Origin of the sequence: Commensalibacter papalotli (ex Servin-Garciduenas et al. 2014) (assembly GCF_000527695.1) — a bacterium.
Classification (GTDB): Bacteria; Pseudomonadota; Alphaproteobacteria; order Acetobacterales; family Acetobacteraceae; genus Commensalibacter; species Commensalibacter papalotli.
In genome coordinates, this window is record NZ_ATSX01000001.1 from 1,153,431 (window position 1) to 1,384,116 (window position 230,686).

Here is a 230,686-nt window from a genome sequence, read left to right on the forward strand (position 1 = left end):
TTTTACCTAAAACCTTCATCATAGAAGCTGAAAAAGTAACCGCACCGCGACGGTAATCCTCAAAAGCCTCACAAGCAATCGGTACCCAAGCTTGTAGGGTTTTTAACATGGCCTCAGCATAAACTCTGATTTCATATTGAGCATGCGGGTCAATACGCAATTGCAGAAAATGAAACAAATTATGAAGATTAATCTTCCAATACCATTGACTATAACTATTTAATGTTAAATTCATCCTAGCCAATTCACGAGCCAACCCGTAACCACCTTCTTCAGCTGGATTCAACATAGTTTCATAATGATCATAACATTGTTGAGCATCTTGTTTTAATAATTGGATAACTGCGGCAGCTTGTTCGGATGATAAGACATCTCCTCTACCTTGATTATTCACTACACTTTGAGCTGCTAAGGCTTCTGGTTCAGGAATATAAAACTCACGATCCATAATGGAATATCGTGCAGAATATTCATTCACACTAGCAGTGCGATGACGTATCCATTGACGGGCAACAAAAATTGGTAGGCGTACGTGATATTTAATCTCGCACATTTCAAACGGCGTTGTGTGATGATGGCGCATTAAATAACGAATTAATCCACGATCTTCTGATACTTTCTTGGTTCCAGCACCATAAGACACTCGTGCAGCTTGAACAATAGACGAATCATCCCCCATATAATCAACAACGCGAATAAAACCATGATCTAGAACAGGTAATGCTTTGAACAGCATCGCCTCCAACCCTGGGGAAACAGGGCGTTTAGTTGGTATTTGTATATTAGATTGAGAATTAATTTCTGCTTGTTGTTCTGCTGTAAGAGGCATGTTCATCCCGCTATATTTAAAATAAAAAATGCAAAAAAGTGCTTTCTTTATAAACCACAACTATCGCCATGAATACCCACTGAAATAACTAATTTTTAGGTATCGCTGTTATCGTCATGTTATCTTGATTTATTAACTTGAAAAAGTCTAGAAAATTCATATTCAACAAAGTGTTAATACGTTCTGGAGTTTCAAACGTAATTGCTAATCGCATCATATGTCTAGGATTTAATAAAATATCTGTTAAAGCCGAATAAAGTTGACGATCAAGCTCGAAATCTTTCCCTTTGGCAAATTCCGAGAACTTAGCCAACGTTTCATCATAAATCTTTTTTTCTGTTTTACCAGAAGTTTTTGCTATAATCGAAAATAGACGTTTTTTTAAACCTGCATCATAAACTGATAACACCATTGATTTTAATAAGATGCTATTGGACCAATTGACTTTGTAAAAATCAAAAGTTTTTGGGTCGATATAAAAACGGCTTTGCAAGTAAAGCCCCAGAAAATCATAGCCAAAATAATTAAATTTATGCAAAGAAAACAATGAATCCTTGGTATAATAAGTAAAATTAGAATGAAAAGCCCCATTAATATGCTCATAACCTAATCTTTTTAAATATTCGGCAAAAAGGCTAAAAGAAGAGGTTAAATCATAATCTAATTTATCAGCTAAAATTTCACCATCCCAAGTTGTTTCTTGACGAGAAAGATGAATATTTAACTGTCCAATTGATACACGTTTTTTATGATCACGAAACCCAATCATATTATAGGCTTTAAAGAAAAAATCTGTGCTTGTTAAAAATGAAGAAAAAAATTCTTTTTCATTAAACTTGCGATCATTAGACATTTCCCAAATCAGTTGATCAAAATGAAGCGCATCCAAAGATGCCGTTTGCCCTGTTTTGATAGCCGGAGCAATATCGACATTATAAAATAAATAAGGACGTTTTTTTGCTGATCCTTGTCTCGCTATATTCCAACTCCCTAACTTGAACTTACCCCATTTTGTATAAAAATAAGCCCCTTTCATATTCCCTTGTTCAAAAGAAATATTCCAAATATCAGACCAAGATAATACCAACCCTTTATTTTCCTTAGTAAACGCAGGAATTGTGAGATTACTGAATGAAACCGAAGCAATATTTGCCGATAAGTCAGGGGATTTGACCTCAATATTATCCATATCTAGGCTACTGACACTACCAGTGTCTTTTGGAGCTGCACGGATTTTTCGAATAGTAATCATTACATCGTTAGACAGTGACAAACGAACATCTGTGATAACAACAGACTGTGTTAACCAACTGATATGAGCATTGGAATAAGAATAATGCCCATTAGAGCCTACTATTTGTTGTAATCTGGATTGCACGTGGTGCAGTGCATTTTGTGCATGAGAATGAGCAACTTGGTATCCCTTGATCCCTATCCACACAAATAGAGAGAGAATCACCAGTATCAATAAGAACTTCTTTTTCATGCTATAAATAATATTCGCAACCTGAGTATAACGAGTTAGTTTTTTAAATCTGTTATTTGTTAAGCATAGAATAAAAAAACAAAGAAACAAAATTTTATTTAATTATTACTATTCACATAAATCCCGAAAAAAGCCATGACAATAACTTCATGGCTTGATAAAAAATTATATTTACAATCTACTTTACAGGAACAGCTTGGATTTTAAGATTGAACATACCAAATAACTCTGTAGGACTTTTATCATTTATATTAGCTGCAGAAATAGGAGCTGCTGGCAATGATGAAAATTGAATCTCTGTTTTTTGTGGGTTTTGCATAAAAGATTCAAGTGTTTTTACTGTATCCTCAGCAAAAGATGCAGGAATTTCTTTTTGACCTTGCATAACTTCTTTCACAGATGAAACCATAGATTCTTTAACTTCTGCTTCTGTTTTTCCTTGTTTTTGACTACCTAACTTTAACAGTCTTTCAAATATACCTGTATTTTGTATAACCACACTAAATTCTTTAAATTTAGCATTAGGGTTCGATAAAATAGATTCTGGAGAACGATAAACAATATCTAGTGGAATATTCCCCTGTAAAGTCGCATTAATCTTTCCAATATCTTTAAATACTAAATTATTTAACGATACAGATAAGCCATTTGTATCATTTTGATATTGCACATTTACACTTCCAGAAGCAGATATTGTTTTATATCCCATCTGCCTAAAAATATCCCAGTACTCACCATAATTTGAATCTAGCACAGAAAATTCTAGATTATCAAAAGCATAAGTTTGATCTGATTTTCCTTGTTTATCCAAATTTGAATTTACTGTCAGTGTACCAAGCGAAGCAAAATCCTCACCCACAGAGAATTTAAAACCTGCAGCTTTAGTCACTCCTTGAATTCCACCCAATTTTCGAATATATTCTTGTTGTACATCTCTCATTTTTTTGCTGAGATCATTAAGATTATTCAAGTCAAAAGACTGAGATCCAAACACCTTCATTATCGTTGCCAAATCCACTCCAGAATTTTCATAAGATGCTAACGATACTGCTATTTTGTTATATATTGGAATATTTACAGAAAAATCTTTTAAAGACTGGCTGGTCTTACGTCCCACCCCGTAATCTTTCATTTGATATTGAGCAATTTTAAACGCAGAATTATAATCTTTAAATTGCAAATTATCGATGCTGAACAAATTAAACTGCACCATCGATAAAGTATGAAAGACTCTTTTGAATTCATCATTCAATGATCTGTGATTATTTTCACCTACTGAATACTCTGCTTGACTTTTTACAATATCTGCTAAATTGATTTGATTAATGTTAAAAGCCCCAAGTGAAAAATCATCTTTTCTGTCTTTAATAGACAAATCTTTTAGCAAAATATCAGTCTTTTTATCCAACCCATACTCTTTTATCTGGTATTGAGCCATTTTGAACGTCGTGTTATATGCATCTTTATATTGCAAATTTTCAACATTCAACGTACTAAACTGCATCGTGGACAACTGCTGAATTAGACCGTTAGTTACAGCATTCACTGATCTATAATTATTTTCGTCCGCAAAAAATTCTTCTTGTCTTTTGGATATTTCCGCCAAATTCACTTGATCAATGTTAAAAGACCCTATTGAAAAATCATTTCTTCCGTCCTTAGAAGTAAAGTCTTTCAGCAAAATATCTGTCTTTTGATCTAACCCATAATTCTTCATTTGATATTGAGTAATTTTAAACTCAGGACTATATTTATCTTTAAATCTAAAATTTTGAATATTTAGCAATCCAAAACTGATCTTCGATGGAACAATTTTTTTTATTTTACCATCTTCTAACACAATCCACCCAGCATCTGCTTTGGCATTGGCAATCTCAATATACCCAATGGTGAAAGGGGCTTCTGTATCTCTTTCTTTTTTTATTGCTAACTTATCTATATTTAGCTTCTTAATTTCATACTCAGAACCCAAAACTGCACTGACTTTATCTGCCGTATAAACAGTATTATCTTTATCTTTTAAAACAACTTTATCTATTGTTGTTTCCTGAGAGAAAACATTAATATGATGATCAGCATAGGTAATCGCAACCCCAGGAAAAGAACTTTTAATCAACTCAATCTTTTCTTGGAATTTTTTTTCTGCTTGCTGAGATACATAATAATATCCACCCCCTCCAACTACACCAACACCAACAACTACAACCGCACCAATAACCACAGCTTTACTCATATAAACCACCTTATTTAATCTATATATTATATTCTTTTAAAAAAAAGCTGTAGAAACACAATATGCCTCTACAGCTTTTACAATAATCAACGTTATTTTATTTCTAACAAAAAATTATTTTGTGGCCTCTGCTTTAATACTTAAATTTAATGCGTCCAATATCTCAGATTGAGATTTGCCCATCAATTCTAATGCTGTAACAGGTTGTGCTGGTTTAACTTGAATAACCAAAGACTGCTTAGGATCATTAATAAGCGCAATGAAAGCTTCATCCCCTTGTTTTTGAACAGGAATAGTTGCTGTTTGAGCATCTTGCTTGATCATTGTCACGATATTTTCCTTGGCTTGATCAGCAGTAATATTTTTTTCTTTAGCTGTTTTAGCAAAAATCTTTTCAAGCAACCCTTTGTTTTGCAACGTAACTTTTAAAGAAATTAACTTGTAACTGCTCATTACCTCTTGAGGGTCAACATTAGAAAGATCTTCTGGTGCCGTAAATTGCATATTTGCATTTAAATTACCGACGTCTTTAATAGAAATATCAAATGGTGTAAAAGACCATTCTTGTTTTGCTTTAATGTAGTTACCAGAAATATTTCCAGAAACGTCAATTTGATCATAGCCCATTTCTTTTAAAAGGAATAATCTTGCATTATGTGCAGTAGAAACTTTAAAACCAGAGAATACAGCAGAGCTTTTTAAATCACCATTCGCAGCAACAGAATTATCTGTTTCAAATTTATCAAGTGACCAATCCTGATCATCAACATGCGCTGTTAACCCTTCAAGGGTTCCTTTGCTAGGTTGTCCAGAAATTGCTCTTGGTTTTTGCCCCTGTTCGACCAGCTCTATTATACCTGCCAAATCAAGACCGTTCACTTGGACCTGATTTAATTTTAAAAATTCTTTACCGTCTGTGGTTGCTTTAACATCAACTTGTTTTAAAACTTGATCCGAATTACGTTTCAATCCATAGTTTTTTAACTCATATTGAGCAAAAGTCCCACCTGTTTTATCAGGACCAAAAGCACTTGCATTTTGAATATTTAATAAGTCAAAGCTAATTTTTGAAGGATAAATCTTTTTAATTTTTCCATCTTCAACAATGATTGCGCCAGTAGGCACATCTAGATTCTTAACATCAATATGGGCAGCATCAATCTTTCCGCCCTGCATTTCTGTATGGAATTTGTCAACTGCAATCGTATCAACCTTACCATGAGATACACCGCTTAAAGTCAATGTATCTGCTGTATATTCTTGTCCATCTTTATCTTTGATAATCAGTTTTTGCAAAGTTGCTGATTGAGAAAATGGACTGACACTGGAACTTTCATATTTGATAGAAAGCCCTGGTGCTGATTTTTCAATTAAACTAATCGTATTCTGTAGCTCTTGGTTTGCTTTGTTGGACATATAATAATATCCACCTCCACCAACGACACCAACGCCAATAATAACAACGGCACCAACAACAGCAGCTTTACTCATAAAGATCACCCTTAAAACTATTAAAATCTAAACCCAAGAACAATTATAAACGTCACCTTACTATACACAATTCTTCTCTAAAAAAAAATCATTTTAGTAGTTTATGGCTCTTAGAATAAACAAAATTATTTTTATTTTAAATTTACTCTTTTTTTCTTTGAGAATTCATCATATATTAAAAGTGTTGGTTTTACCAGCTATGGTAATAAACGGTATATGGAATAAGCGTAGTGGACCCGGGGGCAGTACCCGGCATCTCCACCATAAATATATGGGGATGAAACAGGCTCGACACGCGTAGTAAAGATATATTTTTTACTCGGCATTGTACCGCCGTTATCGGGCTTTATTTTACAAATGCCAACGATAATTTCGAGGCACACGCTGTTGCGGCCTAATAAGCCAATGTAACAAGCGCGGCTGAGGGTGCGCCGGGCAACAGAAGCCCCTCACTATTGATATATTGAAAATAATGAATTGCTTAATACTTAATAGAGACAAATTATAATATGACGAATTCAGATGGTTTTGATAGCAACCCTCCAACTATTTTACTGCCCTATCAAGAATGGATCGAAGCTGCCTATCGTCAAGTTGCTCGTAATGCTGTCAAATACGCTGCACAAAGTGGATTGCCTGGTAATCACAGTCTTTATTTAACTTTTGACACTACTTATCCTGGTGTCTCTATTCCCTCTCGTTTAAAAGCACAATATCCCAATGAAATGACTATTGTTTTACAACATCAATTTTGGGATCTTACTGTTAATGAACAAGAAAAAAAGATGTCTGTTGGATTATCTTTTGGTGGTGTTGCCTCTATTTTGGTGATTCCATTTGGTGCGTTTACTGCTTTTTCTGACCCAGAAGCTAAATTATTGTTAACGTTTACTGCGTTGCCCCCTTCTATTCTCAGCGTTGCTGACAATCTCATTGCTGAAAAAAATGAAAATGAAAACAATGAAGAAGCATCTAAAAATACAGAAGAGAAAGAAGAAGGCCAAATCATTAGTTTGGATGCATTTCGAAAAAAACACGATTAAATTTTATCTCTCATTTGGTGATATTTATTAAAAACCAATAAAGATTGAGAGCTATTGTCTTTAGTTAAATATATGCAGCAACTCTGTTTGTATATATATTGGCAATGCCCAAGTAAGACCTATACCATTTATTATATATAATTTCAGTAATTAATTCCATCTAAACCCAGCATAACCAATCATATCATCCTCAAACATTATATTCTGTTCAAATACGTAATAAGGATAATGATGAAAGATAAAGTAATTCAGTTGGTGTTATTCTGTATGAACGGTAAAAAGAGGGGTTTTTTTAATCCAACGAAACATTGAGATTAATTACTATAATAAAATACAGCATATCATCTCACACTCTCAGTTTAAAATATTTTTATAAAAGAACCCATTATCTTTTTATAATAAACAACTATGATTATGATTGCGTATAGTTAATTATATAAAAAGGAAAATATTATGTCTGCACGTATCTTAATTTTATACTATTCTTCCTATGGCCATATTGAAACAATGGCCTATGCAATTGCCAAAGGAATCGAATCATCAGGAGCCACAGCTGTGGTAAAGCGCGTTCCAGAAACGGTTCCAGAGGAAATTGCTCGTAAAAATCACTTTAAATTAGATCAAACAGCTCAAATTGCCACTCCAGGTGAGCTTGCTGATTATGATGGTATCATTCTTGGGACAGGCACACGTTTTGGACGGATTTCTTCACAAATGGCCAGTTTTTTAGACCAAACAGGTGGATTATGGGCCAAAGGTGCTTTGATTGGCAAAGTCGGCGGTGCTTTTACAAGTACAGGCACACAACATGCAGGACAAGAAATGACACTGATGTCATTAATTACTAATCTAATGCATTACGGCATGACGATTGCCAGCTTCCCATTTACCTTCGCAGGACTTAGTGAAATTAACGAAGTTACAGGCGGCACGCCATATGGAGCCTCTACTATTGCAGGTCCAGATGGGTCTCGTGCAGTATCACAAAATGAGTTAAACGGCGCAGAGTTTTTTGGAAAACATGTTGCTGAAATTACCAAGAAACTTTCAGCTTGATAAACCTTTACCAATATTTTGTTTTTATCCCCTTTAAATACAAGCACTGATTATTTTAAAGGGGATAAAAAACATAGATTTAAAATTAAATAAATATTTTTTTCATAACTTTGAAGAATAGTAACCGTAATATTCAACAAAAAACTTTCTTGATTAATTTCAATCATTCGTTATCTATAAACATATTCAACTGCCCCTAATATCATTGGATGATCTGAAATGACTGACCAAACTGCTGACTTTGATTTTGATTTACCACAATCTTGCATCGCACATCATCCAATGCGTCCCAAAGATATGGCCAAATTACTATATATTCCGACAACAGGCCTTCCAGAAGATCATATTATTCGTGATCTCCCCTCTTTTTTTCGCAAAGGCGATATTCTTGTTGCCAATGATACGAAGGTCATTCATGCAAAATTATCTGCAATGCGAGGCGCTGCACATATCGGCATTACACTTGATCGTCCTATGGGTGATGAGCGTTGGCACGTTCTTATTAAAAATAGTAAACGCTTAAAACAGGGGGATCGCTTGGATTTTCCTGATGGTAAAGTCTATGCAACTATTGATGAATTAGAAGTAGGAGGAAGTGGTTTTATTCGTTTTAGTATAGAAGGAGATGCTTTCGATGCTTGGCTAAGAGACATTGGTAAGCTGGCACTTCCTCCTTATATTGAACGGCCAGATGGCCCTACAGTAGAAGATGAAGAAGACTATCATACCATTTTTTCTCAGTTTCCAGGTGCGGTAGCCGCCCCCACCGCAGGTCTGCATTTTACCGATCAGTTATTAACTCAACTAGACGATATTGGTGTAGAGCGGTTGACGTTAACTTTGCATGTTGGTGCTGGTACTTTTTTACCTGTACGCAGCGATAATATAAGCGATCATCATATGCATGCGGAATATGGCATTATTACTCCAGCGGTAGCCACACGTTTGAACCAAGCTAAAACTGAAAAACGCCGCATAATTGCAGTGGGAACAACGTCATTACGATTACTTGAAAGTGCCGTTGATGAGAATGGGGTTATTCATCCCTTTCACAAAGAAACATCTATTTTCATTCGCCCAGGTTATAAATTTAAAGCCGTGGATATGCTGATGACAAATTTTCATTTACCAAGATCAACTTTATTCATGCTGGTTAGTGCATTTGGAGGAGCAGAGAAAATGCGACATGCTTATCAACATGCTATTCAAAATGGGTATCGTTTTTATTCCTATGGAGATGCTTGTTTGATTGAAAAGGCGTTTATGTAGAAAAGTTTTTTTATACTATTCGGATGCTTTGATATCCGTAAGTCAATATTAACTGGCGCAATATAATCTAAATTAGCATATTGGCTTGTCTGCAAACTACCAGTATATTTTTTAAAGACGTTCTTCGTAACAAAAATATACTCTGCTACGTATTATTTTATATTAGTGCTTTCACTATCTTGATCAACTTTTGCATAACATACTTCAACTATTTGAATCACTTGTTTCAAATCATTTGCACAAAGCAAGTTTTAAATCATTAGCTACGTTTTAAATGATAATATCTGAAACTTCTATTTGTGCATAAGCAACCAACGGCAAGAGAAATATGAAAATCAGAAAGCGTATGTTTCTCATAACTATAAAGTTTAAAACTATAAATCTATTACGCTTTACTTTTTGAGATAATATAAATTAGTTCACTAATTGAAAGCCTATTATTGTTAATAGAAAAGATACAATAACCAACCAATTTCCCATTCGAAAAACATCCGCTTTTATTTTACCAAAAAATATTTTATGAGTTACTTACAAGTTCTATGTCTACTCTAAAGGAGTCTTTGTATTGACGGACAATAAATTACAAAAAGGGCTAAGCAAACGCCATGTCTTTTTTATTGCGTTTGGCTCGGCTATCGGTACAGGGCTCTTTTATGGCTCGGCAGCAGCTATTAAACTTGCAGGCCCAAGTGTTCTGTTCGCTTATTGTATCGCGGGTGCTGCGGTTTTTATGGTCATGCGTGCTTTGGGTGAAATGGCTTTACATGAACCCTCCGCAGGATCTTTTGGGTATTACGCAACCAATTTTATCGGCCCCTTGGCTGGTTTCATTACAGGATGGACGTATGTTTTCGAAATGGCATTGGTTTGCCTAACGGATATTACCGCTTTTGCCACTTATATGGATTTTTGGTATCAGGGGGTCTCGCCGTGGATTTGGACTTTGGGAATTACCTTAATAATTACTGCAATTAATCTAGCTGCTGTTAAAATCTATGGCGAATTAGAATTTTGGCTGTCCGCAGTGAAAATTACAGCTATTATTGCTATGATTTTGGCAGGAATTGTCATTTTAATCTTTGGATTGAATTATTCTCATCATACCTCTGCTGGCCTTCATAATTTATGGTCGAATGGTGGATGGATGCCAAATGGTTGGTTTGGATTTATGGCCTGTTTCAGTGTTGTTGTTTTTGCTTTTGGTGGGATTGAAATTATCGGCCTTACCGCCATTGAAACAAAAGATGCTGAAAGGAATATTCCAAAATCCATTAACGCCATTCCATTACGGATTCTGCTTTTTTATATTATGACCTTAACCATGTTAATGTCAATTTATCCATGGGATAAAATTGGTCTGGAAGGCAGCCCTTTTGTCACCATTTTTAACAGTATTGGTATTAAATCAGCAGCCAATATTTTTAATATTGTCGTTATTACCGCCGCAATCTCTGCGATTAACAGTGACATGTATGGCGCAAGTCGAATGATGTATGGTTTAGCTCAAGAAGGCCAAACACTTAGAAAATTAAACTATCTTTCTAAAAATGGAACACCTGTAAGTGCTGTTTTAGTAATGTTTTTAGTTTTAGTGTTAGGGGTCGTTTTAAATTATTTTTATCATGACGGCTTATTCTTTTTTATTGCTGCCATGGCTACATTTGCAACTGTATTAGTATGGCTTATGATTTTACTTTCACAGTTTTGCATGCGTATGAAGTTACCAAAGACAGAAATAGCTTCCTTGCAATATCCAATTCCTTTTTGGCCAATAGGACCTATTTTAACCATCCTCTTTATGATTTTCACCATTGTGGTGATTGGAATAATTCCCGAAACACGCGTTGCACTTTATATAGGAATTATATGGGTTATCTTTTTAGTTGGCTGTTTTTATCTGGCAAAAAAAATTAATAAAAACAAAATGGTTAATCTTGTCTCTAAATAACGATTTTTGATCAATGTAAAAAATATCATATAGCTAAACAATACTTTATAATTGTTTAGCAATTGATTAATTTCTACCATTATAAAAACTATGGACAAGTATTAATGCCATTAAAAATAAATATGAGTTATCTAAAGATTTTTATACTTTTAGGTTTTTTTATTCCTTTGAGTAGCCATGCGTAAAGACAATCAAGAAGCTGAAATTATACAAGGTTCCTTTAAAACGGACTTGTTCTCTGATGGCGAATATGATGGAAAAGAAGTTTTTTTAAAATATAAATATCATTAATTAAATAATGAAACCTCTTTAAACTGGCCATAACAAACATATTCAATTATCTGGCCAGTAAAATCGAGTTTATAATCCTGTCATCGCCAAAACCGCATCAGGATAGCGGTTACCTTCCACCTCAAAGGTTTCAACTTTTTTTCTGATTTTATTGATTTCTTCTGGGGTTAAACTGATATTCAAAGATCCAATATTTTCTGTCAATCGATGCATTTTTGTAGTGCCTGGAATAGGAACAATCCAAGGTTTTTGAGCTAATAACCAAGCCAATGCAATTTGTGCAAGCGTTGTTTTTTTCTCTTCTGCAATTTGTTGCAAAAGCTGAATTAACCCTTGATTTTTTTCCATAGCTTTGACAGTAAAGCGAGGAAATACACTACGCAAATCTTTAGGATCAAATTGAGAATTTGCATTTAACGTGCCTGTTAAAAATCCTCTACCTAATGGGCTGAATGGAACCAAGCCAATTCCTAATTCTTCACAAGTTTGTAAAATCCCATCAGTTTCAATCTGACGTGTCCATAAAGAATACTCATTTTGTAACGCTGAAACAGGCTGTACCGCATGCGCACGTCTGAGCGTTTTAACCCCAGCTTCTGACATTCCAAAATATTTGACTTTTCCTGCTTGAATAAGTTCTTTGACCGTTCCAGCCACATCTTCAATAGGCACATTTGGATCAACGCGATGTTGATAAAGCAAATCTATATAATCTGTTTTTAAACGCTTTAACGAAGCATCAACAACTTTTCGAATATGGTCGGGCTTGCTGGTAACGCCTTTATTTTGGCCATCAATAATATTAAACCCAAATTTAGTAGCAAGTATAACCTGATTACGAATAGGACTTAACGCCTCACCTACCATTTCTTCATTTTCATATGGGCCATAAACTTCTGCAGTATCAAAAAAATTAACCCCTTGATCTACAACTTGACGGATGAAAGTAACAGCATCGGACTTAGTGCCACCACTATATCCCCATCCCATACATCCATATCCCAAAGCAGATACTTTTAACCCTTGTTTTCCAAGTGAACGATATTGCATAGTATTCCCTTTTATTTTTAATATTTTGATTAAATATAACATTCAATACAGAAAAGAATTAGATATAAAATAAACATAGTTTTATAAAATATATTCATCAATATCGTATGTGTCCTCACTTGGTTTCTTTGGTATCCTATCATTACAACAGTCATAACCTCAATTTGTCTTTAAAAATAACAGTGCGACAAATGATCATCTTAATCATAATGAGTAATTTAATAAGATAAACTTTTGATAGGAATACTATATAATGTCAGTTGTTACTGAATATTTGAACATTTTAAAAACGCACTTTACCACAGAAGATATAAAATCTTTTAATAAAGTTCACGGTGCCGCACATTATGAGATAGAAAAACTTAGAGCCAAATATCCTTTATGTCCAGATAGTCTCATTGAATTGCTAAGTATCGTAGATGGAACTTATAACCGAGATTATGGAGATGGAGAGGCTGTATTAATATATATGCTGGGCTCTGATGTATATGAATATCCTTATTATTTATTATCAACACAAGATATGTTAAACGAAGCCAAATCATCTCCAAATAGTATTTTTGAAATATATATGGATGGTGACAATACAAAAGATGATGCGTTAGAAGAATTTGTAGAAGTCGATCCTCGCATTGATATTCATTTACCTCTCAAACAACATTTATGCTTTTCTCATTGTATGAATAACGGTGGTACCTCACGACTATATATTGATTTTAATCCTGCAAAAGAAGGCAATATAGGGCAAATCATTCGATATTTACATGATCCAGATAGCTATATTGTCATTGCCGATATTTTTGATGCGTATTTACAAGATTTAATTGATAATGATTTTGAATTTTTAACTGAAGAAGATGAATAGATTATTTAATATTAACTATAACATATCTATTTCTTTTTTAGTATATAACACGAGTAATACTTATATTCCCTGCACAACATTTAGCAATTCACGTAGTTCATGATATAATAGCCAAACATGATAAGAATTTGGCCGTAATTTTCAGAGTAAATCGAATTCAACCTCTTAAATTTTAGCAAAAAAAACTAAATAAAAAGCTTATGAGCTGTATTAATTATAACTTAAGCAGCCCATAGTTTTGTTCGGTTTAATAATCACAATATGAATTCACGTTATATTCGTAAACAAAAATAATTTTTTTATAAAGCTTCTTTAATTAAAACGGAACTTTAACTGGAAAGTTACTAATTATTTTTAAATTATGATCAATCTTTTAGTAATGGAAATTGATTTAACATATTTTGTAAATGAATAGCATCCCATGGCATATGCTCGGTTATTCCCACTCCTACAACATTCGTTACCGCGGCCGTATCTTGAACCACTCTGGTTAATTGTGGCAATGTCATTTCACCATGAATAATATGATCAAAGAAACCTGCTTCTTTATTTGGATCAGCAAACAATAAAGCCCTGAATAAGCTAGCATCTAGGACATCAAGATCAATATGAATAAAGAGTTTGGTAACGTTTTCCTCTTTGATCCACTCTACAATAGAATGACTATTGTCAGCTAGTTCAAATGGCGTGGCTTGGCGTAATCCCAATCTTTGGATAACCTCTGTTTCTTGTTCTGTTGTTTTAGGTAATCCACCAAACATCACTTTTTTAGGGTTCAATTTCACAGGCACTTTGGCTGCAAAAACGGGATCTCCTTCTCCTAATAAATTTCCTAACACCATTGCATGTTCATGTTGGAATTCTTTGGGTGTGGTCACATCAGGATGCGCATCCATCCATAAAACACCTAAATTGCCATCATAACGTTGATTTAAATAACTAATTGGTGCTTGCTCAACCAAGCAATCCCCACCAAAAACAATAATTTTTTCAGGTTGATGTTGCTTAATAATATCCGTGCATTTTTGTAACTGTTCTAGCAATACACTCTGTTCAACAATACCTCTTTCCTTTTGAATAGAGGATGCATCATAAGGCTTTATCGGAACTTCAATCGTCGGACTGTTTCCCTTAGGAGCCAACCATTCAAGTAAACGCGCACCCAAAGGATAGGCTGGATTATTTCCGCCGCCTTGCCATTGAGGCATTAACAACCGTAAAGTTTTACTTTGTGACATGATTATATTCCTTGAACAATTAGGTTTAAGATGCTCCCAGAGCTCTTCGAATAAGCTTTTCAAAAATAGGAATTTGCGTATCTAAATTAATATTAGGATCATAAGCTGTTCTTGTAATCAGCCCATCAACCATCGAGTAAACCCAGATCGATACAGTTTCAAGATCCTCATGAGGATCGATCTGTCCCAACTCAATAGCTTTTTTCAATAAATCAATAAAAGCCTCCCTCATTATTTTATCACTGGCAAGAAAGGCTGAACGCACGGATGGATTACGTGTTGCTTGTGCCAGGATCTCTGTCCATAATCGATGATCAATCGGATAAGATACATCTCGTATACACTCCAATAAAGCACCCAACAATGCATCAAACGAAGGTGCTGTTACCAAAGCATTTTGTAATTTTTTTGTCGCACTCATGTGATCTTCAATAATAATATGCAAAAACAATTCTTCTTTATTCGTAAAATGCACGTAAATACTGCCTTGGCTGATTTTTGCGGCTTTTGAAATGTCTGAGATAGAACAACCCTCATATCCTTTCTTTGCAAAACATTCTGCTGCACTTACGATCAGTTTTTGTCGTGTATCTGCTTTTTTATCTTGATGCTTAACCATAAATTTAACACTTATTTATTGAATGAACGATCACTCATTAAATTATAGTTTCGAATTAAATTGCGTCAAGTTTTATTAGAGATAAATTTATTCTTTCTTTTCAACTTATAGATTTATATAAGAATACATACCTATCCACTTTATTTAATTGTTACATCATGACCCAACCTAAATTCCACTGGACTAAACAAGCTCAACATAAAAATGCCCGCGCAGGAACATTGCATACGGCACATGGAGATGTACAAACGCCAACCTTTATGCCCGTTGGCACCGTAGGCACTGTTAAAGCAATGACTATGGACGCGGTGCGCTCTACTGGTGCTGGAATTGTATTGGGAAATACTTATCATTTAATGTTACGTCCAGGAGCAGAGTTGGTACACGAACTGGGTGGATTACATCAATTTATGGATTGGCCAGGCCCTATTTTGACGGATTCAGGTGGATTTCAAGTGATGTCCTTAGGGGATTTACGTCAATTGGACGAAGACGGTGTAACATTTCGCTCTCATCTTGATGGATCAGCACACCGTTTAACGCCTGAAAGCTCTACTGATATTCAGTATTTATTAGATGCTACGATAACAATGTGCTTTGACGAGTGTCCTGCGTTACCAGCGACTTATGATACTATTGCTAAATCTATGCGTCTATCTATGCGCTGGGCAGAGCGTTCTCGTAAGCAATTTAAAAATCGCCCTGGTTATGCGCAATTTGGAATTGTTCAAGGTGGAATTGAACCTGACCTACGAGCCGAAAGTGTCGAAGCATTAACCAATATCGGCTTTGAAGGCTATGCCATCGGTGGGCTGGCCGTCGGGGAGCCTCAAGAACAAATGTTCTCTACACTTGATTTCACGACGCATTTAATGCCAACAGACAAACCTCGTTATTTAATGGGCGTTGGAACCCCTGATGATATGTTAGGCGCTATTGAACGGGGTATTGATATGTTTGATTGTGTGATGCCTACACGCGCAGGGCGCACAGGACGTGCCTATACCAGCCGTGGCACGTTAAATATGAAAAATGCGTGTCATATTCATGACCCTCGCCCCATTGATCCAGAATGTGATTGTCTAGCTTGTTCAAAACATAGCCGTGCGTATATGACCCATTTATTCCGCGCCAAAGAAATCCTTGGGGCGATGTTATTAACGTGGCATAATATTGCTTATTATCAACGTTTAATGCGGACTATTCGTCAGGCGATTATTGAGGATAATTTGACCGAAACCGCAGCCACTTTGCGAGCTAATTGGGCAAAAGGGGATTGGTCTGTGGATGAATGGAATTAATGTCCGCTTGCCTTTAAAATAGGTTGAATAATCTCCCTCTCCATCTCTTTATATACTTCGGTTTCAGGTGTGATGAGAGGGAGTATTACGTTTTTTGCAAAAGCTTCAGGCGTATTTCCACAACGAGTTAAAACGAGTAATTTTTTTAGTTCAGTAACAATTTCACCTGATGCTTTTTTTAGATCATCTTTTGGATTTCCTCGGTCAATGCTATTTTGAAGAGCTATTTGCTTGATTGCTAAGGCTTGATCCAATAACGCTTGTTTATTTTCTTGAATAACCAGTTTTTGTATTAACTCATCATCAAATAAATAGCCTTCTATATTACGACGGGAAATTACAAAAATTTCTTTTTCTTTTAGATCAATAACATCATCATCACTATGATCATCACGATCTACTAAACGAATAACTTTACTTTTTTGATCTAATACAGATGAAAGCATTTTAAATTCTTTAGTTTCTTGTACAAGATCATTACTTGATCCACCTGAAATAAAAGTAATGTTAGAATAATTCTCTTGAAAAATCTTAGTATAAATATCTGCATCAAAATTAAAGCGTTTCTTGCCCTCAAGACTCCCCTCACACAGCACAATAATCTCTGGTGCAAGTTTTTCTTCTAAACCATCCAAAGCAACTGATAAAAATTTCTGACATACGACTTGGTTTATGGGCGATGGTGTTAAGGTTACAGGCTGATCAAAGTCAACCCCATCAAAATCAAGAAAGACAACACTGCCTGGATATTTAATAGAAAGCTCTTTGGCTTTTGTCATTATCCCCAATGAATGTGTTGTAATCCATAATTGTCCCTCATCTGGAAATAAATTATATATTTCCTCTATGAGTTTTCCTTGTAATTTTGTATGAATATGCGCTTCAGGTTCATCGATAAACAATACTGTATATTTATAATCTCTTACATTAACAATAATATCTAGTAATAAATCAAATACTGCCTTTTCACCACTAGATAAATTTTTATAATGATAATGCTCTACATTTCCTTTAGCAAAATAAAAAGAATTCGCTTCAGAAAACGGTACTATACTTTTTAAAATTAACCCATCAAAAATCCTCTGCATTGACCTTTTAATTTGAAAAGTGTACTCATTCCTTAATTCTTTTATAGTTTTTAAATCATCTTTTCCCCATAAAACTTCATCTATTATTTCAACTATTAATCTTTTATAATTTATAGCAACTCTTTGATCATTATGTATTAATTTTTTATAAATTACATCCGTCAAATGATGATCCGCTTCTATTTTATCAATATTTACATCTGGATCATTACGAAAAGCACTTCTAAAACAAAGAACTGTCTCTTCTATTTCCTCTCCAAAATGACACTCACTTTTTATAGATATATTTGAAAGAGAAAGTATATCTTTATTATAATATATATAATCACTTTCTTCTTTCTCACGACCAACATTATACTGATAATTGAACGCTTCAAACACAGACGTTTTCCCACATCCATTTGGCCCAACCAAGACAACCATCTTGGCAGTTTCAGGAATTCCTTCGATGGTTAAATCCGTAAAACGTTTAAAATTTTGAATATGAATATTTTTAACTTTCATGATCGGTTCCTGAGCAAAAGTCTAAATTATTACTTTTCAGTTTAAGTCATTCCTACAGATAAACAAAATATTTCTTTGCAGAAATTAACTAACAATAAAAAAGGCTAGTCATTATTTAAAATGACTAACCCTATTATAAGCAAATCAATCAAACCCTCTTGGATTAATCAACTTTATTTATCTTAAAAACACGATCACAATTTATATCAATCGCGTTCAAATCCTATCCAGCAATTTTGGACATAAAATATCCAATCACTTGGTTATTATCGGTCAATTCTGGATGGAATGAGCATACCAAAACATTACCTTGCTCTGCCATGACGATTTTATCTTCGTAAGTTGCCAAGGTTTTTACCCCTTGTCCAACAGAGTCAATAAAAGGCGCACGGATAAAGACAGATGGAATGGCTTTGCCAACATTTTCGATATCTAAATCAACTTCAAAGCTATCCACTTGACGGCCAAAGCCATTACGGGTTACCGCAATATCAATCAAGTTTAATGGCTTTAATTTTTCTCCACCATCCGTAATCCCAGACCCACACAAGATCAACCCTGCGCACGTTCCGAATACTGGATTGGTTTTAGCGAATTCTTGAATAGGTTCATATAAATTAACCTGTTGGATCAAGCGACTAATCGCCGTTGATTCACCACCAGGAATAATTAGCCCTTGAACCTGTGCCAAATCAGCTGGAGTTTTAACGGCAATGCCTTGTCCACCCAGTTGATTGATCTGACTGATATGTTCACTGACCGCCCCTTGCAGGGCTAAAACTCCAACTTTCTTTGTCATTTTTATTGGCTTCTATCTTGCATACGGTCTGAACCGCTTAAATTCTTCATTTCAATCCCTTTCATCGGTTCACCTAAACCTTTTGAAAGTTCTACGATCATTTTATAATCTTCAAAATGGGTTGTTGCTTGTACGATTGCACGAGCGAATTTCTCTGGGCTGTTCGATTTAAAAATACCAGAACCAACAAATACACCATCCGCACCCAAAGACATCATTAATGCTGCGTCTGCTGGGGTTGCAATCCCACCTGCTGCAAAATTCACAACTGGCAATTTACCTAATTCTTTGATTTGTTTTAAGAGTTCATAAGGCGCACCCATATCTCTGGCGACAACCATTAATTCATCATCAGAGGTCGCAACAACGTCTCTGACTTGTGCTTGCACCATACGCATATGACGAACAGCTTCAACAATATTTCCTGTGCCTGGTTCCCCTTTGGTACGAAGCATAGAAGCCCCTTCCCCAATACGACGAAGTGCTTCGCCAAGGTCACGACAACCGCAAACGAAAGGAACCGTATATTGGCTTTTTAACAAGTGGAATTCATCATCTGCTGGGGTTAAGACTTCACTTTCGTCAATATAATCAACGCCCATAGCTTCTAAAATACGAGCTTCGGCAATATGCCCAATACGCGCCTTTGCCATCACAGGAATAGTCACTGCTTTCATGACTTGTTCAACAATGGTTGGATCAGCCATACGAGCCACTCCACCAGCAGCACGAATATCAGAAGGAACACGTTCCAATGCCATCACTGCAACTGCACCTGCTGCCTCAGCAATTTTTGCTTGTTCAGCATTCACAACATCCATAATCACGCCGCCTTTTTGCATTTGAGCCATGCCGCGTTTTACGGTATCAGAACCAATTTTTTTATTCATTTTTTTCTCCATATATAAATTGGGTTCATCATGGAGAGAAAAGAGAAAAATTGCAACAACCAATTGGATTGTTTTTTACCCATCCAATTACAGATATTAAAAAAAACTATCTTTCATAAATCAAAAACCAACCCACTATCTTCAATCTGATCTAATTTAAATTTTAACAACTCATTTTGAACTGTTTTGTTGCAGCATCAGACCATTGTTGAATAATAGATTTATATTTATTAATTCTTTGGTCAATAATAGCTTGATCGTGATGACACCAAAATAAAAGCAATATAATCTCTGTCATCACATGAATTAAATAACCAATATCTATAGCAATCAAATGTTGATAAAATTGGTCTAATATTAGGTCATGAAGTTCTTTTACAAAAGCCAACGGAACTTGTTTTTCGAACTCAGAAACAAGTTGTGGAAATTCAGATTTATGTCGTAACATACTTATTGAATCATTTGCTCCTTTTTTTCCTTTTAAATAAAGAGGAGAGCTCAGCGAAATGGCAGGGAAAACAGTCATCATGCGTATGAAAAACAGGAGCATAATACTCTCCAGCATAAACTGGTTGTAAATATATACCTGTTAAAAAAGGACCATTTCTTTTAATGTGCTGCAAAGTTTTATATTTTTGATAATTTTTTAGAGCATTCTGCCAATCAGATCTGATTTTTTTTCCGAAGCTGTTAATTTTTTGAAAAGTGCCATAAAATTATTCTTATTTAAAAAATGATAGTTAACCCTCTATATAACCAGAATTAATTTCTTCTTGATATTCTGTTTGCATTATTTTTATTTAATCAGGAAAATTTTGTGAAGCTCAAATATAATTATTTAATTAATTTCATTTTTCTTAATTAATTTTAGTCAGAAAATTTCCAATAAGATTCTGAAGAACGATGATACTCCTTGGCAGGCATATCAAAATATTTTTTAAATTCGCGGCTAAATTGTGATTGGCTTTCATAACCAACAGCATGAGCGGCTTGACCAACACTCATACCATCAAAAACGATCATATCTCTTGCTTTATGTAACCTTAGCTTTTTAATGAACTGTAAAGGTGATTGCCCAGTTTTATCTATAAATATACGATAAAAAGTAGATGAGCTCATATTCACACTCTTAGCCATATTTTGTATATTTATTGGTTGTGCTATATCTAAATAAATATCTTCTATTAATTTGTCTATTTTACCATTAGTATTATTTCTATCATAATAGGATCTTAATGACAAATTATTCCGATCTTGTAATGCGTAAAATAAAATTTCTTGATGTATAGATTTTCCTAAAATTTGAGAAGCTATATCATCATTTATAATTGTTAGTAATCTGTGAATAGCTATACGCATATTACTATTAACTTTAGTCGGATTGATCGTTTCAAACCGTGGTGAATGATCGTGTCTTTTTGATTTTGTTTTGTCGGTCATAGGAAACTTAGTTAAAATCTCTCTAATATCGTTTTTGCAAAATTCTATAAATAACCCACAGACAGGCTTTTCATAACTGGCATTATATGAACATAGTGACGTAACTGGTGACGTAAAAACCAAATAATAATCTTGATCATAAACAAACGTATAATTTCTGATTTGTCCTTTTTTCTCCCCTTGAAGCAAAAAGAATAGACCTGACTGATAAACGAGTGGTCGAGGTAATGATGCTTCAACTCCCCAAAATAATTTAACCCCTTTTACAGCAGTTTTCATTGTTCCATTAGGTGCCTGGGTAATACACATGGAGATAGTATCTTTGACAATTTTTTTATAATTTTTTTTATTCATTTGACATAAATAGGCAAAAATTTGAATGTTTTCAACATATTTTTTATATAAAATGAATGTTATAAGAAAAACACTAATAACACATTAAGGAAAAATAAGTGACTAAAACACAAGAATTTACAGAGCTACTATCACAAGATCATTCCAGAAATGATGAACAATTATTTAATTTTTTTGATAGTCTATTACCTCTTACTATTGATGATATGATTTCGAAATGGAAAGGTGAAGACATTAATACTGGTCATTGGGTTTCCAAGGAACTTGTTAATATGAATTGGTATGGAAAATGGTATAAAAATCAACTGGAAGCTATTCCCCTTGTTTGTTTTAATCAGCAGGGAAAATTATTTTCTGAACAAAAATTTAAGGGAGAAGCATCATTATGGATGGTAGAATATCGCGGGGTTACAACAGCAACAATGGTTTACGATGGCGTTCCCATTTTCGATCATTTTAAAAAGATTTCAGACAATCATGTTCTAGGTGTAATGAATGGGAAAAACACAAGCGGATTGCCTGAAATAATTCAAAATGGTCGATATTATTTCTTTCATATGAAACGAGTATCCAATTATCCAACTGATTTTATTTCTTGATTTAAGATACTTTAAAAACAATTAAGTAAGTAAATCCAACCAATCAAAAACTTTAATAGGGAAAGTATAAAACTTTCCTTATTAGCAAAATTCAAGTTGCTTTTTAGTTCATTTTAAATTGACCAATTAATAAATTGTTCTTTGCTCTGCTGAATTTTTTTATTTAAGTCAGAACAATTTTCTTAGTTAATTTATAAATTTAATATAATCTTATTGTTTATTAAAACAGTGATAATATGATGTTCTATACTTACTAAGCAAGTATGTTTTAAAAAGCAAAATTTGTATTTTTTAAAATTATTTGTCTACATATTCATAAGAATATATCCATACTTTTTATTTATCATTTAAATAACAACAACAATATTATGTGGCATCTACCTTTATCCTCATCTAAATCTTTATATCAACAAGTCATTGACCTGATTGAACAGTCAATCATGAATGGGCAATTATCGCCAGGAGAAAAATTGCCCTCTGAACGCAAGATGAGTGTTTTATTACAGGTTAATCGTTCAACCATTATTCATGCATTAAACGAGCTTAGCGATCGAGGCGTGATTATTCGTAAAATTGGCAGTGGTTCTTTTGTTAATCCGGATAAATGGGGGTTACAAACACATCCTTTGATGAATTGGCAGCCTTTGAAATCAGCTTATACGGCATTTCCCAAGGATGACTATGTTTTACAAGTTCAACATCTGCGCAAAGAATGCCTTGAACGCCAAAAATCACTGCAAGATATGGCGACTGGAGATCTTTCTCCAACATTATTACCTGATTTAAACTTAACGGACTTCCCTGTAAAAGAACTTTTGTCACTTGAGCAAGATAATGAAACGACACAGCTTGGCCTGTATTCTTTTCGTCATGCTGTGCAAGATCACATGCAAAAACGATTGGGATTATCTGTTGATCTATCCGAGATATTAATTACTACAGGCACACAACAGGCTTTATTTTTAATCTCTCAAACCTTGTTAAAACCAGGCGATCGTATTGGTGTAGAATCACCGTCTTCGTTTTATCGTTTACCCATATTTCAAGCTGCTGGATTGCGAATTTGCGCGCTGCCGATGGATGAACACGGCGTAACATTACAAGGGTTAAGAGAATTAATTCAAAAAAATCCAATTAAAATGGTGTTTTTAAATCCTTTGTTTCAAAATCCTACGGGATCTTGTATGGATCACAAACGTAAACAACAGATTTTAAGCTATTGCCATCAATATCAAACCCCAATCGTCGAAGATGATGCGTGCAGCATGTTATCTTTTACATCAAACATCAATATTACGCCGATCAAAGCTTATGATACGCATCAACAAGTAATTTATGTGGGTTCTTTGTCAAAATATATGGGCAAGAATATTCGTGCGGGTTGGATTATTGCACCCAAAGCCATTATTACTCAACTGGCACATATTCGTCAGCAAATTGACGGTGGTTTAAGCGTCCTGCCACAATTATTAGCAGAAAATTATTTACGATATCAATTAGACCACCATTGCAAAGAGTTAAAACAACAACTTTCCGCCAAAGCAACGCGCTTATGCCAATGGCTACAAAACGATCACGCAGATCATTTATCCTTTATCCCACCGCAAGGCGGATTGTATTGTTATGCCAAGTTTCATGAGTATAAAATTAAAGATATGCCCAGAATTTTACAAGAATGGTTAAGTCATAACATCACTATTGCCAAAGGTAAGGAATTCGGCGGCGAAACCGGTGAAATTCGGTTTAATTTTTCTCAGAGCTGCAAGTAATGACTAAGATTTAGCCAATGGCATCTCTGATTTTTTAAGAGTGGGAATTTTAATATCATTATTGGGCATGCCTTTACTTCGCATCTTATCGATCCAACATTTTTTTATACCCAATTCGGCTCTGAGATCAGCATTAGGACCCAAATAAATCTTTTCCAAATAATGACGAGACTGTTTGCCTTGTTGATATTGATCGGCAAGGTTTGTCGTATACTCGACATAAACACGATCCCCTTGCCATTGTATGACGTCATCAAGAATAGAGGTTATATATAAAATACGACATTCGGCCTCTTCTTCAAACGCTGCATGTTTAGTTAAATAAATAATCGGCAGTAAAGTCGTCGCAATTGCCTCATAAATTTTATTTTGATGAGCTGTAATTTCTTGTTCGATCAAATTTCTGATCTCATCAATATTATTTTTAATCTCTTGCATTTTTGTTTTAACATCTTTTGTGATCTGATCCATTGTAGCAATGTAAAAAGCCCATAGTTTTTCAAAAATTACCTCAATATCCTCAACTTTATTATCAAGATAAAGCGACATATTGCTGCGAAAAGAGGACTTGCTCTGATGAGCTACACTGAGATAATTTGTCATTGGATCCATGTAGATACATCGAAAAAGGGGTAAAGGATCAGATAATTTTTTAAGTTTGCTATCTATTTTACATTGATCATTTTTTTTCTCTTTATCATCAATTAAATTGGGTATGATTTGATATGTATTTTGATATAACCAGCTTGTATTAACATGAGCGATCTTTTCTGGGTTGAATTGATTATCAAAGAAAGAATTTGTAACAACCAAACTGACCCCAGAGCCTTCTTTGTTGTTTTCTTTGCCATATAAACGAAATTGGTTCAAAGAATTCTCATTAAAGGTAAAACTCGTTAAAAAAGCCAATAAATGGTCATTATAAGAAACAGGTATTTCCCACTCTGTTAATAAAATTTTTCCTTCTGTTGGATCATTCATATAATTTGAAATACCCAAGTGAAAACTGCCATTTTGAATAATTTTCTGTGCTACTTCTACTTTTGTATAATGTGCAAAAAACACTTCTAATTTTGTCAAATCAGCATGCGCTATTACGTTATCATCCAATAAATTCGAATCCATATGTAACGCCTTACAAAACAAACCCGAATTCATATGTAACGCTTTACGAATGCGATCTGCGCTATCGTTAATGTTGCCTAACAATTTGAATAACTCTATTGCTCTATCAATATCTTTATTGTTCGGTATAAAAGAATTTATTTTTTTTATTATGAAAAATAACCATTCGTTACCACACCAATTATATTTAGGCAGAACTGAAATTTCACAAAGATTTTTCCAATACTCATGTGCCTGAAGATTATCAGCTTCTCTCACAAATAAAAAAAAGAGTTTTGTTTGAACTATCGCATATGCTTCCGGATCATCTTCTCGACCAATCACTTCCCAATACTCGCGCGCCTTCGATAGATTATTTTCCTTGTTATAAGAAAGGCCTAAATTAAATCGTGCGCTTGCATATTCTTTCGGATCATCTTCTCGACTAATCACTTCCCAACACTCACGCGCCTGCGATAAATTATTTTCCTTGTTATAAGAAAGGCCTAAATTAAATCGTGCTTTTACATATTGTTGAGGATCATCTTCCCGAGTAATCACTTACCAACACTCGCGCGCCTTCGATAGATTATTTTCCTTAAAATAAGAATTGCCTAAATTAAATCGTGCGCTTGCATATGCTTTCGGATCATCTTCCCGAGTAATCACTTCCCAACACTCACGCGCCTTCGATAGATTATTTTCCTTAAAATAAGAATTGCCTAAATTAAATCGTGCGCTTGCATCTTGTTGAGGATCGTCATTACCGTTCATTTCTTAGACTCTTTGTAAAAATTATTAAGCAAACAATGAAAATATTGTTAGAAACATACAGTTATTTCGTTCTTGTAAACCTAAATACTATCTCAACAACAACGCTGTTCCATACATTCCGAGCGCAAAAAAGCTATGCGCAACAATATTTAAAATACGCACTGTCCATGCATTGGACAATTGAGAAGCCGCAACACCAATACCCAGACCTGGTTGCAATAAAAACCACCCTGCTCCTATGGTAATCATTCCCCAAACCCAAGTTGGTAAAAATGTTGGATAGGCAAACCATCCCGTGCCAACATAAAGTGCAAAAAGAACGCCATATAAAATGCCAACTATATAATGAAAAATCCAACCCAGCGCTAATTCATGTTCATAAGGTTTTGCATCATCGATATTTTGATGAAAAACGATACCTTCTTTTAAATGCCAAACCCACCGCCCTACTGGTGCCCAATTAGACTTTGACTGTCCTGGTAAAGAACCAAAAACAATATCCCAAATATCCATCATAACGGTCGCACCAACACCTATTAAAATGCCGTCTATCATCAAGCTCATCATGTTTTTTCTCGTAAACAAATTGTTTCTATTTCTATGAAACTATATAATCATCTCCTTGAAAATAGTAATTAAAAAAAACTCTTACAATATAAATACCATTATCACTTTCGCTTTATTGATATTTTATAGTCAAATATTAGAGACAACCAAAGCATTAAGAAAGCAGTATGCACAGGAAATCAATGCATTCAAATCGTTGGGGTTAATAAAATTTCTGTTCTTTAAAGGATCATATTGTTATTTTGTTTAAAAGTGTAAAATAGATTATATCTGATCCTGATACACCTAATGATCTCAACGCTCCAGATGTTGACGAATATAATGAAGGACCTTCAGTGTTTGATTTTAAAAAGAAATATGTTGGGTATGTTTAAAGATAAAATGACAAAATCCGCTCAATCGGTTCAATCGATATCACAACGCCTTAAATCCATTGACATATTACGGGGTATTGTCATTCTCATTATGATTATCGATCATATCAGGGAAACTTTTTTTCTGCATCTGCAAGTCTCTGATCCTATGAATATTTCAACAACGCCTTTGGATTTATATATCAGCCGATCCTTTGCACATATATGTGCACCTATTTTTGTATTTTTGACGGGTTTATCTGCCTATTTATATGGACAAAAACAACAACATAAAAGTGAAGTTAGTCGTTTTTTGCTCATTCGTGGGTCATTCCTTGTTATATTAGAAATCACAATTATCAATTTTGCTTGGACATTTGAATTCCCACCGCATAGGCTCTTTTTACAAGTTATTTGGGCTATAGGATTAAGCATGATTTCTCTATCCGCACTCATCTGGCTGCCCAGAAAGATGCTATTCACCTTAGCAATCATTATTATTGCTGGACATAATCTATTGGACAATATTCATTTTTCAAATGAATCAGCGTTGTATATTCCATGGGCAGTAATTCATGATCGTGTGTGGATCAGTATCAGTAATATCATACAATTTCGCACAACATATCCTGTTCTACCGTGGATCGGTGTTATTTCTGTTGGTTATTATTGTGGATCATGGTTTAACCCCTCTTTTCCACCGAAACAACGTCAAAAATATGTACAAATTACAACTTTAACTCTTTTAACTTCTTTTATCATTATCAGAATGATCAATCTTTATGGCGATCACCCTTGGTTTTATGGCGACTCACCTGTTGAAACAGTCATGAGTTTTTTTAATGTTACCAAATATCCACCCTCTTTCTTATTTCTTTTAATCACTTTAAGTATCGGTTTCTTTTTACTTTCTTTGCTTGAACGCTACCAACATTCTTTTTTATTGAATTATGCAGCGATCTTTGGCAGCGTTCCGTTATTCTTTTATATTATTCATTTATTTATTTTAAAATTATTGTATTTGGGAGCTATATATCAATTTGGAAAAAACAAAGGAGACTATTTTGGTTTTAATGAAGTCTGGCAACTATGGGCTTGTTGGTTCTTTTTAATTCTCATACTATATCCGTTCGTTTGTTTCTTTTCGAAATATAAAGCTAACCATAAACATATTACTTGGCTAAAATATTTATAGCACCGAACAGAACCTGATATGATGATAAAACATACAAAAAAAATATTAGTCCCACCCTTTCTGATTTTACATTCTTTGGGATGTAACTGTGCTTATTGTAACGAAACCAAGGCAGAAGAAAAACATGGTTTTTGGGCTGATAGCGTGACATCTATTATTAATCGCACGGTATATGATACAAGAAAATATCCAGACGTAAAAACTTCCCCCAATTATGCAACAGAATGGGGATATGGATTAATGGCAAGTTTTGAATCTGGCTTTACCCCAGGATTGATAGGATTTGGTATTGATGCCCAAAGCTATACAGGATTAAAGTTACAAGCAAAAGGACGCACAGGGCGTATTCGCTTATTACGTAAGAATGATGATGGCAGCGTACAAAATTTTTATAATCGTACAGGCGGGGCTGCTAAGATACAGCTACATTCCACCGTTGCAAAATATGGTATTATGCGTCCTAAAACACCGATATTCAGCTCATCTGACACAAGGTTACTACCAGAAACATCAACTGGACTTTTGATAACAAGTAACGAAATAAAAAAGCTTACCATACAAATAGGTCACTTTACAGCCAATGCGGATCGTAATGCGACATCAAATCACAATGATCTGATTGTAAACTATCTTAACCCTTCCTTTCGAAAAGGAAAATCTTTTGATTTTATGGGGGTAACCTTTACAGGCGTTAAGGATCTTTCTTTAACTTCTTATATTGGACGATATCATAATAGTTGGTTGACTTATTATATAAACAGCAATTATCAATATCATTTTCCTCATCAACAAAAAATCATCTTGGACTTTCAATTCTATCACAGCCAAAATATAGGCAAATCCTATGCAGGAAAAATCAATAATAATACAGGAGGTCTAGCTGCAACCTATCAAATAGGCGCACATAAATTTTCGACTGCCTATCAAAAAATTCATGGCAATACACCCTTTGATTATGTAACAAGAGGTGCCATTTGGTTACCAAATGCGACACAATTATCCGATTTTAATGGTCCACATGAGCAATCTTGGCAAGTCAGTTACGAAATTGACTTTTCCTTTTTCGGTATCAAGGGTCTGTCGTTAAGCTCTGCCTTTATCAAAGGCACGGGAATTGATGGTACAAAAATGAAACAAAGCAGCGCCTATTATTGGTTAGGATATGGAAAAAATGGTAAACATTGGGAGCATGAATTATTGGCAAAATATACTGTTCCCAAAGGCTGGGCAAAAAAATTAAATATTACCGCCCGACACAGTATTCATCAGGCTAATAGATCTCAAGCTGAACTTGATACACATCAACTGAGAGTTGCCGTTGAATATCCAATGGTATGGTAAAGAATAGTTTCTTAATTTGAAAAACTATTCTTCACCATTTAGATCATTTTCGTTGATCAGGTTGTTGAATAATGACTTGGCCAGTTGGGCTAACACCATATTTTTGACCAATTGTTTGTAAAATCAAAGAAGCATTATAAGCATTTTTTGGGGCTGTTTGCTCATTTGGGTAACATTGAATATTATAAGCGATTTCTGCTGGACCAGTGGTAACTACCTGAGGAACACCATAAAATGGATCATTCCAACCTACAGGCCCCCAAGGACCCGTTGGCCCCCAATAGCCAGGCCCGCTACCCCAATATCCACCACCAAACCCATCAGTATAGGTGACTTCTTTTTGCGGCTGTTTATGAACATTATTAACACTATTCATTACGATAAAATATTTATAACCATTTTGAATAGTTGTTTGTGCAGCTTTGATAAGTGTAATATTCTGTGCCGCAGAATAAGAGATATCATCATTAGCCGTATAAGCAATACGATAAGTTTGTTGATTTAAAGGGTAAGCACTGAAGTCGCCTAGTTGATTAAAAGATAAAGGTGTGCTTGGTGAACATCCAGCAATTAATGCTGTCATTGCTAGTGCAGGGATAAAATGAAAAGCCTTCATCCTTGTTATATTCCTTTGGTTTTGATAATAAAACATCTTGAGAAAAGAAACTATTAAATCAGTATATTATACTTAATAGTAATTAATAATATATTTGTTTTAAATGCAGTTTCAATAAAACATACTTAATCTTTTATTTTTCTTTGCGCTTAAATTCTGATAGTTTGACTTTAAATCCATAAAATTCTTTTCCTACTTAAACCTTAAAGTAAAACTATTAATTATCGTGATGTTCCCTGTATCGTTTACCAACCTTCTTCAACAGAAAGCTTTTGAACTGGGGTTTGATCAGTTTGGTATTTGCAAAGCACAACTCCCGCAAGAAAAAGCACAACAGCTTCGCGAATTTATTGACAAAGAACGTCATGGCGATATGGGATGGTTAAAAGATCGTGCGTATCAACGCTCTAGTCCTGATCATTTATGGCCAGAAGTTAAATCAGCTATTGCTTTAGGGGTAAATTATGGTCCTGATATTGATCCCTTATTGAATCTTCAGAGTCCAAATATAGCCAATATCTCGGTTTATGCGAGGCACAGAGACTATCATGATATGATCAAAGGATGGTTAAAACATCTGGCACAATACATTATTAAAGAAGCTAAACCCTTATTAACCCCAACGGATCAAATCAAAGTCTTTGTTGATACAGCCCCCATCATGGAAAAACCTCTTGCACAACAAGCAGGTTTAGGTTGGCAAGGGAAACATACTAACTTGGTTTCACGGCAGTTTGGCAGCTGGCTTTTCTTAGGTGAAATATTAACCACTTTACAGCTCCCTGAAACTGTAACCTCTAAAAATCATTGCGGCAGTTGTAGCCAGTGTTTGCAAGCCTGTCCTACTGATGCCTTTCCAGCCCCTTTTCAACTTGACGCAACGCGCTGTATTTCTTATCTGACTATTGAATATAGTGGCAGTATTCCCCTAGAATACAGAAAAGCGATTGGTAATCGTATTTATGGGTGTGATGATTGCTTGGCTGTATGCCCTTGGAATCATTTTGCAAAGAATAGTCGGCATATTAAATTAAAAGCTCGCCAAGAGCTTAATCACCCTTTATTACAAGATTTCGCACTTTTTACAGAAGAAGAATTTCGACAGTTTTTTGCAGGATCTCCTGTAAAACGTATCGGACATTTACGCTTTATCCGTAATATCTTAATTGCTATTGGTAATTCAAGGCAGAGATCTTTATTAGATTCAGCCCAGCTATGGGAACATCATGATAATCCCGTTATCCAAGAAACAGCCAATTGGGCCATTGAACAGTTTAAAACATGACCAATCCTTATTTACAAAAACGTAGTTTACGCTTATCAGGACATCAAACCAGCGTTGCTCTTGAACAAGAATTCTGGAAAATTCTAGAGCAAATTGCTTTGCAAAAACAGCAATCTCTTACCTCATTCATAACGCATGTTGATACTCACAGACCTCCTGACCGTCCACTTTCTTCTGCATTACGGTTAGAAGCATTAAAATCGACCTCAATACTGACTAAATGATAAATCAATTGCCTTTTGCCTTAAAAATAGTAGAATTACATATCAGCTTATAATTTTTATCGATGGAAATATGGCCTTTTTTGGAAAAATTTTTGGTACAGTCGCAGGTTTTGCTACAGGTGGACCAATGGGTGCCTTGCTGGGTGCAGCATTAGGGCATGCCGCAGATAAAAAAACGCTGTTAAACCCTCCTCCTGGGGGATGGGCAGAGCAATGGAAGCGTAAAGTGTCTCCTGATTTTATGGGCGCTGCCAGTTATATTGCTGTTAAGATGGCTGTTAATACTGGGAAAAAAGATCAGGCCTTAGCACTATGTATGATTATTCTATCTGCTAAAATTGCAAGATGTGACGGCCCTGTTAATCGTAAAGAAATTGATGCTTTTAAACGTTTTTTCATAGTTCCTCCTCAACAACAAGAAGCTGTTGGAAAATTATTTGATCAAGCTCGTGTGCGCACTGATGACTATTACAAATTTGCTGAAGAGCTGGCTATCGCTTTTAAAGATGAGAAAAACAAACTTGAAAATCTGTTAATTTTGCTTTTTACAATTGCCCGTGCTGATCAAGAGCCCTCAACTGCTTTGCATACCCAAGAAGAAAAAATCTTACGCCATATTCATAAAATTTTTGAATTGCCTCCTTCCGCATGGGAATATGCATTTAATGGAGGAAATCCACGCAGTGTTACTAATGAACCTAACCCATATGAAGCTTTGGGAATCCACAGCGATGCCACTGACGAGGAAATTCGCAATCAATGGCGCAAGCTAGTCAGAGAACACCACCCAGATGTGATGGCAGCCAAGGGTGCTTCAAAAAAACAAATGGCAGACTCTGCTATTCAAATTGTGAAAATTAATGCTGCTTGGGATTATATTAAACGCAATCGTGGTTTATAATTCCACGAAAAATACCCTCTATTTGCCTTTTTAAACTTACCATAGTTTGCCCGTATTTGACCCGAAATATTGTGATTTTATTACAACATTCTATAAAGATACGGTGATTTTTTATTCTGTTAATAACCTTTTCTCTGTTGTTTAGAAATGAATCTGCTATGGTCAAAACGCATTCTGTGCGATGACTAAATATCAATATATTTTAAATAATATTTGAGATATTTCCTCATCTATTTTATAAAACAGTGGAATTAATTTTAAGTCACTTGAGGGGCAAAATGAATTTGAATCACGACAACACTTCTTATTCTTTGAAACCTCAAACAAAGAAAAATCAAAAAATGCGTCGTCTCTCATATCTCACATTAACTGTTGGTCTCAGTATTTTTGCTACGGCTTGCACTGCACCTGTCCCCAAGGATCCAGAGGCACTAGCTGAGTATAAACGTAATAACGATAAATACGAACCCCTTAATCGTCCAATGTACGATTTCACCGTTAAAGTAGATAAATATACAATGCGCCCTGTTTCCAAAGCGTATGTATGGGCAGTCCCCAAAGTGGTTCGTAAATCATTAAGCAATATGATTACAACAATGAATGAACCTGTTGTGTTCTTCTCTGATGTCGGTGCAGGCAAACCAAGACGCGCTGGTGATACTTTTGCCAGATGGTGCATTAACATGGTTGCTGGCGTAGGTGGATTTATTGATGTCGCTTCAATGGTAGGATACGAACATCACGACACAACACCTGGGATGACATTAGCTTCTTGGGGGATTAAATCTGGTCCATACTTATTCGTGCCGTTTATGGGGCCATCCAATTTCCGTGACGCTGCTGGCAAGGTAATTGCCGTTGGTTTACAGCCATTTAACTATGTACCAAGAGGTTATGGCTTGATTACTTTTAACTGGGCGTATAATATACTAGGTGTGATAAGCTCTAGAGCTGACTATCTTGATGCAATGGATCAGTTACAAAGAGATTCTTTGGATCCTTATGCAACGATTCGTAGTGCGTATCAACAACAACAAAGTGCTGAAATCAAAGAGCTGATTAATGATCATAGAGCAACAACTCCAGCATGGTATATTAAATAAGTTAGGGATTGTATTAATGAAGACTACCTCTTGTCGTTTTCTTTTTTCTGCAGTTGCAGTTACTGGCATGCTGTTATCAGGCAATATCGTTGCTGGTTCTCACTTTGGTATTTCCACTGCCCAAGCACAAACAACCTATACAAGTGCTCAGCTAAGCAAATGGCTTAAAAATACTGGGGATACAATGGTTGGCGTTGTTAATAGCGACATGTCAGCAAAAGAGAAAAAAGATAAATTTTTAACCCTTCTTAATCAAGACGTTGATGTAGATATTATTGCTAAATTTTGCCTAGGCCGTTTTTGGCGTACAGCAACACCAGCACAGCAAAAAGAATATGTTGAACTTTTTCATCAAGTTTTGATTAACTCTATCACAGATCGTTTAGGTGAATATAAAGGTGTTTCTTTTAATATAGGTAAAGTTTCAAAAACTGAAGGCAACAAGTTTTCTATTGAAACCATTCTTCACCGTCCTAAGCAACCTGATGTATCAATACAATGGATTATTAGTATAGAAAGTGGCACACCAAAAGTCGTTGATATAATCGGTGAAAACGCTTCTTTATCTGTAACACAAAGAGGTGATTATACCTCTTTCATTGCCAGACACGGTAATAGTGTATCTGCATTAATTGATGCCCTAAAGCGTCAAATTGCAAAACACCCATAAAAGATTACTTAATAAATGTCATTATAGTCAAAAGCCAGGAAACTAGTTTTCCTGGCTTTTTTTTAAATATTGAAAGAGAGATCAAATGTCCCCTCCTCAATTTTCCGAAGATTTTATTCAAAAGTTAAACAAGCTATTTTCCTGGCGCAGAGACGTAAGACATTTTCAAACTACGCCTGTAGAAGATACATTATTAGATCAACTCCTCTCTATTGCATGTATGGCTCCATCTGTGGGGCTCAGCGAACCATGGCATTATATAAAGGTTGAAACACAAAAACTGCGTCAAGAAATTTATACACTCTTTAAAACATGCAACGAACAAGCTGCACAACAATATGCTTCTGAACAACAACAACTTTATTCAAACTTAAAATTATCGGGTTTAAATGAGGCTCCTCACCATATAGCCGTCTTTTCAGAAGAAAATCCAGCTCAAGGAAAAGGCTTGGGCAGACATACAATGCCTGAAACCACAGCATATTCAACTGTGATGTCAATTTTTAGCTTTTGGTTGGCCGCAAGAGCTCATAATATTGGTGTAGGATGGGTTTCCATCCTACCTCCTCAAAAAGTAAAAACTATTTTAAGCGTCCCTGATCATTGGACGTTCATTGCCTATTTATGCGTTGGTTATCCCCAATTCCAATATGAAACCCCAGAATTAGAGCAAAGAGGCTGGGAAAAACGAAATCCCGATCGCAAGCAATGGATCATAAGATAAGATTAATCGCATTCCCTTCACAAAAAAAACATCATTGAATTATATAAAACACTTTTTATTTTTGTGCTTTTATGCTCTCCTATAGTTATATTTTATTTTGCTGAACATAACTTTAAATATATTCAGCAAATTTCACTATCCGATTTTATTAGAATATAAAAATAGGACTATTATGAGCAACCCTTCACAAATGACCTCTAATCAAACAGAGGCGCAGAAAAATTCATTTACCTATTACCCCATCGCACTCAGTGTCATGACGACTGTTTTTTTTATGTGGGGCTTTTTAACCTGCTTAAATGATATTTTAATTCCGCATTTAAAAACTGTATTTGAACTAAACTATGCACAAGCAATGTTAATTCAGTTTACCTTCTTTGGAGCGTATTTTTTAATGTCTATCCCCGGAGGGAAAATTGTTTCCTCACTGGGATATAAAAAAGGAATAGTTACAGGCCTAATCATTGCTGCCATTGGTGCTTTTGGATTTTGGCCTGCTGCTATTTCCTCCAATTACTATATTTTCTTATTGGCTCTTTTTATTCTTGCAACTGGGATTACCATTTTACAAGTCGCAGCCAACCCTTATGTAACCTTACTAGGCCCTCAAAAAACAAGTTCCAGTCGACTGAACTTGGCTCAAGCATTAAACTCTTTAGGAACGACAGTTGCTCCTTATATTGGTGGTATTTTAATTCTTGTTGGTGCCTCTTATACCTTACCCAAAGACGTTGCAACAGCCCCTGAAACTGTTCAATTAATATCCACTCTTGAAAATAAACCTATTACAGAAATCCAATCTGCATTAGCACAGGCAAAACCTGAAAATATTGCTTATGCATTAAAAAATATTCCACCTTTTATCTTTAATAAACTTCCTAATGAGCTTTTATTAGAACAAGCAAAGCGCCTCCCCCCTGAAATCTTAGGAACAGTTTTAAGTGATACACCAGCAGATCAAAAACTCTTTATCCTTAGTAACATCTCACCTGAACAGTTAGATCAATTACCAGCAGATGTACTTGTTCAATCTATGGATAATCTAGTGACTACTGCATTAAGCAGTGAAAAAACTGTGATGCTTCAAAAGCTAAAATTGGAGCTGAGTCCTGAAGTTAAACAAAAAATGCAAGCCTATCGGGATGATCAAGCAAAATCAGTACAAAAACCTTATGCGATTTTAGGGATTATTCTATTATTACTCGCGGGTTTTGTCGCTATTTTTAAACTTCCTGAAAACCGTGAACAAAAACAAACCAATAAAGATAATCCCCACTCTCTTAAAGATGTTTTCCAATATTCGCACGCTGTCCTTGGGGCTGTTGGTATCTTCTTTTATGTAGGTGCTGAAGTATCCGTTGGCAGTTTTATGATAAACTATCTGACATTGCCAGATATTGGTCGCATGACAGAACAAGTTGCCGCTCAATATGTAGCATTCTTTTGGGGTGGTGCCATGATTGGCCGCCTAGTTGGTTCTGCATTAATGGTTAAGTTATCTCCTCGTAAATTGCTTTCAATTTGTGCCATTGTTAACCTAGGTTTGTTAATAACAACAATGACATCTTCCGGAGATATAGCTGTATACTCTATCATCTCTATTGGTTTATTTAACTCTATTATGTTCCCAACAATTTTCTCTTTGGCCCTTACAGGAATGGGATCGTTGACCGAACAAGCATCCAGTCTGATTGTTATGGCCATAGTCGGTGGTGCTGTTATTCCATTTGCTCAAGGATTTATCGCTGATAGCATTGGGTTACACCATGCGTTCTTATTACCTCTTCTCTGTTATATATATATTTTATACTATGGTATCAGCGGAGCAAAACCCCGTAGAACTTTAGAATCTTAAATAGATCTTTTCAAAATGATTTGATTAAAATAACTGGGCAGTAATTTACAATATAAATACTAATTATTGTCCAGCGTAATAAAACGTAAATATTGAAGGCGACAAAAGAGTAAAATCTTTATGCCTTATAATTATACAACTAAATAATATTTATTAAATAGAGCAAAATTGCTATTTTTTAATCGTTTTTAAAAGCTTTTCACCTTGTTTTAAAGGAAATAAAGTTTTTAGAAATGGAATTTTTTTCCCCAAAATTTTATAAATTTCAGATGCTTTTATAGGTTTAGCGATTTTTTTAAAATCATTTAAATATTGATAACAACTTGCATCTTGCTTTGGATCATCGTAACGGTAACCATTTTTGACAATACCAGTTGCTTTGCCATACGCGATGATCCCTTCACCATTAGCATACATAAAAACAATATCATCTTTTTTTATTTTTTTTATTTCATCTTTCCAAGGAGAACAAAATGCTTCTATACGTTCTTCATCAATCATACGAACGTGATCAGCAATATTATTACCTTTGTTCGTATTCAATAAAAAATAACGTGTTCCATCTGTATCTATTTCCAAAGGATCGCTATCCATATCATCAATATATTGATATGCCTGCTCTAACCCTGTTTTTAATAAGTTAACCATAACCTCGTTTTTAGAAGTCTCTAAATAATCTACTAACCCTTCAATTTGGGAAGCAACTTCTTCTGTCATTCGAATAGTTGTCGCAACGGTCTCTTTTTTATTTTTCTCATTATTTTCTATCATTGAGATAATACCAGACATAACGAATTCCTGTCATCATTTATGAATATTTATTGATTATCTTATTTAACCATTATTGATGTCAATAAATTATTTATACCTGTTATAAAAACCATAATACTACGAGAAGAAAACACTTTATTCGTGTTATTTTTATTCCGATTTCAAGTCTTTATCACATCAAATAATAAACTATATCGTAATTTTTTTTTGATATGTAACCAGTAATAAAATAAAAAAAATAACAAATAATAAGGAATTAATCTTTTTTGTTAAAAATATATCATCAGCAAATTTATATAGTTTTCATAGATTTATTTTTGAATTAATTTTGAATTAAAAATAAACAAATAACAATAATTAATTACAAATATATTACATTATCAAATTATATATTCAAAAGATTTAAATCGAGATTTTAAGATGAGCATGTATATATTAAATCTATTTTTTTCTTTTAGAATCTTTTTTAAATCAAAATACAATTAAAATTATATTTTTTTTAAATTTGTTTTGACTCTTCTATTATTTCGTTTATATTATGAAATTGTTAAGTTTTAATTTTGGAAAGTAAATACAAGTATTGTATAAGTAATATATAAATAATAAATAATGATTATATAAATAATGAATAGAATTAATTAAAAACCAATTCAAAAATAAAAATTAACCACAATAAATAATATTATTCATATATAAATTACTTAAAGGTAACGATAATGGCTGATTGGATTTGGTGGCAAAATAGATATATACAAGGGGGAGTTGTAGCTAGAGGACGCACTCTCTACAATCAAAATGTAAAAACTGGTTATGGCGTAACCATTAATGGCGTTGCAAATAACATAGGCACAAACTATAGCGCATTCCTGATAATCAATAATGGTGGAATATCTTATAATGCCAGAATTAATGGTGGTGTGTTATACGTTGCAGCTGGGGGAACAACCTCTAATACTGTTGTAAATGCCCCCCCAGATAGACTGGGCCACACCGTTATAGAATATGTCAATGGCGCAAAAACGTATAATACAACAATTTTGCAAGGGGGACAATTTATTGATGGAGGTGGCACCACTTACAATACACTTGTCACTGGAAACGGCTTACAAACACTTTCTGGTGGTGGTGCCGCTTATAACACAACAGTCAATGGTGTTAACGCTGTACAAGATATTAAAAATAATACCTATGCCTATAACACAATAATTAACAATGGTACACAATATTTGTCTGGTGGCGTTGCTAATAATACCTCAATATTTGCTGGAGGAACACAGTTAGTTAATGGTTATGCTCATGCTGCAATTACAATCGTTAACGGTGGTAGAGTGGTTGTAAATGGTAATAATGCATCTACAGACAGAACATACGTTGCAAATAATGGTAGCTTAACATTATCTGGTGGCTATGCCATCAATACAACTCTTGACAAATCTGGCTTTGAATTTATTTCTGCTGGTAGTGTGGATAATAATGCTACCCTTACTGGTGGATATCAAAGTGTCTCTGCTGGTGGGACTGCCAACTACACCACTGTTTCTACTGGCGTGCAATATGTTAGTGCTAGTGGGGTTGCGAATAACACTAATGTTCTTTGGGGCTGGGGACAACAAATCCAAAATGGCGGTCTTGCAAATAACGCAACAATTGCTGCTGCGGGTGGTCAACGGGTATTCACTGGTGGTATTGCTCGGAATACCAATGTAACTGGTCTCCAAGATATTTCTGGAGGTACTGCCATTGTTACGACAGTTCAAAATGGTGGTAAACAACGCATTTACACTGGAGGAACAGGTTCAAATGCCACTATGAATGCAGGTGGGACCCAAGAAGTTTATAATGGAGGGATAGCAAACGCAGCCACTGTAAACAATGCTGGTTTCCAACGTGTTTACACTGGAGGAAAAGCTTTAAATGCCACCGTTAATACAGGTGGTATTCAAGAAGTCTCTGCTGGTGGCGCCTCATTCATTACTGTTGTTAATAATGGTGGGTTCCAACGTGTATTTTCTGGGGGCGCAGCTTCAAATATAACTGTTAATACAGGTGGTACCCAAGATACTTCTATGGGCGGGGTAACCTACGCAGCAACAGTTAATAATGGAGCTTGGCAACATGTTTATGACACTGGTATTGCTTATAATACTGTTGTCAATAATGGTGGATTTTTATATAATCATAATGGCGGCACAACAAGTTATGCTACTCTTAATGGTGGAACTCAAGCTGTTTCATCAGCTGGTGTTGCAAATAATACCACCATTAATCAAAACGGCGTAATGAACATTTCTGGTGGTGGTATCGCAAACTCCACACGAGTCAATAGTGGTGGCTTACAAGCCATTGCTGGAACACCTAACATTTTTGCATCTGCTGCAGGAACTCAAGTTTTCACTGGTGGTCAACTAACAGTTTATGATTGGGGAAGAACAGGCCCTGTTACGCTATCTGGCGGGACTTTGAATGTCAGTGCTGGTGGTGGTATTAATGGAGACGTTACTTTCATCCCTGGTGCAACGTTAAATGTTTACTCTGGTGCGGCTGTTTCTACAACTGTTACCAATGGCGGCAGAGAATTTATCTATAATGGTGCATCAGCTGTTAATACCGTTGTTAACGGTGGTTATCAATACTTAATGAACGGTGGAAAAATTAATAACGCCTCCGTTGTTAGCCAAGGCTCTATTTATATCAGTGGCGGAACAGCAAGTGGCATCTCCGTAGCTAATGGTGGGAACCTTAGTATATTCACTGGCGGCATTGTCAACAGCACAACAATTAACGCACAAGGTATCGTCATTGTTAATGGTGGAAGCATTTCTAATAATACCATTACAAATGGTGGTATTCTAAACATCAATAGCGGAAGTATAGGTGCAACTACCATAAGCTCTGGTGGTGCCCTTTTACTAGCAACAGATGCTACCACTATTATAGGTTTAATAAACCTAAAAACAGGCGGCTTCCTTAACGGCAGAGAAGCTCTTCAAGATATTGTTATTAATGTTTCTGCAAGAGACAACATTCTAACTTTACTCAACGATCCTAAACTATTTGCATCTACGGATTCTGCTCCAACAATAACACCAGATAAAAACCAATCTGCTCCAACAATAAATACGGAACAAGATAAATCGCATTCAACAAGCACTACTACTGATACAAATAATTCCGGCAATTATAATATAAATGATTTGAATTCTTTATTAAATGATCCAAATTATTTTGCTCCTGCCAGTGCTACTCCACAAGCATCTTTGTTGAAAACAAAAAGTTTTATTGCTCCTATAACGTTCTCATCTGAAATAAGCACTTATGGTGCTCAACCCACAGCAAATACAGATTCAGATGGGAACGCGATTACTTGGGAGAGCGAGCAATATACCGATGGTTATTACGTAGACTCACTAAATGTATGGTCTTATACAGTAACTACTACTGACAGTCAGTATTATGCTTTTGTACCACTAGGCGGAACTGAAGCTGATCGTATATATAAGATAGGATTAGTTGGTCACGTTGCAAGTTTTGGAGCTGGTTATCTTCCATCTGGGGCAGGTTATTATGGTGCTAATCTGATATTCCCTGATACTGCAGCATCTCCTGGGATTCTAACAACTGGCCCTGGTCGTATCACCTATGCTGATAATTATATTACTGGAGGTGTCACTTTAAAAGTAGCAGATAGTGGTTCAATTACGGGTAATACTTATCTTATTGATAATAGTATTTTAAACGTATCGAATGGAGTGGTTGCTAATGTCTCTGTTGATTCTACTTCTACTGCAACGTTTATGAATTCTAACAATTTAACTGGAACATTAACATTAGAACCTGGTGGCAAGGCTAATATTACGACTGAGACAGGTGGTATTATTTCTTTGACTGGAACAGAGAATAAAGGACTGGTTATTTCAGGAAAAGCAGCTCAAGGAGGAACCACGGTCACTTCCACGATTAATGATTTTGATGGTAATGACAGCATTACTCTTAAAGATATTCAACGCAGCGAAGTTGCCAGTGTAAAATTTAATGATAATGATCATATAATCATTACCCTCAAAGACGGCTCATCAATTACTCTAAATATTCCTGATGTTAAAACAACAGGTTATGCACTTGGTGAAAACTCTGATGGCAACGTAATCTTGGAGACCTGTTTCTTGGCAGGCACTGCTATTGCAAGCCCGAATGGTTTAATAGCTGTCGAAACCATTAAAGCAGGTGAAATCGTTGAAACATTCGATTGGAAAACAAATCAAACAATTAGCTCTGCAGTAATATGGGTTGGACATAAGCACATGAGTGTTAAAAAACACTTGTCAGATGATCTTGCAGGCTATCCTGTACGAGTTTTGAAAAATGCAATCTCAAAAAATGTTCCTAATAAAGATTTACTCATTACCCCAGAACATTGTTTATTCTTTGATGGTAATTTTATTCCCGCTCGTATGCTCGTTAATGGTCGTTCGATTTATTATGATCGTTCTATCACGTCTTATGATTACTATCATATTGAAACAGAACAGCATTCTGTCATTAGGGCAAATGGAATGTTAACCGAAAGCTATTTAGATACAGGAAACAGAAATATTTTCTCTGGTGGCCAAAAAGTAGTTTCTTTATTTAATGAGGTAAAGAACTGGAATAAAGACGCAGCGGCTCCATTAACCGTACATCGTGAAGTTGTTGAACCAATTTACAACCAAATCAACGAACGTGCTTTGAAAATGAATACTTCATTACAATCAGAACCTCTTGCTCTTACAACTGATCCAAACCTATATTTGACAACGGAACTAGGAACAATTATTCAACCACATTCATGCAGTAATGGAAAATATGTATTTAACATCCCAGAAGGTGTGAATGCTGTTAACCTTATTTCAAACACTCATCGTCCTTGTGAAACTGTTGGTTCATTTATTGATGACCGTCGTGAACTTGGTGTATTGATTGGAGGCGTCTTTATCATTAACAAAAATGGTATTTATGAAGTTAATGATCACTTATCTAATTCTGAACTAGCAGGATGGGATGTGATTGAACAATCCCCTTGTCGTTGGACAAAAGGTGAAGCTACCTTGAACATCCATACTAGCTATTCAGAAAATAGAATATTACTAATTAATATATTGGCTGGCGGGCCTTATATCAAAGATACTTTCAGCAAAGAATTAAAAAAAATAGCTTCTTAATTCATCTGTAAATCGTTAATCATATATAATTACCCGATCCTGTAATTCAATAGGATCGGGCTTTTTTATTTTGTATTATGTTAAAATTTAAATAATTTCTTTATCTATCAACTATTTATCAAGTTATGATAACCAATGGATTTATGATAATAAACAACTTAATAATTTTAAATACAACCCTATCAATCTAGTCATCTTATGATTTCAGTTATATTATTTCACATCTATGTAATAGGCGCAGGAACATGTAATTCTGGATAAACAAATGATAAATGTTCGATAAGAGTAGTTGCCATCATTATAGTACAAACAACATACAAATAATGTCCATTTTATTAATCTTTTTAAATAAATTTTACATTAAAAACTAATCACCATTACTTTAACACATGCTAATAAAAAAGCGGCTTAACTACTCTTTCAAAAGTAACAAAGCCGCTTTCATTATTGCTGGTATATATCTGATTAGAAAGAAATCATCTTACCAGGGGTAATCATACCTTGTAATCCCAACAAAGATTTAGCCAATGGAATTGCAACTGGAGAAAGCTGTCTTCCTAATAAAATAGAACGATGTTCAATAGCTGTTAACATTGCAAAATCATCATTATTTTTTAAAATATCATCTCGAATAGATTTGCCGATACGGACGGTCTGTGCAACACCATGGCCGCTCCATCCATTTACAGCATAAATTGGTACTTGCTTTTCGATTTTACGACAATCAGTTGCACCATTTAAGGTCAGATCTGTTGTGCCGCTCCAAGCAAATTCAAATTTTAAATCTTTTCTTTCTGGAAATACAGTTTCCAAACGAGACGTTAAATAAGCAATGGTCTTTTCTTCATTCCAACGGGTTCCTGTCCCTTGTCCACCAAATAAAATTCTTTGTTTTTTAACTGGACGATAATAATCAATTTGGAACTGTGTGTCATATACAGCCATATCTGTTGGCAATAATGTTTCTGTGCCACCAGCAACAGGATTGGTAACAGCTACATAAGTATAAAATGGAATGGTTGCATCTGATTCTGAAAGAAGTTTAAAAGTAGAATCATGTACCGCAAGCACAATACCTTTTTTGGCTAATACACTTCCTGACTCAGTTCTTACTCTGGTTCCTTCTGGGGTTTCTTCGATTTCTAGGACTTCACTATCTTCATATACTTGTCCCCCATTTTTAACAAAACCATAGATCATCCCTCTTACCAAAGCCAAAGAATGGATTTGACCACCCATGCTGTCCAAGGCACCACCATGATAAATCTCGGAATTGATATGTTCCTTGATTTCATATTCACCAAGCATGGTCACAGAATCATCACCAAGGTGTCGACGTGCATCCGCACCTTTAACCAATGCACCAATATGACCGGGATGAATTGCCGCTGTCAAATGGCCTTTTCGCATATCAACAGATAAATCATATTTACTTACAATTTCTCTGATTAAGTCAAAACATTCAATTGATGTAAAACGCCATAAACGGCAAGCTTCATCATAATCAAAATTTTCGATCATGGTTTCTGCTTCCCAACGTGCCAAACCTGGGGTTAATTGTCCCCCATTACGACCAGATGCCGCAGAGCCAATACGATTTTTTTCCAACAAAATTGTGTCAACACCAGATTCTGAAAGATGTAATGCAGTTGATGAACCAAGCAACCCCCCACCAATCACAACAATGTCACAGGTTGTTTCTTCTTCTAACTTAGGCAAACCAGCCCAAGTGGATAAAGTAGCTTCGTAGTAATTAGCTGGGTGTTCAGGTTTTTGATCGCCATCAACCCAGTTCCAATCTTCTTGTTTATCAGTGTTACTCGTTGGAACAATCAAGGCATCATCTATTAATATTGGTTTTTCAATTTTTTGTTTTGAAGACATTTAATATAACTCGTTTCTTATTTTGATTAAAGGGTAAGGGCATCTTCTTCTTTTTGTTAAAAAGATTGTTGTTCTTTAACAAAAAGTGCTTTTTGATATTTTTTTAAATAAAGAAGATAAAGTAATCCCAAAAATGTCCATGATAGACCAAATATAAAGGAATCCATCTGTAAGTTCAACCACATATAGGCAACTGTCGTTAATCCAAGCACAGGTAAGATAATATTCAAAGTAAACCCTTTGACCGTTTTGAATTGTTTTTTGTAATAGGCAAACATGACCAAAATACATATATTAACTGCACTAAAAGCAATCATGGCACCAAAATTAACAAATGAAACCGCAGTATCCAAAGTACAAAAGATGGCGGCTAAAGACAAAAAACCCACTAATAATACACAAAAATATGGAGAGTGGTATTTGGGATGAACATATCTAAATATCTGACCAGGAATAAACCGAGCAATCCCCATAATATGTAGCAATCTTGCTGCACTTGCATGAGAAGCTAATGCAGATGCAAAGGTATTAACCAACATTGCAATCATAAAGAATTTTTGAAAAAGTGCGCCACCAACATAAAAAGCAATTTCAGGCGAAGATGAATCTTTATAATTTTTTAATAATTCATTGGTTGGATAGTATAATTGAATAAACCAAGCACTGATAAAGAAAATAATACCACCGGCTAAAACGGTTATCATAATAGCTCTTGGGATCGTTGTTTTTGAGTCTTTTGTTTCACTTGCAAGGGTTGAAACTGCATCAAACCCAAGAAAAGAGAAACATAATACAGCGGCACCACCAACCAATGGTCCTATACTATTATCTCCATTAAATAATGGTTTTGCAGTCAGCACAGCCTCCCAACCAGCACCCAGCTTAATATGAATAACTAGATAAATAAAATAAATAGTTAAGATCAAAGGAACCCCGACAAATATAAAATTCATATTCGCCAGCAGGCTAACATTACGAGAATTAATAAAGGTAACAATAGCTACATAAACAGTAATTAATATCCATGTTGGAATATCTGGAAATAATGCGCTAAGATAAGCCCCAGATAACAAAGCATTAATCATGGGTAACAACATATAATCCTGTAATGTCGCCCACCCAACAATAAAGCCACTCTCTTTACCACATATTTTACCGGTATATGTAAATGCAGAACCAGATTCTGGAAAGGTCGCTGCCAAGCGACTGTAACTCATTGCTGTTAATAAAATGGCTACTAGCGTAAATAGATATGCTAGTGGAACGCGACCATTTGTGCGTTCAGAAACAATACCAAAAGTATCGAACACAGTCATTGGCGTTAAATACGCAACCCCGATGATTACAACCTGCCATAAAGATAATAGCTTTGCACTTTTTTTTAACTGATCCATCAATTACATCTTTATCTTCTTTAAATTGTTAATATAAATTTAAATGAATAATATATTTAGTTTATCAATTTTAAAGCAACTAAAGAAAAGTTTACTAGAATAAAACGAAATATAATAACATCTTTATATCTAGCATAATATGAAATTAAAGATATAATAAACTTTTATTGAACAGGCTTATGATTGACTTTTATTAAATATAAATGTCAATTAATTTGTGACTATAATGTTATTTGTGTACTAACATACATTATCATTTTATTCTCATGACGAAAAAAAACGTTCTCAACAACCATTCCTATCCCGCCTAATACTCTACGTGATGGAATATTATCTTCTTTGGCAACCGCAACAATACGATCATGACCGCGTGCATGAGCCTCGGTTAAAACAGCATAAGCAGCTTCACGAGCATATCCCCTGCCTTGAGCCCATGGCCATAACGAAAACCTAAGCGCATAACCTCTTCCATCAGGTCTATTATGTATTCCTGTTATTCCCAAAAAACGAGAATGGCCAAATTTAATATTTTCTCTTACAACATACATTCCAATTCGGTGACATCCCCAATAAACGGTGTCCTCACCCATTTCGATTGCGACCTTTAACGAGGTACGAACCCCTCCCAACATATGGCCAAAAGCTTGACTATCTGTTTTTAAGGCCGTCACATCTTCAATATCCGCCCATCCTATGGGCGAGAGAATTAATCTAGGTGTATATATTAAAGAAGAAATCATGAAACTTATCTATTCACGCTTACCAATAAAAAACACCCATCTCATTAAATGATGAAATGGGTGCATCTATTTCACAATATTAAGTAAAAAACTATCGTGAAATAGGTTTATATTTAATACGACTAGGTTCAGTTGCATCAGGGCCTAAACGACGACGTTTATCTGCTTCATACGCTTCGAAATTCCCTTGGAACCATTCAACGTGGCTATCGCCTTCAAAAGCCAGAATGTGCGTTGCTAAACGATCAAGGAACCATCTATCATGGCTGATCACCACTGCACAACCTGCAAATTCTTCTAGGGCTTCTTCTAATACGCGCAATGTATCCAAATCTAAATCGTTGGTCGGTTCATCAAGCAATAGAACATTGCTTTCTTTTTTCAACATTTTTGCCAAATGCACACGGTTACGCTCACCACCAGAAAGGATACCAACTTTCTTTTGTTGATCAGACCCTTTAAAGTTAAACGCACCAACATAAGCACGCGATGCAATAGAACGTTTACCAAAGTAAAGCACATCCGTACCGCCAGAGATTTCTTCCCATACTGTTTTATTGGGGTCTAAATCATCACGAGACTGATCTACATATCCCAATTTAACTGTATCACCAACACGGATCTCACCTTGATCAGGTGTTTCATTACCTATAATCATTTTAAACAAAGTTGATTTACCTGCACCGTTCGGTCCAATAACCCCAACGATCCCTCCAGGTGGCAACTTAAAGTTTAAGCCTTCTATCAATAAACGATCATTAAACCCTTTACCAAGGTTTTCAGCTTCAATAACCACACTTCCCAAACGAGGGCCTGGTGCGATATTAATTTCAGCTGTACCACCAGATTTTTCTTGGCTTTGTGCCAGCATTTCTTCGTATTTCGCAATACGAGCTTGGCTTTTAGCTTGTCTGGCTTTGGGTGAAGCACTGATCCATTGTTGTTCAGCCGCCAATGCGCGTTGGCGAGCACTTTCTTCTTTTTCTTCCTGAGCCAAGCGTTTACGTTTTTGATCCAACCATGAAGAATAATTTCCTTCAAAAGGATACCCACGTCCGCGTTCAAGCTCTAAAATCCAGTTTGTCACATTATCCAAGAAATAACGATCATGGGTAATTAGGATCACTGTGCCTGTATATTCACGTAAGGTTTGTTCAAGCCAAGCAACACTTTCTGCATCCAAATGGTTGGTTGGTTCATCAAGTAATAAAATATCTGGCTTTTCAAGCAACAAACGACATAAAGCAACGCGGCGACGCTCACCCCCAGAAAGTTTCTCAACATTCATATCAGCAGGTGGGCAACGCAGTGCATCCAACGCAATTTCAATTTGACGGTCTAAATCCCAACCATTCCCTGCATCAATGATTTCTTGTAATTCTGCTTGTTCCGCAAGGAGTGTTGTCATCTCATCATCATCCATGGGCTCTGCGAACTTCATAGAGATTTCATTAAAACGATCGACGGCCTTTTTCAGAGGACCAAAACCTTCAGCAACATTTTCACCAACATTTTTGGTGTTATCAAGTTGAGGTTCTTGTTCAAGATACCCCACCTTGATTCCATCGGCAGCCCAAGCTTCCCCACCGAACTCTTTATCTTTGCCTGCAATGATTTTTAAAAGGGTTGATTTACCCGCACCATTTACCCCAAGAACACCAATTTTCACCCCAGGTAAAAAGGATAAGGTAATCCCTTTAAAGACTTCACGCCCACCAGGAAAAGCCTTGGTCAAATCTTTCATTACATAAACATACTGAGGCCCAGCCATCGTCGAGAAGCTCCTTCAAAAATCCATCAAACATATAATATAGGGGGAAATTGCCCGCCTAATTTTTTGCTTCAGGCGAAATAATACATATAAAAAGCGTCTGCGCCCGGCAGGACTTGAACCTGCAACCAGACCGTTATGAGCGGCCGGCTCTAACCAGTTGAGCTACAGGCGCACAAACGCTTTCTCTATTTGCCGTAAAATGAACTTTTTTGCAAGTTTTTTTTTGGGGGAAATAAAAAAATTTCAAACTAAATAGTTATTTTATTAACTTCGCTAAATTCAATATCAACTAAGACTTGTTCATTTTTAACAGCACAAGTGTTATTTAAATTTAATCGCTCAAATAGCGGATCAAAATCAGTATTATTTGGTAAAAAGAAAAAGGGGAAATCTATATCACATCCATTTAATTTTTGATCATAATCAACAGCAGTGAGCGGTAATTGAAAAATATCATTACCATACGACAATATAAAGACAGCATAAGGCACGTGATTTATAATCTTTTTACGGCGTAAAACTGTTAAAAAAATAAAATCATTTGGATAAACCCCTGGCCTAAAAGTATGATTTATACTGATAGTAAAATCGATAGTTTCATCTCCTTTTATCCACTTTATAAGGGGTTCAAAAGGAGTTAACTCATTATCTGGAATTAAAGATACTCCCATTTTGACAAATGTTTTTAAAACGTCTCTTGGTATATATGTATCTCTCTTTAAATGATAAGTTATCTTTTTTTGCGTTTCATCAAATGTATGAACTAGATCGTCTTCACTATTCGTCGAAATCAATTTTTCTTCTTTATATTCTATTCTGCCACTGTTACTCTTTGAATTATTCTTAAAAGTAGGAACGCCTTTTTTACCTTTTAAACGATATAAGGTTCGCATCGGTTTGGACCAGTTACCAAATTGGTTTTCAATACCATCACCAAATTCTGCATTACATAAATCACATTCGTAATTCATAAATAACTTTTTATTTCCTAAAGCTTCGGGAATAACATGTGAGTTTTTTTTAAAAGTTACTTTTTGCTTTCTATTTTCATCATATTCTGCATTTTCTTTATTACAAAAACGACATTTTTTTACTGGTAACTCACTCCCTAATATTACAGCTTGCATATTAGAGGTAAGAAACTGCTCATAAATTATATCATAGTTTTGATAGTAAAAATAATTTTGATTATAAAACTTCATAACACTTACAGGTATATAAGTATTTGAATACAAATATGTATTATACAAAAGCTTTTTCTTAAACATAAATCTAATTTTACTAACTATAAATACCTCAACTTTTACTAACCTTAATCAGCCCCGTGAACCCACCGTTTTCTGATGTAAATATTACCTTTTTCTCTTTTGTTTGCAGGTCGGCTTGATACACATGTCCCATCTTATCAGCAACAAAAGCCAGTTGATTATCTGCATCAACCGTAAAACCTATCGTTTCATCAAATCCCCGAATAACAACTTCTTTTTTGCTCAAGGTTGATAGTTGCAATCTATTTAGAGAATTTCCTTCAGGTTCTGCGCCTCTATCTGACCAATAAAGACAATCATTTTTATAATCTATTTCTAAATCAATCGGTTCTGGTAGATGGTCATAAACGACATTAATCTGAGATGGGTCAATAACAGCCTGCTTATCTTTAAAATCAAAAGGCGCGCAAAGTAAACGACCTGTTCCGCCCTTGGATGGGCCTTTCATTGTCCAAAAGATGCGGTTATTTTGAATATCTAATGCTATCCCAACGCAATGTCTGTTTTTCTTATCTTCGTCCAAATACATCTCGTGCGTATCTAGCAAAAATTCGACTTTACCCGTTTCAATGTGACAGCGTTCAATTTTCATACCCTCACGATCGCACCAATATAAATAGTTTGTTCGATGATCTAATTGGATTTGTTTAGGAGTATGGGTTTCTCCCATTTTAACCGTGATACCTCTATCTTTGCCATTCAAAGTGCAATGTTGAATATAGCCATCCCAAGCATCATAATCTGCCCCCATATTCGTCCAATAGAGTAACTGGTCATTCGGATTAAATACAAGACCATCTGGAGTTCCTGATTGATCTTCAATAAGTATTCTTGTTGAATAATCATTGGGATTAATGACAATAATCTGTCTTTTGATGGCTTCTAATACGATTAGTTGATAGGAAAGTTTTTGAGTATTCATACGATAATATTCCTTATATTTACTAATGAGGATTAGTATTAATAAGTTACAGTATATCCGATTTTACGCATCACAATAGTCACTAGATTGAGATCACTACGAGAAACAATATTATTTCGTCTTTTAATAGTTTTTGGTTTTATAGATCCGTATCATCAGACAAATCTACTTTTTTAATAATACTTATATATAAACGGCTTCTCAAAGTAATTAAGCTATTGCTCCCCAAAGTATAACCAAAATTTCTCTTTTTAGGTTGACTATTCTTTTTTGAAAAATAATTAAGCCAAGGATAAACTGATTTATCCAACACTTCTATACTATAAATATAATCACCAAATTCAAATGTAAGTGTATGAGGGGGAATAAGAGTAAATTTGTCTAGATATCCGCAATATTCAGCTTCATATTCATATTGAGCCATATAATCTGCAGCATATCCCATTGGATCCTCCTTTGCTACAGCACATATACTTCTGTCTTCTAAAATTCTGCCCGACTGATTAATTAAATAAATAGAACAACCACTTACCCAGTCATCTTCATTGTATTTAATAGAAACAAAAAGCAAATAATAAGACTTAATTTGAATGACTTTTTCCAACGCTCTTCCATCAACTTTATACCAAGTACGACGTCCATTAATGCAAATATGCCCCTTGTAAAATGTAAATCGAACAGGTTGCAGGGTGATTGAATCATCTTCAAGTATTTTCATTTTATTGTTCTATATTTAGACCTATCATTAATAAATATTAATAATTACACTAATACCATAAAATATCTAAAAGGGAAAAATAGCCTTCAATGTTGAAAGAATCAAAATAAATCGCTATGATTCCGCATCTTAATAAGAATTGGAATAAAATTATGGATTTATCTAAAATTGCTGCTGGCAAAGATGTGCCAAATGATATTAATGTTGTTATTGAGATCCCCAAAGGATCAAAAGTAAAATACGAAGTAGACAAAGATAGTGGTGCTGTTTTCGTTGATCGCGTTGTATTTACCCCAATGGCATATCCTGCTGCTTATGGATTTGTTCCAAATACCTTGGCTGCTGATGGTGATCCAATTGATATGTTGGTTTTATGCCCAGAACCCATCATCCCAGGATGCGTTATTCGTGCACGCCCGATTGGTGTATTGAAAATGGAAGATGAATCAGGCATGGATGAAAAAGTCATCTGTGTTCCTCATGATAAAATCCACCCTCTTTATACCAATATTAAAGAAGTTTCAGAGCTTCCAGAAATCACTCGCCAAGAAATCGAACATTTCTTTACCCATTACAAAGACCTTGAAAAAGGCAAGTGGGTTAAAATCCAAGGTTGGGATAACAAAGCCAAAGCTTGTGAATTAATTGAAACTTCAATTAAAAATTACAAATAATAAAATAGTTCTTTATGCAAAGACTGTTTACTAAAATAGTCTTTGCATATCTGATATTGATTAACCAGCCCTCTAATTTGATATAATTTTTAGTTTATCATTGAACTACTTTAAGTTACGCTTTAGGTGAAAGACCTATTCTTAAAGGAAATTACAATGAATATTGTTGAAATATCTCAAAGACGTTATACAACAAAAAGATACGATAAAAACAAATCAGTTTCTAACCAAGATCTTGATCAACTCCTTACCGTTCTAAGAAACAGCCCTTCCTCAGTAAATTCTCAGCCTTGGCATTTCTTTGTTGTTAATAATAAAACATCACAAGATAAAATCCTTCCTGCCATTGCAGAGTTCAATCATGCTCGAATTACTGATTCATCTTACACTATTATCTTTTGTATCAAATCTTCAATAGAGGATAGCTATCTTAAACATCTTTTAGATACCGAGATTAAAGATGGTCGATTTACTGATCCTAAGATTGCACAAAGTATGGATCGTGATCGCCGTTTTTTTATCGATCTTAATAATAAAACACAAACTGATTTACATCGTTGGGAAAGCTGTCAATTATATCTAGCTTTGGGACAATTTATGTTTGCCGCCGCATCTATTGGCATTGATTCAACCCCAATCGAAGGATTTGATCCCGTAAAAATGGATAAGCTGTTGGGATTAAAAGAAAAAGGCCTACAAAGCGTTGTGGTTGCCAGTATTGGTTATAGAGCAGATAATGACAGCAATGCGACAAGACCAAAATCACGATTACCTAAAGAGGAAATATACACATTTGTATAAACGTGAAATATTAACATATTGCTTAAATCTTATTGACTATTTTTTCAATTAACTTTCGAATAAGTATTCTTTTAAGAACTAGTTATTATATATGAAGTTATATCATTATAGCTTCATATATAATTATATAAAAAAGATAGCTATTACCCGAAAATATAAATCAAATGATATCACATAAAGAAAACAAAGAATTATAGAAATTACAATAGTTATAACCATTTGTATATTATCACTAAATCTATAAAAGGCTTTTTTAATCACTTCAAATTCAAAAAAACTCTTAATTAAATTAACGTATCGTATTGATAACCATAACAATACAACAAGACTGGAAATTGAAATTATGACTAATTTGAATGGTATATTTTCATGGTGAGCAATAGCAAATGTTTGAATACTAGCTATACAAGTAAGGCAATAAAAATATTTTTTAAGTATATTATTTCCGCAAATTGTAATATTTTCTAAATCTTTTAAATCTGTTTTTAATAAGTGTTTATTTTTTGAAGAAAATTTAAAATTTTCCTTCATATCAACTAATTTTTTTTTCATGAAAAATACATTTAAAAATCCTTCATAAAATTAAAACAACAATTTTAGCTACTCTTTCACTCTACCAATCAGACTTATGCCCTAATAATTCAAAAATCTCTCGGCGGATTTTTAAAAGCTCCTCAGAATCTCTATGTCTTGGGTACGCCATATCCAATTTAAACTCACCAATAATATGCGCAGGACGTTGCTTCATCACGATAATACGGGTTGCCAATAATAATGCTTCCTCTATATCATGCGTGACCATTAGGCCAGTGAATTGTTTGTTTTTCCATAGATTAACCAACTCTTTTTGCATCGTAATACGGGTTAAACTATCCAACTTTCCTAAAGGTTCATCTAAAATCAGAACACTAGGATCATTCACCAACGCCCGTGCCAATGCCACACGTTGCGCCATCCCACCGGAAAGCTGTGATGGATACGCATTGTCAAACCCTGCAAGTCCAATCATGTCCAACATATCCGTAATGGCTTTATCATCCTTTTTCTTTTGGATTTTAAAGCCCAGTTCAACATTCTGTCGAACCGTTAACCACGGAAACAACGTCGGATCTTGAAACACCACAATACGTGATGGATCAGCTGACAGTATTTCTTCACCATTCGCTGTAATAGAGCCTTCTTCTGGACGTTCCAACCCTGCTACCATACGCAGCAAGGTCGATTTACCGCAACCAGAAGGCCCCAAAATCACTACAAACTCATTCGGTTCAATGGTTAAATCAATTTTTTCCAAAACAGGCAAATCGTGATCGTCAAGACTATAGCTATGACTGACATTCGTAATGTCAATTTTTTGTTGTTTATTCACAGCTTCTACCATTTAATGCTTTCCTTTTGCCAACGCAATAAACGATTACGTACTTTGAATAATAACGTCATAAACGAAGTACACATCACTGCCATAATAAATAATGCTGCGTACATATTGGGGTAAGCTGCCCATCCTTGCGCCCATTGCATATAGAACCCAAGACCTGCTTTTACCCCAAGCATTTCGGCAACAACCAACATGTAAAAACAAGAACCAAGTGCCATAAACATCCCTACAAACACAAAAGGTAATGCCGCAGGAATTGCAACATGGCGAATAAGAAACAAAGGTTTTGCACCCATTGTTTTAGCAACATCGTAATAACTGGGATTAACGCCAGCAATCCCTGACCATGTCAAAACCGCCACAGGAAAAGAAGCAGCAAATGCCATTAATAACTCACCAGCCACAAAGCTGGATGGAATAACCGCAAAAAGCAGAGGCAAAAAAGCGACTGGGGGCAAAGGACCTAAAAACCTTAATACAGGATGCGCCCAATAACCAAATAATTTGGACCATCCCATTCCAACCCCAATAACAAAACCAATAATACACCCAAGGATATAACCACCAACCAATAACATCATTGAATGTGCTAGTGAGTTCAACAATTTATACCAATCGGTAATAAACACATCCAATAACTCTTGAGGAGCACCAAAAAATGGTCTGGGTAATAATAATAACTTTGCTTGAATAACTTCCCAAATACCAATAAAAAACGCTAGGGCCAAAATCCAAGCCCCGTAATAACGTACTTTATTTAAAGGTAAAGAGATGGCGCTTAACACAGCAATCCCCAAACACACCAAAGCAAATGTTATTGTTCTGGGAAATTCATCTGCATTTGGAATCAAATAAGTCAACCCTGCTGTGAATAACCATGCAGCAGAACCAACAACTTGAGGCCAATAGGCATTTTTTACAACCTGTTTCATCCAGCGAAAAGATCCTGTGTTACTTTATTTGCATAAGTTTCAGAATTTAAACTTTGTGGGAAAACACCAATTTTCTTTAGCTCATCCGCATAAAACGTAACGTCTTTATTAAGTTGTTTTCCAACAGACTGCTCATGCGTCCCTTCTGTTTCCAAAATCGCAGCAAGTATTTGTGCGGATACTTTGGGAGCATAAGGTTCAAACATTTTGGCAGCTTCCATCTTATTATGATGTACCCACTGCCCCGCTTCTAAAATAGCTTGTGTAATTGCTTTGGCTACCATCGGTTCTTTGCGGATCAAAGAACCACGTAATCCAACCACACAACAAGCAACATGCTGCCACTTACCCTCCATATTTGAATCAACGGTAATCAACTGATTTTTTGTTTGAAATAAATATGCCAAAGGATCATCTAAACCTGCGGCTTGAATCGCTCCGCGTTTTAATGCAAGGGGTAGCATATCCTCTGGGAATTGACGCCAATTGACATCTTTTTCAGGATCAATTCCAATCTCTTTAAATCTTATACTAAAGAAATTCTTTGCAGGACCGCCAATATCGCCAACCCCAATCGTTTTACCTTTTAAATCAGCAAGTGTTTTAATTGTACCATTTTGTGGTGCTAATAAATGTAAACAACCTGAGTGTAACCCAGCAACCAATTTTACATCGAAACCTTGTTGTAATGGTTTTAACCACCTTAACGCCATTCCTGAAGCACCATCTGCTTTACCTGTTGACATAGTTTCAAGCATTTGATCAACAGAACCCGCAAAATCAATAAAATTAACATCAAGATTATATTTTTTAAAAAAACCTTTTTGCTGAGCTACGGGAAAAGCCGCCGTACAAATCGAGTCTGCACTCCAAGCTAACGTAATTTTTCTTGGTGGACCTTCTAGTTTTACTGTATCGCCAATACTCGGAAATGCAGTATTCCCCTCTGCAGCCATTGCCTTATATAAAGAATTTACAAATAACGCTGCCCCAGAAGCAGCTAATAAAGAACGTGAAAACTGTCTACGATTAATAAAATGATGCCCCATGATTTTTTCCAAAACCTAATTTTAAAATAATAACATTGTTATATTTATTATTTAGAGGTTTTCCAAGAAAATACAATCGTAATTTTAAGTATAAAATTATAATAAACTATATTTATACGTATATTAATATCAAAAAAATAACTTTATCCCTACGAAATAAAGCTATTTTCTCTATTTTTAATCTTGAGCTTGTGTTGCTCTTTCAGCAGGGGAATTCCCTAAATTCAAAGAAGGTGTTCTGCGATGAATTAAATCATCAATCAGATTTTCATAATTACTTATATACTCATCCATTGATAAACTTCGTTCAGCTTCAGCTCTGGCAGCTTTACGAATAGATAAAGCAAGTTTTTTATCCTCAAGAACCTCTAATATACGATCTGTTAATGCATCATGATCCAAAAACGGCGTTAAAATCCCTGTAACACGATCTGCAATAAATTCTTGAACAGGCTCTGTATCACTAGCGATAATCGCACAACCAGTCGCCATAGCTTCTCTTAAAGACCAAGATAAAACAAAAGGATAAGTCAAATAAATATGTGCATCAGAACGTTTCAATACCTTACTGAAAACATTATAGGGCACGTTACCAGCGAAATGTACTCTAGACATATCAAGTTTATCATGAACTTCACGTAACATGTAATCACGCCAAGTCATTCCTCCGTCTAAAACTGCGCCATAGCTGACCTGATCTCGACCAATTAATACAACTTTAACATCAGAACGCTCTTTGAGTAACTTAGGCAATGAACGCATAAAAATATGAAAACCACGATATGGCTCAAGACCCCTAGCAACATATGTTACCAAAATATCCTTTGGTTTAACTACAAAATTGTCTAGTTTAAGGTCTTTTTTATAAATAGATGGTTCAGGAGCACATTTCTTTAAATCAACCCCTTCTCTCAAGATTGTAATCTTTTTTTGAGCCCAATCTGGATATGTTGAATGCTGGAATAAAGTTGGCGTCTGCCCCCAACCAGGATTCGTTGCAGAAACAAGATTAATAGTATTTTTAATCCGAACTCGTGCAGGCAACAACTCATCCGCAGGAAATTCAGGGTCAAAATCAACATCTAATCCTGAAGAGTGATAGTAAAATTCAGTATAATTTAAAACTGGAACATCTGGGTAAACGTCTTGAAAATTTAACATTTCCCCCCAACCTTGATGTCCAATAACAACATCAGGCTCAAATCCCAAAGCTTTTAATGTCTTAGCTGTCTTATAAACCTCATCCCCTCTTTTTATTGCCGTATCAAGCTCCCCTAATGGTGCTTGCAATCCCGGAGCTGGTTCAACTTGTTTATAAAAAACAGATCTAACACCTTCTATTCTTGCATCTGTAGGTTGACTAATAAAAACAATTTCATTCCCACCTTGTTTAGCAAGATGACGAACAATATGCAAATACTGTCCTGGAAAATTTTGATGAATAAATAAATATTTCACAGCAAAACCAATTCATATTAACAAAGCCCTGTTGCCGATAAGTAAAAACAAAACAGGACTATATATATTCAAACAAAAGTCTACATTTTTTTATGTAGACTTTTAAAACAACATATTATTTACTTTTTTTGTTGTTGCTTTTTTGCTCTGCAACCTTCGCTGCAGCAGCTTTAGCCGCTGTGGTTTTTAATTTTACATTACTTCTGGCTGATTTTGCAGGCACTATTTTTCTAATTACTTTCTTAGGTGGTGTTGTTTCAGAATCATTACCAATTATACTTTGCCCACCACGACTAACAACTTTACCATCTGCAAGAGAAATCAACTCAAAACAGATAGCCTCTAAAGGTGCCACTGATTCAGCTGATAAAATACTATCATCTTCAATTGGTCCAACCTTTGTACCATCAACAAATGTTGCACTTAAACGAATATGGTATTTTTTCGCAGCTTCTTCACTTAATTTTACACGCAAACCACACAACGGCAAGGCCATTCCTCGGCTACCACAGAATTGATCCCCTTTATACCAAGGAGACATCCATCCTTTACCTAACACGGCTTGATATTCAATATCATCTGGCTGGATATATTTTTTAATATTTAATCCAAATCCCTCTATCCAGGTTTTGCTGTCTGGATTACCAACCCACTCACCAGATTGAACAACAACGTCGCCCATTCCTTGCACATGAGCAAACACAGTAATATCATTTTGAGATTTTGCGACCGTTTGTTTTGCAGAAGTTTGCTGTTGGGTAGTTGGCTGCTGCATCCCAACTGCTGGAACTTGTTGATTATCTATTGAAATAAGTTCTGGTGCATCATTTAAACGCACGACTTGCAATTTTGGTGCTGGTTGCTGACTAGATGGATTTTGATATACAGTCACAAGTATTAATCCAGAGCCACCTGAAATACGTATAAGTGCAGCACTTTTTTCTGCACCTAACCATCCATCATTTTCAAAGGTCTCAATAGTTACTTGTGCGGATTGTTTAAATGGTGGCAAAGAAATACGTAAACCTGGAAAACCAAAATTATCTGCTGGGCTTTGTCCTGGTGCATGATAAATACAATATAACCCTTCACCAAGGCTCATCAAATGTCCATTAACATTTAGATCAATAACCCTTTGTTGATTTGGATTTTGTTGAGACGTTTCTTTGCCATCTGACATTTTTTATTCTTCCCTGCTTTTAACAATACTTTATATTTTATTCTTAATTATCATAATATAAAAACGATAACAATTTATCATTGTTTATCGATTATCCTTTTTGTATCTTACTTTCTTACATAAATTTAATAGCATATCATTTTGCTCAGGAATAGCCATTAAAGATGATAAAATCCATCCTCTTTGTGTATTTTTAATACGCTGTGCAATTGCACCAAAGTCAAATGCAACCGTTTCCAAACCAGAACGCCATGCAAGACTAAGCGCGTAACACCAAGTTTCTGGCCAGATTGCAGGGAAAAAAGCGATATCTGCATTCTGTTGCTTAACTAAAGAAATAGCCTCTTCCTCTTGATAAGTTCCAGTAATAAAAAGACGATCTGTTTTCTCAAACAATCGATCATCAACCGTACGCCCTACCAATGAAAATTCTAACGGTAAATCTCTTTGATCTGCGTCTTTGACCAACTGGTGGACAATATTAAACCCTTTTTCTATACCAATAGCACCTATAAAACACACCTTAAACCGCTTTGAGGAAGTAGTAAGTTGACTATTTTGGTTTTGATTACAAATTTGTGAAAAATATGATAACTGTTCTACAGATAAATCCGGACGATCATCTTCTAAATTTTGTATTTGTATCTCTTTGATACTAGAAAAATGACGATATATACGATTGGCTGTATCCTGTGAAGGTGCAATAATTAATTTAGCATCTCGTAGTTCTTTTTCAGAACGATCTATCCATTTTTGCATATGAATAGGTTCACTCTCATCAAAAAGTTCTTTACCAATACATATTTGACATTTAGTTAAATCATTAGGCTCACCACAATATACTTCTTGTTTATTGATTAAGGAAATTCTAGGGCAAAAAGACATGTAATCATGCACATACATTTCATATTCAATTTTCAAATCTTGCAGTAAATTACGTATCATCACATGATGTCCTGCAAAATGATGCACTTGCATATAAAGAACAGATCTATTTTTTAAAAACTCTAATAAATCATCATATTCAGACGGTAGATTAAATTTAAAATTAGGATATAATTCTTCGATATCTACATTTTGAAAAGAAGGAGATTTTAGTTGAATTTCGAGTTGACAGGCGTCTCCTAACAATGTTGGGCGTATAAATATAGGTGTCACTCCTTTTAAACGCAACTCATTAGCACGCTCTTGTACTGCCCTTTCTACTCCTCCTCCATAGGTATGGGTAATAAATAATGCATATTGTATTGGTTTAGACAGTTTTACTTGTTTTTTTTCTAAATCCTGCAAACGATATAGATCCACTTTACGACGCACAGAACGTAAAAAATCTTTATCAATATAGTCCATAACCATTTCATCATAATCTGGATAGAGTTTATTTAAAATACCCAGATTACGCTTTAATAAAGCTTGCTTGCTATTTTGGAAAGAAACGCCACCTTTATGTCCAACAAAACAACCTGCTGCTAATACATGCCGCCACCCTAAATGTTGAGCGCGCATACAAAAATCATTTTCTTCACCATAGCCTTGGGCAAACAAATTTTCTCTGAATAAACCTGTTTGAGATAAACAATCATGGCGTATGAACATACAAAACCCATGTGCAGTTGGCACATTAATTACCATATCTTGGTGTGTTTTTTGCATATACCTCATTAAATTTTGCACTGATTTCAAAGACGGAATAGGATTTACTTTGTCATGATAAGGATAGGAAAAAATACTAGCATCATTTGAAAATGGAGTAACCGTGCCGATATTCTCTTCACTATAAGCTGCTTTATGCAAACAATCAGCCCAACCTTTGGCAACCAAAGTATCACTATTTAATAAAATAACATCATATCCAGGCCAAGCCTGTATTCCTGTATTCACTGCGCCAGGAAAACCCAAATTTTCCAAATGATGAATTAAAAAAATACTCTCATGATTTACCTTAAGTTCTAACCACTCAATAAGCTCTATATCAGGTGAACAATCATTCACTAATTGAATAACAAATCCTTTTGGTAAAGTTTTTAATACACTTTCAACGCACGCAATTGTTTCGTCAAAGCCTTTATAAACAGGAATTACAACGACAACCCTTGCACCTTGATCATCAGCTATTTCGGGATGACTCCCTTTATAGTATGCGGAAACTGGAATATAGTTTTGATGTTTTTTCTTAATATCCCTTAAACGAGATGATTTGTTTCGTAAAACCAAAGGATTAATTGGACTACCAATCAAATTCTGACCATAATCATCTTGAAACCTATATAGTCCAAACAAAAATTCATCGATCGGAATAAAAAATTGTTTGGCTCTAAAAAGAGGAAATTCTAATGTGGCGACATCAAATTCCTTAATCGCTTGCAATTCTTTATAAAATTTTCCATATTCATCAGTAACATAAATAGTTGGAATACGATCAGGCTCTGCTGGATACCATAACCATCCTTTGACAAATTTATCATCATTCTCTACAAAACCTTCCGTACGAAGAATGGCTTGTATATCGATAGGACTACCAACTAATGGAGTATCCTCAATTTCGACATGTAGATAAGAATACCCTTCCCAACCTGGTGGTAAAGAAAAGAATGGATCTAGTGTTTCAAATATACATTCATTGTCCAAAAATACTGAGACATGCTTACGATGCCTATTATCTACCCACACTTGACCCACAGAACCAATTAACCCACAACAGCCCTCTTTACCTGCACTTCTTATAATTTCTCTAATCATTCCCCAAGTTTTATTAGTTGGGCAATAGCGAGATAAAGCATAGTGTAATTGTTCTATAGATTGAGATAATTCTTTTTTATGAGCCAACAATATTGCTAAAACCAACCATCCTTCGTAGAAATCAAATTTCTTCATCAAAGGAACTAGTAAACTATAAGCATCGTCATATTGTCTCAGTTTGAGCTTTAACATCACCAAATCAAATGTAATATTCGGATTATATTCAGCTAATCGATGTGCTCTATCCATCCAACGAGCTGCCTCTTGGATATTACCTCTCGTCTTTTCATCCTGCGCTCGTACAAAAGCACTTTGAGCACTTTGACGAATGCGCTCTAATCCTTCTGCTTTTTTCTTAGTATATTCTTTTAATCTTATTTTTGGCTTTTGAGACACTGAAAGCTTTTATTAGGATCATCTTAACAATAACGATCCTAATATATTCCTATTTCTTCTTTACAAAAAATAATCCAGGAGCGACCTCTACCTTACCTGGGTTCTTTTCAGCCTCTTTTTTTGTATCCATAGATTGATTTTCAGCTGTTCCTGATTTTGTTTCAAAGTCAGTATTTTTAATTTCTGAAATTTTATCTCTTAAACTAGGATCATCTATTTGTTTAAGATCAATTTCAGCATCGACTTCACCAGACTTCAGAGCCAACTCCAACCAATATCGTGCCTGATCAAGATCTTTCGTTCCAGCTAGCCCCCTCGCTAAATAACGTCCTAACATCATCTGGGCTTTAGGGTGACCTTTTTCCGCAGCCTTCCTAAACCACTCTTGAGCTTTTTCACGATCAGGTTCTAGATGATTACCGCCACCATAAACCGCACCTAAAGAGAACATTGCAGGGACACTGCCTTGATCAGCAGCCATTTTATAAAATTTTACAGCTTCCTCTGCTAATGCTGAACCATCATTAGAGTTACCTTCAAGTAAAATATTTGCCCACAACATTTGTGCGTCAATAATACCCTCATGGGCAGCAGAAGAAATCCAAGCGTAACCTTTATCAGTATCTTGTTCCCCACCAGTCCCTTGCAATAACATTCTTCCATACCAATAGCGTGCTGGTATTACCTCTTTACAGCATTTTTTTAACCACTCTCTGGCTTGTTTTTCTTTTTCAAAATCTGGATTAAGCGAATTACTATGTAATAATGCAACTGCCAGATTAAACATAATAACAGCAAACCCTTGCTCTGCACCCGGGGTCAAGTATTCTTCAATAACATTATCAATTTGTAAGTTACTTTCGGGCAATTGAATTGCAATCTCTCCCATACTTACAATAGCAACAACATCACCTTTTTTAGCAGCAAAACCTAATAATTCAACTGCTCTTTCCAATGATTTTGGTACACCCATCCCCCTAAGATATAATACTCCCAAAGCACGGGTAGCAGCTATATGTCCTTTTTCTGCTGCAACAACATACCATCGTGCTGCCTCAGTAAAATTAGGAGGAATGTCATCATTTCCATGACCGTTCATGTCTGCCAACACAACAGCAGCTTCGATATCTCCTGCTAAGGCAGCTTTTCTTAACCAAGTTTCAGCTTGGATAAAATTTTGTTCTACCCCTTGGCCTTTTTTTAATGCTACACCATATAAAGCTTGGGCATCTCTGATCCCAAGTTCTGCTGCTTCTTTGTATAACTCTGCCGCACGTTTATAATTAGTAGGAACACCTCTACCTGTTTCATACATCACACCTAATTTATGCAATGCAGATCCCATTTTTCGTTCAGCTGCTACTTCTAAAAATTTGGCTGCTTCTGCATAATCAGCTTCACTTTCGCCTAAACGCAATAACAGTAACCCCTTCCCCATATATCCTTGTGAAGAATCATGAGAAATTGATTTATCGTACCATTCTAATGCCTGTGTGATAATTTCTGGATCTTTGGTTTCATGAGAGATCAAATAAGCATATAAAGCTTGTGCCTCAGCCAAATCTTGCTCTGCAGCATATTTTGCCCAATGACGAGACTTATCCCAATCTGGTTTTAAATTATCATAATCCACATCAGGTTTATCAAAAATATTTTGTCCAGAAACCTTTTTGACCTCAGGTATACCTCTCATATAAAGCAAAGCTAACATGTAAGCAGAGTCAACCCACCCAGCCTCGGCTGCTGCTTCATGCCATAAAGCAGCATCATTCAAATTTAGAATAACTCCATAACCATTCAGATAGCACATTCCAAGCCAATATTGAGCTTCAGGTGATTGCATAGAAGCTGCCTGTGAAAATAGATTGAAAGCAACTTCATAATCTTTATCATCATAAGCCGCTTTTGCTTTATTTAATATTCTATCAATCTTTTTATTCTTAGAACCAAATAAACGTCTCATGCTATCCTCCTAAAACTAACCATAAGAAATACTCAATTTACTGAGGATCTCGCATCCCATTTGTTAACTGTGGAACAACACCATTCATTAAATATTGAGCAACAGTTCTTTTACCCACATGAATATCGGCAGAAACTGTTAATCCAGGTGTGGGATGGAAAAAGTTAGGAACACCATGAAGTGTATATTTCTCAATTTTCAAGCGAGCTCTAAAGAAAGGCTTCTCTCTAAATGTTATTGGTGCTGCACCCAGACGGTTTGTTTCTTGCGTCATATCACCAGGTTGGAACACATCAGCACTAATATTCGTTAAAATTGCTTCAGCACCACCATATTGAGTATAAGGGAACGTACTAAATTTAATATTTGCCTTATCTCCTAATTTTAAGTATCCAACCTCATCACCAGCAACAACAGCCTCAACCTCTAACCCTGTTCCAACTGGAATCAGTGTCATAAAAGGAACGCCTGCATTCAAAACAGAACCAACAGATCCTTTGGAAATTGAAAATACAATTGCATCTTGCTCTGCTCTCAAAACTATTTTTTTACTACGTAAACGTGCTTTTTTATATTCACTGTCCTCACGTGCCAATTGCTTTAGTGAAGCGTTAAGCTCTTTGTAAACCGATCCTTTCCAGTTTTCAATATATGCAGTACGATCTGACAATAATGATTCAATTCTTTTACTTGTTCCATTCGCAGATTGCTGAGCTGTAATTAATCTACTTTCAACATCCATCAAAGTATCTTGTGAACCTAAAGTAGATAATTTACTGCCTACTTCTTCTTGCTGTAACTTTTGACGCATTTGATGCACATCTGAAGCTACTTTCACTCGCCCACGTAGAACAGCAATACTTGCTAGATAATTTTTTAACTGAGCTTGCTGTTCAGCAATTTTTTGATCAAAACTGTCAACCTTAGCATCATATTCTAATTTACGCTTTAAAAACAGATTTCCTTGCTCTACGGATGCAGAATTAGATGGATCTACTGTGTATGTTTTACCATCTGCCTCAGCACGCAAACGTTCATATTCAGCCTTATCTGTATCAACTTGTACTCTTAAATTTTCAATATCAGCATCAGATAAAGTAGGATCTAGGTGGGCAACAATTTGTCCTTTAGTAACAAAATCCCCTTCTTTCACGTCTATTGATTTAATAATACTTTGTTCTAAAGGCTGTATCAACAAAGGAGTAGTCGTTGAAATTAAACGCCCATCAGCAGATACAACTTTGTCTAACGGAAAAAAACACATTCCTAAAATCGAAAAAACAGCCAAAGCACCAATCAACCAAGTTAAATATTGAGCAGAAGCCGTCGGCGGCATATTAATTGCAGCAGAAGTGGGGGAATGAAATTCCAACAATGCTTGGGGCATATCAGCACCAAAACTATCATCTGAATCAGCATCAGGCAAATAATATCCATCAGGAACAGTCTCATCCTTTTCCCCGTCAACAACCTCGGATGTTTTAGAAACATTTTCAATTGATTGACTTTGTTTTTCAGAACGAGTCAAAGTGTTTATATCATCACTTCCATTAGGTTGAGTGCCTTCTGGTAATTGATCTTGTTTATTATCATCTACCATAATTAAACTCCTTCAGGCACCAAGCCATCGCCACTTTGATTGTCTTTATTGGTTTTACCACCACCTTGAGTATGTCTATTTTGTTGCAGCCATAAAGTGCGATAAATTTCACAGGTTTCCAACAACTCTTCATGAGTACCAATATCCTGCATAACCCCCTGATCTAAAACCATAATTTTATCACAGTTCACCAAAGAAGACAGTCTATGCGATACAATCACCATTGTTCTTCCTTTGGCAATACGCTCTAAGTTAGCATTTACCAAAGCTTCACTTTCTGGATCTAAAGCAGAAGTTGCTTCATCTAAGATCATGAATTTAGGATCCAAAATAACAGAACGTGCAATCGCCAACCTCTGACGCTGCCCACCTGAAATATTAGTCGATCCCTCCTCAATAAAAGTATCATAACCAGCAGGCATACGCTCAATGAATTCTTCAGCTCCAGCCAAACGCGAAGCTCTAATAACATCATCCATTGTTAAACCCGGACGACCTGCAGTAATATTTTCTTTAATCGTTCCACGAAATAAGAAGTTGTCCTGTAATACAACACCGAATGAGCGTCTTAAATGTGTTAAATTAATTTCGCGCAAATCAACACCATCAAGACGTAAAAAACCTGTATAATCTCGGCTAACACCTTGCAACAAACGTGTAACTGTAGACTTCCCAGAACCACTTCGTCCAACCAGCCCCAACATAGTCCCAGCTGGAATTGAGAATGTTAAATCTTTTAACGCACGACTACTACCACCAGGATACGTAAAATTAACGTTTTCAAAAGCCAATGCCCCCACAATTTTAGGACGCAATCCTGTCGTTAACGCTTTGGTTTCTGTTGGATTATTTAAAATTTCACCAGCCTGACCTAATGAAGTTTTGACTTCAGTCATCACTGACGTTAATTTTGCAATCCCTACTAATGGCGAAGCAACACGGCCACCCAACATCATAAAAGCAACAACTGAACCAGCATCAATTCCAGAGGTTGGGCTCGTGATTGCAAGATAGGCACCAATCAAAATAATACCACGATTAATAAAGAAATCTATTGGCATTACCAAAGTCTCTGGCCAGTTTTGAATTCGAGACGTCGCTAAACGCCACTTCGAAACATCAGCAATAACTTCATCCCATTCACGCCGACGCGCGGGCTCCAAAGCTAAAGTTTTAACCGTTCGAATACCTGCAACAGTTTCATACATCATGGATGCACGCCCCATCTCAGCTTCGATACGGTTTTTAAAGCGAATTGTAATGGCTGGAAAAAACAATACGACAATCAACCCAATCCCACCAGCACCAGCAACAGTAAGCCATGCTAAGGTTGGACTGATATAAAACAAGAATGGCAGAATAACCACTAAGGTAAACAAATCAAGAAACGTTGTTAGCAACCTTCCCGTAATAAAGTCACGAACAGAGTATATCTGAGAAACTTTACCAACAATACGACCTGCTTGTTGACGCTCAAAAAACTCTAAAGGCAAGGATAATAAACGGTTATAAGTATGGATAGAAATACGAGAATCCAACCTATTACCCAACACTGCCGTCAATTCACGACGAGCATACGAAATGAGAACCTCATAAAAACTCAAAATGATAAGCAAGCCAGTAATAGACACTAATGTTGCTGTTGAATGGAACGCTATCACTCGGTTAACAACCTGCATCACAATAAATGCAGGAAAAATTTGCAAGATACTGATAATCATGGAGGCAAAGCTAATATCACGCAACGACACACGTTCACGCAATACCATCTTTGTAAGCCATGTAAAATTAATTTTTGCTTCAGCTTCAGATAGATTACGATTTGCCTTTACTAAAAGAACATCACCCGTCCATGCTTGACGTAAACGCAATTCATCAACAGCAATCGGAGTATCGGTCTCTTTGCCCAAAGGATCTCGTAAAAAAACAATACGCTTCTTAGGATTAACGCCAACCATCAAGCCCGCAGAGCCATCTTTGAACATTAACACTACAGGAGGAGAGTTATATAAGCGAATTAAATATCGCCACTTTAAACGCATGCCTTTTGCAACCAATCCTTGACCGTTTAACCAACGTGAAAGGGTTGCTGGAGAGGGAGAATCTTCACCAGGTTGCTTGGCCAAATCACGGATATCTAAATCCACTCCGTGAAATTTAGCAGCAGCCATTGCGGCACGAATACGGATCATCATCGGGGAAAGACGTTCAGTTTTTTGACTTGCACCGTCTTTATTTTGCCCCGATCCTGACTGAGGGGGAATGTTTAATGGTTGATCCACGGATCATCCTCTATCAATAATCTTAACAAAATTAACTTAATGATTCCCCAAGACATAGCTTTAAATATACCAAAAAAAACACTGCAATTAACAATTTTTAATGCAGTACAGTAATATTTTGAAGTTACGATCCTAAAGAAGCACAACGGAACATATCAATTATTTGCAAATAATTCAAACCATTTCATGTCTTTTAAATAAATTAGTTTCAAGATCGCAAAAAAATAAATTTTTATTATCTTTTCTATTTTAATATATTCCATAAGAATACATTTTCAACCGCAGTAAACATTTTACATTATAACGTTTTTACACTGAACATTATATTACAACTATCGTAATCATCCATACGATCAAATAGATTTTTAATTGAAAAAAATATAGCATATACTCTATAAGACTAAAAAACTATTATTTAAAATCCTTTTTAACTATTGAGGACATGATTTCATGCCTAGGCAAAGTAAACTTCTTAATAAATTGCAAAACCATATTCTTCTTTGCGATGGTGGTATGGGATCTGTTGTCCAAATGCTTGATTTGGATACTAAGAAAGACTTTTGGGACAAAGAAAATTGTACAGAAGTCTTAAATTTATCCAGACCAGACTTGGTTCGTGATATTCACAGACAGTATTTCGAAGCTGGCGCTGATATGGTAGAAACCAATTCCTTTGGTGGCTCCACGATTACCCTCAGCGAGTTTGATCTTCAAGATCAAACCAGAGAAATTAATAAACGTGCAGCTGAAATTGCAAATGAAGCCGCTGAATTGTTTAAAGATGGTAAAGAACGTTTTGTGGTTGGATCCATTGGTCCGGGCACACGCCTCCCCTCCCTTGGGAATATTGCTTATGATCCTTTGGAAGCTGCCATTGCAGAACAATGTCGAGGGTTAATTGATGGTGGTGTGAATGGATTCTTGATTGAAACTTGTCAAGATCCTTTACAAATCAAAGCTGCCGTTAATGCCGCAAAGATCGCTCAAAGAGAAGCCAATATTTTTCTGCCCATTTTTGTTCAGGTTACCATTGAAACCACTGGAACTCTGTTAGTTGGAAGTGACATAGCGGCCGCTGCAACGATTATTGATGCGCTTGACGTGGATATGATGGGTATGAATTGTGGAACTGGCCCTCGGGAAATGGCTGAAGCGATTAAATGGTTATCTCAATATTGGCCACGCCTGATTTCTATGCAACCGAATGCTGGCTTGCCAGAACTCTTAGACGGTAAAACACATTATCCTTTATCTCCAGAAGAAATGGGACACTGGATGGCGCGTTACATAGAGGAACAAAAGATAAACATGTTGGGTGGTTGTTGTGGAACCAACCCAAATCATATCGCTGCTATGGACAAAGTGTTACGTGATAGAGCACAAAAAGAAGGTTCTGCTGATCGTCCTAAAACCATTCCACGCACGCATGTTGCAGTGCCTTCTGTTGCAAGCCTTTTCTCTTCTGTGCCTTTGCGCCAAGAAAACAGTCTTTTTTCCATCGGAGAGCGTTGTAATGCCAATGGTTCTAAAAAATGGCGTGATTTGCAAGCAGAACAAGATTGGGATGGTTGTGTTACCGTTGGACGTGAGCAGTTAAAAGAAGGCTCAAACGCTCTTGACGTTTGTATGGCGTTCGTAGGACGCGATGAAATGGCCGAAATGGGAGAGATCATTCCACGCTTTACTTCATCTATCAATGCACCTCTCGTCATAGATTCAACTGGCACAGATGTTATTGAAGCTTGTTTAAAACTTCACGGTGGTAAACCCATCATTAACTCCATCAACTTCGAAGATGGTGAAGAAATTGCAGCTGAACGGATGATACTCGCCAAAAAATTCGGTGCTGCAGTCGTTGCTTTGACCATTGACGAGGTCGGTATGGCCAAAACGCCAGAAGATAAACTACGCATCGCCACACGTTTGGTTGAATTCGCATGTGATCGTTATGGGTTACCTCAATCAGATTTGATGATTGACCCCCTCACCTTTACCATTGCAACAGGGGTTGAAGATGATCGTAAATTAGGATTGTGGACTTTGGAAGGTATTAAGGCAATCCATGACAAATTCCCAGACATTCAAATTGTATTGGGTCTATCCAATATTTCTTTTGGTTTAAATCCTGCTGCCCGTGCTGTATTAAACTCGGTTTTCTTATATCATGCGCAACAAGCAGGCATGACTTCTGCGATTATTCATGTTTCTAAAATCCGCCCGATGCATTTAATTGACAAAGAGGAAGTCAAAGTCATCGAAGATTTGATTTTTGATCGCAGAACCGCTGATTATGATCCTCTGAAGAAAGTTTTAGAAATTTTTGCAGATCGTAAAGCCTCTCAAGCTGCAGCACGCCCTGTTGCAACAACAATTGAGGAACAACTTCATGATCGTATTGTGGACGGTAATCGCAAAGGATTAGAAGAAGATTTGAAAAAGGCTATGGAAAAATACGAGCCTTTGGAAATTATTAATACCTTGTTACTGAGTGGGATGAAAACAGTTGGTGAGCTGTTTGGCTCTGGAAAAATGCAATTACCTTTTGTGTTACAATCTGCTGAAACAATGAAAGCCGCCGTATCCTTCCTTGAACCTTTTATGGAAAAAACCAGTGACGATACCAAAGGTACCATGGTTTTGGCGACTGTTAAGGGTGATGTGCATGATATTGGTAAAAACCTAGTTGATATTATTCTCAGCAATAACGGCTTTAATGTTGTTAATTTAGGCATTAAAGTGCCTGTTGCGGATATGATTACTGCCGCCAAAGAACACAAGGCTGATGCCATTGGCATGTCTGGTCTTTTGGTAAAATCCACCGTGATTATGCGAGAAAATTTAGAAGAAATGGCTGAACAAGGATTAGATATCCCTGTTTTATTAGGGGGGGCAGCTTTAACTCGTGCTTATGTTGAAGAGGATTGTTCCCAAGCGTATAGCAAGAATAATGGCCTTGTTGCCTATGCGCGTGATGCCTTTGATGGGTTGACTTTGATGGAAAAAATTTCTCAAGGTAATTTAGAAGGATATATCGCAGCACAAAAAGTGCAAAATAAGCGTCCTAAACGTGTCGCTAAAAAAGAAAAAATAGAAACTCCACCGTTAACTCTGGCAGAATCAACCAAACGCCGTCAGGAAATAGCACCTAATGAAGATGTGCCTACACCACCTTTTTGGGGTGTAAAAAAATTAGAAGCCAAGATGAAAGCAATCTTGCCCTTCTTAAACGAGCGTTCTTTGTATCAATTGCAGTGGGGTATGAAAAAACAAGGAAAAACTTTGGAAGAATTCCTTGAAAATGCTAAAACTGAGCTACGACCTATTTTGCATAAACTCATCAACCAATGTGAGAAAGAAAATATCCTACAACCACAAGCTTTATACGGTTATTGGAAGGCTGCTGCTTGTGGAGAAGATTTGATCCTTTTTGATGAAGATGGTCAAACAGAGTTATGTCGTTTTTCTTTACCCAGACAATCTGGGGCTAATCGGTTTTGTATTACTGATTTTATCCGTGATATTGATGATCCAGTGCGTGACGTCGTCGGTTTGCAAGTCGTGACCGTTGGACAACAAGCATCTGATACAACCCGAGTATGGTTTGAGGATAATCGTTATCAAGATTATTTATACTTACACGGCCTATCCGTTGAAATGACTGAAGCAATGGCAGAGTATACTCATCAACGCATGCGTTCAGAGTTGGGATATATGAGTGAAGATGATCCTGATATGAACCAACTTTTAATGCAAGGGTATCGTGGATCACGTTATTCTTTTGGGTATCCAGCTTGTCCAAATATTGAAGATCAAAAACATATTCTGAAACTCTTGAAAGCAGAGCAATTAGGCATTACTTTATCAGAGGAATGGCAGTTACATCCAGAGCAATCCACATCTGCACTGGTTATTTTTCATCCAAAGGCAAAATATTTTATTGTATAAAAAAACTAGTCTTTTTTAATTTATAATATAATGAATGTCTCAAAAGATGAAACCATTTTAAGCTTTTATTAATATAATTGATCAATATTGAAAAATTAATATCGGTCAATTATACTACCAAAAATTTTTTAAAAATTACTATTAAATACCAAGGGACATAGTATGATCATTTTTGAAGGGGAGGAACTATATCTACACCATCACGAGGGTAACTCAGATTATATTATAATTACATTTTTAGGGGGATATGAAAATCATCTTGCAAAAGAAACATATTATCTTCTTCCTATTGTAGAAAAATATAATATATCCTGTTTAGGTATTACACCCAAAATTGATAATCATTATCTGCACTCAGATATGAATCATATTATTCCATTATGTAATGAAATTACCAAAAAATATAAAAAGATAATTGTTCTTGGCCCTTCTATGGGGGGCTATGGGGCATTAAAATATTCTAAACATTTGAATGCTGATATCGTGCTAACCCTAGCACCTAGAGCTACTATTAATCAAGATTTATGCCCTATAACAACTAATGCAGCACAAACACTAGAAAGGTTGACCAAGGAAGAAATAGAACAATCCACGATTGATCAAAATGATCTAAAAGGAAATATATATATTCTTTATGATCCTTTAAGTGATCCTTCTTGGCTAGATAAACATCATGTTGGATATTTACTTCAAGAAATCTTCCATGCAAACTTTATCCCTACATATTACACTGGGCATCTAATTACTTTACACTTGAAAGGATCAGCGTATTTAAAATCTATTATTGATGCTTTAGTGCAAGGCGACAATCAAAATATTATAAAGACAATTACTTATATCAGACGACATCATATTGCTAATGTATTGGCCAAAGCGCAACGTTTTTTGAAAAGTCATACATTTCTTACTTATAAAATGCTTACAAGCGCTGCTTTTAAAAAAGTTAAGGATAATCATATTATACAAGAAGATTATTGTTTTCGTTTGAAATTATGCTATTGGCTGAATGTAAAAGGATACCAGTATGAAAGCTCGGAGTACTTAAAATCTATCTTTTTCTATCATACACAAAAGATATCGTACGAAGACATTAAGCTGCCCATATCCCTTAATCCATACCCTTATCTTATAAACTATAATGGTTACTATTTAGGTTATAACTTTGTTACAAAAAAACTAATAGCTATGTTAAATCTAGGGGACGCAGCTTATTGTATACCTCTGCAAATATTTAAACAAAATGGTAAAATCAAATTAATTTGTTTTCATAACAATATTATATTTGAGTTGAAATATAGTGAAGATCAAGAGTCGTTTCAAATAGCTTTATTATCAGATGATTATACTGCGGATCATGTAAAATTGAGCTTTTCAGCCTATAACATTTTTGTTCACACAAAAGATAAAAAACATTATATAGGCATTAATGAAATTACTTCGTATATATCTCATTCTGCATTTATACCCAAGGAATGGGAATCTTTTACGCCAATCTCAATGGTATCTCCTATGGAAACAATAATTTAAGAGTTATTAGCTACTTGCTTGACCATTAACCATAATATTTTTTTACTTAATAAATCAAACCTGTTTCGGTTATTTTAGGTTATACAATGACACTTAACCGTTATTATCAGCATGATGAGATGGATGGATATTGCGCATTAAAATACTCCAAACAATTAAATGCTGATACCGTATTAGCTATACCCTCTAGGCAGATTTTGGATTCAGATACTGGTCCTTTACCCAAATCTGCAACTGCCATAAGAACTCTGCTGCTAGAAGAAATTAAACACTCGACAATACACGACCAACCTTCATTATACTTCTAATTCTATTAAAGAATGGAAAGACTTACACCAATATCAATAAGAATATTCCTATCGGGTAAACGCATGGCTTGATCTAAACTCTATCCCACCATTTTGATAAAAAAATTTTGTAATCTTGTAAAAACAGAAAATAATATACATTATATACATTGTATCTTACAAAATAACAAAATCACTTAGGTAAACAATGTCAATAAAACACTTTTTTATTACCAAAAAAAATGAAAATTCTATTTTGAAAGAAGTAGATAATCAGCTTGTAATGATTAAAAAATCTAACACACCAAGCAAGATTTTTTTATCAACTTTAAATATGAAAACAGCTATCATTCATAACAAAAAACGTATCTTTGATTGTGTTGATTTGAATGAATTTGGAAAAGATACTTATAGCCTTAAAAGTAGAGAAAATAGCAAATATTACTCTTCAAATCCTTTAAAAACATCAAACTCGCCATCTTCATTTGTTGCAAATAGAAGTAATCAGCAAGAATGGGAACATTTTAACTTAGATAAAACAAAAAATATAATGTTGCATAATGAAGTATTAAGCACTTTAAATAAAATCTCTGAATAAATTAACAACATATAATTTAGTAAATTTTCAAATTTACTAAATTATATTATATTTAAAATCACATATCATTTTATCAAATCAATAATTAACTAAAACTATCTCCTTATTGCTTATTAACATATTACTATGATATGTTTGTTGGCATTAATATTTTAAAAATTACTTATTTCCTTACATATTTGATTGAATTGGCTATAGACCCATATAGTCCCATAAAAATTTCTTTATTTAAAATGAGGTTTATCGTTGGATTTTGTTAGTGTCATAGATCTTGCCGGCAGTGTTGCCCTTTTATTATGGGGCGTGCATATGGTACAAACAGGGGTACAACGTGCTTTTGGAGCAAGGCTGAATCACGTTTTATCCAAAACCTTACGCAATAGAATACAAGCATTTTTCGCAGGTCTTGGCATCACAGCGGTTCTTCAATCATCGACTGCAACTGGGTTAATGATTACCAGCTTTACCGCTAATGGGGTTATTGGATTACCTTCGGCCTTGGCAGTAATGCTGGGCGCCAATGTTGGAACGACTTTAATCGTTCAACTTTTGTCCTTTGATGTCTCTCGGATTGCCCCTCTTTTTGTATTAATTGGGGTTATCATGTTCAGGCGTGCAATGAATACGGTTCGTGATTTGGGCAGATCTTTTATTGGTTTGGGATTAATTTTAATTTCGTTGCATCAATTCCTGGTCATTTTGCAACCCTATACAAACCAACCATCTTTACGAATGATGTTAGGCAGTATCGCTGACATGCCATTAATCGCTGTATTAATTGCATTGGTTTTAACATGGATTATGCATTCCTCTGTGGCCGTAGTTTTATTAATTGCGTCTTTTGCATCTCATAACGTAATTTCACCAGATACTGCCTTTGCTATGGTCATTGGGTCTAATATTGGCACAGCGTTAAATCCTGTTCTAGAAGGTTCTGGCAAAGATATTGTTTCAAAACGGTTACCCATTGGAAATTTATTTAATCGTCTTATCGGCGCTGCGATATGTCTGATTTTCCTTTCTCAACTCTCCAGTTGGTTTGTTTATTATTATCCTGATATAAATAGATCAGTCGCAAATTTTCATACCTTATTTAATATTATTACTGCGATTGTATTTTTACCTTTTTTGACCCCTTATGCAGAATTCTTAAAACGAGTAATGCCTCGGCCAAAAGAGGAAAAAATCGAAGATCCATCAAAACCTATTTACTTAGACAAATCAGCCATTCAACAATCACCTATGCTGGCGATCAGTAATGCTATTCGAGAATGCTTACGCTTGTGTGACGCTTTGGAAAAAATGATAAATGGCGTAGATAATACTTTAAAAAGTAAAACACCTCAAATCGCCATTGAAGCGCGCAGAGTTGATAGTATCTTAGACAAATTAACAAATTCTATTCAAAGTTACGTCACAGCACTTGATCCTGAATCTTTAAATCGGCATGAGCTAACACAAACAGAGCGAATACTGACTTTTTGTACTCAAATTGCCAATGCTGGTGACGTGTTGGATCGTAATGTTTTACCTACCGTCCAGAAAATGGCAAAACAACGTATTGTCTTACCTGATGATATGATGGATCCCTTAAAAGATATGTTGAAACGCATGCACAAAAACCTTCGTATGGCAGCAACTTTACTTATGAATGAGGATGAAGATCTGGCGATGAATTTAGCCGAAGAAAAAGATGTTTTTAGAGAAATCGAAAATAAAGCAAATTCTATTTATTATAATGGCTTACGTGATGAAACTGAAAACAAAAAATTACAAATACAGCTAGGATCTTTTATGTTAGAATTGGCCAGAGATCTAAAACGTACCAATACCCATATTGTTGCTTCTGCTGCTTATCCTGTCTTAGATCAATCTGGATTGTTATTACCGAGTAGATTACAAAATAAAGAAGATGTTGACTCACTCTCAGAGGATGAAACTTCTTCCAATAAAAATGATATAGATTAATTTACTTTAAAATTATTATGCGCCCAATGTTTTGCTTCTCTTTTATAAAGATTACGCTAGGTTTAATTATTTTATCTATTGGGGCTGTGCTCAGTATTGTTTTATCTGGCTCATCGGATAAATTATTACAAACTGACCTTATTGTCGTCTTGGGTGGTCAGGTATCTCGTGGTGGAACGCTTAGTAAAGTATTACATAGATCGTTTGGATAAAGCTATTGAAGTCTATCAATCTGGTTATGCCCCTTTAATCTTAGTCAGTGACGGTGTTGGCCAAGAAGGTGTGGATGAATCTATTAGTATGGCAAATTATCTAACACAACATGATATTCCTCTATCTCGAATTATTAAAGATGGACAAGGGAATAATACCCGAGCAACAGCAAGAAATACATTTCGATATTTGCAAGAAAATCATTTAAACTCCGTTATTCTTGTATCGCAATATTATTATATTCAACGTTCTAAACTGGCATTTAAACAAGCTGGTATTAGAATAATTAGTCCAGCCGCAGCCACCCATATGAATAGTAATGACTTACACTCTATCATGAGAGAAATGATAGGATATCCATCCTATCATTTGAGGTTCAAATAAACATTTTTGCTTAAAATGTAACTATTTTTCAGATATATCTTAATATAACCCAATATTTAAAAAGAAATTAACAAATGAAATATTACCCAATGCCCACTTCACAAAGCACAGCACAAGCGGTAATTTTAGCAAATGGTGATTTCCCCAGTCATCCTATCCCAAAAGCAATTTTACATCATAATCAAAAGAAATTGGTATGTTGTGATGGTGCAGCCAATCATTTATTAGATCAAATGCTTATCCCTCAAATTATTATTGGGGATTGTGATTCTCTATCTTTAGAAAATCAAATTAAGTACGAAAAAATTATCATAAAAATCCCAGAGCAAAATACCAATGACTTAACAAAAGCTGTCAATTATTGCAAAAATAATGCCGTTTCTTCTCTGATTATTCTGGGTGCAACAGGAAAAAGAGAGGATCATACAATTGCTAATATTTCTTTACTTGCCAAGTATATTTCTATAATTGAAATTATTACAATGATTACTGATCATGGTTTTTTTCATGTTATTCAACACCCTTCTCAGTTTCAAAGTATAATTGGACAACAGGTCTCTTTATTCAGTGTACAGCCAACCGCAATATCAACAACCAATTTAAAATATCCTTTGGATCAACAAAATCTTCTTTACTGGTGGCAGGGCACTTTAAACGAATCTTTATCAGACCATTTCGATATTCAAGTCAATAGTCCTCTTATTGTCTATCAAGCTTTTGTAAATCCTCTTTAAATTTATATAAATATCTTATATTACGATTGCACATTCTCATTGATACTCTTTTAAAAATCCAAGAAAAAGCTGTTCGAACAAAATAATTTATAACTATCTATTGATATAAACGAATTGTTTAACTATGAATATATTTTGAACACTTCATTAAAAAGGGATACCTTAATCAAGTGCTAGAGAGTTTAAACTGGATAGATTTGATTTGTCTTGGAGTTGTTGCTCTTGGGGCATTATCAGGGTTAACCAGAGGCTTTACCCGAGAATTTATTGGTTTATTCGGCTGGGTTATTGCTGCAAGCCTTGCTAATCGTTGGTATCCTGATCTCACCCCTAAAATTACCCCTTACATTACCAATCTAACATTAGCTGATGTAATTTCCTTTGTTGCGATCTTTTTAATATGCAGCATCGTCATTAATGCCTTTGCTAATATAATTGTTGGTCAAAACTCAACCCGTTTTTCTTTATTAGGAAAGTTGGATAGAATTCTTGGAGCAGCATGCGGAGCCCTTAAAAGCTATGCTGGGCTAGCGATTGTTTATATTCTTGGTGGCATTATTTTTCCAAGTGCCCAATGGCCAGATTCCTTGCAAGAAAGCCAAGCTGTACCATATGTTTATCAGGGTGCTGTTTATGTAAATGAATTACTACCCAGTTCGATGCAAAGAGAGATTGTCGTCCCACAAACCAAAGCCCCCAGAGCAACATATCCAACCAATAAAGATGTAAATACTGATCCAAACGAACCTCTGCCCACTACTGAACCTAGCCATACGGATACAGAGGTTGCCCCTGATTAACCAATTTATACTACTCGCTTAGATACAATTTTGCCTTTCCCTTAACCACCATGGATTTATCATGACCGTTTCCCCCTTTTCTTCTCATGATCTTGATTTCACCGATGATGACGCCTTCCACGAAGAATGTGGCGTTGTTGGTATATGGACCACTCAAGATGCCGCCTCTTTAACCACACTTGGATTACATGCGCTTCAACATCGTGGTCAAGAAGCAAGTGGTATCGTCACCTATGACGGTAATCATTTCCATACCCATCGTGGGCTAGGCTTGGTTGGAGAAGTGTTCGCTGATCCAAGGGTTATTGCCTCTTTACCTGGAGGTATTGGTATTGGACATAATCGCTATGCAACCACAGGGGAAACACAACTACGTAACGTACAACCCTTATATGCTGACTTTGAGTTTGGGGGGCTTGCCGTTGCTCATAATGGTAATTTAACCAATGCACAACTTTTAAAACAATCGTTGGTACGTCGTGGCTGCTTATTCCAATCCAGCACAGATAGTGAAGTTTTTATCCATCTCATTGCAATTTCTCTTTATACAAATGTCATAGACCGCTTTATTGATGCGATAAAACAGGTTCAAGGTGCTTACTCTTTAGTTGCATTATCCAAAGATATGCTTATTGCTGCCAGAGATCCCTTAGGGGTAAGACCTCTTATCCTTGGGAAATTACCCAATAGTCAGGATGATAATTCATGGGTTGTTGCCAGTGAAAGCTGTGCTTTATCAAGTATGGGTGCTGATTTTGTAAGAGATATTGAACCTGGTGAAGTCATTATTATTGATAACCAAGGTGTTCGCTCTATAAATCCTTTTGCGGATCATGCATCCAGTCGTTTCTGTATTTTTGAGTATGTTTATTTTGCAAGACCCGATACGGTTATTGACAATAAATCTGTCTATATCACCCGTCAAAAAATTGGTGCAGAGCTTGCCAAAGAATGTCATGTAGACGCCGACGTTGTTGTTCCCGTACCTGACTCTGGCGTTCCTGCTGCTATTGGATATGCGGCTGCCAGCAAGATACCTTTTGAGTTAGGAATCATTCGTAGCCACTATATTGGACGGACTTTTATCGAACCGACCGATCAAATCCGCAATTTAGGGGTAAAATTAAAACACTCTACAAATCGTGCTGTCATTGAGGGAAAACGGGTTATTCTTATTGATGATTCAATTGTCCGTGGTACCACCTCCAAGAAAATCGTTGAAATGGTCAGAGCAGCAGGAGCAACAGAAGTACATTTGCGCATTGCATCCCCGCCAACACGTCATTCTTGTTTTTATGGTATTGATACCCCTGCAGAAGAAAAATTACTGGCACACACACATAATATAGAGCAGATGTGCAAGTTAATTGGTGCAGACTCATTAGGGTTTGTTTCAAATGATGGTTTATATCGTGCCCTAGAAGAAGAAAAAAGAAATAACGAAAAACCACAATATTGTGATGCTTGTTTTACTGGGGATTATCCGATCTCATTAACAGATCATGATATGCACCTTGTAAAATCAAAGTAGAAATGCCCCTCCCCCTTAAAGGCAAAGTTGCTTTTATTACAGGTGCCAGCCGCGGAATCGGTCAAGCTTGTGCCATCGCTTTGGCACAAGCAGGGGTTCATTGTATTCTTAGTGCCCGAACTCAAGGGGGGCTGATGCAAACAGACGATGTAATTCAGTCTTATGGTGGGAACGCTACGTTGTTACCTTTGGATTTAAGTAGTTACAATCCATCACAACAAATTGATCTCATTGGCCCTTCTATTGCGTCTGAATTTAATCGTTTGGATATTTTTATTCATGCTGCATTTCAATATGTCCCTCTAACACCCGTTACTCATATTACAGATAGCACTTGGGATAAAAATATACAGGCCAACTTATCAAGTAGCTGGCGGTTTATTAGGACTTTGTCCCCTCTATTATATGCTACTGTAAATGCTAATGCTGTATTTTTTCAACCTATGGCATCTATCCAACCTTTTTGGTCCCCTGTAACTTCAATACAATCAGCTCTGGGAGCTATGTTACAATCTTGGCAACAAGAAATTATGCAGCTTTACTCTTTACAAATACATTATCTTTCTTTGCCACCAACGAACACCTTGTTAAGGCAATCTTTTTTTCCTGCAGAAAACAAGCATAAACTTAATACTCCTGAACAAACAGCCAAAGAGATTCTTGCAAAAATTTTTCCATAAAATCCAAAATATCTATAATTTATTTAATATATCTTATTGTTTTTAAGATATTTTATTGACTTCATTATCTTATATGATATGATTATAAATCTGGTGTAATAATTTACGGCAAAATCCATATATGAAATAAATCGCTACTGAGATATAGAAAGGAGAGAGAAACATGAATTCACTCAATCGTTTCCTCTACGGAACAATAGTTAGTTCCCTAATCGTTTGGACTATTTATCTGTTAACCATAGATTTTTATTCAATCGCATTCGTCCCTTATCAATATAAACATTTAACACATATTCCTTTTCCAGGAAGTTGGTTGAATTTATATTTTCTGGCAATTGTTAATCTAGCTACTATACTAGTTATATTTTGTTCAGCTTTTATCACCCAATTTAAAAATTTCAAGGTTGTTTCGACACCTATCTGTAATATTGAAAGTTCTGAAGAAAAAATTCAGGCTTGATGCTCATTATAAAACGTTGCGTTTTGTAATATTATTTCATTAAATACTCTAATTTTATAAAACGCAACGAATTCAAAATATTCAAAAATAATATTTTAATTCTAAATTATTCCTTATTCATATTGTATATATTTTTCTAATGCTTATATAAATAGCAGAAAATTTATACATAAAAATAATGGGTTAAATTGAATGAATTATTTTGTTATTTACTCAGATCAATCTTCACAAGAACTGATCAGTTTTAAAAAAAATAACCAACATCTTACTGTTGAAATCTCTCCCATTAAGGCTAATAGCTCTAATTTAGAGTTACGTGAAGAACTATTAAAAGATCATCTCATTACACAAAATAATAAATATGATATGGCAAATCTTGCTTTAACCAAAGCTCATATTTCACTGTGGAAACAAGCAGTTCAAAACCAATCCTCGATTACTGTTTTTGAATCGAATATCATCACGCACAAAAACTTTTTAAATTACCAAGAAATATCTTTATCTGCTCAACAAGATTATGATCTGATGATTTGGGGATATAATTTAAACTGGAACCCATGTATTGAATTAATGCCTTGTTTACCCAAAGCTATTTATACTTTTCCTGGTTATAATAAGGACGAATTTAAAAAAGAAAATAATGACTTAATCGATATTCCAACTTATCAAAATAGTGATTTAAAAACAATTCAAACACTAAAAATATTCTCTTTTGCTGGTTTAGGTTGTTATACAATTTCAGCCAAAGGTGCAGAAGCTTTATTACAAAAAGTAACCCCAATTGGCAATGAACCCGCGCCTTCTTATCAAAACGATCCTCATGGATCCAATTTTTATGTTTTCAAGCCTATTCCAAACAGAGAAAATATATCACTAGATATTGAAGTTAATCGCTATTTAAAAAAATTGAATACATATATGACAATTCCAATGCTCGCTGTAATATCTACCAATACCAATTAATAATTTTAGTTTTGGAACTCTACTTCAAATATATTACTTTACAACCCATATCATTTCTTATTTAATCACTGCAATTGTTATAATATATAAAATTACTTTTTTTTAGAGGGAAATATGGATTTAAAACAAATCATTCATCAACGTTACGCAACAAAAAAATATAATCCAAATAAAAAAATACCAGAAGAGCAAATTGAGCTACTTATTGAACTGTTACAATATTCGCCCACTTCTATAAATTCTCAACCTTATCATTTTATCTTAACAGGGACACCAACAGGTAAAAAACGCATTGCTTCATCAATGAGTTCAGGAAATTTCATCTTTAACTATGACAAAGTTATTAATGCTTCTCATAGTGTGGTGATTTGTTCTAAAACCAGTATAGATCGTAATTATTTAACTAAAACAATTAAAAAAGCTCATTTAGATGGACGCGTTGAATCTCTTGAAAAAGTAGAACAAATGGTTAACCAATATATGGGTTTTATTGAATTGCATAATAGTGTTGAACAAAATGCGCAAAACTGGATGGCAAAACAATGTTACATTGCATTAGGTAATCTACTATTGGGTGCTGCTGCATTAGGAATTGATGCTACTCCAATCGAAGGGTTTGATAGTAAGGCTTTGGATATAGAATTTAATCTTGCGGAGCAAGGATATATGAGCCTAGTTGTTATAACTTTGGGATATCGCGCAGATGATGACATTTACGCTAAATTACCAAAATCCCGTTTATCTAAAGAAGATCTTTTTACTTTTTACTAATTAATCTAAAGGGCCTTTGCCCTTTTTTACATATATTAATATGGTTTTAACCTTCTCTACCTCACCACCACAATAAAGGGATTTAGCTTTCCCCTTACCTATTTTATATCTTTGTAATTATGGTAATTCCTTAAATATAAAACAACTTTGTAATATAAATTTTGGTTAATGGTTTGTCGTTTAATTATTTGATATATTACCAATTAATTTAAAGCTCATTTACCTATATTATCCAGGTTTCACACACGAGTTAATATATTAAATCCAATATAAAATTTATGATTAGAACATATAGTAGAAAAGACTAAGTAGAGTGACCTGATCTCTCTTCTATGAAGATATTTCAAAATATCGCAGCTAACGTGGATATTCAATATAATGTTTTTATAATGAATATTTATATCATTTTAAGTGAGAAAAGCAGCCCTAAAGACTGCAATATAAATTCTCAGCTAAAATAGATTTTATCCGCTGTAACGCAATCTTACAAAATTATGAAAAACTTATAAAAAACATTTTTGAGAATACAACATTTTATTTTTAAATTTTCGAAGGTGAAAGTAACATACAAGATGATAATTTTTGACATGCATTTTGTGCTGCATCTTTACTTAAACCGGTAACCCTTGCACGATAAAGTTTATTCTTCCCAACTGTAACAGCTTGCACTTGTTGAGAACCCACATGCAAAGATGCTTTATTTTTCGCTTGCCCTGCAGCACTTTGAGCTTGAGACGAAGACGCAAAAGCACCAACTTGAATACCCCATCCACCAGCAGCAGAAACATTGCTTATTTTTACTGCTTTCTTAGTATTCGAAGGAACACGATAGGATACGGGTTGATAGTAACGACTGCTATTTCCAATAGGTGCAGACGCAACTTGAACTGGTTGTTGAGCTGAGGCTATAATAATTGGCGCTTCGTTAGCAACAGGCGCAGGAGAAGCCTTATATCCTCTAGAAGCCCAAGCAGATTTTATATCTTGACGTGTTTCAGTTTGTGCGACAGTTGTATTACTAGGCTGACGATCGAAACTTTTCCACTGAGTTGGATACCCAGTTGTCGCTTTACGCCGTTTTTGCTGAGCATAAGCCGTATTTACATTGCGCCCAGCACTCCCTAAACTTTGACCGTTTAAACTTTCAGTAGTTGCAGTATCGACTCGATTTAAACTGGCTACATTTAAATTATCAGCGGCAGATTGGCCACCCCCCCCCATACGACCAGCCCATGCTTGTTGTACAGAACTCGCCTGAGGAGATAATGCCCTATTGCGATGTGAAGAGGGTTGGACTGCTGATGCGTATAAATTAGGATCAATGCCAGCACCGGAACCGTGATTTTCAACTAATAAATCAGCTTGAGAGCGACGGTTGGGATTAAATCCTTGAATTCTTGGTCCAATAGAGGCTACGTAACGACGTGTCTCTAGAGGCAGCGTTCTATTTCTCGTTAAGAAATCATCAAGACGCCCTGGCCCACCATTATATGCAGCTAAGAACCCTGGGGATCCATAAATATCATACATCTGGCGAATATAAGCTGCACCTGCTGCAATATTATCATGAGGATCATAAGCATCATCCCCAAGATTATAGGCAACTTTTAACTCATCATAAGTCGGCGGCATTAATTGCATCAACCCCATAGCCCCAGGACCAGAAGTAGCAAATGAATTTCCTCCCGATTCTTGTTTCATAACCGCACGTATCCAAGCTTCAGGAACATCAAATCGCGTGGAAGCTTCTTTGATGTACGGCCCCCAAGGATCACTTGCTGGACCAGGAGGCGCATAATAAGAACGGGCGCGCGCTTTATAATTAGCAACTTCTTGTGCAATTGGAACTTGTTGTGGGCGTGGTGTAGAGGAGCATGCAGCAACCAAAGCAGCCAAGCTGCTAACACTTCCTAGACGAAGGATTAAAGCAGTAGATGACTTTGTAAATAATTTGCTGATCATATTATGTTGACACCAAACAAATGAAGAATTTAACAATTTGCTTTTAAACTGCGCCATAATGCCTCTACCTTAAAAATATTTATTTTATTATCAAGTTGTTATTCTTAATATAAAATAAATTTGTGCGCCTATCGTTTTTGTATATATTTCTAAATTTTATTTATTCCTTTTTAAAAAAGAATCATAATAAGTCTTTTGAAATATTATTTAATATCTACAAGGTATTGACATTTTTTGCAAGTACTTGCCCTCTAAATAAATGCAGATAAAATAAGCCCGTAACTAAGCGTAACAAAAAATTGAAATTTTAAATTATATGGTTTAAAAGCTTTTATATATCGATTGTTTATTAACCAAGGATCTATTATAGTTAGCTTACTTATTTTAAGATCTTTAACTCTTAAACTTCTTTCCTTTTTATTGAATTGCCATTTAACCCTCAATGACATTACTTACAAAAATAAATAATAGTACCATGAACTCACGATACTATCAGGCTCTTATTGATGTTATAGAGGGCTTTAAATTATGGAGATTAGCGTTCTCTCTCGGATGGTTTGATATTAAATTAAGGTATAAGGGATCTGCTTTAGGGCCTTTATGGATTACATCCACCTCAGCCGCAATGATCGCAACAATGGGAATTATCTATAGTTCATTATTTAAAATGGATTTACATGAGTATTTGCCTTTTATTGCCTTATCTACCGTTCTTTGGCAACACGGAATTTCAACAACGCTATCAGATGGATGTCAATGTTTTTTACAAGCCAATGATACAATCCACTCTATAAAACTACCATTTTTTCTACAGGCCCTTCGCACTATTACCCGAAATGCAATCATTCTAAGTTTTAATTTGGTTATTCCAGCCATAGTATTTTATGTATTTAATATCCATCCTGGATGGAACGCTTTATTAAGTATTCCTGGTTTCGCACTGTGGCTTGTTGATGGATTAGCAATATGTTTATTGCTGGGTTGTATTTGTGCTCGTTATCGTGATATTCCACAAATTATTAATAGTTTTATTCAAGTTATTTTCTATGTAACCCCTATTATTTGGTTACCTTCGCAACTTAAACATCATATTACGTACCTTGTCTATAATCCTTTATATCCTATTATAGATGTTGTTAGAGCCCCCTTGTTAGGCCAAACATTAGATTTGAGAGTATGGGCTTATGCGATTGGATATAGTATTATTATATGGATTGCTGCTGGATATGTTTTTATAAGGGCTAGAGGTCGCTTAGCTTTTTGGATATAATCAACAAATTAGGATACTCAACTATATAGACATTTTTTGTTTCTGTAATTATTGTTTGAATAAAAAATTAAGGTGTTAATAATATGAAAATCAAAGGCCAATACTCAACATTCTCTTTTCGCCCACCTGGTGTCTTAAAAAGCTCTGTTTCTACCTCTCCTCGACCACGCCTTAAACCTGTTGAAACAATGCCTAATCAGCAAATGACAAGACTGGCTCAAGGAATTGATCCTAAGAGTGAAAAACCACTGGATTCTTTGAATGAAATTCCAGCAGGAATGTTGTTTTTCTGTAATTTAGAAAATGTTTATTTTATCGTTCAAGATAAAACTGATGGTATTATTGTTACTGATGATTTTCATGTCATTACAGAAAGCATGTATTATTGCCAAGATCCTCAATTTTTATCCAAAGAACTGCCAGATTTACAAGATGTTGAGTTGTTGGACGAAGTCTTTCTTGCATTTGACGCTCAATGGATGCGATACAATCATTGGATGGGATATTGCTTATCCAAAGCATATTTAGCCAATCAATATACACCTAAACACATGAAAATAGTTATTCCTGAATATCGTGAAAATACTTCAATACCTAATCCTATCTCTAAAGAAGTATATGATAAATCTTTGATCGAAACAGGATTAGAACAACGTGTAACAAAATTAAAAAATGGTATTTATAAAGCAAAAAAACTCTCATATTTTTGGCCTAACAACTATTTACCACATTCTTACTTTAATTTTAACGATGCTAAAGCATCCTTTTCTCATTTAAATAAAAATATCAAATATAATAAAGACTTGCCTGCACGCTTCTTTATCAATCAAGATCAAAATATGATGCCAATCTTAGAAGATAAAGATACAGCTTTGATTCAACAGGCATTGAAAGATCTAGATATTCCATCTGTTGATCTGAGCACAATGGATTGGGATAGTCAAATCTCTCTTTTCTCACAAGCAGAATTAATCATTTCTCCGCATAGGCCAGAACTAATCAACCTTCTATTCTGTCAAAATGACACAGAGATTATTGAATTTACACGTTCTTTAAACAGAACGAACTATTTGCCAGCTTGGCCATATTTAATCGCATCTTCTAATCGACTTCAATATAGTTTTTTTGATCTTGATTGGGTTACATTAAATGTCGATATGATTAAAAATGCAGTTTCAAAGCTTGATTCAATTTAGGGTTTTACCAAGTTTACATAATGAATGAATTTAACCCAGCCAGTTTTATAAAGTTAGAGCATCTTTCTATTGATTTTCCTTTATTTCAATTAGAAAGTCGCTCTCTTAAAAAAGCCTTATTCTCTAAAGCAGGCAAAATAATATCTGGACAACAAAAACAACACCAACGCACAGGTGCTGAAATTGCAACTACTGGTAATAATGATATCGTTATTCAGGCATTACGCGATATTAATCTCTCTATTCAATCAGGAGAAAGAGTTGGATTAATTGGGCATAATGGTGCAGGGAAATCAACATTATTACGTGCAATCACAGGAATTTATGAACCTAATTCTGGTCACATTTCCAGCCGTGGTTCAATAGAAGCCTTACTCAGCACCAATGCTGGGATGAACCCATTACTTTCAGGTAGAGAGAATATTTACCTTAGAGGTAAAAGAATGGGGTTATCCAATAAACAAATTCAAACACTTGAAAAAGATGTTGAAGAATTTGCTGAACTTAACGAGTTTATGGAGCTCCCTATCAAGATTTACTCTTCAGGTATGACCATGCGCCTTGGCTTTGGTCTTTCTACCTCTGTCATTCCAAATATTTTGTTAATGGATGAATGGTTTATGGCAGGGGACAGTAACTTTCAAGAAAAAGCAAAAAAAAGATTAGTTAGTATAGTAAATAAAGCTGAGATTGTTGTTTTAACTACCCATTCTTTGCCTATTTTGAAGGAATGGTGCAATCGAATTATCTGGTTAAAAGCTGGTCAAATTATTGCTGATGGACCAACAGAAGAAATCTTAAATGAATACAAACATACAATGGAAACAGACTCTTTATCTTGATCACTATTATTCCCCTATTGTATTATCTTTATAATCACTGCATGATAGAACAAAACAACTTATTTATTCATAATTATTTTTAAAAAATTGAATTGCAAATGCTTCCCATAATGTCCACTCCAACTGAACCAACGCAACAAGAAAGATTTTTTTCTTTAATCCAGAATGTAGTCATTGCTGCGGTTGCGATTCTTGCTATTTGGCTAATTGGTGATTTATTAATGATTGTCTTTGCGGCGACATTGATGGCAATCATCTTAAAAGGTTTGGCAACTATTTTACGTAAATATACACGAATACCATATTGGGTTGCTTTAACTATTGTTATTATTGCAATCATTAGTGCTTTTGTGGCGTTAATGTTAACAAGTGGCCCTCAAATCAGCGAACAAATTATTAAATTAAGACATGCTATTACGACACAAGTTGGCAGTTTACGCGATCAATTACATACAAGTCCACTTGGTAATATGATTATGGATTACTTACCAAACTCTGTTGGTGGACATCGTTCGTCTGGTGCTTCGCTGAGTTCAAGAATAGCAGGATCAATGACTGGTTTTATAACCTCTGTCTTTGGGGTAATAGGAACTGTCTTTGTTATCTTTATTGCTGGGCTATATTTTGCAGCCTCTCCTACGTTATATGGAAACGGGTTGCTACGCCTTTTTCCCAGCCAACAACGCCCTAAAATGCGTAAATTATTATTAATTGGCGGGCATACATTATGGTCATGGACGGCAGGACAATCTATTGTTATGTTGGTTGTTGGTACATGTTCTTTTATAGGTCTTAGTATTATTGGTGTACCTTTGGCTTTGGCATTAGGGGTTGTTGCAGGGCTTGCTAATTTTATCCCTTATATTGGAGCAATCATCGGAGCTGTTCCAGCTGTATTAATTGGATTATCCCAAGGAAGACAAGAAGCTGTTCTTGTGTTAATTCTTTATTGTGTTATTCAGTTTTTAGAAGGAAATTTTATCTCTCCTTTAGTGCAGAATCACGCTGTGCGTATGCCTCCAGGAATTACTATTCTTTCTCAAACAGTCTTTGGCACCATTCTTGGTATGCCAGGATTAATTTTAGCCTCTCCATTAACAGCTGCTATCTTAGCAATTATGGATGCCAGCACCCCTAAGTTAAAAGATGAAGAAAAGCTTCCTCCTTTAGATTAGCAATGACTCGTTGCATAAATAATACTCAACTGAATAAAACACTTTCTTTATACAAATAAATGCTTTCACTTTTTTTTTTTTGATTAGTATAGAAACAAGGCTTTAATACAAAGCCTCTATAATTTTATCATTATAAAGGAAGTGTCATGACTACAAAATCATCTGTTGAACAACTTCCAGACGGTTATTTAAACAAAACTCCAATTTTTCAATTTATTTTGCTTTCTTGTTTATTTGCCTTATGGGGCGTTCCAGTTAGTCTAAATGATATTCTGATTACACAATTTAAAACCATTTTTAATTTAAGCGACTTTGCGAGTGCTTTGGTTCAAAGTGCATTTTATGGTGGCTATTTTTTAATTGCTATTCCTGCATCGTTAATTATTAAAAAAACCAATTACAAAGCTGGTATTATTATTGGACTAGCCGTTTATGTTATTGGTTGTTCTTTATTTTTTCCTGCCTCAACTATGGCAACCTATACGATGTTTCTAGCCGCTATTTTAGCGATGGCTTTTGGTCTTAGTTTCCTTGAAACGGCTTCAAATACATATAGTTCAATGTTAGGCCCAAAAAAATATGCAACGTTAAGATTAAATATCAGCCAAAATTTCCAACCTTTTGGTGCAATTACCGGTGTCTTAATGGGAAAATATCTTATTTTCCAAGAAGGCGCCAGCCTACACTCGCAAGCTAGCAAACTTTCAGGTGATCAACTCAGAGCTTTTCAATTAGAACATTTACAATATACTCTGCTTCCTTATAAATATATTATTATCGTTCTAGCTATTGTCTTAGTATTGTTTATTCTTACCCCTTATCCCAGATGTAAACCAGTTAGTACTGAGAATAACACGGTTGAAAAAGTTTCTTTCGGTGAAACACTCTCTTATTTAATTAGAAATAAAAGCTTTAGAAACGGTATTATTGCTCAATTTGTCTATGTAGGAATGCAAACTGCTGTTTGGTCTTTTACCATTCGTCTAGCTCTGGTATTAGGAGCAGAAAACGAAAGGGCTGCAACCAACTTTATGCTTTATAGTTTTGCTTGTTTCTTTATTGGTAAATTCGTCGCAAACATCTTTATGACGAAATTTAATCCAAAAATAGTCTTATTTATTTATTCTATTATTGGTACGATTTTGCTAGTCTATGTCTCATTCTCAACCAATTTTTCTGCGGTTTATGCAGCCATCATAACCAGTGCATTAATGGGACCTTGTTGGCCTACTATTTTTGCTAACAACCTAGAAGTTGTTGATAAAAAATACATCGAGATCGCTGGTGCTATTACGGTAATGTCAATTGTTGGTGGTGCTGTTGTCCCTGCTATTCAAGGATTTGTTTCTGACCATTTACATTCCATGCAACATGCCTTTATGGTTTCTGCTATTTGTTTTGCAATTGTCGGCTTGCATTTTTTAAGAGAATATTTAAAAAAAGATAATACTACTCAATTAAACTAATAATCACTTAAAATAATAATCACTTATGATCCTTATGAAAATAATTCTATTAAGGATCATAATATTTTTAAGCTATCCCAAATATTTTACAAATTTGGTAAAATGAATACCGAAGGTCAATGGGGGCAATATCTGTGGTCTTATATTTATCGCCAGAAATGTGCTTTCTAATTGCTTTCGTAAGTTGCTTTATTGTTACCTTTTCTATTACCAAATCAATAGGTAATAATATATTTGCATACATATCATTTCTTGCTCTTTTTCAACTTTGTAATAGCAGAATTATTCAAATAACCTGTAACATCATCAGTTGATTTATTAGTATCTATACCAACAATTTTATCTCATATAAATGAGACTATAAACCGTTCTTCTTATTGTCCATATTCATTTACTAATATCTCCTCCCTTAATTTTTACAATTTGATGGGGTTGCGCTTAATATGGGTTATCGTTAACATATTCATGTTAAGTATTGCGATAATAACCTTTTTGAAAAAATTTAAAATTTTAGATCTAAAAATAATTTTCTTATAATGTTTAAATATAATCATAATATTATTATGTACTTAAATAATAATGCTTGGTATACGGATTGGAAATTATAACAAGCTAATAGTTATATTCTTATTTCAAGGAGATACTATGTCTAAAAATTCAAAAGATACTCTTAAAATTTCAGGGATTGATACATCTGTATTACGTATTGCTTTAGGAACGTGGGCAATCGGTGGGTGGCAATGGGGTGGCCCAGATGATGGAAATGCTATTAAAACCATACATAAAGCAATTGATAACGGTATTAATTTAATTGATACAGCCCCTATTTATGGTTTTGGTCATTCTGAAGAAATCGTGGGCCAGGCTTTAAAAGGAAAACGAGAAAAAATCGTCATTGCCACAAAAGCTGCTTTGAATTGGACTGACGATAAAGAAAAAATTTTTCGTGATGCAAGGCCAGAGCGAATTCGTAAAGAGATTGAAGATTCCCTCCGCCGTTTAAAAACAGATTATATTGACCTTTATCAAATCCATTGGCCTGATGATAAAACATCAATTGAAGAGACCGCCATGGAACTTGAAAAACTTCGTCAAGAAGGTAAAATCAAAGCGGTGGGTGTTAGTAATTTTTCTGTAGAACAAATGAAATCTATTCAACATTTTACCCAACTATCTGCTATTCAACCTCCCTATAATCTTTTTGAAAGAGAAATTGAAAATGATGTGTTGCCCTATGCCAAAGAGCATTCTTTAGCTGTGCTATGTTACGGCCCTCTTTGTCGAGGTCTCTTAAGTGGTAAAATGATCAAAGATCGCGTCTTTCAAGGAGATGATTTGCGCAAAACTGATCCAAAATTTTCTACTTCTGTTTTTGACAATTATTTAGCAGCGACAGAAGAATTAACTCAATTTGCAAAAGATACGCATAATAAAACATTATTAGCTTTGGCGGTACGCTGGGTATTAGATCAATATCAAGGTAATATACCTTTATGGGGTGCTAGAAAACCAGAACAAATTGAAGGTATACGCGATGCATTAGGATGGTCTTTATCTGCTAATGATTTAAAAACAATTGATGAAATATTGGCTAAACATATCAAAAACCCTATTTCCCCTGAATTTATGGCACCTCCTAATCGTTAATATTTTTATCCCCTCTTTTACAAGAGGGGTATATTATCAACTGTGTCCTGCACTTCCTATATTAACGATAACCACGCCAACAACAATTAATGCAATACCAACTATTGAAATTAAAGATAAATTTTGCTTGAATATAAGCCATGCTAATAAACAAATACCAACAGTTCCTATCCCCGACCATACAGCATAAGCAATCCCCACAGGTATTTCACGCAGAGCCATTGACAAACAATAGAAAGAAACACCATATCCTATCAAAGAAATAGTTGTATAAAGCCAATTGGTAAAACCATCAGAAGCTTTTAAACTGCTCGTAGCACCTATCTCAATAATGATGGCAATTATTAAATATATATAAGACATTCACAAAACTACTATTTCTGAGTATAATAAGAGAAAATCGAAAAGGAAAAATAAATCATGGGTATTTTTGGATCAATGATTATACTGACAATTTGTTCATATTTTTTTTTATTTTTATTAATGAAAATTATAGGATCAACACAAAAAGAAACCAATAAAATGAACGATGCTATTCAAAGAGACACGGATGAGTTTAATGGACTCTAACCTTATTTTTCATTCATTGGCAGTTCATGGATTTCAAATTGAATATTACGAGAGTTTATCGAAGTTTTCTCTAAAACAGGTGTAATTGTGACTCTGATATTTTTTTCTTTGTAAAGTTGTGCAATCTTAACCATTGAATCCATAATCACATATTGATTGGCAATATCATTTTTCTTTAATGGAATTGCTTTTTGTAATATTTGAGATAAAATAATCGTATTTCCTGAAAAACTAATTTGATCAATTTTAGGAAGAGAAATAGCACCATCCTGAGTATCAGAAGAAGGATTATTATTTGTATCTAATGCCGTGTTAGAAGTAGTAGTAGATGCTTTTGGTTTAGCTTTTGCACAAACAGGCACTGAAAGTGTGCTAAATAATAATATAGTTAATAGATAATATTTTTTATTCACAATCATTCTCATTTTTTAACATTTCAACTTAAATAAAATAATTATAGGATTTATAAACTTTTTCTATAATTTTTATTAAATCCAACCTTGTATTTCTTGGTTAATTATTTTTTTTAATAACTCTAAAGCCAAAGGATGATCATTAAGACAAGGAATATAAGTAAATCCCTCTCCTCCTTCCCCGAGGAAAGTTTCACGGTATTCATGATCAATCTCTTCTTTTGTTTCAAGGCAATCGGCCATAAACCCGGGTGCGATCACCGCTATATTACGAATATTTTGTTTGGGATACTCTTTAATAACATCGGCAATATTCGGCCCTAACCATTTATCTGGCCCAAAACGCGATTGATATACCAAAGGCATATATTCTTTGCTTTTGCCCATCTTTTTTCGCAATGCAACTGCTGTTTTCTGGCATTCTTGTTCATAGGGATCACCAGCGTTGACGTAACGAATTGGCAATCCGTGAAAAGATAAAAGAATACGATCTGGTGGTGTTGATAATTTATCTAAATGGGTTTGAATCGTTTGGTGTAAGGCATGGATATAATCAGGATGATCTGCAAAGGAATATAAAGTTCGTAATGCAGGCTGAATACGCTTTTTCATCAATACCCGAAAAGCCTCATCATTAACCGTAGCCGTTGTTGTGGCACTATATTGAGGATATAGAGGCATTAACAGAATACGATCACAGCCCTGTTGTTGTAAAAATTCTATTTTTTGTTCAATAGAAGGCTTACCATAGCGCATTGCCCATTCGATGCATATATTTTGCTTGTTCAAATCAATCTGCAAAGCTTCTGCTTGGCTTTGGGTAATTACCGCTAGTGGGCTTTTATTATATTTTTTATCCCAAATACGGCTATAAGAACGTCCCAAACGTCGAGGGCGAAAAGTTAAAACAAACCCTTGCAAAATAGGCTGCCATAAAAAAGAGGACAACTCTATGACGCGTTTATCCGATAAAAACTGAGATAAATATCGACGAATAGACCAATAGTCTGTGCCTTCTGGTGTTCCCAAATTAACCAACAGCACACCTATTTTAGAAGAATTACACTCAACATTATTCATGATTTTTTCCTGCTTGCTCATCGGATTAGGTTTTAACGCTATAGGCAATCATTTTTCTCATTAAAGTAGAACAAGGATAATGATGCAACTCTTTTAAATCAAGCCATATATTTTTTTGATCTTGCGTTATAAAATCAGGATGGCCAACAAGAGCATATAGTCGGATTTTTAAAGTAAAATGCGTAAAGACATGTTTAATATCCCCAAGCTTTTTATATTCTCCTTTACAATCCGTCTCAATGATCGCTTGTTCCAAAGAAGGAAATTGCTCTGACCATATCGTACTTGGCAGCTCCATTGTCCCTGCCAAAACTCCTTTTTCTGGGCGTTTGCGAAATAATAACTGTCCTTGACTATTTTGAATAAATAAAGAAACTCCAAACTTTGTTGGTTTTTCTGCTTTTTTTTGTTTTTTTGGCAAAAGATCTGCTATTTTTTCCTGATGAGCTTTACATACATCAGACAAAGGACAAATTAAACATAAGGGATTTTTAGGTTTACAGATAGTTGCTCCGATATCAAATAATCCTTGGGCAAAATCACCTGGCCTGACCAAGGCCTCTTCATGATTATTCAATGTTTTCGCTAACATTGCCAAAGCTGGTTTTGATGAAGGTAAGGGCTCTTGAACAGCAAATAATCTTGCTGTAATACGCTCTACATTCCCATCTATCGGAACATAAGGTTGATTATAACCAATCGATAAAATCGCAGCAGAGGTATATTCTCCAATACCAGGTAAAGCCTTGAGTGCTTCTTGTGTCTTAGGAACCGCACCGCCTTGTTTTACGATTTCTTGCACGCAACGATGCAAGTTTCTTGCTCGACTATAATACCCTAGCCCTGTCCACATGGCCATAATTTTATCTAGTGGGGCGTGTGCCATATCATTAAGCGTTGGAAAATTTTTGATAAAGTTGTTAAAGTAAGGAATAACGGTTGCAACCTGAGTTTGTTGCAACATAATTTCGCTAAGCAATACGTGATAAGGATTTGGTATTGTTCCAGTTTTTGCTCGCCATGGCAAAATGCGTTGATGTTGGTCATACCAATGTAAAATCAAAGTGGCATATGAGTTTTGAGTCGACATATAAGGAAATGGTGCCTTTAACCATGAATGAAGAACAGAGTAGCCAGGATGAATATTATAGTACAGATTATCCTGTAAATAAATCAGCAAAACGAAGTTATGATATGCATCAAATAGCTGGCACCATTCAACGGGTAACTCGCCCTATTTTTAAACAAAAAATAATTTCTAATACTCAATTAATGACCGATTGGAGTGATATTATCGGTCACCATTATGGAAAATTAAGTTTTCCATATCGACTTGCCAATGGGACCTTAACTATTGCTTGTACCAGCACCACTGCCGCAGAAATGCAATATATCACCATTAACCTTATCCAAAAAATTAATATATATTGTGGCCGTACCATAGTTAAAAATATTAAATTTTTGTCTAATCGAAATGCCTTGGCATCTCTACCCAAAAAACCCAGTTTACCTACTCGCCCCCTTGTCCCTGTTCAAATAGACAATTTTCCCAAAGGCCCTTTGCAAGAAGCTTTGGCAAAACTTGGTGGGCAATTACAACATCAAAAAAAAGGAAAATAATCATTATGTTTGCACATCATGAAAGACTTATTAAAAAAGCTCAAGAAAAAGAAGCTCCGAAATGTGCGGTTTGTTATCCTTGTGAAATTACAGCGATTGAGTCTGGAATACAGGCTCATAAGCTGGGGTTATTAAACCCTATTTTTGTTGGACCAAGCGATGAAATCAAAGCCATTGCAGCTCAACATAATGTTTCTTTGGATGATTATGAAATTGTTGATGCGAGAAGTGAAACTCAAGCTGCTTTTACAAGTGTGCAGTTAATTCGTGAAGGTAAAGCGCAATTATTAATGAAAGGCAGCTTGCATACAGATGTGATGTTAAAAGCTGTCGTCAATAAAGAAAATGGGTTAAGAACTGGAAAACGCATTACTCATGCATTTTTAATGGATGGCCAAGATTGGGAAACACCATATATTATCTCTGATGCTGCGATAAATATCTTCCCTGACCTTGTTACCAAAATGCATATTGTGCAAAATGCTATTGATTTGCATCATGCATTAGGTTATGGCGTGCCACGCGTTGCCCTTTTATCTGCTGTGGAAATGGTTAACCCTGACATTCCATCAACATTGGAGGCTGCTGCCCTTTGCAAAATGGCAGACCGTGGACAAATTACAAACGGGATCTTAGATGGTCCCTTGGCTTTGGATAATGCGGTCAGTCTCAAAGCTGCCGAGATGAAAAAGCTGGATACGCCAGTAACTGGTAAAGCCCAAATCCTTATTCCGCCCAATCTTGAAGCTGGTAACATTTTATTTAAAGCGCTTTGCTTTATTGGTGATAAGCCTGCTCATGCTGACAGTGCTGGGATTGTCCTTGGTGCCAAAGCGCCAATTATTTTAACCAGCCGTGCCAGTGGTCTTGATAGCCGTCTGGTTTCTTGCGCAATGGCGAAATTGACTTACTATCATAGCGTTTAATAATATGAAAAGAGTGTCTATAACAGGCACTCTTTTTTCTGTTTTATCTAAAATTCACCAGGCATTATCTTCTTGAACACAGACATACAATATGGATCTGCCCCGCTACAACTTTGCATTGATGCTGTTTTTAACTTCATACAAGCTAGTTGGTCTTTAAAACATACTTTATTATAATATTTCATATAATTATCAGTATCTTTATCATTAAGAAAAATAATAGCTAATCTATTTGCAGCATTTATATATCCATTATCAGCAGCCTGTTCATATAACTTTATCGCTTGCTGTTTATCTTTGGTAGCACCAAGTCCATTCTCATAACAATTTGCTAAATAGAATAAACCCTCATTATTTCCTTTATCAGCCAGTTTTTGAAGTATTGCTTTTGCTTTATTATAATTTTTATCAACTCCATTAACACCTCTTAAATACCATTGACCAAGCTTACTCATTGCTTCATCTAAACCTTGATCAGCTGCTTTTACCATCCATGGGCCTGCTTTTTCACTTATTTTATCATCATCAGAATTTGAGGCATAATACATAGCCAACTCATATTGTATCTTAGTATCACCTTTATTCACTAGACTCAACAGTAGATTTTCTAGTTTTTTCTTCGTTTCAGATACTATTTTTCTTGCATTTTCACTATAATTATAATCATTACTTGATATTATTTTTTTATAATATGCTATAAGTTCTTGCTGCGCATTAACATTACCTTGATGAGCTGCTTTTCCAAACCATTCTTGTAATTTAAGCTCTGAATAACTGTCTGATGTGTACGAATATGGATCAGCTTTACCTTTATAAAACATTCCCAAATCATATTGAGCCTGTGCATCGCCAGCATTTGCTTTTTTACTTAGATCTTGAAATTTATCCAACTCTTTCTGAGCTTCTGTATTTCCAATTGATGCCTCTTTCTTTAGCCCAGCAACATATTCATCTGTTGTTTCTGCATACACAGAACTGATTGGCAACAACAAAGCCGTAGCCATTAATAACAATTTTAATTTCACCAATATTCTCCTTAATTAATTCTTTATTAATTAATACATAACACTAATAAAAATATCATATCATACCCTTAATGACATAAAATATTAATAGTTTGATCTTCATCCATTCTCTATGATATTAATCTTATTCTTATTCTTATTCTTATTCTTATTCTTATTCTTATTCTTATTCTGATCATAAGTTCATCTCATGCCTCGAAATAATCAATTCTTGGGCATTATTGCCGTTATTATTGCAGCTGTTTTATGGGGAACCACAGGGGTCAGTGCGTCTTTTGCACCAGAGGTCAGTCCGATTGCTATTGGCTCTATGGCTATGGGTGTTGGCGGGTTATTACAAACAGTTATTGCGATAAAATCTATTCATATATATCGCTTTAATTTATATAAAAATTGGCAATATGTGCTGTGTGGCGGCCTATCTGTTGCTATTTATCCTTTGGCTTTTTATGCATCTATGCGTATGGCTGGGGTGACTATTGGCACAGTGATTTCTATTGGATCTGCCCCTTTATTATCCGCAATTATCGAAGCAATTATGGAAAAGGCAAGATTTTCAATTAAATGGATCATAGGAGCCAGTTTAGGAATTTTAGGTATTGCTTTATTATCCTTTGCTGGGCAAGGACATCACACAGTTAACACAGAACATACTAATATAACCATAGGAATAGGTCTTGCCCTTCTTGCGGGATTAACTTATGCACTTTACTCTTGGATTGCTCGGTACCTAATGATGCAGCACATTCAGTCCAAGGCCGCTATGGGGTCTATTTTTGGACTTGGAGGACTATTATTAATGCCTGTTTTATTTTTAACAGGCTCTGCATTTCTTAACTCGTGGAATAATGCCGCTGTAGGAGTTTATATGGCTTTAATCCCTATGTTTTTAGGCTATATTTGCTTTGGCTTCGGACTAGCCAGGATTGCCACTAGCACAGCTATTATTATTACTTTGTTTGAGCCAATTGTCGCTGCTCTATTAGCGGTTACAATTATTAATGAAAATTTATCAGGACTTGGATGGTTAGGTGTTATTCTGATCTTTTTATGTTTAGTCTGTGTCATTACGCCTACCCGAAAAAAAACTTAGTATAATTAAAATAATCTCATTTTCTAAAAGAGTCATATATCCGCTTGAAAATCATATGATAGAGTATTTTACCTGAACTTTATTCAAATAGGATAAATTATGTCTTTTAAACTCTCTTCTTATCTCCTTTGTGGTATGTTTCTTTGTTCAATAATATCCTTATCAGCACATTCGAAAGATATTTAATCTATCGAAAAATTGGCTAATCAAGGAGATGCCAAAGCTCAGTATGAATGGGGGATTCTTCTTGTAGATGGTAACAAAGTAAAACAAGATACCATTACAGGCAGAAAATGGATCGAAAAAGCCGCCAAACAAGGGTATACAGATGCTCAAACAAATATAGGCAGTATGTATTATTTTGGGGTGAAGCCTATGACACAGGATTATAACCAAGCAAAAACATGGTTTGAAAAGGCTGCTGCTCAAGAAAATATGACTGCAAAAAATTATCTTGCAGATATTTCTTGCTTTGGTCAAGGCGTCCCTATGGATACCAATAAAGCTAAATCATTATATAAAACGCTTTGTGACGAAGGCCAAGAAACAGCTTGCAATACCTATAAAGACATTGAACAAAATAGGAAATAATTTCCCTAACCATGAGATATCAAACACACTATAAATACCTCATGTTTTTATTTTGAAAGCCTGACTGATGCTCCAAATTATTCTCATTATTGTTGGTGTCTTAATTATAATAGCCAGTTTTATATTTTATAGTTTTCTTGTAGAATTTGCCCACGGAATGGCGAGTACAGGCTGTGGGCAATATTGTTCTATTCGATGGAGTGATTTTGATTTCACCAACAGTGATGCACTAATCTTTTATATTCCTGCTGCCTTTGGGTTAATATTAATGATACTGGGTATCTATATATATTACCGTCGGAAAAATAAGCATCATTAAACGAAGACTGCTGATTTCAATCCTAGTAAAAAAAGGATTGATAGTGTCTATATTGTGAAAAGAGATGTAAAAAATACATTGAATTTTGCACCGATGAAACGAAAAAATAGTAGTATTTCATCTACGCAATATAATCTTGGATTAAAGTATAAAATAGGCGACGGCATTAAGAAAGATTACTTTGAAGCCGTCAAATGCTCTACAAAAGCTGCAAATCAATGCTATACAGTGGGTAATTATAATATTGGTGTTATTTACACAAACATCAAATATCTTGTGAAGCTTATGTTAAATTAAACAAGAAATAACATTTGTTAAGTATATTTTATTTATAACAATATTTATCTACCCGTCTGCACTGCATAGTCTGATATAGGATATTCATGATGCATGACATTTTTACTTACCATAAAATTAATAAATTTCTGAGTTTTAGGTTGGTCTATCTTTCCTGGCTCTTTACTGTTCAAAGGTAAAGTTGCTTGCCATGCTGCTTTGTTTAATGATGTATTGAGTTCAGGATGATCCTTGATTGCTTTGTTTAATATTTCATCAGGATGAACCTGTAAATACTCGTTTCCTTCTTTCAAAGCCTGCATAAATCTGCCAATTTTAGGTTCTTTGGTTTTATCTGGACGAGCTACAAAAATAAGCTCATCATATGTCGGCACACCGTAATCTTCAGGATAAAAATACGAAACAGGCACGTTTCGCTGTTGTAAATCAAACAATTCATAGTTCCGTCCTGCTCCGATCACAGCATCCACAGCCCCTGTCATCAAAGCCTGTTCTAATTGAAAATTAACAGTAACCAGCTGTACATCCGACAAAGATAATCCTGCACTGGTCAGCATCGTTCCTAATACAACTTGTTGATCTCCTGCAATAGCAACGCCTATTTTTTTCCCTTTAAGCTCTTTAATAGACTTAATATCACCTTTGGTAATCAACACATCCAAAGGTTGATTTAACAATGATCCTACTTGCACCAAAGGGATGTGTTTATCCACCATCATTCCCAACTGAATAGGATAAGAAATCGCCAAATCCGCCTGACCTGCTGCAACCAACCGAGGAGGTGTTCCAGGATCAGCGGGTGCAATTAACTCCACATCCAACCCATGCCTTGCAAACGCCCCACTATATTGTGCAGCCAAAAGCGATTGATGCCCCGCATTTAAAAACCAATCCAAAATCACAGTCACTTTGTCATTAGCATTGGCAAAGCTACCAAACACACACCCAAAACATACTATAAAAGTAATTAAGAAACATTGTATTTTATTCATCTTTTCTCGTATTTTATTTATTTTTATTGATAATTATAAAACTAGAAATTTAGTTATTTATCACCTCTAACATTACTTTGCTGAGGTATATATTGTCCCAAGAGGTATGCCACCATAATAACAATACCAACATACAATAAGCTTAAATCCCGCACCTCACCAGCATAACAAAACAAAAAATATAAAGGGATATTAATAATCAAAGCCAAACGAATATGATTTTTTATAAAATTAGGAATTGTCTGCCACGTACTTATAAAAAGCATTACAAAGAATATCATAGATAAAACAAGTTCAGAACCACGGGACAAGTTTGGGATACCATAAGTCAAATCATGCTGACGATATATTGTAAAATGCGTTAACAAATCCCAATTATCATATAGATGAAATTCAAAAACACCACCGGGACTTGATAAATACATATATTTTAAAATAACATTAAAAATTCCAGATAAGATAACCAAACCTGAAATTCCAAACAATGCCTTTTTCATCGTAAGCTTATGTTTCATTATTGGAAATAAAACTATAATAAAAAAGAAATACGTCTCTTTATTTAAAGTTGCTAATATTGTGATAACAACTAATAAACTATATTTTTCTTTAATTGTGCATAAAAAAGCTGCTGCCATAAATAGAATTTCTGGATAATCATAATAATGCCCGCCGTTAGTTTGAAAATAAGGGAAAAATAATGCCATGATAGTCGGAGCAAAAATAGCAATAATATTATTACATCCCAAATTTATCAAAGTTAATCTTAGAATATACAAACTGAAGAAAATACAAAAGAAACTAACAATATACATCAACAAATATGCAAATTTATGCAGTGTTTGATTCATCTTTTGCGATGCAACATAATAATCAGCAGGATTAAATCTCTTTAAAATAACTTGTTGCAATGTTGCAGGTATAACATTTTCAATGTGTACAGCAATTTGAGGGACTAACTGTCTATAAATAAACGGTTTATGTGCTGTATTATTAAAAATTGCATCTGGAGTAAATCTGTCATCATTCTCTCCCAAACCCCATTTAGAAATAGATCCTGAAAAGCTTGCAGATGCAATTACCCAAAAAATAATAAACAAATATATTATATTTGAAATTGATTTAAATTTAGTATTCATACAATTCACAAACCCATTAAAATAAAAAGACTATATAAAACTCATCTTAAATCAAATTTCTTTTAAAAAGCTGTTGTCATCGTCAACATCGTTGCGAACCCACCACCGATATTATAATAAGGCGAAGAGCCAGGAATGGATGTTCCGTATTTCCCTGTGGTTGTATGGGCATTCCCCGTTGGGCTTGAAACCCCAGATAAATATTTTTGATCAGTAATATTAATAAAATTCATTCTAATTTGGGGATGCTGCATAAAGCCATAACTATCAAATCGATATCCAAATGCTAAATTTCCTGTAGCGAAAGATCCCATAGATTCATCATTCATAAAGGTAGCATATTGCTTGCCTACCATTTTAACATCCCCATTTGCAAAGAAATGACCATTATCATAAGTCAACCCAACCGCAAATTGCCAAGGAGGACTACGCACAGCCTGCTTTCCTTTAGTAGGTAATAAATCTCCATAAGAACGCAAATCATTATCCATTCTGGTATATAAATATTCACCAGAAACATAAGGGCTGAAATGATGCCATGGTTTTAACCCAATTTCCGCATCCACTCCACGGGATGTTTGCCCACCAGCATTAATACTGGAACCAATCCATGCTCCATTTTGACGTAAAATTGTTGAAATTATACGATTTGTATAATTATAATTAAAAAACGTAATACTGCCTAAGAACCGAGGTCCATTATATCGATATCCTAACTCTTCTTCGATAGAATATTCCGTTTTTAATTTATTCGTACCCGATTGAGCAAGATCCCCTGAGTTCGGATCATAAGTATCAAATAATTTTGATTTATGAGGCACTGCAAAATTCGTATTTACACTGGCAAAAATTTGATGCTCTTTGGTAAATTGATACCGCATTCCAATTCTGGGCAAAGGTTTGGAAACATTCTGTCCTGTACGATATTGTGGGCCTGGTAATTGATTCCAACCCGTGCGGTTTAATAAAACCTGCTTAAACCCAGCATCAATAAACAATTTATTATCCATAAAATTCATATGATCACCCAAGAAAATTGCATTGGTTTGCGTAATCGTATGATCATTTTCGGCCGCTAATTGTTGACCGTCTGGTAAATGAATATTATTTTTAGAGCCACTCCATAAATCCCAAGGCCTCCCATTCGAAGAAACTGCAGTAAAAGGTTGTGTTACGACATCATCAACATAATCGTACCAATATCCTAATAAGAGTTGATGATGCTTTAAAGTATAAGTAAGTGTCGGTGTAAATCCCGAACGATACGTACGTTGAAACCACCCCCCCATTGCCAATGCAGAGCCATCGACTGCCCCAGGAATAGTCACCTTGCCATCGACAGGTTGATTTCCTTGCCATAATCCATTTTCATTTAAGATGGAGCCATAAGGCGAATTGCCATATCCATATTGAAAATAAGGGGTTACTTTGAATTGTAATTTATCCATCAATGTAAATTGAGATGGTGCTGCAACATAAACCTGTTGAAAAGTTTGCTGATATAATTTCCAATAATTTGTATTCTCAAGGCGATCTTTATACCATGTTCCTGAATAATTATTGCCATTCCCTGCCCCTTCTGTAATCCATTCAGATTTGGTTGGCGTGTAATAACTGCTCGTCAGAGCATGATTCCAGTCTCCAAGCAACGAAATATGATTATCATTCCCCCACTCTTTAATAAACTTGAAATCAATATGGTTTCTGTGGTCATATCCAGGTCCACGCCAATTGCTCGCACCTGTATAAGAATAAGAAATAAATCCCTTAATCCCTGTTTTTCCGATTTCCCCTGTATCAATACGCATAAAGGCACGCTTTGTATTATGTGACCCATATGATAGTTCCGTCATCCCGCCAAATTTATCCGCAGGGTCTCGTAATTTTAAATTAACAACACCACCGGCCGCATTATAAACTGGGCTATCCAAATCAGGAGAACCTTGAGCCAAAGAAATATTTTGTAAATTCTCACTATCTACAAATTGATTTAAATATCCAAATCCATCGGATGCGTCATTGAGCGGCATCCCTTCCATCACATACCCAATTGAATTTCCCGTCATCCCACGCACAGTAATATCATTTTGTGAAGATATTCCATAAGGGTCAGAATTAGAAACATTTGCCCCAGGCAACATGCTTAAAAGGTTAAAAACATTGGATGTTGGAGCCTGCATTTGAATAAAATTTTGGGAAATATTACTAACCGCTTTATTTGCAGTTTCAGGTTTCATCAACCCACCCCCAGCTTGATCCCCAGCAAAGCCATAAGCCGTATGATACCTTGGGATTTTCCCTGTAACTGTAATATGCTCACCATCATTTTCTGTTTGCTCTACAGAGGTTGACTCGATGGACAATCCTTTATCTATCAGGGAACAAAAAATAGTGATAGTAAACGATACACGTAATAATAAAGAGACTTTAAACGTCATTTTTTCCTCTCCCTTCGCTGGCATGATCCAGATCAGGTTCTACGGGTGTATTCTCAGCCCCCATAAAAGAGGACACCCCGGTTAAATAAATTATATAATTTTCATATACTGAATTTTAATAAATTTAAACTGAATTTTAATAAATTTAAATATTTTTTTAATCCCATTTTTCATTCAATAAAAAATAATGGTTAACATCAAGAAATGATGCATTTTTTTCGAGTGAATCCGCAATTATTGTTAAGCACGAAATTGCTGCAATCATTTCCATTCTAACTGCTAAATTTTTCTCGGTCTTTTCTCTTTTACGTAAACGCCGAATAACATTGTGCGCCATAACAACCGTGCGCCCATAAGAACCATGCATATTAAATCTTGTAATACGTCTTAATACAATTTTCAAAAGTATTTTAATATCATCTGTGACAATATCCTGTGCTATCATGGATCTTAAACGTAATATATTTAATCCAATCATCATCACGGCCAGCGCACCAAAATGATAAGCCTGCACAACTTTTGTATTTTGAGTTGTATTGAGTTGTCGCATCATAGTTACTAACAGCTCGGTTGTTTGAAACAACCAAATACGTGGATTACGTTTTAATGCCGTCGGTAGCGAGCGCAATCGTTTTAATAAAGTTTGGCGCATATGTAATCTTGTTTTCAAAGGACTATAAGGATAAAAAATTTTAAAAGAAACTATAGAAAAAATAATTCCCATAAATAAGGATAGGGAGTTATTAAAGAATGAAATTTCATCCAACCGCACACCATTGTCCAATCCTATCATATAAGGCAAATAAGATGCATAAGAGGCTGATACGCCCAAAGTTTTAGGATAAGCAATACCCAAACCCCCAATCATTGTTGGAATAAATAATACTGCGCAAAGCATTTCAATACTCGTAACTGATGGAATAAAATAAAATGTTAAAGTCCATCCAACAAATAATGCCCATAATGATCCCTTAAGCCATCCCCATGTTACCGCAGAAGGGTTTTCGAATAAACAAAAGCGCGCGCACCCCATTCCTACCAAAGCAACAGTCGTACCACCCTTATCCCATCCAGTAATATACCACATAATACAGGCTGCCAGCATAGCCATCAGCGTACGAATCCCGTTTTTCCAAGCCAAGTCATAATTCAAGGGTGGATTTACATGAAATTTAAAGTGATCATTTGATATTGGATGTGTACTTTTGTAATATTCATCCAAAGTAACTTGAAGCTCTCCTAAGAGCTCGCTAAGAGTTCGAAATAAAATACGATCATTAAAAATCGCTTCTTTATATTTTTCATAATCCTCTATAGATCCCGAATATTTCTTTTCATAAAAACTATCAGTAATATATTGTCTGCACTCCCAACGTAATTTATTAAGCCGCCTTTGCTCATGCTTAAAATCTTGTTCTTGTTCAATACGATTAATTAATTTATCTAGTCGATCTTGAACAAAAGGAATAAATTTTTCAAAATCATGTGTAAGGTTTTTAAAATGAGACATTTGCGTTGCAAGCCCCATTCCTCTGGACAGCACGGCTGTGACAGAAAATAAAGCCGCATGAGCGTGATCCCCTGTATGGTCATGCCCATTCATTTCAATTTGTCTGAATTCGATCAAGTTGTTAAAATTAACAATAGAAGTAAATAGCTCTTGAGAAGAAACAATGGCTTTTTCATCCCCTGAAATCATTTTTGAAATAGAATGAAGCGTTCCTTTGATAGCAAAGAGCAAATTATCATTAAGCTCTTTCCTGGCATTACTATCAAGATTAAAATCAAAGATACGCCCTACAAAACTATCTGCAAATACCCCCAATAAAATATAAGTCCCTCTGGACATAGCCAGCATAAATATACCATCTGGATTATTCACAGAACCAAAGGCAATAATAGCACATGTATAGCCTGCCAATACCATGGCATAAGCCTTAAAACTTTGCATACAAGTGCCAAACCATACACAAATTGCAACAAACAAAGAAACAGTTAAATCAAATAACCATGCTTGTTGAGGAAAAACTGCTACAAAAAAAATCGCAGCTATCACACCAAAAACCGTTCCAACCGCTCGCCAATAAGCTTTAGAAATCGTTTCACCACGCGAGGTATTGCGCGCACAAACCCAAACCGTCATTGGTGCCCATTTAGGGCTGTCCATTTGCAACCACAATGCTATCGCCAAAGCTAAAAAAGAAGCTATGGTCGTCCGAAGTGCAAAGAGAAAAGCAGAACTTGAAGGTGCATAAATCCACTCAAAAGATTTAATAAAATCTTTACGTAAAAGAAGATGCTTTTCCATCCAAGACGTGACAGGTTGAAAACTGGCCACAAGAAACCTTATGAAATTAAAAAAAGGAATTTTTTAAAAATAATTATAATAAAACGGCGTTAATTTATTCCTTTTTTTTGCAATCTTCAAACATTAAATCAGTTTATTTTAATAAAATAACATATTATGAGATTTCACCCTTAAAAATGGAGCATTTTTATCCAGAGCATAAGTCATTAATATTAAGGCAGAAATTGCAACACTAATTTCCATACGCACAGCAAGGTTTTTTTCTGTGGTTTCTCTTTGCCTAAACCTTGCAATAGCACGATGTGCAATCATAACTGTGCGCGCATGCTGTCCGTATTTAGCTTTTTGACCTTGAAATTTAGCAACCCTTCTTAATACTACTCGTAAAATATTACGAATATCCTCGGTAATAATATCATGCTCAATCATTGCACGCAGACGAATAATATTAATCCCAATTAACATCACCGCCATACTACCATGACGATAATTACTGGCCATCCCACTATTTTTACTGATTCCCAATTGATTCATTAAAATTGAAAACGTTCCAGAAACAAAATTAATCCATTCTCTGGGCAATGGAGATTTCCGAGTATTTGCAAGATTATGCAATCCATGTAAAAGCTTTTGGCGCATCTGACGTTTTAACTTACGCTGATGATAAGGAAATACAATTTGATAAGCAATTAACGCAACAAGACCACTAAGGAATAACGCCAATGAATCATTAAAAAATGAAATCTCATCAACCCTGCCACTATTTGAAAATCCTAGTAAATAGCAAAAAAAGAACATATATCCCCCAGCAATCGGTGCATATTTAGGTGTACACATTGCCAATGCACCAATTCCCAAAGGAACTATTAAAACCATACAAAGCACTTCATAAACTGTAATCCAGGGCATAATGATCATATTAAAGAAAAAAGCTGACAGAATAGCAATACAAATCCCTTTAAACCAACCTATGCAAGCAACACTGATATTATCAAAAACACAAAAACGCGAACAACCCATACATAAAAAAGCAAGAAACACGCTCGCATTATGCCATCCTGTTATTTCCCAAAGAAGGCAACCTACTGTAATGGTTACAAAAGCCCTAATAGCATTTCGAGCAGCACGTTTATAATCGGGGGGAAATTTTACTGCGAATTTGAAATTATCTTGTTTTTTTATATCCTGACTTTTGCTTAATTCCAGCAAAGTCGTTTCAAGCTCTGCCAAAATCTCTCGCAGACTTTGATATAAAATCCGATCATTTAACGCTCTTTGCGTATATTGATTATCAATAACTTTAATATTCCCTGCACACTTATAAAAACTGTCAGAAACTTTTTGCCGACACTCCCACCGCAAAGCATTGATAGAAAGCAGTAAATCTTTGGGGTTATTTCCCTCTTTCAAGCCCATCAAAACACTAGATATAAGACTTTTTGTATGTGGTAAAATTTGATAAAATTGTAATGTTTTCCCTTTCATTTCCCTTAAATGAATTGAAAAACCCATAGCCTTGACTAATAACGCAGAAATCGAAGAAAGCGTTGCACGAGCATGATCACCTGTATGCCCAGTCCCTTTTAACTCTATTTCTCTGAATTCCACATTATGGTTTAAAGCAATAATAGAGGTTAAAATTTGATCAGACTGTGCTACTTCCCAATTTTTTCCTTCTATAATATGGATAATAGATGCCAATGCACCTTCCACGGCGGTTCTTAGATCCTTGTTAAGTTTTTGGTGAGCATAATGATGTAAATTAACCTCGAATAAACGGGCGATAAGATTTTCAACAAATATCCCTAAAATAAAATAAGAGCCTCTGGACATTGCCATCATAAAAGTTGTGTTTGGATCATTAACAGAGGCAAATAAAACAATAGCACAACTGAAACCCGCCATCGACCAACCAAAAGACAAAAAATGTCTAGTGCAACTGGCAAACCAACAACACAGTGCAACCCATAAAGCAACGATAACTTCAAACAGTAAAGATTGTTGAGGAAAACTGGCCATAATCGCAAACACAGCTATGATACCGACAATATTGCCTAAAATAACCCAATAGGCTTTGGATAAAATTTCTCCACGAGAAGAATTCTGCGCGACAACCCATACAGACATAATTGCCCATCTGGGACTATCCATTTCCATCCATAAAGCAATTGCCAGCGCGATATAAGAAGCCAGGATTGTTCGAAAAGCAAAAATTAGTGCGGTTTTAGAGGGGCAAAATAACCAGCGCCAATTTTCAAAAGAAAAATAGCTTAAAGAAAGAGTTTTGCCAGATTTCACCCCAAAAAACACCTTATCGATTATCGGCCAGAAAAACGTATATTACGAATGCAACGAAATAAATCAATTTTTTTCTATAATAAAAAATTCTCATAAGAGAAAAATATGAATGAACGCTACCTGGTTAAATCAGGGATTATTCCTCTTTTTTTTGAAAAGATTAACGTTCATTCGATAATTTTTTATACATATCACAACCATCTTGTGATTGATTTAAACAAGCTCGTTTAAAATATTTTTATACTTTAATTTAGTCTTGAATCATACCTACACAGTGATAATAAACACCTCCAAAACTATACTGGCGTCAGCATTTTCTTGACTATTGTTCTTACCTGACAAGATATTTCGTCGTTACAAAGATTTTTTGGAATAACTAGGATACATCCCTTCTATTAATCTCAGCAAAATGAACATAATAATATTCAAAATCTTCACTTTAGAGTCATTTTATAAAACGGCTTAACCATTTTTTTATTTTTTTACTCTTAAAAAAGAAGCATTTTTATCTAAAGCATAAGAGATCAGTATCAACGATGAAATCGCCGCACTCACTTCAATCCTTACAGCCAAATTTTTTTCTGAGAATTCACGTTGCCTAAAACGTGCAATCGCACGATGAGCAACCATCACTGTTCTAGCGTGAGGTGCATACCCCGCTTTACGCCCATCAAACATCGAAATACGCCTTAAAACTACCCTAAGGATATCTTTAATATCTTCGGTCATAATATCATGGTCAACCATATGACGAAGACGAATAATATTAATCCCAATCAACATCACAGCCATATTTCCATGACGATAACTTTTAACCAAACTTGTGTTACGATCCTCGTTTAATTGGCGCATTAACACAACAAATGCCTCTGAAACAAAGCCCACCCATTCTCTGGCCAAAGGCAAAGATGAGGACGAAGACTGTGCCAAATGATGCAGACCTTGTAATAATTTCATCCTCATTTGTCGCCTTAATCGTCGAGAACGATAAGGAAAAAATAGTCGATAAGAGGCCAATGCAAAAACACCACTCATAAATACAGCCAAGGCATTATTTAAAAATGATATTTCATCAACACGTCCCTCATTGGCAAAACCCAACATATAACAAAAGAAAAAAGCATATGTCGAAGCAATAGAAGCAAGCCTGGGCACACACATCGCCAAAGCTCCTATGCCCAAAGGAACAATCATTAATATAAACAACAAATTAAGATTACTGACGGCGGGCATAATAAGGAAGTTATAAAAACCTCCAACGATAATTGCGATACATGCGCCTTTAAACCACCCCCAACAAGCCAAAGTCGCATTTTCAAATAAACAAAAACGCGCACATCCCATACATAAAAAAGCTAAGAATAACGGTCCACGATCCCATCCCGTAATTTCCCATGCCAGACACCCTAAAGTAATGGCAAAAAAGGCACGAATTGCATTTCTCCACGCTCTTCTGAAATCAAAACTGGGTTTAATATCAAACTTAAATTTATCATATAAATTAAAGTCTCGACTTTTACTTAATTCACGCAAAGTAACGTCTAACTCAGCTAATATCTCTCGTAAGCTTTGATATAAGATACGATCATTCAAACTTTTTCGAGTATAATCCTCATTCGTTGCTTGGGGGCTGCCTAAATTTTTATAAAAACTATCCGCAATTCTTTGACGACATTCCCAACGTAACGCATTCAAAGCTATCAATGTTTCGGATAAAGGAGACCCCTTATTCAGTTGATCTAATAATTGTAATAAGTAACTTTTGGTTAGTGGCACAATATAGTGAAAATTAAGCACGTCTTTTTGAATTTGCTTGAGATGAATGGAAAAACCTGTGGCCTTTACCAATAATCCAGAAACTGAGGCCAACACAGCACGGGCATGAGCCCCTGTATGCCCAGTGCCTTTCATTTCTCGTTCTCTAAATTCAATATTATTATTTAATCCTATAATCGAAGATAACAATTGATCTGACTGCGCCACAGCCCAATCGTCCCCATCAAGCATCTTAGAAACAGATTTAATGCCCTCTTCAACCGCTTTTTGCAAATCATCATTGAGTTTTTTATGAGCTTGGTGGTGCAAGTTAAGGTCGAATAAGCGGGCTGTAAAATTTTCTGCTAGAACCCCCAGCATAAAATAACTGCCTCGTGACATTGCCATCATAAAAGTTTCATTAGGATTTCCAACAGAAGAGAACAAAACAATAGCACAACTATAGCCCGCCATAACCATACCCAAAGCACGAAAGTTACGCGTACAACTGCTCACCCAGCAACATAACGCAACCCACAAAGCAACCGTAACTTCGAATAATATAGGCTGTTGAGGAAAGCTTGCCATAATCCATAATGAAACGATAATACCTGTAATATTACCAACAATAATCCAGTATGCTTTGGATAATACTTCACCACGAGAAGAATTCTGTGCCACAATCCACACAGCCATAATCGCCCAACGTGGGCTGTCCATCTCCATCCACAGTGCTATAACAAGAACAACATAAGAGGCGATTAGCGTACGAAAAGCAAAAATAATTGCTGTTTTTTGTGGTGCATATAACCACTGAAACGATTTTAACGTAGTTTGACCAAAGGCCATGTGTTTTGCCCACATTTATTACGATAAAGATACTTATCTAGTAATTATTGCTATAAATATCTCAAGCATTTTATTCATTAAAATAATCATTTAAACAAAAAAATATTTATTAATCTAATTTATATAAACGATAAGAAGGATTTAAAAAAGACGCATTTTTTTCTAAGGCGTAATAAATTAATATTAAACAAGCAATTGCCGCACTTATCTCCAAACGCACTGCAATATTTTGCTCTTTCTTTTCACGCGCACGCAGCCTTCTAATTGCACTTTTTGCAATCAATACCGTTCGTCCATACCGCCCCCCTTTAAAATGAGAAATACGACGCATCACTACACGCAGCTGATTTTTAATATCTTCAGGTAAAATATCATGATCAATCATCGCGCGTATTTCGATAATATTTATTCCAATACACATAACAGCCAAAGCACCATGATTATACTTTTTAATTAATGCTGTTTCTGTTGCAGAATCGAATTGACGCATTAATGAAATAAACCAATCCATTGTCGAGGTCAACCATCTGCGTGGACGTGGTATCGGCGTTACTAGGGGTAAAGTTTGAACATTACGTAGCATACGTTTGCGAATTTCTTTTCTAACCTTTTGAGGAGAATAAGGCGCAATAAACCGAAACGCAAAAGCTGCTAATCCAACACCAAAAAAAACAGCCAAAGCGCTATTGAGGAAAAACATCTCATCCATACGTTGTTGATTACCGAGAATAATCATAAAAGGGAAAAAGACAGTAAAACTCATTCCTATTCCTCGCGTTGGCAAATTATAAATTGCTAAACCACCACAAAATAAAGGAATAAAAGTCGCTAAATAAACCATCTCTATGGAATTCGCCAAAGGCATTATAGTTACATTCAAAATAGCTGTAACAGTAACTGTTATAAGGGTTCCTATGAAAAAACCTTGGCACATTTTATAACCATTTTCAAACAAGCATAAACGACCACAAGCAACAGCTAACAACCCAATTGCCGCTGGAAATTCATTCCATGCAGTAATTTCCCATAAAAAACATGCACCTAATATTGAAATAACTGCACGAAAAGCATTTCCCCAAGCCAATTTGAAATTATAAATAGGAGGTAAATTAAATCTGAAATTATCTTTCTTTTTTGGAGTTTTAACATGATGATATTCAGTTAAAATGACTTCAATTTCTCCTAGAAGCTCGCTTAAAGAACGATATAAAATTCTTTGGTCTAGTAAGGTTTGATCTTCAAAACCCAACGTGTTCTTTGCTGTATTCGTATCCTTATAAATACATTCTACAATAATTTGACGACATTCCCAACGAAGTTTACTCAACGCATCTAAATGTTTATTAAAGTCAATATTCTTTTCCAAAGCATGTATAAGATTCTCTAAATAAACATGAATCTTAACGCAGATATCACGAAATGTTTCCTCCTTTTGAAAATGACGCATATACACTGCTAAGTTAATTAAACGTGTTAAAACAACGCTGATGGAAAAGAGTGTCGCATGTACGTGATCAGTTGTATGATCATCGTTTAGCATCTCAATTTTTCTGAATTCAATAGAATTTTGAAATGCTGAAATAGCTGCAAATACATTTTGAACCTCAAATGCCGCTTGATAGTCCCCTTTAATAACGTTTCTAATGACTGTTAATGATCCAGTAATCGCTTTTAATAAGTTATTATGCAATGATATACGGGCATTATGATTCATATTGAACGCAAATAAACGCTCAACAAATGTCTGACATAATACACCCAAGATAATATAACTACCCCTGGCCATCGCCATCATAAACACTTCATTAGGGTTTGTAGAAGAAGACAAGGCAATTAAAGCACACGTATATCCCGCTAAAACGAAACTATATGCACTGGAACCTCGAATTAAGCTTCCCCAAAAACAACATCCCCCAACCCATAAGGCAATGCATATATCAAAAATTAAAGGTTGTTGAGGAAAGGCCGCAACGATTGCCACAGCAACCACCACACCGACCAGTGTACCCATCACACGCCATTTAGATTTTGAAATTGTCTCTCCAGGAGAGGTCTGGGCAACAACCCATACCGTCATCATTGCCCATTTTGGGCTATCAAGCTGCATCCATAAAGCAATAGCCAATGCCAAATAAGACGCAAACATAGTCCGAAGTGCAAAATAGATAGCTTCTTTTCGAGGGGCATATAACCATTGATAGGATTGAATTTTACCAAACGGAAAAAAACTAATGTTTCTTAACCAACTTAAATTCACAAAATTTCAACCCATATATACATTATCACTCTCTTAACCACAGATACTTTATCTGCTTTACAGGTTATCCTTTTTATTTCTTTGACCTATACAAAATACGATACCAAATAGAATACTGATCAAAGACATGAACAAAGGAATCCAACGACCCCCATAGGAAAATACAGTCCAAGGTAAAGAGCCTGACAAAGCAGCAACTTTGGCAGCTCTTATATCCCAACCTATACGTGATAATTCACGACCATAAGGATCAAAAACTGCCGAGATCCCAGTATTTGCTACACGAACGATAGGCAGCCCCTCTTCAACAGCGCGCAACCTAACCGCAGCCAAATGCTGCCGAGGGCCAGCTGAATTGCCATACCACGCATCATTTGTTAAATTCAATAACCATTTGGGTTTATTCTTAGAATCAACGACCTGACCTGAAAAAATTACTTCATAACAAATTAAGGGGCCAAAGCTACTCACCCCTGATAATTGAATAGTTTCCACCCCTTTACCTGGTGTTAATGGAGATCCTGGAACAATGTGAAAAGGAATATACCACGGTTGAGACTCACCAAAAGGAACTAATTTGGCCTTGTCATATTCACTAATAATAGCGCCATCTTCAGGATTTAAAACAACTAAACTATTGTGAATTTGTCCCTGATCATTACGTGTAATCGCTCCCAATATACCTGCTGCTGCACCTTTGGCATTTTGCATCAAAATAGATCTGGCCATTACATCAAAAGCTATATCCCCTGGAAAAGAGCTTTCTGGCCAGGCAAATATAATGGGACGATTTGGAATTTTTTGTTGCTTTTGTAACTTAAGCGCTTCTTGCATCCCCTGTGCAGTCAGGAATAAATAATTTTGAAAAATACGACGCGGATCGGTATTATTAATTTTGTCGTCTTCTTCGATATTACCTTGAATCAAAGCAACAATAGGCGTGTCTTGTTGTGCCGCGGGTGCTGGGGAAAGTCTAAAGCTCCCAAAACCAAACCAACAAACCAAACCACCTACCAGAGCAAACCAACCCTTACGCCCATAAATGGGCATTAAAACTAGGATAATGGTTAAAAAGGTCAACCCATCTACACCAACCCACGCTGCAGGTTGAATTAATATATTTCCAACTTTACCAGGGATTTCCCATGCACTGCCCAACGGATTCCACGGGAAACCTGTTAATATCGGATTCCACCATGTTGGTGGCAATAAAATAGATCTGGACATATCGCATAATGTCCATAATCCAGCAAATAAAGGAATTCTTATCCATCCTCTGGGGCGTAACCAATAATAAATTGCCCCGACCGTACCAGTCCAAAAAGCTAATAAAATTGCACATAATGGGGAAACAATAGGAACCAGCCACCAAAAATCTTGAGCCCTGATTAAAATCGCATTAATTAACCAGGACAGACCGATTGTATGTAATCCAAAACCAAACCAATAGCCTTGAGCAAAAGCACTCTTCCAGCTTTTAGCTTGTTCTATTCTTAACAAGAGTAACGGAAAGGTAAATAATAATAAAACAAGACAGTAAGTCGGCGGGAAAGCCAATGAAGACAATCCCCCTATAGCAATCAAAAGCAAAAAAGCTTTAAATCCAGTGATATGAACTAGTTTGTCAAAAAAATTACGTGCATTCATCATTAAAAACTTTATTAATCACAGCATGCACTGTTCTAGGCTATTCCAACGCATCAAGCAAGCGTCGTTCATAATGACGATAATATTTATCTGCTAATAATTCAGTTTTAACAATAATCGCAACATCGGTTGTATTAAATTGCTCATCCACAACAGCACCATCGCCAACATAACCGCCAAGACGTAAATAACCTTTGATTAATGGCGGTAATTTGACTAGCACACTACGGTGATTTAATTTGTGAGGATCACTATGCAGCATTTCAACACGTCTTTCTGGCACAGCAGTTACTCTTAACGCCGGTGGGGCCAAATGTGTGTGGTATAAATAGGTCAAACTTTCTTTATGGTCATCTAGAGAGGTTCCAGGTAAGCTGGCACAGCCAAATAAAATATCAATACGATGAATAAAGATATAAAGCGCAATCCCTTCCCATAAAAGCTGCATTGCTGCGCGCCCACGATATCTGGCATCAATACAAGAACGTCCTACTTCCAATAAACGCCCAGGATACTCCTTTAACGCAGAAAGATCATATTCACCTGCACTGTAAAATGTTCCTGCTAAATCCGCTTTTTCTTGAGGGAGCAAACGATAAGTGCCAACAACTTTATCCATCACAGATTTTTGATCATGATCGATTACTAATAAATAATCAGCAATCTCATCAAAATCGTCATAATCACGTCGTGTGAGAACGGCCTGCTCGCTGGGTTTTGCACCCATCTCTTCATAAAAAACTCGGTATCTTAAGGCTCTGGCAGCATCGCGTTCAGCATCACTTTTGGCCAAACGAACACCCAAATTACCTGAACGAAGCTCAACATACTCATCTCGTCTCAAGTCAAGTGACAATAAAGTATTCGTGGACTTTTCTGTTACCACAACCAATTTTCCTCTTCTCTTACTTTATTTCTCTTGAATCCGACGGGCAAATAGTTCCAAGCGATGCTGTAACAAATTAAATCCTAATTTTTTTGCCATAATCTCAACAAGCTTTACATGCTCTGGATCTTCGAACTCTATCACTTTTCCTGTATCTACATCAATCAGATGATAATGAGTTCCCTGTTCTGTGACTTCATACCTTGCTCTGCCACCGCCAAAATCGTGCTTTTCCAGGATACCTTTTTCCTCAAGCAAACGCACAGTTCTATATACGGTTGCCACTGAGATATTATCATCTAGCTTGGAAGCCCTGCGATAGAGTTCTTCTACATCTGGATGGTCATGAGATTGAGATAAAACGCGTGCAATGACACGACGTTGTCCTGTCATCTTCAACCCTTTTTCAATACATAAGCGCTCTATATGAGATAAAGTATCTTTTTTTTCACGTAACATAGAAACCATTTTTAAATGAGGTAAAAACTTTTTTAAATTTGCTTATAAAATACTCATAATGCAAATTTTATTTTATAGTTTTTATCTTAAAGTGACAAAATAAACAAAAAAAACATTAAAACAACAAATAGTTTATCAATAACCTTATCAGCTTTATAAAGTTTTAGCCATTAACAAAGCATCAATATTATGATCATAATATTTTAAACGCCTTCCATTAAAAAAAAAACCATATCGCTTGTATAATTTTATCGCGGATAAATTATCCTCAGCCACTTCTAAAAAAACAGTTTTAATATGCTTTGTTTGCATTTCTTCTAAAAAAGCAGCCATAATACCTTTACCCACACCTTTATGTTGCTCAGTTGGGTTCACACAAAAAGTAAGAATCTCTGCTTCATCTACTATAACAGAATATATCAAAAACCCTCTTATCTTATTTTCAATATTATAATCAATTAAAATATGATGAAAAGATATTTCTAATAACCCTTGAAAATCCTTTATTTTCCATCCCTGCCCCTCTGGAAAAGCCGCCATATGAAGTAAAGATAGTTCTTTTTCTATTCCGTGTATATGATTAAAGCATTGTAATGACATTCCTAAATAGGTGCCTTTCTTAACCCTTTTTGAGGTAATTTTGCTTCAGGTGGATCCACATACAAAGGATAAAGAGTATTTGTAGACTTATTCTCCCTATCATATTGATCCGCAAGCTTGGCCATCATAATTGAATCAGCTTCATGGTATTGATAACAGATTTCAGCATGTTGGGGGAACTGAGACGCTATCCTTACAGCGCCCTCTCCCATAACTACAAACGCTTTATCAGGAAATGCTATTTCCCCTTCATTATAGGCAATCACTTGTGAAGATTGATTCGTTTCAACAAACACGCGCCCTCTTCGAGCTTGAGTTACATGCCAAATTAATTGTGTCGACTTTAATGACAGAAAAGGAAATAATACTTCCCCTCTACGTAATCCAATTACAGGGCAATTTAACCCTACCTGCATACCCAAAGCAAATGCAATCGAAGCTCTCAGTCCTGTAAAAGATCCTGGCCCCACCATCACAGCAATTAAATCAATTTGATCCGCTGCAATCATGCCATTCTGAATAAAAGATTGAAAATAAATAGGAAAACGTTCTGGGCCACCCTTTAAAGTTGTTTTTTCTTCTGCCAACAGAAGGTATTGGTCGCCTTGTTTTTCCACAAGCGCTATATAATTAGGCGCAAGCTCTGAAGAGGATGCTCCATTCATAACCAATATTATTTTACGCTCATTCATTATTTTACAACATCAAGCAAGCATCTTCGAATTCAAGCCGAGGCAAGCGTTCATCTTGCTGATCTTGTTTAGCATAACCCAAACACAACAAAAGATTAGAATGCCATCCTTGTTCTTCAAAGAATAAACTATCCACCATAGAATTATCAAACCCTGACATTGGCCAGACATCTAATCCCAAGGCTCTGGCTGCCATAATAAAATATCCACCTTGTAATGTCGAATTACGAGATGCGGTTTCTTCCGCAAAAGGAATATCTTCAGCATACCAAGAGCGCAGCTCTGCTTCTGGGTAAAGCCTTGGCAATTCTTCATAAAATAATGGATCTTGAGCAATAATCGCAATAACAGGGGCGCTAAGTGCGTTATCTACATTGCCAGTAGATAACGCAGAACGCAGTTTTTCTTTGCTGACTACGTGGGTTAAAAATGCAAAACGGCCTGGCTGACAATTACCAGAAGTCGGTGCTAATTTGACAAGATTATAAAGCTGCACCAATAAAGCAGGTTCTACTTCTTTATTCTGCCAAGCCTTTGGTGTTCTGGCATGCTCAAATAATTGTTGTATCGCTGATTCTGGCAAAGGGTTCATTACATTTCCCCTTTTCTAAAAATCAACTTTTTCTACAGAAACCAAATCAGGTAAATGACGGCGTAAAATTGTTTCTACACCATGTTTCAATGTCAATGAGGAAGATGGGCATCCTTGACATGCACCTTGCATTTTCAAGTAAACACACCCTTCTTTATAACCATGAAAAATAATATCCCCACCATCACGTGCCACTGCGGGTCTTATTTCATCATCTAAAATATCTTTAATTTTATCAACAATTTCTTGATCTTCCGCAGATATTTCCATTGCGTTCATATCCGAAGCACCAATATCCATTTTGATCATAGTTTTTCTTGTTAATAAAAATTCCATCATTATGGAGATAACAACACCTTTTAAAGATTTCCAATCTTCAGAAATATCTTTGGTGACTACTATAAAGTCAGTACCGAAATAAATTCTCTGAATACCTTCAATGTCAAACAAAGCCTGAGCCAAAGGAGAACATGCTGCATCTTCTCTATTAGAGAATTCTATCGCTTGATGATCTTGTAAAATTGTACGACCCAAAATAAACTTCAATGCATTTACATTAGGTGTTTCTTCAGTGTGGATCATCATTACTCCAGAGTCCTATTATCAGCAATTATAGATTATAAAATTGTTATTTCTTTTATGCTGTTCTGCATAAATAAGCAAATATTTACTAAAAGATAATGGTAAACTTGTTAATATATATAACATAATTAACATTTCATTATCCAAATTACTTAGCTTGTAACTTCATTAACCACAAACTAGCAAGCTCGGCAGGAACATTTTTCCCGGTTATTGTTTTTAAAATTGTAACCGCTTTATTTTTTTGCCCAAAACTTTGCTCTGTTACCGCATATTGTAATAAAGCAAGATTCCGATCTGTTAATGGTTTTGTTAATGCAGCCTGCATCATCTTTGGCCCTTCGGTAACTTGACCATTCCAAAATTGATCATATCCTAGTGCAAATAAAGCATTACCAGAACTATCCTTTTCTGCTTGTGCCAATTTAACAGGATAATCTGCTTTTTCTTTATCAATGATTTTTCCAAGATATTCTTCAAAACGTAATATGCGTTTTTGATCACTTTTTTCAAATAAGTTTTTACTGTGGATCTTAGCCATAGCTTGCATTGCCATATAAGGGTACCCTGATTGGATCGCAAGCTCTGCCATAGTCATATATTCATCTGCTGTGGTTAACTGACCTGTTTTTTCTCTAAAATTCCAAACTTCTAATTCAACTTGAGGGGGCATGCCCTTAGTCGCAATCAAAGAGCTTATCACATGAGACCAATATTCGGGTTTGGGGTAATGCAGCGCAAGTTGCATATAGCTGTGTCGTAGCCCCTCTTTATCGCCTAATTTCATTTGGCAATTCACCATAAATTGCCACTGTGTTTCTGCTGGGATAGACCCTTTTTTGAGCTCTGCATCAATTTGCTTTTGTTGTTCAGTCAAAGCAGATTTATAATCATTATTCAAAAAATAAGATTGAATTAACAAAGTCTGCATATGAGGATTATTTCCACCCGCTTTGAAATATTGTTCAATATATTGGGTGGCTTGAGCGTATTTTTTAGCACGATATGCCATCGTGGCTTGTGCTAAAATTGTTTGGCTACGTTGTTCTTTGGTCAGTCTGCTTGAAGATAGTAAATGACTATATCCAGCCAAAGCCTCGTCCACTTTGTTTTGCTTTACCGCAGAAGCAATTTGCAGTTGCGTGATAATGTCACGTTCATAAGGAGTCGCATTACTGATAGATTGAGCCTCTTTAATTGCAGCATCAGCCTGAGCATACGCCCCTTGCTTCATCAACTGTTCCGCCTTCTTCAACGGCACAGCCATCTTGTTACTGACAACATCTTTGGCATGGACTGTATTCATACCAATGCTTATGCCAGAGGTTAAAAAGGTTGCTACGAGCAAACTGCGTATCCAAACTGATTTTTCCATTATTTTATACTCAATCCCTACCTATTATTGCGCCATAATCCCGATTTTTTTTATCCCTAATCGCTGAGCATCAGCCAGAATAATCGCAACAGTTTTATAACTAGCCAACCTATTAGGTTTGATAAACAGAGTTGGCTGATCAGCAAGAGCCGCAACCTCTTTGAATTTTTGTTGCAACGCATCCTCACCGGCAACTGTCTGACTGTCAATAGAAATCGTATTATCGAAATCAATCCCAATCGTTAAGCTAGGGGGTGGTTCAGCAGTTACGGGCTCACCTCTACCCAAAGCCAACTGTACAGATTGAGTTTGTAATGGAATCGTAATGATCAACATTACTAATAAAACCAGCATCACGTCAATCAAAGGGGTCGTATTAATATTAACGATGACCTCTTCTTCCTCTGTGCTTTTTTGCATAGTTAGGCGGCGCATTTGTCGGGTTCTTAATGTATTATTATTCATAATTAATAATCCTTATCCCCTAGCCTGGCTTTGGAGGTTGCGTAATAAAGTCAACGCGAGTAATACCTGCTTGTTGACAAGCTTCAACAACTTTCCCCACAAATTCATATCGGGCATTAATATCACCACGAATTTGAATCTGAGGTTGAGGTTTTAACGCGGCAATTTCAGCCAGTTTGGTGCTTAATACGCTGACATCTGCAAGCGGTTGCTCATTCCAATAAATTTGTCCTTCTGCATTAACAGCAAGAACAATATTTCCTTGCTTTACCATCGTAAGATGACTCATGCGCTCAGGCAAATTAACTTGAACCGAATGTGTTGCCACAGGAATAGTGATCAAGAAAATAATCAATAAAACTAACATAATATCAACCAGAGGGGTTGTATTAATTTCAGAAACGATTTCGTTTTCCGCGCCTTCCATTCCCCCATAATCCCCACCACCACGGGGGCCACCTAGGTGAATGCTCATGAAGCGTCACTTTCCTTATTTAATGTATTTTTTTGTTGAGGATTTCCCCCAATTAATACACATTGAACATCAGCTGTAAAATTACGTGCTTGATCCATAACAACTTTGTTGCGACGGACTAAAAAGTTATATCCTAGAACTGCTGGAACCGCTGTTGCCAAACCAATTGCTGTCATAATCAATGCTTCACCCACTGGACCTGCCACTTTATCCAAAGTTGCCTGGCCGGCAATACTGATTGCAGAAAGCGCATGATGAATACCCCAAACCGTTCCAAACAATCCAACAAAAGGTGCCGTTGAACCAACTGTTCCAAGAAAAGCCAATCCACTTTGTAAACGCCCTTGAATTTGATCCAATGCACGATGCAAGCTCATTGAAACCCAGCTATATAAATCAATCGAATCTTGCAAAGCACCTTTGTGATGTTGTACTGCCTCAATTCCATTTTCTGTAATATAACGATATGGAGATTGTGCACCAAGCACTTCAGCACTTTGTTGTAAATTTTTTTGTTGCCAGAATTTTTTACGATTCACTTCTTTGAAAGCACCAGACACACGATTTTGTGCAATGACTTTGACGACAATCATATACCAAGAACCAATAGACATAATCGCCATAATTAATAAGGTAATCCGAGAAACAATATCGCCACTAGACCATAATGCTTTTAATCCATAAGGATTTTCCGCAGGTTGGGATATAACCGCTGGGGTTGCAGAAGCTCCTTGTTGCTCTGGTCCTGAGGCTATCGCTGATTGAGGTGCGGCAGGGGCAGGTGCCGTTGAAGGAGACGCCTGAGCAGCAGCAGGTTGTGCTGGGGCAGCATCTTTATTGGGTTGCTGTGCCATAGTTGTTTGATTAGCTGCCACAGCCATTGCCAACACAAAGGCAATAGGGGCAATACGATGAACAAAATGATAACGCTTACTCATAATTCAAAAATATTCCTCAACAAAACAAAAGCAAATGATTCAAAGATAATTTAATCTTAATATTAATTTAGCATACACAAAATGATTAATAGATTTCTAACAATATCAACCAACTCAACCTTATAACTTGAAGTTAATCGTATAACGGTGCCCTATCTCTTTAATCGGGGAGCCATTCTTAGTCGCTGGTCGATAACGTGCACTATTCACATATTTCAGAGCGGCTTGGACAAAAGATTGCCCCCCAGAAGAGCTGATTACATGGCAATTACTGGTAGAACCCGTCACCTCAACATCACAAGATACAATCACACGCCCCTCTTTTTGCGCTGCTTCCATATCAGGTGGATATTCAATCTGAGCTCCATTCAAAGGACGACTGCCAGCACTTCGATCTGGTTTGCCAACATTAGGATTCCCTGATTGTCCCTGTCCCTCTGTTCCAGTTGGTGCACTCGGAGCGGGAGCAACGGTAGTTTTAGGAGGCGCCTTCTTAGTCGGTTTTTTCATCACAGGTGGCGGTTTTGGCTGAGGAGGCGCTTCTGTATTAATCGGCGGTGGCTCTATTTCAGGTGGAGGCGGCACAATCATCTCGGGTGCTGGCGGTTGTGCCGCAGCAGCTGCGGATTCAGAAGACGCAACGTCAACGATTTGAACCTGAACAGGTAGAGTATCAGGTTGTTGTTTTTTAGGAGCTGATAAAAATACCACCAAAAGCCAGATTACCAGAATGTGAAATAAAACAACCCCAATAAATCCAACAATATGTTCAACTGGATGGCGTTCATTCAAAGTGACCATCAATCAATGCTTCCTATTCATTTGTATAAACATAACCATCCACCCTTATATAGTATAACCTTACCTATGATGCCTGAGCACTCGCCTCTGAACGTGTTGCCCCAACGCGTAATGCCAAAGCCGCTGCCATAAACTCATCAAGTTCACCATCCAAGACAGCTTGAGGATTAGTTTTCTCAACTTCTGTACGCAAATCTTTAACCAATTGATAAGGTGCCAATACATATGATCGTATTTGATGTCCCCACCCAATATCTGTTTTACCTGCTTCAGTCTCAGCCGCCGCCTCTTCTCTTTTTTTCAATTCAGCCTCGTACAATCGTGCCTTTAACATTTCCATTGCTGTGGCACGATTACGATGTTGCGAACGATCTGTTTGACAGGCAACTACAATCCCTGTTGGCATATGTGTAATTCGAATGGCAGATTCTGTTTTATTAATATGCTGTCCGCCCGCACCAGAGGCTCTATACGTATCTACCTTTAAATCAGATTCATTAATATCAATTTGAATCGAATCATCAATTACAGGATAAACCCACACCGAAGCAAACGATGTATGACGACGTTTTGCTGAATCAAAAGGAGAGATACGTACCAACCGATGCACCCCGGCCTCTGACTTTAGCCAGCCATACGCATTCATACCACTTATTTGCAAAGTCGCTGATTTAATTCCTGCCGTTTCACCTTGCGTACTTTCCATAAATGTTACTTTATATCCACGCTGTTCAGCCCAACGCGTATACATGCGCAGCAACATTTCCGCCCAATCCTGTGCTTCTGTACCACCTGCGCCAGAATTGACCTCTAAATAACAATCATTACGATCAGCTTCACCAGATAATAGGCTTTCAATCTCTAAACGCTTAACTTCTTTTTCTATCGCTTTTAGATTTTTCAAAGCATCATCAACAATACCCTGATCCCCCTCAATCTCAGCCAATTCAATCATCTCAAGATTATCTTTGCAATCTTGTTCTAGCTTACAAACCAACGCGACTTGATTGGCAAGAAACGTTCTCTCTTGCATCATTTTTTGCGCTTTATCAGCGTCATCCCATAAATTAGGATCTTCAATCTGATGATTTAACTCAGCAAGCCTATCTTGTGCGACATCCCAGTCAAAGATGCCTCCTCAGCAGCTCTAATGACTGCTCTATCACTTGATAAATGGCTTCGCTTTCTGTGGACATAACCCCTCTACTTCCAATTGCAAATAATTCTTAATGTTAATAACAATAATTTTTAATTAATACAAGCCCAATTAATACAAACCACCCATACCAATATTTTCACCAGGGGCAGACGCTGGAGAGGCAGTTTTTGGTTTAATTGTGCCACCTTCATTAACATAATCCCCAGAATATCCACCTCCCATACTCTCTTCTGAATCTGGAACATTTTCAGCACCTGTATCTGCAGCGCTTAACGCACCTGTTGCTATACCTGGGCTTAGGTTAATACTGCCACCTGGGGTTTGACCATCTTTAAATGCATCAGTAACCATACCCTTGCTGGTGCTATAACTGGCCATAAAAACACCAGCAGGTTTGATAAATTCTCTTTTTGGATAGGTTGGTAGTACTTCTTTCATATAAGCATTCCAAACAGGGCCTGCAATCACACCCCCAGCCATACCTTTACCCAATGTCTTTGGAGAATCAAACCCAAACCATACAATCGTTACAACATCAGGTGAAAACCCTGCAAACCAAGCATCATTGAAATTCTGCGAAGTTCCCGTTTTCCCTGCAATCGGGGTATCAATACCTTTGCTCGCAGAAAAACCAGTTCCTCGGCGCATCACATCTTCCATCATTGTGATAATTTGATAAGCGCTTTGTTCAGATACTGCACGCTTTCTATTATCTGTAAAAGTTGGTAATTGATTAGGATCGGTTACATTATTCGCTTGAAACGCATCAGAACGCCAAATCACTTTTCCATTTCGATCTTGGATATAATCCACCGTAGTAGGTTTCACAATTGCCCCACCCGAAGCGATGCTGGCATAAGCCCCTGCATGCCGCAAAACTGTTGTTTCAACAGCACCTAGCACAGCAGGCAGGACTTTCGGCATAGAATCTACTTCACCCAAAGCAACTGATAAATTAGCGATCGCATCCATCCCAATTTGAGCGGCTAGACGAATAGTAATAATATTTCGAGAATAACGCAGGCCATTATGCAGCGCAGTTGGACCCCAAAAACTGTGTTCATAGTTATTAGGATGCCAATCCCCTACAGAAAACGGGGCATCCATAAAAATCTGTGATGGTAAAATCCCTTTTTCCATCGCAGCTAGATAAGCGATTGGCTTAAACGAAGAACCTGGCTGACGCAAAGCTTGGGTAGCACGATTAAATTGAGACTCTGCAAAAGACCAACCACCAAACATAGCCAAAACACGCCCTGTTCGAACGTCCAAAGAAACCAAAGCACCTTCAACTTGAGGAATTTGGCATAACTCAACCTGATTTCCTTCTGATTGAGGCTCAATCATAACGATATCACCGTCTTTTAACGGACGACGTTTTGACCAACTCAAACTTTTTGATAAAATTGTTCCTTGATGAGTTGTCGCATTTTTTCCGCCATCAACCCAGCCAACAGAACCCGTTTTGGCATTTAAAACAATTGCCAAACGCCAATTAGGTAACATCCCAGTAGGCAATTTCTGTTTTTTTAGATTTTCAACCCATTGTGATATAGCATCGTCACCAAGATGAGCCACAGCCCCACGCCAACCATGATTACGATCATATTTAATTAAAGCCTGACGCATTAATTTAGTAGCTAGGGCTTGGTTTTTTAGGTCCAAACTTGTATGAACTTCTAGACCACCTTGCATTGTCTTTTCAAGACCATAACGATCAATCAAATCACGACGAACAGCCTCGCCAAACCATTCTGTACCTGCAGTTGGCCCACGTCTGCCACTAACATTTTTAGAAGATAAAGGTTCATTTTGTGCTGCAACCTTTTCTTGTTGAGTAATCGCCCCTGTTTCAGCCATACGGCTTAATACAAAATCACGTCGTTGTTTGGCAGCATCTGGCTTACGAAATAAATCATAATTATAAGGAGATTTCGGTAAGCCGCCTAAATAAGCAGCCTCCGCAGTAGTCAGTTGGTCTAAATTTTTATGAAAATAAATTTGCGCTGCAGCTGCAACCCCATAAGCCCCTGCCCCAAGATAAATTTCATTAAGATAAATCTCAAGAATCTGATCTTTGCTAAGGGATTGCTCTATACGCATTGCCAAAATGGCTTCTTTGATTTTGCGTTCCAGCTTTCGATCGTTATTTAACAACATATTACGAGCGACTTGCTGAGTAATTGTTGATGCGCCAACTAAACGCTTACCATGCACACGAAACACATCTTGAATAAGCGCCCTGGCAATTGCCATAGGATCTACACCACCATGAGTATAGAAATTTTTATCTTCTGTTGCAATGAACGCATCCCTGACTTTTTGAGGAATAGCACCAATAGGAACAAACAACCGACGTTCGGCAGCAAGTTCTGCAACCACGTGATCATCATTAGCGTATATTCTGCTCATCACTGGAGGAGAATAATTGCGAAGCCCCTCAATCGTAGGCAACCCCTTAACCGCACTTGAATATTTTATCCATACAGCCAGCCCGCCTCCAACAAGAACAAAGAGAAATAGCCCCGTAATACTGCCAATCAACAAGCGCCAAAACCGATAACGAGGGCGAGGCTGTATTGAAACGGGACGTTTACGTTTAGAGTTGGGTGGTATATCAGGGGTTTCAGGAGACATATGAATTAGGCTCTATTCTCAAAATAACGATTAAAATAATCCAGCTAATTGTCTTATATACAGATTTTCTTAAAAAATGAAAATAAGTCAAATAAAATGATCAGTGAAAAATTACTCATCCTTCAAATATAATTTGACCGAATTTTTCCTTTTCCCCCATATTTCTGCCCCTTCTTGGCTTAAATACTTATACTCCGCATCAGATAAACCAATATTGGCTGCTGCAACATTTTCCTCTAAATGCATAACCTTTCCGGTTCCCGGGATAGGAATCATAAAATCTCCACGCTTTAATAACCATGCTAATGCAACTTGACGTGCTGTTGCGTGCTTGGACTTCATAATTTCTTTTAACACATCGCCTTGTGTGAACTCCCCTTGATCCAAGGGCGCATACGGAATAAATGCAATATTATTATCTTGGCAATATTGCACAACAGCCTCTGATTCTCTGTTAATCAGATTATATTTATTTTGTACAGATACAACTTTAAAGAATTGTTGTGCTTTTTCAATCTGTTTAATTCCCACCGCAGATAACCCAACATGACAAATTAAACCTTCTTGCTGCATTTTAGCAATCGCTTCAAATTGCACTTCAGCTGGCGTATCTTCTGCCACACGGTGTAACTGCCAAAACCGAATTTCATTCAATTTTAATCGACGCATGCTCATTAAAACACACTGACGCAAATAATCAGGGCTGCCAATAGGACGCCAAATATCAGGGCCATGACGCGTATGACCACCTTTAGTGCCAATTAATAAAGAAGAAGGATAAGGATATAAAGCTTCACAAATTAAATCTTCACTGATAAAGGGGCCATAACTATCGGCTGTATCAATAAAATTTACACCTAACTCCACCGCACGTTTGAGCGTAGCAATAGCCTCATTACGATCTTCGGGTTCGCCCCAAACACCTTTACCAACAATACGCATGGCACCAAAACCCATACGATTAATTTCTATTTCGCCACCAATTTTATACGTGCCTGCTTTTGATATATCAATCGTTTGAAGCATTTCATTTTCCTCTTTTACAATATCTTGATCATCATTAATGCGTTAAGAGTAGTATGTTACTACTCATTTTCGTTCGATGCTTGTATTTTCGTAATGCGAACTAATTCAATACGATAATCCTTCATTTCTATAACTTCAAATCGTAACCCTTGAAATTCTATGATTTCACCGATGGTCAGAATTCTTTTATACTGTGCAAAAAGAAAACCTGCCAAAGAAACGTACTCTTCGTCATGATCAAAAAAAGCATCACAATTCAAAGTCATCATCACTGAATGAATATCCGTAGAACCTTTAACTAGCCAACTATCCCCATCTTTGATAATTTTCGACGTTTCATCTTCATCCAAAAACTCTCCAGCAATGGCTTCTAATACATCAACAGGGGTTGCAATTCCTTGAACCGTATCGAATTCATTAGTAATAACAACTAAACGTCCTTTGGCTTTTTTCAAAATTGGCAATAAATTAATAACGTCGATCATATCGGGAACGATAATCGGAGGATGCTGTGCTGCAAATTCTACTACGTCCTCTTTATTATTTACAACCATTAATAAATCTTTGGCTCTGACTACACCGATAATATTATCCAAATCCCCTCGGCAAACTGGGAAAATATTATGGGGTGTCTCTAGAATTTGTTTTTTTATTTCCTCTGGTGAATCTTCACAATCAATCCAAGAAACTTCAATTCTAGGGGTCATAATACTGCGTAAAGAACGAGACGCTAAGGTTAAGACCCCATTAATCATGTAACGCTCTTCTTCTGCAAAAACTTCTTGAGATGCTTTATCAGAGTTCCCTTCTTGTTGCTCTGAACGATTTGATCCAATTAAACGCAGAATTGTTTCAGCTGTACGATCACGAAATGGCCGCTTTGATTGGTTTTTAATAAAATTACGTCGTGCAATTTGGTTAAAGAATTCAATAAGCAAAGAAAAGCTAATCGCAGCATAAATATACCCTTTGGGAATATGAAACCCAAGCCCATCTGCAACCAACGTCACGCCAATCATCATCAAAAAACTAAGGCAAAGCACAACAATCGTCGGATGTGCAATGACAAAGCGCGTCAAAGACTTTGATGCATAAATCATCACCATCATAGAAACGATAACTGCTGCAAACATAATTGGCAGCTCGTCTACCATACCGACGGCAGTAATCACTGAATCCAACGAGAATACAGCATCCAAAATAATAATTTGAGTAATCACTACCCAAAATTTAGCATTGCCTTTACCTTGATTATCTTGATGCTCATGCCCCTCAAGGCGTTCATGTAGCTCTGTTGTAGCTTTAAATAGCAGAAAAATACCACCAATAATCAAAATTAAATCTCGAACTGAAAGCGTAAAGCCTCCATATTCAACTAGTGGCTTGGTCAGTGTTACTATCCATGAAATAATAGAAAGCAACCCTAGCCGTGTAATCATTGCTAAAACCAAACCTAATATTCTGGCTTTGTCTCGTTGATTAGCAGGTAGTTTATCAGCAATAATTGCGACAAAGACAAGATTATCGATCCCTAGGACAATTTCTAAAACAATCAGCGTTATTAACCCAGCCCAGGCCGAAGGATCAAGTAAGAGTTCCATATATCTTTCTCATAATAGTAAAAAGGCAATTTCATTATTATTAACATAATAATACAAAAAAATATTTATATCTCTCTATAGACCATGCCAGTATGTTAAAAATAATCAAGTTGATTTTATTTATAGAATAAAGAAGAAATTTTTATGACCAATTATCGTAAAATAGAGCATGGTTCAAAACTGGTAGTTGCCACCCACAACGCAGGAAAAGCACAAGAAATCAGAAGCCTATTGGCCCCTTTTGAAATTCAAACCTATTCGGCTGGGGATTTAAACTTGCCAGAACCTGAGGAAACAGGATCAAGTTTTTATGAAAATGCAAAAATCAAAGCTTTGGCTGCTACGCAAAAATCAGGATTACCCAGCTTGGCTGATGATTCTGGCTTTTGCATTAATGCACTTAATGGAGATCCTGGAATTTATTCCGCGCGTTGGGCAGGCCCAAACAAGGACTATTCAATGGCAATGCGCACCATGTATGAAAAACTAGGAAAAAGCAAAGATCGCTCTTGTTATTTTATTTCTGTACTATGCTTGGCTTTTCATGATGGTGTTACTTTTGAATTCGAAGGAAAGATTGACGGAAAATTCATTTGGCCAGCAAGAGGGCAAAATGGCCATGGTTATGATCCTATTTTTCAACCCAAAGGATATTCTGTCACTTTTGCAGAAATGACAGAAAAAGAAAAGAACACAATCAGCCACCGTGGGTTGGCTTTTCAACAATTTATTAAAAACTGTTTCTAAGCCATTAATGTTCCTGCCCTTTATTTCTCGTCAATATCACGTTTCGGTAATAACGCGGGAACTAACCCCAATGTCACAGCTAACGTACATCCTAACGAAATCAACAATAGAACTCCCATACTGGCTGTTCCAGGGTGTGCAGAAGCTGCCAGTGCACCAAAAGCTGTTCCAGTTGTCAAAGCAGAAAATAAAACAGCTCTGGCAGTAGGGGACGCCAATGGCTCTTTTAATTGTTCACGCCAATTCATTACAAAATAAATATTGAAAGATACACCAACACCTAAAAATAACGGTAAAGTAATAATATTGGCAAAATTCAAAGGTTGACCAATCACAACAATCACAATGATCGCCATTAACCCTGATAAAATCAAAGGAACCAATACTAAAATCATATCTAACACACGACGTAATGCAATAAATAAAATAATTGCCAACGCAATAATAGCCATAATTGCCGCGATGATAAAAGAATGAACAACCGTTTGCGCACTTTCGACGATATCAACAACGGTGCCTGCTGCTTTTGGGGCTACAGTGCGAACTTGCTTAACAAAAGCAATAATTTGATCGGTTGTTAGATCAATACCTTTAGGATAAACTTCTACTCTTAATCTTCCATCTTTTGTTTTATATTGATCGGCAAGCTCAGCTGGAATATCTTTAGAAGTTGTCAATGTTGGTGTTAAAATCATTTGCAGTCGTTGCAATTGATAAGGCAAAAATTTTACCAAATTATCATTCATAGCAATTAATTGATCATCTGGCATTGTTTCAATTTTTTTCAAGGCAACTTGCATCCGAAGTAAAGGACTATCTTTAGGTAGATCGTTTTGAATTGAATCCAACTCTTGAACCATCTTTACAACAGATTGACGCAACTCTTGTGCTGTAGGTTTAGCCTTAGAGCTTTGTATAGACAATGTAGGTAGTAAAATAGAAGCAGCATCTTGTAGCATCAACATTTTTTGTTGTTGCTTCTCAGGAATAAACGAATCTAGCCAAACAACACTTTTAACTGTAGGAAGTTTTTTAAGCTTTTCAGCCATTTCTTTGGCTTCCTCAGGGGTATTGACAATAATATCTGCGGTATAAGGCGATGTATTAGGATCACCCATCATCTTTTTCAAAGCCATCATTCCTTCGGAACGAGGATCTTTGGTATGAAAAGGATCTGCATCAAAAACAACTTTTTGATCAACTAATAAGAAAATACCAATTGCTCCCAAAATGGCATATACGGTAATAATTCCAAAACGATATTGACGTATTTTTTTATCTAGAGGCTTCAACCATGGGAAACCAGCATCTTTTTGTACAACACTCGGACGTAACACTGAGAGTAACGCAGGTAAGAAAGTAACCGTGCAAACAAACGCAATGAACATCCCAATACCAGCAATCAAGCCTAGCTGCTTCACACCAATAAAGTTCGTTGGCGTAAATGCTAGGAAACCTGCCGCTGCTGCAACCGCTGCGGTAAAAATTTGATGTCCAGCCTCGTATCCTGTATGTGACAAAGCGTGGGTTAAACCATCTTTTTCATTCTTACTAATACGATCCTGCCCCCTAAAACGAACGCAAAATTGTATTCCAAAGTCAACAGCAATACTTACAAATAAGATAGCAAATGAAATTGAAATAAGATTTAACGTTCCCACCGCTATAGAGGCAAACCCCGTTGTCAGATCAAGACCAATAAACAATAACAGCAAAATTGGAATAATTAATCGCCAAGTGCGAACAGCCATAAACAGCCATCCTGCAACCAAAACAAAAGATACAAATAATCCAATAATCATCCCATGTAAAACGGTCGAGAACTCTTCATCATTAATCTGAGCATCTCCAGTCATGTAGACTTTGACAGCACCACTTTTAACATAAGGTAAATTATTCATTGCATTGCGCAAGATTTCAGAAGAAACCCCTGAAGGCCTAATTGAATTTAAATCCAATTTAGGTTTCGCAACAACCAATTGATATTTACCACCCAACTCTGACAATTTTCCTGAAAGACTTCTTTCCCAAGAAAACGGCTGGATACGGCCTGAGGCGTTTTCTGTTATAACATCTGCAAATCCATTTAACGCATCATTATATTGCGCCAGATCTATTTGTTTTTCTTTTACCCCTATGGTTACCATTCCCAGAGTATCAAATAATCCACGAGCAGACGGATCTGCGGAAAGGCTGCTTAAAAATGGTTGTGCTTGAATAATATTATTCAAAGTTGTTTCAAGCAATTTAGGAGGTAAAAATAACAGCCCATTTCGAACTAAAAACGGATCATTTTGTAAAGACTCTACGAAATCAAAATGTTTTTTATCATCTTTTAATTGTTTGACCAGCGCTTGTGCGCTTAACTCACCCTCTTCTGGTATTTTAGATTCAATTAATGCCACCAATAAATTTTCTCGTTGGGGAAAATCTTTACTCATCTGATCAGAACGTTTTTTCCAATCCATACTGGCAGAAAACATCTTGGTTGTATCGGTAGTAATCTCTAGGTTTTTATATGCTACCAAGGCAGAGGTTATTGCAATTACAATATAAAACAAGATAACAAACCAAGCATGGCGAGAACAAAAAGCCACCACACGCCCAATAAATGTGGACATCATTGGCAAAAAACCCCTTTAACCTCAATATCGATATAAAATTAATAAGCAGAAATAACCGCACAAGTTAGATATATAAAAAAACAAAAATATCCTTGTCTTATTAAATAGAAATAAAAAGAAAATAAAACAACCTTTATATCTACTCAAACACAAAAAGAACCCATTTAAAATAGAATACATAATTGATAATGATATTATTTCATAAAAATATTGAATTTGCTTTGGCTAATCAATCTCTAATATCTTTATTATACTACCCCAATTATTCCTTTAACTGTAAAGAACAATTATGCAAACGTATTTTAAAAATAAAGTTGCCTTAATCACAGGTGGGGCTCAAGGAATAGGGTTTGATACCGCCAAAGCTTTTGCAGATCAAGGTGCAAATGTCATTATTGCGGATTATAATGAAAAACAAGCCCAGATAGCTGCCCAAGAAATTAATAAACAGGGTAACACAGCTATTGCGATCACTTGTGACGTAAGTAAAGAAGATCATGTCAAAGCAACTATCACACAAATTATTGATCAATTTGGACAATTAGACATAGCCTTTAACAATGCTGGAGTTCAAAGCCCTGTAACAAATATTGCCGATTTAACTTCGGAAGAATATGACCGCACCCTTAATATCAACCTGAAAGGTGTCTGGTTATGTATGAAATATGAACTCTTACAGATGCGAAAACAAGGTAGTGGTGTGATTGTAAATTGCTCTTCTTTGGGAGGACTAGTTGGGGGTGTTGGACGCGCCGCCTATCATGCAACAAAACATGGGGTGCTGGGCCTAACCAAAAGTGCTGCGCTGGAATATGCCATCCAAAACATTCGTATTAATGCCATTTGCCCTGGTACTATTGATACCCCTATGGTTGAAAAAATGTTCGAAACTGGAGATTTATCCCGTGAAGATCTAGCACGCGTACAACCCATCGGGCGATTAGGCAAAGGATCAGAAATTGCAGATGCTGTTTTATGGCTATGTAGTCCTGCATCCAGCTTTGTTATTGGTCAATCCATCTCTGTTGATGGTGGTTATATTATTCAGTAATGATGAAATTATTTATTTTTATAGTCAAATTATATAAGGAGAACCCATGACATATCTCAACACTAAACAACAAGCCATGATACCTATTGCTGCTTTTACAGCGAATGGTAAACTTGACCATCTTTCTTTAGCAATTATTAATGGTTTAGAAAATGGGCTGAGCATCAATGAAATTAAAGAAATTCAAATACAACTTTACACTTATGTTGGCTTTCCCCGCGCCATTAATGGTATTTCTACATTAATGGCTGTTGTTAACGAGCGTAAGTCTAGCAATATTCATGATGAAGTCGGTAAAGAAGCCACTCCGATTGCAGAAAATATCGATATCCTTGCTATAGGAACTGAAGTTCAGACACAACTGGCTGGGAAAGTAGTCGAAGGGCCCTTATTTGACTTTGCTCCAACGTTAAATCAATTTTTACGTGCCCATTTATTTGGTGATATTTTTATACGCGATGTTCTTAACCATCAAGACAGAGAAATTGCTACGATTGCAGCCTTGGCAACCATACAAGGTGCCGACGCACAGTTAAAAGCGCATTATGGAATTGCATTGAATACAGGATTAACACAAATACAATTACAAGAAATCACTCAAATTATAACTTCTAAAGTCAATGAAGATACAGGCAACTATGCTAAAAGGATTCTAAAACAGTAAAATTTTTACCATAAACAAAAAAAACGGCCAAGCTCATTAAAGGCCTGACCGTTTTTAAATAGACTGTTATATTTTAGATTTTTTGAAGTAATACCAAGCTTTCAACACAAGCGGCAACGGCTTCACGACCTTTGTTTTCTTCATTGTCTTCAGAACGATCTTGCGCCTGTTCTGAAGTATAAGTTGTCAAAATACCAAAGGTTATCGGTGTTTCAGTCGCTAGGGATGCTTGCATAATACCAATCGTTGCGCCAAGACTGATAAACTCGAAATGAGCCGTATCCCCTTTAATCACACAACCTAAACAAACAACACCATCATACTTCCCACTTTTCGCCAATTTTTGTGCAATTAATGGTAACTCAAAAGCACCAGGTGCATAAAATAGATCTTCTTCTGCGTTAAAAGGGATTTGATGTTCTGCTAACCATTCCTGAGAACCTTTAGCAAGACCACCCGTAACTCTTTTATTAAAACGACTGACCACAATAGCAATACGTGGCATTGTTTTAAATTCAAAATTCGTCAAAGACTGTGGTGCTTGTTTAATCATTTCAAAAGACTTTCGATATAATAAGAATTATTGATCAATTTTTTTAGAGGTCAAAGCATGTCCCATACGATCTCTTTTGGTTTTTAAATAAGATACATTATGAGGATTAGCTTCAATTTCAATCGCAACACGATTTCTTACAGAAAAACCTTGCTTCTCAAGCATTTCGACTTTGTCCATATTATTCGTAAGCAAATCAAGCCCTTTAATGCCTAACTTCTCTAAGATCGCTCCAGCAACTTTCCAATCACGCATATCCGCGGCAAATCCCAAGCGATGATTAGCTTCTACTGTATCTAGACCTTGGTCTTGCAAAGCATAAGCTGAAATCTTATTAAATAAGCCAATCCCACGCCCTTCATGTCCACGTAAATATATTACAACACCTTTGTCAGACTCACCAATCATCTTCATAGCCTTGTGCAACTGAGGACCACAATCACAACGCAAAGAACCTAATACATCCCCAGTCAAACATTCTGAATGCAACCGAACCAAGGGTATTTTAGCATCATCAGAGGAAAAATCCCCTTTCATAATGGCCAAATGTTCATTCCCTTTCAAGTCAACGAAAGACTGAACCGTAAAATCTTCCCCACCGTAATAATTCGGTAAATTAGCAACCTCTCCTGCCCTTACAAGTGCAATTAAAGGATCAACGGGTACCGCATCATATTGTTTACGCCATTCAATAATAGCAGATACGCTCACCAAAGGAATTTGGTGCAGTTCAGCAAATTCCTTTAAATCTGCCATTCTAGCCATTGTGCCGTCTTCATTTAACACTTCACAAATAGCAGCAACAGGTTTTAACCCTGCCATTTTAATTAAATCAATTGAGCCTTCTGTATGACCATCTCTCGCTAAAACCCCATTTGGATCAGCAACCAAAGGAAACATATGACCTGGACGAACAATATCGTTGGCTGTGACATCATCCTTCATCACGACTTCAAAAGTTTTCGCGCGATCATCAGCAGAAACACCTGTGGTAATTCCCTCTTTAGCTTCAATAGAAATCGTAAAAGCTGTTTCATGAGGTGACGTATTATGCTGTGCCATTTGATATAAATTAAGCTGTTGAGCTTTTTCAGCCAACATCGGCATGCACAAAATCCCTCGAGCGTGGGTAATCATGAAATTAATGATTTCAGGGGTTACAAACTCACCCGCAGCAACCAAATCACCTTCATTTTCACGACCTTCATCATCAACCATCAATACCATTTTACCTGCACGTAAGGTATCAACAGCAATTTTAAGCTCAGGACTTAACGTCTTGATCATTTCTGGACTAAACATAAATTCTCCACATACTTTGCAATAATATCTACTTCCACATTCACCATATCGCTAGGGAATAAATGCCCCAACGTCGTATGTTCCCAAGTATGGGGAATAATCATGATATGAATAATAAACTCATCTGAACCAGCTCTATCTGCACCAATTTCACCAACACCATTTAGGGTCAAGCTAGTACCATCAATCGCAATGGAGCCTTTTTCCACAACATATTTTCTTAAGGATGCAGGAAATGCAAAGAATACTTTATATGCATCCCCACTTTGTTCTGCTTTGATGAATCTAGCAGTCGCATCTACATGCCCTTGGACAATATGACCCGATAAACGCGTTGAAGGAGTTACCGCACGTTCTAGGTTAACACGCTTACTTTTTTGTAACTTTTTCAAATTGGTTCGGTTTAACGTTTCAGAGCTAATAAAAAATGTCGCACGCCCTTTATCATCATATTTAATAACCGTCAAACAAACACCATTCACAGCAACGCTTTCACCCATGGAAAGATCTGTAATACCCGTATCAACCTCAACGACTATAGCCTCAGGTTCATGCGTTACACTGTGAATCGTTCCCAATGATTCTATGATACCAGAGAACATAACTCTTCCTTTTCAAAATGAAACTGAACATCGGATAAAAGCTGACGTGTTGGGAAAGCCGTATGCTTGGAAATAATATTCACATCATCTTCACCTTGTGTTTGCTGGCGAATAGTCAACCATTCATCCCATAATTGCCGTTGACGAAATTCTTGTAATAATAAGGGGCCAGCCTCTACCATTGCCCACATGACTTTATGTGCATATAGAAGCTCTGGCAATCTTTCCAAATCATTACAAAGCAGCAAAGAAAAACCATTTGCTTTGGCTTGCTCTATATATTGTTCAGACAAAGCATCTTCTAATTTTTCTTTGGCTTGGCTGCAAATTACCAATAAACGGGTTTTTTCTGGATGGTCAGGCACATGGCGAACGGTAAAAGATGGAATATCCATTTTAATCGTATTCACCCCTGTAATAATTGCTTCTGTCCCTCGACGCAGTTGATGTGCCAAAGTTAAAGATCTAGAAGAAGTAAAGGTTTTTTGACCTTTGGGTGGCACCATAGAGCCTGAAACGTTCAAAGCTTGTTTAACAGTAATCCAAGCTTTGTGTTCAAGCATAAATTTAGTAAATGGTGCCAACAAATCTACACATTGTTGATGCCAATATTGCGCCATTATTGAAAGGATATCTTCAAGTAAAAAGACCTCTTTACCTCCTTCTTGTAACCTTACGTGACCTGCTCCACAAACATATGGGTTAGGATCTTTTACCCCAATCCATATTCTTTTAGCAGGGCTTTGCAATAATGCTTCAGAACAAGGAGGTGTTCGCCCAGTATGGTTACATGGCTCCAAAGTTACAATAACATCAGAAATCCTATCCCACACTCCAAGATCTTTACATTGCTGCAAGGCCAAAGCCTCTGCATGGAGTGTGCCTGCTTGATGATGAGCTGCAACCGTTAAGAGATTCCCTTGTTCATCCAAAATAGCACAGCCTACGGGGGGATTGGGCGCAGTACGCCCTACATATTGCAAGGCTTCATTAATTGCACATTGAAACCCATTTACAATTTTTTCAGAAAATTCAACTTTATTGAATAAAGTTGAATGAATGCGTGCTTGCATTTTAAAATCAGTCCTTTGCTCTGGACGCACGCGGGCACATATGCCAAAACTTGTCGCATATTTTACTATGAACAGCCTCAGCATCGTTCTTTCTCATCCGGACTATGACCGTCGGCTTCGGAATTACACCGAAATCTGCTTGACCTTATGTTATTTCTAACATAAGCGCTCACGGGCTTAGAAATATTGCTATTTCATCACCGCCGGTGAGGAGTTTCACCTCGCCCCAAGAACGTCGTATTAATTTATATAATTAAGAGTCGTCATGACTCTTAATTATTAATCTAGGTTTATTTAGCCAAATGATCAATACTTATAGCTATAATTTGATTAAAAACGATCAAAAAAAATCGCTTCCCTCTCAATTTTACACTAAACTATAAAAAAAATTACTTTTTTATCATTTTTTACTTGTGTTCGAACATAAAATATTGCATAGAACAATCCAACAAGCGTTATAACGCTGAAATGCCGGATTAGCACAGTGGTAGTGCAGCGGTTTTGTAAACCGAAGGTCGGGAGTTCAAATCTCTCATCCGGCACCATATATCCTTCCCACAACCTATATGATTATAATATCTTCAGGCTGAAGCAAATAATATACTTTAATTCTGCATAAAAAAAATATCCGAAAAAGAGTGACTTTTAAAACTATTATTAAGCTTAAGTTGAAATCAATAATCAATCTGGAATATAAGTAAAATTTCTTTGGCTCTCAACATTCGCATATGTTCCCGGTGAAGTCTCAGGAAATCCTACAGGAAGTATTGCTTGAACAATACAATCTCCATCCTCGACATGAATAGGTAAATTTTTATTTCCAGAAGCACTACCAACAACACTATTACGACCACTCCCAACAAGGGTAAAGTCAGAAATAATCGTAGATGCTGGCCATAACACTGGTGATGGATTAGGTGCAGCGCCTAATCCAGCAGGACCTTGAGTTTGGAATTTTTGATCTGTTCTCTGTCCGACAGTATCTTTTTTGAAACCAGCGTAACAACTGTTATGTTTTAAAACAGCTGTTACATACCTTACAGACCATCTTTCTTTAGAAGTAAGGGCACCAACTGATACGGAAGCATTCCCACCAACGGCGGTAATTATTCCTGGTCTAACCACTCCATTACCTCGTCCTGGGCCGCTAACAACAGGATAAACAACGTTTGCATTATATCTTGTTTTTGTATAAGTATCAAGATCAATAGTAAATTCACCATCCAGTGCAGGACGAATTGGCAGAAGTGAATATTGAAGTTGTAAGTCTGCTTTCATAGTATAGGGTTTATTTTGAAAGTCAGTACCATCAAAATTAACCGTAACATATCCGCCTCTTTCAGTATCCAGCACAGTGTCATACTGGTTAGTGTAATCAAAATTATATACTTGTTTACCTGCTTCAGTTTGTTTAACAATACCACTAGCAAGTCCAAAATGATTACCACTGCCATATGCACTATCTAAACTATAAATTATACCCCCGTCAGAAGGGCATTTTCCTTGGTTGGGGCATTTACTTATATCCTTAATAAAATCTACACCAAACAAAGTTTCTGAATATGTGATCTCTTTACCATCAGCATTGAGATTTGCTTGTGTCTCTGTTGAAAATTGCCCTTTAACACCCTTTAATACTGGAGTTCCAGGCAAATCGTCAGGAAACTTAAAAAGATAAACATTTTTAGCTGTAAAATCTTTTGTTGATTTCGTTAGTGCTGCCTTGATGTCTAATGTGCGATAATGATCTGGAAAATCAATCGCCTTTGAAGCTTTAGAGCCTAAAAAAATAGAAAAAGCGCATAGTGCGCTTGTATATAGTAATTTATTCATAATTTTATCCTTAAAAAAATAGCGTTTAATAACGCATTATAAAAAAAAACCACCCCGAATGGAGTGGCTTAAAAAAAGTAGTAATTACAATTTATTTAGTCTGGAACAGTCCTTATATAAACCTGACTTTCCATATTCATGTTACTTCCTGATCCTGTTGTTCGATCTCCATAAGGAAGCGCTGCTTGCACAACACAATCCCCATTTTCAACATGAATAGGTAACTTTTGATTTCCATTGGCTTGTGCCATTATACTATCTCTATCTTTACCTGCCGAAGTAAAGTCTGAAATAATGGTTACATCAGGCCAAAATACAGAGGATGGATTAGGATCATTACCTGTCCCTGTTTTATCATTCCAAAAAAACTTTGTAGGGCCATGTTTCTTAAATGCAATTTGACAGCTATTTTTTTTATAAACTGCAGTTATATAGCGGACAAACCAATTCCCTTTATTGTGAATAGAAACAGCAGAAGTCGCAACATTTCCATTTACAGCATAAATAGTTCCTGGTCGTAACACACCATAACCTTTACCTGAGCCACTCTTTACAGGTAAAACGATATATGCATTTAAAGCAGGATTTTTTAGATTATAAGCACCAATAATAAACTCTCCGTCTAGGCCGTTTGTTATTGGTTCAAATGTATATTTAAGTTGTAAATCCACTTTCATCGTATACGGATAACCTGTGAAATCCGTACCGTCAAAAACAACTATTCCACAACCTTTATCTCCAGTATTAATATGAATACCTATATCCTTAGGCAGCATATAATCTACATCAGATAGTTGTGTGCTATTTCCTTTTGTCTGTTTAATAATATTTTGCACTAAAGAATATCGGGTATATTTATTAGCTAAATCTTGATAACTTGATACTGCCTCTCCAACTTTGGGACAGTTATTTGAAGAATAATCAACAGCGAACAGTGTTTCTGAAGAAGTTATATCTTTACCATCCTTATCAAACTTAGCCTGAGTGGTTGTCGAAAACTGACCCTTGACCCCCTTAAAAACAGGCTCTCCTGGCAAATCATTAGGGAAATTAAAAGGGAAAAGATGCTTGACTTGAAAGCTTTTCGTCTGTTTTGTTAACTCAGCCTTTACATGCAACGTTCTATAATGTTCTTTAGGATTTTCTGCATTAACAGATGTTATCGAAAACAACATTCCAAAAAAAAGACTATATATATATAACGATTTTACCATAACGTCCTATTTCCCTTAATATTATAAGATAAATATCATGGACGAAAATTTAAAAATTAAAAAGAAATTCTTTATTTAACTAGACATCAATTGCTTGCTGAAAGCGATCGACATTATCCTGCCAAACGGCTTTCCCTAGTGCTGTATTATAATATTTTTTATGATATTGCGCCATTGCAATGGCATCATTCCCAAAAGGTAATGCTGTTGGAACCCTAAGATAAAAAACTCTACACATAGCAGCTGCAAAAAAAATGTTACCTGTCATTGTGGTTGGTTTAGGAATACCGTTTGCGTCCGTATTCCATTCACCCGCGATATTTTTGAGTAATGCTGCAAGATGGCTACGTTTAGGGCCAGCCAAAAAATTCTTCCAAATATCATTATAGGTTGCAGGTTCCATTTGCATCGCACCCACCGCAGGTCCTTTGCCAAGCTGTTTTAAATAAGTTGATCCACCAGCATATCCTTCTGCAAGGAATGTACCTGTAACTTGGTTAATCGCTCTGACGCCACCCAAACCTAAATAATCCAAGGCTGGTTGAATAATTTCATTTTTTAAATGAGGAATATAAATCCCTCCTGTGACTTTTGCCATTGTATGTAATCCTTTTGATTTTAATAAAAAAAACCACCTGTTTATTAGGTGGCTTTTGAAAGTTAGTATGACTAGTAATTTACGATGTCGAATTTAATACCTTGTAATTATATACAGGCTCTAAAATAATAAATAAAAGTTCTTAATCCACTATATCAACATCCATCACAACCTCTTTTGCACTTGCTGCACAAACACCAAGTTCTGGATGATATTCAAAATATGCATTAACCGAATATGCATCATCCACTTGATCTTCTGAGTTAATAATTTGACCTGCAGAGTTTACGTCATCACTATACAATGGAAAAAGAATATCGCTATATTGTTCAAACTGTTCGCTTGCCCAAGCATCATTAAAACGCATATCAAAAGCATGCGCCATTTCCAAGGCGGGGATTTTATCTGTACCCACAAATAAGATATGAACCGAAACCTGGGATCTGCACCATATGATTTTATATTTATCTGTATAACGTGTTTCACTGGAAGATAAGCGTTTTTTATCAGTAATTTTCAAAACTATGTAAGGGAATTTAGGCGTTGATGTGCGGTTTTGGGAGTCATTAATAATTGATAGTTTTGCCCCTTTGACAGGAATAGCTTTGCGCATAAACTTGGCAATTAAATTATATATCTCTTGGTGACTTAGAATTTTTAATTTTGGAAAACCTTTATCCTTAGGAGCTTTCGCTGTGACTTGACTTGACTTTTTTTACCATTTTAATACTCGCTTTGATGTTAATGGGTAAATTTATCCCTTAAACGCAATTAGGGCGTTATATTCACAAAATGATTTTCTTTTAAAGGGGATATTGGGAAGTTACCCAAAATATTTAAAAATTTTAGGTAAAATAACGAAATGTTAATATAAAAATATTAACTTACTGTTAATTATCTTAGCTTTTATGAATAATTATCAATATATTTTTTATAAAAACAATAATTTAGATAAAAAAAATACAACGAACATTATTTTTCTTTAAATAGAAATATAGACTGTAACTACTTTTCCTCTAGCTCTTTTTGCCTTTCTCTTGCTCGCAAATAAGGAGCATTTTTACGTACATATTCCTTCCATTCTTGTTGTTCTTTTTTACTATTAAACATCCCTATACCTATATTCGTAGCACAATCAGGATAATCTGCTGTTATACCCATAACAAAAATCCCCCGTCCATTTGTAGTATGAAGTGCAATCGGCGCATTAGCAACAGGATGAAAAGACAGCAACTCAGGAATTATAAAACCAAATTCCTTTTTTAATAATTTAGTATTAACACATTGTTTTTGATCTAAATCAAAACCAAAACCTACAACTTTCCAGCCAGCCTTTAATCTTATTTTAACCCCTACATCTTTTACGATTACACCATCTAATGTTCTATATGATCCTAATATATAAGATACAGAATTTTCACTTTGTTCCACAATACGCAATTGATTATTGAATATTTTTTGAATATTTTTTAATTTTACAGGTAAAAGTTTAGGTGTTACTCTGAGTAAATCAATAAAATTATAAGGTAAAATAGGATATTGTTTTAAAAATTTTTCTGACAAAGCGTTTTTAAACAAAGGTATTACTTTAGTATCTACTCTGGCATAAGAAGGCAAAGAAAGTGCCAAACTCAATACATAGAAAAAACAAATATTTCTATATTTTCCGGAATGCTTCAATAGCATCTCTACAACTATTCCCATAATAATCCTTATATTTTTGTGGTGGATTGGTGTTGCTGGTATATTTTTCTGAATATAAATCAGCAATTTTTCTTTTTGCTGTTTTCATATCATTTGTTCTTAATCCATCACGATAATATTGAATCATATCTATTCTTAGCGAATCAGGCTCTCTTGCTTCCGCAAAAATATCAATACAAGCTGTCTGTAAAATCTCTGCCCTAACAATAATCTGATTAACAATTGCATCAGCCTCTCCACCTTTACCTATCATATAGTTATCTATACAATTTTCAACAGAAGAAAAATTATATCCCTTAAAAAAAAGAGCATGCCCCACTTCATGAGCAACAGACGACGTTGCCTGGGCGATAGTTGTAGCTTTATCTGATCTAAATTCAGAAGCTATGATAATTTTAGCCTCTAATCTCTGATCTTTATTCGGGCGTTGCGTTGTTGTACCTTTACCTGCTGCCCCCCATACAAATTGCCAATTATCATGTTTTAATTGTGTTACTTGCCTTATTAATGTTGGTGATTGTGAAACATAACGGTCAACATCACTTCCTAATCCTGTTGTAACGATAATTTTCAACTCACTTCTTCGGCGCGCCATTTCTTGAATGGCATCGTCTGAATCAGGATTGAACAATGGAGCATGACATTTTTTAGACATGTTTGGGCTGATCAAAATATCAATCTCCTCTATTAAATATATTTACTAAAATAATTATTTCCCTTTCCAAATTTTTATCACCGCACAAATTGCACGAATAACAAAAGACAAAGGAATACTTATAGCAACAACAGGAATAACCCAGGGATCGTGAATTTTAATCCACTCAGCATTATTTTCCCACCACCAGCGCAGGACCTCAAAGAGATTCATAGTTTTTCTCTAGCCCCCGCAAAATTCTGGAAAGCGCATAGAGATTTATTGCCGAGAATACACCCCATGCAAGCAAGCTAAAGTGCCATTGCCCATAAACTGCAATATTTAATGTTCCCCAAATTAAGAAAGAAGAAGCAAAAAATGCAGCCAAACCTCTGCCGAGTAAACTTTCACAATTCAATGCACAACATTGAAATAACCCAACGATAATAAAAAGGGATTCCCACAAATAAATTGGTATAACTTTGACAAATCCGTCAATAAAGGATTGTTGAATTACAAAATGATCTGGTGAACAAAACCCGTAAATTCCGACAGAAATTAACAGCATTGAACTCCACCATTCAGCAAACCAATGATCTCTTTTACGCAATCGTTTAACTAGACTTCCCCCCACTACCTTTCTCCTTCACTTCATCTGGCTTTTTAAAAGAGGCCAATACATGAAGAAACTGCCATAATTTATGACTTTTGCGATCCTGTTCTGGCTCTTTCCAAAACCTCATAATCAATGTACAAACTGTTACTATTACAGTCACCGCAGACACAATATTTCCTGTAATATCTCCAGGAATTATCCCCATAACATATTGAAACAGTTGCATTAATAAATCTGTATTTTCCATGTTTTTTTCCCATAAAAAAGGCATAAAAAAAGACGCTGTTGCGCCCCACTTTATGCCTATATTATATTATTTAACCTAACTTCTCGTTAAACCCTGTTAAATGTAAATTGTAAAGTAAATGCAATTGTTGTGTCTGTTAAAAAATTAACCCTTTTTCCATTCGTTGTATCAACAATTTGAACAATCACATTTCCTTTTATTTGATCTTGCTGCCCACAGATGACCCTATATTTGAAATATTCATCTGGAGCTGTATTCGGGATAATTAAATCAATATTATAAATCAATCCATTATAATCGTTTGCTTTATTAGTAAATAATGGAGAAGAGAGGATGACTGAATTTGTACCGTAAGAAATAGTAACATTTCCATAGCTAGGATAATTATCATTAAATCTTGGGATACTAGGTAACGTTCCAGCCACTGAAGCATTAATACCTATAACACCTGTAGCCACGATTCTACACAATGGGTTCCATACTTTGTTTGTATCATCATATACTCTTAAACCACCTTTATCATCCTTAGCAATAGCACCATCTTGTAAAATACAATCGTTAGTTAAAGCACTAACTTTACCTGGATTTAAAGACCCTGTCGTAATAATCGAACCATCATAATAAAAATTATTTAAATTTACATAATTATTTCTATTATAGAATTGAATCACATTATAACCAGTATATAAACCTACACTTTTTGAATCTGTGTAAGTTTTATTAGCTATTTTTTCTAATTCTGCTGCTTTCTTGGTTGCATCAGTAATTTCATTCGCTATTTCAGTTTCAATCGCTTTACGTTCATCTGCAGTTCTTGTTTTTTCAAAATATTTAATCGTAATACCATTGTTTTTTGTTCTACCACCATATTGAGCACCCCACATATTAGGAATACCAATGCTACAATTCCAACTATCAATAAATTGAAAATTATATGCTTTTAACCAAAAAGCTACAACTTGCTCTCCTCTTTGACCATCAAAAAGAGGTTTATCCCAACTTTTTCCATTCCACCAAACAGGTTTTTTATCTGTTTGGTTATAAGACTGAGTGCCAATCACAATATTGGATGTATCAGGCAAAGTATCTTTTTTATCAGCAGGAATATAAGGAACACCTAATGTCCTTGCCTGCGCTGTATCATCTGTATTTGTATCCCAAATAACAGGAGTAACAAAACCATCTTGTTTTGTATCATCATCAGATCTAGTAAAATAGTTTGTTGATAACCCAATCGTTCCAGATAAATAACTGTTAGTTATACCTGAAACACCTAAATTTCTATTTAATTTAATATCAGACAGTTTATTTGGATTAATTCTTAAAGTTCTTGAGCCATAGTACCAAGGTCTTTCTGGGTTTATTGAAGGCGCTCCTTGATAATTAACCGTATCATGCCCTAACAAACCTTCAGTACCAATAATACCCAAACGCTTGTTTACAGGAGAATTGTGCGTCACTAACTCCGTTTCTGGATCATATTCTTTAGATAGATAAGCTTCAAAAAGTAAGTTTAAACTATTATTATTATTTAATTCAGGTATACTCTCACTTCTTAAAAATATTTCATATTCTAGATCTAACTCTGGGTTTTGATAGAATATTCTATTATCGAGTATTTTCCATCCATACATAGAAACATAAGGTAGTTGCTTATAAAAAATCTCACCTACTTTATAATCTGTAGTATTTGTATATACACCGCCATTTTCTGATTTAAAATGCTTTGCCTGTAAATGTCCGTCACCATCTGACTTAATTTTATCACCATCTGATGATACTGATCCAGTTATTTTTAGATCATTAGACATGTTTACTGTAGATGCAATTATATTTAACATACCAGAACCAGCACTAGTTTCAGATGTTCTATCTTGTACCAAAAACCGCACATCGTAATCTAAAATATTTTTTGCATTTTGAGAATGAAAATTCATATAAGCAGATTGTTGACCATTACCTACATTATAATATTCAGCAAAAACATTATTAGCTGTTATACTTTTATTTACAGTAAGATTACCAACACCATCTGTTTTAACTAGACTTCCATCACTAGTAATAGTCTTTACGTTTAAATCAACAGTACCATCATTATCAAAACTTGATCCTCTGGGTATCCCAACATCAATAGTTACAATATCATCAACTGTATTCGTAATAAACGTCGCATCTTGTCCAACATCTAACGTTTTTACTTTTCCTGTTTTAATAGTAGGTGTAAGGCCATCTTTACCTGGATTACCCTGAGGTCCTTGAGAACCCTGAACGCCCTGATTACCTTTTAAAAATCCAGAATTTTGCCAATCAGAACCATTAAAAACAAATAGCTCTTGTGTTGTCGTATTGACATAACAATCATGACCTTTAAAACAAGTAGATGTTATTGGATCTTGTTCTCCAAAAAACCATAAAGAGCCTCGCTCTCCTTGTTTTCCTTGTAAATTTGATATTTTGATCCATTGATTTTGACTGAAAGTATATAAATCGTTTTCTTCTGTATTAAAATATAAATCGCCAGTTTTATATTGATCATTATCAACAGGGTATACTTGACCACTATAAATAAAACTTCCTGCTTGGCCTTTTATTCCTTGTAACCCTTGATTCCCTTGAAGACCCTTATCGCCTTTATCACCTTTATCACCTTTATCACCTCGAGGGCCTTGTACACCTTGTGCTCCTTGTTCACCTTTGGCCCCTTTATCACCTTGTTGCCCTTTTACGCCTTGATCACCTTTATCACCTTGTTGCCCTTTTACGCCTTGATCACCTTTATCACCTTTAATACCTGCCTCACCTTTTAAAGAAATCGACTGTTGCCAACCGCTACCATTAAAAACAAATAGCTCTTGAGTTGTCGTATTTACATAACAATCACGACATTTGTAACATTTAGACGCTATTGGATCTCCTTGACCATAAAACCATAAAGAGCCTCTTTCTCCTTGTTTTCCATGTAAATTCGATATTTTTACCCATTGGTTTTGACTAAAGGTAAACAAGTCATTACTGGATGTATTAAAATATAAATCACCATCTTTATAACTATTATTTACTACAGGATAAACTGCACCATGATAAATAAAACTCCCTGCTTTCCCTTTTAAATTACCTAATTTGTTCCAGTATAATGTATTATTTTTATTCATTACCGTTTCATATAAATTACCAGTAATATTATTTAACCAAATGACATTTTCCTTCACATCGTTTAAATCTGGATCTCGATTAAAAACTAAAATTTGAGTTCCATTTTCCCCTGCCTTACCCCTCTCTCCTTCAATACCTTGAATGCCTTGAGAACCAACAGGACCTGTATTACCAATTATATAATCACCAACCTCACCACTTTCTAAAATACCGGCGGGTGCTATTGGTAATGTTGCATCAAACTCTTGAATTGTATCAATATTTGTCGTGACTAAAAAACGAATACCAACTTTGGTATTCATTGGACCACCACTAACCCTTATTTTAAAAGTTTGTTTAGAATATGAAATTTGATCAATAACAACCTTGGGATCAACATCAGCTGGTTGTGCAGATACTTTGGTAATAACTTCACCACTATCTAAACGATTAACCATAGAAAATTGATAATACAATACCTCGGCGGGGGATTTACTTTGCAAGTTGATTTCTTGATCACTCAACGAACCTGATGGAACAATAATGATTTGATCTCCTGAATTACTTGTCATTTTTTTGATATCCTCTTTAAATACAAAAAACCGCCCAATATTTAGGACGGTTATAAAATATAGTTTATGTATTAAAATAATAATTTATATCTTAACTTAATTATCAGATATCGTAATTTATTTTAAAATACATTAATAAATAACTCAATTTATACATCTGATTTAGTAATATTTTTTTTCAGATATAATTAATTTTTTTAATATTATACACCTGAGCCTTGCATTAGTACTCCGCCATTTAACCATGGACTACCATCACCAGGATCACATGTTGGCAAATATTTAAACACCTCTTTTAAAGATTTTTGCAAAGCACTAGGTGCCATTGTTCCCAATAATTCTGGATCTCCAGAAGCTACACGAATAAATCCTTCATCCAACCATAGGCTTTTACCATCTGCTGGATCTGTACGGCTCATCACTTGAATTGCTTTTTCCATTATGGATAATGCAATATCAGGATCTAAATCATTAAAACTAGCTTTATAAATCTCTTGTCCGTTATTATTTACATTACGCAAAACTAAAATTTGATCTGTTGATAAAATTGTATTTGTCTTTTGCACGACTTGCGTTGCATTAGAGGATTCTGTATCACATGAATTTTGCTCACAGAATTCAAGATTACAAACGCCACTGCAATCTTCTTTAGATTTTGTAGTTAACATTGATTATACCATAATATATGAATTTTTATTATAAATTAAATAACGACCATCAATAGCCAAAGCATTTAAAGGTGGCCTAGGATGTGGATTATTACTTTCTTTATCTAACGCAATAAATTGAAAATTTTGCTGAGATATATTATCAATGAAACAACCATATGTTGGTAAAATAATTTCTTGGAAAAACTCATTACCTTGATTTGTTTTGATAATAAAAGTTAAATAAAATGAACGATTTTCTTTTCCATCCGAAAGGAATACTGTTAACGAGTGCTCTTTAAAAAAAGAGGAATTAATTTGTATTCCACTATGATTACATAGAGTTTTTCCCTGTATAATAATTTCACCATCATTCATTTGGTTAGAAAAATCAACAGAGTAATCAAGATAAGAAGCAATATGTTTTGAAGGAAAAGTTGCAATCCCTTTTTTATTTTTAATACGCTTTGGAACCGTATAGATACGCAATGGATTTAAATTAAAACTTGATATAATTTCCATGATAATTTGCTATGCCTTTACTTAAATATGAGCTTGGACATAACAAGAAACCAACCCGACCTCTTCTGTTATTTTATTTTCTTTAGCTCGGCCAATAATAACATCATTTTTATCTTTACTGACAATTCCATACCCATCTTGACCAACAGTAATTTTATCACCGCATGTAACAACACCTTTGACCTTGACAGGAACTTTACCGTTTAATGCGATTAATACAGCATTTGGATCTTTTTCGGCCTTTCCATTCATTATATAAGCAGGGCAAGTTGAAATTACACCAAAAAAATTATCTAATTGATCAGAGTTTTTACACAATGTAACTTCACTATTTACCCCATGACACATTAACGTTCCTGGCTCATAATCTTGACGGTCTGACTGGTAATACTCGGCCAAATCACCTTTTTCAACATTAAGAAATGATCCCCTAATAGCCTTAATATCACCATTTTCAGAAGATATCTCAAAAACTTCAAAAGAAGGAGAATCTTCAATATAACCTTGATTGAAAAAAGACATAATCAGATTTTTTGATGATTTATCTACTACTGTTGACCATGCAATCTTCTGATCTTTGGTTCTAAACATAAAAGGAACACCATCTACACTTGATGGAATATCCGTACTGAACCAACCTCCACTTGCAGTAATTGAAGATGCATTAAATTGACAAAAACTTTTATATAGTGGGTTATCATTTTCATCAAATCCCCAACCACCCAAGATAGATATAACAGGGTTTAAAGGGTTATCTTTCAGATTAAAATTCATTCGATTATCACAAAAAAAATCTATGGATTTTTCTTTTTGTGTGATGTATCCATCTCCTTCATCTGGTGAATTACAAAAACGATACTCTCCTGCTTTCATCGTTTTTGCATGGAAAGGAGTATCACAACTCCCTTCTTTAGCTGCTTTTGTACCAAGCTTATAATAAACATCACCAAAGGTTTTAATATTCTTTTCATCATTATATTCATCACTATTAATCATAACGATATGATTTTCGGCAGCTTTCAATCTTTTCTCTAAATCTGCAAAATCAAGTTTGACCCATCCATTATCTGGGCTGGTTGTTGTATTGGGATCATTCAAATTCGAATTAATTGTAGAGAACCATAATAAAGGCACCTCTATAGTTTCATTTTTATCATTTTTCTCTATCTTTTTCCCCTGAAGCATCGCTCCTTTTGGGTACCCTTTTATTTTATCGCATAATGCTTTATTAAAAAATGCGCAACCACCAGCCTGCATCCATTGTATAGCATCAGTAATTTTACTAAGAATTTTATTATGATCTTGACCCCAAGGTGGAACACCACCTCTCATTGCTGATTTCATCGTAACTTCAGGAAAACCTTCTTCCATTGTAGCTCTCGCAGGATGGAATGGTTTGCCATTTTCATCTTTTGTTGTTTCTTTATCCTTTGCCAACTCTGGGATAAACTCAAATTTTTGCCCGTTTTCTGCCCATATTGTTATAAATGGAGTTGGTCCATTATCTGATGTTGTCATTATAGCCTCTTTTAACTTTCTTTAACTTGAATATCGATTTCATACATTTCAACGCCCGCAGGCCTGGACAACAATCCAGTATTATAAATGAGGGCTACTTCCCTTTTAGTTGGAGGCCAATTTAACTTTACGGTAAGGCTCATATTCAAATTATCTTGAATATAAATCGAGCGTTTCGTCTTACATTCTTTGCAACATGTTTCACAACTATTTACACAACAACAGCTCTCACCCAATAATGTCATCAGTAAATAATTAATCTTAGAAATGCTAAAGTCACTAATATTAGCGTATGCTTTGGCCAGAATTAATTTCCGGAAATCATCATCATCAAATGTATGTTCCTGCATTAAGTCTTTACCATCACCTTCCGTTATATCTCCATCTTTGCCTTGAAGATCTCGAAACATACCCACAGCACCATAATATTCCTCGGGCTGTTGATTGTTTGGCAGGTTAGAATCATATAAAGAAGAATTATACCCCTCTATATCGTAATACGGTCTGGCAAGTAATAAGCTTTCTTCATAAAATCCCCAGTAAAACCCCATAAACGTACGTGCGGTACGGTTAACCCCAACAATAACTCCCCAAATATCTAGACCAAACCCTTGGGCAGTATTGACATTCCAAATGTTGCGATAAAAATTATCAAAAAAACCACAAACTTTAATCCTGTGATCAATACTATCCAGTAAAGCAAGCATTCTAGGAGAGTTAGAGTATTGAGCAATAACCGTTTTTTTATAGTCTAAACATGCTGGACCTTGTATTTTATCATCCACATCAGTGGTTTTACCGGTATTACCTTTGCAACAGTGACAACTTTTTTCTTGCTCAACTTCTTCATCACTCATTAAAAACATCCTTTTTCTCTTCTTCAAATGTCACATTAATATGCCTTGGGTCCAGAGTTGGTATTTGATTAATCGCAACTCGAATAACATCCTCTGTTGGATGTATTAACCCTGTTGAAGAACTTGGATCTGCTTGAAACTCTTTTTGATCACTTAAAAAGCCTACTTTGATACTAAGAATACCGATCCATTCACCTAAAGATTGTACTGGACAATAAAATTGAGATGCTAAAATTTGACTGCCAATCCGTGGTTTCCGAGCCCCATCTTTACCCATAAAAACACTATAAATTTTATTTTGAACAAGCGTTACAGGATCACCTGTTATAGGTTTTAATTTTGCAATATTAACTTCGATACAAATTGGTTTAGGCTCTGCAACATCAAAGTTAATGACATACTCAGGAGCAGTATCAGGACAATATAACAAATTACCATTTATATCTTTGGTATCATCCTTAATAACAACTGTTTCGTTCCCATTTAAAGCACAACCAGGTGGCTTTTTGCTCCATATTGATCTTGCAATTTGATACTTAATACTTTCCACTGAGCTGCTATTTTTGTTTGTGCTTTGAGTACGAAGAGAAACACAAACATAAACACTGTGTGGTTTTAACGTAATTGGAAGTTGAAATTTATTTTCTTTATCTTTTTCTAAAGCCTTGTCTATATAATTCTCGATAACATAAGCATCATCTACCACGTCTAAGTTAATTAATGCCGCCATAATACTATCAACACTATTTAAAGAATTATGGGCTACGGATTGGCGACGTCGTTGTTCAAATTGTGCTTGACTTTCATCTTCTATTCCGACAATTCCATCTTGTAAATTAGTAATAGATTCCCATCCTTGAATGACCTGATATCGTTCTGTTAGGGTCTTTATTGGACAGGTAATTGCCCCTTTTTTAAGACATTCAAAAACAATATCAACATAAGCATTTGATTGTTCATCTAGGTCTTTAATAGTGGCATCTGCTAAAGACTTATAAACATTTCCTTGCTGGTCTTTGACCATTGTTCCTTCTAGAATTTTAGTGTTAATTTTCCCATAACAACGGCCAACCACAGTTGTATTTGTAGCTCTTTTACGTTCAATAAAATAAATACGACCTATCCCATCTTGCATACGACCAACAGCATAATTAGGATCTATTTGATTCACATAATGGGCCAATAAACGGTTTCGATCAGAAATAATTGCGGCAATAGAAGTTACCAGTTGCCCTTGAGGTGTCGACAGTAAAAATTCACCATTTTCTTTTTTAAATTGCAGTTTGGAATCAAATGCATTTTGAAAATCTTGAATAATAGCATCCAGAATCTCACTTTCTTCAGGAAGCGTAATACCACTAGTGGTAAATTGTAGCTCTGCAAGGTTTGTTTTAAATGTATCATTTTGATTAGTAGACGACATTGATGGTTTCTCCACTGTTACTGGTTATAAAAATATTTCCATGCAACACGCGTGAACTGTCGATATACATATCTATATCGCTACGCATTACATTATCGACCCCATTTACTCGGGCTAATAAAATATTACGGATTAATCCTAAATTACTATTGATACCCAATATTTGCGCAAAATGAGGGGTTCCTTGAGAACGGTCATACCATCCTTCGCCTTCAAATAATTTAATTTCATTCGCAGCTTGTTGTGCAATGGAATAAGGTGCTTCACAAATAGCGATATTACCATTCACATCTACTTTTAAATCCCACAATTTTACATTCGGATCTACTTGTAAATCCTCATCCGTAGTTAATAATAAATCCATCACTTTACCCAATAAAAAAGCCACCCAATTTAGGTGGCTTGTTATTCTTATGTTCTCAATAAACTTATTGATACTTTCTTAATTTTTGATCCGTTCGCCAATTACTTAACGTATAAACAGCCCAAATTGCTGCTGGGATCCAACCGATTAACGTAATTTGTAATAATAAACAAAAGAACCCTTGAAAAGGCTTTCCTATTGTGAAAAACACCGTAAATGGCAATAAAAGAGCCAGTAATAATCGCATTATATTTCCCTTTAATAATAATATCGTTTAATTATAAGAATTAATTTAATTATAAGAATTAATTATTTTAAAAATCAAGTTTCTTTTTTCTGTGGCGATTTTTCAGAGGCTATAGGTCCTTTTGTCGGTAGACCCTCTTCAATGACTTTATGCACATGTGTTGAAAAGGCAATTGTACCAATTGTCGCGTCACCGCTTATTGTTGCATCTTTACCAATCGTTGTATTTCCTGTGATTTCTACATCACCTTTAAGAGTAATTTTTGTAGACTCTATTGTTAAATTATTATTTTTAATAGTAATATTGCTTGATTTTCCACCGCTACCAACAGCAACATAAACACTATTTTTTGTTACTTTGATACTTGTGGCATCTTTGCCTGCATCAACATTTCCATCATTCCCTATTGTCGGGACATTGATTGATACAGCATCTTTTGTTATTTCCATGTATGTCTTTGGCTCTTCATATAACAAAGACGCAATATACATACCATCAGACATAGAATGTTTTCTTAAACTTGCAGGTTTTGCTTTTCCTTTACTTTGCACGACATCAGAAATGTCGCGGGATGCAAAAACAACCAACCCTTTATCACCGACTTTTGGCTTAATAATTAACCCATACTCCCCCCCTTGCAAACGCGCATAGGGAATACCACTAATAGGAGCGTGCTCTACTGCATTTCCTTCGTTATCCAGCATATCAATCATTGGTGCGACATCAACGGTATGATTATCATAAACTTGAATAACAGTAACTGGCATCGCAGTCGAAACACTGCTTAACGCATTATCAATAATACCAACCAAAGTATTTAGGCTGCTATTCCCTTTATTTGGATTCATCATTGCTTTTTACTCAACTTTGCTTTTTCTTCTTCAGATATTTTAGATAACCCTATTGTTGTTGTCCAAGCACCATTGGGCGTAAAACAAGAAAGTTCATGTCGCATAGAGATCATATATTTCCATAAACCACACGCAGGTTCATAAACTGACTTAACCTCAATCTCTTCACCATATAAAAGATCGCCAGAAAATATAGAGCGTACAGTGATACCATCATTAGCATAAGCAGGATAACCAACCATTCCCGTCGCATTTGAAAATAATCGTGTTTTCATTTGCTTTATTTGTGTTTTGTTACCTGAACCTGATTGCGCCAATGCTGCATTCAAAGACATATGCATTGGCCAGATATATACTGTTCCGTTTTGTACACTAAATCTTATATGTGCATCATTCGTACATTGACGAATTTGTTCAATCACATCTCCATGATAATTCGAATTATTTAGGGTCGCAGTAACCCCACAATCTTTTAATATTAAATATAATGGACTTTCAGGAGTTAACGATAATTTACTATGATAATTATCAATAATAGATTGAATGATCCCTGCTACAGAGCCTTTACCTCTAAAAGAAAGAGATTTAGCTGGATGTAAATTTAACCCTGCCAAAGCCATTGCTCTTACATGAAAAACCACATCAGGCGCAGAACCATAATCTGTATATGCAACACTGATCCCTCCTTGAAATACTTTGGTAAAAACAGGGTTATCAGGATTTCCTGAATCATTACTGGCATAAACAATTAATTGATTGCCATATCCTTTTTCATTTTTTTGATATTGTCCTAGTGTCGTTAACTGGTTTGCTAGCGTTTCATCCATGTTATAAATCGTACAGTCACACTCTGGTAAACTGGTACCACCATTATAACTGATTGAAACAGTAGCTTGCAAACGTTCAATAGTGGCGATTGTTGACCCTTTTTTTAAACCTGTTTGTTTATCTATTTCTGATTTTTTTTTTGAAAAATAAATTTGTTTACCGTTTTGATCTACACCACCAACAAACTCGAATTTAAGATAACGTTTTACAAATGAATGATGATGTATATTAGGTTTTGCAACAAAGTAATTTAAATCTGTACCATTAACCATTACATTCCTGCTCCATCATCATCTCCTTCTGCTAAATAATATAATAAATACCGAGAACCAAAACCTGTATAAACAGGATGCGTAAAGCCTTCTTGATCGACAAACATTAAATCTCCGGGAAAATTTAAATATGCAGAACGCACCAAACGCACCCGATCCAGACATAATATCCCTGTTAATACGGGATCAACCCCATCATAAATATCTAAAAAAACACCTGCTTCACCTTTATCAAGCAAACGAAAATTATAAGCAATCCCACCTAAATTAGATGAGAATTCTTGAGCATCAATAGAGTTAAGAGATATGATTTTCATGATGATTATTCTTCTTTTATTGTTTTTTTTTGGCGGCCTGAATTTGACTGCCACTAGGTGTATTTATTTCCAGCTGCCCTTGAGCTTTAGAGTTATTATAAGTATCAGTAGCGCCACTTAACTCCACTGTATTGAGCACAACCAATATTTCTTGGAATGTAATTTGATATTGCACCATTTGAGTACCTTGGCTAGGACTGCGATTAACAGAATATCCCGTAATCTTGATATTTTTCATAGTGCGCTCTGCAGTATGCAGCTCATATAAAGTCGTTGTACTTTGAGCTGTTTCCAAAGCTGTTTCAAAAAATTTACGTTGTTTTTCAGTCCCTGTAGAAACATAAGTAATTTGACCTTGTCGAGGTTGTTCAACAAGGTTGTAAGCCATCGTTCTACCGCCCTTTATTTGACCATCTGCGCTTTTACTGCTTTCAACAGGGGCTGTCGTAACATTATAATTTTTACTATAATTTAATGCAGTCACTCCACTTTCAGTTGAAGTATCTACACTTAACACCTTGAAATATTTTGCTAACCCTTGTAATTCGTCCGCACTTAATCCCTTTTCGTAAAACGCATTCCCTCTAGCATCAAAAATACCAAAACGGGAATTCGCATTAATCAGTTGATTCAGTGCTTTCCACCCAGCACTTTGTGCGTAGGAACTCAACACATTCCCTACCCCTATTTTTGCCATCTGGCCCTCCATAAAAAAAGCACCGTAAAAGTGCCTATTTAATTTATTCATTACCCACTAAAATTAATTAAAATACTACTTAACTGTTGCCCTTTGCTCATATTTTCTATCTCCCATTCCACTCCCACATGTATGACGTTTTAATTGTTCACAAACTTGTTGTGCAATTTTTATTGGGTCTCCACTGGGTGGATTAACTGTAATTTTTACATCATATTTATAAGTATTACTCAAATTTTCTATATGAGAGCAGTCTTTACCCATTTTTACATCAGCTGCTGTAGGATTTTTACCGATATGTTGTTTTCTTTTTGCATCTAACTGATGGGGCTGTTTATCACCTGTTATACTTACTTCATTTACTTGCTGATAGGATTTGCTTACCTGCGCCGCTGGACTATTTAAATTAGTCTTGGGCATCCCTCGTTGTGCTTCAGCTGGAGCAGGGATTACACTTTTATTTTTCCCCTCTGATACTGTCTGATTTTTACTGATCTGTCGTTTTCTTTTTGTATTTAGCTGATTGGGCTGTTTACCAACTGTTATACTTACTCCATTTACTTGCTGAGACGGTTTGCTTATTTGGATCGCTGGGCCATTCAAATTAGTCCTTGTCATCCCCTGTTGTGCTTCAGATGAAAAAGAAATAATGGTTTTATTTTTTCCTTCTGATACTATCGAATTTTCATTGATATATTGTTTTCTTTTTGCATCTAACTGATGGGGCTGTTTACCACCCGTTATACTTACTTCATTTACTTGCTGAGACGGTTTACTTACTTGGGTTGCTGAACTATTTAAATTAGTCTTTGGCATCCCCTGTTGTAATTGAGATGAAGAAGAAATAACGCTTTTATTTTTCCCCTCTGATACTTTCCGCTGATCGTTATTTATGTTCTTTTTGAAATTATAAACTTCACTCGATAAATCCTGCTCATTTTGCTTTCTTTTTGGTCCCCAATAATCCTCTTGCCATTGTGATTTTACAGCATTATCTACACCCCATTGAATATCATCAAAAGAGCCTTTTAATTTTTTGCCAATATCTGCAACCATCTTTCCTTGAGCAGTAAACAACCCAATCTCTAATGTTTTCGGATCCACATCAACCTTATATCCTGACCAAGCCTCTAACTGTTTAATTTTTTCCTGATTACCAGGGGCTCTTAATTCATTCACACGCTTCGTAAGATCCTCTAACCTTTCCCCTGAATTTCCAACGACTTTTCCTTGCTTATCACGAATATCAAATCGAAACATTTCATTATTATAATCGACATTCCAACCTTTTTTTTCTTTTAAGTAATCTAAGGTAACCTGATTTTCTTTTTTCTCTTTTTCACTATTGGCAAGCAATAACTTTTCTTTTTGCTCTTGAAGAGTATATTCTGGTGGTCTTTCACCATAAGGTTTCATTGCATAATTCAGAGCATTAGCCTCTGTAACCATTAATAACCCCGTAGCTTTGAGCCCTTCAACTGTTAAGCTCAAATTTTTTGCAAAATCCGACATCCCCTCACTGGCTTTTCCAGCACTTCCACCTAACCCTTCAAACATAGGGGAAATACCCCCCAGTGATTGATTCATAAAAGCTAGAGTTTTATTGAAATCATCAACCCCACCATAAATTGCGGCTGCTTCATCAGGGTTTCTGAACATCTTCTCTGATGCTTCTCTCAGTGCATATTCTTGAACACCAGAAGATCTTGTTACACCACCTTGTTCAGTAATGGTTACATTGTTTTTATAATCACTTTGTGCATCAACAAAATTCAGATTTGAAGGTAAATTTCTGTTTGATTCCTGTGCATGTTGCTCTGCCATCCAAACAGGATCATGCTCTCTTTGATACCGAAAACTTTCACTGGTGAAATCACTTCTTCTTTGACCTTCCAATACTTTAACTAAAGAACTGGTCATATAGGCAAAAATATTGGCATCTTTACCAAAATAATCTTGTCCAGCAGCCACAGCCTCTTTGTTTCCTGCCGAATTTGCTTTGGACATTGCCTCAATTAAAATAGGAATTAATGCTTTGGTATCTTGTGCCCCTGAAATCTGTTTTAAAATACCATGATCTTGTTGATATAATGCATTGATCATTGGAATTTTTAATAAAGCATTCTGATCATTTTTAACATCAAGAATTGCCTTACTTTTTTCCTGAAAATTATCTGCATGTTCAGCATCCACACCAAACTTACTTGACATATACCGGTTAAACATTAATTCTTCATAACTCACCCGCATCGCAGTAGCCGTATTATTATCTGCCTGCATTGTTTGTGAAACCGTCATCGGCGTTAGTTTAGAAACAATTTGTTTAAGCGAAATATTGAACTCTAAAAATGCAGCATTTTGATCTGCCAGTAATTGAATATAATTCTTTTGTAAATTAATTTGCTGTTGAGAATCTGCAACCCCTTTGTTTTCTGCTTTTTGAGAAAAATCGTCATTTACCAGACGTTTTACAATCTCATCAATATTTTGTTCATAAAGGGCAAATAATTTATTGATATGGTTATATGCATTCGTTACGGTTTGATCTAATTTTGCAATAGAGGCAGCTAACTGTTTTCCATATTCCAAAGTATCAGAGTTAATTTCTTGATGTGTTGGAATTACTCTGGGAACAGATGTGTTAGAAGATATATCGGCCATAATCCTATCCTGTTTTTAATAAATAAATGCATCATTGCGATAGCTTGTCAAAAATAATAAAGTGAAATAAAGTGAAAACAATTTGTTAATGTAATAAGGCTTCGTAAAGTGAAAAAAATCATCTTTCTTCTACCCCTCCTAACTTTTCCCTTCTCCGCAATGGCTCAATCAAAACCAGAGAGAGCACCCGATGCCTATATTGAAGCAACGGAACAACGTTTTTTTCCCATTTTATGCAAAGAGGGATTAAAGGGGTTAATGAATGAAGTTTATGATTGTTACCAACATACCAAAGATAATGATCCAAAATATCTACAATGTATGATCGCCGATGCTTTTGTATTTAGCATAACTTCTAAAGTAAATAAAAAAGCTGAAGATCTTGGGCAGCCTATACCTTTTGATGCGCCATTCTTTACACAAGAAAAATGGACTAATCGCATAAGAAAACTTTTAACTTTACCACAACTAAGTGGTTATCCAAGTAATGAGCGTACCCCATATCTCGTTAAATCAACAAATGAATTTATACATGCCTCAGATGCAATGAACGCCGATCCCAAGAACAGCTGTATAACTAAAACTAAACCTGTTCAATAAAGCTATATAAAATGAAAAAAATCCTTTTTCTTCTATCTCTCCTAACTCTTCCCTTCTCCGCTATGGCTCAATCAAAACCAGAAAGAGCACCCGATGCCTATATTAAAAAAACTGCAGAACGCTTTTTTCCCAATTTATGTAAAGACAGCTTAGAAGGATTAATGAACGATGTTTATGATTGTTACCAACATACCAAAAATAATGATCCACAATATCTGCAATGTATGATCGGAGATACTTATGTATTTGCTGCTGTTTTCAAAGCAAACCAAAAAGCTGCAGCTCTTGGACGTCCGATACCTTTTAATGTACCATTCTTTTCGCAAGAAAAATGGGCTGAACGCACAGGAGATCTAATCAGAATACCGCAATTAAGTGGCTATATATTGGGAGAGCGCACCCCTTATCTCGAAAAATCAACAAAACAATTTATTGATGATATTAACATAATGTATGCAGATAAAAACAATGTCTGTAAATAAAGCTATATAAAATGAAAAAAATCCTCTTTCTTCTACCCCTCCTAACCCTTCCCTTCTCGGCAATGGCTCAATCAAAACCAGAGAGAGCACCCGATACCTATATTAAAGAAACTGCAGAACGCTTTTTTCCCAATTTATGTAAAGACAGCTTAGAAGGATTAATGAACGATGTTTACGATTGTTACCAACATACTAAAGATACCGATCCAAAATATCTGCAATGTATGATCGGAGATGCTTATGTCGTTAATGCTGTTTCTAAAGCTAACAAAAAAGCTGCAGCTCTGGGACGACCTCTCCCTTTTAATGTACCTTTCTTTTCACAAGAAAAATGGGCTGGTCGTTCAGGAGACCTAGTCACTATACCTCAATTAAGTGGCTATATATTGGGAGAACGCACTCCATATCTTGTCAAATCAACAAATAAATTTATTGATGATATTAACATAATGTATGCAGATAAAAACAATGTCTGTAAATAAAGCTATATAAAATGAAAAAAATCCTCTTTCTTCTACCTCTCCTAACCCTTCCCTTCTCGGCAATGGCTCAGGATAAAACAATCCTTTTGCTATATTAAACTTTTCATACATTATTAAGCCCATGAACATCGCTAATCTCGCTGGGCATTAATTTTCGCCTGTTCCATAAGAACCAGTTCATTGTAATTATTAACCATAATGATTTCCAAGAAATCATATAAGTCTTGTATTCCATAAATAGTTTTTAGCTCGTTTAATGTAGCAAAGCAAGAACTCACCACTTGCCCTATAGCTTGGGGGATGTTGGGGGTGTATCGGATAACTGATCGGTCTGAGAGTCCATTTGATTGATAAATTTGCTCAAGTGACGCTTGGCGCCGCTGGTAAAAAAATCAGTATGAAGTTTAAATGCCTCCCGTTTTAATCCAAAAATAGTACTTGCTTCTTCAATATATTGGGTTGGATTATTTAACACTGGTTCAGTCATCTGAGTTTGCCCTGGATTTAAATAAATCGAGCAACATTGTAGCAAAGGATCACTGACCACACGTAACTCATCGTAAGGCAGTTGAAAAAACATAGATGCAAAGTAAATTGCAAGACTTTCTGTTGCTTGATTGATCGCAGCTTTACCTTCTTCACGTTCTTCAACCACTTCCTCAAGAGATTTATCTTCATTCACTTGTTGAACATAGGAATAAACCAATGGTAATAATACTGACAAATCTTGGGAGGTTGCATTACGTAAAATCGCATTAATCGCGCGTTCTGCCCAGCTTTCAGTATCAAAAGCGGACATTTCTGTGATTTTAAAAAGTTTACCTTGGTCTCTGCCTTTTTCTTCAATTTTAATGTCAATTGAACGACGTGCCATCTATCTTTCTCCAATAAAAAAGGCACCTGTTACAGTGCCTTTCAATGTTATGTTATAGTTTTACAATTAATAGCCTAAAGACTATTAATTAAACTTCCAAAACTGAATCCACTGATTCAAAACGAAATTTACATGCAATCGGTTGTAAGATTTTTGCGTGAGTAGGTATTGATTGCCATTCTATCCAGTAACCATTATTCAAGCTGAACGTTTTTCCTTGTGAAGGAACAATCATAGTACCGTTAAACTTCATGGCTTCACGTTGAACCTGCATAACTTTTGCCAATGCCTGCAACGTTGCCAATGAATCAGATGCTGCAATAAAAGTAATGGTTAATTCGACAGTATTTGCAGTAGCTAAATATCCACCGTATAAATTACCTTCCATTGATGTTGCTGTTTCAACCATCGTTTGATGAGAGAAACTGAAGGGATTATCAGAGGTCATTCCCTCTAAACTCAAAGGAACCCCTACCAATGGAGATACAAACCCTGTTGCTGTTGATCCCAGACCCACAGCATCTGCTGCTGTATTATTCATCCAAGGATTAGACGCAATTAATGTTAATTTTGTATTAATTGCCGTAATTGTTCTATTTGCTGCCATGTTACTGAATCTCTATGCTATTCATGTTAATTTGTTGAACGGATTGTCCATCGGTATACCAAAAATTAATCGGTGGAGAATTACGTTTTACTCGAGTTTGCGGAGAAACACGTTCCATATCCACTTTGAGGTAATAACCTACCGTTGTAATACTGTTGATTTGCGACTGATTTAATCCTGCTTGTTTAAGCTGTTGAATTTGTTCATCAGCCAAAGCAACACCTGGGCGAACAGCACCAAAATTCATATATTGATCAATAGCAGGTTTAATCGCTGTCGTTAAAATTCCTTTACCATCTGTATTATAAGGAATTTGCCCTCGAGATAGCAAAGTCATAACAAAATAATATTGGAATTGTCGGCGTATCCAAACTTGGCAGAACCAACTATCTAACCAAATATATTGTCCTGAAATACGGCCTTCATACATAAAGGTAAAGTTACTCGTTGAAGATGCCCACACACCATAAAAATTATAACCTTTATCTTTTAATGTTAATGCTTCTTGCTCGTCAAAAACATTAGCAGTTAATAACGAACTACGTCTAAATGCAGCCGTAAAACGTCCATCTGTTTTGGTTAAATCCCACGCTGCAGGATAACCTGCAATAAATGCGCATAAATTAGGATTGTTATATACACAAACAACACCTTCATAATTACCGTTTTTAACTATGTCAGAAAGTATTAACTTCTTATCTTTATCGTATGTATCATTTAAAATAACACAGACATCATCTTTGGTAGAATTAGCCCACTGTGCAAGTTCTAATTTTTCAGCTTCACTGCCCTCCCATGTTAAAAAAACAGAACAGAAAGATAAGTTTTTTTGTCGTAACTCATCTAATAAACTAGAAAGATTTGGTGCATTACTTCCTGCACATAACAAACCATTTGTAAGCTTTAATTGATCAGCCAAAGTTCCTGATACACTAATATGATCTCCTGTAGTTTTACTATTAATAATCATAGATTGCGTAGCTTCAGAATAAGTTACAGATCCCTCAGGGTCTGATCTAGTATTTGTATTTGTATTTGTATTTGTATCTGTATCTGTATCTGTATCTGTATTAATTATAGATACTGGAGGATTTTGATCACCAAATATTGCTGAACTTAAAATACTAGCTGCATGGCTAAAACTGGTTGCGCCACTTAAATCAATTTTTTTTACATTTGATAGTTGTTCATAATTAAAGCTAACATGAATATCATTTGAAAAGTTACGCAACTGTTCCAATGTAACTTTTTGTAAAGATCCACCAATTAAGCTTGAAGGTGTAGTTTCTTTAAAATATGGAGCAATATATAATTGTTCAGCAACACGATCTGAGTTTGTAAAACCAGAAAAATAAACACTAGCCAGTTTATATTCTTCAGACTTCATACCAAAAATTATACCAACTTGATTTGCACTGGTAAAAGCTGTTGTTTGCCCTGCTGGGACACCAACATTTTGGGTTAACATTAACCCAAACAGGTTGTTTCCATTATTCCCGACGTCTAATACGCCAGGATTAATCTTTACAATATTATTTAAAGGTATAGACATAAATTTCATAATCCTTATTTTATTTTTGGATTGTTATTTAAATAAAAGGGCATATTCATATGCCCCTAGTTTCTTGACGGGCTTTATTTTTCCCGTAATTTTTGATGATTATTCCAATAAAAAAGACATCTAAAAAGATGCCTGACCTAATTATGAATAATATTTATAAATGGTTAAAAATCAGATAATGCTACGCGTTTCCATTTATTAGCCGCTACACAAACATAATGGTAATTTGTATCATCTTTAAACTCACCCGCATTACAAGAAACGGTCGATGATGAAGGAGTAGAAAGCTGCCCTTGAAAACTCTTCCCTATAAATTTTGAGGCTGAAATTTGATTACTGACACCAACATTACCTATAAATTTATAATTATTTCCATAATGGTTATTTGTGAAGTAAACAGTATTCGCATCTAGTTGATTTTTCCATGAATCGATTTTTGCATCGCGGTTATAAAAAAAATTAATATCTAAATTATTAGTATCAGTACTATTGGTTAAAAAACGAATGGAACCTGTATTGGATAACAATATAAATGGTGAGTATACTTGTTTACTATTAATATTAGCAGTTACCTCTTTATTTTCATTTAACCCAGCAACACCATTAGCAATATCAATATTGGATTTAGGTATAGCTTTTTCTACTTTATCAATAGCATCATTCACAGATTTACCATTAACACTCAACTTGTTAATTATATTTACGTTATTATCTTTATCAACGATTAACCCAAGTTTAGTATTTTCCCCTTGACCAGAACCAAGTGCAATACCACCTTTATAATTTAACGGATCAAAAATCACTTGCCCCAATACAGAGCAAAGAGTTTTATCTTTTATATTTTTATCATTACATGTTGGAGAATGATTATAGGCCAACGAATTATATGCTGGTGATTTTGTTGCTCCAAAATGTAACGAATAATTTGCTGCAGCTTTACCCATTGCAGTTTTTGGATTATCATTAGACATATATGAAAACAGCTGATATGTATCCCCTCCTGGAATCATAGCAGAACCCAAAGCACTTATAACTTGCTCTTCATTGTTATTTCTTAATGAATCCTTAGTCTGACCCCAGCTAAAAACAGAAAAACCAGCATCTGTATCAACAACTTTTCCTCCACCTTTAAAAACACCATCAACTTTTAAACCAATTGGCATATTATTAAACCCAGCCAAACGCAACATGTAACTACCTGTTGCGAAAAGTTTCGATCCACTGTGACCCCAGGTCATAGTTAAACCTCGTGTAACAACTTCACCATTATGATCATTAGGAATCCAAAAATCCCACTCATTATCATAATCTCTTGTAATAGAATCAGGTGCTTTCGTATAAGATTGTAAAGAGAAAGAATTGAAATTTTTCTTTGTTAAACCAAGGAATAATGTTGGTTTACTGTATCGATGATAGTTAGTGTTATAACGATCCGTATCAGTACCAGGATACTTATAACGTAACTGATAGTCATATTGGTCATTTGTATGAATTGCATCCTTTATATTCCCTGGCGTGCCAGCGGTTCCAGTCTTAGAAGCATCATTTAATGTTTTCCAACCTCCTGACTGCCCTGTTCCTGGATAATAATAAGTTTCTATGTTTATAACTGAATAATCAGCAGTTTCAGATCCACCAGCTTCATATCCATAATAATAATTTGGCATATCAACATTTGCAGCATCTTCATTATTACCACCTTCAGTACTATGCATACCATTAGCAATATTGGTCCACAAAGCCATCCGTGAGTGAATAAGAGCAGCCTCTTTAGCGCTTAGTTTAGGATAAATTTTTACATTTGAATTTCCATATTCTATAGCATAAGCAGTACCATCAGAAGAATAAAATTTAATATTTACGTTATCTGTAGTTGTCAAAGAATTTGCTAACTTGTAGTTAATCGGCAATTCAACAATAGTAATATCTTTACTTGCGTCATATACCCCTGGTGTTACTTTGACAGGTATTATTTTCCCCTGTTCATCAACCAAAGCTTTCCCTTCTGCATTTAATACATTAACACCATCCATTTCACAACGAGCTTGTCCACTATCATAACCAATACCACATCCAAATGTTCCTTTAACCTGAAAAGTATTAGCACCAGAAGCCTGTGCTACAGCTATTTGATAATCATTTCCTGTAACAACATAAGATCCATCAGAATTTTTAACCAGTGTATTTCCACCAATGACATCTAATGGTGAATTATCAGTTGTACGAACATCCATATTAATAGCCTCTGTTTCTCCTGCACCACCACGATGTGACGATTGAATACCAGCCATATTCGTAAATTGATAACAACTTCCACCCAAGTCTCCTCCACCTGTTGTTTGACAAGTAGCTTTAATACCAACATATCCGTTTCTGGTTCTTCCACCCATTTGCAATGTATTTCGCCGAATATATTGGTCATCGGGAATAAAAATTAAGGGTAACTCAGTTTTATCATTATACGATGAAATATTCTCATATTTACCTGCTATTGCAAGATTTGCCTTATTAATAGCAGAAAATACACTTTGATTTTTTAAGATTATATCGCCTGTAGTAGCAACACTGCCATTAAACTTATACTTATTACCATACTTGTTATTGGTAAAGTAAAATGTATTTGCATCTAATTCATTACTCAGATTATCCTTATTACCAGCATCACGGTTAAAGAACATATCTATTTCATTGTTATTGCTATCAAGACTATTTGTAACAAACCGTAATCGATCATTTTTCTTGTTTAACTGAACACCATCTGTTAAAATTTTGCTATTGTTAACATCTGCTGTTATTTGCTTACTGGCATTTAATCCTGCCACACCATTAGCCGCATTAACTTGAGATTTTGCCACGTAATCTTCTGCTTGCGCAAAAGAAGACATAAGGCCAGCACAAACCACCATAAGGCTTGTACTAAGTCCTAATATTCCTCTTAAATTCATTCTGAAATTCCTAAAAAATTATAGTTATTATAAAGTGTTAAAAACATGTATTTTAACCATAAAAAAACGCAATATATTTACTATATATTGCGCAGCATAAATTTGATTAAATTGTCTATATTGATATGAGATATCTTATAGTTTTTCTTGGTCTTTTCCCTGTATTGTTTTTTGGGCATCACAATAATAAAAAAGAGCCCCCATAATAATTGCAACTGAAGGTGCTAAAGAAAATAAACAAGCATACATTGTAAATTTATCTAGGGCGGATGGAGTAGATATTTCTGTTACTGAAGAAAAATACCAATATGCTATCCCTAATTCTATTAGAAATACAATTAAAAAAACTATAAAAGAGGGTAGTTTACGAGCCTGGGCAGAAGCTTCTTGTAAGGATTTTGAAACTGAGATCAATAATGTCATAACGACACCAATTGCAATAACAAAGCCAAAACTGCCCACTATTCCTGCTTTTAAAACAATTACTAAATCCATAAACAACCTACTGATTTTAAATAAAAATTATTAAAAAGTCGCAATATAATTAATCAAGTATCATTTAAATATATATTTACCTTTAATTAATTAAACTATATTTTTTTTAAATTAGTTTAAATTTCTTAAAAATATCTTAATCACTTGCCTACAATATCAAATCTAAATCAATTCTGGTTATAACGAATTAATAAACTACTTTAAACCATGAAGACTCTATATTTTGGAAAGCATAACGTAATTTTTGCCGATATCGATAATCACCTTTAGCATTATATTTCCTTGCAACACTAGAAAACGTCATTGGCACCCAACCTTTAATAGTTTTTTTTACAGTTGCTGTTTTATATCTAAGTTTTACACCCATATGTAAATTACACTTATTGATTCCTGGATTTAATTGCTTAATAATTCCAACTGTTGTTTGATGTGTCACCGCAATTTTATTTAAACTATCATCTACTTTGATAGTTACAATATGTTCCTTGGCATCATTATCTACGACGGTTTTATAACCAATTTTCGCATGTCGCATTAACAGATAAGCTACACCTGCTTGAATATTTAACTGTGGATTATAACGTATTTTTTCTTTATTTTTAATGGTTAAGTTAGATACATATTCAGGAGGAATAACTAACTCTGCACCTTCACTTTGAATACGAAAATTACCATTCTTTAGGCGTATTTTTTTAAGATGTAACAATGCTATTAATCCAGCATCTCCATGATTACCAATTTGCATAGGACGATATCGCCACGCAGAATGTTTATGCCCGCTTTCGATCCATATCATTGCCTTGACCAAACGCCAGTCTAAATCATGATAATTTGACTTTGGATATTTATTTCCAAGATAGCGATTAAACACCTCTACGATTTGACGAATATCAGCATCATATTGGTTACGCATATCCGTTGTTTGATAAAAACTATCTGGCCAATGAATATACTGTGTTGCGGGCATGTCATAAGAAGACATGTCCAACCCTTTATTATAAAATTAAATTTTTTTTTATAAATTAAACAATAAAAAAGGCTTTTACTCGTTTGTAACAAACAAATTAAAAGCCTGCGTTCAAAATATATAATTTTGTAAGTCAAATACAATTATCTATTATGTGATTAATATAGCATCTTTCATCAAAAGAGACAATCTATAATTTGACAATTTTATTACTTTCACCGTTTTTTACAAAGGAATTTAATCTACGTAATCTTCAAGCACAGCATCATCATCTTCTGGTTTATCAAGCTGCGCAACAACAGCAACTTTGCACCAATCAGAGTTTTCCCATGCCTCAAGACGCTGTACCACTAACCAACGCCTCCCATAAAACTCTAATAAATCACCCCCTGCGCCACGCACACGATCAATGCCAAAAGCTTGCCCGTTGACATACACAACTTTGCGCTCACCTTGTTGGTTTAAAAAATGAGAATGGCTCAGTTTATCTCCTGGAACAGATTGGATTTGCAGCTCAACTTGAATAGGGTCTTCGTAAATCGGCTTTTGTTGAGTTCCATCTAACTCATACCCTTTTGACCGATACAAAGACCCTATAATATTGGGGTTAACCACCCCAATCATTCCTCTGACTAAATCATGAAGCTTCATGATGGTGTCTTCCCTTTTTTCTTGATTCATCCTATTTTAAAAATAATGCAGAATTTTTAAAATAAGATGAATAATTATAAATAAATACATATTTACAATTATTCATCATTAATAAATGACTAAAATTAATATATTAAAAATACTGATAAAATATTCGATTTGAAATCTATTATTTTCTATTCATCACAAAAACAGACCCATTTAATAAAGGTGGCCAATTTTTATGTGTTTTTAAAAAACTGTTCCATACAGGTCTAGCAATCTTAGTAAAACCAACATTTTTGTCTTGCTTTGCCTTATCTTGATCTGACATATCATTGATACCGCGCAATAATATTTTATTATTGCCAATATTCACAACAACCCCATTGGGAAAACGACAACCAATTACGATATAATCTTGATTATCTTCTTCAATTATGGATACGGTTTTATGAATATCTGAAATTTTATTATGAACTTCAGATGTCATTAATTTATCAATAGGTTGAAAATTATCTATATCAACGTTATTTTCAGAAGTTTCTTCTTGCTCAAAGCAAGCATTTTTCAAACTTAAAGATGTACGTAATAAACATTCTGTTTCAAGTTGGTCAGTATCGTCCTCTTCATCAATCAAATCCCCATCAACCGCAGCAGAGGTTTTGTCTGATGCTTTAAGTTTTTTAACTTTGACCGTTTTTTTAACTGAAGCAGCTTTTTTTCTTGTAGGTTTTACCTTAATATCAGTCATCAACTGTTCCTTATGGAAAAATTCTTAATCTTGGATCGGGAATAGGTCGAATATAAAATGTGCTGCGATATCTTTTGCTAAGCGCCCAAAATTCTTGACCATATCGGGTCTGGGACAGCCAAGGATCAATTTTTCCAATGCTGCCTTTGGTATCGACAGACATAGAAACGCTGCCCTCTGAAACAGAAGAAACAGGCCCCATCAATTGGTCACCATCTGCGGTTTTCTTTTGTAATAAAACCAAATGGGAAACCAATAAATTTAATAAAATACGACGCTCTTTTGGACAGCAGACAACCCCTTTACTGCTGGGGTTGAAATAAATTGCAGCACGCTCTGCAATTTTTTGCACATTATTAGGTCGAAAATAACTTTCCAATTCTGGAAAACTTGCTGCCCATTCCGACCACTCAAAAACGACTTCCCGATCCGTTACTTCGGATCGTTCACTCATTCCACTTGTCCTGCTTTGACTTGCTCTAAAGAGTTGGGTAATTTAGAAGGATTAATCCGTTCTAAACCGCTTTTAAACTCTGATTTTTCATCGGCTTCATCTAACAAACGTTTCTTTTTATCAGATGCAAAAATCAGACCCTTTTTAATAGGCTCGAATTCCTGATGATCCTTGATCCATGCTTCCCAAAAATCACGAGGAACTTTGGTTAATCCGACAGACTTTGCAGGGGCCGTAAAAAAAGGCGCTTCAAGGCGCCCACTTTGCATTACTCCATTTAATTTTACACGCTGTTTACCAACATCTAAATAGATCCCGTGCGGTAACTTGCACGCAACCAATACATCATCACTCATTCTTTATACCCCAATCATTTGTGCGACTAATACAGGACGAGTTAAAATTGTTCCCCAAGACCCTTGTGTCAATTTTTCTTTCATCGAAGAGCTTTCACGAACAATACCGTGACTTCGCAATTTTTCAGAGAATGCACAAGTAAACGTATCAATTCCTTGATAGTTCTCTACAAATAATTGTACTAATTCAATTTTAGAATTATTATCATCAGCTCCTTTAGCATCCAAAGAAAGCTGAGGTGCACTCATTTGTGTTAAATTAGGAAAATTCTTTTTCAGCAAATCAAGAACAGAAATACCATATTCATTTGTTTTTAATAAATATGCTTGCACATTATTCGAGATTACTAATTTTAATGGACTATCCATATCCACCGCACTATCTAAGTTGACAACACCTTGTGTTTGGGATTGTAACTGACGATATAAAGCTTGGATATCTTCATAGATCTCCAAGGCGGTTGCTTTTTCCCAAACTGGACTGTTGCTAGCCTTGGCCTGTGGAGCAATTGGCGTTAAAAGATTAGGATCATTTAACGCACCATAATTTTGAAGATTAGCTACCCCAAAGAAATAACTTTGGTTTTGCCAGTGATTAAGCAACAAAGCTGCTGCTAAACGCTTACGAGAAGGCAAATCAATATTGGCAAGGCCTGCACGACCTACTTCACGATCTCCCCATTCAGCAAAAGCTTGTACCAAGAATTGTTGACGTTGAGGGAAATTAGTATTCATACGACTGTAACCAGCTTGATGAAAATCACCGTATGCAGCCACATCACCAGCAGGTTCAACAACCGTAAACATCATTGTGTCATGTAACCAATCACCTTTTTTTGCTTCTCCGTAGATCTGAGCAGCTTTTAAAGGGGCGGTTAAAACATCAATAATTTGAGGATCAATATAAGTCGTAAATTGTGATGGAATGGCGTTATTGGCAGCTGACACAGGTGTAAATGCACTATCTCCCACTCTGGCATTCGTGCTATATTCCATGACATTCGGCAAATGAATACCAAATTCACTTGCTAAAAGTGCTCTGTCACGAGCCCATGATTTTGTTTGAATTGTCATTGATATATTCCTTAAATCCATGCCGAAATGGCAACCAAATCGCCACCTTTGGCGCTCGCCACATATTTATATTTTGTCTCTGTACCACTACCCACGCTTACGTTTCCTGTTGTTACATCGACATTCACAACTTCACCGCGTTGAACCGCAGATGATTCTTTTGGCAAAGCCACTAAAAATTCCCCTTTGTCGTAAACGGTTACCATAAAACCAGCAGGAATGTTCATAGATGCTTGTTCTAAATATTGTGCTGGAACACCTGTTAATTCACGCCCAACAAAACCCGCAGGACTACCCTCACCTTTATTGACAATAGTATGTGTTTCTTCATCTACCCAAACAAAAGACCCCGCTTTGACACCATCGGTACCCGCTTGATAATATGCACCTTTTTGCATAAAATATGCAGGAAGATCACCATTCATAACTAATACTTCTTCTGCTTGAGGATCACCCAGAAATGAAACTCTGACATTGCTAGATGCAAAATCCCCGTGCCAGCCTTTAGCTAGACCTAAATTAACTTTTTGTTGAAAAGACATTATTAAATACTCCGTAACCGTGTTGCGCCAAAACGTTGCAAATCACCTTTTTGCATTCTTTTACTATCGTTTGCTCTACCTTGAGACTTATGAGATAAAATCAAATCAACCGCGTATTTTAATCCGTTATATCCCATAGATGCTGGTGGGGCTTCACCTGTGATTTCTACAAGCACACTGCGCAGAATTTCCTCACCCTCATCTTCGGTGATTGCCCATTCACCAACCAGTGGTTTAACAAGTTGACGAGCTTCTTGAGCTTGTTTGGATTTGGCTTTCAGTTTCTTTTCAATCGAGCGTTCCAAAGAAGCTGCATCAAATGCTTGAAAACGTTTTTTTAGAATTTTTTTACCTAAATGATCACAATCAGATACATCTAAATCAGATAAATCTTGATCTTCTGTAAAAACAGTATCTACAGGCTCTTCATCACCGATATAATCTTCACCCTCATCCATCACACGATCTACAGCAGCATCAATTTGATCGTCTTTTACACAATCACAGTCTGCTGCAGTCATATTATTGGATAAAATAGCTTGTAAAATTTTACCGAGATTTTTACGACGTGTACCACTTGCTATTGTTACTGCGTCCTCGACATCACTGCGATTAAGCCCTGTTTTTCCTAGTAAATTTGCCAGAGCTGTTGTTAATTGCAGCCCTGTGTCATTAAGTTTTGGCATTGTGTTATTTAACCTTTCATCTGAAACCCTAACATCTGGACCTGCCCGTCCTTCTGCCACTAATGCGACGTGATCGACATAAATTTCTGTCATAATTCCGTCATATGCTTCCCCATCGAATTCACCCTTATCCATAACTGGTGTAAACGCATAAGAGGCCGATAATTCAGCTTGTGTATTATTTTTAATTGCCTCGATATAATCTCCATCCCAAATCGTGATAGAAGATTGAATATAAGGATAAGAAAAAGCAGGGTCAGAACCCGTTGTTCCAATAACTTTAGAGTTATCCAAACGATCAGCATCTGCTGCTTTATGAACATAAAGAATAGGTCGCTCTTTAAAAGAACCTACCGCTTTTTCCAAAGCGTCAGGTGAACGTAAAAAACGATATTTTTTATTAGGATCTAACCCGTATTGTTTATGGCTGTTAATTTCTGCGCCATAATATTCACAGACATTTGCTTTGGTTAAATTCGTATTATGTACGCGCAAATGCCCGTTCCAGTCTTCGAAACGCATAGACTGCGCATCAAAAACCAAAGTTCTGTTTTTTAATGTCATTGAATTTGTTTATTTTTTATTAATGGCTTTTACTATAAATAATTATGATGTTAAGAATCTATGAAATAAACACCTATTGTTGGGCTGCGGTACTCAACTCTTACAACAGGAAGATAAATACCTGTTTTATAATAATAACTATCTCTCATATTAAATGCTTCTGCCCCCCCTTTCTGCATATTTTCTGTTAAATAGAAAAATGCTTGAATTGGCATTGATTTAGCATCTGTTAAAGGTTTAACAATAATTTCATTATAACCAGAACCAATATTTGGATACATCTGAATTGCTCTTAAATTCTGATTAAATAAATCTGCTGTATTGGCTGGTTGTGCATATAAATCTAATGAACCTATACTCATATCAAATGCGCATTGATATTGTTGTTTATGATTTTCATCACCACCTAAAGAAATATAATTTTGATACCATAACTCTGCTGTTGTAACAGGATTAAAACCAGCAAAAACATTTTGACATCGTCTATTTGAATCTGGGCGACCACAAGAATCCCCTCTGCCATCTGTCCAAGCATCTGTTGGAAAAGCACAGGTTATTTCAGGTTTAACTTTATCTAATGGTGCTAACATGTTGGGATAATAAATAACCCCAGATAGTTTTCCACCGAAACCCAAACGTGCAGGAATATCTTTACGTATATATGTAAATGAAACACCTTGCCTTTTGATAGAAGCTGGACTTGGATCCCATGCGTTATAATCATTACTATACCCTGTAAAACGAATCATAACTCCTGAACATAAAAAAGCTGGTCTTTTTGAAGAGCCGCAATTATTAACAATTTTGCTATAATTTGCATTTAAATCATCAGCTGTACTTGCACGTGCTTGATAATTTCCACTTACGCTCAATATTGCAACAAATAAAGTTGCAATTGGCGTTATTTTAAACAATTTCATTTTTGTCTCTTTTTATATAAAATGTAAAAATTGAACAAAAAGGCATAAAAAAAACCCCCATAAGGGAGCTTTCAAAACCGTCTTTTATTCATTGTAAATTTTAGAGATTTTTGTGACTAATTATCTCTTTAATCTGCTTGGTATCAATTGCACCGACACCCAGATAATCTGATAAAATTTTTGCTGTATTTACATCAACTTGTGATTGTTGGACTTCATCTAATTGCCATAATGAGTTGAATTCAAATGTAATATTTTTATCAATCAACCCAAATAAATGTAATTGTACAATTTTTAATATAATATCAATTGGTCCACGCAATACTGATTGCTGTAAAGCAGAAATTTTGTCATAAAAACAGCGTATTTCTCCATCAGAGGAAGCATTTAATCCAGAAGGAGTAATCCCTAATAATTTCACCAGTGGGATACCAGAAATAGAGGCTAAATGTTCTTGAGATTGTGCTTGTAATTTATCTAAACCCGATAAAGGAGTAGAAATATTAGCTAGATCTTCACTATCTTTATCAACAATTTGTAAGCCACGATTATCTCGATAAGCAGCCATTAACTCTGCTCTTTTACTGAGTTCTTCACATCCAGGGCTTAATAATTGTGATAGATCCGTTTTTAACACCATGGTTGAAAAGGATTTAATTAAATCTGCTACTGACTGGCGTGTGCATAACCAATTATCGACATAAGGTTTACACATAAATGCCAATGGCACACCACCGAAATTATAAGCAGGTTTCAAAATATCAGGCACGGGCTGAGAGATCATTGAAATCAGACGAGAGGCATGAATTTGTTGTCCCAAAACCCACCATACAGAAGGTTTGTAAAAATCTTCACTAAAAGGATCAATAGCATCATAATTCACAGGGGTTACCCAAGTAGGGTCAAGTAATTTAATCGATTTCAGCTCACCTTTTTTAATTTTCTTGGAGGTTAAAAAAAGTGGACTCAATTTTTCTTCATGATCATGCTGTGCTGTTTGCAAATCAATATATAAAAAAGATTGTCCAAAATAGCCTTCTGTGCAAAGCGCCCTACGCATTAATCCTTGAATATCCAAACGTTTAAACTCATTATTAATTTGGTCTATTTTATCGGAATAATTAATTGACTTGTTTAAACTTTTAAAAGTAATCCACTGTCTTGTTGCTTCTTCTGCTCTTGTTTCCACAACCATACGATATTCTCCTCGCAAAGAAAGTTGAGCAAGATAAGGGTATCCAGGAAATCCAATCCCCTCCTCAAACAATGTTGTTATTGGATCATTGGTAACATTGAAATTACGAAATTGATCAATAAAGACACTGTCACTCACGATCTCATGATGAGAATCATCTTCCTCACCAACAATTCCATCTGGAACTTCATAAGGTGCAAACATATCTTGTTTATTTATAAGATCATTTTTCTTCATTCCAGAGATATGAATTTCTCTAAATCTATTTTTTTTTACCATTATTTATTTTCTCAACTATTTTTGAATTGCCAAAAGCAAATGCTGGTCATTAAATCAGCTTTGTTGTTTTTTAATTGCTAATAATTTTGCAAAAGAAGGCATTTTGGGTAAGTTTTTCTTGATCGCAATAAAAGAAAAAGCTCCAGCTGCAGCATCAACCTGATCATCATGAGCTCCCTTTGGAAATATGCCAAGCTCTTCTAAAAACGATCTATTCCATGGTGCCCTTACTAACGCCACATTCCCCATATTTACCTGAGCTGCAAAAGGATCTGCCCTAGTTGCCTTGTCCCCAGTTTCCCTAACTGATTGAATTTTATAACCAGCAAGTAATTTTGTATAATATTGAACCTGTGCAACACCTGCTTGCCCTGGATCTTGTGGTAATATAATACGCACATCTATTCCATCCTGACTGGCTACACTCATGACCGTTTGTGAAACCTCATCGGGACAACCCCGAAAACGCACCACATCAAGAATAGTATAACCGCCATCCTCATTACGCTGCATCTTGACCCCAACCGTCCAATCAGGATCATATCCTCTTGACGCTTGGCTAGCTGCAAAATCCCAACGTCTGACAGTCTGAACAGATTTAGGAGGAGCATCAATCACAGGAACTTTGAGTGTTTTAAAAAATGATCCTGTCACCAAAGTTGGAATACCCTGATATAAAGATAACCAGTCGCGCTCCCCTACTGCTTTTTCAATTTGCAATAATTCCTGTTCGCCAAAAACATCAGCCCACAACGGTGCATTTAAAGGACGATTTAACGGATCATCTTCCATTGCTCTTGCAGGTAAATGTAAAATATCCCAAACTTCACCCGTGCCATTTTCCATTTCATTCATTAAGCGCCCTGCTAAATCATCAACATGCCAACGAGTAAGAGCCAAAATAATTGCTCCACCTGGCATTATTCTGGTACGTAATACTGATTTATACCAATCCCAGATATTGTCGCGTATGTTCAAACTTTCTGCATCCTGACGATCTTTTACAGGATCATCAATAATCGCCAAATCACCGCCATAACCAGTAATAGACCCACCAACACCAGAAGATAAAAAGACACCTCCTTGATTTGTTTCCCATAAATCCTTTGCTTTGCTATCGGAAGATAAAGAAACTGCGGGAAAGATATTTTTAAATAAACGAGACCCAACGATATTACGAACATCCTTACCAAAACTATCCGAAAGTTTTGCTGAGTAACTGGCTACTATTAATTGTTTAGTAGGATTTCTTCCCAAAAACCAAGCAGGAAAACGTTTGGAAGTAAGCTCACTTTTACCATGCCTAGGAGGCATAAAAACCATAAGTCTTTTTATTCTTCCTTGTTCTACAGCTTCGAGTTTTTCACACAATAAACGATGATGAAGTCCTGTAAAATAATCTTGCTTTGTATAAACTGTAAAATCAATTAAATGCTCTCTGGCTGATCGACGCTTTTTTAATTCACGAAGGGCTATAATCCTTGCTTGCGCCGATAAAGATTTGCAGCTCTTCATCACTCATTTCCTCTGGCTGCTTTATATTCGTTACTTCTAATTTTGACTCTGTTAATTTAGCATGAAGATATGGTGCAACCTTGTATGCAACATTTAATGCTAAATCATAATTTTCTTCTTCAAGACTTTTATTCATAATAAAAATCATGACTTCTAGAGGCGTTTTTTGTATTTGATCGACTGTTTTACTATTTTTTTTTATAATTCTCTTTACAGTTTTTTTAGGTATAATACTTTTCTCAATATCAACTTTTACCACCTTATTAGCCTTTTAAATTCCACCACTGTAATTTTCACATTTATCTCAGCTTTAATTTTATTCCATATGGCAACGAAGTTAAATACATCAATAAAAATTACTCTATAGTCATAAAAACAATACGAATTCATAATATTATCCATTTTAACAATTAAAAAAGCGAATGTAATTCACTGTACATTCGCCAACAGCTCATCAATAAATTTAAATTATCTGAACTAGTTTTTATCTATTTTTATCAAATAATAGTAAAAATCTGACGATAAATATTTGGTTTTATACCAACGATTTTAGTAAATACTTTAGAAAAAGCACTTTCATTACAATATCCAACATTAAAAGCAATCTGCTTAATCGATAACTCAGTAAATTCTAAAAATATTTGTGATTGATGGACACGATAACGTTGTAAATACTCTGTAATATTTAGTCCTGTCGCTTTTACGAAGCGCCTTTGTAACGTACGCATCTTTAATTTAGCAATCTGGGCAAGTTTTTTTAAAGATATTGTTTTTTTAATATTTGCATTTTTAATCCAATTCTGGACTCTTAAAATATCAATGTCCCCATGATATAAACAAGGATCGAATATACAAAAATGACGTTGTTCTCTTCGGGAAGATTGTAATAGGCACATTTTAGCAGTTTCAACCATTACAACTGGCCCTAATAAGCGTTTAATCAAACACAGCCCCAAATCTCCCCAGCACACTCCACCACTCGACGTTACAATATCGACATCATCAATCAACAGCTGATCTAATTGTAATATAATATTTGGAAATAGATGCTTAAAAATATTTCCGTATTTCCAATGTGTCGTCACCACCCTATTTTCTAATAATCCTGTTTGTGCTAATAAAAAAGCCCCTGTGCCAACAGAGGCCAAAATAGTTCCTTTTTGATGATGAAATTGCAAAAATTTTATATATAAATTATCTTCAGAAATAGAAGGAATACCCTTCAAATCTGGGGGAATAATAATTACAGTAAATTCTTTATCTGGATGATACGTTTTTAAAAAAGCAATATCTGCATAATCAATTTTATCCTCCAAATCAATTATACTAACCGTTAAATCTGGAAAAGATTGCTCTGTTATTTTCCGCGCTAATTGGTTGGCTACCATAAATATATCTCTTAAACCCAAAATGGTTACCTCTTGGGCATCAGAATAGCGTAGAATACCAATATGTATTGATTGAAAATTTGTCATTTTTGCCATCAGTATTATTTAAGTTAGAGTGATTACTAAAAAGAAATAAAGGACTTAAAAAATCTCTTTATCTGATTATATTAATATTAAGAAAATGTGATATAAGTTGAAAAATCACTTTTCTTCAAAGATAGGATAAGCAATAAAGCATATTAAATTCAATGAGTTACAATATAATTTGTTTTTAACACTTATCATTTATATTTCGTTTTTTTAGTTGAAAAACAGAATATAATTGCACAAAATATTTTCAAAGTAATTACAAAATCTCATAAGTTCTAAATTAGTTGAACTTTTTAAACTTACAAAATTTTGTTCAATATCAGATACATATGCATTTGATGAATAAAACTCATTAAATATACAAAATAAATATGTTATATAAAACAAGTAGCTATTAATTGTGTTACATGAGCAATATATATAAAAATAGCCTCATTATATTAATAAAAATAATGAGGCTACATAAATAAAATTTAAAGAATATAAACTCTTAATAATATAAACATGGTTTTCTGGAAATAAATATAATATTAATCTTAAATAAAGACGCAATTAATATATTATATAAACAATTTAACATAACTTTGACAAGAATACAAGTTATATTTACAAAATTATGATCTTATTTATTGATACAAAGCACGACAAAATATTAATGAGAACAGTTTTTTTTAATATTTGAATACATTTCTTAAAGGTTTAGATAAATACATTTCAATTTTATTTTTGAACCATAGTTTGTAGAGTAATTTATAATTATGAAGAATATTTATTTTCTCTTCATAAAACATATAAAATTAGTCTCTCAACAGCTACTTTTCACCTTTGGCATCACGATTAGGCAAATAATATCATCATGCGAAAAGCAAGAACAACCCTTAATGGTTTTGCTCTTGCTTTCATATATATATGTGTTCTGCAAATATAAATCATGAAAAAGTATAATTACTATTTAATAATTATATAAAGCAATTTATGTATTATTTTATTAAAATTTTATCATCATTTTAGATATTCATTTTCAATTGCTTCTTCAAGTAAAATAAAAGTAGAAAGCACTTGTCCCATTGTGTAATGTAAATTTAATTTCATTGTTTGAGAAATTTCTTTTGTACTCATATTTCCTAACACAATCATATTTAAAATACTTCTATGATAACGTCCTATTTCATTCCAAATTTTAAACAACTTTTCATAAGCTTCATGTTGAGCAGCTGACGGTTCCCAATGACCACTATTACCTTCTCTTAATAAATTGATTCTAGCATATAGATCACCTGTTTTACCTAAAGCTTTTTCGCATAAGATAGCATATTTTTCTGCACTATCTCTCTGTTCTTGTGTAATAGAGCCCCGATTTAACATTTCATCATAAATGGATTTCCTACGTAATCGTGTAACCCTTACTTTCGAATTTTGGGGATCCTCACCTTTTTCAAATTGATATTCACCCCGCAAATAAGGTAAAATCATCCCTTGCTTTTTAGCAATTTTGGGAAAGCTCACTTTTGTTTTTTTCTTTATATATCCTGTCATTTTATATTACCTCTCAATCAAAATGAATTCATGTATTGTAAACTGTAATTTTCTAAATAATCTCTGTAACAATTCTATATTTCTTTGAACGTTTTTCGTTTATATTCACATTATTTTTCAACTTCATATTCCGATGAATAAAATAATGGTTTACTTTCTATAAATGTTTTTATAAAAAACGAACTAAAGGCAACTCATTAAAATACGGTAGAAATTTTAATTTTAAAATTAAAAATAGATTTAATAACCTGGTGAATAATCATTAAAGTTGCTTTGAGAACGACTACAAAAAATTATAAAATTACCCTAGTTTGGTTTGTCTTAACCGCGTATGTATTTGACGATGATCAATAAAAGAAAGCGCATTATTAGAATTTTATATAAACTTCCCTCTTGCATCAGTATATGCAAGAACAGTTTTGTTAGTTTAATAAAAAAATTTTATGAAACTTATCTCTAAAATTTGTGCTCTTAAATGCATATCCATACTCTCATATATTGACTAACCGGTTTTATTGCTCTGCAGCTAAATAAGTTTGGATTTAAATAGTTTTTTTAATGATAGCTTGTGTTTTTTGATTGACTAGCTGCCTACACCAACGGCGCCAAGCTGCTTCCCAATCCATTTTATTCGCTTCTTTACCTGTCTTTGCATGCCAGTAATCGCAAAAATCTTCTGCAATTTTATCAGGACAAAGATAAAGACGAATAGCATATTGCCGACAATTTTCATCAGGGAGCCATTTCTGTGGTAATCGATAACCAACAAAATTGTAATTTTTTTCTATTATACCCTTGATATTATCGTCTCCTCTCCCCATATAAGTGGGGATGTGTATATCTTGTATTCCAACTTGTATTTTCTTATATAAAGAAGAATCTTTTATAACATCTTGTTCTCCTTGACTTTTTAGGCGATAATCTGATAGTAATTTGTTTTTTTTATAAAGATTATCGCCCTTTTTTAATCCTCCTAATAAATGACTATTTTTTGATCTCCGCTTTTCTTCACGTACAATACGACGACAATATAAGATCCCCTCTTCTGTTACCGAACATACATCATTATCTATTAATTTTTTTAATAGACGTTCAGCTCTGTCTTTGCGAATACCCACACGTTTGGCAATATCAAATACAGTCATTGGGCGGCTATTAATAACTAAATAGCCAATTTGATCGCTTTTATGCATCATTGCAATCAAATTGATCCATAATCCTTGCACCGCTAAATCACAACTTTGTAAATTAATATCATTCAACCAAGCATCCCAATAAAATTTTCCCCAATTATATTTAAAATCTACATTTTCCATAGTGTTTACCTCTAAACACAACATTATATAATTTATCTCGTTATTATAATGTTCTAATATATCACCCAATTCATAAATTTACCTATATAGGTTATTTAATATCATATTATTTAAGCATAATATTTATCCTTTCGTTTTTAAATAAAGATATATCAAAAATATTCTTAATACTTATGCATCAAGTATAAAGTAAGCATACAATTTTTTTTTATAAATTTTTTATCCACTTCTTATCGTTTCATTTCAAAAAAAGAATAAATTTAGTTGCTTGACTTTATGATATAGATGTCTCTATACAATTAATTATTTTGTAAAAGCTCTTGAATATTTGTAGATGAACAATAAATTCCAAATAATAAAACTTCACTTTATTTGAAATATATTCACTTATAAGCATGAAACACCTTACGAAACAAAAAAAACACCTCAACATCAGATATCAATAAAACCTTTGATATAAAAAGAAAAAATTGTAACATAGAATATAAATAAGGTTATTATACCTTAATGTCAATATAAAAATAAGGCGTTAATTCCTGATAATTTTTTGAACTTTTAACACTTGTAACGAAAATGAAAAATCAAACCTTACTTGATCAAATTGAAAAAATCCTTAAAGAAAAAGGACTAAGCGCCAGAAAAGCTTCTATCAAAGCTGGTATAGGAGAAGATTTTATCCGAAATCTGCGACGATACAACAATATTCCAAAAATGGACAAATTGCTCAAGCTTGCCAATGCCTTAGATGTTGATTTAAACTATTTTCTTATTTCGGCAAAAAATAATAAAGAGCCCGTTAAAAATAAGGTTAATTCACCGATACCAATAACAACCATCTATATACGTGGAGAAGTGCAAGCTGGACAATGGAATACTGCCGTAGAATGGCCTAAAAGTGATTGGATTCCCTTAACAGTTCCCTCTGATCGCCGTTATAAGCATTTCACAACATTTGCTCTAACAGTTAAGGGAGACTCTATGAACTTATTATATCCTGAAGGTACCATCGTTATAGCTGTTAACTTCACAGATATCGGTCGCAATCCAGAAGATGGAGACTGTGTCATTACAATTAGGCGAGATACTTTGACAGATTGCTATGAAGCAACCCTTAAAATTATTCAAATCAAAGAAGATGGTAGCGTCTTGTTATGGCCCAAAAGTGACAATCCTAATTTTGTTAAACCAATTATTCTTCCCAAACTCACCACCGAGTATCAAGGAAATGGTATGGACGGAGATAATGCTTCCACTCCTGATATTACAATACAAAGTCTCGTAATTGGGAGTTACAATATTGTTGGCAAAATGAATATTAAATAAACAAACAATAGTGATTTTATTATTTTCAACACTTATAATTTAATTAATTTACATAATTTTAATAATAGAACAACAAAGTAAATAAGCTATATTTATAATGGTATCGCATAGACAAAATCGCTATTATTGCTTTTTATAAATAGATATGATAACAATACAAATGCCTTTCACTTTGCTTAATTATAAGGCAGTATTTAATTAATTTAAATTATTTGGAGAATATAAAATGCGTGAAATTTCAACTGTAGAAATTCAAAGTGTTGCTGGTGGTTTTAACTGGGGTAGCCTTCTTCCAAAACCATCACTTTCTGGATCAGCAATTGGTACAGCAGCTGGTACAGCAATTGGGTCAGTTGTTGACGGTGCTTACAATGCATTAACAGGTTCAAACTCAACATCACAAACTTCTGCTGGCGCATTATTAGGTGCTGGTATTGGTTCAATTGTTGATGCAGCACACTCTACATCTTCAACATCAATCACTTCTAATGTTGTTAATGCCATTACAGGCATTGGTTTTGGCACAATTGGTATCTTAAGCGGTATTAAATCAGCTTTTGGAAAACGTGCTTAATCTTTATCTACCCTAAAATGCTGGTTTAATATTTAAGAAATAAATCAGCATTTTATATATATTTTTCTAAAACTATTAAGAGTAATCAATTTGCTTTAGACTAAATTAAATATAATTTAACTTATTTATTCATATATAACCATATTACATACAGCAAATTAATGAGCTCACTTTTTAGACCTGAAGTTTTAGAAGCAAAAAGAGATACTTGGCTTGGCAAAGTTCAAGATATTCAGCCTATCCCAATAAAAATCATATCTGTTATTTCTTTAGTTTTTACGATATTAGTAATTTTGTATATTTATTACGGCGGGTATACACGTAGAACACACGCTATCGGCAGTATGATGCCTGTTTCAGGACTAATTACAGTAGGCTCAAGAGCTAACGGTGTAATTATTGAAAAAAATATTAAAGAAGGACAGTTTGTTCAAAAAGGACAAAAGCTTTTCGCCATAAGTTTGGAAAATAATAATATTAATGGTCCTGCACAAGAACAAATCAATAAAGTTCTTAAAAAACAAAAACAGATATTAATAGACCAATACAATTTACGCAAAAATAATGCGCCTATTGAAAAAGAGAATATAACCAGCACTCTAGCTAACTTATATCGACAACACCAAAAAGTTACGAACCAAATAAACCAAGATAATATTATTATTCCTAAGATTCAATCTTCTTTAACGATGATTGAGAAAGCTAAAAAGTTAGCTTTAGCAACGAATATAGAATATCAAAACCAACTCTATACATACGCTCAAATCCTTAGTACTCATTCTCAATTTTTACAAAATCAAACTTCGATAGAAGGACAGATTTTAGATAATATAGCTAAACTTCGTCTGTTTGACAGCACGTTAAAACATGATCTTTATGATATTCAACAAAAAATAGCTCAAACCGAAGAAAAAATTATCCAAGGCGAAAAAGATCAAACAATTATCGTAACAGCACCCACAAGCGGCAATATAACCGCATTACGCGGTTATATTGGACAACAAGTCACCCCAACCTCCGCCTTACTAAGTATCGTTCCTGAAGGACAACAATTAGAAGCAGAACTCTACGTTCCAAGCTCTGCGGTGGGATTATTAAAAAAGAACGATACTGTTGTCCTAAGTTATTCTGCTTTTCCTTATCAAAAGTTTGGCTTGTATAAAGGCATTGTCTCTGAAATTACCTATACCCCAATTACCTCTGAAACAATGGGGAAAGAAGATAGCGAACGCCTTAAAAATGAATTCGCAAATCAAAATGCAGAAGGTGACCATAATTTATACCGCGTAAGGGTAAAACCTAATGAACAATATATTATGGGCTATCATGATCAAAAACTTTATCTAAAACCAGGCATGCGCGTTGAAGCCGATATCGCCATTGATTATCGTCGCTTATATCAATGGATGTTAAATCCATTCATCAAAGTCAAAGACACTGTAAAAACAAGATTAGTTAAGCCAACACCATGATAGATGCTCTTAAAAAACTTGAGTTTAATTTTCGCCATAAAACACCTGTCATTTTACAGGTAGAAGCTGCTGAGTGTGGTTTAGCTTGTCTTGCTATGATTATGGGACATTATAAGAACTATATTGACTTAACTACCTTTCGTCGTCGAGAATCCATTTCTATTAAAGGCATTACCTTACAGAACATTATTGATGTTGCACATCGTAATAATTTGACTACTCGGCCTTTGCGCCTAGAAATGGAGGAACTAAACAAGTTAAAACTACCTTGTATTTTACATTGGAGCCTTAACCATTTTGTTGTTCTGATTGCTGTTAAAAGCTATGGGATTATCATTAATGATCCCGCTCATGGCCAAAGAAAAATCCTATGGGAAGAGGTTAGTAAAGAATTTACTGGCGTAGCCCTAGAGGTTTCCCCTAATGAAAAATTTGAACGTAAAGATGAACGGAATAACCTTAAATTAAGAGATTTGTTCAGAAAAACGGATGGTTTAAAAACAACTTTAACCTATTTGTTTTTTGCTTCATTAGGTCTAGAACTTATTGCAATAATTATGCCTATGGCATCCCAGGTTATTATTGATGAAGTCATTGTGACCTTGGATAAAAACTTATTAACCACGATTGCGGTCGGGGTTGGGTTACTGATTTTATTACAAATGATTATCGCCACCGCACGAACTTGGATGGTAATGTTATTTAGTACACGTCTGAATGTACAATGGAATGCTGGACTTTTTGATCATTTAACACGCTTACCATTAGATTATTTCCTTAAACGTCACGTTGGTGATGTTTTATCCCGTTTTGGATCATTGGGAATTATCCAAACAACCATTACGACTGACATGGTTCAAGCGGTTATGGACGGTTTGATGGCCGTGGGTATGCTCATCATGCTTTTTATCTATGGAAAATGGTTGGCAGTAGTAACCATTATTGCTGTAACGCTTGATGCCATTGTGCGTTTTATTGCTTATCGTCCCTACAAACAAGCTTCTGAAGAAGGTATTGTTTATAGTGCAAAAAAAGATTCTCACTTTATTGAGACTTTACGTGGTATGGCCAGCATTAAGTTACTTGGACTGCGTGAACGTCGTCGCGCACGTTGGTTAAATCTATTGGTAGACAGTATTAACGTTGGTTTAAAAACACAGCGTTACGACTTGATTTTTGGAAGAATTAATGACGCAATTTTTGCCTCTGACCGTTTAATTATGATGGTTGTTGGGGCTTACTTTGTTATGGACAACAAAATGTCTGTAGGAATGTTAGTAGCGTTCTTGTCTTATAAAGACCAATTTACCGGCAGAATAGGCAGCTTAATTGGTGCTATTTTTAAACTTCGTATGTTATCTATTCAAAGTGATCGTATTTCTGATATTGCCCTCACCCCTACAGAAAAAGATACCGCTGATTATTCTCTTACTCATGATATAACAGCTTTGCTAGACAAAAAAGATTATGAGCAATTAGAGTGCCGTGATCTTGGGTTCAGATATTCTCCTGCGGAACCTTGGGTATTTCAAAAGTTAAATATTCAAATTCCTCAAGGAAAAAGTGTGGCTATTATAGGTCCATCTGGTTGTGGAAAATCTACATTGTTAAAAGCCATGATGGGATTAACTTTTCCAGAAGAAGGCGAAATACTTTATAAAGGGAAAAATATAACCAAACAATCTTTGGATATTTATCGCCAGAACATTGCAGGTGTTTTACAAGATGATGGTCTGTTTTCGGGATCTATAGCAGATAATATTTGTGCTTTTGATGATAACCCCGACCATGAGCGTATTGTGGATTGTGCTAAAAAAGCAGCTATTTATGCTGATATAATGACGATGCCTATGCAATTTGAAACTTTTGTTGGGGATATGGGCAGCTCTTTATCTGGCGGGCAAAAACAAAGAGTTATCATTGCACGCGCTTTATACCGTCAACCTGACATTCTATTTTTAGATGAAGCCACCAGCCATCTTGATGAACTGACAGAGTCTCATATTGCTGATACTTTGAAAACGATGCATGTTACCCGTGTTATTGTTGCACATCGCCCAGCAACAGTTGCGTTATGCGATCTTATTATCATCATGGACCCTCAAACCATTCAAAAGGGTGAAGTCCAAATCGTAAATAGAACAGATTTATATCCAGATGAATAATATAAAAAAAGACCTAGTTTTTATAAAAATTAGATCTTTTTAATCTTATACTTCGAAGGTATTATTTAGCAGAAGTTTTCAAATGTTTATTACATTCACTGTAATATCCACCACCTTTTTGAATCCATTTTAAACCACCGTTTTTATTAGAAACTTTGTTGGCTTTATATTGCTCTTGGCAAGTCATCATACGTGCTTTACCTTCTTTTTCATTCGCAAACTTAGGATCAACTTTTTCTGGAAAAACAACATCCCCTGTAACTACTGGTGCTTTTTCTACAGCTGTTTTTTTAGCTGGCTCTTTAGGAGATTCTGAAGCTGATTTAGCCTCTTTTACAGCTGCGTTTTCTGTAGGTTTTGCTTGCTTTGCATCACAGTTGGCTGCTTTATATTCTTTGAAATTCTTTTCTTTTAAAGTTCCAGCCTTTTTAGCTTCACTAAATTGTTCATAACATGCTTTTCCATCTGCTGCACGTGCATTATGAGTAAAGCTGATCATACTGCCTGTAACTAAAGCTGTTACGGCAACATATGATCCTAATAGTGGAATTTGTGTAAATATCTTCATTAGTACATCCTTAAAGTTAATTGATTTATAGTATACTCATAAAATAATAATATAAATCTTATGAGTTAATCTGTTCATTATGTAAAGCCATATCTAAGCCCTCGCGTTCAGCGTCTTGATCAACACGTAACCCAATAAATTTATCAATTAATATCAATAAAATCCAGGAAATAGATCCACTCCAGATAATGGTAACAACAACAGCTTCAATTTGGGCAATAACTAACCCAACAGAAGCAGAAATTCCAGCAGGATCAGACTCTGTTGCTGATAAAGGACCAAATGCAAATACACCTGTCAAAACAGCACCAATAATCCCCCCTATTCCATGCACACCAAAAGCATCCAAAGAATCATCATATCCTAGTTTATGCTTTAAATAAGAACAACTCCAAAAACACGATACCCCACCAATAAAACCCATTAACAATGCAGGACCTGGTAAAACAAAACCTGCGGCTGGTGTAATAACAACCAAACCTGCAACCGCTCCAGAAACAATTCCTAATACAGTTGGTTTTTTTCGTTTAATCCACTCAATACACATCCAGCCAATCCCACCAGAAGCAGCAGCAATTTGTGTCACCAACATCGCCATACCAGCACGCCCATTAGCCCCCAAGGCAGAACCTGCATTAAATCCAAACCATCCAACCCAAAGCAATGAGGCTCCAATAACAGCATATCCAACGTTATGAGGGGACAAATCACGTTTTCCAAATCCGATCCTTTTTCCCAACATCAGCGCACATACCAGACCTGCTACCCCAGCGTTAATATGCACTACGGTACCACCTGCAAAGTCAATCGCCCCAAGTGCTGCTAACCATCCTGTTGATGTCCAAACCCAATGAGCAATCGGAACATAAGAAAGCAAACCCCACAACACACAAAAGATACATAAAGCACTAAATTTGATACGCTCTGCGGCAGAGCCAACTAAAATAGCCACAGAAATAATAATAAACGTCATTTGAAAAACGACATAAACACTTTGCGGGATTGTCATCATTATGGGGGCTGCAGTATCTGCACCTAATACAAACCCTTTATCAATCCCAAAATGATAATGATCTAAAATACCATTCAGCATAAATTGTGAGGCATTTCCAATCACCGGAGAGCCTGTGGTAAATACCAGACTATAGCCAATAACTACCCATAAAATACTGATAATACAGCAAATTGAAAAAGACTGCATCATCGTGGCCAGAACGTTTTTCTTTCTGACCATACCAGCATAAAACAAAGCTAGCCCTGGAATCGTCATCATTAGTACCAAAGCTGCACTTACGAGCATCCAAGCAGTATCCCCAGTATCCAACGCAGGAGAAACAACAGAAGCACCGTAAGCACGCATTGGTATCAAAAATAACAACCCAACTAAGAAATAACTCCTTAACCACGTAAGTTTTGGAATTCTGCCCTTCATAGAAATGCTCCCCTTATTAAATACATCAAGTAAGAATATAAAATCTTTAAATGACCAAAAATGATAATTATACTTCAACAAGCACTCTATTTTTGACATATAATTCTTATACTAAACACGAAAGTGTGATTGGCAATAATAAATTTATACAAATCGTTATAAAATTGAATCATGTTGTAAAAAATTGCTTCTTGCGAATATAAAAGATAAAGTGAAACTCCTATTCACAAGCTTTTTAATTTTTATAAAACCAATTGGTCGAGGTCTTTATGAGTGATTCTTTGTCGCGTTACCCTAACCCTATTATCCCAGAAAATAACGCTATGAATAACCCACGAAACACACTTGCCAGTGGCCCAGATAGCCATGAGATTAATTTAGATGCTTTATGGATGAAAATTATGGATGAAAGCCGTGCTTGCTGTGATCCTTTACTCGGCAGCTTTTTTAATGCATGCGTTCACCGTCATCCTAATTTTTCTGCAGCATTGGCGGATAATATCGGACGTAAACTTGGTGATACCTCAATCTCCCCTTCAGCTTTAACTCATTTAATTCAAGAAACTTACAAACACACTCCCTCATTAGTCTCTATTGCAGCGGCCGATTTGATTGCCGTTATGATGCGCGATGCAGCCTGTTCCAACTTGGTAACACCTTTTTTATTCTTTAAAGGGTTTCACTCTATTCAAGCACATCGTATTGCGCATTGGTTGTGGAAACAAGATAGACCGTTTTTAGCCTTGCATATGCAAAGCCGTATTTCAGAAATATTTGCGGTAGATATTCATCCTGCAGCAAAATTGGGACAACGTGTCATGATTGATCATGGAACTGGCGTGGTTATTGGTGAAACCGCTGTCATTGAAGATGATGTTTCTATTTTACAAGCTGTAACTTTGGGCGGAACAGGAAAAGTAGAAAAAGATCGCCACCCAAAAGTACGTAGAGGTGTTCTAATTGGAGCAGGAGCCAAAGTTTTGGGCAATGTTGAAATTGGCGTAGGAGCTAAGATTGGCGCAGGTTCTATTGTACTGGAAAATGTGTTACCTTATACCACCGTGGTTGGCAACCCTGCCCGCCCCGTTGGTGTCAAACATAAAGACATGCCTGGTATTTCAATGGATTTATCACTGCCCCCTATTGACTACGTGATTTAAGTAAAACCTAAAAATAATAAAGTAGAATTTACTTTTTGACAAAAAAATGTTAATATTTACTATAATATAATTTTTATACTATTAATTCATTTCGAAACCGTTCATTTTATTTGAGCGGTTTTTTTTATTTTATTAAATCAAAAAAGGTAATTTAACATGACAAATTCGTCTTCAAACATCACCATTCCTGATACATACAAACAAGCTACTATTACTAATACTACTACTATTGATTTTGATACACCTCAAGGAAACACAAACACTAAACAATTCCTCAAAGGTAAAAAAGTATCTATTATTGGTGATAGTATCTCAACATTTAAAAACTATATACCTAATGACAACAGACCTTACTCCTATCCATCAAGTGACGTTACTGATGTCAATCAAACATGGTGGATGGATGTTATAAATCAATCTGGTGCGACTTTAGGAACAAATGACTCATGGAGTGGACGCTCTGTTGCTGGCAATCCTGAAAAAAATACAAGTTGTTTATTAGCAAATCTTAATACTATCGATAAAGACACTGATTTATGTCTGATATTACTTGGCGTCAATGATTTTAGATCTGGATCCACATTAAATGCTTTTGATCCCACCAAAAAAAATCCAAATCCACAAACTGATTATTCAGATGCGTTATGTGTTGCTATGGAAACTTTAGCCAAAAATTATCCTAACACACGTTTTGCATGGATTTCACCAATAGGTGACTTTACATGGCCTGCTGGTTTTCCTGCTTTGGTTCCAAACAGATATGCTTTAACTATTTGGAAATATGATGATGTATTAAAAGAAGCATGTAAATTTTATGGAAATCATTTTATCGATATGAGATATACTTTTTCTTATTTACAAGCATCTGAACTAATGGATGGATTACACCCAAAAGCAGCGGGAATGCGCAGGCTATCTAGGACTATCATTCATTCTATAACAAATATTCTTTAGTATTTGGTATATTTAGGCATAAATCACGGCGCATTTAGCGTCTTTTTTTATGCCTTTTTTAAAGAACAGACCCTAGTTTATAATAATACGTAATTCTATTTTACCTTATTAATCGACAGGAATTTAAACATGGGTGCTTCTTTAAAAGATGCGGTGGCATTGCCAGAGTAAATATGGGTTTGATCTTTTCCAAGATCTAATTTTTTAACTTTGCCTGTTTTTTCAGAAAAATCAATTTGATTTAAATCAACCCAAAAAATATTTGGGGTTAATGCGGACTCAAAGAAATATCGTTTATTTTTTTGATCTGCAAGCGTTCGCCAACGGGTAGAGGATATATTAGGCTCATTCTCTGTATTAATACCAAATGGAACAGACGCATTCCGAATAACACTGAACACGCTTGCCACCGCGATCCGATCATCAAGTTTTTTAGGAATAGCATTGATGTAAAAGGAAGCTCTTGCAAAACGATCGGCTGCACGATTGGTTCCAGGCAGCATCACTGTTCCCCCAATCGATTTCCAATAGGCATCCAGTGCCAATTGTTGGTCAAATGCAGGAGAATTGGTTAGAACTTGATATTTGCGATTATGATGAATGATTTGTTTGCCATCAATATATTCGATAATTGCACTGTCCCCTGTAGGATCAGAAATGGACATGTGCAAACTTGCCATTCTTTTCTCACCTGGGACGTTATCCGTTATCACGGTAAACGGTTCTTTTTCCAATGCTGTGACGGCTTCCTCAACGGTAGCAAAATTATCCAATACATATTGCCCCCATACAGAAATCGATAAAGTTGACTTATCTTTGTCAGGTGTGGGATAGACAGACTCTACCAACCACAACATATTCACATCCAGACCTTTTTCATTCATTCCGTCTGTGGTCGCAATATCGTAACCCGTGGCAATCACGCTGCCATATTTGGACTTCCAATGGATAGTTTTGTCGCCTGTGGCACCATCACGCTGCATTCCTTGAGGTAAGATCCATAAATTCGTTCCTACATCGCGTTTCCAATCCATAGACCGTGCAGTGATGATTTGATTATTTTCGCCTAAATAGACAGCTCTGGTACATGCAAGACTGGTAGAAGAAAATAAACATACCCCTGCAATAAAAGCACTTAAAATTGTACGCATATTAACCCTTATATTTTTTCTTAAAAAGGCTTGATTTGAAACAGAGTTTATCTGGTAAAGATTAAACTGCCTAATCATTATTTTATAAATTGTTCTAACTCATCCAAACGTTTAATAACGAATGGGATATCCAATTCATTCACCCATGCGCTTAAATGATCTGGGCGATTATGATCTACACCCGTATCAAATTTATCCGCCCAATAACGCAACTTTCCTTGCAAAGACATCACTAAAAAACATTGATTATCATGATGGCTTGGAATGAGTTCATAAATAATCGTTCCTGGTTTACAAAATCCAATATTGGCAAGCCCCGCACCTAATAATGCCACAACCATTTTTGCATTTTGAAAGATAATAATTTGCTCATCAATAGAATAAAGTTCAGGGTCTAAAATAAAATATCCTTTTTGCTTTAAACTCTCAATTAATTCTGCTTCGTTACTAAGATTACGATGTTCTTTATTAGCTCGGCTGATATAAATCTTATCATGGCATAATTCTTGTTTAATTGAAACTTTAACGTTACTGATCATCTGTTGATAAGCTTGAACCGATAAATTGGAAACTGCGAAATCAGCCTCTCCTGTACCTAGTTCATAATAATCTACACAAGACAAAGCATATTGTTTATATTTATTAATAGGACAGCAACGTTCTAAATCTATCCCTAATAACTCTAGCGTTCTCTGTTGCCAAGGTAATAATGGTGATGGAACTAAGAATTTTCCTTGGATACCAGACTGCAATGCCGCATAAAAAGCTGGTATAGCATGTGCCATCCAATGAAAATAATTATTTTCCCAGTGATCGGAACAGCTAAATACCAGCCCTTGATCTTCATATGAAATCACTTCGTTCGGCCTAACTTTTAAAGAGTTTAAAAGCTCACCGGTAATATAGTGATTACAATTGGGAATAATGCCTCCGTTTTTAAAAAAAACCATGTAATAGGCATCTAACACAACATTTTCCAAGCGATAACGGTAAATAGCTTTGGCTGGCCTTTTCCAATCGGAAAAAGGATATCTTTCTGTATCCGTTAAACGATTAACATCAAACCAAGTTACTTGACCATCACAAGCACCACATTGCTCAAGTTTAACCTTTTGCACAGCGACACGGTTAAGGCGAAAAATAAAATGATAATAAACTCTGATTACCCGTCTGACAGCTAAACGAAGAAATTGAGGAACTTTCATTTTACTCATAACCCTTTTAACCTAGAAGAAACTACGTGTGATCTCATATAAAGCAATTGCCCCTGCAACAGAAACATTTAAACTGTCGATATCCCCAGTCATACGTAGGCTAGCAATTTCATCACAATTTTTCTTGGTAAGCTGTCTGATTCCTGCACCCTCAGCACCTAGTACTAATATTACACGGCGTTGAGCATAATCGGCACCATTTAATAAATTTCCATGCGCATCCAATCCAACTGCCCACAACCCTGCTTCTTTGAATTTAGTCAATTCACGAGACAAATTAACCGCACGCATAATGGGGATAGTATCCAACCCACCAGATGCTGCCTTGGCCATAGCCCCACTTTCATCTGGTGAATGACGATCTTGTAAAATCACTCCAGCTGCGCCAAAAGCCACCGCAGAACGTAAAATAGCCCCAATATTACGTGGGTCAGTTACCTGATCCAGCATTAAAATAGGACCAGAACGCTCTAACATATCTTCGGCACTGGCACTGCCCAAAGGCATTACATGCAAAGCTATACCTTGATGAACTGCTTCTTTGCCACAGATAGTATCCAAAGTTGATCGATCAATCGTTTCATGGACAATTTTTAAAGGGGCATCCAATTTTGCTGATACCGTAGCATAAGCATCTGCCGTAGCTAACAAGCGCAATTTTTGTCGCTTACGGTTTTGCAATGCAGCTTGGACTGCATGTTGGCCATATAACCAATAACCGCCTTTTATATTATAATTCGCATTTATATTAGGTTGAGGGCGTCTGCTCATGAAATATCAATCTTTAAATTATTAAAAAATAGGACTTTATAAAAAAATAACAAATTTCTCCAGAGAAATCTATTTCTCTTATTGACAATTGATAAATAAACCTGTTATTAACCTCGTATCTTATACGGAGGGGTGCCCGAGTGGCTAAAGGGGGCGGACTGTAAATCCGCTGACGTACGTCTACGTTGGTTCGAATCCAACCCCCTCCACCATACTGATTTTTATCAGTTGATTCTATTATATATTTTCCTAAATTAACAAATTATAATGCTGTAATTAAAACCCACTCTACTTCTTTAATAAAAATTCTTTAAATTTATTAACTTGAATTTGTTTACTTTCTAAATAATAAAAATAATTTTCCATCAAAGAACCTATATTTTCAGGTTTCTTTGCTTTGTGCAACCGCTCAACACAATAGCTTGCTAACTCGTTATCTTTGGCATCTGCTAGTAAAATAAAGTAAAATATTGGATCACCAATGGAGACATTAAAATCCTTACTATGATCATCCCAACCATTTGCTATATCTTTAATAAACTTACCAATAGAAACTTCAAACTCATCAATTTTTATTTTTTTCTCAAGCATCGCATTTAAAATATCAGATGGTCTTACGCCATTTTCTTGTCCTGCTTCAAAATCTTCATAAGAAATATCTTCATATTTCTTATCTTTAATAAATTTTTTAACTGTTACTGGGGAAACTGGTATCGTGCTTAAACATTCTTCCCAATCCTCACACCAAAAATCAGTCTTCAAATCAATATCTATCATTCTAGCTGTTAGTCTATATAAAACAAACCATAAATTCTTATTATCATCTTGCAATGTAAAAAAAGCTGGGTAAGGCCATACTAATATAGGGCTATAAGATAGTTTACCATGTGCGATAACATTTCTTACACTTAATATTTCACCAATAAAATATTTTACTTTATCATCTAACAAACCCTGCTGATGTAACATAAAAAATATCTTAGATTTAATACTATAATCTGCCGAAAAAGTATCTTTTAAGATTTTTGTTTTCTCTTTGATTTTATCTTGTAATTCTTGAGAATCATATAATATATTTTTATATAATTTTTCTAGAAATAACTTTATTTGCTCTTGACCTTTTTCTTTTTGCTCGTCCTCATGCCTTGTCACAAGCAACTCTAAAACATGATAAAAAGAAAGCAAAGCCTCATCAACACCTCTTACCGGATCCAAATCTAATGGACTATCACTACTATCCTGTAATAAAAAATATTGTGCTTTTCTCCATCGATCCAACAAGAAATTGAATAACTGTTTATCTTTATCAGAAAAGCTATTTAATTGTTTTAATAACTTTGTTAATTGCTCAGTAAGATCAACACCGTCTTTCTGATAAACAATAATTTTATCATCAAATTTTTTCTGTTCATTAATGGAAGCAGTGCCGCATTCTACAACATGCCCAACATCGTAATATTGCTTAGTAATAAAACTTAATATTCCTAAAATCATAAATAAATCAGCACGTATAAAACTCTCTGCATCACTATGACTAGAAAAATGATACACTTTTGCAATTAAATCTATTTTAATTTTATTATCTGCTATTTTTTTAACTTTCATATTGTTAAAAACAAACAATAATTTATCAAAATTAAGATCAGTTTCTAAAGTCTTTGTAACTAATACATATTTTTTATTAATGTCACTCATAATTTTGCTTCTTTCAAACATGATTAGTAATGATAAATTTAATTTTTCTTATTCTTTCAATTTAATCATAATCATTCTATTTATCCAAAAATGTATTCAGACCACATTAATTATATCTTTTTTCTGAATTCTAGACTCTGTACAAAAGACTAAATCTCTACAACACCTTGTTTTCCTCATTTTTATCTACGATTTTCGCACGATTTCTAGCTGTTTTATGAATGATAATCGCTCTATTTTATATTAACTATTAAATTATACATGAGTTATCAACAAAGTTATACAGGTACCAAGTATTTAACATGCTTCTTTCTTAAACATTTATAATTTTCGTACAGTATATTTTAAAATCTATTTTATAATAATAGCTTCATTTTACAAAATAACACTCCTACACATGATATTTGCGAACAATTGAAATATTGAGGTGAAAATGCAGGAAATTAAATTATATGCGATGACTTGTGGATGGATCACCATGCCCGCAGGGTTCTTTCTTGCGGGTCAGACTGGAAATTTAGCAGTTCCTGTTCCTTGTTATTTTATTGAGCACCCCAAAGGCACTATTTTATTTGATACAGGTCTAGAGACAGCCTTACAATCAGATAATGCTGATATAGTTAAAGAGGCTTTGGGTATTTTTGCCAAGATTACTACTGTGCAATATCAACCAGGAGAAGATATAACCTCAAGATTAGAAAAATTTGGTATTGATCCTAAAAAAATTAATTTTATCATTAATTCTCATCTACATTTCGATCATTGCGGTGGGAATGTTGCAGCCCCTAATGCACGATGGATTATCCAAAAAAGAGAATGGCAAGCCGCACAAAAAGATGAAAATATAGAAAAACAAATCTATTCTCCTCATCATTATGATCTTGGTCATGACCGCATTGAAGTTGATGGTGAGTATGATGTTTTTCAAGATGGCACCATCATTTTAATTCCAACTTATGGTCACACAGACGGGCATCAATCTTTAAAAGTAAAACTAGGTGATCAAACCATAATATTAACAGCAGATGCGTGTTATTTAAAACATTCTTTGGAGAATATGACACTGCCCGATGCCATGGTCGTCAATGATCCAGAAAGCATGATTAATAATTTTAAACTCTTTAAAAAACTACAAGATAAAGGAGCAAAAATCGTTTTTGGTCATGATCCAAAACAAGCATCAACCTTAACTGACGGTGAAATCAAAAGAATTTATGCAAACGATTTATAAAATAAAAAGCGTATTTTAACAAATAATATCAAAATACGCCTTTATCATTCATTAAAAAATAATCAGTTGGCGAATTCCTTCACCATTAGCCAACCGCTCAAAACCTTCATTAATATCTTCAAGTTTTATACGATGTGTAATTAACTTTTCAACAGGAAGCTGTTTTTTAACCATCATACTCGCAAACCGCGGAATATCACGTAAAGGCACACAAGACCCAACATAAGATCCTTTTAACGTTTTTTCTTCTGCTGCCAAACTGACCGCAGGAAAACTGATCTCTGCTTTTGGATGAGGCAATCCCCCTGTAACGGCCTGTCCACCACGCTTAATAATATCATAAGCAAATTTTAATGCTGGAACCGCACCTGCCAGCTCAACAGCAAGGTCAACGCCTCCTGGTACTAGCCTGCGCACTTGTTCTATTGCATCAGGTGCACTTGGATCAATAGCATAATCAGCACCTAGCTCCAAAGCAAACTGACGTTTCTCTTCACTAATATCGACGGCAATAACCGTCTGTGCCCCTGCAGCCAATGCACCCAATAAAGCTGCCAGTCCAACACCACCAAGACCGATAATAGCACAAGTTTGCCCTGCTTGTAGCTGACCAGAATTAAGCACCGCACCAACCCCAGTTAACACAGCACATCCAAGGACAGCAGCTGTTTCCAAAGGAACAGATTTATCAATCTTTACACAAGATTCTTGAGCTACTATCGCATGCGTGGAAAAAGCAGAAACCCCAAGATGATGATTAACCTCTTCACATTTATACTGAATATGTTTGGTACCCCCCAAGAGCTCACCTTTACCCGATGCCGCAGCACCTGGCTCACAAAGAGCTGGCCGGCCTTCTGCGCAAGGAATACAATGCCCACAGGAAGGAATAAAAACCATCACCACATGATCGCCAGGTTGAAAGCGAGTAACATTAGGACCAACAGCCTCAACAATCCCTGAGGCCTCATGTCCCAACGCCATCGGCATCACCCGCGGGCGATTGGCATTAATTACTGATAAATCTGAATGACAAAGTCCTGCCGCAACCAGTTTTACCAGAAGCTCTCCATTTGCAGGAGGACTAAGCTCTGCTTCGACAATTTCAATTGGTTTTGAATCTGTATAAGGTCTGGGAAGACCCATTTCACGTAATAAAGCAATTTTCGTTTTCAACAAAAGAACTCCTTTATCTTTTCAACTGCTTTATTACTATACTTTATTTATAATATTTTAATATAAAATTATAAATAAAATTAACTTCTTTTTAATAGTTAGTATCTACTTCAATATTAAGAACCTTCTACAATACCCGCGCACACATAAGAAATCTGAATGTTATTGCCAAACCAGATTTTTAAACTATCACCTCCTACACTAAAAAAACGTAGCATACGATCTTTTTCCTTTTTTAAAGTCAAAGGGGTATTAAAGGTAATTGCACGACCATCATCTTCATTGAACAATATTCTGTCGTTGGGAATAGCAATATACCCTCCTTCTTGAGGATATATCCAATTATGAGTAATATTTAATGTTGCTTCATTAGCATTCCATTTAATGACAATATTATTATAGAGTTTTACCTGAAAATCAAATGCAGTTCCATACCATTCAGTCAGAGGAAAAGCTTGTAGAACATGTGCATTAGATAAATTTTTGTTATTTAGACACTCTTGATTAGTAGACATAATTTTCGTCCTTTTATATAATTAAAACAAAAAAACCGTCCAAATACATTGAACGGCTTTGAAAAAATTAGAATAAAGATAGATTAACCCATCTTATTAAAATAATAAGATTATTTGATCAAACAATCAAATAACTTTAACTGAGTATGACTTCACAAACCATTCATCAGCTTACATAAAAACTAAATCGTCCTTCAGAAATTTGTATTCTTTGCGACCAGTCTGAAGATGTAAAAAGTTGCTTAGGAAACCATGCTATCTTAATTTGCAATTGATCACCAGCTTTAACAGGGTATGAAAGTGATCCATTTAAAATATCACTTGGTTTATATACTGTTTTATTATCGGATTTTAAAATACTATATGGTTTTAAACTATGTTTCACTAAACTAGACGGCAACCAAATAGCAGGGTTAGTTTTCTTACATACACATACCCATAATTCATCATGCTCTTGGAAAATTGTTCCATCAACCCCCGTCCCCGAATTATCATTAAATGAAATATTATAATCTAAATGCAAAACACCATCCGTTGGAGATACCCATAAAGACTCTGAGTTATTCCAAAATTGATACCCTTCACCCATAGAGGTTTTAGGGGGCAAAGCCCCTTCATTGACAGCAACCCAAGCTGGTTGAACATATGAATTTCCACGACTAAGCAATAAAAAACCAGACCCTATATAAGTAAACGTATTAGACGATTTTGATGATGAAATAGTGCCATTCCAATGATCACCATCCCACCAACAAGGCATGTTCTGTGCTTCATTCCAAGCTTGCATACGTGGTTTTAAATCAGTTGTACTTATATCAGTTGTTAAAGGGAGTTGAGAAATAATTGTTTTTACTTTTAACTCCATATGACCATCTTGCAAATCATCAATTTTTAGACCTAGAGTACTTACACCAATCACATCCCAATCAGTTAACACCGCGGGGTAGTCTTTATTTGCACGAACAAAAAGTATATCTTGAGAAACTTTTCCATTAACCATTAAATTTTTACAGGCAACAACATATCCCGTTGTAACAGTATTAGGTAATCCATTATCCAAACCGATAGCTACAGAAGCATCGTAAATAACAGGGCATAATCGAGTATATGTATTATCATTATATGTTGATATTGAACGATTAGCCTTTATCTTATTACATGCTATCATAGCCCCAGTGCCATCTGTGCTGTCAATACTTACGATATTATCAGTTGGTGTACCTGTATATCTCAACCTCGCAGATTTAATGGACCCATCAGAAGTATAGTTACTTAATGTTAAAGGCAAACCTTCTTGAACGTTAATTCCATCATTATAACTCATGTAAATTTTAGTTTTTTTATTGGTTTGATCATAAAACGACATTTTACCTTTTCCATCAGTAAAAATCGTATTGTTATCAAATTGTGAATAACCTTGAGCTTGAAATAGACCTCCAACTGTCAATTGGTTTTTTATCGACAATGAATCTCCAATATTAAGTGATTTTGTGGCTGTAATATCACCTATAACTCTTAACCTACCCATTCCAGGAGAAGTTAATCCTGATGTATTGTCTACAATAACTCTAACATCATAATCATTTGCTTTGCCGTCGGCATTTAAGTAAGTTGTATGAAAATCAATATAACCAGCCTCCATACCATTACCACCAAGCTCTATACATCTTGCATTTAAACTACCGTTTCCCGCAATTTTACAATACCCACTAGCAGCGCTGATGCTACCTGAAATACTTATATTTCCTTTTCCATCGGTTTGAATTTTATCATTATCTAGGCTCGCTGTACCTACTGCAATCAAATTTTTGCCAACAGTTAAATTTGATGAAGCTCTTACTAATTCAGCAATTATAGATAAATTACCCTTGCCATTTAAACCTGATATATTATCTACTGAAACTCTGGCATCATAATCGTTTGCCTTACCATCTTCATTAAGATAAGTCGTATGAAAATCAATATATCCAGCCCCAGTAGAATTATTACCAAGCTCAATACAAGAAAGCTCTGCAGCACCATTATTTTTTATTTTTGAACCACTTACTCCGAACGACAAAAGACCAACAATATTGACCTCTTTAGATGATAATCGTATAGTACCACTATCAAACTTGTCTTTTTCACCACTCCCATCTAGAACTGAAATTGAAGCATCTGATTGATTAGTTGTTTTTCCATCTCTTAAACTTATAGATCCAGATTTTCCAGAATTATTTACTTGCCCAACTTCTAAAGCTTGTAGTTTTAGGGTTCCCTCTCCTCCAGAAATTATATTACCATTATCAACAAATATTCCTCCCTTTGAATAAATATTACCCTCACAATCTATTGTAAATTTTTCATCTACTATTGAGAGTATTGAATAGAGATTATTATCATCAATAACATTCCCTTTTGGAGTAATTTTAAAAGCTGTTACTAATGAGACTTCTCCTGTTGAATTGGTTTGATTCTTATAGAATGTAAGATTACCATTACCATCTGATTGAATTAACCCATCATCAGAAACAATAGATTTAACTTTTGCATCAACAGTTCCATCATTAATAAAACTGACCCCTTGTTTTCCTTGTGGAATAGAGAAATCAAAAGTCGTAGTAGTTTGATTTGTAGTGGCAGTTACAGCAGCTAGTTGATCATCTGATATTGTACTGACTGTTCCCACTTGAATGGTAGGTGTTATTCCTTGTTTACCTTTGACCAGCCCAAGATTTAGGATATTGTTGTTATTATCATCTGTAATTATTTCTGCAGTTGCCTCTAAATCAGAATTAAGTGTTTCAATCTTACCAATAACAATAGTAGGTGTAAGTCCATCTTTTCCAGGAGCACCTTGAGGGCCAGCAACTGTTGCCAAAGGGCCCTCCCATTTATTATCATTGGTAAAAATATAAGTACTCGCATTATGCCCATCATTATCGAGTAACAAATACATATCTCCTGGACGAGGCATACCACGTTTATCTTCAAGACCGACGGTTTCATCTGGTGCTTTTATTCCAGAATACCACCAAGACCCAGCATCCCCTTTAAAGCCTTGAGGTAACGCAAAGTTAAACTGAGTTGTAGTGCCAGAAGTAACCGCAGTTACCTTGGCATCTTGTCCAGCAGATAAGGTTGTCGTTATCCCTGCTATAATTGTTGGGGTAACACCTTCCTCTCCATGAGGAATATCAATATTCAAAATAGCAGCACTTGGAATACCAACATTTGTAACAACTGCTGGTTGATCAGGGGAAACTGTCGACACTTTACCAATCGTAATCGTACCCGCAGGACCAGTATCTCCCAAAACAATTTTATCTTCTTGTTCTTGCGATATAATCCCTTCAGACATGACTGTCAAAGTGCATACAAATTCTATAACTTCGTTTTCTTTAGTCATAATAAGAAAACGAATACCCGTTTTTGTATTCAGACTTCCCCCACCAATACGACATCTAAATGTTTTCCCAGTAAAGGTGATTTCATCAATAGTCATTTTTTGATCAGAAGGCTGTCCAACAATATTAATAATACTATCTGTTGCCTTCATCCGATTAACAACAGAAAAATTATAGAAAATCTCTTCTATTGGTGATTTACAAGGCAATTCTATAACCTTATTCCCTAAACACCCACTGGGTAATATAACAATCACTGGCCTTAAATTACAAGACATGCCGTGTCATTCCTTTTAATATACTAGAAATAAAAAAAGCCGCCTCAATAATTTGAGCGGCTTTTAAAATAAAAAAGGTGCTTAATGCACCTATATAATTAACTTATAAATATTTTATACTAGTAATAATATACTCTATTTTGATCAAAAAATCTATATATATATTAAATATCGATATTATTAATTTATATATTATAATAAAAAATAGTATAATAAATCGAATATTCTCAAATGTATTACCCTGTTGTGTAGATTTAATGTCTTTTCTTTGCTTCTTGGTAAGTCCAGGGTCGATATTATTTACCAGCCTCACGCTTAGCATCATCTCGTACCTGTCTAGCTTCAGCTAAATATACAAGAGGATAAGCTCCAAAAGACAAAACTTTTCGTTTACCATTAAAGCGATATGCCATTTGCCAAAGTTTGGACCCGTTTTTCTTAACCTGAAAATACAGTCCTTGGGCATCAGTTTTCTTTTTATCAGTAGCTTCTGGTTTAAAGGCTTTTATTTGTTTATCTGTCAACATAATAGGATAATACCAACAAAATTAATCCCATACCAACAATAATACCAACTAATTCTTTGCTTTAAAATGCTTAACTTTGTACGAGTTTGCTCAGTAAAAAAGCAAAAAACAGCTGTTGTTGTAGAGTTTATGATGTTTTGTAGGAAAATGTATAGATATATGGCGGAGGGGATGGGATTCGAACCCACGGTACGACTTACATCGTACAACGGTTTAGCAAACCGCCGCCTTCAGCCTCTCGGCCACCCCTCCGCAAGAAGAGTTGCTTAGTAACACGGCGTTTGCTCTGATATGGTTCTAATCGTTTATTAAGAAGCTGTCAATTTACTTTTTTACTTTTTTTAAGATAATTGTTTTTTCAAAAGATCATTCACAATGGCAGGGTTGGCTTTGCCTTGCATCACCTTCATGACTTGTCCAACAAAAAAACCAAATAATTTATCTTTACCTGATTTATACTGTTCAACTTTATCAGGATTAGCAGCTAAAATCTCTGTAATAACCTTTTCAATCGCACCCGTATCAGTAACTTGCTTTAAGCCTTTGCGCTCAACGATATCGCCAGGCATATCCCCTGTTTCAACCATATCTTCAAATACTTCTTTGGCAATTTTACCATTAATGGTGTTGTCAGCAATCAAATCCAACAACGCACCTAGCGCATCTGCACTGATAGGGCTTTCATGAATTGTTAAACCTTGCTTATTTAAAACAGCAAATAACTCACCTGTAACCCAATTGGATGCCATACGACCATCACGACCCTTTGCAACTTTTTCAAAGAAGTTCGCAATATCTTGCTCAGCAACCAAAACATTAGCATCATAGCGAGGCAATCCATAATCAGACTGGAAACGATTACGTTTATCATCAGGCAATTCAGCCAAAGTTGATTTTAAATGATCCACATGAGATTGTTCAACAATCAAAGGCAATAAATCTGGATCTGGGAAATAACGATAATCATGCGCATTTTCTTTGCTACGCATCGTACGAGTTTCTCCGCGAGCCACATCAAAAAGACGAGTTTCTTGATCGACTTCACCACCATTTTCATAAATTTCAATATGGCGTTTTGCTTCGATCTCAATCGCTTGCATCACATAACGAATGGAGTTGATATTTTTTAATTCACAACGCGTGCGATAGTCTTCGCCTGGTTTGCGTACAGACACGTTCACGTCTGCACGCATAGAGCCTTCTTCCATATTTCCATCACACGTGCCAAGATAACGCACAATCGCACGGATTTTACGAAGATAAGCCCCAGCTTCTTCAGGTGAGCGCATATCAGGTTCACTGACGATTTCCATCAATGCCACGCCTGAACGGTTTAAATCAACAACGGTTTCTTTGGGGGTTAAATCATGAATGGATTTCCCCGCATCTTGCTCTAAATGCAAACGGGTAATGCCGATATTCTTAACGGAACCATCATCCAATTCAATTTCAATCGTGCCTTCACCTACAATCGGAAACTCGAATTGAGAAATCTGATAGCCTTGAGGCAAATCGGCATAGAAATAATTTTTACGGTCAAAACGGCTCATTAAGTTAACTTTGGCATTTAACCCAAGACCTGTGCGAATGGCTTGATCCACACATTCACGGTTTAATACAGGCAACATTCCTGGAAATGCAGCATCAACCAAGCTAACATGAGTATTTGGATCCGCACCAAAATGTGCTGATGCACCAGAGAATAATTTGGCTTTACTGATGACTTGGGCGTGAACTTCCAGCCCAATGACCACTTCCCAAGCACCCGTTGAACCTTCAATCATATAACTCATAGGGAACCTCCAGCACAAAGAGTGGGTTTATGGGTAAAGTTAGCTGCTTTTTCCATTGCAGAGCCAACCGCAAACAATGTTTCCTCACCAAAAGGACGGCCTAATAACTGTAATCCCAAAGGCAATCCTTGGCTGCTTAATCCAGCAGGAATGGCAAGGCCAGGCACACCAGCCATGCTGGCGGGAACCGTAAAGATATCGTTCAGATACATTTGCACAGGATCGTCTAGATTTTCACCTTTGGCAAAGGCTGCGGTTGGTGCGGTTGGGGTTAATAACACATCCACTTTATCAAACACATTCATGAAATCTTGATAAATCAATTTACGCACTTTTTGCGCACGCAAATAATACGCATCATAATATCCCGCAGAAAGCACATAAGTTCCCATCAAGATACGACGTTTAACTTCATCACCAAAACCAGCACCACGCGTATTGGCATAAAGCTCATCAAGGCTTGCACCATCTACACGACGACCATAACGAACGCCATCATATCGAGCAAGGTTAGAAGAAGCCTCAGCAGGGGCAATAATATAATAAGTTGCTAACCCATATTTTGTATGAGGCAAAGACACATCAACAATTTCACAGCCTGCTTCTTTAAGCCAGTTAATCCCTTGCTGCCAAACAGCTTCAATTTCTGGGGATAAACCAGGTGCGCGATACTCCATCGGAATACCAACCTTCATCCCCTTTAAGGAACGATTGCACGCTGCACGATAATCAGGAACTTCTTTATCTACAGAAGTGCTGTCTTTTGGATCAAATCCAGCCATAGATTGTAACATAATCGCGCAATCTTCAACAGATTTCCCCATTGGGCCGGCTTGATCCAAAGAACTTGCATAAGCAATAATGCCCCAACGGCTGCAACGACCATAGGTTGGTTTAATCCCCGTAATCCCACAATAAGCCGCAGGCTGACGAATAGAGCCACCCGTATCCGTTCCAGTCGCACCCATTGCCATTTGTGCAGCCACCGCAGCAGCAGAACCACCAGAAGACCCACCAGGGACAAGGAAGGTATCCTCACCTTGACGTTTCCATGGATTTTCCACGGCACCAAAGGCAGAATTTAAATTGCCAGAACCCATCGCAAATTCATCAAGATTCACTTTACCCAAAAATACCGCACCATCACGTAATAAATTAGCGGTTACTGTGCTTTCATAAGGAGGCACAAAATTTTCCAATATACGGCTGGCAGCGGTGGTTTTAACACCTTTGGTACAAAATAAATCTTTAATCGCCAAAGGAATACCCGTTAATGCAGGCGCATCCCCAGCTGCCAATTTTTGATCTGCTGCTTTGGCTTGTTCAATCGCAGCGTCCGCAGTCACCGTAATATAGGCATTAATACGGTCATTCAGGGTATTAATTGCATTCACATGTGCTTTGGTTAATTCTTCGGCACTGAATTTCTTTTGACGCAATCCATCGACTGCCTCGGTAATTTTTATTCCCGTTAACATTATTCAACCACCTTTGGCACAGCATAAAAATCGGCAATCCGTTCAGGAGCATTGGAAAGAACATCTTCTTTACAATCCCCATCCGTCACCACATCTTCGCGCAAGCGTAATTGCGCAATTTCCGTGCCAACCATTGGCTGAACATTGCTTACGTCAACTTCGTTTAATTGTTCCATCCAATTGATAATTCCACCTAAATCCGTGGCATATATTGTCAATTCTTCTTCTTTGACTGCCAAAGAAGAAAGTTTGGCAACACGTTGGACAATTTTCTTATCCAATATTTTATCCGTCAATTCAGCCCCCATCGTTTCAATAGTGCTTTTGTTATAAGATCAAGAAATTAGTTTTATTCTATACCATATTATAAGATCAAAGAAATACAGGGTTATTTATTTTATTTATATTTTATGAAATAATAATTTCATTCTACGAACAAATCTCTGTCAGTTTTTTAATAACAGTAATTAATCGTTGTTGATATTCGAACAATACGGCTAATAGACTAAATTTATAAAAGAGCTAACCATAAATTCTTTAATTGTGGTAACTAAGAATACAAATTATTAAGACGTATCTTACACAGCTTAATTATTTTGTATTAAGAAATTATATTCTCTACACCCATCTTGACTTTTTAAATCGCAAGCTTGTTTAAAATATAATTTTGCCTTTTCTTTATCTGCAGAAACTCCAACACCCTCTTCATACATAAATCCCGAGTTATATGCAGCATCCACATGGTTTTTCTTTGCCGCTTTTTTAAATAAATTTAACGCTTCACGATAATCTACAGGCATTCCCTGACCTTTATAATTCATCAATGCCAAATTATATTGTGCCTCAGGAAGACCTTGTTCTGCAGCTCTTTTATACCATAATGCCGCCCTTTGATCATTTTGCGGGACCCCTAAACCACGATCATACATCCGTGCAAGATTAAAATCAGCTTGGGGCATATATTGATAAGCTGCCATTTGAAAATATTGAATCGCCTTGGCATAGTCTTTGGAAACACCTTTGCCGTCAACATACATTAATCCTAAATTATATTGAGCTTGAGCATCCCCTTGTTGAGCAGCTCTTTGAAAATATTCAACTGCTTTTTTGTCATCTTTTGGAACTTGTTTGCCTTCAAGATACAATACGCCAAGATTAAATTGATCTTTTATACTTCCTTGTTCTGCTTCTTTATGCATCTTTATCAAATCGGTATTAAGCTTATTTGGAAAAACAATAATATCAGTGTCAGCCATCACTGTACTAGCAAAAGAACATCCAGCTATAACAAAAAATAAACCTAAAGAGCGTTGCATACTTTATAAATCCTAACTCACCCACATCAAAAATATTCCAGGTTAAATGTTAACGCAAGTATATTTAATATCTATTTGTTTTAAACTTTTCACATCAAAGAAACAAGATTTTACAGACTTTATTATCTTTATACAAAATGTTATAAACGATGACCATAGAACAACTTTAATTTATTTTACGAAACAATTAAGATGAATATTTTTCCTGCTACTGATCATGATCTCAATGCTATCTTAGCTATCCAAGATTTATGCTATCATGAAATAGAACCAGAATCCGCGGAATCAATGATATCTAAAATACATATTAGTCCTGAAACTTGTTTTGTTGCCAAAGATAGTCAAGACGACATTAAAGGCTATTTATTGTCCATTCCTGCGACATTAGGAAACCCTCCACAACTACACAGTGAGACACAAGTCATAGATCAGCATGCTGATTGTTTATATTTACATGATTTGGCCATTCATCCCAAAGCCAGAGGAATGGGTGTTGGTAAATTATTATTCCAACATTTCGCCAAAATAGCTTATCAAAAACAATTTCAACATGCTTCTTTAATTTCAATTCAAAATTCAGTATCTTTTTGGAAACAATATGGGTTTTCCCCTATTATTCCAGATAAAGTTTTACAAGAAAAATTGAAAACCTATGGTGATAATGCAACCTATATGGAGTGCTATTTACCTGATTTTTATTCTCATTAATTGATTACTAAATAATGTCTTTTGTATTTTATATCTTAGCCGCTTTTGCAGAAATTGCAGGATGCTTTTCATTTTGGGCTTGGGTCAAATTAGAAAAGTCCCCTTTGTGGTTATTCCCAGGGGCAATATCTCTTCTTTTCTTTGCTTGGATATTAACCAAAGTTGATATCGATATGGCAGGGAGAGCCTATGCTGTTTATGGCGGAATTTATATAATTTGCTCCCTTATCTGGTTATGGGTCATAGAGGATACTCGCCCTGATAAATGGGATATTATTGGTGCCATTATTTGCCTTATCGGTGCTAGTATTATTTTATTTACACCTAGAACATAGTTAAACATAAAGAAAAGCCTTACTTTAGAGTAAGGCTTTTCTAATTAAGCTATCAATTGATTAAGCAAATTGTTTTTGATCTTCGTCTTTACGATTTTCTAAGATATATGGACCACCATTTACAATCTTCATAGATAAATAAATAGGTGTATCAAAATCACCTAATTGATCCAAAGGTAGCAAAGCATCATTTTTGGTCCAAGGATATACCTTTAACCGTTCCCATAGAGCCAATTAAGTTTACAATTCCAGCATTAAATTTTTTAAATCTCCATTTTTCTCTACTAAGATCACACTACTCAACTTAATTATATCTTCATCAGATCTTTCGCTACAACTTCAGCCATTTTAATTCCGTCAATAGCCGCTGACATAATCCCCCCCGCATAACCTGCACCTTCACCAGCAGGATAAAGACCTCGAGTATTAATACTATTTCCATCTTCTCCCCTTGGGATACGAATAGGAGAAGAAGTTCTCGTTTCAACACCTGTCATCACTGCGTCTGCAAAGCTGAACCCGGATAATTTACGGTTAAACGCTGGTAACGCCTCCTTAATCGCATCTACAACAAAATTAGGTAAAATTTCAATGAGGTTACTTGGAGTAACACCAGGTTTATAAGAGGGGATTACATCACCCAAGGTTTTACTGGCACGTCCTGCCAAAAAATCTTCTACTCTTTGCACGGGTGCTTTGTAATCAGACCCACCCAGCACAAAAGCCTTTCGTTCAAGCTTTCTTTGAAAATCTATCCCAGCCAATGGATCATCTGGATAGTCTTTTTGCGGGTCAACACTCACAACCAAAGCCGCATTAGCATTTCTTTCAGCACGAGAATATTGGCTCATCCCGTTTGTAACCACACCACCTTGCTCTGAAGCAGCAGCAACCACAGTTCCCCCTGGACACATACAGAAAGAATAAACTCCACGATCATTACCTGCGTGATGAACTAGTTTATAATCCGCAGCCCCTAGTTTCTTGTGCCCTGCTTGCGGTCCAAAACGAACTTGGTCAATCATAGACTGAGGATGCTCTATTCGCACACCGACAGAAAATGGCTTGGCTTGAACAGACACACCATCATTATACAAAGAAACCATCATATCTCTGGCGCTATGCCCTGTAGCCAAAATCACATGACGCGTTGCAATCTCTTCACCAGTCTTTAAACGCACCCCAACGACTTGGCGATCTTTATCCATTAAAATAGAGGTAACTTGGGTATTAAAACGATAGCTCCCACCACAGGATTCAATTTCAGAGCGGATATGTTCAACCATACTGACCAAACGAAACGTGCCAATATGTGGTTTGGAAACAAAAAGGATTTCCTCTGGTGCGCCTGCTTTCACAAATTCTATTAGAACTTTATGCCCATAATGATGAGGATCACTAATCTGCGTATAAAGCTTGCCATCTGAAAACGTTCCAGCGCCACCCTCTCCGTATTGAACATTACTTTCTGGATTAAATTCTGATTTGCGCCAAAATGCAAAAGTATCCGCCGTACGTTCACGAACCTCTTTACCACGCTCTAAAATTAGAGGACGCAGTCCCATTTGGGCTAATAAAAGCCCCGCCATAAAACCACAAGGACCTGAACCAATAATCACAGGACGTTGGTAACTTGACTGACCAGCTAGTTTTTCACCTGTTATACGATCTACAACAAACTGGTACTTCACTTGTGGTGCTTTATGTAAATGCTTATCTTGAGCATGTAAATTTAAACAAACATCATCATCTTCAATTTCACAATCAATTGTATAGACTAGTAAAATATGCCCACGTTTACGTGCATCATATCCTCGCCTTACAATGTGGTATTGTTTAATATCCGTTAAAAGACGTTGTTTTAAAGCTTCTTTTAGCTCTTCATCGCTATGATTAAGGGGTAGTTTCAGTTCAGTGATTCGTATCATCGTTTTATATAACTATTAACATATTAAGAGGAAAAATAAGTCTATGATATGCATAGCACATACCTTATTAAAACTATAGAAAACTATATATATTTATAACAAGAATCAGTATACAGTAAACACAAAGCGCATAAATGCGCATTTATCATTATAATTCAATATATACATAACTTAACATGATTGCCAAAGGATTGCCTGACCATGTCCGATCACTCTGCTCATCATCACGAACATGATCACAATCATGATGATCATCACCACGAACAAGAGTGCGGTGGGCACTCTCACAGTCATGGACATCACCATGTTCCGAAATCTTTTGGAAAGGCGTTTGCAATTGGCATCAGCCTTAATCTAATTTATGTTATTGCCGAAGCTGCTTGGGGGTTTTGGGGGAATTCACTGGCACTACTTGCAGATGCTGGTCATAATCTTTCAGATATCTTAGCACTGGCTTGCGCTTGGATCGCTGCAATTTTAAGCAAAAAAAGACCCACAGATAATTTTACCTATGGCTATCGCAGAACTTCTATTCTAGCTTCGTTAACCAATGCTGTTATTTTACTGATAGTAACAGGTGGTATTATATGGGAAGCCATTGAGCGCCTTTTTCATCCAGCACCTGTTGCCGGATGGACGGTTATCATTGTTGCTGCGATTGGCGTTATTATAAATGGTTTAACCGCCATGATGTTTGTCTCTGGTCATAAAGAGGATCTTAACATCAAAGGGGCTTTTTTACATATGGCATATGATGCCTTATTATCCTTGGCGGTCGTTATTACTGGTATTATTATCCTATTTACAGGGTTTAATATCCTAGACCCAATTATAAGTTTGGTTGTATCCATTATTATCATTATGGGAACATGGTCCTTATTAAAAGATTCAGTGGCCTTAGCTGTCGATGGCGTGCCAACCAATATTAATCGTAAAGAAGTCGAAAGTTACTTACGTGCTTTACCTAGTATTTTAGATCTGCACGATCTACATATATGGGCAATGAGTACAACTGAGACTGCATTAACCGTGCATTTAGTCAGTAATGTTGATCACCGTTTAGATGATTTTCTGTCGGTAACAGCTCAACAACTGCAAGATAAATTCAAAATTGGACATACAACAATCCAAATTGAATTACAAAACGAAGCTAAATCTTGCGTTTTAGCAAATGCAGAAGCAGTTTGATCTCTTTTTATCAAGACTGATCTTTTAATAATAGAAATTTATATTTATGATTCTTAGAGTTATTCAGGACAAAAAGATATTGTTCAGTATTGGCAGTATCTTTGTCAGTATTCTTGTTTTATATTTAAAATATTTTGCTTGGTACACCACTAACAGTATTGCCTTTTATTCTGATATGCTGGAAACACTCATAAATGTTGCAGCTGCAATCTTAGGATGTATTGCGTTAATTTTTGCTGCTCATCCTGCTGACAGACAACACCCTTATGGTCATCAAAAAGCCGAGTATATTTCGGCGGCTATTGAAGGGCTATTGGTTGTAACCACAGCTGGGTTAATCTTTTATGAATCTTTCTTAGCTTGGCAACATCCCAAACTCCCCACTGCTCCTTTTATTGGAATATTATTTAACGGCTCTGCGGGGATCGTTAATCTTATTTGGTGTATTGTTCTAATAAAAGTAGGAAAAAAATATTGCTCTCCTGCCCTTATCGCTGGAGGGCAACATATATTATCTGATGTTTGGAGCACTGTTGGGCTGATTTGTGGGTTTATTTTAATCCCTTTCATCCAATGGGCTCTTCTTGATGCAATATTAGGATTTTGTATTGCCCTGAATGTTTTACGTATGGGATTTCAAGTTATAACAGAATCCTTTAACGGATTGATGGATCAGGCTCCACCTAAACAAGTCACAGAGCATATCTACGAGCTTATTAAAAAGAATGCTCCCGAAGCCCTTGATTTTCATATGGTCAGGTTTCGTCAAGTCGGTGCAATAACTTTTATTGATTTTCACTTGGTCGTTCCTGGCACAATGAATGTATATACAGCTCATAAAATCTGTGATCGCATTGAGCTTTCTATAAAAAATGCAATTGGATCTGTTTCAATCAATATTCATGTAGAACCAGAAGATGAATTAAAAAAAGATAATCTTATATGGTAAAAAAGATATAACTAATTTTTTTAAAAAAAATGTTACCAACTCAAATTAAAAGGTGTTTTTTTTAATATAATTCGCATATTATATGCACAATATTGAATAACATGGTTAATAAAATGCAAATTCCTTCTCGTTGTGCTATTCTTCTTGATGCTGGATATATTGAATATATTACACGGCAAGAATTTCCAAATATACAAATTAACTATGAAAAACTAGTTAAAGAAATTACTGGTGAATATCGTTTATTTAGAACTTTTTACTATAATTGCCTACCTCATCTAGATTTTTCAACTTCAGAAGATGATAAAAATCTTTATGAAGGAAAAATGAATTTTTTTGAGGCTCTTAAATTTTTACCCCGCTTTGAAGTTCGCCTTGGTGCTTTATCACGCTATGAAGATCAAGATAGCAACGCACTTAGCTTTCATCAAAAACGTGTTGATATCCTTATGGTTGTTGACATGATGCAATTATCTATAACTAAACAAATCGATCATCTCATTATCGCCACGGGCGATGGTGATTTAATCCCCGCTGTTCAAGCAGTGAAACAAGCAGGGATTTTAGTTTCTCTGTGGCATGGATCTTTACGTGGGAAATCTGCGCCAAATAGAGAGCTTTTTCAACTTTGTGATGAGCGTCATGAACTTGGGCGCATTATTCATAAAATCCAAAAACAAGGTAGATAATTAATCATTACAGCATCAAAAATTATTCATTTGATGCTGATAAATCAACCAACCCTATGACACCTTTTTCTGTACCGAAAAATAATAAGCTTCCTGCCATATCGAAATTTAAAGCAGTAATTGATCCAAAATCTTTATCCTGCCCTAACGTAATGGGTAAAACCTTTTCACCATCAGGGCTAATCAGTAAAATACTGCCATCAATAAAACCTGCGGCTAATAAGTCTCCATAAACAGGATGAAATTTAACAATGGTGCAATACCCTCCTGGAATACCAGGTAACTCTGTAGGGGGTTTTCCCATTGGGCCACCATCAAAAAATGGCCACATCACCACAGATTCTGCACCACTTGTTGCAAGCCATTTCCCATCATTAGAAAAATTTAAAGATTGCACTTTTACAGGATACCCACTCATACGCATATTATGGGCGTCAGAAATACGCCACCCATGTAAATCATGATCTTGCATCGAAGTGACAATAGCTTCTTCTTTGGGGTGCAACGCAATAACAAGATGGCTGCCTTTCCATACAAAATCTTTAATTTTATCGGCTTTTTGATCTTTTATAGCCCATAATGTGGCGCCATTATAATAAGAAGTTGCCAAATTTTGACCATCTTTACTAAACGTTAAATCACTAACCGTAGAATCATGTTCCAAAACACAAAGTGGTTTATTAAAATGATCTTGATAAATATGAACTTGCTTTCCTTCTACGAAAGCAACCTTAGAAGATGAACCTTCTTTATCAAACCAAGTAACCATATGCTCTACCCAGCGCTTCGTTTTGACTAATAACTCTGGCTCTTTCCCTGGGATTATTTGCACAATCTGATTATCATCCCCTGCTGTAATAAAACCAGATGGGGTTATATCTTGTGAAAGACATAAAATGCCCCCTTCATGGGGTTGAATTTTCTGCCATAATTCAGCTTGTTGGATGTTTTTGCGCTCAACAAGCCACAAATCTCCATCAGCTGTAGCAAAAGCAACATAGTGACCATTTTGTGAAACCACGGAACTAATAATATTCCCATCAGTTTGCTTGTATTTGCCTCGACTATCGATTAATTGTATTGGCGCTTGCATTTTTTTTCCTATATTAGCTTAGCGTGCGACACAATTTTTAAATCCATCGCGCAATTTTTTTTCATCTAAATGGCGACCAATAAAAACCAACCGAGAAGAACGTTTTTCTTGTGGTTTCCAAGAGCGAATAAAATCACCATCTGCCATCATATGAACAGCTTGAAAAGCATAACACTCATCAGAATTTGAAAAATTCAGTATTCCCTTGGTGCGCAATAATTCTGTACCAAATTGCTGTAAAACGGATCCAATCCAAAAATCAAATTTCTTAGCATCCAAAGGTTTATCCTCTAGCAAAGAAATACTTGTCACCCCATCCCCATGATGATGATGAACCGCATGACTATGATGATCGTGATCGTGATCGTGATCGTGATCGTGATCGTGATCGTGATCGTGATTATCCTCAAGAAAATCAGGAGACAAAGTCAATGCTTTTTTAAGATCAAATCCACCTCGATCCAATATTTTATCCAAAGCAACCTGCCCTTTTTGTGTGTGATACAAAGCAACATAAGGGTTAATTGCTTTCAGTCGTTGCTCAACTTTTTTTAAAGCCTCTCTATCAACAAGATCAATTTTATTTAGTAAAATAACATCTGCAAAAGCAATTTGATTTACCGCTTCTTTACTCTCATCCAAAGTTTGCATCACATGCTGTGCATCCACCACAGCAATTACCGCATCCAACCTTGTTTTTTGTTTAACATCTTCATCAACAAAGAAAGTCTGAGCCACAGGTGCAGGGTCAGCAAGCCCCGTTGTTTCAACAATAATTCCATCAAATTTGGTGCGGCGTTTCATTAAGGTGCCTAAAATACGCACAAGGTCTCCACGAATGGTGCAACACACACATCCATTATTCATTTCAAAGATTTCTTCATCAGCATCAACAACTAAATCATTATCAATACCCAACTCTCCATATTCATTCACAATCACTGCATATTTTTTTCCATGCTGTTGCGTTAAAATATGATTGAGTAACGTTGTTTTTCCTGCGCCTAAATATCCCGTTAAAACGGTAACCGGAACTGTTTCTTTAATATCTGACATACTGATCTTCTCTTTCTTTTAATTTTATTTGATAATCCCAACTATAAGCTAAACCCATCCCCAGCAATAGGAAAAACCATCCTCCTAATGGCATGTTTACAAAATTACTGGTTGATGCAAAAGGCCATTCATGGATAAAAACTGCCGCAAACAATCCAACACACCAAGCTTTACGTATTGCTTCTGCTTTTGTTGTGACTGTAATATTCAACCCTTTACACAATTCAACAAGCGCACTGATAATTGTTAAGATAAATAAAATTAATCCAAGAATACCCGCATCAATAAACGCTTGTAAATAATGATTATGTGGATGAGTTAAACAAATAATTCCCCCACCTCCATTTCCCGAGTTTATATCCCAAAAAGGCCACCCATGAAAATATATTGCATTACCACATGCATGTTTAAATGCATCGTACCCTAGGCCAGCCCAAGGATTCATTGCCCCCATCACCACAGCTCTGGTATAAACCAACCCATAAGGGCTAGAAGAAAAATGAGACATTTGGTCGATAAAATGGGTAACTAAGTGATTGAAACTTTCAGGCGATATAAATGCTGTGATCAAAATAATAATTGGAACAATCCCAACCGTTACCAAAGCCAAAATACGCAATGGTTTTAACCAAATAACAGCTATTCCTAATCCCATAATAAATAAACCAAAAGGCATTCTTTGGCCCGCCATAACCATCATAGCTACAGCAAACAACAAAGTGAATAACGCATATAGCTGCCCTTTATATCCTTTATACTGCCATATTAAATATGCGCAAGCCGCCAGCATCACTGGCAATAACATTCTAGATAACGGCGCCGCTGCTCTGGGGTGCTCGTAAGGTCCCGTCAAGGTTCCATCAAAATAACGCGGCATTCCTAAAATATTATAACCAATTATAAGTTGTGCCAACATATTCAAAAGAATGTATAGAGTACAAAATGCAATTACATAGGCTAACCACCTACGATACTTATTTTCTTTTAAAACCCACTGTTGTAAAGCAATAACGAAAATAGGAAATCTGATGACACCCATTGCTTGCAACAAATTCCCATTCGAGGTTTCTCCAAAAAAAGATCCAAAAGGAATCGTACAAATTACTAACCATCCCCACCAGACCAAAGCAAACATTACCCAAAGTTGTTTACTCCACTCCCACTCTTTTTCAAGGAAACAGTGAAATAAGAAACAAATAGCAACATAGCTGATCAATCCATCTGCTATGCCTCGAAAGTGAGTTAAAAAAATAGGTAAAACCAAGACAGCGCTCAGGGTAGTATAGTGCAGAAATCGACGAATAAAATTCATAAAATTTTCTTACCGTTTTTTATAAATTACCCTGCAATTGAGGACAAATTTGTTTTCTAAAAGAGTTTAACGCTTGTAAAGCCTGCTCTGCATTATAGTGATATGCTTGTTCTTTTGCGTAGAGAGAAAGTTGCTCTCGTAAATCTTGATTCTTCACCAACCGTATTAGCTGTTGAAAAGCCTGCTCAATATTGGTTGGGTCCATTAACAAAGCACCATTTCCAACCACTTTCGGCAATGCACCAACCGCAGATACTAATAAAGGTGTTCCACAAGCCATTGCTTCCAAAGCTGTCATTCCAAACGGCTCAGGCCAACGACTAGGCATAATAATAATTGATGCCTCTGAGATTTTTTGTAATACCTGATCATAAGGTAAATAACCGACCATTTTAATCTGTGTCTGTCGCAATTGATGACGTAACTTTTGAATAAAGGGCGTTTCTGGACTATTGGAATTAAAACGATCCGCACCAATAATTTCAATATTCCATGAGGGATCAACCTGTAGCAGCTTACAACAAAGTGCCACAAAGATATCTGCCCCTTTATCTGCGACAACTCGACCAACAAATAAAATATTTTTTTTTCGTTCGGAAATAGGGATATATTGAGGAAGCTTTTCAAAGTCAATGTAATTAGGCAATATCGTAACGCCTCCTTTGACCTGTCCTGATAAAAAGCGATCTTTTACCCACTCTGAGACTGCAACCACATGTAATTTTTCGATGATCTTCTGACGATCTATATCTTTTTTTAATCCCCTCATCGACAAAGGATCATTATGTAATGTCAGACTTACAGGAATATATGGATACTTTTGAGCAATGTATAATGCAATTTCTGGGCGATTATGAATTTCTACTAAACGAGGTTGATATTTTTGAACTAGACGAGAAACACCATAACGATATGCATTGCTTTGAATAAAAAGAGAATGCCAACTTTTTGAAATTTCTAAATAATGCAAACCAACAAAAGGCAAACAATCTAGAGCTTTACCAACAATCAAATCTTGAGGTTGAGCCAAACATTGAACTAATAATCCAATTGCACCCACGCATCCAGGTGAAAACCCTTCTTTAGGCGGAAGAACCGTCATTATTCTTGATGTTTTACCCATCATGAGGGAACAGCTCCTCCGTTAATAACTATATAATATAATTATTTAATTTTGGCATCATTAATGAAGCTTGGATAAATATAAATTAAATAATCAGATAACACATTATTCATAACATTTAAACCACGTAAAAACAGTCCAATTTGATTTAAGTATCCAGGTAAATGACGTGTAAAAATAAGAGATTGCTCTCTTTGTCCAAAATATTCTTTACCCTTTAATAAAGTCAGCGTGTCTTCTGGTGAAAGTTTTAATAATTGTGCAACACTAATAATATCTTGAGATTTAACTGTTAATTTATCTTTGTTTTGATTGTATTCTTTAACCATTTTTAATGTAGCCTCTACAAAAGGCTGTAACCAATAAGGTTTCAACACAATCTCATTATCCATTACTACCCAAAAAGTATAAGTAGGACTTCCCCAATCTGCTACTTGTTGAGAAGTAACTAAAACATGACCATCTTTTTGGAAATGCAATAATGATATCCCATCCGCATAAACCCCATCAATTTCATGCTTTTTCCATGCATCCTCAATTTTATTGGCAGGCATATTTATTATCTGGACTTGATGAAAGTCTATTTTCCAATGCTCTAATGCTTTTAATAAACTATAATGAGCAGACGTTAAGAAAGGAACAGCAATTTTTTTACCAATCAGAGCCTCTGGCTTATCAATACCAGATTTGTTTTGTACAACTAATCCACTACTGTTTCCATATTGAAAGCTAATCGCAATAATACGCACCTGAACTCCTGCAGTAACGGCAGAAGTCAAAGGGATTAACCCTACAGGGGCAATATCTAAAGTCTCAACAGCTAAATCATGAATCATTTTAAATTCATCATCATATTGTTGCCAATCAACACGCTCTCCCAGTGCTTTACGATATGTCCCATTAACTTGAGCAAGTTTAGCCAAGTCTACTTGATCAGTCCAACCAATCCGCACAGCAGCATTAGCATATTGAAAGCTAATACATCCAAAAAGTAACGTTAATAAAATTACAATATAAAAAAACTGTAATTTTATTTGTGTTAATGATGATTTCAAAAACAATTGCGTCATCCAAATCTATAAAATTTAATTACTTACAACTAGAAAGCTTTTCTAATGTATTTTCTGTAATACAACAGCACCATATAGAAGAAAAGAAAAATTATTACTTTAAAGATTTTAAGCCAAAGTAATAAATCCACCACCAAGCACTCTTGTGCCTTGATAGAACACACAAGCTTGACCTGGTGCTGGATTTGCCGTTTCATCTAGCTCTACTTGGACACGTTGATCTGACAATATTCTGACCGTTGCAGAGCGCTCTTGTTCACGCGCACGAATTTGCACATTGCAACGCATTTCATACTCTGGAATAGGCATCAACCAATTTAAATCACGAAGGAAAAAAACTTTACGCCCAGCATCTTGTTTAGCACCAATAATAATCCGTCTTGTTTGCGGATCAATCCGCAACACCATTTGTTTATCCCCTTGGCGCATCGCCAGATTTCCTAAACGTTTGGATTGACCAACTGTATAATGCGCAATGCCTTCATGCTGTCCTAAAACAGCACCTGTTTCATCAACGATTTCACCTTTTTCAAGACCTTCAGGGGATAATTTTTCCACAATCTGAATATAAGATTTATCAGTTACGAAACAAATATCTTGGCTATCGGATTTTTGTGCAACCGTTAAACCAAATCGCTCTGCTTCTTGGCGAACAACATCTTTATTCGCCATATCACCCAATGGAAAGCGCAAAAAATCCAATTGATCCGAGGTTGTTGCAAATAAAAACCAAGACTGATCACGGCTCATATCAACGGGACGATGCAACTCTGCACCATTTATTCCATCAACCCTACGCACATAATGACCTGTTGCCATCGCATCTGCACCAAGTTCTCTGGCCATATTTAAAAGGTCTGTAAATTTAACCCCTTGATTACACTCAATGCATGGAACGGGCGTTTCCCCACGCGTGTATGATTGCGCAAAACGATCAATCACCGTTTGGTGGAAACGATCTTCAGCATCAATCACATAATGTGGGATTCCCAGTTGATCAGAAACACGGCGAGCATCACGAATATCTTGCCCTGCACAACAAGACCCTTTTTTAACCACACCACGCGCATCATAAAGTTGTAATGTAGCACCAAAGACATCATGTCCTTGTTCTTTTAAAAGGGCAGCTGTTACAGAACTGTCAACGCCACCAGACATGGCAACCATAATACGCATTGATTTATGACATTCTCGGCAAACGTACAACAAGACCGTCTAATTCTTCGGTCATAATAATTTGGCATCCAAGGCGAGAAGTTTTTTCCAATCCAAATGCCATATCCAACATATCTTCTTCTTCTTCAGCTGCGGTTTTTAATTTATCCCACCATACTTCATCGACAATAACATGACACGTCGCACAAGCCAAAGAGCCCTCACATGCACCTTCTAGATCTATGTCATTTTTATGTGCAATTTCTAAAACAGATAGTCCAACAGGCGCATCAACTTCGTGTGCTGTGCCATCACGTTCAATAAAAGTCATACGAGGCATTTTAATATTTCCTTAAACAAAAATGATTATCTTCCTGCCATAAGTTCACCATAAGCACAAGTCAAAGCATCAATAACTTGCTTTACTTGTGTATTTTTGGTCATACGTCCAAATGACAAACGAAAACTTTGCACAGCTTGTTCTGCCGAAATTCCCATTGCCGTTAAAACATAAGATGGCACCAAAGAAGATATCGTGCAAGCAGATCCTGTTGATAAATAAAGATGTGGAATCCTTTTGAAAAGATCAAGGGCTCTGATCCCAGGAAAATATAAATTTATACTACCTGGCAACGAATTTTCAATGGAACCATTCACTTGTATCCTTGGAAACTCAGACTGTAACGCTTGAAGCAATTGATTCTTATAATGCTGTAACCTTAATGCTTCTTGAGGTCCTTCCCTTTTTACAATTTCACACGCCTTGCCCAAACCAACAATCAAAGGCACGGGCAAAGTCCCTGAACGTAACCCTCTTTCTTGATACCCTCCATAAAATAAAGGAGACACCCTCACCCTTGGTTTTCTGCGGACATATAATGTACCAATCCCTTTGGGACCATAAAACTTGTGCCCTGATATAGAAGCAAGATCGATATATTCCATAGAAAACCGATCAACCGTTTTTCCGATGATCTGTGCCATGTCACAATGAAACAAAGCTCTATATTCATGCGCTAGTTGCGCTAGTCGTGTAATAGGCTGGAGCACACTGGTCTCATTATTCGCTGCCATAACACTGACCAATAATGTAGGGATTTCCAGAGATTTTCTAAGGTTTTCTTGGTCAACTATACCCTCTCGATTAACAGGCAAGGTGACAATTTCAATACCCAATTCAGCAAGGCTATTTACGACTTCCAAAACAGATTTATGCTCTGAAACAATAGTAATGACACGCCTTGCCGTTGCTCCTTGTTTTAGTAAATATCTAACTGTGCCTTGAATAGCAATATTATTCGCTTCTGTTGCACCCGAGGTAAAAACAATCTCTGATGGAGTAACTCCTAACAAATCAGCAACTTGCTGACGTGCATTTTCAACCCCTATACTCGCTTGTTGTCCCAAAGCATGCTCAGAATGTGCATTCCCAAAAAGGTTAGAAAAATATGGAAGCATTTCCTCTACGACTCGTGGGTCACAAGGCGTCGTCGCTTGATAATCAAGATATATCGCGTGATCCAACAAGTTAATCCTTTGTCGCACTAGGCTACAATCATACGACAATACGCATCAATAAATTGTTCTGCGTCAGCTTCAGTAATATTCCAAGGCAATGATATACGAATACTATACCCTGCCAAATGCTCCAACCCCATCGCTGTTAAAACAGGTGATTTCCCTACTTTACCTGATGAACATGCAGAGCCTGTTGAAACACAAAAACCAGCCATATCCAACGCCATTAACTGGCGCTGTGCCACTATGCCTTCAAAAGCCAAGCAAGACGTATTATCTAATCGTGGCGCACCTTCACCACAAACCACCGCTCCTTTTTGCTTTGCTGCTGTCTCAATTAAATGACGCAGTTCCCCAATGATACGACGATCTTGTATGTAAGAGGATCTGACCGCCTCTGCCATCCCTGTTATCATTGGCAAAGCTTGAGTTCCTCCTCTACGACCTTGCTCTTGACCACCACCAATAAACAAAGGTTCCAGATATTTTGCGCCTCGGATATTTCCTGCTGCCAATAACAAAGCACCAACACCTTTAGGGCCACCCATTTTATGAGCAGAAATCGCCAAACTATCCGCCCCTATTGTTGATAAATCGATCTTCATGCGTCCTGCTGCCTGCACAGCATCTATATGAAGCAAAGCCCCATATTCATGACATAGTTGCGCTGCTTGCTCTATAGGGTGGATAACCCCAGTTTCGCTATTGGCTAACATTAAACATACTAACGGTGGCGTTTCAGCTTGTTGTAAAAGCTGCTCTAAAAAGACCAGATCTATAACGCCCTCTTTGGTCACTGGCAAAATCGTTTTAGGCAAATCAACTTGGCTGATTGCGGGATGTTCGGTCGCACCAATCCACAAAGGTCGTTTTTGTATCTGTCCATATATCGCTAAAATATCTGCCTCTGTTCCCCCTGAGGTAAAAATACAATTTTGCACATCTCCCCCAAAATGGTCTGCAACGACTTCTCTTGCATCTTCAATCATATGATAACAACGCCGACCCATCGCATGCACTGAGGAGGGATTGCCTGTTATTTGCAACGCTTTAACCATTTCAGATAACACAGAATCCCTGACAGGTTCACTGGCATTGGCGTCTAGATAAACAGGTTGTTTCATTTTAAATCTTTATCATTTCAATTTATTTGTAAAATCCCCTCGGATTTTAACAAAATATAAAGAATTAAAAAAAGATATTTTTATAATATGTTTTAAAATTCTATAATAATTCAATTATTGTGTATTTTTATCATACAGAGAGTATTAAATTCTAGAAAAATGCTTTTCCTTTATATAAAATGGTTTTATAGAGGTAAGTCTCTGTGATTATTTTTGAATACCCTAGATTAATCATTTTTCGTCAAACTAACGGATAACCATATGCCAGAGGTAATGTTTGCAGGTCCTGCAGGTCGTCTTGAAGGGCGGTATCATCATTCTCATGAACCCAATGCCCCTCTTGCGCTAATTCTTCACCCCCATCCTTTACAAGGGGGGACTATGAATAATCGTATTACCTATACGATGTATCAAACTTTTCAAAATTTGGGTTTTTCCGTATTACGTTATAATTCCCGGGGCGTTGGACGTTCTCAGGGAGAGTATGACGGTGGTATTGGCGAAATCTCTGATGCTGCTGCTGCACTGGATTGGTTGCAAATGGCTAATACAAACTCCAGAGAATTATGGATCAGTGGATATTCATTTGGAGCCTTTGTTGGAATGCAGCTTTTGATGCGTCGCCCTGAAATCCAGGGTTGGGTCAGCGTTGCTCCACTAGCTAATCATTATGACTTTAACTTTTTAGCACCCTGCCCTTGTGGTGGATTAATGATTGCTGGTGAGGCTGATACTGTGGTTCCTGTTGGGGAAATTGATAAACTCGTGGAAAAACTAAATGCGCAAAAAGGCATTTCTGTTGATTATCGCGTATTACCCAAAGCCAATCATATCTTTGCCAACGAAGCCGATAAAATTGGCCAAGCTATTGAAGAGCATGTCAAAGAAATCATCGAACGTCGAAAAGAAGCACCTTTAGATTAAGATTATTGAAGAATTTTCAATATCTTCTTTGATTTTATCCTTTTAATATTCTGCAAACCAACTATCAAAAGATAGTTGGTTTCTTTGCTGATTCGATCATTAAGTATGTCTCTTTTTTCAAAACGCAAATCTCTTGAACAAATTACCCAAGAAGCCAATTCACATGGTTTAAAACGTTGCCTGGGTCCTTGGCAATTAACGACTATTGGGGTAGGTGCTACAATTGGGGCTGGGATTTTCGTTATGACGGGAACTGCTGCTGCTAATTATGCAGGGCCTGCGGTTGTTTTATCATTTATTGTTGCGGCCATTGCTTGCCTTTTTACCGCTTTTTCCTATGGCGAGCTTTCTTCCACTATTCCTGTAGCAGGTTCTGCCTACAGTTATGCTTATACATCTTTGGGGGAAAAATTCGCATGGGCTGTTGGGTGGTTACTTTTACTGGAATATGGAGTAACTGCAATTTCTGTTGCCTCTGGTTTTTCCAGTTATAGTGCATCTTTACTTCAAAATTTTCACATTGAAATCCCTTCTTTTTTATACCACCCCATGTTTCAACCCTCACCAGAGGGATATAGCAAAGGGATTATCATCACAAAATCAATTGATCTTATAGGTGCTATTTCTGTTTTAATTGGCTCTGTTGCTTTACTCTTTGGGGTTTCTGAATCTACAACAATCAATGCAATTATTATTACGTTAAAAGTCAGTATTCTAATTCTCTTTATCGTAATTGGCTTTTTTTATATAAACCCAGCCAACTTAACCCCTTTCATCCCTGAATCCACTGGAACGATGAATTTTGGTGTTACGGGCATTTTTCGAGCGGCATCAACGATTTTCTTTGCTTATATTGGTTTTGAAGCCGTCTCTACAGCTGCATCAGAGGCCAAAAATCCCCAAAAAGATATTCCTTTTGGTATTATTGCATCTCTTGTTATTTCGACTTTGATTTATATCGGCGTGGCTTTGGTCTTAGTGGGGGTCGTTCCTTATAAACAACTGAATGTTTCTGATCCTTTAGCTGTGGCAACTAATTTTATCAATATTCCGTTTTTAACATGGACCTTAAAAATAAGCGCTGTTATTGGTTTATGTTCTGTCATGTTGGTTTTGTTATATGGACAAACCCGTATTTTTTTTATTATGGCCAAAGATGGATTATTACCCCCCGCTTTTTGTAATTTACATCCTCGTTATAAAACACCTTGGCTTGGCACGTTAATTTTGGGAATATCCGTTTCCATTGCTACTGCCATTTTACCCATAGATATTGTCAGTGATTTGGTAAGTCTTGGAACGTCTACAGCCTTTGGCATTGTCTGTTTTACCGTTATTTGGCAGCGTAATGCGCATCCTGATTTACCCCGCCCATTCAAGGTACCCTTTGGTGGATTTAAAATCAAAGGGGTATGGATTGGGTATATTCCATTACTTGGAATTATTTGTTGCATGGCAATGATTGTTCCATTACTTTTTGATATGGTTGCCTCTATTTTTTACCATAACCCTATTCCAATCATTTTATTAATTATTTATGCACTTGTTGGTTTTTTTGGTTATTATTGCTATGGTCGCAAGCACTCTCTTTTAAATCAAACATCAGAAAAATCTGAATAACTCATCAAGAGAACAGCCAAAAGGAATATCTTTACTATGAAAAAAATAATCCCAGCAATAATTGGTATTCTTTTTCCTTTGGCTGCCCAAGCCGTTCCTGCACCTGTTGCGATGTTGCCTTTGACAATAAATACCGCGATTAAGCAATTCTCTCCTCCTTTTTGTCAAAAAGGACTACAGGGATTAGCTAGCGCTGTTGAAAAATGTTATGAAAATACCAAAGATACAAGTGTCACAATGGATATGTGTATTTTGGGTGATATTACGATTGCCAAAATTTTAATCCAAGAAAAAAAGGCTGATCTTTCTATTCTAGATAGAAAACCCTCCGAAATTATAATAGATAAATCTATTCCTGTTAGTGGCTTGGATTCTTACTTAAATTTTGCCTCTATTATCAAGCGCTTGCAAATGCTGGGGGATATGCCACGCTTTTATGTTTATAATGGCCCTCAAATCCTTGCTTATCTTCAACAAGGTGCTGATCCTGTTTATAAAGGCATTACAGAGAGTTGTAAGCAATAAAAATCATTCATTATGACTTTACCAAAGCCTGAATTTATTCTGAACCGTTTAAACCATTCCTCTTTTCGCTCTCGTTTTACTTTGAAAGAGAAAGAGCTTTCTTATTTTCAACAACAAGGTATGGAAAAAATTATCTCTCATGGCAAGGATTTTATCGCCCAACGCCTTGCCCCAGCAGAGCCTAAGAATGATGGTAAACAAACCCCATGGAAAGGCCATCCTATCTTTATCGCTCAGCACGCAACAGCAACTTGTTGTAGAGGATGTTTAGAAAAATGGTATAAAATACCTAAAAAACAACCTTTAACTCAAGAGGAACAAACTTATATCTTATCTGTTATTCAAGCTTGGCTGACACAAGATTTACAAAAACATCAATGATATTATTTATAATTTGAGAGTAATGCTTTTACCGCTTTGCCCAGCTGTTCTTGTTCAGTGAAATAATTTAATCCACGCTCACGACCTGCTTTTCCCATTACTTGACGCTCTTTAGGATTGTTAATCATCCAAAGCATAGCTTTTGCAAGCTCTTTTACAGAGCCCGCTGGCACTAACAAACCCGTTTTTTGATGATCTACCTGCTCTCTTGGACCACGAATATTCGTACTAATAACAGGTAATCCTGATAACATAGCCTCGGCAATTGACATGGGGAGCCCTTCAAAATGGCTGGGCAATACAAACACATCTGCAGCTTTCATCAGCTGATCAATATCCTCTCTATATCCCAAAAACCGTATTTGTTGACCAAGCTTCTCTTTGGCAACATCAAAAGCACGATCTAACGCATGCCCATGATCAGAAGGTAACCTTTCCCCGACAATCCATAATTCTATATTTTTATTACGAGCAGCAATCGCTATAAAAGCCGCTAAAAGCTCTGGATACCCCTTGTGACGTACTAAACGAGATACAATCAAAAAAACAGTCTTTCCTTGATTAATCTGCATAATATTACGCATTGTGGTTCGAATTTCATCATCAGGTGAAAATTTCAAATCATCCCTACCATTACCAATATAAACTGGAAAAGAATGAATTTTTAATCTCTTAGCATCTTTGGCTTCTTCCAAAGATACGGTCATATAAATATCAGTAACCTTACCTGCCGACCATTCCAAAGCAAAAGATAAAGCTCGCCTAACCCAAGATTTAAACCCTTGCCCTGATTGATTAAATAAATATCCATGACATGTATAAGCAATAATCGGAGTTTTGCATAAAAAAGCAGCAATACGCGTTAAAAACCCACTGATTGGCATATGGGCATGCACAATATCAGGCTTTTCCTGTTTGATAATTTTATAAATTGCAAATAAAGCACGTAACTGCCCCACTGGCGCATAAGAGCGCACAAAAGGCACTGTTCTTATTTGAAAACCCTCAGCTCTGACTTTTTGTAATAAGTCACCTTCCGCACAAACACCAATAACCTCGTGCTTTTCTGCCCTTAAGGCACGCATTAACGGTAATAAAAACTGGTATAACGAAAAATCAACATTGGTGACTTCAAGGATTTTCATTGATCAAACTTATAATTTACGGTGTAAAGCCCATCGAATGACTTGAGATTGATTTTCTTGTTGCACAAGATCCTCTTTTGGCTCAATTATATTTTCTTGCTCTTGGGCTTGCTTTACGTCGACTATTTGCGTGTCTTGTTGCACAATTGCTTGAGGCACAGTTTCAGAATATATAGCGCTATCGCTTTCTTCCCCAGATCCTTGACGATTGTCTTTACTATGAAAAATAGCCACATAATCAGAGCTCTCCTGTACTTGTTCACTTAATAATATGGTATCATCAGCCTTATTAGACTGTAACACATCCTCCTCTTTGGTTAGAGGTATTTCTTTTTTTACTTCTGGCAAAGACACATACAAAACTATTTGCTTGCTGACAACTCGACTGCCACGACCAAAATAAACACTTTCTTCTATTTTTGCCTGTGCTCCTGAAAAACGAAACCACCAAATTTGCCGCCCTTCATGGGGATTATTAGCCATCAAGGCATATATTTTCTCAGGCTTACCTTTTGTAAATTCTATAAATTCTTCCTCAACACTAATAGAAGGATGCAAATGAAATCTTACTTTAAATGGAAACTGTTGAGGGCCATCAATACGCTCTTCACCTTTTAGATTCTGACCATTAGCAGATAAATACAAAGTGCGTTGATAAATAACACCAAATCGTTTTAACCAACCATTATGACCCATTTCCAGTAAATGAGCCCCTTCCTCACTGTGGCGTCGTGCAACAGCTTCAAAATCAGAACTCACTTTACCCTTAACGAACTCTACAGAGTCCGTGCCGTTTAAATCAAGCACAGAATGTGCTGCTGTACATCCCAAAATAGACTGCCAAGCCTTTGTTTCACCCGCTCCACAATTTACAAAAAGACGCTGTTTTCCAACAGAAAATTCCAAAGATAGGCACCCTGCATGTTTACTTCTGCGCCCAATATCAGCTGGGGTTCCACTATCGACTAGCAACGTCGCTCTGTTTGCGTAACAACGAACATATCCCCCTTTGGTCATATTTGTCATAGCAACCCGTTTTTGTGTTGCATGAAACAAAATACGATCAATCAACTCTGGATCAGATTCATTAGAACCATTAAACAGCGCAAGCCCCCCATCACCATGACGCAAAGCACGCAAAGCACGGCTGATATTATCCAATGCATTAACAAGATCATGAGGTGGACGACGATGTATCAATTGATACATTAATTTTATTTCCACCAAATCTTGTAATACCATCAGTTGGATTTCAGCATTACGTTCGATGTGGACACCGTCATCTAGGATCTGATTGGTCAATTCATCTTTTAAAAAACGTGTTACCTTTAACACTGAATCAAATTGTTCTGGCATGCACAATGAAACGGCCATCACACCTTTAAGCATTGCAAAAGCATAATAAATTTGTGGTTCAGGGGGCAACATCGCGACGATATACCGTCCCTCTAACATTACACGATGCATAAATTGACGTTTAAATGCCTCATCGGCAGATGCGGCAAAAAAATCATAATGCCCCAACCAGTTTGCCAGCCTGCGACCCAAAACATCTCCTCGATAAGCAACTTTATGTTGTGCTTCGGGTGGGCGGCTAATCCAATCTACCATTAATGCACGAGCCGCTAATCTTGCATTATCTGTGCCCAGCTCTCGCATGTCACGA

At 35.7% G+C, this 230,686-nt stretch carries 203 protein-coding genes, 4 tRNA genes, 1 other RNA gene and 2 riboswitches (2 of these 210 only partly in view); of the genes, 69 read left to right on the top strand and 139 right to left on the bottom strand.

Going from position 1 to position 230,686, the window contains the following annotated elements; translation table 11 throughout:
- From thyX to COMX_RS05245, 4 genes are all read right to left on the bottom strand, one after another.
- Positions 1–829 carry the 5' portion of an FAD-dependent thymidylate synthase gene (gene thyX, locus COMX_RS05230; protein WP_034337777.1) on the bottom strand. 98 nt of this gene lie to the left of the window's left edge, so the window shows 829 of its 927 coding nt (coding positions 1–829); it begins with the start codon at positions 827–829; the stop codon falls past the left edge of the window.
- Positions 830–917: 88 nt separating this feature from the next.
- A complete protein-coding gene (locus COMX_RS05235) occupies positions 918–2,297 on the bottom strand; it encodes a hypothetical protein (protein WP_152534160.1) in 1,380 nt (459 codons plus the stop codon).
- 196 nt (positions 2,298–2,493) lie between these two features.
- Positions 2,494–4,548 carry a hypothetical protein gene (locus tag COMX_RS05240; RefSeq protein ID WP_034337793.1) on the bottom strand — a complete coding sequence of 685 codons (2,055 nt, stop codon included), beginning with the start codon at positions 4,546–4,548 and terminating at the stop codon, positions 2,494–2,496.
- Between the two features lie 114 nt (positions 4,549–4,662).
- The gene (locus tag COMX_RS05245) at positions 4,663–6,039 is read right to left on the bottom strand and encodes a hypothetical protein (RefSeq protein ID WP_034337795.1); all 1,377 of its coding nucleotides are present in this window, start codon (positions 6,037–6,039) and stop codon (positions 4,663–4,665) included.
- A 144-nt stretch (positions 6,040–6,183) separates the two neighbouring features.
- On the opposite strand from COMX_RS05245, the gene ssrA reads away from it, so the two are divergent.
- From ssrA to COMX_RS05265, 5 genes are all read left to right on the top strand, one after another.
- Positions 6,184–6,493, top strand: a transfer-messenger RNA (tmRNA) gene (gene ssrA, locus COMX_RS10880).
- A gap of 55 nt (positions 6,494–6,548) precedes the next feature.
- Complete coding sequence (locus tag COMX_RS05250) at positions 6,549–7,082, top strand: SspB family protein (protein WP_034337799.1); 534 nt, start codon at positions 6,549–6,551, stop codon at positions 7,080–7,082.
- 453 nt (positions 7,083–7,535) lie between these two features.
- Complete coding sequence (wrbA, locus tag COMX_RS05255) at positions 7,536–8,138, top strand: NAD(P)H:quinone oxidoreductase (protein WP_034337801.1); 603 nt, start codon at positions 7,536–7,538, stop codon at positions 8,136–8,138.
- Positions 8,139–8,357: 219 nt separating this feature from the next.
- A complete protein-coding gene (gene queA / locus COMX_RS05260; protein ID WP_034337803.1) occupies positions 8,358–9,407 on the top strand; it encodes a tRNA preQ1(34) S-adenosylmethionine ribosyltransferase-isomerase QueA in 1,050 nt (349 codons plus the stop codon).
- 565 nt (positions 9,408–9,972) lie between these two features.
- The gene (locus COMX_RS05265) at positions 9,973–11,355 is read left to right on the top strand and encodes an amino acid permease (protein ID WP_034337806.1); all 1,383 of its coding nucleotides are present in this window, start codon (positions 9,973–9,975) and stop codon (positions 11,353–11,355) included.
- Between the two features lie 360 nt (positions 11,356–11,715).
- On the opposite strand, the gene COMX_RS05270 is transcribed toward COMX_RS05265, so the two are convergent.
- Complete coding sequence (locus COMX_RS05270; RefSeq protein ID WP_034337809.1) at positions 11,716–12,696, bottom strand: aldo/keto reductase; 981 nt, start codon at positions 12,694–12,696, stop codon at positions 11,716–11,718.
- 253 nt (positions 12,697–12,949) lie between these two features.
- Between COMX_RS05270 and COMX_RS05275 the strand changes: the two genes are divergently transcribed.
- Positions 12,950–13,561: an SMI1/KNR4 family protein gene (locus COMX_RS05275; protein ID WP_034337812.1), complete on the top strand. Its 612-nt coding sequence runs from the start codon at positions 12,950–12,952 to the stop codon at positions 13,559–13,561.
- Positions 13,562–13,926: 365 nt separating this feature from the next.
- Here the strand turns inward: COMX_RS05275 and COMX_RS05280 are convergent, their stop codons facing one another.
- A complete protein-coding gene (locus COMX_RS05280) occupies positions 13,927–14,799 on the bottom strand; it encodes an arginase family protein (RefSeq protein WP_034337815.1) in 873 nt (290 codons plus the stop codon).
- Positions 14,800–14,824: 25 nt separating this feature from the next.
- On the bottom strand, positions 14,825–15,418 hold the full coding sequence (locus tag COMX_RS05285) for a TetR/AcrR family transcriptional regulator (RefSeq protein WP_034337818.1): 594 nt from the start codon (positions 15,416–15,418) through the stop codon (positions 14,825–14,827).
- 158 nt (positions 15,419–15,576) lie between these two features.
- On the opposite strand from COMX_RS05285, the gene tgt reads away from it, so the two are divergent.
- Entirely contained in the window at positions 15,577–16,719 is a 1,143-nt protein-coding gene (gene tgt / locus COMX_RS05290) for a tRNA guanosine(34) transglycosylase Tgt (protein WP_034337820.1), read from the top strand.
- Here tgt and COMX_RS05295 read toward each other — a convergent pair.
- The 5 genes from COMX_RS05295 to COMX_RS05315 form a co-directional block, all read right to left on the bottom strand.
- Positions 16,716–18,311 (bottom strand): AAA family ATPase, encoded by a 1,596-nt coding sequence (locus tag COMX_RS05295; protein WP_034337823.1) that lies wholly within the window; start codon positions 18,309–18,311, stop codon positions 16,716–16,718. The genes tgt and COMX_RS05295 overlap by 4 nt on opposite strands.
- A gap of 223 nt (positions 18,312–18,534) precedes the next feature.
- Positions 18,535–19,110: a pyridoxal 5'-phosphate synthase glutaminase subunit PdxT gene (gene pdxT / locus COMX_RS05300; RefSeq protein WP_034337826.1), complete on the bottom strand. Its 576-nt coding sequence runs from the start codon at positions 19,108–19,110 to the stop codon at positions 18,535–18,537.
- Between the two features lie 2 nt (positions 19,111–19,112).
- Complete coding sequence (pdxS, locus tag COMX_RS05305; protein WP_034337829.1) at positions 19,113–20,000, bottom strand: pyridoxal 5'-phosphate synthase lyase subunit PdxS; 888 nt, start codon at positions 19,998–20,000, stop codon at positions 19,113–19,115.
- 163 nt (positions 20,001–20,163) lie between these two features.
- A complete protein-coding gene (locus COMX_RS05310; RefSeq protein WP_152534161.1) occupies positions 20,164–20,550 on the bottom strand; it encodes a hypothetical protein in 387 nt (128 codons plus the stop codon).
- A gap of 317 nt (positions 20,551–20,867) precedes the next feature.
- A complete protein-coding gene (locus COMX_RS05315; RefSeq protein WP_084051515.1) occupies positions 20,868–21,794 on the bottom strand; it encodes an AraC family transcriptional regulator in 927 nt (308 codons plus the stop codon).
- A gap of 98 nt (positions 21,795–21,892) precedes the next feature.
- Between COMX_RS05315 and COMX_RS05320 the strand changes: the two genes are divergently transcribed.
- Both COMX_RS05320 and COMX_RS05325 read left to right on the top strand, forming a co-directional pair.
- On the top strand, positions 21,893–22,393 hold the full coding sequence (locus COMX_RS05320; RefSeq protein WP_034337838.1) for a DUF4334 domain-containing protein: 501 nt from the start codon (positions 21,893–21,895) through the stop codon (positions 22,391–22,393).
- A 368-nt stretch (positions 22,394–22,761) separates the two neighbouring features.
- Positions 22,762–24,162 (top strand): aminotransferase-like domain-containing protein, encoded by a 1,401-nt coding sequence (locus COMX_RS05325; RefSeq protein WP_034337841.1) that lies wholly within the window; start codon positions 22,762–22,764, stop codon positions 24,160–24,162.
- Positions 24,163–24,165: 3 nt separating this feature from the next.
- Here the strand turns inward: COMX_RS05325 and COMX_RS05330 are convergent, their stop codons facing one another.
- The 3 genes from COMX_RS05330 to COMX_RS05340 all read right to left on the bottom strand — a co-directional run bounded on the left by COMX_RS05330 (position 24,166) and on the right by COMX_RS05340 (position 26,607).
- Complete coding sequence (locus COMX_RS05330) at positions 24,166–25,827, bottom strand: tetratricopeptide repeat protein (protein ID WP_034337844.1); 1,662 nt, start codon at positions 25,825–25,827, stop codon at positions 24,166–24,168.
- On the bottom strand, positions 25,828–26,040 hold the full coding sequence (locus tag COMX_RS05335; RefSeq protein WP_034337847.1) for a tetratricopeptide repeat protein: 213 nt from the start codon (positions 26,038–26,040) through the stop codon (positions 25,828–25,830).
- Between the two features lie 87 nt (positions 26,041–26,127).
- A complete protein-coding gene (locus COMX_RS05340) occupies positions 26,128–26,607 on the bottom strand; it encodes a DUF2938 domain-containing protein (RefSeq protein WP_034337849.1) in 480 nt (159 codons plus the stop codon).
- 381 nt (positions 26,608–26,988) lie between these two features.
- On the opposite strand from COMX_RS05340, the gene COMX_RS05345 reads away from it, so the two are divergent.
- Both COMX_RS05345 and COMX_RS05350 read left to right on the top strand, forming a co-directional pair.
- Positions 26,989–28,155: a DUF1624 domain-containing protein gene (locus COMX_RS05345; protein WP_034339040.1), complete on the top strand. Its 1,167-nt coding sequence runs from the start codon at positions 26,989–26,991 to the stop codon at positions 28,153–28,155.
- An 18-nt stretch (positions 28,156–28,173) separates the two neighbouring features.
- The gene (locus COMX_RS05350; protein WP_051461892.1) at positions 28,174–29,496 is read left to right on the top strand and encodes an OprD family outer membrane porin; all 1,323 of its coding nucleotides are present in this window, start codon (positions 28,174–28,176) and stop codon (positions 29,494–29,496) included.
- 43 nt (positions 29,497–29,539) lie between these two features.
- Here the strand turns inward: COMX_RS05350 and COMX_RS05355 are convergent, their stop codons facing one another.
- Positions 29,540–30,112 (bottom strand): CC0125/CC1285 family lipoprotein, encoded by a 573-nt coding sequence (locus COMX_RS05355; protein WP_034337851.1) that lies wholly within the window; start codon positions 30,110–30,112, stop codon positions 29,540–29,542.
- Positions 30,113–30,341: 229 nt separating this feature from the next.
- On the opposite strand from COMX_RS05355, the gene queG reads away from it, so the two are divergent.
- The 7 genes from queG to gluP all read left to right on the top strand — a co-directional run bounded on the left by queG (position 30,342) and on the right by gluP (position 36,874).
- Positions 30,342–31,397, top strand: a complete 1,056-nt coding sequence (gene queG, locus COMX_RS05360; protein ID WP_034337853.1) for a tRNA epoxyqueuosine(34) reductase QueG — start codon at positions 30,342–30,344, stop codon at positions 31,395–31,397.
- On the top strand, positions 31,394–31,621 hold the full coding sequence (locus COMX_RS05365) for a ribbon-helix-helix domain-containing protein (RefSeq protein ID WP_034337856.1): 228 nt from the start codon (positions 31,394–31,396) through the stop codon (positions 31,619–31,621). Before queG ends, COMX_RS05365 begins: the two co-directional genes overlap by 4 nt.
- Before the next feature lie 70 nt (positions 31,622–31,691).
- Positions 31,692–32,522 (top strand): TerB family tellurite resistance protein, encoded by an 831-nt coding sequence (locus COMX_RS05370; protein ID WP_034337857.1) that lies wholly within the window; start codon positions 31,692–31,694, stop codon positions 32,520–32,522.
- A 278-nt stretch (positions 32,523–32,800) separates the two neighbouring features.
- On the top strand, positions 32,801–33,625 hold the full coding sequence (locus COMX_RS05375) for an MlaA family lipoprotein (protein ID WP_084051516.1): 825 nt from the start codon (positions 32,801–32,803) through the stop codon (positions 33,623–33,625).
- A 16-nt stretch (positions 33,626–33,641) separates the two neighbouring features.
- The gene (locus COMX_RS05380; protein WP_051461986.1) at positions 33,642–34,295 is read left to right on the top strand and encodes an MlaC/ttg2D family ABC transporter substrate-binding protein; all 654 of its coding nucleotides are present in this window, start codon (positions 33,642–33,644) and stop codon (positions 34,293–34,295) included.
- Positions 34,296–34,380: 85 nt separating this feature from the next.
- Positions 34,381–35,019 carry a 5,6-dimethylbenzimidazole synthase gene (gene bluB, locus COMX_RS05385; protein ID WP_034337859.1) on the top strand — a complete coding sequence of 213 codons (639 nt, stop codon included), beginning with the start codon at positions 34,381–34,383 and terminating at the stop codon, positions 35,017–35,019.
- A gap of 172 nt (positions 35,020–35,191) precedes the next feature.
- Entirely contained in the window at positions 35,192–36,874 is a 1,683-nt protein-coding gene (gene gluP / locus COMX_RS05390; RefSeq protein WP_235176767.1) for a glucose/galactose MFS transporter, read from the top strand.
- Positions 36,875–37,045: 171 nt separating this feature from the next.
- Here gluP and COMX_RS05395 read toward each other — a convergent pair whose 3' ends face one another.
- On the bottom strand, positions 37,046–37,663 hold the full coding sequence (locus tag COMX_RS05395) for a hypothetical protein (protein ID WP_034337861.1): 618 nt from the start codon (positions 37,661–37,663) through the stop codon (positions 37,046–37,048).
- Positions 37,664–38,361: 698 nt separating this feature from the next.
- On the opposite strand from COMX_RS05395, the gene COMX_RS05400 reads away from it, so the two are divergent.
- On the top strand, positions 38,362–42,843 hold the full coding sequence (locus COMX_RS05400) for a Hint domain-containing protein (protein ID WP_034337864.1): 4,482 nt from the start codon (positions 38,362–38,364) through the stop codon (positions 42,841–42,843).
- Positions 42,844–43,308: 465 nt separating this feature from the next.
- Here the strand turns inward: COMX_RS05400 and COMX_RS05405 are convergent, their stop codons facing one another.
- From COMX_RS05405 to COMX_RS05440, 8 genes are all read right to left on the bottom strand, one after another.
- On the bottom strand, positions 43,309–44,727 hold the full coding sequence (locus tag COMX_RS05405; protein WP_034337866.1) for an NAD(P)/FAD-dependent oxidoreductase: 1,419 nt from the start codon (positions 44,725–44,727) through the stop codon (positions 43,309–43,311).
- 56 nt (positions 44,728–44,783) lie between these two features.
- Positions 44,784–46,121: an APC family permease gene (locus COMX_RS05410; protein WP_034337869.1), complete on the bottom strand. Its 1,338-nt coding sequence runs from the start codon at positions 46,119–46,121 to the stop codon at positions 44,784–44,786.
- 221 nt (positions 46,122–46,342) lie between these two features.
- Positions 46,343–46,861 (bottom strand): GNAT family N-acetyltransferase, encoded by a 519-nt coding sequence (locus COMX_RS05415; RefSeq protein WP_034337873.1) that lies wholly within the window; start codon positions 46,859–46,861, stop codon positions 46,343–46,345.
- Positions 46,862–46,952: 91 nt separating this feature from the next.
- Positions 46,953–48,632, bottom strand: coding sequence for an energy-dependent translational throttle protein EttA (ettA, locus tag COMX_RS05420; protein WP_034337876.1), 1,680 nt, complete (start codon positions 48,630–48,632; stop codon positions 46,953–46,955).
- A 101-nt stretch (positions 48,633–48,733) separates the two neighbouring features.
- Positions 48,734–48,807 (bottom strand) — tRNA-Ile (locus COMX_RS05425).
- 76 nt (positions 48,808–48,883) lie between these two features.
- Positions 48,884–49,837 carry an HNH endonuclease gene (locus tag COMX_RS05430; RefSeq protein WP_051461893.1) on the bottom strand — a complete coding sequence of 318 codons (954 nt, stop codon included), beginning with the start codon at positions 49,835–49,837 and terminating at the stop codon, positions 48,884–48,886.
- Between the two features lie 94 nt (positions 49,838–49,931).
- A complete protein-coding gene (locus COMX_RS05435) occupies positions 49,932–50,825 on the bottom strand; it encodes a hypothetical protein (protein WP_034337879.1) in 894 nt (297 codons plus the stop codon).
- Between the two features lie 139 nt (positions 50,826–50,964).
- Positions 50,965–51,543: a hypothetical protein gene (locus tag COMX_RS05440; protein ID WP_034337882.1), complete on the bottom strand. Its 579-nt coding sequence runs from the start codon at positions 51,541–51,543 to the stop codon at positions 50,965–50,967.
- Between the two features lie 152 nt (positions 51,544–51,695).
- Between COMX_RS05440 and ppa the strand changes: the two genes are divergently transcribed.
- Complete coding sequence (ppa, locus tag COMX_RS05445) at positions 51,696–52,217, top strand: inorganic diphosphatase (RefSeq protein WP_034337885.1); 522 nt, start codon at positions 51,696–51,698, stop codon at positions 52,215–52,217.
- Positions 52,218–52,373: 156 nt separating this feature from the next.
- Complete coding sequence (gene nfsB / locus COMX_RS05450; protein WP_034337888.1) at positions 52,374–53,018, top strand: oxygen-insensitive NAD(P)H nitroreductase; 645 nt, start codon at positions 52,374–52,376, stop codon at positions 53,016–53,018.
- A gap of 123 nt (positions 53,019–53,141) precedes the next feature.
- Here nfsB (COMX_RS05450) and COMX_RS05455 read toward each other — a convergent pair whose 3' ends face one another.
- The 10 genes from COMX_RS05455 to COMX_RS05500 all read right to left on the bottom strand — a co-directional run bounded on the left by COMX_RS05455 (position 53,142) and on the right by COMX_RS05500 (position 67,995).
- Positions 53,142–53,570, bottom strand: coding sequence for a hypothetical protein (locus tag COMX_RS05455; RefSeq protein ID WP_034337891.1), 429 nt, complete (start codon positions 53,568–53,570; stop codon positions 53,142–53,144).
- Positions 53,571–53,631: 61 nt separating this feature from the next.
- The gene (locus COMX_RS05460; RefSeq protein WP_034337893.1) at positions 53,632–54,399 is read right to left on the bottom strand and encodes an ABC transporter ATP-binding protein; all 768 of its coding nucleotides are present in this window, start codon (positions 54,397–54,399) and stop codon (positions 53,632–53,634) included.
- Positions 54,393–55,328 carry an ABC transporter permease gene (locus tag COMX_RS05465; RefSeq protein WP_034337896.1) on the bottom strand — a complete coding sequence of 312 codons (936 nt, stop codon included), beginning with the start codon at positions 55,326–55,328 and terminating at the stop codon, positions 54,393–54,395. The genes COMX_RS05460 and COMX_RS05465 overlap by 7 nt, the downstream gene beginning before the upstream one ends.
- Entirely contained in the window at positions 55,325–56,377 is a 1,053-nt protein-coding gene (locus COMX_RS05470; protein WP_034337899.1) for an ABC transporter substrate-binding protein, read from the bottom strand. Before COMX_RS05470 ends, COMX_RS05465 begins: the two co-directional genes overlap by 4 nt.
- A 177-nt stretch (positions 56,378–56,554) precedes the next feature.
- A complete protein-coding gene (locus COMX_RS05475) occupies positions 56,555–57,835 on the bottom strand; it encodes a glycosyltransferase family 4 protein (RefSeq protein ID WP_034337902.1) in 1,281 nt (426 codons plus the stop codon).
- 115 nt (positions 57,836–57,950) lie between these two features.
- On the bottom strand, positions 57,951–59,015 hold the full coding sequence (locus COMX_RS05480) for a hypothetical protein (protein WP_051461894.1): 1,065 nt from the start codon (positions 59,013–59,015) through the stop codon (positions 57,951–57,953).
- Positions 59,016–59,099: 84 nt separating this feature from the next.
- A complete protein-coding gene (locus tag COMX_RS05485; protein WP_034337905.1) occupies positions 59,100–62,150 on the bottom strand; it encodes a glycosyltransferase in 3,051 nt (1,016 codons plus the stop codon).
- A gap of 49 nt (positions 62,151–62,199) precedes the next feature.
- Positions 62,200–64,113 (bottom strand): SEL1-like repeat protein, encoded by a 1,914-nt coding sequence (locus COMX_RS05490; protein WP_051461895.1) that lies wholly within the window; start codon positions 64,111–64,113, stop codon positions 62,200–62,202.
- A 37-nt stretch (positions 64,114–64,150) separates the two neighbouring features.
- Positions 64,151–65,713 (bottom strand): HlyD family type I secretion periplasmic adaptor subunit, encoded by a 1,563-nt coding sequence (locus COMX_RS05495; RefSeq protein ID WP_034337908.1) that lies wholly within the window; start codon positions 65,711–65,713, stop codon positions 64,151–64,153.
- Between the two features lie 2 nt (positions 65,714–65,715).
- A complete protein-coding gene (locus COMX_RS05500; RefSeq protein ID WP_084051518.1) occupies positions 65,716–67,995 on the bottom strand; it encodes a peptidase domain-containing ABC transporter in 2,280 nt (759 codons plus the stop codon).
- Positions 67,996–68,445: 450 nt separating this feature from the next.
- On the opposite strand from COMX_RS05500, the gene metH reads away from it, so the two are divergent.
- The 13 genes from metH (at position 68,446) to nfsB (COMX_RS05565) (ending at position 82,856) form a co-directional block, all read left to right on the top strand.
- Positions 68,446–71,940, top strand: a complete 3,495-nt coding sequence (gene metH / locus COMX_RS05505) for a methionine synthase (RefSeq protein ID WP_034337912.1) — start codon at positions 68,446–68,448, stop codon at positions 71,938–71,940.
- A 162-nt stretch (positions 71,941–72,102) separates the two neighbouring features.
- Positions 72,103–73,467: a hypothetical protein gene (locus COMX_RS05510; protein ID WP_034337916.1), complete on the top strand. Its 1,365-nt coding sequence runs from the start codon at positions 72,103–72,105 to the stop codon at positions 73,465–73,467.
- 86 nt (positions 73,468–73,553) lie between these two features.
- A complete protein-coding gene (locus tag COMX_RS05515) occupies positions 73,554–73,775 on the top strand; it encodes a hypothetical protein (protein WP_034337918.1) in 222 nt (73 codons plus the stop codon).
- 187 nt (positions 73,776–73,962) lie between these two features.
- A complete protein-coding gene (locus COMX_RS05520) occupies positions 73,963–74,352 on the top strand; it encodes a hypothetical protein (RefSeq protein WP_034337922.1) in 390 nt (129 codons plus the stop codon).
- Between the two features lie 246 nt (positions 74,353–74,598).
- On the top strand, positions 74,599–76,320 hold the full coding sequence (locus COMX_RS05525; protein WP_034337925.1) for a Na/Pi cotransporter family protein: 1,722 nt from the start codon (positions 74,599–74,601) through the stop codon (positions 76,318–76,320).
- Positions 76,321–76,346: 26 nt separating this feature from the next.
- On the top strand, positions 76,347–76,532 hold the full coding sequence (locus tag COMX_RS11085; RefSeq protein ID WP_161631849.1) for a hypothetical protein: 186 nt from the start codon (positions 76,347–76,349) through the stop codon (positions 76,530–76,532).
- The gene (locus tag COMX_RS05530; protein WP_161631850.1) at positions 76,492–76,917 is read left to right on the top strand and encodes a YdcF family protein; all 426 of its coding nucleotides are present in this window, start codon (positions 76,492–76,494) and stop codon (positions 76,915–76,917) included. The genes COMX_RS11085 and COMX_RS05530 overlap by 41 nt, the downstream gene beginning before the upstream one ends.
- Before the next feature lie 74 nt (positions 76,918–76,991).
- Positions 76,992–77,651 (top strand): thiamine diphosphokinase, encoded by a 660-nt coding sequence (locus tag COMX_RS05535; RefSeq protein WP_034337928.1) that lies wholly within the window; start codon positions 76,992–76,994, stop codon positions 77,649–77,651.
- Positions 77,652–77,821: 170 nt separating this feature from the next.
- Entirely contained in the window at positions 77,822–78,451 is a 630-nt protein-coding gene (locus tag COMX_RS05540; protein WP_034337930.1) for a CvpA family protein, read from the top strand.
- Between the two features lie 61 nt (positions 78,452–78,512).
- Entirely contained in the window at positions 78,513–79,982 is a 1,470-nt protein-coding gene (gene purF, locus COMX_RS05545; RefSeq protein WP_034337933.1) for an amidophosphoribosyltransferase, read from the top strand.
- A 2-nt stretch (positions 79,983–79,984) separates the two neighbouring features.
- Entirely contained in the window at positions 79,985–80,662 is a 678-nt protein-coding gene (locus COMX_RS05550) for an SDR family NAD(P)-dependent oxidoreductase (RefSeq protein ID WP_051461898.1), read from the top strand.
- A gap of 652 nt (positions 80,663–81,314) precedes the next feature.
- On the top strand, positions 81,315–82,085 hold the full coding sequence (locus tag COMX_RS05560; protein WP_034337939.1) for a glycosyltransferase family 25 protein: 771 nt from the start codon (positions 81,315–81,317) through the stop codon (positions 82,083–82,085).
- 114 nt (positions 82,086–82,199) lie between these two features.
- Positions 82,200–82,856: an oxygen-insensitive NAD(P)H nitroreductase gene (gene nfsB, locus COMX_RS05565; protein WP_034337941.1), complete on the top strand. Its 657-nt coding sequence runs from the start codon at positions 82,200–82,202 to the stop codon at positions 82,854–82,856.
- A gap of 540 nt (positions 82,857–83,396) precedes the next feature.
- Here the strand turns inward: nfsB (COMX_RS05565) and COMX_RS05570 are convergent.
- Positions 83,397–84,818: a lytic transglycosylase domain-containing protein gene (locus tag COMX_RS05570; protein WP_034339068.1), complete on the bottom strand. Its 1,422-nt coding sequence runs from the start codon at positions 84,816–84,818 to the stop codon at positions 83,397–83,399.
- Between the two features lie 475 nt (positions 84,819–85,293).
- On the opposite strand from COMX_RS05570, the gene COMX_RS05580 reads away from it, so the two are divergent.
- From COMX_RS05580 to COMX_RS05605, 6 genes are all read left to right on the top strand, one after another.
- Complete coding sequence (locus COMX_RS05580) at positions 85,294–86,088, top strand: ABC transporter permease (RefSeq protein WP_235176769.1); 795 nt, start codon at positions 85,294–85,296, stop codon at positions 86,086–86,088.
- A gap of 83 nt (positions 86,089–86,171) precedes the next feature.
- Entirely contained in the window at positions 86,172–87,284 is a 1,113-nt protein-coding gene (locus COMX_RS05585; protein ID WP_034337948.1) for a glycosyltransferase 61 family protein, read from the top strand.
- Between the two features lie 20 nt (positions 87,285–87,304).
- Complete coding sequence (locus COMX_RS05590; RefSeq protein ID WP_034337951.1) at positions 87,305–88,126, top strand: ABC transporter ATP-binding protein; 822 nt, start codon at positions 87,305–87,307, stop codon at positions 88,124–88,126.
- Positions 88,127–88,236: 110 nt separating this feature from the next.
- Complete coding sequence (locus tag COMX_RS05595) at positions 88,237–89,301, top strand: AI-2E family transporter (RefSeq protein ID WP_235176771.1); 1,065 nt, start codon at positions 88,237–88,239, stop codon at positions 89,299–89,301.
- Positions 89,302–89,447: 146 nt separating this feature from the next.
- Complete coding sequence (fucP, locus tag COMX_RS05600) at positions 89,448–90,767, top strand: L-fucose:H+ symporter permease (RefSeq protein WP_034337957.1); 1,320 nt, start codon at positions 89,448–89,450, stop codon at positions 90,765–90,767.
- Between the two features lie 645 nt (positions 90,768–91,412).
- Positions 91,413–92,414, top strand: coding sequence for an aldo/keto reductase (locus COMX_RS05605; RefSeq protein WP_034337959.1), 1,002 nt, complete (start codon positions 91,413–91,415; stop codon positions 92,412–92,414).
- Between the two features lie 36 nt (positions 92,415–92,450).
- On the opposite strand, the gene COMX_RS05610 is transcribed toward COMX_RS05605, so the two are convergent.
- The 4 genes from COMX_RS05610 to mutY form a co-directional block, all read right to left on the bottom strand.
- Positions 92,451–92,777 (bottom strand): DMT family transporter, encoded by a 327-nt coding sequence (locus tag COMX_RS05610; RefSeq protein WP_034337962.1) that lies wholly within the window; start codon positions 92,775–92,777, stop codon positions 92,451–92,453.
- A gap of 209 nt (positions 92,778–92,986) precedes the next feature.
- Positions 92,987–93,397, bottom strand: coding sequence for a POTRA domain-containing protein (locus COMX_RS05615; protein ID WP_034337965.1), 411 nt, complete (start codon positions 93,395–93,397; stop codon positions 92,987–92,989).
- A 75-nt stretch (positions 93,398–93,472) separates the two neighbouring features.
- Complete coding sequence (gene hemH, locus COMX_RS05620) at positions 93,473–94,477, bottom strand: ferrochelatase (RefSeq protein ID WP_034337968.1); 1,005 nt, start codon at positions 94,475–94,477, stop codon at positions 93,473–93,475.
- Between the two features lie 25 nt (positions 94,478–94,502).
- Positions 94,503–95,567, bottom strand: a complete 1,065-nt coding sequence (mutY, locus tag COMX_RS05625; protein WP_034337971.1) for an A/G-specific adenine glycosylase — start codon at positions 95,565–95,567, stop codon at positions 94,503–94,505.
- 23 nt (positions 95,568–95,590) lie between these two features.
- Here mutY and COMX_RS05630 point away from each other — a divergent pair, with 23 nt between their 5' ends.
- Both COMX_RS05630 and COMX_RS05635 read left to right on the top strand, forming a co-directional pair.
- Positions 95,591–96,097 carry a DUF721 domain-containing protein gene (locus COMX_RS05630; protein ID WP_161631851.1) on the top strand — a complete coding sequence of 169 codons (507 nt, stop codon included), beginning with the start codon at positions 95,591–95,593 and terminating at the stop codon, positions 96,095–96,097.
- 5 nt (positions 96,098–96,102) lie between these two features.
- The gene (locus COMX_RS05635) at positions 96,103–97,023 is read left to right on the top strand and encodes a bifunctional enoyl-CoA hydratase/phosphate acetyltransferase (RefSeq protein ID WP_034337973.1); all 921 of its coding nucleotides are present in this window, start codon (positions 96,103–96,105) and stop codon (positions 97,021–97,023) included.
- 47 nt (positions 97,024–97,070) lie between these two features.
- On the opposite strand, the gene COMX_RS05640 is transcribed toward COMX_RS05635, so the two are convergent.
- The gene (locus tag COMX_RS05640) at positions 97,071–98,048 is read right to left on the bottom strand and encodes a tetratricopeptide repeat protein (protein WP_034337976.1); all 978 of its coding nucleotides are present in this window, start codon (positions 98,046–98,048) and stop codon (positions 97,071–97,073) included.
- A gap of 190 nt (positions 98,049–98,238) precedes the next feature.
- Between COMX_RS05640 and COMX_RS05645 the strand changes: the two genes are divergently transcribed.
- The 3 genes from COMX_RS05645 to COMX_RS05655 all read left to right on the top strand — a co-directional run bounded on the left by COMX_RS05645 (position 98,239) and on the right by COMX_RS05655 (position 100,051).
- Positions 98,239–99,141, top strand: coding sequence for a DMT family transporter (locus COMX_RS05645; RefSeq protein WP_034337979.1), 903 nt, complete (start codon positions 98,239–98,241; stop codon positions 99,139–99,141).
- A gap of 198 nt (positions 99,142–99,339) precedes the next feature.
- Complete coding sequence (locus tag COMX_RS05650; RefSeq protein ID WP_051461901.1) at positions 99,340–99,732, top strand: tetratricopeptide repeat protein; 393 nt, start codon at positions 99,340–99,342, stop codon at positions 99,730–99,732.
- A gap of 67 nt (positions 99,733–99,799) precedes the next feature.
- Entirely contained in the window at positions 99,800–100,051 is a 252-nt protein-coding gene (locus tag COMX_RS05655) for an LPXTG cell wall anchor domain-containing protein (protein ID WP_034337982.1), read from the top strand.
- 341 nt (positions 100,052–100,392) lie between these two features.
- On the opposite strand, the gene COMX_RS05665 is transcribed toward COMX_RS05655, so the two are convergent.
- The 23 genes from COMX_RS05665 to COMX_RS05775 form a co-directional block, all read right to left on the bottom strand.
- On the bottom strand, positions 100,393–101,340 hold the full coding sequence (locus COMX_RS05665; RefSeq protein ID WP_051461902.1) for an ABC transporter substrate-binding protein: 948 nt from the start codon (positions 101,338–101,340) through the stop codon (positions 100,393–100,395).
- A gap of 53 nt (positions 101,341–101,393) precedes the next feature.
- The gene (locus COMX_RS05670; RefSeq protein ID WP_034337989.1) at positions 101,394–102,476 is read right to left on the bottom strand and encodes a hypothetical protein; all 1,083 of its coding nucleotides are present in this window, start codon (positions 102,474–102,476) and stop codon (positions 101,394–101,396) included.
- Between the two features lie 62 nt (positions 102,477–102,538).
- Complete coding sequence (locus COMX_RS05675) at positions 102,539–104,914, bottom strand: TonB-dependent receptor (RefSeq protein ID WP_051461903.1); 2,376 nt, start codon at positions 104,912–104,914, stop codon at positions 102,539–102,541.
- Positions 104,907–105,004, bottom strand: a riboswitch (TPP riboswitch). It overlaps the preceding gene by 8 nt.
- Positions 105,005–105,071: 67 nt before the next feature.
- On the bottom strand, positions 105,072–107,252 hold the full coding sequence (locus COMX_RS05680) for an FUSC family protein (RefSeq protein ID WP_034337991.1): 2,181 nt from the start codon (positions 107,250–107,252) through the stop codon (positions 105,072–105,074).
- A gap of 108 nt (positions 107,253–107,360) precedes the next feature.
- Entirely contained in the window at positions 107,361–109,520 is a 2,160-nt protein-coding gene (locus tag COMX_RS05685) for an FUSC family protein (protein ID WP_034337993.1), read from the bottom strand.
- Positions 109,521–109,994: 474 nt separating this feature from the next.
- On the bottom strand, positions 109,995–112,124 hold the full coding sequence (locus COMX_RS05690) for an FUSC family protein (protein ID WP_034337996.1): 2,130 nt from the start codon (positions 112,122–112,124) through the stop codon (positions 109,995–109,997).
- Between the two features lie 109 nt (positions 112,125–112,233).
- Positions 112,234–114,381, bottom strand: a complete 2,148-nt coding sequence (locus COMX_RS05695) for an FUSC family protein (protein ID WP_034337998.1) — start codon at positions 114,379–114,381, stop codon at positions 112,234–112,236.
- 57 nt (positions 114,382–114,438) lie between these two features.
- Positions 114,439–116,028 (bottom strand): apolipoprotein N-acyltransferase, encoded by a 1,590-nt coding sequence (lnt, locus tag COMX_RS05700; protein WP_235176774.1) that lies wholly within the window; start codon positions 116,026–116,028, stop codon positions 114,439–114,441.
- Between the two features lie 40 nt (positions 116,029–116,068).
- The gene (locus tag COMX_RS05705; RefSeq protein WP_034338004.1) at positions 116,069–116,914 is read right to left on the bottom strand and encodes a GNAT family N-acetyltransferase; all 846 of its coding nucleotides are present in this window, start codon (positions 116,912–116,914) and stop codon (positions 116,069–116,071) included.
- 24 nt (positions 116,915–116,938) lie between these two features.
- Entirely contained in the window at positions 116,939–117,373 is a 435-nt protein-coding gene (locus COMX_RS05710) for a Fur family transcriptional regulator (RefSeq protein WP_051461989.1), read from the bottom strand.
- 153 nt (positions 117,374–117,526) lie between these two features.
- On the bottom strand, positions 117,527–117,973 hold the full coding sequence (gene rimI, locus COMX_RS05715) for a ribosomal protein S18-alanine N-acetyltransferase (protein ID WP_034338007.1): 447 nt from the start codon (positions 117,971–117,973) through the stop codon (positions 117,527–117,529).
- Positions 117,974–117,975: 2 nt separating this feature from the next.
- A complete protein-coding gene (gene tsaB / locus COMX_RS05720; protein WP_034338009.1) occupies positions 117,976–118,665 on the bottom strand; it encodes a tRNA (adenosine(37)-N6)-threonylcarbamoyltransferase complex dimerization subunit type 1 TsaB in 690 nt (229 codons plus the stop codon).
- 4 nt (positions 118,666–118,669) lie between these two features.
- Positions 118,670–119,257: a malonic semialdehyde reductase gene (locus COMX_RS05725; RefSeq protein ID WP_034338011.1), complete on the bottom strand. Its 588-nt coding sequence runs from the start codon at positions 119,255–119,257 to the stop codon at positions 118,670–118,672.
- Between the two features lie 15 nt (positions 119,258–119,272).
- Positions 119,273–119,842: a NifU family protein gene (locus COMX_RS05730; protein WP_034338014.1), complete on the bottom strand. Its 570-nt coding sequence runs from the start codon at positions 119,840–119,842 to the stop codon at positions 119,273–119,275.
- Positions 119,843–119,987: 145 nt separating this feature from the next.
- Entirely contained in the window at positions 119,988–121,214 is a 1,227-nt protein-coding gene (locus tag COMX_RS05735) for a tetratricopeptide repeat protein (RefSeq protein WP_034338017.1), read from the bottom strand.
- 24 nt (positions 121,215–121,238) lie between these two features.
- Positions 121,239–121,679 (bottom strand): ExbD/TolR family protein, encoded by a 441-nt coding sequence (locus COMX_RS05740; RefSeq protein WP_235176776.1) that lies wholly within the window; start codon positions 121,677–121,679, stop codon positions 121,239–121,241.
- A 19-nt stretch (positions 121,680–121,698) separates the two neighbouring features.
- The gene (locus COMX_RS05745) at positions 121,699–122,154 is read right to left on the bottom strand and encodes an ExbD/TolR family protein (protein WP_051461904.1); all 456 of its coding nucleotides are present in this window, start codon (positions 122,152–122,154) and stop codon (positions 121,699–121,701) included.
- On the bottom strand, positions 122,151–123,092 hold the full coding sequence (locus COMX_RS05750; protein WP_034338019.1) for a MotA/TolQ/ExbB proton channel family protein: 942 nt from the start codon (positions 123,090–123,092) through the stop codon (positions 122,151–122,153). Before COMX_RS05750 ends, COMX_RS05745 begins: the two co-directional genes overlap by 4 nt.
- A 120-nt stretch (positions 123,093–123,212) precedes the next feature.
- Positions 123,213–123,893, bottom strand: coding sequence for an energy transducer TonB (locus COMX_RS05755; RefSeq protein ID WP_034338022.1), 681 nt, complete (start codon positions 123,891–123,893; stop codon positions 123,213–123,215).
- 64 nt (positions 123,894–123,957) lie between these two features.
- Positions 123,958–125,089 (bottom strand): peptide chain release factor 2 gene (gene prfB / locus COMX_RS05760; protein WP_152534162.1). Its coding sequence is split into 2 segments (ribosomal slippage): positions 123,958–125,019 and positions 125,021–125,089, totalling 1,131 coding nucleotides; the frame shifts between segments, so codons are not numbered across the junction.
- A gap of 71 nt (positions 125,090–125,160) precedes the next feature.
- On the bottom strand, positions 125,161–127,689 hold the full coding sequence (locus tag COMX_RS05765; protein WP_034338023.1) for a penicillin-binding protein 1A: 2,529 nt from the start codon (positions 127,687–127,689) through the stop codon (positions 125,161–125,163).
- 111 nt (positions 127,690–127,800) lie between these two features.
- Positions 127,801–128,715: an aldo/keto reductase gene (locus COMX_RS05770; RefSeq protein ID WP_034338026.1), complete on the bottom strand. Its 915-nt coding sequence runs from the start codon at positions 128,713–128,715 to the stop codon at positions 127,801–127,803.
- Positions 128,716–128,774: 59 nt separating this feature from the next.
- Positions 128,775–130,316 carry a TerC family protein gene (locus COMX_RS05775; RefSeq protein ID WP_034338029.1) on the bottom strand — a complete coding sequence of 514 codons (1,542 nt, stop codon included), beginning with the start codon at positions 130,314–130,316 and terminating at the stop codon, positions 128,775–128,777.
- 144 nt (positions 130,317–130,460) lie between these two features.
- Here COMX_RS05775 and rdgB point away from each other — a divergent pair, with 144 nt between their 5' ends.
- Positions 130,461–131,063: an RdgB/HAM1 family non-canonical purine NTP pyrophosphatase gene (gene rdgB / locus COMX_RS05780; RefSeq protein ID WP_034338031.1), complete on the top strand. Its 603-nt coding sequence runs from the start codon at positions 130,461–130,463 to the stop codon at positions 131,061–131,063.
- 20 nt (positions 131,064–131,083) lie between these two features.
- On the opposite strand, the gene COMX_RS05785 is transcribed toward rdgB, so the two are convergent.
- Entirely contained in the window at positions 131,084–133,687 is a 2,604-nt protein-coding gene (locus COMX_RS05785) for an MMPL family transporter (RefSeq protein ID WP_034338033.1), read from the bottom strand.
- A gap of 289 nt (positions 133,688–133,976) precedes the next feature.
- Between COMX_RS05785 and COMX_RS05790 the strand changes: the two genes are divergently transcribed.
- Both COMX_RS05790 and COMX_RS05795 read left to right on the top strand, forming a co-directional pair.
- Positions 133,977–134,738, top strand: a complete 762-nt coding sequence (locus COMX_RS05790; protein ID WP_034338036.1) for an SDR family NAD(P)-dependent oxidoreductase — start codon at positions 133,977–133,979, stop codon at positions 134,736–134,738.
- A 46-nt stretch (positions 134,739–134,784) separates the two neighbouring features.
- Positions 134,785–135,402 (top strand): carboxymuconolactone decarboxylase family protein, encoded by a 618-nt coding sequence (locus COMX_RS05795; protein ID WP_034338039.1) that lies wholly within the window; start codon positions 134,785–134,787, stop codon positions 135,400–135,402.
- A gap of 73 nt (positions 135,403–135,475) precedes the next feature.
- On the opposite strand, the gene ribH is transcribed toward COMX_RS05795, so the two are convergent.
- The 4 genes from ribH to ribD form a co-directional block, all read right to left on the bottom strand.
- Positions 135,476–135,955: a 6,7-dimethyl-8-ribityllumazine synthase gene (ribH, locus tag COMX_RS05800; protein ID WP_034338042.1), complete on the bottom strand. Its 480-nt coding sequence runs from the start codon at positions 135,953–135,955 to the stop codon at positions 135,476–135,478.
- Positions 135,956–135,982: 27 nt separating this feature from the next.
- Entirely contained in the window at positions 135,983–137,257 is a 1,275-nt protein-coding gene (ribA, locus tag COMX_RS05805) for a GTP cyclohydrolase II (RefSeq protein ID WP_152534163.1), read from the bottom strand.
- The gene (locus COMX_RS05810) at positions 137,239–137,859 is read right to left on the bottom strand and encodes a riboflavin synthase (RefSeq protein ID WP_034338044.1); all 621 of its coding nucleotides are present in this window, start codon (positions 137,857–137,859) and stop codon (positions 137,239–137,241) included. Before COMX_RS05810 ends, ribA begins: the two co-directional genes overlap by 19 nt.
- Positions 137,841–139,016: a bifunctional diaminohydroxyphosphoribosylaminopyrimidine deaminase/5-amino-6-(5-phosphoribosylamino)uracil reductase RibD gene (gene ribD, locus COMX_RS05815; protein ID WP_235176778.1), complete on the bottom strand. Its 1,176-nt coding sequence runs from the start codon at positions 139,014–139,016 to the stop codon at positions 137,841–137,843. The genes COMX_RS05810 and ribD overlap by 19 nt, the downstream gene beginning before the upstream one ends.
- Positions 139,014–139,170, bottom strand: a riboswitch (FMN riboswitch). It overlaps the preceding gene by 3 nt.
- Positions 139,171–139,402: 232 nt before the next feature.
- Here ribD and COMX_RS05820 point away from each other — a divergent pair.
- Positions 139,403–139,477 (top strand) — tRNA-Thr (locus COMX_RS05820).
- 136 nt (positions 139,478–139,613) lie between these two features.
- Here COMX_RS05820 and COMX_RS05825 read toward each other — a convergent pair.
- The 22 genes from COMX_RS05825 to COMX_RS05925 all read right to left on the bottom strand — a co-directional run bounded on the left by COMX_RS05825 (position 139,614) and on the right by COMX_RS05925 (position 160,686).
- Positions 139,614–140,765 (bottom strand): hypothetical protein, encoded by a 1,152-nt coding sequence (locus COMX_RS05825; protein WP_034338050.1) that lies wholly within the window; start codon positions 140,763–140,765, stop codon positions 139,614–139,616.
- A 95-nt stretch (positions 140,766–140,860) separates the two neighbouring features.
- Complete coding sequence (locus tag COMX_RS05830) at positions 140,861–141,979, bottom strand: hypothetical protein (RefSeq protein ID WP_034338053.1); 1,119 nt, start codon at positions 141,977–141,979, stop codon at positions 140,861–140,863.
- 79 nt (positions 141,980–142,058) lie between these two features.
- A complete protein-coding gene (locus COMX_RS05835) occupies positions 142,059–142,577 on the bottom strand; it encodes a hypothetical protein (RefSeq protein WP_034338056.1) in 519 nt (172 codons plus the stop codon).
- 142 nt (positions 142,578–142,719) lie between these two features.
- Positions 142,720–143,232: a phage neck terminator protein gene (locus COMX_RS05840; RefSeq protein ID WP_394295725.1), complete on the bottom strand. Its 513-nt coding sequence runs from the start codon at positions 143,230–143,232 to the stop codon at positions 142,720–142,722.
- A 350-nt stretch (positions 143,233–143,582) separates the two neighbouring features.
- Positions 143,583–144,281, bottom strand: a complete 699-nt coding sequence (locus tag COMX_RS05845) for a hypothetical protein (protein ID WP_235176780.1) — start codon at positions 144,279–144,281, stop codon at positions 143,583–143,585.
- The gene (locus tag COMX_RS05850) at positions 144,235–144,951 is read right to left on the bottom strand and encodes a hypothetical protein (protein ID WP_152534164.1); all 717 of its coding nucleotides are present in this window, start codon (positions 144,949–144,951) and stop codon (positions 144,235–144,237) included. The genes COMX_RS05845 and COMX_RS05850 overlap by 47 nt, the downstream gene beginning before the upstream one ends.
- A 39-nt stretch (positions 144,952–144,990) precedes the next feature.
- Positions 144,991–145,149, bottom strand: a complete 159-nt coding sequence (locus COMX_RS11210) for a hypothetical protein (protein WP_200867606.1) — start codon at positions 145,147–145,149, stop codon at positions 144,991–144,993.
- Positions 145,136–145,549 carry a hypothetical protein gene (locus COMX_RS05855; RefSeq protein WP_034338067.1) on the bottom strand — a complete coding sequence of 138 codons (414 nt, stop codon included), beginning with the start codon at positions 145,547–145,549 and terminating at the stop codon, positions 145,136–145,138. The genes COMX_RS11210 and COMX_RS05855 overlap by 14 nt, the downstream gene beginning before the upstream one ends.
- Positions 145,530–145,778, bottom strand: coding sequence for a hypothetical protein (locus COMX_RS05860; RefSeq protein ID WP_084051551.1), 249 nt, complete (start codon positions 145,776–145,778; stop codon positions 145,530–145,532). The genes COMX_RS05855 and COMX_RS05860 overlap by 20 nt, the downstream gene beginning before the upstream one ends.
- Positions 145,779–145,864: 86 nt before the next feature.
- Entirely contained in the window at positions 145,865–149,482 is a 3,618-nt protein-coding gene (locus COMX_RS10660; protein ID WP_051461905.1) for a phage fiber-tail adaptor protein, read from the bottom strand.
- Positions 149,483–149,685: 203 nt separating this feature from the next.
- Positions 149,686–150,150 (bottom strand): hypothetical protein, encoded by a 465-nt coding sequence (locus COMX_RS05870; protein WP_034338073.1) that lies wholly within the window; start codon positions 150,148–150,150, stop codon positions 149,686–149,688.
- Positions 150,151–150,153: 3 nt separating this feature from the next.
- Positions 150,154–150,651, bottom strand: a complete 498-nt coding sequence (locus tag COMX_RS05875) for a phage fiber-tail adaptor protein (protein ID WP_034338076.1) — start codon at positions 150,649–150,651, stop codon at positions 150,154–150,156.
- Between the two features lie 21 nt (positions 150,652–150,672).
- Complete coding sequence (locus tag COMX_RS05880) at positions 150,673–152,169, bottom strand: hypothetical protein (protein WP_034338078.1); 1,497 nt, start codon at positions 152,167–152,169, stop codon at positions 150,673–150,675.
- Positions 152,170–152,180: 11 nt separating this feature from the next.
- A complete protein-coding gene (locus COMX_RS05885) occupies positions 152,181–153,026 on the bottom strand; it encodes a DUF2612 domain-containing protein (RefSeq protein WP_034338081.1) in 846 nt (281 codons plus the stop codon).
- On the bottom strand, positions 153,019–154,449 hold the full coding sequence (locus COMX_RS05890) for a baseplate J/gp47 family protein (protein WP_034338083.1): 1,431 nt from the start codon (positions 154,447–154,449) through the stop codon (positions 153,019–153,021). The genes COMX_RS05885 and COMX_RS05890 overlap by 8 nt, the downstream gene beginning before the upstream one ends.
- On the bottom strand, positions 154,436–154,837 hold the full coding sequence (locus tag COMX_RS10665; protein WP_051461906.1) for a hypothetical protein: 402 nt from the start codon (positions 154,835–154,837) through the stop codon (positions 154,436–154,438). The genes COMX_RS05890 and COMX_RS10665 overlap by 14 nt, the downstream gene beginning before the upstream one ends.
- A 40-nt stretch (positions 154,838–154,877) precedes the next feature.
- On the bottom strand, positions 154,878–155,060 hold the full coding sequence (locus COMX_RS05900; protein ID WP_034338086.1) for a YqaE/Pmp3 family membrane protein: 183 nt from the start codon (positions 155,058–155,060) through the stop codon (positions 154,878–154,880).
- Between the two features lie 74 nt (positions 155,061–155,134).
- Positions 155,135–155,911 (bottom strand): Gp138 family membrane-puncturing spike protein, encoded by a 777-nt coding sequence (locus COMX_RS10670; protein WP_051461907.1) that lies wholly within the window; start codon positions 155,909–155,911, stop codon positions 155,135–155,137.
- Entirely contained in the window at positions 155,908–157,011 is a 1,104-nt protein-coding gene (locus tag COMX_RS05910; RefSeq protein ID WP_034338089.1) for a hypothetical protein, read from the bottom strand. Before COMX_RS05910 ends, COMX_RS10670 begins: the two co-directional genes overlap by 4 nt.
- On the bottom strand, positions 157,011–157,328 hold the full coding sequence (locus COMX_RS05915) for a phage baseplate plug family protein (protein WP_034338091.1): 318 nt from the start codon (positions 157,326–157,328) through the stop codon (positions 157,011–157,013). Before COMX_RS05915 ends, COMX_RS05910 begins: the two co-directional genes overlap by 1 nt.
- A 16-nt stretch (positions 157,329–157,344) precedes the next feature.
- The gene (locus tag COMX_RS05920; RefSeq protein ID WP_152534165.1) at positions 157,345–158,037 is read right to left on the bottom strand and encodes a phage baseplate protein; all 693 of its coding nucleotides are present in this window, start codon (positions 158,035–158,037) and stop codon (positions 157,345–157,347) included.
- Between the two features lie 63 nt (positions 158,038–158,100).
- Positions 158,101–160,686 carry a hypothetical protein gene (locus COMX_RS05925; protein ID WP_034338097.1) on the bottom strand — a complete coding sequence of 862 codons (2,586 nt, stop codon included), beginning with the start codon at positions 160,684–160,686 and terminating at the stop codon, positions 158,101–158,103.
- Between the two features lie 108 nt (positions 160,687–160,794).
- On the opposite strand from COMX_RS05925, the gene COMX_RS05930 reads away from it, so the two are divergent.
- From COMX_RS05930 to COMX_RS05940, 3 genes are read left to right on the top strand one after another with little or no spacing between them, the layout of a single operon-like run.
- A complete protein-coding gene (locus COMX_RS05930; protein ID WP_034338100.1) occupies positions 160,795–161,286 on the top strand; it encodes a hypothetical protein in 492 nt (163 codons plus the stop codon).
- A gap of 11 nt (positions 161,287–161,297) precedes the next feature.
- Positions 161,298–161,768 carry a hypothetical protein gene (locus COMX_RS05935; protein WP_034338103.1) on the top strand — a complete coding sequence of 157 codons (471 nt, stop codon included), beginning with the start codon at positions 161,298–161,300 and terminating at the stop codon, positions 161,766–161,768.
- An 11-nt stretch (positions 161,769–161,779) separates the two neighbouring features.
- Positions 161,780–162,250: a hypothetical protein gene (locus COMX_RS05940; RefSeq protein WP_034338106.1), complete on the top strand. Its 471-nt coding sequence runs from the start codon at positions 161,780–161,782 to the stop codon at positions 162,248–162,250.
- Positions 162,251–162,536: 286 nt separating this feature from the next.
- Here COMX_RS05940 and COMX_RS05950 read toward each other — a convergent pair whose 3' ends face one another.
- From COMX_RS05950 to COMX_RS06045, 20 genes are all read right to left on the bottom strand, one after another.
- Positions 162,537–163,124 carry a hypothetical protein gene (locus tag COMX_RS05950; protein WP_034338112.1) on the bottom strand — a complete coding sequence of 196 codons (588 nt, stop codon included), beginning with the start codon at positions 163,122–163,124 and terminating at the stop codon, positions 162,537–162,539.
- 88 nt (positions 163,125–163,212) lie between these two features.
- A complete protein-coding gene (locus COMX_RS05955; protein WP_034338113.1) occupies positions 163,213–163,731 on the bottom strand; it encodes a phage tail fiber protein in 519 nt (172 codons plus the stop codon).
- Position 163,732: 1 nt separating this feature from the next.
- Positions 163,733–165,283: a DUF3383 family protein gene (locus COMX_RS05960; protein ID WP_034338116.1), complete on the bottom strand. Its 1,551-nt coding sequence runs from the start codon at positions 165,281–165,283 to the stop codon at positions 163,733–163,735.
- A 173-nt stretch (positions 165,284–165,456) separates the two neighbouring features.
- The gene (locus COMX_RS05965) at positions 165,457–168,237 is read right to left on the bottom strand and encodes a hypothetical protein (protein WP_034338119.1); all 2,781 of its coding nucleotides are present in this window, start codon (positions 168,235–168,237) and stop codon (positions 165,457–165,459) included.
- A 135-nt stretch (positions 168,238–168,372) separates the two neighbouring features.
- Complete coding sequence (locus tag COMX_RS05970; RefSeq protein WP_034338121.1) at positions 168,373–168,732, bottom strand: hypothetical protein; 360 nt, start codon at positions 168,730–168,732, stop codon at positions 168,373–168,375.
- Between the two features lie 187 nt (positions 168,733–168,919).
- Entirely contained in the window at positions 168,920–169,714 is a 795-nt protein-coding gene (locus COMX_RS05975) for a LysM peptidoglycan-binding domain-containing protein (RefSeq protein ID WP_051461908.1), read from the bottom strand.
- A gap of 222 nt (positions 169,715–169,936) precedes the next feature.
- On the bottom strand, positions 169,937–170,350 hold the full coding sequence (locus tag COMX_RS05980; protein ID WP_051461909.1) for a hypothetical protein: 414 nt from the start codon (positions 170,348–170,350) through the stop codon (positions 169,937–169,939).
- A gap of 169 nt (positions 170,351–170,519) precedes the next feature.
- Positions 170,520–171,083, bottom strand: coding sequence for a hypothetical protein (locus COMX_RS05985; protein WP_034338123.1), 564 nt, complete (start codon positions 171,081–171,083; stop codon positions 170,520–170,522).
- A gap of 10 nt (positions 171,084–171,093) precedes the next feature.
- Positions 171,094–171,537 (bottom strand): DUF4054 domain-containing protein, encoded by a 444-nt coding sequence (locus COMX_RS10675; protein WP_051461910.1) that lies wholly within the window; start codon positions 171,535–171,537, stop codon positions 171,094–171,096.
- Entirely contained in the window at positions 171,534–171,893 is a 360-nt protein-coding gene (locus COMX_RS05995; RefSeq protein WP_051461911.1) for a hypothetical protein, read from the bottom strand. Before COMX_RS05995 ends, COMX_RS10675 begins: the two co-directional genes overlap by 4 nt.
- A 3-nt stretch (positions 171,894–171,896) precedes the next feature.
- Entirely contained in the window at positions 171,897–172,967 is a 1,071-nt protein-coding gene (locus tag COMX_RS06000; protein WP_034338127.1) for a major capsid family protein, read from the bottom strand.
- An 11-nt stretch (positions 172,968–172,978) separates the two neighbouring features.
- On the bottom strand, positions 172,979–173,509 hold the full coding sequence (locus COMX_RS10680) for a structural cement protein Gp24 (RefSeq protein WP_051461912.1): 531 nt from the start codon (positions 173,507–173,509) through the stop codon (positions 172,979–172,981).
- A 2-nt stretch (positions 173,510–173,511) separates the two neighbouring features.
- Positions 173,512–174,759 carry a DUF2213 domain-containing protein gene (locus tag COMX_RS10685; RefSeq protein WP_051461913.1) on the bottom strand — a complete coding sequence of 416 codons (1,248 nt, stop codon included), beginning with the start codon at positions 174,757–174,759 and terminating at the stop codon, positions 173,512–173,514.
- A 50-nt stretch (positions 174,760–174,809) separates the two neighbouring features.
- Positions 174,810–175,679 (bottom strand): hypothetical protein, encoded by an 870-nt coding sequence (locus tag COMX_RS06015; RefSeq protein ID WP_034338130.1) that lies wholly within the window; start codon positions 175,677–175,679, stop codon positions 174,810–174,812.
- 100 nt (positions 175,680–175,779) lie between these two features.
- Entirely contained in the window at positions 175,780–177,153 is a 1,374-nt protein-coding gene (locus COMX_RS06020) for a DUF1073 domain-containing protein (RefSeq protein WP_051461914.1), read from the bottom strand.
- Between the two features lie 54 nt (positions 177,154–177,207).
- Positions 177,208–178,668 (bottom strand): phage terminase large subunit, encoded by a 1,461-nt coding sequence (gene terL / locus COMX_RS06025; RefSeq protein ID WP_034338133.1) that lies wholly within the window; start codon positions 178,666–178,668, stop codon positions 177,208–177,210.
- Positions 178,616–178,927: a hypothetical protein gene (locus tag COMX_RS06030; RefSeq protein WP_034338135.1), complete on the bottom strand. Its 312-nt coding sequence runs from the start codon at positions 178,925–178,927 to the stop codon at positions 178,616–178,618. The genes terL and COMX_RS06030 overlap by 53 nt, the downstream gene beginning before the upstream one ends.
- Positions 178,928–179,165: 238 nt before the next feature.
- Positions 179,166–180,143 carry a GlxA family transcriptional regulator gene (locus COMX_RS06035; protein WP_034338138.1) on the bottom strand — a complete coding sequence of 326 codons (978 nt, stop codon included), beginning with the start codon at positions 180,141–180,143 and terminating at the stop codon, positions 179,166–179,168.
- Positions 180,144–181,148: 1,005 nt separating this feature from the next.
- Entirely contained in the window at positions 181,149–181,682 is a 534-nt protein-coding gene (locus COMX_RS06040; RefSeq protein WP_034338140.1) for a hypothetical protein, read from the bottom strand.
- A 542-nt stretch (positions 181,683–182,224) separates the two neighbouring features.
- Positions 182,225–182,998: a hypothetical protein gene (locus COMX_RS06045; RefSeq protein WP_034338143.1), complete on the bottom strand. Its 774-nt coding sequence runs from the start codon at positions 182,996–182,998 to the stop codon at positions 182,225–182,227.
- Between the two features lie 573 nt (positions 182,999–183,571).
- Between COMX_RS06045 and COMX_RS06050 the strand changes: the two genes are divergently transcribed.
- From COMX_RS06050 to COMX_RS06065, 4 genes are all read left to right on the top strand, one after another.
- On the top strand, positions 183,572–184,321 hold the full coding sequence (locus tag COMX_RS06050; protein ID WP_034338146.1) for a LexA family protein: 750 nt from the start codon (positions 183,572–183,574) through the stop codon (positions 184,319–184,321).
- Positions 184,322–184,547: 226 nt separating this feature from the next.
- Positions 184,548–184,895 carry a hypothetical protein gene (locus COMX_RS06055; RefSeq protein ID WP_034338148.1) on the top strand — a complete coding sequence of 116 codons (348 nt, stop codon included), beginning with the start codon at positions 184,548–184,550 and terminating at the stop codon, positions 184,893–184,895.
- A gap of 161 nt (positions 184,896–185,056) precedes the next feature.
- On the top strand, positions 185,057–186,367 hold the full coding sequence (locus COMX_RS06060) for an HlyD family secretion protein (RefSeq protein WP_034338149.1): 1,311 nt from the start codon (positions 185,057–185,059) through the stop codon (positions 186,365–186,367).
- Positions 186,364–188,532 (top strand): peptidase domain-containing ABC transporter, encoded by a 2,169-nt coding sequence (locus tag COMX_RS06065; RefSeq protein ID WP_034338150.1) that lies wholly within the window; start codon positions 186,364–186,366, stop codon positions 188,530–188,532. The genes COMX_RS06060 and COMX_RS06065 overlap by 4 nt, the downstream gene beginning before the upstream one ends.
- Before the next feature lie 61 nt (positions 188,533–188,593).
- Here the strand turns inward: COMX_RS06065 and COMX_RS06070 are convergent, their stop codons facing one another.
- Complete coding sequence (locus tag COMX_RS06070) at positions 188,594–189,100, bottom strand: hypothetical protein (RefSeq protein WP_034338152.1); 507 nt, start codon at positions 189,098–189,100, stop codon at positions 188,594–188,596.
- A gap of 58 nt (positions 189,101–189,158) precedes the next feature.
- Complete coding sequence (locus tag COMX_RS06075; RefSeq protein WP_371827971.1) at positions 189,159–190,532, bottom strand: ammonium transporter; 1,374 nt, start codon at positions 190,530–190,532, stop codon at positions 189,159–189,161.
- 323 nt (positions 190,533–190,855) lie between these two features.
- Between COMX_RS06075 and cysE the strand changes: the two genes are divergently transcribed.
- Together cysE and COMX_RS10690 are read left to right on the top strand one after the other, a co-directional pair.
- On the top strand, positions 190,856–191,692 hold the full coding sequence (gene cysE, locus COMX_RS06080) for a serine O-acetyltransferase (RefSeq protein ID WP_051461992.1): 837 nt from the start codon (positions 190,856–190,858) through the stop codon (positions 191,690–191,692).
- Positions 191,693–191,848: 156 nt separating this feature from the next.
- The gene (locus tag COMX_RS10690; protein WP_051461915.1) at positions 191,849–192,646 is read left to right on the top strand and encodes an SGNH/GDSL hydrolase family protein; all 798 of its coding nucleotides are present in this window, start codon (positions 191,849–191,851) and stop codon (positions 192,644–192,646) included.
- Positions 192,647–192,741: 95 nt separating this feature from the next.
- Here COMX_RS10690 and COMX_RS06090 read toward each other — a convergent pair whose 3' ends face one another.
- The 3 genes from COMX_RS06090 to rlmB form a co-directional block, all read right to left on the bottom strand.
- A complete protein-coding gene (locus COMX_RS06090) occupies positions 192,742–193,797 on the bottom strand; it encodes a linear amide C-N hydrolase (protein ID WP_034338153.1) in 1,056 nt (351 codons plus the stop codon).
- A 77-nt stretch (positions 193,798–193,874) separates the two neighbouring features.
- Positions 193,875–195,011, bottom strand: a complete 1,137-nt coding sequence (locus tag COMX_RS10695; RefSeq protein ID WP_084051529.1) for a glycosyltransferase family 61 protein — start codon at positions 195,009–195,011, stop codon at positions 193,875–193,877.
- A gap of 12 nt (positions 195,012–195,023) precedes the next feature.
- Entirely contained in the window at positions 195,024–195,782 is a 759-nt protein-coding gene (gene rlmB / locus COMX_RS06100; protein WP_034338155.1) for a 23S rRNA (guanosine(2251)-2'-O)-methyltransferase RlmB, read from the bottom strand.
- A gap of 126 nt (positions 195,783–195,908) precedes the next feature.
- Here rlmB and COMX_RS06105 point away from each other — a divergent pair.
- Positions 195,909–195,994, top strand: a tRNA-Tyr gene (locus COMX_RS06105).
- 76 nt (positions 195,995–196,070) lie between these two features.
- On the opposite strand, the gene COMX_RS06110 is transcribed toward COMX_RS06105, so the two are convergent.
- On the bottom strand, positions 196,071–197,477 hold the full coding sequence (locus COMX_RS06110) for a hypothetical protein (protein WP_034338158.1): 1,407 nt from the start codon (positions 197,475–197,477) through the stop codon (positions 196,071–196,073).
- 433 nt (positions 197,478–197,910) lie between these two features.
- Here COMX_RS06110 and COMX_RS06115 point away from each other — a divergent pair, with 433 nt between their 5' ends.
- Positions 197,911–198,708, top strand: a complete 798-nt coding sequence (locus COMX_RS06115) for an N-acyl homoserine lactonase family protein (protein WP_034338161.1) — start codon at positions 197,911–197,913, stop codon at positions 198,706–198,708.
- A 51-nt stretch (positions 198,709–198,759) separates the two neighbouring features.
- Here the strand turns inward: COMX_RS06115 and COMX_RS06120 are convergent, their stop codons facing one another.
- From COMX_RS06120 to COMX_RS06160, 9 genes are all read right to left on the bottom strand, one after another.
- Positions 198,760–199,884: a zinc-dependent alcohol dehydrogenase family protein gene (locus COMX_RS06120; protein ID WP_034338165.1), complete on the bottom strand. Its 1,125-nt coding sequence runs from the start codon at positions 199,882–199,884 to the stop codon at positions 198,760–198,762.
- Between the two features lie 116 nt (positions 199,885–200,000).
- A complete protein-coding gene (locus COMX_RS06125) occupies positions 200,001–200,399 on the bottom strand; it encodes a hypothetical protein (RefSeq protein WP_034338167.1) in 399 nt (132 codons plus the stop codon).
- Positions 200,400–200,565: 166 nt separating this feature from the next.
- On the bottom strand, positions 200,566–204,063 hold the full coding sequence (locus COMX_RS06130) for a phage fiber-tail adaptor protein (RefSeq protein WP_034338169.1): 3,498 nt from the start codon (positions 204,061–204,063) through the stop codon (positions 200,566–200,568).
- A 296-nt stretch (positions 204,064–204,359) separates the two neighbouring features.
- Positions 204,360–204,590: an Arm DNA-binding domain-containing protein gene (locus COMX_RS06135; RefSeq protein ID WP_051461917.1), complete on the bottom strand. Its 231-nt coding sequence runs from the start codon at positions 204,588–204,590 to the stop codon at positions 204,360–204,362.
- A 160-nt stretch (positions 204,591–204,750) separates the two neighbouring features.
- A tRNA-Ser gene (locus COMX_RS06140) sits at positions 204,751–204,842 on the bottom strand.
- A gap of 89 nt (positions 204,843–204,931) precedes the next feature.
- Entirely contained in the window at positions 204,932–206,383 is a 1,452-nt protein-coding gene (gene gatB / locus COMX_RS06145; RefSeq protein WP_034338172.1) for an Asp-tRNA(Asn)/Glu-tRNA(Gln) amidotransferase subunit GatB, read from the bottom strand.
- Entirely contained in the window at positions 206,380–207,861 is a 1,482-nt protein-coding gene (gene gatA, locus COMX_RS06150; RefSeq protein WP_034338175.1) for an Asp-tRNA(Asn)/Glu-tRNA(Gln) amidotransferase subunit GatA, read from the bottom strand. The genes gatB and gatA overlap by 4 nt, the downstream gene beginning before the upstream one ends.
- Positions 207,861–208,169: an Asp-tRNA(Asn)/Glu-tRNA(Gln) amidotransferase subunit GatC gene (gene gatC, locus COMX_RS06155; RefSeq protein ID WP_034338178.1), complete on the bottom strand. Its 309-nt coding sequence runs from the start codon at positions 208,167–208,169 to the stop codon at positions 207,861–207,863. Before gatC ends, gatA begins: the two co-directional genes overlap by 1 nt.
- 279 nt (positions 208,170–208,448) lie before the next feature.
- On the bottom strand, positions 208,449–209,177 hold the full coding sequence (locus COMX_RS06160; RefSeq protein ID WP_051461918.1) for a tetratricopeptide repeat protein: 729 nt from the start codon (positions 209,175–209,177) through the stop codon (positions 208,449–208,451).
- Positions 209,178–209,369: 192 nt separating this feature from the next.
- Between COMX_RS06160 and COMX_RS06165 the strand changes: the two genes are divergently transcribed.
- Positions 209,370–209,885 (top strand): GNAT family N-acetyltransferase, encoded by a 516-nt coding sequence (locus COMX_RS06165; RefSeq protein WP_034338181.1) that lies wholly within the window; start codon positions 209,370–209,372, stop codon positions 209,883–209,885.
- 14 nt (positions 209,886–209,899) lie between these two features.
- Positions 209,900–210,220: a YnfA family protein gene (locus COMX_RS06170; RefSeq protein ID WP_034338183.1), complete on the top strand. Its 321-nt coding sequence runs from the start codon at positions 209,900–209,902 to the stop codon at positions 210,218–210,220.
- A 60-nt stretch (positions 210,221–210,280) separates the two neighbouring features.
- Here the strand turns inward: COMX_RS06170 and COMX_RS11090 are convergent, their stop codons facing one another.
- Both COMX_RS11090 and COMX_RS06175 read right to left on the bottom strand, forming a co-directional pair.
- Positions 210,281–210,454, bottom strand: coding sequence for a hypothetical protein (locus tag COMX_RS11090; protein WP_161631852.1), 174 nt, complete (start codon positions 210,452–210,454; stop codon positions 210,281–210,283).
- Between the two features lie 74 nt (positions 210,455–210,528).
- Positions 210,529–212,148: an NAD(P)/FAD-dependent oxidoreductase gene (locus COMX_RS06175; protein WP_034338186.1), complete on the bottom strand. Its 1,620-nt coding sequence runs from the start codon at positions 212,146–212,148 to the stop codon at positions 210,529–210,531.
- A gap of 201 nt (positions 212,149–212,349) precedes the next feature.
- Here COMX_RS06175 and COMX_RS06180 point away from each other — a divergent pair, with 201 nt between their 5' ends.
- The 3 genes from COMX_RS06180 to COMX_RS06190 all read left to right on the top strand — a co-directional run bounded on the left by COMX_RS06180 (position 212,350) and on the right by COMX_RS06190 (position 214,974).
- Positions 212,350–213,336: a cation diffusion facilitator family transporter gene (locus tag COMX_RS06180; protein ID WP_034338189.1), complete on the top strand. Its 987-nt coding sequence runs from the start codon at positions 212,350–212,352 to the stop codon at positions 213,334–213,336.
- A gap of 46 nt (positions 213,337–213,382) precedes the next feature.
- Positions 213,383–214,285, top strand: coding sequence for a cation diffusion facilitator family transporter (locus COMX_RS06185; RefSeq protein ID WP_034338192.1), 903 nt, complete (start codon positions 213,383–213,385; stop codon positions 214,283–214,285).
- 113 nt (positions 214,286–214,398) lie between these two features.
- On the top strand, positions 214,399–214,974 hold the full coding sequence (locus COMX_RS06190) for an NYN domain-containing protein (protein ID WP_034338195.1): 576 nt from the start codon (positions 214,399–214,401) through the stop codon (positions 214,972–214,974).
- 22 nt (positions 214,975–214,996) lie between these two features.
- Here COMX_RS06190 and COMX_RS06195 read toward each other — a convergent pair whose 3' ends face one another.
- The 9 genes from COMX_RS06195 to COMX_RS06235 all read right to left on the bottom strand — a co-directional run bounded on the left by COMX_RS06195 (position 214,997) and on the right by COMX_RS06235 (position 224,425).
- Complete coding sequence (locus tag COMX_RS06195; protein ID WP_034338198.1) at positions 214,997–216,067, bottom strand: WD40 repeat domain-containing protein; 1,071 nt, start codon at positions 216,065–216,067, stop codon at positions 214,997–214,999.
- Positions 216,068–216,085: 18 nt separating this feature from the next.
- Entirely contained in the window at positions 216,086–217,123 is a 1,038-nt protein-coding gene (locus COMX_RS06200) for a CobW family GTP-binding protein (RefSeq protein ID WP_034338201.1), read from the bottom strand.
- A complete protein-coding gene (locus tag COMX_RS06205) occupies positions 217,110–218,435 on the bottom strand; it encodes an O-antigen ligase family protein (RefSeq protein ID WP_051461919.1) in 1,326 nt (441 codons plus the stop codon). Before COMX_RS06205 ends, COMX_RS06200 begins: the two co-directional genes overlap by 14 nt.
- A gap of 19 nt (positions 218,436–218,454) precedes the next feature.
- Positions 218,455–219,561 carry a glycosyltransferase family 4 protein gene (locus tag COMX_RS06210; protein ID WP_034338204.1) on the bottom strand — a complete coding sequence of 369 codons (1,107 nt, stop codon included), beginning with the start codon at positions 219,559–219,561 and terminating at the stop codon, positions 218,455–218,457.
- 38 nt (positions 219,562–219,599) lie between these two features.
- Complete coding sequence (locus COMX_RS06215) at positions 219,600–220,628, bottom strand: taurine ABC transporter substrate-binding protein (RefSeq protein ID WP_034338207.1); 1,029 nt, start codon at positions 220,626–220,628, stop codon at positions 219,600–219,602.
- A gap of 108 nt (positions 220,629–220,736) precedes the next feature.
- The gene (gene mnmA, locus COMX_RS06220) at positions 220,737–221,804 is read right to left on the bottom strand and encodes a tRNA 2-thiouridine(34) synthase MnmA (protein WP_034338210.1); all 1,068 of its coding nucleotides are present in this window, start codon (positions 221,802–221,804) and stop codon (positions 220,737–220,739) included.
- Positions 221,805–221,808: 4 nt separating this feature from the next.
- Positions 221,809–222,123, bottom strand: a complete 315-nt coding sequence (locus COMX_RS06225) for a ferredoxin family 2Fe-2S iron-sulfur cluster binding protein (RefSeq protein WP_034338213.1) — start codon at positions 222,121–222,123, stop codon at positions 221,809–221,811.
- Between the two features lie 26 nt (positions 222,124–222,149).
- Positions 222,150–223,307 carry a cysteine desulfurase family protein gene (locus COMX_RS06230; protein ID WP_051461920.1) on the bottom strand — a complete coding sequence of 386 codons (1,158 nt, stop codon included), beginning with the start codon at positions 223,305–223,307 and terminating at the stop codon, positions 222,150–222,152.
- A 20-nt stretch (positions 223,308–223,327) separates the two neighbouring features.
- Complete coding sequence (locus COMX_RS06235; protein ID WP_034338216.1) at positions 223,328–224,425, bottom strand: cysteine desulfurase family protein; 1,098 nt, start codon at positions 224,423–224,425, stop codon at positions 223,328–223,330.
- Positions 224,426–224,686: 261 nt separating this feature from the next.
- Here COMX_RS06235 and COMX_RS06240 point away from each other — a divergent pair, with 261 nt between their 5' ends.
- The 4 genes from COMX_RS06240 to COMX_RS06255 all read left to right on the top strand — a co-directional run bounded on the left by COMX_RS06240 (position 224,687) and on the right by COMX_RS06255 (position 227,875).
- On the top strand, positions 224,687–225,349 hold the full coding sequence (locus COMX_RS06240) for an alpha/beta hydrolase (protein ID WP_034338219.1): 663 nt from the start codon (positions 224,687–224,689) through the stop codon (positions 225,347–225,349).
- Positions 225,350–225,454: 105 nt separating this feature from the next.
- Positions 225,455–226,969, top strand: coding sequence for an APC family permease (locus tag COMX_RS06245; RefSeq protein ID WP_034338222.1), 1,515 nt, complete (start codon positions 225,455–225,457; stop codon positions 226,967–226,969).
- Between the two features lie 36 nt (positions 226,970–227,005).
- Positions 227,006–227,494: a hypothetical protein gene (locus COMX_RS06250; protein ID WP_034338225.1), complete on the top strand. Its 489-nt coding sequence runs from the start codon at positions 227,006–227,008 to the stop codon at positions 227,492–227,494.
- A 12-nt stretch (positions 227,495–227,506) separates the two neighbouring features.
- A complete protein-coding gene (locus tag COMX_RS06255) occupies positions 227,507–227,875 on the top strand; it encodes a DUF4186 domain-containing protein (RefSeq protein ID WP_034338228.1) in 369 nt (122 codons plus the stop codon).
- 2 nt (positions 227,876–227,877) lie between these two features.
- Here the strand turns inward: COMX_RS06255 and COMX_RS06260 are convergent, their stop codons facing one another.
- Together COMX_RS06260 and COMX_RS06265 are read right to left on the bottom strand one after the other, a co-directional pair.
- Entirely contained in the window at positions 227,878–229,020 is a 1,143-nt protein-coding gene (locus tag COMX_RS06260; RefSeq protein ID WP_034338231.1) for a glycosyltransferase family 4 protein, read from the bottom strand.
- Positions 229,021–229,029: 9 nt separating this feature from the next.
- Positions 229,030–230,686 carry the 3' portion of a heparinase II/III family protein gene (locus COMX_RS06265; RefSeq protein ID WP_051461921.1) on the bottom strand. 254 nt of this gene lie beyond the right edge of the window, so 1,657 of the gene's 1,911 nt are visible here — the last part of the coding sequence; its start codon lies off the right edge, out of view; it ends in the stop codon at positions 229,030–229,032.

Excerpts from the sequence above, each read along its gene's own strand:
- COMX_RS05240 (WP_034337793.1), bottom strand. The coding sequence starts at position 4,548 with ATGAGTAAAGCTGTGGTTATTGGTGCGGTTGTAGTTGTTGGTGTTGGT.
- COMX_RS05245 (WP_034337795.1), bottom strand. The coding sequence starts at position 6,039 with ATGAGTAAAGCTGCTGTTGTTGGTGCCGTTGTTATTATTGGCGTTGGT.
- COMX_RS05250 (WP_034337799.1), top strand. The coding sequence starts at position 6,549 with ATGACGAATTCAGATGGTTTTGATAGCAACCCTCCAACTATTTTACTG.
- wrbA (WP_034337801.1), top strand. The coding sequence starts at position 7,536 with ATGTCTGCACGTATCTTAATTTTATACTATTCTTCCTATGGCCATATT.
- queA (WP_034337803.1), top strand. The coding sequence starts at position 8,358 with ATGACTGACCAAACTGCTGACTTTGATTTTGATTTACCACAATCTTGC.
- COMX_RS05270 (WP_034337809.1), bottom strand. The coding sequence starts at position 12,696 with ATGCAATATCGTTCACTTGGAAAACAAGGGTTAAAAGTATCTGCTTTG.
- COMX_RS05275 (WP_034337812.1), top strand. The coding sequence starts at position 12,950 with ATGTCAGTTGTTACTGAATATTTGAACATTTTAAAAACGCACTTTACC.
- COMX_RS05280 (WP_034337815.1), bottom strand. The coding sequence starts at position 14,799 with ATGTCACAAAGTAAAACTTTACGGTTGTTAATGCCTCAATGGCAAGGC.
- COMX_RS05285 (WP_034337818.1), bottom strand. The coding sequence starts at position 15,418 with ATGGTTAAGCATCAAGATAAAAAAGCAGATACACGACAAAAACTGATC.
- tgt (WP_034337820.1), top strand. The coding sequence starts at position 15,577 with ATGACCCAACCTAAATTCCACTGGACTAAACAAGCTCAACATAAAAAT.
- COMX_RS05295 (WP_034337823.1), bottom strand. The coding sequence starts at position 18,311 with ATGAAAGTTAAAAATATTCATATTCAAAATTTTAAACGTTTTACGGAT.
- pdxT (WP_034337826.1), bottom strand. The coding sequence starts at position 19,110 with ATGACAAAGAAAGTTGGAGTTTTAGCCCTGCAAGGGGCGGTCAGTGAA.
- pdxS (WP_034337829.1), bottom strand. The coding sequence starts at position 20,000 with ATGAATAAAAAAATTGGTTCTGATACCGTAAAACGCGGCATGGCTCAA.
- COMX_RS05310 (WP_152534161.1), bottom strand. The coding sequence starts at position 20,550 with ATGCTCCTGTTTTTCATACGCATGATGACTGTTTTCCCTGCCATTTCG.
- COMX_RS05315 (WP_084051515.1), bottom strand. The coding sequence starts at position 21,794 with ATGAATAAAAAAAATTATAAAAAAATTGTCAAAGATACTATCTCCATG.
- COMX_RS05325 (WP_034337841.1), top strand. The coding sequence starts at position 22,762 with ATGTGGCATCTACCTTTATCCTCATCTAAATCTTTATATCAACAAGTC.
- COMX_RS05335 (WP_034337847.1), bottom strand. The coding sequence starts at position 26,040 with ATGAACGGTAATGACGATCCTCAACAAGATGCAAGCGCACGATTTAAT.
- COMX_RS05340 (WP_034337849.1), bottom strand. The coding sequence starts at position 26,607 with ATGATGAGCTTGATGATAGACGGCATTTTAATAGGTGTTGGTGCGACC.
- COMX_RS05345 (WP_034339040.1), top strand. The coding sequence starts at position 26,989 with ATGACAAAATCCGCTCAATCGGTTCAATCGATATCACAACGCCTTAAA.
- COMX_RS05350 (WP_051461892.1), top strand. The coding sequence starts at position 28,174 with ATGATGATAAAACATACAAAAAAAATATTAGTCCCACCCTTTCTGATT.
- COMX_RS05355 (WP_034337851.1), bottom strand. The coding sequence starts at position 30,112 with ATGAAGGCTTTTCATTTTATCCCTGCACTAGCAATGACAGCATTAATT.
- queG (WP_034337853.1), top strand. The coding sequence starts at position 30,342 with ATGTTCCCTGTATCGTTTACCAACCTTCTTCAACAGAAAGCTTTTGAA.
- COMX_RS05365 (WP_034337856.1), top strand. The coding sequence starts at position 31,394 with ATGACCAATCCTTATTTACAAAAACGTAGTTTACGCTTATCAGGACAT.
- COMX_RS05370 (WP_034337857.1), top strand. The coding sequence starts at position 31,692 with ATGGCCTTTTTTGGAAAAATTTTTGGTACAGTCGCAGGTTTTGCTACA.
- COMX_RS05375 (WP_084051516.1), top strand. The coding sequence starts at position 32,801 with ATGAATTTGAATCACGACAACACTTCTTATTCTTTGAAACCTCAAACA.
- COMX_RS05380 (WP_051461986.1), top strand. The coding sequence starts at position 33,642 with ATGAAGACTACCTCTTGTCGTTTTCTTTTTTCTGCAGTTGCAGTTACT.
- bluB (WP_034337859.1), top strand. The coding sequence starts at position 34,381 with ATGTCCCCTCCTCAATTTTCCGAAGATTTTATTCAAAAGTTAAACAAG.
- gluP (WP_235176767.1), top strand. The coding sequence starts at position 35,192 with ATGAGCAACCCTTCACAAATGACCTCTAATCAAACAGAGGCGCAGAAA.
- COMX_RS05395 (WP_034337861.1), bottom strand. The coding sequence starts at position 37,663 with ATGTCTGGTATTATCTCAATGATAGAAAATAATGAGAAAAATAAAAAA.
- COMX_RS05400 (WP_034337864.1), top strand. The coding sequence starts at position 38,362 with ATGGCTGATTGGATTTGGTGGCAAAATAGATATATACAAGGGGGAGTT.
- COMX_RS05405 (WP_034337866.1), bottom strand. The coding sequence starts at position 44,727 with ATGTCTTCAAAACAAAAAATTGAAAAACCAATATTAATAGATGATGCC.
- COMX_RS05410 (WP_034337869.1), bottom strand. The coding sequence starts at position 46,121 with ATGGATCAGTTAAAAAAAAGTGCAAAGCTATTATCTTTATGGCAGGTT.
- COMX_RS05415 (WP_034337873.1), bottom strand. The coding sequence starts at position 46,861 with ATGATTTCTTCTTTAATATATACACCTAGATTAATTCTCTCGCCCATA.
- ettA (WP_034337876.1), bottom strand. The coding sequence starts at position 48,632 with ATGGCTGGGCCTCAGTATGTTTATGTAATGAAAGATTTGACCAAGGCT.
- COMX_RS05430 (WP_051461893.1), bottom strand. The coding sequence starts at position 49,837 with ATGAAGTTTTATAATCAAAATTATTTTTACTATCAAAACTATGATATA.
- COMX_RS05435 (WP_034337879.1), bottom strand. The coding sequence starts at position 50,825 with ATGAATACTCAAAAACTTTCCTATCAACTAATCGTATTAGAAGCCATC.
- COMX_RS05440 (WP_034337882.1), bottom strand. The coding sequence starts at position 51,543 with ATGAAAATACTTGAAGATGATTCAATCACCCTGCAACCTGTTCGATTT.
- ppa (WP_034337885.1), top strand. The coding sequence starts at position 51,696 with ATGGATTTATCTAAAATTGCTGCTGGCAAAGATGTGCCAAATGATATT.
- nfsB (WP_034337888.1), top strand. The coding sequence starts at position 52,374 with ATGAATATTGTTGAAATATCTCAAAGACGTTATACAACAAAAAGATAC.
- COMX_RS05455 (WP_034337891.1), bottom strand. The coding sequence starts at position 53,570 with ATGAAAAAAAAATTAGTTGATATGAAGGAAAATTTTAAATTTTCTTCA.
- COMX_RS05460 (WP_034337893.1), bottom strand. The coding sequence starts at position 54,399 with ATGGTAGAAGCTGTGAATAAACAACAAAAAATTGACATTACGAATGTC.
- COMX_RS05465 (WP_034337896.1), bottom strand. The coding sequence starts at position 55,328 with ATGAAACAGGTTGTAAAAAATGCCTATTGGCCTCAAGTTGTTGGTTCT.
- COMX_RS05470 (WP_034337899.1), bottom strand. The coding sequence starts at position 56,377 with ATGGGGCATCATTTTATTAATCGTAGACAGTTTTCACGTTCTTTATTA.
- COMX_RS05480 (WP_051461894.1), bottom strand. The coding sequence starts at position 59,015 with ATGTCAGATGGCAAAGAAACGTCTCAACAAAATCCAAATCAACAAAGG.
- COMX_RS05490 (WP_051461895.1), bottom strand. The coding sequence starts at position 64,113 with ATGAGACGTTTATTTGGTTCTAAGAATAAAAAGATTGATAGAATATTA.
- COMX_RS05495 (WP_034337908.1), bottom strand. The coding sequence starts at position 65,713 with ATGGTAGATGATAATAAACAAGATCAATTACCAGAAGGCACTCAACCT.
- metH (WP_034337912.1), top strand. The coding sequence starts at position 68,446 with ATGCCTAGGCAAAGTAAACTTCTTAATAAATTGCAAAACCATATTCTT.
- COMX_RS05510 (WP_034337916.1), top strand. The coding sequence starts at position 72,103 with ATGATCATTTTTGAAGGGGAGGAACTATATCTACACCATCACGAGGGT.
- COMX_RS05515 (WP_034337918.1), top strand. The coding sequence starts at position 73,554 with ATGACACTTAACCGTTATTATCAGCATGATGAGATGGATGGATATTGC.
- COMX_RS05520 (WP_034337922.1), top strand. The coding sequence starts at position 73,963 with ATGTCAATAAAACACTTTTTTATTACCAAAAAAAATGAAAATTCTATT.
- COMX_RS11085 (WP_161631849.1), top strand. The coding sequence starts at position 76,347 with ATGTTTTGCTTCTCTTTTATAAAGATTACGCTAGGTTTAATTATTTTA.
- COMX_RS05535 (WP_034337928.1), top strand. The coding sequence starts at position 76,992 with ATGAAATATTACCCAATGCCCACTTCACAAAGCACAGCACAAGCGGTA.
- purF (WP_034337933.1), top strand. The coding sequence starts at position 78,513 with ATGACCGTTTCCCCCTTTTCTTCTCATGATCTTGATTTCACCGATGAT.
- COMX_RS05550 (WP_051461898.1), top strand. The coding sequence starts at position 79,985 with ATGCCCCTCCCCCTTAAAGGCAAAGTTGCTTTTATTACAGGTGCCAGC.
- COMX_RS05560 (WP_034337939.1), top strand. The coding sequence starts at position 81,315 with ATGAATTATTTTGTTATTTACTCAGATCAATCTTCACAAGAACTGATC.
- nfsB (WP_034337941.1), top strand. The coding sequence starts at position 82,200 with ATGGATTTAAAACAAATCATTCATCAACGTTACGCAACAAAAAAATAT.
- COMX_RS05570 (WP_034339068.1), bottom strand. The coding sequence starts at position 84,818 with ATGATCAGCAAATTATTTACAAAGTCATCTACTGCTTTAATCCTTCGT.
- COMX_RS05580 (WP_235176769.1), top strand. The coding sequence starts at position 85,294 with ATGAACTCACGATACTATCAGGCTCTTATTGATGTTATAGAGGGCTTT.
- COMX_RS05585 (WP_034337948.1), top strand. The coding sequence starts at position 86,172 with ATGAAAATCAAAGGCCAATACTCAACATTCTCTTTTCGCCCACCTGGT.
- COMX_RS05590 (WP_034337951.1), top strand. The coding sequence starts at position 87,305 with ATGAATGAATTTAACCCAGCCAGTTTTATAAAGTTAGAGCATCTTTCT.
- COMX_RS05595 (WP_235176771.1), top strand. The coding sequence starts at position 88,237 with ATGTCCACTCCAACTGAACCAACGCAACAAGAAAGATTTTTTTCTTTA.
- fucP (WP_034337957.1), top strand. The coding sequence starts at position 89,448 with ATGACTACAAAATCATCTGTTGAACAACTTCCAGACGGTTATTTAAAC.
- COMX_RS05605 (WP_034337959.1), top strand. The coding sequence starts at position 91,413 with ATGTCTAAAAATTCAAAAGATACTCTTAAAATTTCAGGGATTGATACA.
- COMX_RS05610 (WP_034337962.1), bottom strand. The coding sequence starts at position 92,777 with ATGTCTTATATATATTTAATAATTGCCATCATTATTGAGATAGGTGCT.
- hemH (WP_034337968.1), bottom strand. The coding sequence starts at position 94,477 with ATGAATAATGTTGAGTGTAATTCTTCTAAAATAGGTGTGCTGTTGGTT.
- mutY (WP_034337971.1), bottom strand. The coding sequence starts at position 95,567 with ATGTCGACTCAAAACTCATATGCCACTTTGATTTTACATTGGTATGAC.
- COMX_RS05630 (WP_161631851.1), top strand. The coding sequence starts at position 95,591 with ATGAATGAAGAACAGAGTAGCCAGGATGAATATTATAGTACAGATTAT.
- COMX_RS05635 (WP_034337973.1), top strand. The coding sequence starts at position 96,103 with ATGTTTGCACATCATGAAAGACTTATTAAAAAAGCTCAAGAAAAAGAA.
- COMX_RS05645 (WP_034337979.1), top strand. The coding sequence starts at position 98,239 with ATGCCTCGAAATAATCAATTCTTGGGCATTATTGCCGTTATTATTGCA.
- COMX_RS05655 (WP_034337982.1), top strand. The coding sequence starts at position 99,800 with ATGCTCCAAATTATTCTCATTATTGTTGGTGTCTTAATTATAATAGCC.
- COMX_RS05665 (WP_051461902.1), bottom strand. The coding sequence starts at position 101,340 with ATGAATAAAATACAATGTTTCTTAATTACTTTTATAGTATGTTTTGGG.
- COMX_RS05670 (WP_034337989.1), bottom strand. The coding sequence starts at position 102,476 with ATGAATACTAAATTTAAATCAATTTCAAATATAATATATTTGTTTATT.
- COMX_RS05675 (WP_051461903.1), bottom strand. The coding sequence starts at position 104,914 with ATGACGTTTAAAGTCTCTTTATTATTACGTGTATCGTTTACTATCACT.
- COMX_RS05690 (WP_034337996.1), bottom strand. The coding sequence starts at position 112,124 with ATGGCCTTTGGTCAAACTACGTTAAAATCGTTTCAGTGGTTATATGCA.
- lnt (WP_235176774.1), bottom strand. The coding sequence starts at position 116,028 with ATGAATGCACGTAATTTTTTTGACAAACTAGTTCATATCACTGGATTT.
- COMX_RS05710 (WP_051461989.1), bottom strand. The coding sequence starts at position 117,373 with ATGTTACGTGAAAAAAAAGATACTTTATCTCATATAGAGCGCTTATGT.
- rimI (WP_034338007.1), bottom strand. The coding sequence starts at position 117,973 with ATGTCATTACAATGCTTTAATCATATACACGGAATAGAAAAAGAACTA.
- tsaB (WP_034338009.1), bottom strand. The coding sequence starts at position 118,665 with ATGAATGAGCGTAAAATAATATTGGTTATGAATGGAGCATCCTCTTCA.
- COMX_RS05725 (WP_034338011.1), bottom strand. The coding sequence starts at position 119,257 with ATGAACCCTTTGCCAGAATCAGCGATACAACAATTATTTGAGCATGCC.
- COMX_RS05730 (WP_034338014.1), bottom strand. The coding sequence starts at position 119,842 with ATGATGATCCACACTGAAGAAACACCTAATGTAAATGCATTGAAGTTT.
- COMX_RS05735 (WP_034338017.1), bottom strand. The coding sequence starts at position 121,214 with ATGGAAAAATCAGTTTGGATACGCAGTTTGCTCGTAGCAACCTTTTTA.
- COMX_RS05740 (WP_235176776.1), bottom strand. The coding sequence starts at position 121,679 with ATGAATAATAATACATTAAGAACCCGACAAATGCGCCGCCTAACTATG.
- COMX_RS05745 (WP_051461904.1), bottom strand. The coding sequence starts at position 122,154 with ATGAGCATTCACCTAGGTGGCCCCCGTGGTGGTGGGGATTATGGGGGA.
- COMX_RS05750 (WP_034338019.1), bottom strand. The coding sequence starts at position 123,092 with ATGAGTAAGCGTTATCATTTTGTTCATCGTATTGCCCCTATTGCCTTT.
- COMX_RS05755 (WP_034338022.1), bottom strand. The coding sequence starts at position 123,893 with ATGGTCACTTTGAATGAACGCCATCCAGTTGAACATATTGTTGGATTT.
- COMX_RS05765 (WP_034338023.1), bottom strand. The coding sequence starts at position 127,689 with ATGTCTCCTGAAACCCCTGATATACCACCCAACTCTAAACGTAAACGT.
- COMX_RS05770 (WP_034338026.1), bottom strand. The coding sequence starts at position 128,715 with ATGCTTCAAACGATTGATATATCAAAAGCAGGCACGTATAAAATTGGT.
- COMX_RS05775 (WP_034338029.1), bottom strand. The coding sequence starts at position 130,316 with ATGGAACTCTTACTTGATCCTTCGGCCTGGGCTGGGTTAATAACGCTG.
- rdgB (WP_034338031.1), top strand. The coding sequence starts at position 130,461 with ATGACCAATTATCGTAAAATAGAGCATGGTTCAAAACTGGTAGTTGCC.
- COMX_RS05785 (WP_034338033.1), bottom strand. The coding sequence starts at position 133,687 with ATGATGTCCACATTTATTGGGCGTGTGGTGGCTTTTTGTTCTCGCCAT.
- COMX_RS05790 (WP_034338036.1), top strand. The coding sequence starts at position 133,977 with ATGCAAACGTATTTTAAAAATAAAGTTGCCTTAATCACAGGTGGGGCT.
- COMX_RS05795 (WP_034338039.1), top strand. The coding sequence starts at position 134,785 with ATGACATATCTCAACACTAAACAACAAGCCATGATACCTATTGCTGCT.
- ribH (WP_034338042.1), bottom strand. The coding sequence starts at position 135,955 with ATGATTAAACAAGCACCACAGTCTTTGACGAATTTTGAATTTAAAACA.
- ribA (WP_152534163.1), bottom strand. The coding sequence starts at position 137,257 with ATGTTTAGTCCAGAAATGATCAAGACGTTAAGTCCTGAGCTTAAAATT.
- COMX_RS05810 (WP_034338044.1), bottom strand. The coding sequence starts at position 137,859 with ATGTTCTCTGGTATCATAGAATCATTGGGAACGATTCACAGTGTAACG.
- ribD (WP_235176778.1), bottom strand. The coding sequence starts at position 139,016 with ATGCTGAGGCTGTTCATAGTAAAATATGCGACAAGTTTTGGCATATGT.
- COMX_RS05825 (WP_034338050.1), bottom strand. The coding sequence starts at position 140,765 with ATGAATAAATTACTATATACAAGCGCACTATGCGCTTTTTCTATTTTT.
- COMX_RS05830 (WP_034338053.1), bottom strand. The coding sequence starts at position 141,979 with ATGGTAAAATCGTTATATATATATAGTCTTTTTTTTGGAATGTTGTTT.
- COMX_RS05835 (WP_034338056.1), bottom strand. The coding sequence starts at position 142,577 with ATGGCAAAAGTCACAGGAGGGATTTATATTCCTCATTTAAAAAATGAA.
- COMX_RS05845 (WP_235176780.1), bottom strand. The coding sequence starts at position 144,281 with ATGGGAATAGTTGTAGAGATGCTATTGAAGCATTCCGGAAAATATAGA.
- COMX_RS11210 (WP_200867606.1), bottom strand. The coding sequence starts at position 145,149 with ATGAATCTCTTTGAGGTCCTGCGCTGGTGGTGGGAAAATAATGCTGAG.
- COMX_RS05860 (WP_084051551.1), bottom strand. The coding sequence starts at position 145,778 with ATGGAAAATACAGATTTATTAATGCAACTGTTTCAATATGTTATGGGG.
- COMX_RS10660 (WP_051461905.1), bottom strand. The coding sequence starts at position 149,482 with ATGACAAGTAATTCAGGAGATCAAATCATTATTGTTCCATCAGGTTCG.
- COMX_RS05870 (WP_034338073.1), bottom strand. The coding sequence starts at position 150,150 with ATGTTAACTACAAAATCTAAAGAAGATTGCAGTGGCGTTTGTAATCTT.
- COMX_RS05875 (WP_034338076.1), bottom strand. The coding sequence starts at position 150,651 with ATGGAAATTATATCAAGTTTTAATTTAAATCCATTGCGTATCTATACG.
- COMX_RS05880 (WP_034338078.1), bottom strand. The coding sequence starts at position 152,169 with ATGACAACATCAGATAATGGACCAACTCCATTTATAACAATATGGGCA.
- COMX_RS05885 (WP_034338081.1), bottom strand. The coding sequence starts at position 153,026 with ATGAGTGATGAAGAAGTTGAGCAAGAAAAAAGTTGTCACTGTTGCAAA.
- COMX_RS05890 (WP_034338083.1), bottom strand. The coding sequence starts at position 154,449 with ATGTCGTCTACTAATCAAAATGATACATTTAAAACAAACCTTGCAGAG.
- COMX_RS05900 (WP_034338086.1), bottom strand. The coding sequence starts at position 155,060 with ATGCGATTATTACTGGCTCTTTTATTGCCATTTACGGTGTTTTTCACA.
- COMX_RS10670 (WP_051461907.1), bottom strand. The coding sequence starts at position 155,911 with ATGATGAATCCAAATAAAGGGAATAGCAGCCTAAATACTTTGGTTGGT.
- COMX_RS05910 (WP_034338089.1), bottom strand. The coding sequence starts at position 157,011 with ATGGTTAATGGTACAGATTTAAATTACTTTGTTGCAAAACCTAATATA.
- COMX_RS05915 (WP_034338091.1), bottom strand. The coding sequence starts at position 157,328 with ATGAAAATCATATCTCTTAACTCTATTGATGCTCAAGAATTCTCATCT.
- COMX_RS05920 (WP_152534165.1), bottom strand. The coding sequence starts at position 158,037 with ATGGAGGGCCAGATGGCAAAAATAGGGGTAGGGAATGTGTTGAGTTCC.
- COMX_RS05925 (WP_034338097.1), bottom strand. The coding sequence starts at position 160,686 with ATGGCCGATATATCTTCTAACACATCTGTTCCCAGAGTAATTCCAACA.
- COMX_RS05935 (WP_034338103.1), top strand. The coding sequence starts at position 161,298 with ATGAAAAAAATCCTTTTTCTTCTATCTCTCCTAACTCTTCCCTTCTCC.
- COMX_RS05940 (WP_034338106.1), top strand. The coding sequence starts at position 161,780 with ATGAAAAAAATCCTCTTTCTTCTACCCCTCCTAACCCTTCCCTTCTCG.
- COMX_RS05950 (WP_034338112.1), bottom strand. The coding sequence starts at position 163,124 with ATGGCACGTCGTTCAATTGACATTAAAATTGAAGAAAAAGGCAGAGAC.
- COMX_RS05955 (WP_034338113.1), bottom strand. The coding sequence starts at position 163,731 with ATGGCAGCAAATAGAACAATTACGGCAATTAATACAAAATTAACATTA.
- COMX_RS05960 (WP_034338116.1), bottom strand. The coding sequence starts at position 165,283 with ATGTCTATACCTTTAAATAATATTGTAAAGATTAATCCTGGCGTATTA.
- COMX_RS05965 (WP_034338119.1), bottom strand. The coding sequence starts at position 168,237 with ATGAATTTAAGAGGAATATTAGGACTTAGTACAAGCCTTATGGTGGTT.
- COMX_RS05970 (WP_034338121.1), bottom strand. The coding sequence starts at position 168,732 with ATGGATTTAGTAATTGTTTTAAAAGCAGGAATAGTGGGCAGTTTTGGC.
- COMX_RS05975 (WP_051461908.1), bottom strand. The coding sequence starts at position 169,714 with ATGTCTTCTTATGACATGCCCGCAACACAGTATATTCATTGGCCAGAT.
- COMX_RS05980 (WP_051461909.1), bottom strand. The coding sequence starts at position 170,350 with ATGAAGCTTCATGATTTAGTCAGAGGAATGATTGGGGTGGTTAACCCC.
- COMX_RS05985 (WP_034338123.1), bottom strand. The coding sequence starts at position 171,083 with ATGACTGATATTAAGGTAAAACCTACAAGAAAAAAAGCTGCTTCAGTT.
- COMX_RS10675 (WP_051461910.1), bottom strand. The coding sequence starts at position 171,537 with ATGAGTGAACGATCCGAAGTAACGGATCGGGAAGTCGTTTTTGAGTGG.
- COMX_RS05995 (WP_051461911.1), bottom strand. The coding sequence starts at position 171,893 with ATGAGTGATGATGTATTGGTTGCGTGCAAGTTACCGCACGGGATCTAT.
- COMX_RS06000 (WP_034338127.1), bottom strand. The coding sequence starts at position 172,967 with ATGACAATTCAAACAAAATCATGGGCTCGTGACAGAGCACTTTTAGCA.
- COMX_RS10680 (WP_051461912.1), bottom strand. The coding sequence starts at position 173,509 with ATGTCTTTTCAACAAAAAGTTAATTTAGGTCTAGCTAAAGGCTGGCAC.
- COMX_RS10685 (WP_051461913.1), bottom strand. The coding sequence starts at position 174,759 with ATGACATTAAAAAACAGAACTTTGGTTTTTGATGCGCAGTCTATGCGT.
- COMX_RS06015 (WP_034338130.1), bottom strand. The coding sequence starts at position 175,679 with ATGAAATTGTTTAAAATAACGCCAATTGCAACTTTATTTGTTGCAATA.
- COMX_RS06020 (WP_051461914.1), bottom strand. The coding sequence starts at position 177,153 with ATGGTAAAAAAAAATAGATTTAGAGAAATTCATATCTCTGGAATGAAG.
- terL (WP_034338133.1), bottom strand. The coding sequence starts at position 178,668 with ATGAAGAGCTGCAAATCTTTATCGGCGCAAGCAAGGATTATAGCCCTT.
- COMX_RS06035 (WP_034338138.1), bottom strand. The coding sequence starts at position 180,143 with ATGACAAATTTTCAATCAATACATATTGGTATTCTACGCTATTCTGAT.
- COMX_RS06040 (WP_034338140.1), bottom strand. The coding sequence starts at position 181,682 with ATGACAGGATATATAAAGAAAAAAACAAAAGTGAGCTTTCCCAAAATT.
- COMX_RS06045 (WP_034338143.1), bottom strand. The coding sequence starts at position 182,998 with ATGGAAAATGTAGATTTTAAATATAATTGGGGAAAATTTTATTGGGAT.
- COMX_RS06050 (WP_034338146.1), top strand. The coding sequence starts at position 183,572 with ATGAAAAATCAAACCTTACTTGATCAAATTGAAAAAATCCTTAAAGAA.
- COMX_RS06055 (WP_034338148.1), top strand. The coding sequence starts at position 184,548 with ATGCGTGAAATTTCAACTGTAGAAATTCAAAGTGTTGCTGGTGGTTTT.
- COMX_RS06060 (WP_034338149.1), top strand. The coding sequence starts at position 185,057 with ATGAGCTCACTTTTTAGACCTGAAGTTTTAGAAGCAAAAAGAGATACT.
- COMX_RS06065 (WP_034338150.1), top strand. The coding sequence starts at position 186,364 with ATGATAGATGCTCTTAAAAAACTTGAGTTTAATTTTCGCCATAAAACA.
- COMX_RS06070 (WP_034338152.1), bottom strand. The coding sequence starts at position 189,100 with ATGAAGATATTTACACAAATTCCACTATTAGGATCATATGTTGCCGTA.
- COMX_RS06075 (WP_371827971.1), bottom strand. The coding sequence starts at position 190,532 with ATGAAGGGCAGAATTCCAAAACTTACGTGGTTAAGGAGTTATTTCTTA.
- cysE (WP_051461992.1), top strand. The coding sequence starts at position 190,856 with ATGAATAACCCACGAAACACACTTGCCAGTGGCCCAGATAGCCATGAG.
- COMX_RS10690 (WP_051461915.1), top strand. The coding sequence starts at position 191,849 with ATGACAAATTCGTCTTCAAACATCACCATTCCTGATACATACAAACAA.
- COMX_RS06090 (WP_034338153.1), bottom strand. The coding sequence starts at position 193,797 with ATGCGTACAATTTTAAGTGCTTTTATTGCAGGGGTATGTTTATTTTCT.
- COMX_RS10695 (WP_084051529.1), bottom strand. The coding sequence starts at position 195,011 with ATGAGTAAAATGAAAGTTCCTCAATTTCTTCGTTTAGCTGTCAGACGG.
- rlmB (WP_034338155.1), bottom strand. The coding sequence starts at position 195,782 with ATGAGCAGACGCCCTCAACCTAATATAAATGCGAATTATAATATAAAA.
- COMX_RS06110 (WP_034338158.1), bottom strand. The coding sequence starts at position 197,477 with ATGAGTGACATTAATAAAAAATATGTATTAGTTACAAAGACTTTAGAA.
- COMX_RS06115 (WP_034338161.1), top strand. The coding sequence starts at position 197,911 with ATGCAGGAAATTAAATTATATGCGATGACTTGTGGATGGATCACCATG.
- COMX_RS06125 (WP_034338167.1), bottom strand. The coding sequence starts at position 200,399 with ATGTCTACTAATCAAGAGTGTCTAAATAACAAAAATTTATCTAATGCA.
- COMX_RS06130 (WP_034338169.1), bottom strand. The coding sequence starts at position 204,063 with ATGTCTTGTAATTTAAGGCCAGTGATTGTTATATTACCCAGTGGGTGT.
- COMX_RS06135 (WP_051461917.1), bottom strand. The coding sequence starts at position 204,590 with ATGTTGACAGATAAACAAATAAAAGCCTTTAAACCAGAAGCTACTGAT.
- gatB (WP_034338172.1), bottom strand. The coding sequence starts at position 206,383 with ATGAGTTATATGATTGAAGGTTCAACGGGTGCTTGGGAAGTGGTCATT.
- gatA (WP_034338175.1), bottom strand. The coding sequence starts at position 207,861 with ATGTTAACGGGAATAAAAATTACCGAGGCAGTCGATGGATTGCGTCAA.
- gatC (WP_034338178.1), bottom strand. The coding sequence starts at position 208,169 with ATGGGGGCTGAATTGACGGATAAAATATTGGATAAGAAAATTGTCCAA.
- COMX_RS06160 (WP_051461918.1), bottom strand. The coding sequence starts at position 209,177 with ATGCAACGCTCTTTAGGTTTATTTTTTGTTATAGCTGGATGTTCTTTT.
- COMX_RS06165 (WP_034338181.1), top strand. The coding sequence starts at position 209,370 with ATGAATATTTTTCCTGCTACTGATCATGATCTCAATGCTATCTTAGCT.
- COMX_RS06170 (WP_034338183.1), top strand. The coding sequence starts at position 209,900 with ATGTCTTTTGTATTTTATATCTTAGCCGCTTTTGCAGAAATTGCAGGA.
- COMX_RS06175 (WP_034338186.1), bottom strand. The coding sequence starts at position 212,148 with ATGATACGAATCACTGAACTGAAACTACCCCTTAATCATAGCGATGAA.
- COMX_RS06180 (WP_034338189.1), top strand. The coding sequence starts at position 212,350 with ATGTCCGATCACTCTGCTCATCATCACGAACATGATCACAATCATGAT.
- COMX_RS06185 (WP_034338192.1), top strand. The coding sequence starts at position 213,383 with ATGATTCTTAGAGTTATTCAGGACAAAAAGATATTGTTCAGTATTGGC.
- COMX_RS06190 (WP_034338195.1), top strand. The coding sequence starts at position 214,399 with ATGCAAATTCCTTCTCGTTGTGCTATTCTTCTTGATGCTGGATATATT.
- COMX_RS06195 (WP_034338198.1), bottom strand. The coding sequence starts at position 216,067 with ATGCAAGCGCCAATACAATTAATCGATAGTCGAGGCAAATACAAGCAA.
- COMX_RS06200 (WP_034338201.1), bottom strand. The coding sequence starts at position 217,123 with ATGTCAGATATTAAAGAAACAGTTCCGGTTACCGTTTTAACGGGATAT.
- COMX_RS06205 (WP_051461919.1), bottom strand. The coding sequence starts at position 218,435 with ATGAATTTTATTCGTCGATTTCTGCACTATACTACCCTGAGCGCTGTC.
- COMX_RS06210 (WP_034338204.1), bottom strand. The coding sequence starts at position 219,561 with ATGATGGGTAAAACATCAAGAATAATGACGGTTCTTCCGCCTAAAGAA.
- COMX_RS06215 (WP_034338207.1), bottom strand. The coding sequence starts at position 220,628 with ATGACGCAATTGTTTTTGAAATCATCATTAACACAAATAAAATTACAG.
- mnmA (WP_034338210.1), bottom strand. The coding sequence starts at position 221,804 with ATGCGTATTATGGTTGCCATGTCTGGTGGCGTTGACAGTTCTGTAACA.
- COMX_RS06225 (WP_034338213.1), bottom strand. The coding sequence starts at position 222,123 with ATGCCTCGTATGACTTTTATTGAACGTGATGGCACAGCACACGAAGTT.
- COMX_RS06235 (WP_034338216.1), bottom strand. The coding sequence starts at position 224,425 with ATGAAACAACCTGTTTATCTAGACGCCAATGCCAGTGAACCTGTCAGG.
- COMX_RS06240 (WP_034338219.1), top strand. The coding sequence starts at position 224,687 with ATGCCAGAGGTAATGTTTGCAGGTCCTGCAGGTCGTCTTGAAGGGCGG.
- COMX_RS06245 (WP_034338222.1), top strand. The coding sequence starts at position 225,455 with ATGTCTCTTTTTTCAAAACGCAAATCTCTTGAACAAATTACCCAAGAA.
- COMX_RS06250 (WP_034338225.1), top strand. The coding sequence starts at position 227,006 with ATGAAAAAAATAATCCCAGCAATAATTGGTATTCTTTTTCCTTTGGCT.
- COMX_RS06255 (WP_034338228.1), top strand. The coding sequence starts at position 227,507 with ATGACTTTACCAAAGCCTGAATTTATTCTGAACCGTTTAAACCATTCC.
- COMX_RS06260 (WP_034338231.1), bottom strand. The coding sequence starts at position 229,020 with ATGAAAATCCTTGAAGTCACCAATGTTGATTTTTCGTTATACCAGTTT.